This window comes from Enterococcus asini ATCC 700915 (assembly GCF_000407365.1).
GTDB classification, from domain to species: domain Bacteria; phylum Bacillota; class Bacilli; order Lactobacillales; family Enterococcaceae; genus Enterococcus_C; species Enterococcus_C asini.
In genome coordinates this window covers 1,064,882-1,295,567 of sequence record NZ_ASVU01000001.1, presented here as the reverse complement: position 1 = coordinate 1,295,567, position 230,686 = coordinate 1,064,882, and the positions used below count along the sequence as shown (strand labels likewise).

General features: G+C 45.9%; 217 protein-coding genes, 1 tRNA gene, 1 other RNA gene, 4 pseudogenes, 3 riboswitches and 1 other annotated feature (2 of these 227 cut by a window edge). Of the genes and pseudogenes, 80 read left to right on the top strand and 143 right to left on the bottom strand.

Translation table 11 applies throughout. From position 1 onward, the window contains the following. From I579_RS06350 to I579_RS06325, 6 genes are all read right to left on the bottom strand, one after another. On the bottom strand, nucleotides 1–170 hold the 5' end (the start) of the coding sequence (locus I579_RS06350) for an LCP family protein (protein ID WP_010754430.1). It extends 475 nt beyond the left edge of the window; 170 of the gene's 645 nt are visible here — the first part of the coding sequence; its start codon is at nucleotides 168–170; its stop codon lies off the left edge, out of view. Next, nucleotides 170–979 carry a WecB/TagA/CpsF family glycosyltransferase gene (locus I579_RS06345; protein ID WP_010754431.1) on the bottom strand — a complete coding sequence of 270 codons (810 nt, stop codon included), beginning with the start codon at nucleotides 977–979 and terminating at the stop codon, nucleotides 170–172. Before I579_RS06345 ends, I579_RS06350 begins: the two co-directional genes overlap by 1 nt. 20 nt (nucleotides 980–999) lie before the next feature. Continuing rightward, nucleotides 1,000–2,151, bottom strand: coding sequence for a CDP-glycerol glycerophosphotransferase family protein (locus tag I579_RS06340; RefSeq protein ID WP_010754432.1), 1,152 nt, complete (start codon nucleotides 2,149–2,151; stop codon nucleotides 1,000–1,002). Between the two features lie 2 nt (nucleotides 2,152–2,153). Then, nucleotides 2,154–3,080, bottom strand: a complete 927-nt coding sequence (locus I579_RS06335; RefSeq protein ID WP_010754433.1) for an LCP family glycopolymer transferase — start codon at nucleotides 3,078–3,080, stop codon at nucleotides 2,154–2,156. 505 nt (nucleotides 3,081–3,585) lie between these two features. Beyond that, nucleotides 3,586–4,812, bottom strand: coding sequence for a 3D domain-containing protein (locus I579_RS06330; RefSeq protein WP_010754434.1), 1,227 nt, complete (start codon nucleotides 4,810–4,812; stop codon nucleotides 3,586–3,588). A gap of 278 nt (nucleotides 4,813–5,090) precedes the next feature. Continuing rightward, entirely contained in the window at nucleotides 5,091–5,867 is a 777-nt protein-coding gene (locus I579_RS06325) for a putative ABC transporter permease (RefSeq protein ID WP_010754435.1), read from the bottom strand. Between the two features lie 300 nt (nucleotides 5,868–6,167). Between I579_RS06325 and I579_RS06320 the strand changes: the two genes are divergently transcribed. Genes I579_RS06320 through I579_RS06310 form a run of 3 tightly spaced genes read left to right on the top strand, consistent with a single transcriptional unit; the run spans nucleotide 6,168 to nucleotide 10,283 of the window. After that, nucleotides 6,168–7,946, top strand: a complete 1,779-nt coding sequence (locus I579_RS06320; RefSeq protein ID WP_010754436.1) for an ABC transporter ATP-binding protein — start codon at nucleotides 6,168–6,170, stop codon at nucleotides 7,944–7,946. Continuing rightward, nucleotides 7,939–9,705 (top strand): ABC transporter ATP-binding protein, encoded by a 1,767-nt coding sequence (locus I579_RS06315; protein WP_010754437.1) that lies wholly within the window; start codon nucleotides 7,939–7,941, stop codon nucleotides 9,703–9,705. Before I579_RS06320 ends, I579_RS06315 begins: the two co-directional genes overlap by 8 nt. Before the next feature lie 26 nt (nucleotides 9,706–9,731). Further along, a complete protein-coding gene (locus tag I579_RS06310; protein WP_010754438.1) occupies nucleotides 9,732–10,283 on the top strand; it encodes a GNAT family N-acetyltransferase in 552 nt (183 codons plus the stop codon). Between the two features lie 40 nt (nucleotides 10,284–10,323). Here I579_RS06310 and I579_RS06305 read toward each other — a convergent pair whose 3' ends face one another. From I579_RS06305 to I579_RS06270, 8 genes are all read right to left on the bottom strand, one after another. Further along, nucleotides 10,324–10,638, bottom strand: a complete 315-nt coding sequence (locus tag I579_RS06305) for a hypothetical protein (protein ID WP_034810465.1) — start codon at nucleotides 10,636–10,638, stop codon at nucleotides 10,324–10,326. 145 nt (nucleotides 10,639–10,783) lie between these two features. Continuing rightward, on the bottom strand, nucleotides 10,784–12,142 hold the full coding sequence (locus I579_RS06300) for a zinc-ribbon domain-containing protein (protein ID WP_010754440.1): 1,359 nt from the start codon (nucleotides 12,140–12,142) through the stop codon (nucleotides 10,784–10,786). 60 nt (nucleotides 12,143–12,202) lie between these two features. Then, nucleotides 12,203–13,405, bottom strand: coding sequence for a glycoside hydrolase family 3 N-terminal domain-containing protein (locus tag I579_RS06295; RefSeq protein WP_010754441.1), 1,203 nt, complete (start codon nucleotides 13,403–13,405; stop codon nucleotides 12,203–12,205). A gap of 141 nt (nucleotides 13,406–13,546) precedes the next feature. Continuing rightward, entirely contained in the window at nucleotides 13,547–14,071 is a 525-nt protein-coding gene (locus I579_RS06290) for a folate family ECF transporter S component (protein ID WP_010754442.1), read from the bottom strand. 34 nt (nucleotides 14,072–14,105) lie between these two features. Further along, nucleotides 14,106–14,215, bottom strand: a riboswitch (THF riboswitch). 210 nt (nucleotides 14,216–14,425) lie between these two features. Further along, nucleotides 14,426–15,034, bottom strand: coding sequence for a hypothetical protein (locus I579_RS06285; RefSeq protein ID WP_010754443.1), 609 nt, complete (start codon nucleotides 15,032–15,034; stop codon nucleotides 14,426–14,428). Between the two features lie 516 nt (nucleotides 15,035–15,550). Continuing rightward, entirely contained in the window at nucleotides 15,551–16,435 is an 885-nt protein-coding gene (gene rsmA / locus I579_RS06280) for a 16S rRNA (adenine(1518)-N(6)/adenine(1519)-N(6))-dimethyltransferase RsmA (protein WP_010754444.1), read from the bottom strand. Between the two features lie 52 nt (nucleotides 16,436–16,487). Next, a complete protein-coding gene (rnmV, locus tag I579_RS06275; protein WP_010754445.1) occupies nucleotides 16,488–17,177 on the bottom strand; it encodes a ribonuclease M5 in 690 nt (229 codons plus the stop codon). After that, nucleotides 17,174–17,959: a TatD family hydrolase gene (locus I579_RS06270; RefSeq protein WP_010754446.1), complete on the bottom strand. Its 786-nt coding sequence runs from the start codon at nucleotides 17,957–17,959 to the stop codon at nucleotides 17,174–17,176. The genes rnmV and I579_RS06270 overlap by 4 nt, the downstream gene beginning before the upstream one ends. A gap of 176 nt (nucleotides 17,960–18,135) precedes the next feature. Between I579_RS06270 and I579_RS06265 the strand changes: the two genes are divergently transcribed. Beyond that, entirely contained in the window at nucleotides 18,136–18,792 is a 657-nt protein-coding gene (locus I579_RS06265) for a hypothetical protein (protein ID WP_010754447.1), read from the top strand. Between the two features lie 392 nt (nucleotides 18,793–19,184). Then, nucleotides 19,185–20,255 (top strand): metallophosphoesterase, encoded by a 1,071-nt coding sequence (locus I579_RS06260; RefSeq protein ID WP_010754448.1) that lies wholly within the window; start codon nucleotides 19,185–19,187, stop codon nucleotides 20,253–20,255. 41 nt (nucleotides 20,256–20,296) lie between these two features. On the opposite strand, the gene I579_RS06255 is transcribed toward I579_RS06260, so the two are convergent. Both I579_RS06255 and I579_RS06250 read right to left on the bottom strand, forming a co-directional pair. After that, a complete protein-coding gene (locus tag I579_RS06255) occupies nucleotides 20,297–21,520 on the bottom strand; it encodes an MFS transporter (RefSeq protein WP_010754449.1) in 1,224 nt (407 codons plus the stop codon). 46 nt (nucleotides 21,521–21,566) lie between these two features. Next, nucleotides 21,567–23,930, bottom strand: a complete 2,364-nt coding sequence (locus I579_RS06250; protein WP_010754450.1) for an alpha-L-rhamnosidase — start codon at nucleotides 23,928–23,930, stop codon at nucleotides 21,567–21,569. 171 nt (nucleotides 23,931–24,101) lie between these two features. Here I579_RS06250 and I579_RS06245 point away from each other — a divergent pair, with 171 nt between their 5' ends. After that, entirely contained in the window at nucleotides 24,102–25,055 is a 954-nt protein-coding gene (locus I579_RS06245; RefSeq protein WP_010754451.1) for an AraC family transcriptional regulator, read from the top strand. A 61-nt stretch (nucleotides 25,056–25,116) separates the two neighbouring features. Here I579_RS06245 and ppk1 read toward each other — a convergent pair whose 3' ends face one another. Both ppk1 and I579_RS06235 read right to left on the bottom strand, forming a co-directional pair. Then, a complete protein-coding gene (ppk1, locus tag I579_RS06240; RefSeq protein WP_010754452.1) occupies nucleotides 25,117–27,294 on the bottom strand; it encodes a polyphosphate kinase 1 in 2,178 nt (725 codons plus the stop codon). Further along, nucleotides 27,291–28,883 (bottom strand): Ppx/GppA family phosphatase, encoded by a 1,593-nt coding sequence (locus I579_RS06235; protein ID WP_010754453.1) that lies wholly within the window; start codon nucleotides 28,881–28,883, stop codon nucleotides 27,291–27,293. Before I579_RS06235 ends, ppk1 begins: the two co-directional genes overlap by 4 nt. Before the next feature lie 178 nt (nucleotides 28,884–29,061). Here I579_RS06235 and I579_RS06230 point away from each other — a divergent pair, with 178 nt between their 5' ends. After that, nucleotides 29,062–30,198 carry a hypothetical protein gene (locus I579_RS06230; protein ID WP_034810470.1) on the top strand — a complete coding sequence of 379 codons (1,137 nt, stop codon included), beginning with the start codon at nucleotides 29,062–29,064 and terminating at the stop codon, nucleotides 30,196–30,198. An 83-nt stretch (nucleotides 30,199–30,281) separates the two neighbouring features. On the opposite strand, the gene yfcC is transcribed toward I579_RS06230, so the two are convergent. The 3 genes from yfcC to I579_RS06215 all read right to left on the bottom strand — a co-directional run bounded on the left by yfcC (nucleotide 30,282) and on the right by I579_RS06215 (nucleotide 33,680). Beyond that, nucleotides 30,282–32,009 (bottom strand): putative basic amino acid antiporter YfcC, encoded by a 1,728-nt coding sequence (gene yfcC / locus I579_RS06225; RefSeq protein WP_010754455.1) that lies wholly within the window; start codon nucleotides 32,007–32,009, stop codon nucleotides 30,282–30,284. A 216-nt stretch (nucleotides 32,010–32,225) separates the two neighbouring features. Then, nucleotides 32,226–32,663 carry a universal stress protein gene (locus tag I579_RS12515; protein ID WP_010754456.1) on the bottom strand — a complete coding sequence of 146 codons (438 nt, stop codon included), beginning with the start codon at nucleotides 32,661–32,663 and terminating at the stop codon, nucleotides 32,226–32,228. Nucleotides 32,664–32,681: 18 nt separating this feature from the next. Continuing rightward, complete coding sequence (locus I579_RS06215) at nucleotides 32,682–33,680, bottom strand: YeiH family protein (RefSeq protein ID WP_010754457.1); 999 nt, start codon at nucleotides 33,678–33,680, stop codon at nucleotides 32,682–32,684. Nucleotides 33,681–34,018: 338 nt separating this feature from the next. Between I579_RS06215 and I579_RS06210 the strand changes: the two genes are divergently transcribed. Continuing rightward, a complete protein-coding gene (locus I579_RS06210) occupies nucleotides 34,019–35,005 on the top strand; it encodes a TDT family transporter (protein WP_010754458.1) in 987 nt (328 codons plus the stop codon). A 50-nt stretch (nucleotides 35,006–35,055) separates the two neighbouring features. Here I579_RS06210 and I579_RS06205 read toward each other — a convergent pair whose 3' ends face one another. From I579_RS06205 to I579_RS06195, 4 genes are all read right to left on the bottom strand, one after another. After that, nucleotides 35,056–35,916 carry an ROK family protein gene (locus I579_RS06205; protein ID WP_010754459.1) on the bottom strand — a complete coding sequence of 287 codons (861 nt, stop codon included), beginning with the start codon at nucleotides 35,914–35,916 and terminating at the stop codon, nucleotides 35,056–35,058. Between the two features lie 159 nt (nucleotides 35,917–36,075). Then, nucleotides 36,076–37,104 (bottom strand): 3-deoxy-7-phosphoheptulonate synthase, encoded by a 1,029-nt coding sequence (locus tag I579_RS06200; protein ID WP_010754460.1) that lies wholly within the window; start codon nucleotides 37,102–37,104, stop codon nucleotides 36,076–36,078. 527 nt (nucleotides 37,105–37,631) lie between these two features. Next, the gene (locus I579_RS12825; protein ID WP_010754461.1) at nucleotides 37,632–37,808 is read right to left on the bottom strand and encodes a hypothetical protein; all 177 of its coding nucleotides are present in this window, start codon (nucleotides 37,806–37,808) and stop codon (nucleotides 37,632–37,634) included. A gap of 12 nt (nucleotides 37,809–37,820) precedes the next feature. After that, a complete protein-coding gene (locus I579_RS06195) occupies nucleotides 37,821–39,056 on the bottom strand; it encodes an MFS transporter (RefSeq protein WP_010754462.1) in 1,236 nt (411 codons plus the stop codon). 241 nt (nucleotides 39,057–39,297) lie between these two features. On the opposite strand from I579_RS06195, the gene I579_RS06190 reads away from it, so the two are divergent. Continuing rightward, entirely contained in the window at nucleotides 39,298–39,954 is a 657-nt protein-coding gene (locus I579_RS06190) for a Crp/Fnr family transcriptional regulator (RefSeq protein ID WP_010754463.1), read from the top strand. Nucleotides 39,955–40,300: 346 nt separating this feature from the next. Here the strand turns inward: I579_RS06190 and I579_RS06185 are convergent, their stop codons facing one another. Genes I579_RS06185 through I579_RS06175 form a run of 3 tightly spaced genes read right to left on the bottom strand, consistent with a single transcriptional unit; the run spans nucleotide 40,301 to nucleotide 44,273 of the window. Then, the gene (locus I579_RS06185) at nucleotides 40,301–42,739 is read right to left on the bottom strand and encodes a homocysteine S-methyltransferase family protein (RefSeq protein ID WP_010754464.1); all 2,439 of its coding nucleotides are present in this window, start codon (nucleotides 42,737–42,739) and stop codon (nucleotides 40,301–40,303) included. Beyond that, nucleotides 42,736–43,413 carry a vitamin B12 dependent-methionine synthase activation domain-containing protein gene (locus I579_RS06180; protein WP_010754465.1) on the bottom strand — a complete coding sequence of 226 codons (678 nt, stop codon included), beginning with the start codon at nucleotides 43,411–43,413 and terminating at the stop codon, nucleotides 42,736–42,738. The genes I579_RS06185 and I579_RS06180 overlap by 4 nt, the downstream gene beginning before the upstream one ends. Beyond that, nucleotides 43,410–44,273: a methylenetetrahydrofolate reductase gene (locus tag I579_RS06175; protein WP_010754466.1), complete on the bottom strand. Its 864-nt coding sequence runs from the start codon at nucleotides 44,271–44,273 to the stop codon at nucleotides 43,410–43,412. Before I579_RS06175 ends, I579_RS06180 begins: the two co-directional genes overlap by 4 nt. Nucleotides 44,274–44,520: 247 nt before the next feature. On the opposite strand from I579_RS06175, the gene I579_RS06170 reads away from it, so the two are divergent. Beyond that, nucleotides 44,521–45,039 (top strand): hypothetical protein, encoded by a 519-nt coding sequence (locus I579_RS06170; protein WP_010754467.1) that lies wholly within the window; start codon nucleotides 44,521–44,523, stop codon nucleotides 45,037–45,039. A 45-nt stretch (nucleotides 45,040–45,084) separates the two neighbouring features. Here I579_RS06170 and I579_RS06165 read toward each other — a convergent pair whose 3' ends face one another. From I579_RS06165 to I579_RS06155, 3 genes are all read right to left on the bottom strand, one after another. Then, nucleotides 45,085–46,245: an MFS transporter gene (locus tag I579_RS06165; protein WP_256998687.1), complete on the bottom strand. Its 1,161-nt coding sequence runs from the start codon at nucleotides 46,243–46,245 to the stop codon at nucleotides 45,085–45,087. A gap of 92 nt (nucleotides 46,246–46,337) precedes the next feature. After that, entirely contained in the window at nucleotides 46,338–48,083 is a 1,746-nt protein-coding gene (locus I579_RS06160) for a glycoside hydrolase family 35 protein (RefSeq protein WP_010754469.1), read from the bottom strand. 33 nt (nucleotides 48,084–48,116) lie between these two features. Beyond that, nucleotides 48,117–50,144, bottom strand: coding sequence for a beta-galactosidase (locus I579_RS06155; protein ID WP_371168505.1), 2,028 nt, complete (start codon nucleotides 50,142–50,144; stop codon nucleotides 48,117–48,119). Between the two features lie 144 nt (nucleotides 50,145–50,288). Between I579_RS06155 and I579_RS06150 the strand changes: the two genes are divergently transcribed. Next, entirely contained in the window at nucleotides 50,289–51,101 is an 813-nt protein-coding gene (locus I579_RS06150; RefSeq protein ID WP_010754471.1) for an AraC family transcriptional regulator, read from the top strand. A gap of 86 nt (nucleotides 51,102–51,187) precedes the next feature. Here the strand turns inward: I579_RS06150 and I579_RS06145 are convergent, their stop codons facing one another. From I579_RS06145 to I579_RS06120, 6 genes are all read right to left on the bottom strand, one after another. Continuing rightward, nucleotides 51,188–52,489, bottom strand: a complete 1,302-nt coding sequence (locus I579_RS06145) for a glycoside hydrolase family 28 protein (RefSeq protein ID WP_010754472.1) — start codon at nucleotides 52,487–52,489, stop codon at nucleotides 51,188–51,190. A gap of 25 nt (nucleotides 52,490–52,514) precedes the next feature. After that, the gene (locus I579_RS06140) at nucleotides 52,515–53,936 is read right to left on the bottom strand and encodes an MFS transporter (RefSeq protein ID WP_010754473.1); all 1,422 of its coding nucleotides are present in this window, start codon (nucleotides 53,934–53,936) and stop codon (nucleotides 52,515–52,517) included. A gap of 294 nt (nucleotides 53,937–54,230) precedes the next feature. Then, a complete protein-coding gene (locus tag I579_RS06135) occupies nucleotides 54,231–55,181 on the bottom strand; it encodes a siderophore ABC transporter substrate-binding protein (RefSeq protein ID WP_010754474.1) in 951 nt (316 codons plus the stop codon). A gap of 20 nt (nucleotides 55,182–55,201) precedes the next feature. After that, a complete protein-coding gene (locus tag I579_RS06130; RefSeq protein WP_010754475.1) occupies nucleotides 55,202–55,960 on the bottom strand; it encodes an iron ABC transporter ATP-binding protein in 759 nt (252 codons plus the stop codon). Continuing rightward, nucleotides 55,957–56,910 (bottom strand): iron chelate uptake ABC transporter family permease subunit FitB, encoded by a 954-nt coding sequence (locus I579_RS06125; protein ID WP_010754476.1) that lies wholly within the window; start codon nucleotides 56,908–56,910, stop codon nucleotides 55,957–55,959. Before I579_RS06125 ends, I579_RS06130 begins: the two co-directional genes overlap by 4 nt. Further along, on the bottom strand, nucleotides 56,907–57,848 hold the full coding sequence (locus I579_RS06120) for an iron chelate ABC transporter permease FitA (RefSeq protein ID WP_010754477.1): 942 nt from the start codon (nucleotides 57,846–57,848) through the stop codon (nucleotides 56,907–56,909). The genes I579_RS06125 and I579_RS06120 overlap by 4 nt, the downstream gene beginning before the upstream one ends. Before the next feature lie 232 nt (nucleotides 57,849–58,080). On the opposite strand from I579_RS06120, the gene I579_RS12510 reads away from it, so the two are divergent. Beyond that, complete coding sequence (locus I579_RS12510; protein ID WP_010754478.1) at nucleotides 58,081–58,602, top strand: GNAT family N-acetyltransferase; 522 nt, start codon at nucleotides 58,081–58,083, stop codon at nucleotides 58,600–58,602. A gap of 98 nt (nucleotides 58,603–58,700) precedes the next feature. Here the strand turns inward: I579_RS12510 and I579_RS06110 are convergent, their stop codons facing one another. The 18 genes and pseudogenes from I579_RS06110 to I579_RS06025 form a co-directional block, all read right to left on the bottom strand. After that, complete coding sequence (locus tag I579_RS06110; RefSeq protein ID WP_010754479.1) at nucleotides 58,701–59,105, bottom strand: DUF4430 domain-containing protein; 405 nt, start codon at nucleotides 59,103–59,105, stop codon at nucleotides 58,701–58,703. 144 nt (nucleotides 59,106–59,249) lie between these two features. Continuing rightward, a riboswitch (cobalamin riboswitch) is annotated at nucleotides 59,250–59,421 on the bottom strand. 184 nt (nucleotides 59,422–59,605) lie between these two features. Beyond that, entirely contained in the window at nucleotides 59,606–60,973 is a 1,368-nt protein-coding gene (locus I579_RS06105) for a glycoside hydrolase family 1 protein (RefSeq protein WP_034810737.1), read from the bottom strand. A gap of 4 nt (nucleotides 60,974–60,977) precedes the next feature. Next, on the bottom strand, nucleotides 60,978–61,730 hold the full coding sequence (locus tag I579_RS06100) for an alpha/beta hydrolase (RefSeq protein WP_010754481.1): 753 nt from the start codon (nucleotides 61,728–61,730) through the stop codon (nucleotides 60,978–60,980). Between the two features lie 43 nt (nucleotides 61,731–61,773). After that, entirely contained in the window at nucleotides 61,774–63,102 is a 1,329-nt protein-coding gene (locus I579_RS06095; protein WP_010754482.1) for a PTS sugar transporter subunit IIC, read from the bottom strand. Nucleotides 63,103–63,253: 151 nt separating this feature from the next. Beyond that, nucleotides 63,254–63,958: a GntR family transcriptional regulator gene (locus I579_RS06090; protein ID WP_010754483.1), complete on the bottom strand. Its 705-nt coding sequence runs from the start codon at nucleotides 63,956–63,958 to the stop codon at nucleotides 63,254–63,256. Between the two features lie 184 nt (nucleotides 63,959–64,142). Then, nucleotides 64,143–64,784: a hypothetical protein gene (locus tag I579_RS06085; protein WP_010754484.1), complete on the bottom strand. Its 642-nt coding sequence runs from the start codon at nucleotides 64,782–64,784 to the stop codon at nucleotides 64,143–64,145. A gap of 15 nt (nucleotides 64,785–64,799) precedes the next feature. Then, nucleotides 64,800–65,111, bottom strand: a pseudogene (locus tag I579_RS06080) (MGMT family protein). A 229-nt stretch (nucleotides 65,112–65,340) separates the two neighbouring features. Then, nucleotides 65,341–65,823: an IS200/IS605 family transposase gene (gene tnpA, locus I579_RS06075; RefSeq protein WP_169337950.1), complete on the bottom strand. Its 483-nt coding sequence runs from the start codon at nucleotides 65,821–65,823 to the stop codon at nucleotides 65,341–65,343. Nucleotides 65,824–66,029: 206 nt separating this feature from the next. Continuing rightward, entirely contained in the window at nucleotides 66,030–67,067 is a 1,038-nt protein-coding gene (locus I579_RS06070; RefSeq protein WP_010754486.1) for a zinc-binding alcohol dehydrogenase family protein, read from the bottom strand. A gap of 130 nt (nucleotides 67,068–67,197) precedes the next feature. Next, nucleotides 67,198–67,557, bottom strand: coding sequence for a 50S ribosomal protein L20 (gene rplT / locus I579_RS06065; RefSeq protein WP_010754487.1), 360 nt, complete (start codon nucleotides 67,555–67,557; stop codon nucleotides 67,198–67,200). Between the two features lie 54 nt (nucleotides 67,558–67,611). Next, nucleotides 67,612–67,812 (bottom strand): 50S ribosomal protein L35, encoded by a 201-nt coding sequence (rpmI, locus tag I579_RS06060; protein ID WP_010754488.1) that lies wholly within the window; start codon nucleotides 67,810–67,812, stop codon nucleotides 67,612–67,614. 93 nt (nucleotides 67,813–67,905) lie between these two features. Continuing rightward, nucleotides 67,906–68,430: a translation initiation factor IF-3 gene (gene infC / locus I579_RS06055; RefSeq protein WP_010754489.1), complete on the bottom strand. Its 525-nt coding sequence runs from the start codon at nucleotides 68,428–68,430 to the stop codon at nucleotides 67,906–67,908. Nucleotides 68,431–68,448: 18 nt separating this feature from the next. Then, nucleotides 68,449–68,577, bottom strand: a sequence feature (ribosomal protein L20 leader region). A gap of 152 nt (nucleotides 68,578–68,729) precedes the next feature. Further along, a complete protein-coding gene (locus I579_RS06050) occupies nucleotides 68,730–69,260 on the bottom strand; it encodes a GNAT family N-acetyltransferase (protein WP_010754490.1) in 531 nt (176 codons plus the stop codon). A gap of 84 nt (nucleotides 69,261–69,344) precedes the next feature. Continuing rightward, entirely contained in the window at nucleotides 69,345–69,935 is a 591-nt protein-coding gene (leuD, locus tag I579_RS06045; protein WP_010754491.1) for a 3-isopropylmalate dehydratase small subunit, read from the bottom strand. Beyond that, nucleotides 69,936–71,318, bottom strand: coding sequence for a 3-isopropylmalate dehydratase large subunit (gene leuC / locus I579_RS06040; RefSeq protein WP_010754492.1), 1,383 nt, complete (start codon nucleotides 71,316–71,318; stop codon nucleotides 69,936–69,938). Nucleotides 71,319–71,344: 26 nt separating this feature from the next. Further along, on the bottom strand, nucleotides 71,345–72,391 hold the full coding sequence (leuB, locus tag I579_RS06035) for a 3-isopropylmalate dehydrogenase (protein ID WP_010754493.1): 1,047 nt from the start codon (nucleotides 72,389–72,391) through the stop codon (nucleotides 71,345–71,347). A gap of 3 nt (nucleotides 72,392–72,394) precedes the next feature. Continuing rightward, complete coding sequence (locus tag I579_RS06030) at nucleotides 72,395–73,909, bottom strand: 2-isopropylmalate synthase (RefSeq protein ID WP_010754494.1); 1,515 nt, start codon at nucleotides 73,907–73,909, stop codon at nucleotides 72,395–72,397. A 274-nt stretch (nucleotides 73,910–74,183) separates the two neighbouring features. After that, entirely contained in the window at nucleotides 74,184–74,654 is a 471-nt protein-coding gene (locus tag I579_RS06025) for a hypothetical protein (RefSeq protein WP_010754495.1), read from the bottom strand. 183 nt (nucleotides 74,655–74,837) lie between these two features. Between I579_RS06025 and I579_RS06020 the strand changes: the two genes are divergently transcribed. Further along, nucleotides 74,838–75,479 (top strand): pentapeptide repeat-containing protein, encoded by a 642-nt coding sequence (locus tag I579_RS06020; RefSeq protein WP_010754496.1) that lies wholly within the window; start codon nucleotides 74,838–74,840, stop codon nucleotides 75,477–75,479. Between the two features lie 95 nt (nucleotides 75,480–75,574). Here the strand turns inward: I579_RS06020 and I579_RS06015 are convergent, their stop codons facing one another. Both I579_RS06015 and I579_RS06010 read right to left on the bottom strand, forming a co-directional pair. Then, on the bottom strand, nucleotides 75,575–76,480 hold the full coding sequence (locus I579_RS06015) for a magnesium transporter CorA family protein (RefSeq protein WP_010754497.1): 906 nt from the start codon (nucleotides 76,478–76,480) through the stop codon (nucleotides 75,575–75,577). Nucleotides 76,481–76,554: 74 nt separating this feature from the next. Continuing rightward, a complete protein-coding gene (locus I579_RS06010) occupies nucleotides 76,555–77,022 on the bottom strand; it encodes a GNAT family N-acetyltransferase (protein ID WP_010754498.1) in 468 nt (155 codons plus the stop codon). A 335-nt stretch (nucleotides 77,023–77,357) separates the two neighbouring features. Between I579_RS06010 and I579_RS06005 the strand changes: the two are divergent. Continuing rightward, nucleotides 77,358–77,858 (top strand): annotated as a pseudogene (locus I579_RS06005) (transposase); the annotation flags it as partial. A gap of 22 nt (nucleotides 77,859–77,880) precedes the next feature. Here I579_RS06005 and I579_RS12660 read toward each other — a convergent pair. Continuing rightward, nucleotides 77,881–79,007, bottom strand: a protein-coding gene (locus tag I579_RS12660; protein WP_155854775.1) for an IS3 family transposase whose coding sequence is annotated in 2 segments (ribosomal slippage) — nucleotides 77,881–78,779 and nucleotides 78,779–79,007 — 1,128 coding nt in all. Because the reading frame shifts where the segments join, the coding sequence is not laid out codon by codon here. 282 nt (nucleotides 79,008–79,289) lie between these two features. After that, the gene (locus tag I579_RS05995; protein ID WP_010753805.1) at nucleotides 79,290–80,609 is read right to left on the bottom strand and encodes an IS1380 family transposase; all 1,320 of its coding nucleotides are present in this window, start codon (nucleotides 80,607–80,609) and stop codon (nucleotides 79,290–79,292) included. Between the two features lie 306 nt (nucleotides 80,610–80,915). Here I579_RS05995 and I579_RS05990 point away from each other — a divergent pair, with 306 nt between their 5' ends. Next, a complete protein-coding gene (locus I579_RS05990) occupies nucleotides 80,916–81,566 on the top strand; it encodes a DUF4230 domain-containing protein (protein WP_233419261.1) in 651 nt (216 codons plus the stop codon). Between the two features lie 50 nt (nucleotides 81,567–81,616). Here I579_RS05990 and I579_RS05985 read toward each other — a convergent pair whose 3' ends face one another. Next, nucleotides 81,617–82,276 (bottom strand): deoxynucleoside kinase, encoded by a 660-nt coding sequence (locus I579_RS05985; RefSeq protein ID WP_174270013.1) that lies wholly within the window; start codon nucleotides 82,274–82,276, stop codon nucleotides 81,617–81,619. 373 nt (nucleotides 82,277–82,649) lie between these two features. On the opposite strand from I579_RS05985, the gene mvk reads away from it, so the two are divergent. The 4 genes from mvk to fni are packed head-to-tail and all read left to right on the top strand — an operon-like array spanning nucleotide 82,650 to nucleotide 86,735. Continuing rightward, a complete protein-coding gene (gene mvk, locus I579_RS05980) occupies nucleotides 82,650–83,585 on the top strand; it encodes a mevalonate kinase (protein ID WP_010754503.1) in 936 nt (311 codons plus the stop codon). Continuing rightward, nucleotides 83,578–84,552 carry a diphosphomevalonate decarboxylase gene (mvaD, locus tag I579_RS05975; protein WP_010754504.1) on the top strand — a complete coding sequence of 325 codons (975 nt, stop codon included), beginning with the start codon at nucleotides 83,578–83,580 and terminating at the stop codon, nucleotides 84,550–84,552. Before mvk ends, mvaD begins: the two co-directional genes overlap by 8 nt. A gap of 36 nt (nucleotides 84,553–84,588) precedes the next feature. Continuing rightward, nucleotides 84,589–85,662 carry a phosphomevalonate kinase gene (locus I579_RS05970; RefSeq protein ID WP_010754505.1) on the top strand — a complete coding sequence of 358 codons (1,074 nt, stop codon included), beginning with the start codon at nucleotides 84,589–84,591 and terminating at the stop codon, nucleotides 85,660–85,662. A gap of 32 nt (nucleotides 85,663–85,694) precedes the next feature. Beyond that, a complete protein-coding gene (gene fni, locus I579_RS05965) occupies nucleotides 85,695–86,735 on the top strand; it encodes a type 2 isopentenyl-diphosphate Delta-isomerase (RefSeq protein WP_010754506.1) in 1,041 nt (346 codons plus the stop codon). Nucleotides 86,736–86,836: 101 nt separating this feature from the next. Here the strand turns inward: fni and I579_RS05960 are convergent, their stop codons facing one another. The 3 genes from I579_RS05960 to I579_RS05950 form a co-directional block, all read right to left on the bottom strand. Continuing rightward, on the bottom strand, nucleotides 86,837–87,256 hold the full coding sequence (locus I579_RS05960; protein WP_010754507.1) for a type II toxin-antitoxin system death-on-curing family toxin: 420 nt from the start codon (nucleotides 87,254–87,256) through the stop codon (nucleotides 86,837–86,839). Next, a complete protein-coding gene (locus I579_RS05955; RefSeq protein ID WP_010754508.1) occupies nucleotides 87,253–87,495 on the bottom strand; it encodes an AbrB/MazE/SpoVT family DNA-binding domain-containing protein in 243 nt (80 codons plus the stop codon). The genes I579_RS05960 and I579_RS05955 overlap by 4 nt, the downstream gene beginning before the upstream one ends. A gap of 229 nt (nucleotides 87,496–87,724) precedes the next feature. Further along, a complete protein-coding gene (locus tag I579_RS05950; protein WP_010754509.1) occupies nucleotides 87,725–88,216 on the bottom strand; it encodes a hypothetical protein in 492 nt (163 codons plus the stop codon). Between the two features lie 250 nt (nucleotides 88,217–88,466). Between I579_RS05950 and I579_RS05945 the strand changes: the two genes are divergently transcribed. From I579_RS05945 to I579_RS12505, 4 genes are all read left to right on the top strand, one after another. Further along, complete coding sequence (locus I579_RS05945) at nucleotides 88,467–90,653, top strand: PTS transporter subunit IIBC (protein ID WP_010754510.1); 2,187 nt, start codon at nucleotides 88,467–88,469, stop codon at nucleotides 90,651–90,653. Nucleotides 90,654–90,668: 15 nt separating this feature from the next. Continuing rightward, nucleotides 90,669–91,493, top strand: a complete 825-nt coding sequence (locus tag I579_RS05940; RefSeq protein ID WP_010754511.1) for an endonuclease/exonuclease/phosphatase family protein — start codon at nucleotides 90,669–90,671, stop codon at nucleotides 91,491–91,493. A gap of 237 nt (nucleotides 91,494–91,730) precedes the next feature. Further along, the gene (locus I579_RS12820) at nucleotides 91,731–91,979 is read left to right on the top strand and encodes a hypothetical protein (RefSeq protein ID WP_010754512.1); all 249 of its coding nucleotides are present in this window, start codon (nucleotides 91,731–91,733) and stop codon (nucleotides 91,977–91,979) included. Next, nucleotides 91,976–92,671 (top strand): hypothetical protein, encoded by a 696-nt coding sequence (locus tag I579_RS12505; protein ID WP_010754513.1) that lies wholly within the window; start codon nucleotides 91,976–91,978, stop codon nucleotides 92,669–92,671. Before I579_RS12820 ends, I579_RS12505 begins: the two co-directional genes overlap by 4 nt. Nucleotides 92,672–92,760: 89 nt before the next feature. On the opposite strand, the gene I579_RS05925 is transcribed toward I579_RS12505, so the two are convergent. The 5 genes from I579_RS05925 to arfA all read right to left on the bottom strand — a co-directional run bounded on the left by I579_RS05925 (nucleotide 92,761) and on the right by arfA (nucleotide 98,584). After that, complete coding sequence (locus I579_RS05925) at nucleotides 92,761–93,060, bottom strand: hypothetical protein (protein WP_010754514.1); 300 nt, start codon at nucleotides 93,058–93,060, stop codon at nucleotides 92,761–92,763. An 8-nt stretch (nucleotides 93,061–93,068) separates the two neighbouring features. Further along, entirely contained in the window at nucleotides 93,069–93,641 is a 573-nt protein-coding gene (locus I579_RS05920) for a hypothetical protein (RefSeq protein WP_010754515.1), read from the bottom strand. Between the two features lie 209 nt (nucleotides 93,642–93,850). Then, nucleotides 93,851–96,457, bottom strand: coding sequence for a bifunctional acetaldehyde-CoA/alcohol dehydrogenase (adhE, locus tag I579_RS05915; RefSeq protein ID WP_010754516.1), 2,607 nt, complete (start codon nucleotides 96,455–96,457; stop codon nucleotides 93,851–93,853). Between the two features lie 259 nt (nucleotides 96,458–96,716). After that, nucleotides 96,717–96,986: a post-transcriptional regulator gene (locus tag I579_RS05910; RefSeq protein WP_010754517.1), complete on the bottom strand. Its 270-nt coding sequence runs from the start codon at nucleotides 96,984–96,986 to the stop codon at nucleotides 96,717–96,719. A 98-nt stretch (nucleotides 96,987–97,084) separates the two neighbouring features. Continuing rightward, on the bottom strand, nucleotides 97,085–98,584 hold the full coding sequence (gene arfA / locus I579_RS05905) for an arabinosylfuranosidase ArfA (RefSeq protein WP_010754518.1): 1,500 nt from the start codon (nucleotides 98,582–98,584) through the stop codon (nucleotides 97,085–97,087). A 222-nt stretch (nucleotides 98,585–98,806) separates the two neighbouring features. Between arfA and I579_RS05900 the strand changes: the two genes are divergently transcribed. Further along, a complete protein-coding gene (locus tag I579_RS05900) occupies nucleotides 98,807–99,577 on the top strand; it encodes a helix-turn-helix transcriptional regulator (RefSeq protein WP_010754519.1) in 771 nt (256 codons plus the stop codon). A gap of 103 nt (nucleotides 99,578–99,680) precedes the next feature. On the opposite strand, the gene yajC is transcribed toward I579_RS05900, so the two are convergent. Together yajC and tgt are read right to left on the bottom strand one after the other, a co-directional pair. After that, nucleotides 99,681–100,064: a preprotein translocase subunit YajC gene (gene yajC, locus I579_RS05895; RefSeq protein ID WP_010754520.1), complete on the bottom strand. Its 384-nt coding sequence runs from the start codon at nucleotides 100,062–100,064 to the stop codon at nucleotides 99,681–99,683. 110 nt (nucleotides 100,065–100,174) lie between these two features. Next, nucleotides 100,175–101,320 (bottom strand): tRNA guanosine(34) transglycosylase Tgt, encoded by a 1,146-nt coding sequence (tgt, locus tag I579_RS05890; RefSeq protein WP_010754521.1) that lies wholly within the window; start codon nucleotides 101,318–101,320, stop codon nucleotides 100,175–100,177. 261 nt (nucleotides 101,321–101,581) lie between these two features. Between tgt and I579_RS05885 the strand changes: the two genes are divergently transcribed. Continuing rightward, nucleotides 101,582–102,322 carry a DUF975 family protein gene (locus I579_RS05885; RefSeq protein WP_010754522.1) on the top strand — a complete coding sequence of 247 codons (741 nt, stop codon included), beginning with the start codon at nucleotides 101,582–101,584 and terminating at the stop codon, nucleotides 102,320–102,322. 79 nt (nucleotides 102,323–102,401) lie between these two features. Here I579_RS05885 and I579_RS05880 read toward each other — a convergent pair whose 3' ends face one another. Beyond that, the gene (locus I579_RS05880; protein WP_010754523.1) at nucleotides 102,402–105,032 is read right to left on the bottom strand and encodes a cation-translocating P-type ATPase; all 2,631 of its coding nucleotides are present in this window, start codon (nucleotides 105,030–105,032) and stop codon (nucleotides 102,402–102,404) included. A gap of 674 nt (nucleotides 105,033–105,706) precedes the next feature. Further along, nucleotides 105,707–106,738, bottom strand: coding sequence for a tRNA preQ1(34) S-adenosylmethionine ribosyltransferase-isomerase QueA (queA, locus tag I579_RS05875; RefSeq protein ID WP_010754524.1), 1,032 nt, complete (start codon nucleotides 106,736–106,738; stop codon nucleotides 105,707–105,709). A gap of 445 nt (nucleotides 106,739–107,183) precedes the next feature. On the opposite strand from queA, the gene I579_RS05865 reads away from it, so the two are divergent. The 10 genes from I579_RS05865 to tnpA (I579_RS05820) all read left to right on the top strand — a co-directional run bounded on the left by I579_RS05865 (nucleotide 107,184) and on the right by tnpA (I579_RS05820) (nucleotide 117,744). Continuing rightward, nucleotides 107,184–108,302: a betaine/proline/choline family ABC transporter ATP-binding protein gene (locus I579_RS05865; protein ID WP_118339537.1), complete on the top strand. Its 1,119-nt coding sequence runs from the start codon at nucleotides 107,184–107,186 to the stop codon at nucleotides 108,300–108,302. Between the two features lie 3 nt (nucleotides 108,303–108,305). Continuing rightward, the gene (locus tag I579_RS05860; RefSeq protein WP_010754526.1) at nucleotides 108,306–108,941 is read left to right on the top strand and encodes an ABC transporter permease; all 636 of its coding nucleotides are present in this window, start codon (nucleotides 108,306–108,308) and stop codon (nucleotides 108,939–108,941) included. Next, nucleotides 108,942–109,865, top strand: coding sequence for an osmoprotectant ABC transporter substrate-binding protein (locus I579_RS05855; RefSeq protein ID WP_010754527.1), 924 nt, complete (start codon nucleotides 108,942–108,944; stop codon nucleotides 109,863–109,865). Nucleotides 109,866–109,867: 2 nt separating this feature from the next. Next, nucleotides 109,868–110,536, top strand: coding sequence for an ABC transporter permease (locus tag I579_RS05850; RefSeq protein WP_010754528.1), 669 nt, complete (start codon nucleotides 109,868–109,870; stop codon nucleotides 110,534–110,536). Nucleotides 110,537–110,802: 266 nt separating this feature from the next. Beyond that, on the top strand, nucleotides 110,803–112,437 hold the full coding sequence (locus tag I579_RS05845; RefSeq protein ID WP_010754529.1) for a mannitol dehydrogenase family protein: 1,635 nt from the start codon (nucleotides 110,803–110,805) through the stop codon (nucleotides 112,435–112,437). A gap of 2 nt (nucleotides 112,438–112,439) precedes the next feature. Then, nucleotides 112,440–113,519, top strand: a complete 1,080-nt coding sequence (uxuA, locus tag I579_RS05840) for a mannonate dehydratase (RefSeq protein WP_010754530.1) — start codon at nucleotides 112,440–112,442, stop codon at nucleotides 113,517–113,519. 64 nt (nucleotides 113,520–113,583) lie between these two features. Then, the gene (uxaC, locus tag I579_RS05835; RefSeq protein ID WP_010754531.1) at nucleotides 113,584–114,999 is read left to right on the top strand and encodes a glucuronate isomerase; all 1,416 of its coding nucleotides are present in this window, start codon (nucleotides 113,584–113,586) and stop codon (nucleotides 114,997–114,999) included. Beyond that, nucleotides 114,989–116,536, top strand: a complete 1,548-nt coding sequence (locus I579_RS05830; protein ID WP_010754532.1) for an MFS transporter — start codon at nucleotides 114,989–114,991, stop codon at nucleotides 116,534–116,536. The genes uxaC and I579_RS05830 overlap by 11 nt, the downstream gene beginning before the upstream one ends. A 117-nt stretch (nucleotides 116,537–116,653) precedes the next feature. After that, entirely contained in the window at nucleotides 116,654–117,073 is a 420-nt protein-coding gene (locus tag I579_RS05825; protein WP_010754533.1) for a hypothetical protein, read from the top strand. 188 nt (nucleotides 117,074–117,261) lie between these two features. Beyond that, nucleotides 117,262–117,744 carry an IS200/IS605 family transposase gene (gene tnpA / locus I579_RS05820; protein ID WP_169337950.1) on the top strand — a complete coding sequence of 161 codons (483 nt, stop codon included), beginning with the start codon at nucleotides 117,262–117,264 and terminating at the stop codon, nucleotides 117,742–117,744. 155 nt (nucleotides 117,745–117,899) lie between these two features. Here tnpA (I579_RS05820) and I579_RS05815 read toward each other — a convergent pair whose 3' ends face one another. Further along, nucleotides 117,900–118,733 carry a Cof-type HAD-IIB family hydrolase gene (locus I579_RS05815; protein WP_010754534.1) on the bottom strand — a complete coding sequence of 278 codons (834 nt, stop codon included), beginning with the start codon at nucleotides 118,731–118,733 and terminating at the stop codon, nucleotides 117,900–117,902. A 103-nt stretch (nucleotides 118,734–118,836) separates the two neighbouring features. Continuing rightward, nucleotides 118,837–121,542 (bottom strand): YhgE/Pip domain-containing protein, encoded by a 2,706-nt coding sequence (locus tag I579_RS05810; protein ID WP_034810479.1) that lies wholly within the window; start codon nucleotides 121,540–121,542, stop codon nucleotides 118,837–118,839. A 355-nt stretch (nucleotides 121,543–121,897) separates the two neighbouring features. On the opposite strand from I579_RS05810, the gene I579_RS05800 reads away from it, so the two are divergent. Continuing rightward, entirely contained in the window at nucleotides 121,898–122,263 is a 366-nt protein-coding gene (locus I579_RS05800; protein WP_010754537.1) for an iron chaperone, read from the top strand. A gap of 49 nt (nucleotides 122,264–122,312) precedes the next feature. Here the strand turns inward: I579_RS05800 and I579_RS05795 are convergent, their stop codons facing one another. The 11 genes from I579_RS05795 to I579_RS05750 all read right to left on the bottom strand — a co-directional run bounded on the left by I579_RS05795 (nucleotide 122,313) and on the right by I579_RS05750 (nucleotide 129,413). Further along, nucleotides 122,313–122,627: a hypothetical protein gene (locus I579_RS05795; protein ID WP_010754538.1), complete on the bottom strand. Its 315-nt coding sequence runs from the start codon at nucleotides 122,625–122,627 to the stop codon at nucleotides 122,313–122,315. Between the two features lie 13 nt (nucleotides 122,628–122,640). Further along, a complete protein-coding gene (locus I579_RS05790; protein ID WP_010754539.1) occupies nucleotides 122,641–124,236 on the bottom strand; it encodes an AcpB/EbpR/MafR family transcriptional regulator in 1,596 nt (531 codons plus the stop codon). A gap of 270 nt (nucleotides 124,237–124,506) precedes the next feature. After that, complete coding sequence (locus tag I579_RS05785; protein WP_010754540.1) at nucleotides 124,507–124,881, bottom strand: HsmA family protein; 375 nt, start codon at nucleotides 124,879–124,881, stop codon at nucleotides 124,507–124,509. Further along, nucleotides 124,882–125,301 carry a DUF2871 domain-containing protein gene (locus I579_RS05780; RefSeq protein WP_010754541.1) on the bottom strand — a complete coding sequence of 140 codons (420 nt, stop codon included), beginning with the start codon at nucleotides 125,299–125,301 and terminating at the stop codon, nucleotides 124,882–124,884. It lies immediately after the preceding gene. Beyond that, nucleotides 125,282–125,455 carry a hypothetical protein gene (locus tag I579_RS12990; RefSeq protein ID WP_233419260.1) on the bottom strand — a complete coding sequence of 58 codons (174 nt, stop codon included), beginning with the start codon at nucleotides 125,453–125,455 and terminating at the stop codon, nucleotides 125,282–125,284. The genes I579_RS05780 and I579_RS12990 overlap by 20 nt, the downstream gene beginning before the upstream one ends. A 27-nt stretch (nucleotides 125,456–125,482) precedes the next feature. Continuing rightward, on the bottom strand, nucleotides 125,483–125,710 hold the full coding sequence (locus I579_RS12985) for a hypothetical protein (protein ID WP_010754542.1): 228 nt from the start codon (nucleotides 125,708–125,710) through the stop codon (nucleotides 125,483–125,485). Nucleotides 125,711–125,753: 43 nt separating this feature from the next. Next, nucleotides 125,754–126,308, bottom strand: coding sequence for a TetR/AcrR family transcriptional regulator (locus I579_RS05770; RefSeq protein ID WP_010754543.1), 555 nt, complete (start codon nucleotides 126,306–126,308; stop codon nucleotides 125,754–125,756). Nucleotides 126,309–126,522: 214 nt separating this feature from the next. Then, a complete protein-coding gene (locus I579_RS05765) occupies nucleotides 126,523–126,888 on the bottom strand; it encodes a type II toxin-antitoxin system PemK/MazF family toxin (protein ID WP_010754544.1) in 366 nt (121 codons plus the stop codon). A gap of 13 nt (nucleotides 126,889–126,901) precedes the next feature. Beyond that, complete coding sequence (gene alr / locus I579_RS05760; RefSeq protein ID WP_010754545.1) at nucleotides 126,902–128,023, bottom strand: alanine racemase; 1,122 nt, start codon at nucleotides 128,021–128,023, stop codon at nucleotides 126,902–126,904. 15 nt (nucleotides 128,024–128,038) lie between these two features. Next, nucleotides 128,039–128,389: a holo-ACP synthase gene (acpS, locus tag I579_RS05755; RefSeq protein ID WP_010754546.1), complete on the bottom strand. Its 351-nt coding sequence runs from the start codon at nucleotides 128,387–128,389 to the stop codon at nucleotides 128,039–128,041. Nucleotides 128,390–128,510: 121 nt separating this feature from the next. Next, nucleotides 128,511–129,413: a helix-turn-helix domain-containing protein gene (locus I579_RS05750; protein WP_010754547.1), complete on the bottom strand. Its 903-nt coding sequence runs from the start codon at nucleotides 129,411–129,413 to the stop codon at nucleotides 128,511–128,513. A gap of 149 nt (nucleotides 129,414–129,562) precedes the next feature. On the opposite strand from I579_RS05750, the gene I579_RS05745 reads away from it, so the two are divergent. Continuing rightward, nucleotides 129,563–130,171 carry a CPBP family glutamic-type intramembrane protease gene (locus I579_RS05745; protein WP_010754548.1) on the top strand — a complete coding sequence of 203 codons (609 nt, stop codon included), beginning with the start codon at nucleotides 129,563–129,565 and terminating at the stop codon, nucleotides 130,169–130,171. A gap of 183 nt (nucleotides 130,172–130,354) precedes the next feature. Here I579_RS05745 and cshA read toward each other — a convergent pair whose 3' ends face one another. The 3 genes from cshA to I579_RS05730 all read right to left on the bottom strand — a co-directional run bounded on the left by cshA (nucleotide 130,355) and on the right by I579_RS05730 (nucleotide 134,795). Further along, nucleotides 130,355–131,896 carry a degradosome RNA helicase CshA gene (gene cshA, locus I579_RS05740; protein WP_010754549.1) on the bottom strand — a complete coding sequence of 514 codons (1,542 nt, stop codon included), beginning with the start codon at nucleotides 131,894–131,896 and terminating at the stop codon, nucleotides 130,355–130,357. 382 nt (nucleotides 131,897–132,278) lie between these two features. Then, nucleotides 132,279–133,640, bottom strand: coding sequence for a UDP-N-acetylmuramoyl-tripeptide--D-alanyl-D-alanine ligase (locus tag I579_RS05735; RefSeq protein WP_010754550.1), 1,362 nt, complete (start codon nucleotides 133,638–133,640; stop codon nucleotides 132,279–132,281). Nucleotides 133,641–133,730: 90 nt separating this feature from the next. After that, on the bottom strand, nucleotides 133,731–134,795 hold the full coding sequence (locus I579_RS05730; RefSeq protein ID WP_010754551.1) for a D-alanine--D-alanine ligase: 1,065 nt from the start codon (nucleotides 134,793–134,795) through the stop codon (nucleotides 133,731–133,733). Between the two features lie 170 nt (nucleotides 134,796–134,965). Here I579_RS05730 and I579_RS05725 point away from each other — a divergent pair, with 170 nt between their 5' ends. From I579_RS05725 to I579_RS05705, 4 genes are all read left to right on the top strand, one after another. Then, a complete protein-coding gene (locus I579_RS05725; protein ID WP_010754552.1) occupies nucleotides 134,966–136,693 on the top strand; it encodes an ABC1 kinase family protein in 1,728 nt (575 codons plus the stop codon). 236 nt (nucleotides 136,694–136,929) lie between these two features. Further along, on the top strand, nucleotides 136,930–137,802 hold the full coding sequence (locus I579_RS05720) for an electron transport complex, rnfabcdge type, C subunit (protein ID WP_010754553.1): 873 nt from the start codon (nucleotides 136,930–136,932) through the stop codon (nucleotides 137,800–137,802). Between the two features lie 466 nt (nucleotides 137,803–138,268). After that, entirely contained in the window at nucleotides 138,269–138,850 is a 582-nt protein-coding gene (locus I579_RS05715; RefSeq protein ID WP_010754554.1) for a hypothetical protein, read from the top strand. A 182-nt stretch (nucleotides 138,851–139,032) separates the two neighbouring features. Next, nucleotides 139,033–140,159 (top strand): IS3 family transposase gene (locus I579_RS05705; protein ID WP_155854775.1). Its coding sequence is split into 2 segments (ribosomal slippage): nucleotides 139,033–139,261 and nucleotides 139,261–140,159, totalling 1,128 coding nucleotides; the frame shifts between segments, so codons are not numbered across the junction. Here the strand turns inward: I579_RS05705 and I579_RS05700 are convergent. Together I579_RS05700 and I579_RS05695 are read right to left on the bottom strand one after the other, a co-directional pair. Next, nucleotides 140,120–141,994 carry a hypothetical protein gene (locus I579_RS05700; protein ID WP_051117362.1) on the bottom strand — a complete coding sequence of 625 codons (1,875 nt, stop codon included), beginning with the start codon at nucleotides 141,992–141,994 and terminating at the stop codon, nucleotides 140,120–140,122. The genes I579_RS05705 and I579_RS05700 overlap by 40 nt on opposite strands. A gap of 86 nt (nucleotides 141,995–142,080) precedes the next feature. Continuing rightward, nucleotides 142,081–143,222 (bottom strand): IS3 family transposase gene (locus I579_RS05695; RefSeq protein WP_129316744.1). Its coding sequence is split into 2 segments (ribosomal slippage): nucleotides 142,081–142,994 and nucleotides 142,994–143,222, totalling 1,143 coding nucleotides; the frame shifts between segments, so codons are not numbered across the junction. Nucleotides 143,223–143,309: 87 nt separating this feature from the next. Between I579_RS05695 and I579_RS05685 the strand changes: the two are divergent. The 7 genes and pseudogenes from I579_RS05685 to I579_RS05650 form a co-directional block, all read left to right on the top strand. After that, nucleotides 143,310–144,443 (top strand): annotated as a pseudogene (locus I579_RS05685) (Eco57I restriction-modification methylase domain-containing protein); the annotation flags it as partial. Nucleotides 144,444–144,455: 12 nt separating this feature from the next. Further along, on the top strand, nucleotides 144,456–144,644 hold the full coding sequence (locus I579_RS05680) for a ribbon-helix-helix protein, CopG family (protein ID WP_010754559.1): 189 nt from the start codon (nucleotides 144,456–144,458) through the stop codon (nucleotides 144,642–144,644). Nucleotides 144,645–144,679: 35 nt separating this feature from the next. Beyond that, nucleotides 144,680–145,009: a hypothetical protein gene (locus I579_RS05675; protein WP_016249779.1), complete on the top strand. Its 330-nt coding sequence runs from the start codon at nucleotides 144,680–144,682 to the stop codon at nucleotides 145,007–145,009. Nucleotides 145,010–145,034: 25 nt separating this feature from the next. Beyond that, nucleotides 145,035–146,176, top strand: a protein-coding gene (locus I579_RS05665; RefSeq protein ID WP_129316744.1) for an IS3 family transposase whose coding sequence is annotated in 2 segments (ribosomal slippage) — nucleotides 145,035–145,263 and nucleotides 145,263–146,176 — 1,143 coding nt in all. Because the reading frame shifts where the segments join, the coding sequence is not laid out codon by codon here. 162 nt (nucleotides 146,177–146,338) lie between these two features. Beyond that, complete coding sequence (locus tag I579_RS05660) at nucleotides 146,339–147,664, top strand: site-specific integrase (protein ID WP_071860549.1); 1,326 nt, start codon at nucleotides 146,339–146,341, stop codon at nucleotides 147,662–147,664. A 75-nt stretch (nucleotides 147,665–147,739) separates the two neighbouring features. Continuing rightward, nucleotides 147,740–148,201: an electron transport complex protein RnfA gene (locus I579_RS05655; protein WP_010754561.1), complete on the top strand. Its 462-nt coding sequence runs from the start codon at nucleotides 147,740–147,742 to the stop codon at nucleotides 148,199–148,201. An 11-nt stretch (nucleotides 148,202–148,212) separates the two neighbouring features. Beyond that, nucleotides 148,213–149,034 (top strand): RnfABCDGE type electron transport complex subunit B, encoded by an 822-nt coding sequence (locus I579_RS05650; protein WP_010754562.1) that lies wholly within the window; start codon nucleotides 148,213–148,215, stop codon nucleotides 149,032–149,034. A gap of 336 nt (nucleotides 149,035–149,370) precedes the next feature. Here the strand turns inward: I579_RS05650 and I579_RS05645 are convergent, their stop codons facing one another. From I579_RS05645 to I579_RS05620, 6 genes and pseudogenes are all read right to left on the bottom strand, one after another. Further along, nucleotides 149,371–149,817, bottom strand: a complete 447-nt coding sequence (locus tag I579_RS05645; RefSeq protein ID WP_010754563.1) for a YaiI/YqxD family protein — start codon at nucleotides 149,815–149,817, stop codon at nucleotides 149,371–149,373. A gap of 77 nt (nucleotides 149,818–149,894) precedes the next feature. After that, nucleotides 149,895–150,557, bottom strand: coding sequence for an ABC transporter ATP-binding protein (locus I579_RS05640; protein WP_010754564.1), 663 nt, complete (start codon nucleotides 150,555–150,557; stop codon nucleotides 149,895–149,897). 21 nt (nucleotides 150,558–150,578) lie between these two features. Next, entirely contained in the window at nucleotides 150,579–152,093 is a 1,515-nt protein-coding gene (locus I579_RS05635; RefSeq protein WP_010754565.1) for an ABC transporter permease, read from the bottom strand. Between the two features lie 67 nt (nucleotides 152,094–152,160). Then, a pseudogene (locus I579_RS12815) lies at nucleotides 152,161–154,038 on the bottom strand (carbohydrate-binding domain-containing protein). 33 nt (nucleotides 154,039–154,071) lie between these two features. After that, nucleotides 154,072–154,749 carry a DUF4956 domain-containing protein gene (locus tag I579_RS05625; RefSeq protein WP_010754568.1) on the bottom strand — a complete coding sequence of 226 codons (678 nt, stop codon included), beginning with the start codon at nucleotides 154,747–154,749 and terminating at the stop codon, nucleotides 154,072–154,074. 18 nt (nucleotides 154,750–154,767) lie between these two features. Then, a complete protein-coding gene (locus tag I579_RS05620) occupies nucleotides 154,768–155,547 on the bottom strand; it encodes a polyphosphate polymerase domain-containing protein (protein WP_010754569.1) in 780 nt (259 codons plus the stop codon). Nucleotides 155,548–155,685: 138 nt separating this feature from the next. Here I579_RS05620 and I579_RS05615 point away from each other — a divergent pair, with 138 nt between their 5' ends. Then, nucleotides 155,686–156,363: a response regulator transcription factor gene (locus I579_RS05615; RefSeq protein WP_010754570.1), complete on the top strand. Its 678-nt coding sequence runs from the start codon at nucleotides 155,686–155,688 to the stop codon at nucleotides 156,361–156,363. Between the two features lie 4 nt (nucleotides 156,364–156,367). Beyond that, entirely contained in the window at nucleotides 156,368–157,681 is a 1,314-nt protein-coding gene (locus I579_RS05610; protein WP_010754571.1) for a sensor histidine kinase, read from the top strand. 44 nt (nucleotides 157,682–157,725) lie between these two features. On the opposite strand, the gene I579_RS05605 is transcribed toward I579_RS05610, so the two are convergent. The 3 genes from I579_RS05605 to I579_RS05595 form a co-directional block, all read right to left on the bottom strand. Then, nucleotides 157,726–158,679, bottom strand: coding sequence for a Gfo/Idh/MocA family protein (locus I579_RS05605; RefSeq protein WP_010754572.1), 954 nt, complete (start codon nucleotides 158,677–158,679; stop codon nucleotides 157,726–157,728). 265 nt (nucleotides 158,680–158,944) lie between these two features. Next, complete coding sequence (udk, locus tag I579_RS05600) at nucleotides 158,945–159,574, bottom strand: uridine kinase (protein ID WP_010754573.1); 630 nt, start codon at nucleotides 159,572–159,574, stop codon at nucleotides 158,945–158,947. Nucleotides 159,575–159,665: 91 nt separating this feature from the next. Then, a complete protein-coding gene (locus tag I579_RS05595) occupies nucleotides 159,666–160,382 on the bottom strand; it encodes a 16S rRNA pseudouridine(516) synthase (protein WP_010754574.1) in 717 nt (238 codons plus the stop codon). A gap of 298 nt (nucleotides 160,383–160,680) precedes the next feature. Between I579_RS05595 and I579_RS05590 the strand changes: the two genes are divergently transcribed. Next, nucleotides 160,681–161,295 (top strand): 50S ribosomal protein L25/general stress protein Ctc, encoded by a 615-nt coding sequence (locus tag I579_RS05590; RefSeq protein WP_010754575.1) that lies wholly within the window; start codon nucleotides 160,681–160,683, stop codon nucleotides 161,293–161,295. 146 nt (nucleotides 161,296–161,441) lie between these two features. After that, nucleotides 161,442–161,759 carry a DUF960 domain-containing protein gene (locus I579_RS05585; protein ID WP_010754576.1) on the top strand — a complete coding sequence of 106 codons (318 nt, stop codon included), beginning with the start codon at nucleotides 161,442–161,444 and terminating at the stop codon, nucleotides 161,757–161,759. A gap of 310 nt (nucleotides 161,760–162,069) precedes the next feature. Here the strand turns inward: I579_RS05585 and I579_RS05580 are convergent, their stop codons facing one another. The 6 genes from I579_RS05580 to rpsO form a co-directional block, all read right to left on the bottom strand. Next, a complete protein-coding gene (locus I579_RS05580; RefSeq protein ID WP_010754577.1) occupies nucleotides 162,070–163,464 on the bottom strand; it encodes an oxaloacetate decarboxylase subunit alpha in 1,395 nt (464 codons plus the stop codon). Between the two features lie 11 nt (nucleotides 163,465–163,475). Continuing rightward, nucleotides 163,476–163,892 carry an acetyl-CoA carboxylase biotin carboxyl carrier protein subunit gene (locus I579_RS05575; protein ID WP_010754578.1) on the bottom strand — a complete coding sequence of 139 codons (417 nt, stop codon included), beginning with the start codon at nucleotides 163,890–163,892 and terminating at the stop codon, nucleotides 163,476–163,478. 14 nt (nucleotides 163,893–163,906) lie between these two features. Further along, the gene (locus tag I579_RS05570) at nucleotides 163,907–164,248 is read right to left on the bottom strand and encodes a hypothetical protein (protein ID WP_010754579.1); all 342 of its coding nucleotides are present in this window, start codon (nucleotides 164,246–164,248) and stop codon (nucleotides 163,907–163,909) included. 203 nt (nucleotides 164,249–164,451) lie between these two features. Next, entirely contained in the window at nucleotides 164,452–165,480 is a 1,029-nt protein-coding gene (locus tag I579_RS05565; RefSeq protein ID WP_010754580.1) for a helix-turn-helix domain-containing protein, read from the bottom strand. A gap of 269 nt (nucleotides 165,481–165,749) precedes the next feature. After that, the gene (pnp, locus tag I579_RS05555; protein WP_010754581.1) at nucleotides 165,750–167,855 is read right to left on the bottom strand and encodes a polyribonucleotide nucleotidyltransferase; all 2,106 of its coding nucleotides are present in this window, start codon (nucleotides 167,853–167,855) and stop codon (nucleotides 165,750–165,752) included. A gap of 204 nt (nucleotides 167,856–168,059) precedes the next feature. Next, nucleotides 168,060–168,329 carry a 30S ribosomal protein S15 gene (gene rpsO, locus I579_RS05550; RefSeq protein ID WP_010754582.1) on the bottom strand — a complete coding sequence of 90 codons (270 nt, stop codon included), beginning with the start codon at nucleotides 168,327–168,329 and terminating at the stop codon, nucleotides 168,060–168,062. 285 nt (nucleotides 168,330–168,614) lie between these two features. Between rpsO and I579_RS05545 the strand changes: the two genes are divergently transcribed. From I579_RS05545 to I579_RS12810, 3 genes are all read left to right on the top strand, one after another. After that, nucleotides 168,615–168,815, top strand: a complete 201-nt coding sequence (locus I579_RS05545) for a CsbD family protein (RefSeq protein WP_010754583.1) — start codon at nucleotides 168,615–168,617, stop codon at nucleotides 168,813–168,815. 197 nt (nucleotides 168,816–169,012) lie between these two features. Next, nucleotides 169,013–169,636 (top strand): FMN-dependent NADH-azoreductase, encoded by a 624-nt coding sequence (locus I579_RS05540; RefSeq protein ID WP_010754584.1) that lies wholly within the window; start codon nucleotides 169,013–169,015, stop codon nucleotides 169,634–169,636. Nucleotides 169,637–169,768: 132 nt separating this feature from the next. Further along, nucleotides 169,769–169,945: a hypothetical protein gene (locus I579_RS12810; RefSeq protein WP_010754585.1), complete on the top strand. Its 177-nt coding sequence runs from the start codon at nucleotides 169,769–169,771 to the stop codon at nucleotides 169,943–169,945. A gap of 77 nt (nucleotides 169,946–170,022) precedes the next feature. On the opposite strand, the gene I579_RS12805 is transcribed toward I579_RS12810, so the two are convergent. Continuing rightward, nucleotides 170,023–170,175 (bottom strand): hypothetical protein, encoded by a 153-nt coding sequence (locus I579_RS12805; RefSeq protein WP_010754586.1) that lies wholly within the window; start codon nucleotides 170,173–170,175, stop codon nucleotides 170,023–170,025. An 84-nt stretch (nucleotides 170,176–170,259) separates the two neighbouring features. Then, nucleotides 170,260–171,651, bottom strand: coding sequence for a glycoside hydrolase family 1 protein (locus I579_RS05535; RefSeq protein WP_010754587.1), 1,392 nt, complete (start codon nucleotides 171,649–171,651; stop codon nucleotides 170,260–170,262). A 239-nt stretch (nucleotides 171,652–171,890) separates the two neighbouring features. On the opposite strand from I579_RS05535, the gene def reads away from it, so the two are divergent. Continuing rightward, a complete protein-coding gene (gene def / locus I579_RS05530; RefSeq protein ID WP_010754588.1) occupies nucleotides 171,891–172,454 on the top strand; it encodes a peptide deformylase in 564 nt (187 codons plus the stop codon). Nucleotides 172,455–172,711: 257 nt separating this feature from the next. On the opposite strand, the gene I579_RS05525 is transcribed toward def, so the two are convergent. The 3 genes from I579_RS05525 to I579_RS05515 are packed head-to-tail and all read right to left on the bottom strand — an operon-like array spanning nucleotide 172,712 to nucleotide 174,808. Then, nucleotides 172,712–173,230, bottom strand: a complete 519-nt coding sequence (locus I579_RS05525) for a transcription repressor NadR (RefSeq protein WP_010754589.1) — start codon at nucleotides 173,228–173,230, stop codon at nucleotides 172,712–172,714. 24 nt (nucleotides 173,231–173,254) lie between these two features. Continuing rightward, nucleotides 173,255–174,100 (bottom strand): chorismate mutase, encoded by an 846-nt coding sequence (locus I579_RS05520; protein ID WP_010754590.1) that lies wholly within the window; start codon nucleotides 174,098–174,100, stop codon nucleotides 173,255–173,257. Nucleotides 174,101–174,112: 12 nt separating this feature from the next. Next, nucleotides 174,113–174,808 (bottom strand): NAD-dependent protein deacylase, encoded by a 696-nt coding sequence (locus I579_RS05515; protein WP_010754591.1) that lies wholly within the window; start codon nucleotides 174,806–174,808, stop codon nucleotides 174,113–174,115. A gap of 272 nt (nucleotides 174,809–175,080) precedes the next feature. On the opposite strand from I579_RS05515, the gene I579_RS05510 reads away from it, so the two are divergent. From I579_RS05510 to I579_RS05495, 4 genes are all read left to right on the top strand, one after another. After that, nucleotides 175,081–176,400, top strand: a complete 1,320-nt coding sequence (locus I579_RS05510; protein WP_010753805.1) for an IS1380 family transposase — start codon at nucleotides 175,081–175,083, stop codon at nucleotides 176,398–176,400. A 275-nt stretch (nucleotides 176,401–176,675) separates the two neighbouring features. After that, nucleotides 176,676–178,136: an ABC transporter substrate-binding protein/permease gene (locus I579_RS05505; RefSeq protein WP_010754594.1), complete on the top strand. Its 1,461-nt coding sequence runs from the start codon at nucleotides 176,676–176,678 to the stop codon at nucleotides 178,134–178,136. Next, entirely contained in the window at nucleotides 178,129–178,851 is a 723-nt protein-coding gene (locus I579_RS05500) for an amino acid ABC transporter ATP-binding protein (RefSeq protein ID WP_010754595.1), read from the top strand. Before I579_RS05505 ends, I579_RS05500 begins: the two co-directional genes overlap by 8 nt. Before the next feature lie 229 nt (nucleotides 178,852–179,080). Then, nucleotides 179,081–180,364, top strand: a complete 1,284-nt coding sequence (locus tag I579_RS05495; protein ID WP_010754596.1) for an MATE family efflux transporter — start codon at nucleotides 179,081–179,083, stop codon at nucleotides 180,362–180,364. 94 nt (nucleotides 180,365–180,458) lie between these two features. Here the strand turns inward: I579_RS05495 and I579_RS05490 are convergent, their stop codons facing one another. After that, the gene (locus I579_RS05490) at nucleotides 180,459–181,370 is read right to left on the bottom strand and encodes an EamA family transporter (RefSeq protein ID WP_010754597.1); all 912 of its coding nucleotides are present in this window, start codon (nucleotides 181,368–181,370) and stop codon (nucleotides 180,459–180,461) included. Nucleotides 181,371–181,548: 178 nt separating this feature from the next. Between I579_RS05490 and I579_RS05485 the strand changes: the two genes are divergently transcribed. The 6 genes from I579_RS05485 to I579_RS05460 all read left to right on the top strand — a co-directional run bounded on the left by I579_RS05485 (nucleotide 181,549) and on the right by I579_RS05460 (nucleotide 189,434). Further along, nucleotides 181,549–182,868, top strand: coding sequence for an IS1380-like element ISSsu5 family transposase (locus tag I579_RS05485; protein ID WP_002338419.1), 1,320 nt, complete (start codon nucleotides 181,549–181,551; stop codon nucleotides 182,866–182,868). Between the two features lie 344 nt (nucleotides 182,869–183,212). Beyond that, entirely contained in the window at nucleotides 183,213–183,509 is a 297-nt protein-coding gene (locus tag I579_RS05480; RefSeq protein ID WP_010754598.1) for a hypothetical protein, read from the top strand. Between the two features lie 127 nt (nucleotides 183,510–183,636). After that, a riboswitch (Lysine riboswitch) is annotated at nucleotides 183,637–183,808 on the top strand. 125 nt (nucleotides 183,809–183,933) lie between these two features. Beyond that, nucleotides 183,934–185,526 (top strand): ABC transporter permease subunit, encoded by a 1,593-nt coding sequence (locus I579_RS05475; protein WP_010754599.1) that lies wholly within the window; start codon nucleotides 183,934–183,936, stop codon nucleotides 185,524–185,526. A gap of 11 nt (nucleotides 185,527–185,537) precedes the next feature. Further along, nucleotides 185,538–186,281 carry an amino acid ABC transporter ATP-binding protein gene (locus I579_RS05470; RefSeq protein WP_010754600.1) on the top strand — a complete coding sequence of 248 codons (744 nt, stop codon included), beginning with the start codon at nucleotides 185,538–185,540 and terminating at the stop codon, nucleotides 186,279–186,281. A gap of 128 nt (nucleotides 186,282–186,409) precedes the next feature. Continuing rightward, the gene (gene brnQ, locus I579_RS05465; RefSeq protein ID WP_010754601.1) at nucleotides 186,410–187,756 is read left to right on the top strand and encodes a branched-chain amino acid transport system II carrier protein; all 1,347 of its coding nucleotides are present in this window, start codon (nucleotides 186,410–186,412) and stop codon (nucleotides 187,754–187,756) included. A gap of 244 nt (nucleotides 187,757–188,000) precedes the next feature. Beyond that, nucleotides 188,001–189,434, top strand: coding sequence for a helix-turn-helix domain-containing protein (locus I579_RS05460; protein WP_162138696.1), 1,434 nt, complete (start codon nucleotides 188,001–188,003; stop codon nucleotides 189,432–189,434). A gap of 380 nt (nucleotides 189,435–189,814) precedes the next feature. Here I579_RS05460 and I579_RS05455 read toward each other — a convergent pair whose 3' ends face one another. From I579_RS05455 to I579_RS05440, 4 genes are read right to left on the bottom strand one after another with little or no spacing between them, the layout of a single operon-like run. Beyond that, nucleotides 189,815–190,360 (bottom strand): cysteine hydrolase family protein, encoded by a 546-nt coding sequence (locus I579_RS05455; protein WP_010754603.1) that lies wholly within the window; start codon nucleotides 190,358–190,360, stop codon nucleotides 189,815–189,817. Nucleotides 190,361–190,412: 52 nt separating this feature from the next. After that, entirely contained in the window at nucleotides 190,413–191,108 is a 696-nt protein-coding gene (locus I579_RS05450) for a 5'-methylthioadenosine/adenosylhomocysteine nucleosidase (protein ID WP_010754604.1), read from the bottom strand. Nucleotides 191,109–191,141: 33 nt separating this feature from the next. Then, nucleotides 191,142–191,513 carry a cell wall synthase accessory phosphoprotein MacP gene (gene macP, locus I579_RS05445; RefSeq protein ID WP_010754605.1) on the bottom strand — a complete coding sequence of 124 codons (372 nt, stop codon included), beginning with the start codon at nucleotides 191,511–191,513 and terminating at the stop codon, nucleotides 191,142–191,144. Further along, nucleotides 191,506–192,084 carry an NUDIX hydrolase gene (locus I579_RS05440; protein WP_010754606.1) on the bottom strand — a complete coding sequence of 193 codons (579 nt, stop codon included), beginning with the start codon at nucleotides 192,082–192,084 and terminating at the stop codon, nucleotides 191,506–191,508. Before I579_RS05440 ends, macP begins: the two co-directional genes overlap by 8 nt. Before the next feature lie 275 nt (nucleotides 192,085–192,359). On the opposite strand from I579_RS05440, the gene I579_RS05435 reads away from it, so the two are divergent. The 3 genes from I579_RS05435 to I579_RS05425 all read left to right on the top strand — a co-directional run bounded on the left by I579_RS05435 (nucleotide 192,360) and on the right by I579_RS05425 (nucleotide 195,225). Next, complete coding sequence (locus tag I579_RS05435) at nucleotides 192,360–193,031, top strand: 5-bromo-4-chloroindolyl phosphate hydrolysis family protein (RefSeq protein ID WP_010754607.1); 672 nt, start codon at nucleotides 192,360–192,362, stop codon at nucleotides 193,029–193,031. Nucleotides 193,032–193,074: 43 nt separating this feature from the next. Beyond that, nucleotides 193,075–194,277, top strand: a complete 1,203-nt coding sequence (locus I579_RS05430; RefSeq protein ID WP_010754608.1) for a toxic anion resistance protein — start codon at nucleotides 193,075–193,077, stop codon at nucleotides 194,275–194,277. A gap of 168 nt (nucleotides 194,278–194,445) precedes the next feature. Beyond that, nucleotides 194,446–195,225 carry an ABC transporter ATP-binding protein gene (locus tag I579_RS05425; protein ID WP_010754609.1) on the top strand — a complete coding sequence of 260 codons (780 nt, stop codon included), beginning with the start codon at nucleotides 194,446–194,448 and terminating at the stop codon, nucleotides 195,223–195,225. A gap of 49 nt (nucleotides 195,226–195,274) precedes the next feature. Here the strand turns inward: I579_RS05425 and I579_RS05420 are convergent, their stop codons facing one another. The 14 genes from I579_RS05420 to I579_RS05355 form a co-directional block, all read right to left on the bottom strand. Continuing rightward, nucleotides 195,275–196,651, bottom strand: coding sequence for an APC family permease (locus I579_RS05420; RefSeq protein ID WP_010754610.1), 1,377 nt, complete (start codon nucleotides 196,649–196,651; stop codon nucleotides 195,275–195,277). A gap of 45 nt (nucleotides 196,652–196,696) precedes the next feature. After that, nucleotides 196,697–197,569 carry a GRP family sugar transporter gene (locus tag I579_RS05415; protein WP_010754611.1) on the bottom strand — a complete coding sequence of 291 codons (873 nt, stop codon included), beginning with the start codon at nucleotides 197,567–197,569 and terminating at the stop codon, nucleotides 196,697–196,699. A 218-nt stretch (nucleotides 197,570–197,787) separates the two neighbouring features. Then, on the bottom strand, nucleotides 197,788–198,018 hold the full coding sequence (locus I579_RS05410; RefSeq protein ID WP_010754612.1) for a hypothetical protein: 231 nt from the start codon (nucleotides 198,016–198,018) through the stop codon (nucleotides 197,788–197,790). A 140-nt stretch (nucleotides 198,019–198,158) separates the two neighbouring features. Continuing rightward, complete coding sequence (locus tag I579_RS05405; RefSeq protein WP_010754613.1) at nucleotides 198,159–199,808, bottom strand: phosphoenolpyruvate carboxykinase (ATP); 1,650 nt, start codon at nucleotides 199,806–199,808, stop codon at nucleotides 198,159–198,161. A gap of 210 nt (nucleotides 199,809–200,018) precedes the next feature. Further along, complete coding sequence (apf, locus tag I579_RS05400) at nucleotides 200,019–200,624, bottom strand: aggregation-promoting factor (protein ID WP_010754614.1); 606 nt, start codon at nucleotides 200,622–200,624, stop codon at nucleotides 200,019–200,021. A 125-nt stretch (nucleotides 200,625–200,749) separates the two neighbouring features. After that, nucleotides 200,750–201,136, bottom strand: coding sequence for a hypothetical protein (locus tag I579_RS12800; protein ID WP_155854777.1), 387 nt, complete (start codon nucleotides 201,134–201,136; stop codon nucleotides 200,750–200,752). Between the two features lie 72 nt (nucleotides 201,137–201,208). After that, the gene (locus I579_RS12795) at nucleotides 201,209–201,388 is read right to left on the bottom strand and encodes a hypothetical protein (protein ID WP_155854776.1); all 180 of its coding nucleotides are present in this window, start codon (nucleotides 201,386–201,388) and stop codon (nucleotides 201,209–201,211) included. A 170-nt stretch (nucleotides 201,389–201,558) separates the two neighbouring features. After that, nucleotides 201,559–202,005, bottom strand: coding sequence for a D-aminoacyl-tRNA deacylase (gene dtd / locus I579_RS05385; protein WP_010754616.1), 447 nt, complete (start codon nucleotides 202,003–202,005; stop codon nucleotides 201,559–201,561). 4 nt (nucleotides 202,006–202,009) lie between these two features. Next, nucleotides 202,010–204,217: a RelA/SpoT family protein gene (locus I579_RS05380; protein ID WP_010754617.1), complete on the bottom strand. Its 2,208-nt coding sequence runs from the start codon at nucleotides 204,215–204,217 to the stop codon at nucleotides 202,010–202,012. Nucleotides 204,218–204,358: 141 nt separating this feature from the next. Continuing rightward, nucleotides 204,359–205,012, bottom strand: coding sequence for a deoxyribose-phosphate aldolase (locus tag I579_RS05375; protein ID WP_010754618.1), 654 nt, complete (start codon nucleotides 205,010–205,012; stop codon nucleotides 204,359–204,361). 4 nt (nucleotides 205,013–205,016) lie between these two features. Continuing rightward, nucleotides 205,017–205,769 carry a 16S rRNA (uracil(1498)-N(3))-methyltransferase gene (locus I579_RS05370; RefSeq protein ID WP_010754619.1) on the bottom strand — a complete coding sequence of 251 codons (753 nt, stop codon included), beginning with the start codon at nucleotides 205,767–205,769 and terminating at the stop codon, nucleotides 205,017–205,019. Nucleotides 205,770–205,772: 3 nt separating this feature from the next. Then, on the bottom strand, nucleotides 205,773–206,717 hold the full coding sequence (prmA, locus tag I579_RS05365) for a 50S ribosomal protein L11 methyltransferase (RefSeq protein ID WP_010754620.1): 945 nt from the start codon (nucleotides 206,715–206,717) through the stop codon (nucleotides 205,773–205,775). Between the two features lie 14 nt (nucleotides 206,718–206,731). Further along, nucleotides 206,732–207,220 carry a DUF3013 family protein gene (locus I579_RS05360; protein WP_010754621.1) on the bottom strand — a complete coding sequence of 163 codons (489 nt, stop codon included), beginning with the start codon at nucleotides 207,218–207,220 and terminating at the stop codon, nucleotides 206,732–206,734. Nucleotides 207,221–207,270: 50 nt separating this feature from the next. After that, complete coding sequence (locus I579_RS05355) at nucleotides 207,271–207,918, bottom strand: DNA-3-methyladenine glycosylase (protein ID WP_010754622.1); 648 nt, start codon at nucleotides 207,916–207,918, stop codon at nucleotides 207,271–207,273. 139 nt (nucleotides 207,919–208,057) lie between these two features. Between I579_RS05355 and I579_RS05350 the strand changes: the two genes are divergently transcribed. Together I579_RS05350 and ssrS are read left to right on the top strand one after the other, a co-directional pair. Continuing rightward, nucleotides 208,058–209,350 carry a replication-associated recombination protein A gene (locus I579_RS05350; RefSeq protein WP_010754623.1) on the top strand — a complete coding sequence of 431 codons (1,293 nt, stop codon included), beginning with the start codon at nucleotides 208,058–208,060 and terminating at the stop codon, nucleotides 209,348–209,350. Nucleotides 209,351–209,431: 81 nt separating this feature from the next. Continuing rightward, nucleotides 209,432–209,626, top strand: a non-coding RNA gene (gene ssrS, locus I579_RS12645) — 6S RNA. A 69-nt stretch (nucleotides 209,627–209,695) separates the two neighbouring features. Here the strand turns inward: ssrS and I579_RS05345 are convergent. Then, entirely contained in the window at nucleotides 209,696–211,804 is a 2,109-nt protein-coding gene (locus tag I579_RS05345) for a HelD family protein (protein ID WP_010754624.1), read from the bottom strand. A 196-nt stretch (nucleotides 211,805–212,000) separates the two neighbouring features. On the opposite strand from I579_RS05345, the gene I579_RS05340 reads away from it, so the two are divergent. Together I579_RS05340 and I579_RS05335 are read left to right on the top strand one after the other, a co-directional pair. After that, on the top strand, nucleotides 212,001–212,285 hold the full coding sequence (locus I579_RS05340) for a hypothetical protein (RefSeq protein ID WP_010754625.1): 285 nt from the start codon (nucleotides 212,001–212,003) through the stop codon (nucleotides 212,283–212,285). 68 nt (nucleotides 212,286–212,353) lie between these two features. Continuing rightward, nucleotides 212,354–212,824, top strand: a complete 471-nt coding sequence (locus I579_RS05335; RefSeq protein ID WP_010754626.1) for a universal stress protein — start codon at nucleotides 212,354–212,356, stop codon at nucleotides 212,822–212,824. Between the two features lie 104 nt (nucleotides 212,825–212,928). On the opposite strand, the gene mgrA is transcribed toward I579_RS05335, so the two are convergent. After that, a complete protein-coding gene (gene mgrA / locus I579_RS05330) occupies nucleotides 212,929–213,918 on the bottom strand; it encodes an L-glyceraldehyde 3-phosphate reductase (RefSeq protein ID WP_010754627.1) in 990 nt (329 codons plus the stop codon). 115 nt (nucleotides 213,919–214,033) lie between these two features. Here mgrA and I579_RS05325 point away from each other — a divergent pair, with 115 nt between their 5' ends. Continuing rightward, nucleotides 214,034–214,435: a MerR family transcriptional regulator gene (locus I579_RS05325; protein ID WP_010754628.1), complete on the top strand. Its 402-nt coding sequence runs from the start codon at nucleotides 214,034–214,036 to the stop codon at nucleotides 214,433–214,435. Nucleotides 214,436–214,477: 42 nt separating this feature from the next. Here the strand turns inward: I579_RS05325 and I579_RS12500 are convergent, their stop codons facing one another. After that, nucleotides 214,478–215,701 carry a sortase family protein gene (locus I579_RS12500; RefSeq protein ID WP_010754629.1) on the bottom strand — a complete coding sequence of 408 codons (1,224 nt, stop codon included), beginning with the start codon at nucleotides 215,699–215,701 and terminating at the stop codon, nucleotides 214,478–214,480. Between the two features lie 421 nt (nucleotides 215,702–216,122). On the opposite strand from I579_RS12500, the gene I579_RS05315 reads away from it, so the two are divergent. From I579_RS05315 to I579_RS05300, 4 genes are all read left to right on the top strand, one after another. Continuing rightward, complete coding sequence (locus tag I579_RS05315) at nucleotides 216,123–216,734, top strand: helix-turn-helix domain-containing protein (protein ID WP_010754630.1); 612 nt, start codon at nucleotides 216,123–216,125, stop codon at nucleotides 216,732–216,734. After that, the gene (locus I579_RS05310; protein WP_169337953.1) at nucleotides 216,628–217,620 is read left to right on the top strand and encodes a hypothetical protein; all 993 of its coding nucleotides are present in this window, start codon (nucleotides 216,628–216,630) and stop codon (nucleotides 217,618–217,620) included. Before I579_RS05315 ends, I579_RS05310 begins: the two co-directional genes overlap by 107 nt. 75 nt (nucleotides 217,621–217,695) lie before the next feature. Continuing rightward, on the top strand, nucleotides 217,696–218,109 hold the full coding sequence (locus I579_RS05305; protein ID WP_010754632.1) for a YrvL family regulatory protein: 414 nt from the start codon (nucleotides 217,696–217,698) through the stop codon (nucleotides 218,107–218,109). Nucleotides 218,110–218,256: 147 nt separating this feature from the next. Next, nucleotides 218,257–218,967 (top strand): MgtC/SapB family protein, encoded by a 711-nt coding sequence (locus tag I579_RS05300; RefSeq protein WP_010754633.1) that lies wholly within the window; start codon nucleotides 218,257–218,259, stop codon nucleotides 218,965–218,967. Between the two features lie 55 nt (nucleotides 218,968–219,022). Here the strand turns inward: I579_RS05300 and fucO are convergent, their stop codons facing one another. The 4 genes from fucO to rhaA all read right to left on the bottom strand — a co-directional run bounded on the left by fucO (nucleotide 219,023) and on the right by rhaA (nucleotide 222,815). Then, nucleotides 219,023–220,174 carry a lactaldehyde reductase gene (gene fucO, locus I579_RS05295; RefSeq protein ID WP_010754634.1) on the bottom strand — a complete coding sequence of 384 codons (1,152 nt, stop codon included), beginning with the start codon at nucleotides 220,172–220,174 and terminating at the stop codon, nucleotides 219,023–219,025. 161 nt (nucleotides 220,175–220,335) lie between these two features. Beyond that, nucleotides 220,336–220,647 carry an L-rhamnose mutarotase gene (gene rhaM / locus I579_RS05290; protein ID WP_010754635.1) on the bottom strand — a complete coding sequence of 104 codons (312 nt, stop codon included), beginning with the start codon at nucleotides 220,645–220,647 and terminating at the stop codon, nucleotides 220,336–220,338. A gap of 16 nt (nucleotides 220,648–220,663) precedes the next feature. Further along, the gene (rhaD, locus tag I579_RS05285; RefSeq protein ID WP_010754636.1) at nucleotides 220,664–221,494 is read right to left on the bottom strand and encodes a rhamnulose-1-phosphate aldolase; all 831 of its coding nucleotides are present in this window, start codon (nucleotides 221,492–221,494) and stop codon (nucleotides 220,664–220,666) included. Nucleotides 221,495–221,561: 67 nt separating this feature from the next. Next, on the bottom strand, nucleotides 221,562–222,815 hold the full coding sequence (gene rhaA / locus I579_RS05280; RefSeq protein WP_010754637.1) for an L-rhamnose isomerase: 1,254 nt from the start codon (nucleotides 222,813–222,815) through the stop codon (nucleotides 221,562–221,564). A 205-nt stretch (nucleotides 222,816–223,020) separates the two neighbouring features. Between rhaA and I579_RS05275 the strand changes: the two genes are divergently transcribed. Beyond that, nucleotides 223,021–224,004, top strand: a complete 984-nt coding sequence (locus I579_RS05275) for an AraC family transcriptional regulator (RefSeq protein WP_010754638.1) — start codon at nucleotides 223,021–223,023, stop codon at nucleotides 224,002–224,004. An 89-nt stretch (nucleotides 224,005–224,093) separates the two neighbouring features. Here the strand turns inward: I579_RS05275 and I579_RS05270 are convergent, their stop codons facing one another. The 4 genes from I579_RS05270 to I579_RS05255 form a co-directional block, all read right to left on the bottom strand. Beyond that, nucleotides 224,094–224,525 (bottom strand): universal stress protein, encoded by a 432-nt coding sequence (locus I579_RS05270; protein ID WP_010754639.1) that lies wholly within the window; start codon nucleotides 224,523–224,525, stop codon nucleotides 224,094–224,096. An 81-nt stretch (nucleotides 224,526–224,606) separates the two neighbouring features. Then, entirely contained in the window at nucleotides 224,607–225,578 is a 972-nt protein-coding gene (locus tag I579_RS05265) for a diaminopimelate dehydrogenase (RefSeq protein WP_010754640.1), read from the bottom strand. Nucleotides 225,579–225,698: 120 nt separating this feature from the next. After that, a complete protein-coding gene (locus I579_RS05260; RefSeq protein WP_010754641.1) occupies nucleotides 225,699–226,460 on the bottom strand; it encodes a formate/nitrite transporter family protein in 762 nt (253 codons plus the stop codon). A 161-nt stretch (nucleotides 226,461–226,621) separates the two neighbouring features. Beyond that, nucleotides 226,622–227,116 (bottom strand): hypothetical protein, encoded by a 495-nt coding sequence (locus I579_RS05255; RefSeq protein WP_010754642.1) that lies wholly within the window; start codon nucleotides 227,114–227,116, stop codon nucleotides 226,622–226,624. Between the two features lie 135 nt (nucleotides 227,117–227,251). Here I579_RS05255 and I579_RS05250 point away from each other — a divergent pair. Next, a tRNA-Leu gene (locus I579_RS05250) sits at nucleotides 227,252–227,335 on the top strand. A 144-nt stretch (nucleotides 227,336–227,479) separates the two neighbouring features. Here I579_RS05250 and I579_RS05245 read toward each other — a convergent pair. The 3 genes from I579_RS05245 to I579_RS05235 form a co-directional block, all read right to left on the bottom strand. Further along, nucleotides 227,480–228,910, bottom strand: a complete 1,431-nt coding sequence (locus I579_RS05245) for a 6-phospho-beta-glucosidase (RefSeq protein ID WP_010754643.1) — start codon at nucleotides 228,908–228,910, stop codon at nucleotides 227,480–227,482. 45 nt (nucleotides 228,911–228,955) lie between these two features. Then, nucleotides 228,956–230,281, bottom strand: coding sequence for a PTS sugar transporter subunit IIC (locus tag I579_RS05240; protein ID WP_010754644.1), 1,326 nt, complete (start codon nucleotides 230,279–230,281; stop codon nucleotides 228,956–228,958). Between the two features lie 175 nt (nucleotides 230,282–230,456). Next, nucleotides 230,457–230,686, bottom strand: the final stretch of a protein-coding gene (locus I579_RS05235) for a MurR/RpiR family transcriptional regulator (RefSeq protein WP_010754645.1). The gene runs 508 nt beyond the window's last position; 230 of the gene's 738 nt are visible here — the last part of the coding sequence; the start codon falls outside the window, past its right edge — the gene reads right to left on this strand; the stop codon is at nucleotides 230,457–230,459.

The window sequence follows — 230,686 nt, the reverse complement described above, 5'->3', positions numbered from 1 at the left end:
TGACAAAAAACAGCAGCATCCTCAGAAAAATCTAAATAACGCAGACCTAATTCTTGTCCTTTCACCAATTGATCCGGTCCCAGACGCAACAAGGTTTTCCCTTTTTTTTCCAAAGACAAAAGATAAAAACAACTGTCTTTTCCGGCTCCTAAGATAAACAATACATGCATTAGCTCGCCCCCCGTCCTTTGTGTAATGATTGTGTTCCTTTGCCGGGAGTGAGATTATTATTGGCTTGATTTTCTTTTCCTGGCTTGCGAGATTGCCATCGCATCTGCCAACTCTTAATCAGAAACTGGGGGATCTGTTTTAGCCGATCCCAGCGACCGTAGCGCACGGAGCGATAAAGCCATTCTAAATTAAGCTTGATAAAAATTTTAGGTGCTCGTTTGACTTCCCCCGACAATACGTCGAAGGTCCCCCCTACGTCCAAAAAGACACTGGCATTCAAATTGTCCACTTGTGCTTCTAAAAAGAGTTCTTGTTTTGGAGAACCTAGGGCCACAAAGAGGAAAGTGGGATTGGCAGCGTTGATTTTATCCACGATTTTTTCTGGTTCCCGTGTGGTAAAACCGTGGAGATAGCCCGCCACCACGAGGTTGGGATAGTCTTTCGCAATATTTTTAGCGGCTTTTTTTACAATTTCTTTTTTGGCACCATACAAAAAAATCCGGTGTCCCTGTTCATCGGCGTAGCGTAGCATCATGTCCATGACATCGATACCAGTGACACGCTTGCGAATCGTGCCACCTAGATACTTGGACATTTTGACAATTCCAACGCCATCGGGTAAACGATGGGTGGCACGCTCGATATAGGCTTTCACCTGGGGATACCGTTCGACTTGTAAAGAGATTTGGGGATTGACACTAGTGACCATCATTTTCCTACCCGAGGTAATATAGACTGGTAAATCTTGACGAAGGGTCTCTTCAGTTAAATTATCTACGGGCAATCCACTAATGTATTCGGTCTTCATCAATCATCTTCCTCTCTTCATCAACTATTTTCTGTTTGTAAATACCGATCTACCAAGGCTAGTAGTCCCTCTACCGCTTGGCCGGTATTGTATTCTTGCCATTTTTGGCTCAAAGCTTGTTGCTGTAAAAGCAACGTCTCTGTTTTCTCATTGTTTGGCTGAGATGCAGCTTGCAATTTGACCGCTAACTCCTCGGAACTTTGGGCTAACCAAGGTTGCCAGTCTACTTTGAAATCCGGTTGCAAGCCGGTGGTATCAGCATAGTGCTCTAAATCCGGACAGTACAAGCAAATTCCCTGTCCCGGACGTCGTAGCATAAAATCGAAGACACAGGAAGAATAATCCGTCACTAGATACTCACTTTGATCAAAGAGTGCCAACAGATTTCCTGTCACTAGCCGGACATTAGTTGGCGTCTTAACGTCCGATAATTGTCGAGCAAGATGGGGGTGAAGCTTCACTAAAACCTGCATGTCACTATTTTGAAAAGCACGGAAAGCCGATGTCAGCACAGTCCGCATTTCTTCAAGGGAATCACGATAGGTGGGAACATAAAGCACGGTGGTAGGTTCAGCTGTCAGTACTGTAATAGCCAGAGCAGTTGGCTGCAAAACATCTGTACGAGGAGCACCGAGATAACGAACCCGGGCCGGATCAATGTGGTAAGCAGCTTCAAAGACTTTTCCCATGGCCTGAGAACCGACAACGATATCCGTCAAACTGCCATAGACCTTTTGAAAACGCACTTGATCGGCTTGACTGCGCTTTTTGGTCTTTGGATCTTGCCACCCGAATGCCTTCAAAGCCCCGGTGGCATGCCAGATTTGGATGATTTTTCGTTGAGGCTGGCTTAAAGCGGCCAACTCCGGGTAGTAATTGTCGGCGATGATGATTTGACAGCTTGCGATTTGTCGCCAACTTCTCTCCATGCAGAACGCTCGTGGGGAAAAAGGGGTGATTACCACTCCTTTTGCGGCATAGCTTTTGGCCACTTCCGTCATTTGCGGCGTATAAGCTAGAAGAAAATCCGTCCCATATTGTTGCTGCAATGCGTCAATTGCACCACCGTCATTATCAGCAAAACTTAATAAATAGCAGACTCTCTTGTTTAGAGTGTGCTTTTTGGCCCGACTAGCTAGGAACGCTAGATAAGCATTTTTTACATCAAACATGGTTACTTCACATCAAGTTGTTCAGCTAGCTCATCTTCAACTCTTTGACGCTCGCTATCACTCACTCGTTGATAACTGATGCCGTCTTGCATAAAGCCTTCTCCTTGCATCTGATCGGTGGTTACTTTTGTGAAAGCATCCCGATAGTTCAGAGCGATTTTTTTCAATTGATCAAAGGTCAAGTCGGTCTTCATGTTTTCTTCCATGGCATTCAAGACTTCTTGGTACTTAGTGATACCGTCTAACGTCAAGATTTTGTCCACCACACCAATCACGATGCTTCGTTGACGCTCTTGTCGGCCATAGTCGCCTTTTGGATCTTCTTTACGCATGCGAGAGTAAGCCAAGGCTTGTTCCCCATCCAAGGTGATCTTCCCGTGTTCGAAGGTATAACCGTCTTGAGTAAACTGAGTTTCATTGCCCACTTCAATGCCGCCCACAGCGTCGACTAATTCTTTTAGCCCAGCCATATTAATCGCCACATAATGATCAATCGGGGTGTTCAAGTAGCCTTCCACAGTATCCATGGACATGGCGGCTCCACCAAATGCATAGGCGTGGTTGATTTTGTCATCGGTACCGTGACCGACGATTGGCACATAGGTATCCCGAGCGATGCTGACGATGGTCGTTTTTTGATCGGTTGGATTCACCGCAGCTACCATCATCGTATCCGAGCGTCCTTGATCGGTCCGACCTAAATCCCCCGTATCAATCCCTAGCAACAACACGGAAAAAGGGTCCTCTTTTTCCAAGCTAACCGCTTTCGTTCTAAGGCTCGACGCTTGCTCCCGTTCCACAGACTCATAGGTCGCCTTCACTGAATGACTGACATCCCAGTAGACCTTCGCACCTACACCGACTATTACGGCTGTGATTGCTACGAGGATTCCCACGATTACTAAGATGATTTTCTTTCCTTTTGACATAGGCCACTCCTTATTTATCCATTCAAATTCCCGACGTTTTTTAGCGAAAAAAACAAACTTCCTTCGTATCTTTTTCACAAAACACTTAAGTGAAATTATACTCTAGAACCCCTGTCATGTCATGTTTTCATTTGACACTATAATTGTTTTCTTATTTAGATTGTTTCGAAAACTGAATAACAGAATATTTTTTTAAACCAATTTTTTTCTAGATAAAAAATTGATATCGTTTCCTTTTATGCGGTATTTTCATCAGATTTTCTGCCGCGGTGTGCAAAAAAAGATAGTTAAAAAACAGATTACTTGTGTTTAAAGCACGGTATCTTCTGTCTTTTTCTAGTTTTTCTAATATGCAAAAAAAGTTATTCATAACACACTTATAATGCATTTATCCTAGGTTTTACGAAAATCAGAAAGCGCGTACTAAAGCCGAACGTTCGCCAATTCACCGCTAAAAAAGACCGTCACCAATTGTTCGCTGGTAACGATCTTTTCACATTTTTTTCTAACGATAAATCTTCACTTGCACTTGACGACGGCCCCAATTGGTGCAGGCGGGCACGTTGTCAAAATGCACGTCGATAATCCGGCCTTTGATTGCGCCACCGGTATCCAAAGCAACGGCTAGGCCATAGCCTTCGACTTCCACCAAGGTGCCTAATGGAATCACGGATGGATCCACGGCTACTGCTTGAGGATTGGTGCGTAGGTCGGTTCCGGAAGCAGTGAAGTAGCTTGCTCCTGGTTCCGCATAAGAATAGGCAGTAGACTCAAAACTCATGGTCGTGTAGTTGCCATTACTTGAGTTGTCATTGCCACCGTTGTTGTCTTCACTTGGCGTGGTGCTTTCGCTAGTGGAGTCTTCGGTTGAACTACTGTCATTGGTTGAGCTTTCGCTTGTGCTAGACTCAGCAGAACTGCTGGAATCTTGGGCACTGGTGCTACTTGATTCTTTGGCGCTAGACTCAGCTGACGCTTTGGCTGCTGCCTCGGCTTCGGCTTGTTTTTTCGCAGCGGCTTCTTTGGCGGCTTCTTCTTGCGCTTTCTTTTCAGCGGCTTCTTTAGCAGCTTTTTCCTTTTCCGCTTGGATGCGGGCGGTTTCTAGCTCTTTGGAAGCGGCGATATCCGCTAAGGTGCTTTGTTTTTTCGCCAATTGTGCCTGTAAGTCGGCTACTTTATTGTCCAAGTCACTGGCTTCGGCTTCCAAGTTGGCTTCATTTTCTTTCAAATCCGCCTGTTTGGATTCCACCGTGGCTTGCAAGTCTTCCAATTTGGTCTTTTCCTCATGGAGACTGTCGATTTTTTCTTTTTCCATGGATTGCAATTGGGTAATTGCCATGGCCCGATTGATGAAATCGGTGATGTTTTCTGCGGTCAACAAGGCGCTCCAGTTGTACTCAAAGCTGCCGTTGACTTGGATATTTTTCAAACGTTCCGCTATGACAGCTTCCCGTTTGGCGATGACTTTTTCCGTCTCAACGATTTCGGCTTGGGCTTTTTTTATGGCCGCCTGATTGTCGCTGATGGCTTGTTTGGTGGCTTCCACTTGCGCATAGGTCTCATTTGCAGCAGTCAAAGCACTTTGTACTTCACTGGAAATTTGGTCGCTTTGTTCTAATACGGCACTTTCTTTCCGGTTCAATTCATCCAAGGACTCTGCCTGGGCGATGACCGGGGTGACAAGATTTGCGGCTAATAGGGCCACGATTGCCAAGGTCCACTTGCTCTTCAAAAATCCAACACTCCTTCATGCATTGCTATCGATTTGTTTGATTGTCTTGCATGCTCACTTTTCTTGACAAAACCAGCCCACTCTAGATGAGAGGGGTGATTTCTCCAACCTGTCTCATTATACAAAGACTTTTTGCGAGTTTTGTTGCAATTTCTTAACAATTTATTACAAACTATGAAAAAAGTGGGTTTTAGAAGTGGCTTTTTTCCCTGTTTTTGCAAAAAAGTGGGGACCGGCCCACGCCAGTCCCCACTTTTTCCTGTAACGGATTTGTAACATTATTTGAAACCTTTCCGCAAATCTTCCACCAACTGGCGCAATTCCTGACCGTTTTTCACATTGGACAAGCGCAAGTGAGGGAAGTTTTTCAATAAGCGCCGTTGGTTGAAATTCAACCGTGGCAAATTGCTGGCTTCTTCTGGGTGGTCGCCTAAGTATTTGCCCCAATTTAAGCGCTGCTGGACATCTTCCTTGGAAGTTTCCCACGCCCCTTTGAGCTCTTCCTTGCGATTGTCCACAGTGGCATTCAGGCGTTTGACCGCCGCTTGGAAAGCCGCCATATTGGCCAAGGTATAGCCTAAATCAAAGGAAATCAGCGCAATCAAGAATACCGGTAGCAAGAAGCCAAAATGACTAGCCAGCCATTCTTCCAAGTGCAAAACCTGAGGATTCAAGATTTTCACGATGAAGACACAACCCACACCCCAGAACAAGGACACCGGCACTGCCACCCGGCCGTTGATGTTTAAGGGCACGTCTTTGTAGTCCCACCAAGAAGCGTGAAAGAGTTTTTCCAGCCCAAAGCTCGTGACATACTCCAACACCGTGACGATAATTGTCGCCGCCACATATAATAGTAGGAGATTGTCATGGAGGGGTTCTAAAAAGTACAACACCGCCAAAATCCCAAAGCCATAAATGGGTGTAATCGGCCCAATCAAAAAGCCCCGATACTGGAACTTCCGAGCTTTAATGGAGCAGTAAACCGTCTCCCAGGCCCAGCCGATAAAAGAATAACAAAAAAATAAAAGCACAATCTGAATAAATGTCGCCAAGAAAATCCCCCTTTCTGTTGGTTCCATTATACCCTAGTGACCCCCAGATGCCAGAAGGAAGGTCATCTGAGGGCTAAGATCTTTTGTCTCAGTGAAACAGGCCCTCCTTACTCGGCCTAATTGTATCCGTAGCACGTCTTCTGCCGGCTCCAAAACAAACCCGAGACACTGCCCCGCCTTCATCACTTTATAAAGCTTCCCTGATACCCTGACCCTTTTCACTTGGGACGCAATCGGCTAAAATAAGGTGACCCCGGGGCAGCGTTTGACGCCCCCGGCAATCAGATAAAGGAGTTTTCCATGTTAAAATTATTGATTCATGCCAAAAATTATCGGAAACAGATCATTCTCGGTCCCTTCTTTAAATTCCTAGAAGCGGTCTTTGAACTTTTTTTGCCATTGCTTATGGCTCGCTTGGTGGATGAAGGGATCAACGCCGAAAATCCCCAAGTAGTCTGGCAAATGATGGGACTAATGGTCCTTTTGTCTATCGTGGGCTTAGGTTGCGCGGTGATTTGCCAGTACTATTCCTCGATTGCTTCTCAAGGCTTCGGCACCCAATTGCGCAATCGCCTAATGGAGAAAATCAACGAGCTATCCTTTTCTCAACTGAATCACTTTGGTACGGATTCACTGATTACTCGGACGACGAACGATGTGAATCAATTGCAACTGGCTTTGGCCATGTTGATCCGCCTCGTGGTGCGGGCGCCTTTTCTAAGCATTGGCGCCGTGATTATGGCCTTTACCATCGATTGGCAAGCCGGGCTTTTGTTTCTACTCGTCTTGCCCCTGTTTTGCCTGTTGCTCTTTGTGATTATCAAAAGCAGTGTGCCTTTGTATAAGAAAGCCCAGAGTCTTTTGGACCGGGTCAATCAACTGGTGGAGCAAAACCTCAGCGGTGTCCGAGTGATTCGGGCCTATACCGGGGAAAAACGGGAAGTCAGTGGCTTTCATCAAGGGGCAGACAATCTCGCCAAGGTTTCCATTCGGGTGAACAACCTTTCTGCTATTTTAACCCCGGCGACGACGCTGATTTTAAACTTGGGGATTTTGGCCTTGTTTGCCCAAGGTGCGCCTTGGGTCAATAGCGGTCGCTTGGCTCAAGGGGAGATTTTGGCCCTGGTCAACTATATGAACCAGATGCTACTTGCTTTAATCGTCGTTTCCAATCTGGTGGTCATCTTCACCCGGGCGGCGGCTTCCGCTCAGCGCTTAAACGAAGTCTTGGATACTCCTACCGAACAGCCGGTAGCTGCAAAAACTACGGATTCAAAAGACACTTTGACCCCTGACTTGTCTAAAGAAGCGGCCTCGACTTCACTGACGGTAAACGCCGCCACCAAAGTCCAGTTCGACCAAGTGGACTTTCGCTATGGCGCCGACTACGGCCTAGCACTCCAAGACATTTCTTTCACCATTGAGCCGGGGATGCTCGTGGGCATCACCGGCGCCACCGGCAGCGGCAAGACCACCTTAACCCAACTAATCGCGGGCTTTTACCCGGTGACATCAGGAGACATCCGCCTAAACGATCGCTCCTTAGCCCAGTGGCCACCGGCAACCTTAGTGGAGCAAATCGCCCAAGTTCCCCAAAAAGCCGTGCTGTTTTCCGGCACGATTCGGGACAATTTACAATGGGGCAAATCCGATGCCACCGATGAAGAATGCTGGCGCGCTCTTGAAATCGCCCAAGCAGCGGAGTTTGTCCGGGCATTACCCAATCAGTTAGACACCGCGATTTTTGAAGGTGGACAAAACTTAAGTGGTGGGCAACGACAACGGCTGACCATCGCCCGGGCGTTGATTAAAAAGGCCCCTTTGTTGATCCTAGACGACTCCTTAAGCGCTCTGGATTACCAGACGGACTTAAACTTACGCCAAGCTCTCAATCAAACTCAAAAAGGCACGGTGATGATTATTTCCCAAAGGATTTCTTCCATCGCCCAAGCGGACTTGATTCTGGTAATGGATCAGGGGCGTTTGGTGGCTCAAGGCACGCATCAGGAATTGGCCGCCACCAGTCCCGCTTACCAAGCAATCCTCGCCTCTCAGGAAGAAGGTGTTTCCCATGCATAAAATCATCGATCCCAAAACTATGAAAAAATTCTGGCCTTACTTGCGTCGCTATCGCCGGCAAATGCTAGCCGCCGCCTTTTTCGGCATCTTAGCTGGTGGCGCTGGTGTCTTAATGACGTGGCAAATCGGTGCCGCCATCGACCGTTTAATCGGCGCTGGACAAGTGGACTTTGCCGGTTTAGGAAAGCTCTTGGCCCAGTTTGCCGCCTTGATTCTCGTGACTGTTATTAGTCAGCTTTTGATTCAGCGCCTAGGTAACGCTTTGGCTTACCGCAGTACCGCCGACTTACGAGATGCGGCCTTTACTCATTTGAATCACTTGCCTTTGCGCTATTACGACGAGCACAGCCATGGAGATATCCTAAGCCGCTTTACCAACGACATGGACAATATCGCCATCGCTTTGGCCGCGGTTTTCAGCCAAGTCTTCTCCGGCATGACCACCGTGGTGATTGCCTTTGTGGTGATGTTGGTCTTAAGTCCCCTGCTGACTTTGGTGGTGCTGTTAGCCACCCCAGTGATTTTCTTTGTCAGCTATGAAGTGGCCAAGCACTCCCAACAAGACTTTGCTGCCCAACAGCAGATTACCGGGGCTTTGTCCGGTTTTGTCAGTGAAATGGTCAGCAATCAAAAAATCGTCAAGACCTTCCACCGAGAAAGCCACAATCAAGCTCAGTTTGAGTCCGTCAATCAAGAACTCTATCACAAAGGGCAAAAGGCTCAGTTTTCCTCCTCCTTGACCAACCCTGCTTCTCGTTTCGTCGACCATTTGGCCTATGTGGCGGTGGGGTTTGTGGGGGCGCTCTTGATTTTGTCCGGGAGTTCTTTGGTCACCGTGGGCATGATTGCCAGCTTCACCTTGTACGCTAGCCAGTTCACCAAGCCTTTTATCGAGCTTTCCGGGATTACCACCCAGATTCAAACCGCTTTGGCCGGACTAAAACGTAGCTTCGAGCTTTTAGATCAAGCACCGGAAGCACCGGATGCGCCGGATGCTCTAGTCCTAGGCGCGACTAAGCCCGTCCAAGGTGCCGTGGCTTTTGAAGACGTGGCCTTTTCTTACAAACCGGAAACCCCGTTGATTCATGACTTCACCTTTGCTTGTGCCCCGGGGGAAACCGTGGCGATTGTCGGGCAAACCGGCGCCGGCAAGTCCACCTTGGTCAATCTGCTCATGGGCTTTTATCCCATTGACGCCGGGCGGATTACCGTGGATGGCACCGACATTCGCCAGGTGACCCGCAGCAGTCTGCGCCAGCATTTCGGCATGGTGTTACAAGAACCTTGGCTCTTTGACGCAAGCCTGCGGGACAATCTGACCTATGGCCGGCCCACTGCCACCGACGACGAAATCTACGCCGCCTTGAAAGAAACCTATATGTACGAATACGTAGAGCGCCTGCCGCAAAAACTTGATACCCTAGTAGGCTCTCAAGGGCTGAAGCTTTCAGAGGGACAAAAACAGCTTTTAACCATCGCCCGGACCATGATTGCCAAACCCGCCATGCTGATTTTAGACGAAGCGACCAGTAGCGTGGATACTTTAACCGAACAAAAAATCCAAGCCGCTTTTCTAGCCATGATGCAAGGCCGCACTAGCTTTGTGATCGCCCACCGCTTAGCAACGATTCAAGGCGCCGACCATATCTTAGTCATGGACCACGGCGCCATCGTGGAACAAGGCACCCATGAAGCACTCCTGGCCCAAAACGGTGCGTATACTCAGCTGTATCAGGCACAGTTTGCGGGGAGTCGCTAGAAACTAAAAGCCCAAAGGAGACCGCCATGCTTTTACAAAACACAGACCAATCACTGCAACTTAAGACGATTACGCCAGAACACCTCTCGCCACTTTGGCAAATCAGCCATGGCCCCGCAGCAGATTTAGCTTGGAGGGCATGGGACGGTCCTTATTTTGAAGATCCCGTACTCACTTGGGAAGCATTTCTAGAAAAACGGGGTCCAAAGATTACAGCCCATCCTCATCACGCGGGTATCTGGTACCAAGGAAAACTTGTGGGGGAAGTCAGTGCATACTTCGAGGACGGCCACTTAGAACGCTGGTTGGAATTCGGCTTGGCTCTTTACGACCAGCGCTTGTGGAATAGCGGACTCGGCACCGCCGCCTGCCAGCTTTGGCTCACCTATCTCTTTAAGCTCCATCCCGATCTTCCCCGAGTAGGCTTTACCACTTGGTCCGGCAATTTCGCCATGATGCGCTTAGGCGAAAAACTGGGTATGGAAAAAGAAGCCCAAATTCGCAAAGTCCGCTTCTGGCAAGGCCAGTATTATGATTCCGTCAAGTATGGCGTGTTGCGTGAGGAGTGGGAAAACTAAAAAAAACGGTCCGCCATTGTTCGGTGGGCCGTTTTTTTGTTCACTTATCCTTATACTGTTTTGCAAAATACAACAAATACCAAGACCGCTCCACGGCGTATTCGCTCAAAACTTCGAGCTCTTGTTCTGGTTCTGGCGGGTCTTGCTCCGGTGGGACAGGCTCCGTGATTTGATAAACCCAACGCCCAGCCTCATCGATATGGTCAAAAACAACTGGATTTTGGATACTTTGAAGCGGATGACCGCTAAAAAACAGTACCGTGCGGACTCCATAAAACGGCGTCAAGTGACACAACCAAAAGAAAAAACCACTGATTCCCAACAAAGCTAGCCCACACTTTTGCCATTTTTTCATCTTGTCGCTCCTTTTCCAATGCTCTTCGACATCCTGATCATCATTTAGTGTACCTTTCATCCACTTCCTTGTAAAACGCTTTTAATAAAACGTAAAAAAAACAGTCCGACAGTATTCTGCCGGACTGTAACTTAGTTAATAAAAGTTAATAAAACAAATCGCTCTCGCCAAAGAGATCCTCGATGCCAGTGGGCACTTGTTGAATCGGCAAGTCTTGAAGCATACCGGTTAAAAAGAAGCGACTCACCAAAACCAGTACCAAAAGGCACACTAAGCTAGTCAATAAAATCGTATAAAAGCGATTGAAACGACCGGTGAGATTCGGCGTTTGCCACAGGTTGCCCACAAAGGATACCCCGACAAGCAGCAAGCTAGCCACTACAAAGGTCAAGATTCCCTTGGACATGTCGCTGAGCAATAGTGAAAAGACGACTGCCCCAAGGCTGAGATAGACCGCCAGTGATGCTGGGGCCATTAATTCTCCTAGGGCTTGAAGGAACTGCACCGGTCGACCGAAGATTTTCCCAGCCACCAAATAATAAGCCAACAAGTAGATGACGCCGGCCACCGCCAAGTACAGGCTTAGCTCGAAGAAAAAGAGCAGGCTAGAGCCTCGATACTGGAATTGCAGGCCAAAGGATTGAATCATCCCTAGCACCCGGTAAATCAAACTCGTTAACAGGCGACTTAGCGCAAAGCCGTTACTTAAAACGATAATTAAGAAGCTCGCCACACCGTACCATTTTTCGGCTTTGGTGGCCGGTCCGATTTGGTTAAAATTCGGGGATAAGATTTGCCGATTAAGGAAGCGGAAGTAGCCTAACAGATGGTCACCGGGTGTGGGCCCCTCTGCTTCCTCTTCAGCTTGTTTGCCCCCGGGTAAAACGGTCAACTCCGGCTTTTTGGTGAACGTTTTTGCGACAGTCTCACTGGAGGTAGTCGCTCTTTTGGTAGCTTCTTCTGGGCTTTCTCCCTGTTCCTCGGTTTCATGAGGGAGAGATTCAGAGGAACCCGCGTCTCCTTCAAGTGCTGGACTTTCTGTAAGTTCCGGGCCAGTCGGTTCAAAAATCGCATCTTCCTCAACTTTAGTCTCAGAAGTTCCGGTTTCGTGAGTTGCCTTTACTGCTTCTTCTGCCCCACCACTTGCCGCTGTCACCCCCGGACGCACTTCAGCTACTTCAGCAACCTCCACTTCTTGGGTCGTCGACTCTTCGGTAACAGTTGATTCCGGTGTAGCTTCTTCTGGCACAGCCGTAGATGCCGCAGCTTCTAAGTCTGCCGGCACTTCTTTTGCTAGTTTTTCACCAGCCTCAGCCGACACACTGTCAGTAGTTGCAGTAGTCGGTACCCCCCCTGATTTTGCCAAGTCAGCTGATTCTTCCTTTGTGCTAGCTTCTTTGGCCAAATCTCCCCGGGGGATTTTTTGTTGCAACACATAGCCACAGACCGGACAGGCTTTGCTGTCGTCCGGAAGCGCCGCGCCGCAATTTGGACAATTCTTCATGATACTCTCCTTTTCGGCCGCCTAATACACCGGCACCTTAACCGGCGTCACGAGCCTTGCTTATTCCGCTAACAAACCCAATTCTTCTTTCCAATTTAAGACCCGAGTCACTGAAGCATCCAAGTCTTTTTCACTGTATTCTCCGTCTTCGATTGCTTGTAAGACATAGGGAATCTGACTAGCATAGGTAGAAGACAAAATCAGGTCATTTCCTGCTTGTAACGCCTTCAACCCGGCTTCTTCTTGGGACATGAAGTCTGCTAGTCCCGCCATATCCATATCGTCGGTCATGATCACCCCGTCAAAGCCCATGTCTTTGCGCAACAGGTCATGGACCGGCGCAGAAACCGAAGCCGGCACGCTGTCGTCAATGGCATTGACGATATTATGGGACACCAAAATGCTGTCTACCCCAGCGTCAATCCCCGCTTGAAAAGGCACCAAATCATTGTCTTCTAACTCTGTCATCGAGCGAGTATCCGTCACGATATCCGTGTGGGAGTCTTGGTTGTTCCCATATCCCGGAAAATGCTTCAAAGTGGAACCAGAGTGGGCTTTTTTCAATGCTTTTACCACAGTGGTCACGTATTCTGCCGTTCCCTTGGCATCTTGGCCAATGGTCCGGTCATAGATAAAGGCATTGGGATCTGTGGCTACATCCGCCACGGGAAAAAGTCCGGTGTCGATGCCTAATTCTTTTAGAATACCGGCTTTATCCGTGGTATCTTTGGTAATTGCATCCCACCCGCCTTGGGCATAAAGGTCTTGAGGTGACTGGAAGGGTGTCGCCACTAGCTGACTATTGCGACTCACTCGGCTCACGGTGCCTCCTTCTTCGTCGGCGGCAATCAGCATGGGCACTTCACTAGTTTCTTGGTATTGGGCAATAGTGCTTTGAACCTCGTCATAGGTCTTACCTTCCACATCACGGCCAAATAGCAAGTAGCCACCTAGATGATACTCCTGAATATCGCTCAAGGCATTTTCCACCGGTACTCGGGCCAAGAACAGTTGGCCGACCTTTTCTTTGGTAGACATCTCAGCTACTAAGTTTGCTACTTTGTCGTCTTCTGTTTTTTCGTCGCTACTTTCACTGGTACTAGACTTAACCACCGTGCTAGTAGTCGACGCACTGGATTTGCTTTCATTCGTAGTGCCTGGTTTCGGCGTGTGACCAAAATCCGTAAAGAAATACAGGCCCATTACCACCACCAAAATCACTAAGCAGCCTGCGCCGATCATTGTAAACATTCGTTTTCCCATTTTTATCCTCTCCAAACTTCCTTAACTCAAGCTTAAGAATACCATATTCCGACGAAAAAATAGTCTCTGAAGGCGCAAAAAAGCCCCGACTAAAAATCAGTCGAGGCCCGCGTTTGGGATGAGTACGCAACAAGGTCTAGCCTAGCGAGTGGCAAAACGTTTGGCGAGACGTTTGTAAGGGAGCGCTCGGCCGGTGGCATAGATCAAAAAGGTCTGCACCGGTAAGAAAATCACGGCCTTGCCTAACCGCAAACTCCAAAAAGCCCAGTTTAACGGCATTTGATACATCACATGGAGCCACAAGGGCGTCAGGCACAAAGTGATGAGTAACGTATTGAGTAAGGTCACCAGAAACGCACGGCGCAAGGTCACTTCCTTTTGATAGAAGAACCAACCGTACAACGCGCCACCAATGGCCGCGTTGATGGTGAAGCCCACGAAATAGGGGGCTTTGGCCAAAATCGCCATGCCGATCACATCGGCAATCCCGGCACCAATGGCCGTCCAAAAGGGACCAAAAAGCATCCCCATGATCATCTCTGGCACAAATTGAAAACTGATTTTCAAAAATGTGGTCTCGATGCCCAACACCCGGGATAAGACCACAATCATGGCAATCAGTAAGCCCATGGTCGCCAAAGACTGAGTGGTTAATTTTTGTTTCATAACAGCATCTCCTTTAAGAGCTGCTACATTTACATGCAGCGAATGCGAAAACAAAACCGCGAAACTAGCGCGCCACGCTACTCCTTCGTCAAAGAGGCAACATCCCATCCTCTAAGCACTTAACGCTTCGTTTTCTACTCTGAATATTGGACACTTGGTCCGCCCTAATGATAACACGGAAGCCGTAACGGGACAATCCAACATGCTTTGCTGAATGGAAATTTCTTGAAAGACTTTCAAGGATACTCCCGGCGTTTGCGATCAAAGCCCACGTAAAATAGCCACAAAAAAGTCGCCTTCTTACCTAAAAGAAGACGACTTTTTTCCTGTTTGATTTACTACTTGCAAGCAACTTTACGCCGCCGCTTTTCGGCTAAAGAGGTCTTTTGCTTGCCGGAAGACTGGGATGGCAAATTGCTTGCTCACCGCCGCGGTCACATAGTAAGCGATATTGTAATCCACCAAAGAATGGATCAAGCCCCCCACGCCCATTAAGACGAAGAAGAAGAAAAAGGCGCCCCCGTCGTATGTGCCCGGATTGCCCAGGTCGATGAAGTTGAAAGCTACTACTACCAGCACTTCCACCACTGTGTGAAGCAAAGCAATCACCAAATTGTACAACTGGAACTTCCAATTCCACGCTTTAAACTGGCCGTTCACCAAGACGGTTTCCGGACGTTTTTGCAAATACCACGCCCCCGCCAAGGCGAATACGATATGGCTAGCCGCTCGCAAGGTGATGATAAAAGGCAAACCGCTCAAAGCAAAGCCAAAGGTCGTCCCCACCGCGACGATTGCCGCCAACAAAGGCGAAAAGAACATGGCGATAAATAATGGCACGTGGCTCGCCAAAGTGAAAGATGCCGGCCCGATGACGATTTTCGGCATCACATTGGGAATCAAAATGGCTAACGCAATCAGCAATGCGCCAATGGTCATTTCTCGTACTGAAAATTTTTTCATTGTTTCTCCACTCCTTTTTGTCAGGAACGCCAGAAAGTTCCCTTTCCTCGTCGCTCCTTTTAACCTGTCTTGACACTTAATTCTTTCACAGTGTACCGGGATTTCCAAGAGGTGTCAAGTCACCTATTCGGAAAAGTTGCAGAAAACGATTTCATTTCTGTGAAGTAAAACAATGGAAAATTGGTGACACTTTTTATGTCAGAGTCCGAAGGGAGAACAGTACCATACGTGTAAAGAGAAAAAGCGAATTACGCTGACTTAACTTGATGAAATCAAGGTTAGTCAGCGTTTGAGATTTTTAGCAATGAAAAGAAGGTTATCTTCCAATAATTTTTAATGGAAGATAACCTTCTTTTGCTTGCGTCTCACGTTTGGTATGGTTCGGTTCGTAGGACGGTGACTTAACTATTGCCCCACTCTCTTAAACAATCATCCAATTAGTCACTTAACTGGTGCACTTAGCTCATAAGTCAAGTTCGCCTAGGTTTTTCCTCACCTGTCAATTTGGTCGGCAGACTAGCCTCGATTGGCTTCTAAGGCATTGCTTAACGCGGCAAATTCTGCCAAGGACAAGGTTTCTCCTCGGCGTTTTGGATCGATGTCTGCTTCTTCTAGGCTTTTTGTCAACCATGCTTTGGTGGCGTCGTCTTTACCATAGGCGTGGAGCAAATTGTTCCACAAGGTTTTTCTGCGCAGTTGGAAAGCCGCTTTGGTCAAACGGAAAAAGGCTTGCTCATCGGTGACTGCTACTGCGGGAGTCGGCCGCCGGGTTAGTTTCAAAATTGCGGAATCCACATTCGGCTGCGGCACGAAGACGGTTTTCGGTACGATGAAAGCCAATTTTGCTTCCATATAGTACTGCACCGCAATCGTCAAGGAACCATACGCCTTAGTTCCCGGAGCCGCGGAAATCCGGTCCGCCACTTCCCGTTGCATCATGACCACCATCTCCGCCACAGGCAGATCTGATTCCAAAAAGTGCATCATAATCGGCGTGGTGATGTAATAAGGCAAGTTCGCCACCACTTTAATTGGCAAGTCCTTGGTAAAGACCTCCCCAGTAGTTTTCACTAAGTCCGCTTCCAGCACGTCTTGGTGGACCACGGTGACGTTAGGATAAGGGGCCAAGGTATCTTGTAAGACCGGGAGCAGGCGGTCGTCGATTTCAAAGGCCAAGACTTGAGCGGCGTTTCGTGCTAGTTGCTCCGTCAAGGCACCGATGCCCGGACCGACTTCGATGACATTGGTGTTTCCATCAATGCCCGCAGTCTCCACAATTTTTCGTAAAATATTGAGCTCGGTCAAAAAGTTTTGGCCGAGGCTTTTTTTAAAGGTAAAGCCGTGTTTTTTCAGGATTTCTTTCGTCCTTGACGGCGTCGCGATATCGCGGGTTTCTTTCATAGTCTCTCCATTTCTATTGCTTCCAAATCGGCGGGGTTCACACAGTCGTGCATTACTCCCCTAGCTCTTGTTTTACTTGTTCCATGGCCGTAGCCAGTTCTGCTTCAGTAATCCGAAACATCTTCAGGCGTTTTTCCAGTTGCTTACTGTTGGTATACCCGATGCGCAAAAGATCCCCCAGTTTTTCCCGGCGGATTTTGGCGCCAGTCCCGGCTATTAAACCATACTCCATCAAGGTTTGTCTAGGAATTTCCGGCTCTGCCACCGCTTCTAGCGCACTGGTAGGGGTGACAACTTTGCGCAAGGCTTCCAAAATGGCTTCATCCGAGGCGTGTTCCACTCCGAGACTGCCCTTAGAGCGACTGGGGGCAGCCTGACCCCGGGATAAAAAGGCGTGCTTGGCATCCGGCACCACTTCCATGATGGTCTTGCGAATCTTCTCCCCGGAAAAATCCGGATCCGTAAAGACGATGACACCCCGGGTTTCTTGGGCATGGCTGATCTGATCCAAGATTTCGTCATTGATCGCCGAGCCAATGGTTTCAATGGTATCCACGTCTAAAACTTCCTGTAAGCGTCGGGTATCGTCTTTGCCCTCCACCACGATGATTTCTTCAATGGTTAAGGGGGCCTCACTTAAATTGTCCAATTGCTTAAGGCGAGGCACTTTTTCTGACAGCCCTTGTTTTTGACGTTTGTCTTCCCGGGCTTTTTTAACCTCATTTTGCTTTCTTTCTGTCATGAATCAAGCTCCTTGTCTAAGCCAAAGAGGGTCAGGGCATTTTTCCGGGTAATGGCCGCCACGTCTTCTGGCGTCATTTCCCGTAGTTCGGCGATTTTTTCCACCACGTAGCGAGTATAGCCCGGTTCATTGCGCTTGCCGCGATAAGGCACCGGCGCCAAATAAGGAGCGTCCGTTTCCACCAATAAGCGTTCCAAGGGCACCCCAGTAGCCGCTTCTTGCACATCCAAAGCTTTCTTAAAGGTCACCACACCGGAAAAAGACACGTGCATGCCTAAATCCAAAAAGCGCTGAGCCCACTCCAAATCGCCACTAAAGCTGTGCATAATGCCACCTCTAGCCGGTACTCCCTCGTCTTTTAAGATTCGATAGGTATCCGGGGTCGCATCCCGAGTATGGATACTAATAGGTAGGTTGTGTTCCTTGGCAATGGCAATCTGCCGGCGAAAGATCCGTTCTTGCACATCTTTCGGGTCTTCCATCCAATAATAATCCAAACCAATCTCCCCTAAAGCCACCACTTTTGGCAAGGTCAACTGCTTTTCTAAGGTCCGTTCAATTTCCGCGGTATAGCTCCCCGCTTCGGTAGGATGCCAGCCGATAATGCTGTAAACCCCAGGAAACTGCTGATTCAGCTCCAAAGTCTTGGCAATCGTTGGGGTATCAAAACCCACCACCGCCATTTCCGTCACGCCTAATGCTTGTGCTTGGGAAACGATTTGAGCCTCTTCCCCATTAAATTGTTCCGCATTCAAATGCGTATGGGAATCAAAAATCTTCATTACTTTCACTCCGTTCACATCTTGCCGCAAACTCCCCGGCTTACTGACCTTACTTTAGCACAAAAGGGGGATTTGGAACACCAAGGGGACTAGGTCAGCCGGATTTTTCTCCGTCTTCCGCCCGATTTCACCAAAGGCATTTGGCAGTACAATGAATCTTGCGAGGAGGTGTCAAAATGAAAGATTTCGCGACGAAAAATCCCCAGTTGGCCGCTTGGCTCCGGGAACAAAAAAATCAGCACCCGGATGGACAAGTCCAAGGCTTGACCCACTGGTTATTACTAATCGGCTTTGGCGGCATGACCGTGGTCAGTCTCCCGTGGCATTTTGCCATCTTAGCGTTGTTACTGATTACCACCGCTCTTTGGAAAGGGCCGGGCATGTTGCTTTTCGGGATTCTTTACGCCGCACTGGTGAGCTTCTTTCCCCCACTAGGTCTTGTGCTCAGTGCGTTCTTTTTCTTTTTATCCTTGTGGCAATTAGGCCGTAACTGGTTGTTTTATCTCTTTAGCAGCGGGTATTTCGCTCTGCCCTTTTTCTTTAAACTCTTGGGCCTCACCGATGTTACCTCTTGGCCCGGCGCTTTGACGTTAGCCGTAAGCCTTGTGGTTCTGCACCTTTTATTAACCCGCTTGTATCGGCTTTGGGACAGTCGCAGCCTTTTCTGGTCCTTGTGGGCGGCTCCTTTTGACGGGCTCATTTTCTTACTGCCCAAACGCTTCAGCAAACGTCTGGCACCGGACTTACAAGAGGCACTTTCTTACGGGGAACGGTACCGGTTACAACGACAGGCAAAAGGCCTTAAAAAGCCCGCGAAGAGCAAGTTTTATTAAAGGGAACCTTTGTTCTTTTTAACAGAAATAAATAACTATCTCATAAAACAAATCGTTTTTAAAAAGCGATGCAAGCCTTTTGGACTATCTTATTTTCCAATCACAGGTGTTACTATCAGACAATTCAAACAAGCAAGTTCCTATTAGGGCGCGTTCTTTTTCAAAAAGAGCTCGCCTTTTCGACTGTTCTGCGCTATAATAGGGCTACACAAGAACAAGCGTTCGTATTATTTTAAAAACGTAGGATTCAAGAAATTTCGGCAAAGTTTTTGCAATCATTTCGCAATATTCCACGCCAAAATGTAATGATTATTTTCTTCTCAGGTTCATTGCTTTTTACCTGTTGTTCTTATATGCTAGTCAATAGTTGAATTAGAAGGAGGGCCTGTTTGTTGGCTTTCAAGATTTTGATCGCAATTGGTGCGATTCTACTCATGGTCGGGGTCTATGCATTCATTATTGAACCACGGCGTCTATCTGAAAAGCACTACCTCATTCGTAAAAATAAGGAACGTGTGCTGGATATTTCCGAAGCCAGCGAGATGTTTGAATTGGAAAGTGAAGTCCAAATCGCCCACATTAGCGATTTGCATTTTTCCCGCTGGTTCAAACCTCGCCGCTTGAAGAAAACCTTGCGCTCCTTACGCGAAGCCAAGCCCGACATGATCGTCTTTACGGGGGATCTGATTGACGACTACAAAAAATGGCCCGTACGGCAAACCAAGTCGCTGATCCTTGCATTGAAGCAGATGCAAGCACCTTTAGGCAAAGTCGCCGTCTTAGGCAATCACGACTACAAAAGCGATGGTGCCGGCTTCGTCAAAGAAGTCTTAGAGTCCGCTGGCTTTACGGTCTTGATCAATCAGGAGCTGTTTGGTTCCAATGAGGAAATCTCCTTAAGCGTCGCCGGTGTGGCCGACCCTAGCGCTAAAAATGCTCAGTACTACTATGAAGCAACTTTGGCTCAGTGGCAGCTGCTTTTGCTTCACCAGCCTGATTACATCAGCCAGGTGAAAAACTTGAGTATGTACGATTTAGTCCTTTCCGGGCACAGTCACGGCGGACAGATTCGTCTACCGAAGTACTATCCGAAAACCGACGGGGCCAAGACTTTCACTGACAGCCTCTACTTACCAAAAGAAGAAACCCTTCTTTCCGTCAATACAGGTATCGGCACGACTCATTTGCCACTGCGTTTCGGCGTCCCACCGGAAGTAATCTACTATCACCTTTCCAGTAAAACCGAGGCTTTCCCAGAATACGTGAATCCTTTCGATTTCAAAGCCTTGATTAAAGAAGAAAAAGCCAAAAAAGCCGCCAACAAAATGACGGCTAAGGACACTTTACTCCCTGTCCCTACGGCTAAAAAGGCTCATTCAAAAGCAAACGAAGACAAAATCGTCGACATGTCTCTTTTCCGCCGACGCTATCATCAAAAAACAAAAAAACGAACCGGCTCCTAAATGCTCACTAGCTGAGCCTCTAGGAGAGGTTCTTTTTTTGTTTAGTTCGCTACTTCTGTTTCTGGTGCGACAGCAACCGTCTCTTGGCTAGCATCATAGCGATTCGCCAGTGCCTTCTTACCAAAGTTCGTCACGAACAACACACCCCCTACGACTAAGCAGCAAACTCCCCCAAATAAAATCGCATTTGCTCCTGATTCGATACCGAATTGGGCCAAAAGAATTGGCGAAACAATCCCCCCAAGCGAATTAAGGAATTGGAAGATGGACATGGCCACGGCGATTTGGAACGGCTTGGAGATGATCGATACATAAAATGGAATCGTGGAGAAAATCATCGCCATCGCAACACCGGATAGCGCTGCGCCAACAACCATTACGGCTACATTTGGTGCATACCAGACAAGTAAGAAAGAGCAAGCCATTAATACAAAGCCGATTGCCAGTGATTTATCCTTTAACACGCGATTGATCTTACTAATTGTGAATCCGGCAATCAATCCCCCAACGGTACCTAAGGCATTAACCAGCCCTGTAATTGCGGTTCCGCCGAAGTTTTTACTAGCTACAAGGATAGAAAGATTACTTGGGAAAATAGTGTATAAGAATGAAATCACGAAAGCTAAAAAGGCTACTAAATACACATATTTGTTCATTTCACGAATTGCTTCACTGGCAGACTGCTTTGGCTTACCAGTTTGTTGAACAGGAGCTACTTTGTCCAGGGGCAAGCAAAGCATTACTACGAAGAAAATCAGAATCGTAATCAAGAAAACATAGTACGTGTTGGACCAGACTTTAGCTCCTAGCATCCCGCCAACGAGCATCATCACCATGGAACCTAGGGAATTAATGGCCGTCCCCGCTCCCATCAATGAAGCCCGTTCCTCACCTTCAAAGTACATGGACAATAACATCGGGCTGACCGTATTAATAAAACCTAGGCCTAATCCCATTAACAAAGCACAAACGAGTAAGACATTCACACTGGAGTGAAAAACGATGGGTAGCAAGCCACCTAGGCCGACTCCGGCAATTCCTAACAAGGCCAAGGCTTTCTTCGGTACTTTCATCGCTAAAACGCCCACTACCAAAGTGATGAGTAACGCACCTAGGCTTGGAACCGTGCCGATCATTTGAATTTTGGAAACCGGCTCCTCAGGGAAAGTCTCCATGATTGCACCAAAAGCGCTGGTGATGACCAATGCGCTCATGGTTAAAAGTGACATGCTTAAAATTCCTAGTTTGATTTTTGCATTTTTCATTTTTTTCGTTCCTTTCTGTTTTCAATTCCTGTGTAACAAGTAAATGCTAAACATTGACTAATTGAACCTCTTGCTTCAATGGGAAACAGTAACTACCAGCAGGGACGACGAACTCCGTTTCCGGTGTAGCCGGTGTCAGATTGATATAGGCTTGCGTGTTTTCAGGTACGTTAAGGTGCAGCTCGCGCTTCTGAACTTGGATCTCGATCGGGCCATAAGCTGACTCGTAACGTAAGTCAAATTCTTGAATACCTAATTGCAAATTAGGTTGGATATAGAAGGTTTCAAAGCCCGGTGTTCTCGTCGTCAAACCAGCGATTTGGCGAACGATCCAGTCCCCAACGCAACCGAAAGCATAATGATTAAAAGAGAAATTCCCCACGGTACCATCTGGCTGAATGCCTGCCCATGACTCCCAAATCGTCGTCGCTCCTTGGTTCACTTCATAGAGCCAAGATGGACATTCTTCTTGTAAGAAGACCCGGCGAGCAGTTTCACTTTCCCCGTAATTCACGAGCACATCGAGCAGATACGGCACAGATAAGAATCCAGTGTCCAAACGATAGCCGTTGTCTTTGATCAATGTCACCAGCCGGGTCAAAGCTTTTGGTTGATTCTCCATGCTTAACATCTCAAAGGCTAACGCGATCACGTAGCAACCTTGATAATCCCGAATCAATCGCCCCTCTTTGAAATAGGCTTCCTCGAAAGCTTTTTTTACCTCTTGGGCGTAAGCAAAGTATCCTTGTGCTTCATCAACTCGTCCTAAAACGGTAGCAATCTCCCCGAGTAATTGACTGGAATGAGCTAAAAAGGCCGTACCGAAAATCTCTTTGGTTTCATCCGAAGTTGCAATGGGACCTTTAAAATCGGGCCCCATCATGAAGCTTGGAAACATCCAGTCGCCAAAATGGAATTTCGTATCCCACAAGTAGCGGGCCGCACCGGTTTTCTCACCTGCCGCACTCGTCTTACTAAATTCATGCCATTTCACCATTGCTTGATAGTTTTCTTCCAAAACGGCTGTTTGCCCATAACGTTGGTACAACAACCACGGCACCATGACGATAGCATCGCCCCAACCAGCTGAAGAATTGGTTCCTGTTAAAGAAGGCGAATTGAAGTAATCACTTGGTGCCGGAGAATAGTCAATCACCTCACCATTTGGCAACTGTTCTAGGCGCACATTAGTCAACCAACGAGTTATGAATTGTGATACGTCCATAAAGAAACTAGCCGTGGGCGCAAAGACCTGCATATCCCCGGTCCAACCAACCCGTTCTCGTTGAGGACAGTCAGTCGGAATCGAGAGCAAATTGCCTTTTTGACTCCACTCGATATTTGCCAGTAGTTGATTGACCTTGGCATTGTCTGTCGTCAGATACCCCGTCTTCTTTAGATCCGAATACAGGACAATCCCCGTTACCTGATCTTTTTCCAAAGGTTCCGTCAGTCCGGTAATCTGCACATAACGGAATCCGTGGAAGGTAAACTGTGGTTCCAACACTTCTCGCCGTCCCCGACCGATGAAGATATCTCTTTGATCCTTATTGCGACCAACGATATTGTGGAAAAACTGGCCCTCTTCATTGAGGACTTCACTGTGTTCCAATGTAATCTGCTGATCAGTTGCTAAAAAGACGTCTAATCGCAAGCGCCCGGCAATCACCTGCCCTAAGTCCACGATCCAAGCATCCCCTTGCTGCCAAATTGCTACAGGCTGAATTTCCGCCATTCGTTTCACGTAAGGTCCACTCTGAGGGGCTAAGTTGTTCATGGGATAGGTTACGACTTCCACCGGGGTCAGATCTGCTGTAGTGAAACTAGTTTCCCAATCCTCATCTTTCAAACGCAAATCTTGCTTTTCCCCGATGAAAATGTCACTGTAGCGAAACTCAGCGGTTTTACTACCAAAGTGCTCATCAGTCGGGATCACGGTTTTGCTACCATCTTGATAAGTAATCACCAACTCCCCTAAAATCCCTAAGCGATCGCCAAACTGGGCACTCCCACCATTCACACTGACGCGACCGGCATACCAGCCATCCGCCACAAGCACCGTCCACACATTTTTTTCGGCTAGATAGTCGGTTACATCGTAAGTCTGATACTGTAAAAAATGTTCATAACTGGTGTAATCCGGCGTAAATAATGCCTCCGTAATCTGCTGACCATTGAGCTTTACTTGATAAATCCCATGGGCAGTCATGGTCAACTGGGCTTTTTCTACCTTTTTACCTGGAGCGCTTTCAAAGACCCGTTTTAAAAACTGAACGGGTAGCAAGCGTTCCTCTACTGGAGCTTGAGGCGCCGTTTTACCAGAAAACATCTCCTCTAGCGTAAACATAGGTTCTTTGTGGGTCGCTTCTTGCTGCGGCTCGATCCATTTGCCTTGCCAAATTTTACTCATCCTAGTTTCCTCCAATACTTGTCGCCTGTTCAAAATCTTGCTATGATTTATTCAAATAATCACACAACACCAACCAATCATTTACAACACTCACTATATCAGCGAATGAATGCGCTAACAACGCGCCTTTCTGTCACAAATATGCGTTTTTTTGACTTAGGAGGAATTAAAATGAAACCTTTTTTATTTCAAAATTATGAAGAGGTCTTGATTGATGATTTCGTGCCCGAATTGAAAGAATACGATCGTATCTGGCAAGACGGCAAAATCTCTTTGGACAAGCAATTAAAAGCCGTGGACCTTGCCAAGGATCACCCCGTCTTTTTTATCGGCCACCGAATGAGCCAAGATGCCCCTTTCCACAGTCATAGCTTTTACGAAATCGTCTGTGTGCTAAATGGCTTGGTGGAAAACTGCACCAAAAAGAGCACCTTTTACATGGGCAGTGGTGATATTTGCATCATGAATCTTGCCAGCAGTCATTCCTTAAAAGTCGTGGACCCCCAAGCAATCGTCTTTAATATCGGCATCGAAGCCACGGAAATGGAGTCTGGCACCTTCAAGAACATCTATCGTTCCACCTCTTTTTTAGGCAATTTCTTGCGGGAAAAAGAAGATCTGGATTATCTTTATTTTCCCAGTAACGGCAGTCTGCGCTTGGCTCAGCTGATTCAAACTATGCTCACGACTCATGCCCGCAAATCCGCAGGGATGCCTTTTTTGCTAGCCAGTGAAGTGATGCAACTCTTAGGGGAACTGGTGGACTTAAATGAGTACAGTTACTGGGGCGTCAACAATCGGGTCATGGAACTTCTGGATTTTGTCGAAAAACATTACGCCACCGTTTCACTAGCTGAGCTCGCCCAAGAATTCAATTACAGTGAAAGCTACTTATCCCGTTTTGTAAAAAAACAGACCGGACAGCAGATCAGCAAAATTATCATGGGAAAAAAAATGGAAAAGGCCGGCTTGCTACTACAAAACACCGACCTTTCCGTAAATGAGATTGCTTTGGAAGTAGGGTATCAAAGTTACAGTCACTTCCACAAAATCTTTAAAAAATGGTACCGACAAACGCCAAATGACTATCGCCAACACTATTCTCCCGAAATTGCTACGAACTAAAAAACACTTGAGAAACAAGACTCGAAGCTGCCTTGTTTCTCAAGTGTCCTTTTTTTCGTGTTTATTGAGGTGCCCTGCGCAATTGATCTAGCAACAATTGTCTGCGAGCTACCAAATTCGTAGTTTTCCGCAAGGCTTCGGTGGTAAAGACCTTTTGAGCGGAGATGCCATTCGTTTCCTGGCGACGATAGTTTTCCTGAGCGTCCAAAAAGTACGCCTTGGCCCGGTCGCTTTCGTAGACTTCCATCAAATGAGTCATTGCCGCTTCCACGCTAGTATCTGTCATTGGCACGGCGATTTCCACCCGGGAACTGAGATTGCGAGTCATCAAATCCGCCGAAGAAAGCCACGTACTCGTCCCTGTATTGGTGGTAAAAGCGTAAATCCGACTGTGTTCCAAAAAGCGACCCACAATGCTTTTCACTTGGATATGCTCGCTTTGCCCCGGTATCCCGGGTACTAGACAACAAGCCCCTCGCACTACCAGTTGAATCGTCACCCCGGCATTACTGGCTTCATACAATTTGTCGATGATTGCTTTGTCCGTTAATCCATTGACCTTGGCAAAAATCTTGCCCTCTCCCCCAGCACGGCTAAAGGCCATGACCTCTTCTGTCTGGGTCAAAAAGAGTTCCCGCAAATTATCCGGCGAAGTGGTGATTTTTTGGTAAGTGGGACGATTGCGGTAGCCGGTTAAGTAGTTGAAAAAGTCCGTCAGATCGCTGACGTACTCTTCCCGGGAAGTGAAAAAGCTCAAGTCCGTGTAGATCTGACTGTTCTTTTCGTTGTAATTTCCCGTGCCAAACTGGGCGTAGCGTTTGATTTCCCCGCCTTTGTTTTGCACCACTAAAATGGCTTTGCTGTGGGTTTTCATATTGGGAAAACCGTAGCTGACAAAACAGCCGGCTTCTTCCAACTCCGTGACCCAGTGAAGGTTATTGGCCTCGTCAAAGCGGGCTTTGATTTCCACCAAGACGGTGACTTGGATGCCTTTTTTGGCGGCTTTTTTCAGTAGGGCCACCACTTCCGAGTCTGCTGCCAAGCGATACAAAGTCTGCTTAATCGCCACGGTGGTGGGATCTTTAACCGCCGCTTTTAAGAAGGCCAAGACCCCGGCAAAGGAATCATAGGGGTGGTGCAACAAGAGATCCTCGTGATCCAAGGTATTCAAAATGTGCCGGGACTGCCAGCGAGTCTCATACAAAGGCTGAAATTTTGGATACAAATCTTGGGGGTTCTTTGGTGCCAATTCTTCTACCCAAGAAAACAAAAAGCGCAAATCCAAAGGGCCATTAAAGCGATAGACATCCCCAGATTCCAAGCCTAAGATTTCCCGTAACTGCTCTGCAGATTTTTCTGACAAGGGCTCAGCTCCCACCGGTCCTACTTCCAAGCGTGAGGGACGGCCTTCTTTTCTTAGCTCCAAGTATTCACTCATTTGTAAAGAGAGGTCTTCTTCCGGATCTTCTTGAAAGGCCAAATCCCGATCATAGGTAATGCGAAACACAAAGACCTCTTTGATTTTATGCCCTACAAAAACCTTGTGAAGATAGTGGGCGATGACTTCTTCCATCAACAAAAAACGTCGAGCAGAGAGTTTCAACAAGCGAGGCAAGCCTAGAGAAATGGGCAAAATGGCTTCCCGGCGCTCTCCAAACTCGTCTTCTAGCTCCACCCAAAGATGCAAGGCTTTTTCCAGCAACCGGGGAAACGCATGGTAGGCGTCCACTCCCACCGGCGCCAAAGTCGGAAAAATCGTCTCTTTAAAAAGTTGGCTCATCTTTTTGGCTTCCCGCACCGTTAGTTGATTGAATGTTTTCAAAAGATACTGGCGTTTGGCCAACGTTTCCCGTAATTCTTCAAACAGCTGGTATTGTAACTGAAGGTTCACTCGATTGCGCTGCCTAAGCTCCTCTAATAATTCTTGGGGACTTTGATCGGCAGGTGCTTCTCGGGGGGCTTCTTTTCCCCTATCTGGCTCACTGACTTTGGGCTTTTCTTGCTTTTTGGCTGTGACGCTGAATTTTGGGGATGCCCCCAGCCCCAAGCGCGCCCGAGATTGCAGGCGAGGCACTCGTACCATGTAAAATTCATCCAAATTATTAGCGGCAATGGCTAAAAAACGCAATCGCTCCAAAAGAGGCGTGTCTGTCTCTTGGGCTTCTTGAATCACTCGGCGATTGAACAACAACCAGCTCAAATCCCGGTGAAAATACCGTTTGGTGGGTTGGGTACTCATTGGCCTCCCTCCTCCAAGGCGAAATCTAAGGTCAGCTTCTTCCCTAGGACAAATTCCAAATTTTTCTTCTGACGTAATGCCCGGTAGTACTCCGCCAAAGGATCAAAACTCCAGGTGATTTTCAGGCGATAGGTATCGGGACTTTCCTTGATAAATGCCATTTGCCGAATTTCATTGACCTTGGTAATCGCCAAAGCATCACAAAACTTAATGATACTCCCCACTTCTCGTATCGCTTGCAAGCTCTCTTCATCCAGCCAGCTGGGGTACTGTTCCACGTATTGATTGAACAAGGATTTGTTTTTGTAGCTTGCCACCAAAGCCAAAACTAAGCGGGCCGGGTGGGAAAAGCCATTTAAATTAGTATTGGCTACTAGGTAAAAGGAATGCATGGAGCTGTCTTCAGCGGCGATGTAATTGCCCAAATGGTACAAATACGTGCCCGCCTGTAAGTATTTCAAGGCTCGTTCGGAAGGAAAGAGCAGCTCACTTTTGGCCAACTCTTCGATCAATCGTCGGGCAATCGCCAAGCGCTGATTGGACCCTTTCGTATCCGCCAAGTACAAATGCCCTAAGCGCTCCACTTGCATAATCCGGACATTTTCCGGCGTGTAAGCTTCGGGATTTTCTTGATTCAACCATTCCATTAATAAGCCTTCTCGCAAGCCTCGATGGCAAAAGACCAACTGCTCCGCTTTCACGGCTTCAAATAAACACAAATACGCCAAGTTCCCCGGTAAAATCGTCTCCGCTCGCTCCCGGCTGAGACCGTCCAAGTTTTGCTTTTCTTTCACCGTCAACGTATTGAAACAGTCAAAAGTGGCGGCTAAGCCTTTTTGATCCATCTGGTATTCGTGAATGCCGTTCATGGGGTACTCGGTCATGCGCTGGTAGACATTGGCGATATTGCGGGCGGTCCCGCCTACTACAATCAATGGCAGCTTCCGTGGTTTCACCCAATCGTAAGCAGCCAGTTGTTCAGTTACGAATTTTTTGGCGGCTTGGTTGGCTTTTTCATTGTTTTTAGCGATTTCTTTGGGGGTTAATTTGTTGCCACCTTTATGCTCCACTAAAGGGTCGTAAAAACGCTCCTTTAAGGTCACCACGCCAAAAGGAAAACTGTGGACCTTTTTCACCACACTGTCTTTAAAATACGTGACTTCAGTACTGCCGCCCCCCATGTCCACGGTATAGCCTTCCGAAAATTCCGTGGAGCGGGCCACGGCGTATTGCCCATAGCGCGCTTCTTCTTCCCCAGTTAACAAGCGCAAGGTCAGCCCCGTAGTTTCTGCGACTTCTGCTAAAATCGCAACTTGGTTTTGCGCTTGGCGAATCACCGCTGTGGCCGTGGCAATCACGTGATCCAATTCGTAATGGGCCATGACTTTTTGAAAGAGCTGGATCACTTCGATTAATTGCTTGATCCCGGCCTCACTGAGATTGCCGTCTGCTTCCAAATATTGATACAGCTGCGCCGGCAACTTCACATTTTGCAATTCATGAAAATCATTTAGCTCCGTAATGCGATAAATAACCAATCGCACGGTATTTGAGCCGATATCCACTACCACTACCTGTCGTTCTTTCATCCAAAGGCCCCCTTGCAATGCTTTTCTTTCATTATACGCTAGTGCCGTCTTCAGACCAAAACAACCGCTTTCATCTATCCAAATGGCAGACTTTGGATTACAATAAAAGTAACAAAAACCTTTGGAAAGTTGGCAAGCCATGACGAGGAAGACTGGACGGGAAAAAAATTTCACCTTGATGACCGAGCGACTCAAAAAAGAATTGTTAAACGCCGTCAAGCATGGAGCTAAGCCCTATTTAATGTATGCCTTGAGCATTTTGAATTACACGGGATTGACCCAAAGCTTCAATCAGGACAAGGCGCTTTTGCGGTATATGGAAAGCTACCGTTACGGTCCTTACGATGAATTAGGGGCCCCGGATGAGCCAGAAGTCCAAGACACCCGAGCTCAGTTTGCCGGCGTCCTCTTGGCCTACTACCTATGGCGCATGCCTCAGGGGGCGTCATTGTGGCAAGAAATCCTCAAATGGTTGCCCATGGACTTACGCCAGCGCCAACAGGTTAATTTCTGGGGGCAAGGCGCCCATTTGAGTCACTTTGTCGCCCATTGGCAAAAAAATGACTTGGTCTTACAAGACCTTTACCACGACACCAGCTACACCTTGCCGGCTTACCACTTGGACTTGGTGGATTCTTTAGAGGAAGGAGAACAAGCCACCGCCTGGCTCTTGCCTTTAGACGATGCCTGGTTTCCCTTGTGCCTTTTACCTGTGAATTTGTCCCAAGAACAACTCCAACGGCGCAAGCAACAATCGGTTGAGCAGTGGGAGCAATTCTTACTGGAAGTAGGCGCGGATTTCATCCAAAATCTGATTGCCGAATTTCAGGAAACCGAGGATGAAGAGGCCATGATCGATCAGATTACCAAAGAGTTCATGGGGGAAATCGATGATCTTTTTGAAAATCTGGATACCTTTGATCCGGAAGCTGCCCTTGCTCAGCGGCATTTATTATCGAAGCGCGACTTTCGTCCTTTGGCAAAAAGTGAGCAGGAGTCTCCGGAAGAATTTGCCACCCGCTTGTTAGCCAGTGAAGAGCGTTTGAAAAACTTTCCTTATCACGAAGCACTGGTCCACTTTTTAACTAATGCTGTGACGGCTTATCCTCCGTTGTTTCTACCCCAATTAGACGCAGGGCATCTCCTAGAAGCGCTAGCGCTCCTGGTCACCGTGCCAAAACAAGCGCCACAAGTGACAGACAACGGGGAAATGCGCTACTTTTGGTACCTTTTCTTTCAGGAAAACTTGCCGGAAGCCGTGGCCGCTTTGGCTGTTTGCCAAGTTCCTTCCAGCTATTGGCTCCCGGATCAGTAGCCTGCCTCAGCCCATTCAACCTATAATTAGAAATAAAAATACCCTCCCGCAGCCGCGAGAGGGTATTTTTTGTGATTGCTTTTTTATTGCAAGCCAATGGCTACGGCGATTACGATAAAGATCGTTCCCAAGACGAAGAAGAATCCTTGCATCTTGATTTGGAATTTCGCCCATTTCGCCCATTCAATACGGGCAACACCTAAGACCCCAATCAAGCTGGCTGAAACCGGTGTGAAGGCATCCACAAAGCCTGCCCCTAATTGGTAAGCCAAGACCGCTACCTGACGAGAAACACCTACCAAGTCGGCTAATGGCGCCATGATTGGCATGGTCAAAGCTGCTTGACCGGAGTTTGAGGTCACGACTAAATTAAACAAGCTTTGGAAGATGTACATCGCCCAGGCGCCGATAATCGCTGGCACATTGCTTAACAAACTGCCGATGCTGTGTAAAATCGTGTTCAAAGCAGATGGCATGGTTGGTTCTGAACCACCGAGAACAAGCAAGATCCCTTTGGCCATCCCCACCACAATCGCAGTTCCGGCAAGGTCGGCCGCACCGCTTTGGAAAGATTTGGCAATGTCGTTGACCCCCATGTCGTCGAGTTTGAAGATGACCGCAATAATCCCTGCAGCCAAGCCCATGACGAAGAACTGGGAGGCAATTTCTGGGATGTAGTAACCTTTTTGAGTTACCCCCCAGACGATCCAAATCAAGACCGCCAACATTTCCACTAAGATTAATTTATGTCCTAATAAGAAAGGTTTTTGTTCTTCCGCTGTTTTTTCGATATGAGTCCGGAAGTATTCGTCGGAATCATAAACCGCAGATTTCAGCGGATTTTTGCGAATTCGTTCCGCATACAAGCTTAAGTAGCCGGCAGACAAAGCGGTAATCACAAACCACATGATCAAACGGAAAGTAGCACCGGATAGAACCGGAACCCCGGCAATCCCTTGAGCTACCGCAACAGAGAAAGGACTCATCCAGCTGGCGGCATTCCCCACCTGACTGGCCACATAGGTCACCGTCACCGCCACGATGGAGTCATACCCCAAAGCGATCACAAAAGGCACCATGACCATGGAAAAAGGAATGACTTCTTCGGCCATCCCGAATGTTGCGCCCCCAAAGGAGAACGCGAAAAACAATAAGGGAATCGCCAAACGCTCCAAGCCTTTGGTCTTACTGATAAACGCATAAATCCCCGCATCGATGGCCCCGGTACGCATGATAATCCCAAAGGCACCCCCGACCACTAAGATCAAAGCGGCAATCCCTACGGCAGAACCGTATTTGTCCCCGGAAACCAAGCCTTCAAAGACGAAGTTCAAGAAGCCAAAGCCACCGAAATCATCCGTTCCCCAGACTCTCGCCGTCTTGTGGAGTTTTTCCGAAGTGGCATAAATCTTGTTCCCGTACATGTCGTACAAAACATCGTCGGTTAAAGACAGTTCATCTAGCTGGCTTTGGGTAAGGTTGGCTTCCCCTTCTGCCAAGACCGCTTCCACGTCCGCTTTGGCAATGCCCAACTCGTCTAGTTCAGCGGGGTCATTGGCCAAGTCTTCCAACTGGTCATAGACAAAGCTTTTGTCCAAAGCATAATCATACCGGAAAGTATCCTGACGCAAGACGGTCCGGGTGCTGGTCTCCCCGTTGGCATCCTGATAGGCCACTTCCTCGGTACTGAATTTTCCGGCTGGAATCAAAAAGGTCAAAATCCACGCCATGATGACGACGCCAAAGATGATCACATACGTATGAGGCGTTTTCATCTTGGTCAAATCGCGTTTTTTACTCGTTGCTGCCATGTTGTTCTTCCTTCCTTGGTTCGAAGTCTGTAAGAAAATCTCACTTTGGCTATTATACAACAAAGCCGGGGCAATTTAACTAAAAAATGTATATTTTTCCAAAAGAAGCAACAAAATAGATTATTTTATCGAATTATGCTTATTTACCAAGGTTACTTTCCTATAAAAAAGCCCACTAAGCTAGCTCATACTAACTCAGTGGGCACAACTTTTTGATTAGTCTGCGGGATTTTTGATGATAAATAAATCACAAGGCAAGTGCTTGGCTAAATAAGCCGAAACTGAACCATGATAGAGTAAATACTCTACATTAGAATAGTGATGACTCCCACTAATTACTAAATCCGCTTGGCTATCCTTGGCCGCTTTTACAATGCAGCTCTTAGGATTGCCTGTTTTGATGCTGCCGGTGATCGCAAGTGCGGGATATCGTCCTTGCAACTCTTTTACCAAGTCGGCTAACGCTACTTTTTTACTAGCCACGAGTTCTTCATCAAAAGTGGCAGCTACGGCTTCGATCGTTTCCAATTCTGCGGTATCCACGACATCTAAGAGCAAGACTTGCTTGCCTTGCAATTTTTGAATCAGTTTGAAGCTTTTTTCTAAATAAGCCCCGGAATCATGTAATGAATCCAGCGTTACTAAAATATTCATCTTATTTGATACCCCTTCCTAGAAAAATAGATAAGCACTAGTTGCGGCCAAAAGTAGCAAGCACACCGAACCCAAGAATGAGGCGATAAAAACATTGCGCCCCCGGGCGATGATTACTTTGAAGTTGACACTCATGCCTAAAGCAGCCATTGCCATACCCAAAAAGATATAGGCCAAAGCAACCAATTGATCAATCACGCCTTGAGACAAAGGACCAAAGCTACCAAATGCACTGGTTAGCAAAAAGCCCAACATAAACCAAGGAATTGGCAATTTTTGTTTTTCATCCGTAGTTTTTTGGTGGCGCTTCTGATAAATCGCCCCCACGATTAAAGCAGCCGGTGCTAATAACAATACCCGAGAAAGCTTCATGATAATGGCATTGTCCAAAGCAACCGCACCACCGGCTTCTCCGGCAGCTACCGCATGGGCGATTTCATGGAGAGAAGCTCCATTCATGATCCCAAACTGAACACTGTCAAAGGGCAATACTTTCAGTAAAGCAACTTCTACCAAAGTAAAAACAGTTCCCATAATGCACACAACGGCCACCGCCAAAACAGAATTATCTTTGTCTGCTTTGACTTGTGGGGAAATCCCCATCACCGCGGCCGCACCACAAATCGCACAACCAAAACTGGCCAAAAAGCTCAATTCCTTGTCCACTTTCAAAAGGCGACAGAAAAAGTAGACTACTGCGATTGTAAAAGAAACCGCCACGAAGGCTAATAAAATCGTCTTAATCCCCGAGTGGGCCAATGTGACCAAGTTTAAGCGAAAACCTAATAAAATAATGCCGAACCGCAAAAATTTATTTGAAATAAAGCCAATCCCTTCCGTGCTGGAATAAATCAACGGTTGACTAATCTGGCACAACATCCCAATCAAAAGGGCAATCACCAAAGCCCCAATTAAATTTAATCCCGGAAAGCCAGACAAGTACTTCCCTAATAATGAACAAACCAGCGTACTGGCAAACGCAATCCAAAAACTCCTTTTACGAAAAATAGCAAACATCCACACAACCTCCTCTTTAATATGAAACAACGTCTTTCGTACTTTGCCAATGTGACCAACAAGGGGTCAATTCAGCGACCGACCTTTGGCAAAAGTAGCAAAAGACAGTTCATTATCGTACAGGCTGTTTCAAAAGCGCAAGTTAATTGCCGATTGTGTTTTGTAATACTAACTATCGAAAAAGCTAATGTTAGCGGTCTTTTGCCTATGAAACCGACCTAATTTGTGAATTTTAACAGAAGATTATCCATTGCATTCCTTAATAACAATTATTCGAAAGATTTATTTTTCAAATGAATGAAAATGAACTATACTTACAAACGAAGGAGTGATACTGAATGAAACATTTTCTGAAAGCAGTGCCGATTCCCATGTGTGGATTAATCCTCGGCCTCGCTTCCCTGGGAAACCTAATGAAAGCTTTTAATTTTGTAACGGTGGGCAACGCAATGGGCATCGTCGCCGGTGCCATGATGCTCTTGATCTTAGCACGCATCTTGTTCTTACCTTTACACAGTTTAAATGATTTAAAAAATCCGATTGTAGCCTCTGTGGCGCCTACCTTCACCATGGCGCTCATGGTCCTTTGCACGTATTTGACCATCACACCAGGCTTGACCACTTTGGCTACCATCATCTGGCTAGCCGCCGTAGTCATCCACTACGCCTTGGTCTTGTACTTCACCTATGTCTTTGTCATCAAACCGCAAGTGGGCATCCAGCACGTCTTTCCAAGCTGGTTTATCGTTTATGTAGGTATGGGCGTGGTAGCCGTAACGAGCCCAAGCTTCTCCATTCTTTTAGGTCAAATCAGCTTCTGGATTGCTCTAGTCTTCTACGTTTTGTTACTACCGATCATCTTGTACCGAGTGTTTGTCCACAAACAAATGCCAGAAGCAACCTTGCCCTTGATGACGATCGTGGCTGCCCCTGGTTCCTTGTGTCTGACCGGTTACTTGAAATCCTTTAGCGAACCAAACGTTGCCTTGGCAGTTGCTCTTTTGATTGTTTCCCAAATCCTGTACTTCGTGATGCTCTCAAAAATCACCCGGCTGCGCTTAGACTTCTACCCAAGCTTTGCGGCCTTCACCTTCCCCTTGGTGATTTCCGCCATGGCCATTACCACTTTTAAATTGGTCTTTGCTCCTGCCGGCGTTTTAGGCAGCATCATCAGTATCCTTAGTGTTTTGGAAACAATCGTAGCCACGGTTGCCGTCTTCTTTGTCCTTGCTCACTACGCTCATTTCTTATACAAAGAAGCTCAAAGCATCCGACAACACCAAGCTACCGACAAATTGGAAGCCGAAGAAGCAAATAAGTTTTAAGCAAAGCAAAAGCCATCAGGAAAGTTGAGCTTTCCTGATGGCTTTTTTTCTTATTTTTGATGCAACAATTCGAAGTTCAGTGCCGCCCCTAGTAGATTGGCATCATTTTGGAATTCACAGGTGGTGACTTTTGGCATGATTTCTGCCACCCCTTCTTCTGCCAATAACTTGTGCAGGCGATTACTCAAAGCCGTTGCCAACTCAGGTCTGGCAGAGATGCCGCCGCCTAAGATGATGGTATCGGGATCGATGGAAACTTGGATGTTGTACAAAGTCAATGCGATTTGATCGTACAGTTCATTGATGATTAAGTCCGCCAATACGTCCCCTTCTTCTTGTAAAGCAAAGAGTTGTTGGCCATCCACGGCTTCCCCTTTGATCTCACTGTAACGTTCCGCCGCCTTCACAGCCGTTCCTTGCTGACTCAAGGTCTTTTCCCCGCGAGGCTTCATCAAACCAAACTCGCCTCCGAATAAATGACTGGCCTTGTAAAGCTTACGATCGATAAAAATCGCCCCACCGACACCGGTTCCGATCACTACGAAGACCGCATTTTCCGCCTGACGTCCAGCACCGATTTGGACTTCTGCAATTCCGGCACAGTTGGCGTCATTTTCCATGGTCACCGGCAAGCCAAAGCTGGCTGCTAATTCATCGAAAATCGGCCGGTGGTGAATATACGGTACCGCACTGATGCCGTCGATCCGCCGTTCGGCTACATTGACCGCTCCCGGGGCACTAAAGGCCACTCCTTCAATTTCTGGGCCAAAGCTTTTCACTACTTTAGTGAGTTCCGCTTGCATTTCTTCGTAGCTTTTAGGCGTGGGGAATTTACTCGTTTGGCGCAACTCACCGTCCCACAACCCGTATTTTACAAAAGAACCCCCAATATCAAAAACCGCTAATTTCATCGATCTTCCTCCTTGAATCAAGCCGGTGTTCCCGGCAAGTTTAAATCGTTTTCACAACTCATCATTCTCATTGTATCATAGGTCTATACATTTTAGGGATAGGAAATAGGACTTGGAACAAAAATGTTCCAAGTCCTATTGTCGCTTACCCGCATTCTTTTATGCCTGTTCATAAATCCAGTTCACTAGTTCTTCCGTCTTTTCCCAGCCTAGACAAGGGTCGGTGATGGATTGGCCGAAGACTTGGCCGTCAGGTTCTTGGCGACCGTCTTCTAAGTAGCTTTCAATCATGAAGCCCCGCACGTATTTGTGCAAGTCTGCATGGTAGGTGCGATTGGTCATGGTTTCTTTCACGATGCGCACTTGTTCCGCCCACTGTTTGCCAGAGTTGTCGTGATTGGTGTCCACCACGATAAAAGGATTTTTGAAAGTCCCGTCTTGGTAAAACTTCAAAACAGCCATTAGGTCTTCGTAATGGTAGTTGGGCACATTTTTCCCGGCATCGTTTAAAGCCCCCCGCAAGACCACGTGGGCCAAGGGATTGGAGCTCGTCTCTACTTCTGCCCCATTGTAGATGAATTCTTGCTTTTGTTGAGCCGCATAAAGCGAATTAAACATCACGGAAAGATTGCCGCTAGTCGGATTTTTCATTCCCGTGGGCTGATCGATCCCGGAAGCCACAAAGCGATGTTGCTGATCCTCCACAGAACGCGCGCCAATGGCCACATAGCTCACCAAGTCTTCCACCAGTTCCAAATTTTCTGGATAGAGCATTTCATCTGCCGTGGTCAAGCCGGTTTCGGTAATCACCCGCTTGTGGAGTTTCCGCACCGCCAGAATCCCCCGGATCAAGTTCGGTCCTTCTTCCATGTTTTGTTGGTGCAACAAGCCTTTGTAGCCATCCCCATTGGTCCGGGGTTTATTGGTATAAATCCGCGGTACCATGAAAATCTTGTCCGCCACTTTTTCCTGTAATTTCGCAAGTCGGTGGGCGTACTCCATGACCGCTTCTTCGTCATGGGCCGAACAAGGACCGATGATCAATAAGATCCGCTGATCAGCCCCCGTGATCACCGCTTCTAATTCCTTATCCCGGGCTGCTTTTTTTGCCGCCACTTCAGGTTCTAGCTTGGTGACGGACTTCACCGTATCCGTGTTGATTTTTTGACTAATTTTGGTAAAACTCATGTTGATTACTCCCTTCCCTTTGCACAGCCTTTGTGCCATTTCCGAAAGCAAGGTATGAAAAAAGCTCCCTCCTCCCCATCGGAAAGGACGAAGCTGGATGCTCGTGTTACCACCTTTTTTTGCGCCTGACTCGCATCAGAACGCCTCAACAAGTACGGATGGACCCTAGTGCCATCGATACCCTGGCCGGTTAACGAAGGCCACCATCCGTCACCGCCTACTTGATTTCCGCGGGAAGCTCAAAGAGGAATTCCACCTAAGACAGCACGCGCCTCTCAACTACCGGCCACTCTCTGTCATTTGTCCTGGGTGTACTAGTTCTTATCACAGCTTTTACTTGTTTGTTTTGTCATATGTTACGCTGTCTCTTGAAAATTGTCAAGATTTTTCTGACTATTTATGAAAGTGTTGAATCCTTCTGCCAAGTCACCCCTTTAGACATGGAAAAAGGCGCCCCCACAAACTTGTGGGAGACGCCTTTTGGCTGGTCATTCCTGTTTGATTGACCCGATTGGCTAAGTAGTTACTTACCCAATAATATTATCATTGCGCACGCTGCGGCTTAGTTGTTGAATGGCCCCTTTTAGCGCCACTTGTTCATCTTCCATTTGGTGCGTGTTGTCTTCAATGTGTTCCAATTTATTGGTGATTTCTTCTAATTTGTGCAACGTTTCTTCCATAATACCAACCATTTTTTCATCCATTTGTTTTTCCTCCTATTCAGCACTTTCACTGGTAATGACGTCTTCTTCGATTTCATAAGGTTTGCCATCGTCTTTTTTATAGAACAAGGCATACACAATGGCACAGGCCACTGGCAAGATGGCAGCTACCAAGTACATTTGTTGGAAGCTGATGTGGTCCCGCAAGATCCCAAAGACATAAGGACCAACCCCAAGGCCTAAGTCCAAGCCGACAAAATAAGTGGAAAGAGCAATCCCAATGCGGTGTGGTTCACAAGTTTTCAAGCAAACCGCTTGGCCGTTTGACATAAAGGTACCATAGCCTAACCCTACCAAAGCTCCGGCGACTAACAAGACCCAACTTGAATGGGTCACACTTAGAACCAACAGGCCAGCAGCCAAGAAGAAGTAGCTTGGATACATGACGTAGTTTTCCCCTTTGTCGTCAAAGATGCGACCGGACAAAGGACGAGTAGCGGTGATGACTAAAGCGTAAACGACAAAGAAGAAGCTGGCAGTGTCTACCAAGTGAATCACTTTGGCGTAAGAAGACAAGAAGGACAAGACGGTGGAGTAAGCCAAGCCCATCCAAAAAGCGATAAAGGTAATGAACAAAGCTTTCTTTTCGATGTAGCTGCTCAAACCTTTTGCCATCAAAGCTTCCCGGTGTTCTTCTGTTAATTCGATATTTCTCACTGGGAAAGCAAAACAAGCAATGGTAATCGCCAAAATCAACGCAATGGAAAAGCCGATAATCACGTAGAAGCTGGTTAAGTTCAATAAAATCATGCCGATAAAGGGCCCAATGGCAGCGGCCAAACTAGTGGAAAGCCCGTAATAGTTAATGCCTTCCCCTTTTTTATTTTCCGGAATATAGGCGGTGACGATGGCGTTTGTCGCCGTGGAAACCGTCCCATAAGCAATCCCATTTAACAGGCGCACGATGTACATCACGGCGATGGTAGGCATCATTAAGTATGCCACGGTAGTCGCCAGGTAAAACAACGCACCGTAACGCAAGACCGCTTTACGACCGTAGATTTCCAATTTTTTCCCCATGATCAGGCGGGCCAAAAGAGTCCCAATAATGTAAATTCCTGATGCCAAACCGGCTTGACTCAACGTAGCATTTAAGCTATCCTGAGCAATCACGGCGATGATGACCATCAGCAAGTAGTAAACCAAGTAGACGATGAAATTAATCACCGTGATGCTGATGAAATTTTTGTTAAACAATTTTGTAGGTGTTTCTGCAGCCTGCGTTTCCATAAAATTCCTCCTGAATATGAATAAGTGCAACCAACAATGACAGTTATCTCATTGACATGTTGACAGTTTAATGAAAACTTTCAGTAAAAAATAGCAAATTTGCTATTCACAAAAGAAAAAAACCTAAAACATTAACATTTGTTATTGCGTTTTGGTTTTTGAGAGGGTTTAATTAGAACAGCATTGTTTTCTGAAAAATTTCAGCCTGGAAAAAGGCGCGATTTACAAGGAGTTAGACCAAATGGATCATCATGTCTTGCAAGAATATCTCACCGCCCATCAATTTCCCGTGGTCAAGAAGACCTACAAAAAATACCTGACCTACGAAGGCATTCAGGACAGTTATGTGTACATATTGAAAAATGGCGTCATCAAAACTAGCGTCATCTCCAAAGACGGCCGCCAGTTCAACCTCCGCTATATTAATCAGCTGGAAATCGTCTCCTTATTAAAAGACGAATACTCTCAGTACATCGACGCTCCCTTTAACATTCGTATCGAGTCCCCCGAAGCAGAGCTGTACCGTATCGACCGGGTGCAATTTTGGAAAGACATCAATCGCAGCATGGACTTGCAGCTGTATGTGAAGGATTACTACCGGGTGCGCCTGTTGCACAATATGAAAAAACTGCAACAAATGTTGATGAACGGCAAATTCGGCGCCGTTTGTAGTCAGCTCTACGAATTTCAAGAACTCTTCGGCGTCCCCACGGAAGAAGGCATCTTGATTGATTTTGTGGTGACCAACGAGGAAATCGCCCGTTTTTGCGGCATCACCACCGCCTCTTCTGTCTCTCGGATGCTCCAACAACTTCGGGAAATGAACGCCATTTGCATCGAAAACCACAAAATCTTGATTCGCGATTTGGAGAAAATCAAGGAAAATATTATTTTTTAACAAAAAAAACAGAACAGTAACGATAATTTAGTCACCGTCCTACGAACCGAACAATACCAAACGTGAGACGCAAGCAAAAGAAGGCTATCTTCCATTAAAGTCATTGGAAGATAGCCTTCTTTTCATTGCTAAAAATCTCAAACGCTGACTAACCTTGATTTCATCAAGCTAAGTCAGCGTAATTTGCTTTTTCTCTTTACACGTATGGTACTGTTCCCTCTTCGGACTAAGACACAAGCATCGCTACAAATGTTCTTCATTCGTATTTTTTATTGTTCGTAGTTAAAGATTTGCTGTTTAAGAATTAAAAACTACTTATATCACAGCCTCATTTCGATTGTCTTCCTTACACCCACTCCGGATGTTGTTCGAAAAATGCTTGGGCGTATTTCACCGACTCTAGAGCGTCTTTGGCGTAGTAATCCGCTCCGACAAACTCCCGATAGTCTTCGTTTAAGACTGCGCCGCCTACGATAAAGGTGCATTCCAGGCCCGCATCTCCCACTGCTTTAATGGTGGCTTTCATATTTTGCACAGTGGTAGTCATTAAGGCAGACAGGCCCACCAACTTGATGTCTTCTTTTTGAATGGTTGCCACGACTCTTTCAATCGGCACATCCTTGCCTAAATCGACCACTTGAAAGCCGTAGTTTTCCATTATCATCTTGACGATATTTTTACCGATGTCGTGGATGTCCCCGGCCACCGTAGCCAAAAGAATGCGGCCTTGGTTGCTGGCAGTTTCTCCTTGAGCTGCAGTGTAATCCTTCAGCACTTCTTGGGCACCTTTCACCGCCTCGGCGCTTTGCATCAGTTGTGGTAAGAACAAGCTGCCGGCCTCGAATTTTTGCCCCACTTCGTCTAAGGCAGGAATAAAAGCCTCGTTGACGATTTCCAAAGGAGTTTTCGCAGCCAATAACTGCCGGGTCAGATTCGGCGTTTCTTCTTTACGTCCTTGTAAAATCAACTGGCGCAATTGCTCCGTCTGAGTTTTAGGCACTGTGTTTGCTGGTGTCTCGCTTCCAGACTCTTTTGCCTTTGACGTTGACCCGGTCCCCGATTGATTTCCCGGGCCAAATTGCCAGTCTTGACTTTTGTCGATGTAAGTTTGAGCGTCTTTATCTTGGTGATTAATCACTCGCAGTGTCGCCACGGTGGCCATCATCTGCTGGCTACCGGGATTTAAAATTGGCGCAGACAAGCCTGCCCCCACGGCCGCCGCTAAAAAGGTACTGTTTAACAAGGGCCGATTGGGTAAACCAAAGGACACATTGCTGACTCCGGCTACGGTTTGCACCCCAAGCTCGGCTTTCACCAATTTCAGCGTGTCCAAAGTCACTTGCACTTGATCCTGTTGGGCCGAGGCGGTCAAAACCAAAGGATCGATTAAGATGTCTTCTTTGGGGATGCCGTAGCTGGCTCCGGTTTCCACAATCCGCCGGGCTACTTGTAAGCGTCCGGCTGCCGTTTTGGGAATCCCCGTCTCATCCAAGGTCAAGCCTAACACCAGCGCCCCATATTTCTTGGCAATCGGGAAAATCGCCTGCATGGTTTCCGGCTTGCCGTTAACGGAATTAATCAAGGGCCGGCCATTGTAAATCCGCGCCCCGGCTTCAATGGCCGCCACCGAAGAAGAGTCGATTTGCAATGGCACGTTGACTACGCTTTGCAAGGCAGGAATCACCTCTTGCATCATGGCCGCCTCATCGATTTCCGGCAAACCCACATTCACATCTAAAATATCCCCACCGTCAGTGACTTGTTGGATGCCTTCTTTTAAGAGATACCCCAAATCCTTTTGGCGAATCGCGGCTTGAAGGCGTTTTTTCCCTGTCGGATTCAGGCGTTCCCCGATTACGGTCAAGCGCTCATCTAGGATCACCGTCTGCACCCCTGAGGTCACGGCGGTTACTTTTTCCGCTACTGGCACGACCGGTTGACGGCTGTCCAAAAGTTCTCGCAAGCCGCTAGTGAAGGCCGGGGTGGTGCCGCAACAGCCCCCTACTACGGTCACCCCTAGATCTAGCATCGGCGCGATGGCTGCCAGATATGCTGCCGGGGTCAGGCGGTAAACCGTCACCCCGTTTTCCATTTCCGGTAAGCCTGCATTGGCCTGGACTACCACCGGGACTTGCGCATAGCGAGTGATCACTTCTACCACGGGCAAAAGCTCTTTTGGCCCTAGGGAACAGTTGACGCCTAGAGCATCCACCCCTAACGCCTGCAAGGTCAAGGTCGCCGTCACCGAGTCACAGCCCACAAAAGTGCGGCCGTCTGCTTGATAAGTCATAGTGACGAAAACCGGCAAGTCGGTGTTTTCCTTAATCGCCAAAATGGCCGCCTTCGCCTCCAAAAGATCACTGACCGTTTCCAAAATCACCAAATCTGCTCCGGCACGCTCCGCTAAGCGAGCCTGCTGGGCAAATAATTTATAGGACTCATCAAAACTCAAGGTGCCCAATGGAGCCAAAAGCGCCCCAATCGGCCCCATATCGTAAGCTACAAAGCGAGCGCCACTGTCTTTGGCTAACTTCACGGCGGCGGTGATGATTTTTGGCAATTCGGCTTCCGGAATTTTGTGCCCATTGGCCTGAAACGTATTGGCGGTGATGATATCGGCCCCGGCTGCCACGTATTGCCGATGAATCTCGGTGACGACTTCCGGATGAGTCAGATTAAAATACTCCGGCTGCATCCCCGCTGCTAGTCCTTTTTCCTGGAGCATGGTGCCCATGGCGCCATCGAACAATAAAAATCCGGTTTGCAATGCTTCTTTCAGCTTCATTTGCTTTCCTCCTTGGACAAGTATGCTTGACACCAGTCCGGTTCTTTGCGGGTAGGTTTCGCTGTGGTCCCAGCAGGAAACAGGCCGACGATCGCCGTCACCGATTTTCGGGGAATCATCAAAAAGTCCTCAGTTACCGTAATGCCCACTGTACGCTCGGCTTGTAAAGTCGCCAAAAACGTCGGCTGAATCGCTAAGGGCAAGTCCCCGTAGCCCGGGGAAAAGCGGCGATTAGCCGTCAATCCCTTTTCCTGTGCCTCCTTGGCAATCCGAGCTTCCGTTAGGTCACAAAGTTTTTCCACGTATTCCGTACAAGCCGCTTCCAAAACCAAAGCGTGGGTCAAATCGGTAATCTCGTAGCGTCGAATAACCTGCTCCACGCCACTACCCAAGGTCAATGCAAACAGTGCCACTGAAGTCGCTCCTTGCAAATGGCGGCTAATGGCGGTGCCACTTAAGACCAAGTCACTACCAACAACTTGGATCCCCGTCCTTGTTTCCGCCAAATCGAAAAACTGATAATGGCTGCGCACTTGGCTGACCTTTTGCACTTCTCCCATGACTTCTGCTACTAGTTCGACTAGCTCCGGGGTTAATTCGTGTTGGCGTTTGTAGCCTAAATAGCGCAAGATTTCCCGCTGTTCTAATGGTACGTCTGGTAAGTCGCTGTTCATAAGCTCCCTCCTCGCAAATAATCAAAAGTTTGCAGGGCGATTTCCGGTCGGTTCATGGTATACAAGTGCACCCCATCCACTCCATGAGCCACCAAATCCCCTAGCTGTTGCCACGCATATTCCAAGCTGGCCTTTTGCAAATCTTGGGGATTGTCCCCGTAGCGATGAATCAATTTTATCAGTTTTGAAGGCAAAGAAGAGCCACACATGAAAATCATCTTCTGCACCTGAGCTTTGGATAAAATCGGCATGATCCCCGCCACCAAAGGCTTGGTGACCCCAGCCTTTCTAGCTTCTTCCACCATACGATAGAAGCAATCGTTATCAAAAAACAACTGGGAGATGAAAAAGTCCGCGCCTGCCTGTTCTTTTTCCAGTAAATGTTGATAGTTTTCCTGATCCTCGGCTTGGCTAATATGCCCTTCTGGATAACAGGCCGCTCCCACACAAAAGTCCGGGTCACGCTTAATCGCCGCCACTAAATCTTTGGCATAGCAAAAATCCTCACGAGGTGCCCCCGTCTCTGGCAAATCCCCTCGTAAGGCCAAGATATTTTTCACATCGGCCGCCTTCATCCCTGCTAAAAGCTCTGATAAGTCCTCCGTACCGTTATTGACACAAGTCAAATGATGCAAAGGCTCAATACCGTAACGTTCTTTAATGGTCGCCGCCAGCTCCAATGTCTGATTGCAGCCCCCACTGCCCCCGGCCCCGTAGGTAATGCTGACAAAATCCGGCGCCAGACTCCCCAAAGCCTGTAACGTGTCGTAAATCGTCTCCAACCCGCTTTCCTTTTTCGGCGGAAAGACCTCCAAAGACATCACGGTTTTATTTTCTTGAAACAGCTCCCTAATTTTCATTCCCCCAACTCCTCCCAAGTTTTTCCTATTTTACCACGTTTTTCAGATTGCCAACACAATTTTCAGAAAATTCCGCCTTCCATCTTACAAAAGGGTGTGCTACAGTAAAGAAAAATTGGGCTAGGTAATGCGCACTGATGGCCAGGAGCCTTGAAAGCTTGCGAAAACAAAGCCCTTCCTTGACCCAATATCCCGGCAGACTTCTTCTAAAACTAGTCTGTTGCTATCAACCTTTGAGGTGATTTCTTTGTCCAAATCCAGTTTAAACGCCCGCCGGATTTCCTATCTGGCTTTACTCAGCGCCGCCTGTGTGGTAGGTCGCCTTTCCTTTACTTTTTTGCCAAATGTTCAGCCAATGACCGCCATTTTGCTCTTTTTGAGTCTCTTCTTAAGTTTACCGGAAGCTCTTTTAGTCATGGCCATTTCCTTAGTCGTCACCAATCTTTTTGTGGGCTTCGACATTTGGACCTTGGGCCAGTTTTTGAGCTATCTGGGCATCCTTTTGGTCTTTTCCACCCTGGCCCGTCTGCCCCTGGTTCATAAACATCTGTGGCTACAAGGCATTTTAGCTGGTGCCATGGGCTTTTTATACGGCTTTCTCTATTCGATTTTCAATTATTTTCTCTATGGTATGAGCGTCTTTTGGCCCTATTGGCTCCAAGGCCTGCCCTTTGATGCCCTCCATGCAGGGGGAAATCTGGTCTTCTATCTGCTGCTTTATCCCGTGTTCCAAACCTTGTTTCATCGCTTTTTTGTGAAACACTAACAAAACCTGCCACTTCCCCAAACGGAAATGGCAGGTTTTTTGCTTTTATTTCACTGGAGGCAAGACTTTGCGCAAACGCTCGGAGGTCACCCAGATCAATAGACCGAAAAAGAGCAAGTACACCGGATACAGGCTAATGGAGACATACTCCACTAAGACCCCAAACAAAGGTGGCAAGAAAGTCGTCCCCACGTAGGCCGCCGCCATTTGTACCCCGATAACTGACTGGGAATGCTCGGCCCCAAAGTGATCCGGGGTGGCGTGGATAATCGCTGGATAAATCGGCGCACAACCAAAGCCGATAATCAAAAGACCAGCTAAGGCCAGTCCATCCGTTTTGACGGGCAACAAAACACAGAGAATTCCGCCTAGTAAAATCACCGTGCCGAACCGAATCAACTGGCGGTCTCCCAAGCGGTCTGCGAAAAACCCACTGAGAAAGCGCCCAAAGGTAATCCCTAAAAAGAAGAAGGAAGCAAAGCGGGCGGCGATTTCCGGGTCTACTTGCCGGGCTTGTACCAAATAAGTACTAGCCCACAAACCAGTAGTGGACTCCAAGGCACAATAAGCCAAGAAGGTTACCAAAACATAGGGAATCCCCCGCAGGCGAAAGATTTCCTGAAAGCGCAAGTGTTTACTAGTAGGCAGTGGCTCTGTTTGCTGACTTTGGCGCCGGGTTTGTTGCATCCGCCACAAGGGCAGACTCAAAAACAATACCGCCGTTAACCCTAACTGCAAGAAGCCCACCGCCCGATAGCCTCCTTGCCAGTTTTGCTGGGTCAAGTAATGCCCCATGATGTAAGGACTAATGGCCGCCCCCACGCCCCAAGAGCAATGAAGCCAGCTCATATGACGGCTAGGATAATGCAAGGCCACGTAGAGATTCAAGGAAGCATCCACGGCCCCGGCGCCTAATCCATAGGGAATTCCCCACAAACACAGCTGCCAAAAGGCCGTACTGAAAGAAAAGCCAAACAAAGCCACCGCCGTCAAAAGCACGCTAAAACCGGTGACTAGCCCCGCCCCAAAGCGCCGGGTCAGACGATCGGATAAAAGGCTAGAGACAATCGTCCCCACAGAAATAATCATGGTCACAAGCCCCGCATAGGACACAGGCACGTCCAGCTGACCTTGCATCACCGGCCAAGCAGAACCCAATAACGAGTCTGGCAAGCCGAGACTGATAAAAGCCAGGTAAATAATCATGAGTAAAAGGGAATACATAAAGAGCTCCTTTGATTAAAAATCGTTGCCTAGTCTAACAGTCGGCTTTGGCAACGATTTCGTTTTCTTTCACTTTACCCTAAATCCGCCTCGGCGTAAAAGCAAATTTCATCGGTAAGCTTGCCATCAGACTCAAAGACGATGACTTCATTGACGCCCTCTTTCAAAACAGGTCCCGGCACATAGAGACGTTTTTGCGGGCCCACTTCCCAGAAACGTCCAAGATTAAAGCCGTTCACGGTGACAAAGCCCTTGCCCCAGCCGGAAAGTTCCACAAAGGTATCCCCGACTTCTTCCACTAAGAGTTCAAAGCGGGTAAAGCTTGGCTGACCCTTTTCGTAGCCTGCGCTAAAGTCCACTTGTTCCAGATTGTCCATAGGCAAGCTGAAGATTTCCCAGTCTGCTTGGAAGGCTTCGTTGACGATTACCCCGTCTTGGATGCCCTTGCGCTGGTGATTCATCTTCACGGAGTAATTCACCCGGCCCATGTTTTCCACCAATAGGCCGAGCTCATTTTCCTCTGCGGTTAAGCTCAAAGGTTGTTTGACGCCGATTTCTTGGTCGTACTGAGTCATGGCTAAGGTTTCATTGACGAAGACATTCACCCGGTCCATGCAAGAAATCAAGCGGAAGTCTTCCACCGGCCGGGCTTTGCCTAATTGGGAACGATAGTACACGTAGCCCGTGGCCTGATTGAGCTCTTCCATGGTCAATGGATACGGCGAGCGGGTCGGCTTAGCCAATTTTTCCAAAGTAGCAAACAAGGAAACCCGTTCTTTGGCTTGTAACGTTCCATAAGCTTTTTTCTTAATCTCTGTGGACAACGGGAACTGAGGCAACTCCGTGTATTCACTGATAACTTCTTGGAAGGCGGTGTACTTTTCCGTGATATCCCCCCACTCTGTCAACAGGGCATCGTAGTCGTAGCTCGTCACGTCCGGGGCTAGTTTTTCATAGTAATTCGCTCCGGAAGTAAAGCCAAAGTTCGTGCCCCCGTGGAACATGTAAATATTGACACTGCCCTCTGCCAAAATGTCCCGTAGCTCTTTTGTAGCAGAGGCCACCGAAGTTGTGTGGTGGGCTTCATCCCCCCAAGCATCAAACCAACCAATCCAAAACTCCATGACCATTAACGGCTTCTTCGTCCCGTGAAAGGCCCGCAAGCGCTGGAACCACTTCTTAATATCGGAACCACAGTTAATCGTCGGCAAAGCGATGTCGGGAATCGAACCATTGTCCAACATGTCGTGCCAGGGGCCATCGGAAGTCACCAAGGGTACCGTCACCCCGTTGTCCCGCATCAGTTGAGCCATTTGCCGCAAGTAGGCCTTGTCATTGCTGTAGCCGCCGTACTCGTTTTCCACCTGCATCAGGATAATCGGTCCCCCACTCTGAATCTGTAAGTCCGTGACTTGCGGCAAAAGTTGGGCGAAGTACCGCTGGATTTTCGCCATAAAGTTTGGATAGGAAAAGCGCAGTTTCATCTTTGGATCTTGCAAGAGCCAATAAGGCAGTCCACCGAATTCCCACTCCGCACAAATGTATGGCGCCGGGCGTAAAATTACATACAGCCCGACTTCTTGGGCGATTTCGATAAAGTGGCGCAAATCCAAGCCTTTTTCAAAATGAAACTGGCCTTCTTGGGGCTCATGGAGATTCCAAGGCACATAAGTCTCCACGGTGTTACAGCCCATAAGGCGCAGTTTTTCCAAGCGGTCTCGCCAATACTCCGGCACCACCCGGAAATAGTGAATCGCGCCACTGATAATTTTAAATGGCTGATCGTCTAAATAAAATTCCTCTTGAATGGTAAAGTCCATGGTCATTCTTCCTTTCTCTTGGGGCTATTGGGCTTATTCTTTCACCAAATAGGTGGTGTACTGTGGCAAATCATGGGCGGCTAAAGTCTTGCCTTGCAACAAATCAGTCTTGCCCACAAAGTAAGCCGGTAGCGGTTGGGCTTCTTCGGTGAAGTTCATAATAAAGTAATAATTCACCCCTTCTTTTTGCCGCCGGGTGATTTCCAACTGCGTCGCCTCGGCAATGACCGGAGACACTTGCGCTTGTGCTGTCGCCCCCGCCAAGACTTTTGCTAAGAGTTTTGGCTCCAACTCCGTACCCACATAATACACGTAGCCTTCACCAAACTGATTCAGGGTGACTGCAGGTGTATCCGCGTAAAAGTTCGTGGTATAGCTAGCCAGACACTCCGCTCCTTCTAAATGCAAGATATCGCATAACAAACGCGCCGATCCGGTAGTGCCATCGGTAAAGCGCACGCCATTTTTTTGTTCCGATGCCAAAGCGTCGATTTCTTCCGCCCAAATGCCACACAGCTCCCGTAACGGTCCCGGGTAGCCTCCCAGATGGACGTTATCCGACTGATCGACAATCCCACTCATAAAGCCGGTGATTAAGATGCCTCCTTGTTTTACAAAAGCTTCCAAGGCTTCAGCCATGCCCTCTTTCACCATGTACAAGACCGGCGCCACCAAGACCTTATAAGAAGAGAAGTCCGCTTCCACGCCTAGTAAATCCACGCTGATATTCTGCTCATAGAAATAACGATAATACTGATGAATCTGATCCACATAGGTCAAGTCCACACTAGGCCCCGAAGTGTATTCCAAAGCCCAGTAGTTGTCCCAGTCAAAAAGCAGACCAACTTCTGAGATACTGCGAGCGTCGATGATTTCTGTTTGTCGGGACAGTTCTTCCCCTAGTTCTGCGGTTTCCCGGAAGACCCGAGTATTTTCCGTGCCCACGTGCTCAATCACCGCTCCATGGAACTTCTCACAAGCCCCAATGCTCCGGCGCAATTGGAAGAATTGAATCGTGTCGGCACCGTGAGCGATGGTTTGATAGCTTTGGGCCCGCATTTGCCCCGGTTTCTTCAAGGAATTGTAAGCCTGCCAGTTTTGTTGCGAAGGGGTTTGTTCCATTAGCATAAAAGGCTGTTGGTCTTTGACTCCTCGCATCAAATCGTGGGTCATGGCTACCTTGCTCCACGGGGTATCGTAGGAAGGATAGTTGTCCCATGAGACGATATCCAACTCCTTGGCCCACTTGAAATAATCCAGCCCTTTATACGTACCCATTAAGTTTGTGGTAATCGGCGTCGCTTGATCAAAAGCTCGGATCGCCGCTTTTTCCAGTTTAAATGTCTCCAAGCGACTGTCGGACATAAAGCGACAGTAATCCAAAGAAATTCCCGCAAAGGCTGTCTTGTGTGCCGTTTCCCCGGTCAAAACATTCAACACCGAAATTCCCTCGGACAAAGCATTGGGCACCACGATTTCATCGAAGTCGTACAAAGTGTGCCCCCAAAATTCCATGTTCCATGCTTTATTCACGGCTTCGATGGTCTGATACTTGTCCTTCACCCACACCCGAAATGCCGCCTCACACTGGTCGCAGTAGCAGTAGTTGCCGTATTCATTGTTCACGTGCCAACAAGTCACATGAGGATTGTCCCCGTAGCGCTCCGCTAATTTTCCCGCCAGACGAGCAGCGTACTTCCGGAAAATCTCGCTGGAAGGGCAGTTATTGTGCCGGGCGCCGAATTTATGCCGCCGTCCCTCATAGTCCACATGGCCCACTTCCGGGTAGCGCTTGTACATCCAAGCCGGCATGGCCGCCGTGGAAGTCGCCAAGACAATGTCGTAGTTTTCCTTAGAAAGCATCTCAATCATCTCATCTAGCTCATCAAAGTAATACTCGTGTTCACTAGGTTGAATCTTCGCCCAAGAAAAGACATTAATCGTCGCCGAATTAATATGGGCCTCCTTGAATATCCGCATATCCTCCGACCAAATCTCCTTTGGCCACTGATTTGGATTGTAGTCCCCACCGTACAAAATTCGTTGAAACATCGCCGCCACTCCTTTACGTGATTGAAAACCGCCTGAGACATCTGGCCTCTTAGCCGGTCCTTCGTTGTCCCCCTATTGTAAAGGCTCTCACACTTTGATAGTATAAAGTCCCAAACCAAAAAATAGCAGAAATCGAAACAAGAGGTGTGACAAATGCCCATCTATTTTCAACCTATTAGCGAAAATCTACCTTTCTCACTGGAATCCATCGGCAATCATTGGCTCCAAGACAGCGTCTCCCGCAAGCTGGGGTACGCCCACTACCACTGGCTCCAAACTGAAAGCGGTCAAGGACAAATCCAGCTGGCGGGGCAACTCATCCCCTTGGCGCCTGGGGAGGGAGTGCTCTTGCCTCCATTTACCCCCCACGCCTACTTTCCTGATACCGGTACTGGCGAAACTTGGCGCACCCGTTTCGTGACTTTAAACGGCTTATTAGCCGACCAATTTCCCAAAATCCTCGGCACCAATCAGCCGATTTTCGCCAAGGACAACCCGGAATTTTCTTACTCTTTCTGGATCGACCAAATCGTCAACCTGCTGGAGAACCGTACCCTAGACACCGCTCAAACCTCAGGAGCCTGCTACCAACTATTGATGTACCTTTCCAAAGGCTACGAAAATCAGCTGGCCACAAGCCACCCTTTGTTTCAACAGTACATCTCACCCACAATCACAAAAATCGAAACAGCCTATGCCGAAGACCTTACCGTGGAACGCCTAGCCGCCGAAGTCTTCATCACGCCCCAATACCTGACCCGCCTCTTTCGGCGCTTCACCGGCAAAACCACCCAGCAATACCTCCTAGACACCCGCCTCAACAAAGCAAAAGCGTTCCTGATGTATCATCAGGAACGCTCGGTAGAAACCATCGCCAGCCAAGTCGGCTTCAGCTCGGTCAGTCGCTTTGTGCAAGTATTTAAAGAGAAGAATGGGGTTACGCCGGGGCGGTTTAGGCGGGGGTGAGACGCCACGTAGTATTGATATTCACCACACAAAGAAACCGCCCGGGACTCCCTCCCAGGCGGTTTCTTTTATCTATTCCTTACTCCCTACCGATTATCAAAGGAATCATTCTCCCCCTGATTCCCTTGGGCTACGGAGACGGTGACTTGATCAAAGACCAAGCCGGTCACCGCTTCGATGCGGCCAAATTCTTTGGCGGTTAGTTGGCAGTTGCGGAAAGTCACATCTGTCATGGGATTTTCTGGAAAAGCCACTAAATCAAAAGCACGGGCTGGTAACGTGTAGTCTGGACTCAATGTCGCAACCACGTTTTCTACCACCACATCTTTAACCAAGGTCATTTGCTCTGACTCAGGGATTTCTGCAGCCACGGCTTGCCAAGCTTTCGGCATATCGGCGAGGCCGGTTAAGTCTTTGCGATTGTAAGCATTGTGCCAGTCCATGATCCAAGAAAAAGGAAATTGAACGTTTTTCATGGTCAAATGGTTCACATGAATGTCTTCAATGACTCCCCCTCGTTCTTTGGAGGACTTCATGCGTAGGCCACAGTCGGAGTTTTCAAAGACATTGTCATGGATGCGGACGTTGCGAACACTGCCGGCGACTTCACTGCCGATGGTGATACCGTAGCCGGAGTACACGTGGCAGTGGTCGACTTCGATGTCTTCACTAGGCAAATTCACCCGACGTCCATCCCCGTCTCGGCCAGATTTTACGGCGATACAGTCGTCGCCACAGGCTAAGTGACATTCGGTTACCCGTACGTGGCGGGAGGAATCGATGTCGATACCATCTGTGCTGGGCCCATGGTTATCGTGAATCTTGATGCCTTTGACCAAGACGTTTTCACAATAAGTCAGCTGTAAGTTCCAAAAACCGGAACGTTGCAACGTGATATCCGCTATGTGCAGGTCTTTTGACCCTTGAAAGAGGAGGGCCCGGGGACGCTTAATGGCGTAATCAGCAATCCAGCGCAAGCCTTGGGCGTCGAATTCAGCCCGCTTGCCGCCGGTTTGATCTTGGCCCCAGTACAAGGCCCACCACAACGGCCCTTGACCGTCGATGATGCCTTTACCGGTGATGGAGACATCCGTAATCGCCAAGCCGTTTAAAATGGCAGCGGGCCAGTCCATTTCCACACCGGCCACCCGAGCGAAAACCTCGGGATAATCTTGGATGTCCGGGGAACCTAGCAAGGTCGCCCCTTCTTCAAAATGCAGTTGGCTGTGGTTGCGTAAAAACAGTGAACCTACCAGATACACGCCTTTTGGCACGTAGACGACTTGGCCTTTTTCCGCGCCTTGGTCGATGGCGGTCTGGATAGCGACGGTGGCTAATGTGGCCCCCGTGGAATCCGCCCCAAAGGCTTGAACATTGAGTTGCTCCATCAGTCTCCTCCTATGTGATAAAAAATTAGTTACCTTCGTTGATTTTCTTCAATTCTTCACCCATTTTAATGGTTTTGCTCTTGGTCAATGGGTAGCCGATTAACAAGGTTACTGCGGCAATGACCAAGCAGACTACTGGTACTAAATTGGCCATAGCATAGATACGATCGCGTACCACAGCGGTTTGGATCACACCGCCAGCAGCGGATTCGTGGTAGCCAATCAATTGTAACATGAAACCGCCTACTGCGCCGGCCAATGCTTGACCTACTTTACGAGCAAAGGAATTCACGCCGTAAACCGTACCGTCTTCCCGGTCACCGGTTACATATTGGTGGTAGTCGATTACGTCGGTAATGAAAGACCACACCATCAAGTTGAATAAACCAGCGCCTAATGTAGCGATAAACAAGACAACCAAGTAAATCCAAGGACTCGTAATGTGCATGAAGTACATAATCAAATACATCACAGCGGAGAACAACAAAGCGCAAACGCTGGCTTCTTTTTTCCCGAAGCGTTCAGTTAAACGTTTTGCAAAGGGTGCCAAGACGATGACTGTCCCGTAGTTGAACAACAAAGCCACGGACATTGCTTTTTCATTTTGGAAGTAATCATTAAACAAGTACGTCAAGTTGGTGCCGGCCAAGATTTGGTTGATAACGATGAACAAGTCCACGATAACCAAAACGACCAATGCCCGGTTTTTGCTGAGACCTTGTAGCAATTGTTTAGTAGAAGCTTCTTCTTTCTTTTCTACCCGTACCCGTTCAGTAGTCAATTTGCAAGTCAAGATGTACGCGATAAAAGCAATCGCTGCACAACCGATAGCAATCCAGAAGAAGTGCATCCCAGAGATTACCCGGTCGCCATTGTCCAAAGTGGTGTACATCAAGATTGGAATCAAGAACCCAGTAGTGGAACCCCCGATAGCAGAACCCACGCTACGGTAAGTAGACAAGGACACCCGATCACTTGGATCAGAGCTGATTGCAGAAGCCATGGAACCATAAGGAATGTTGATGGTGGATAAGAAAATCCCATAGACGATGTAAGAAACGAAGATGTAGACGATCTTCAATGTATCTGGGAAGTTTTGCACAAAGGGCAAGAATAAAACGACACAAGCCAAGGTGAATGGATATTTCATCCGGCGAATCCACGGGCTAAAACGGCCTTCTTTGGTCAATGGCGATAAATCGCTTAACCGACCGACTGTCACGTCAGCAACCGCATCCACAATTCGGGAAATTAAAAAGAGTACGCCGACGATTCCTCCGGCAATTCCCAAAACATTGGTGTAATAAATCATTAAGAAACTATTCACAAGCCCGAGTATAAAACAATTCCCCAGGTCCCCAAACATATAGCCGATTTTGTCCTTCATACCAAATGCTGGGACTGAACTAGCGGCTACTTCTTTGTTTTTGTCTTCCACGTGTAACATAGTGTTTCCCTCCTAATAATTGAAACAGAATAATTGCAATCGTTTACATGAAACGGTTATCACGTTGGTAATCTTACACTCAGGAAAGCGATTTTCCTAGCCACTATCTTGGCGTTTACTTTCACTATTTTGGTGTGGATGGAATATTTTTCCTAAGAAAATAGAGCCTGAAAATTCTCTGCCATTTTTCAGATGATAACGGCTTGGTTTTCACCGTTACACCTAGAAAAGCATGAGAAATTTCAGACTCTAACTTGATAAACTTATGAGAAAGATTTTAGCGTTTTCACGCTATTACTCCAGTGCTTTTTGCACATCTTCTAGCATGGTTTGGGTAGATTCGAGTCCCCCACCGCTCAAGTACCAGACATCTGGTTGCAAAGTAATCACCTTGCCATTTTTCCCGGCGTTGGTTTCTTTCACCAGTTCATTGTCTGCCACGTTGTTGTTCGTATCATCCCCACCAATGGCTTGGGTGCGGTCGATTACGAAGAGCACATCGGGATTTTTTTCCAAGACGTATTCATAGGAAACACTTTGCCCGTGTGTCGAAGCTTCGATTTGATCATCTGCTTGAGCAAAGCCAAAGGTGTCGTGGATGATGCCAAAGCGTGAACCGGCACCGTATGCGGAAAGTTGTCCTTCATTGACGAGGACGACTAACGCTTTCCCTGCTTTGGCTGCACCGGTTTTCAGTTCTGCGATTTCATCTTCTAAGTCAGCGATTTGCGTTTTGGCTTCCTCTTCTTTTTGGAAGATTTTTGCCAAAGTAGTGATATTTTCTTTCGTGGAGTTCCAAGGGTCGCTGCCATCTACGGCTAGATACAAAGTCGGTGCAATGGCGCTCAAGTCTTCCTTAAAGTCACTTTGGCGCCCTGAGATGATGATCAAGTCCGGTTGCAGTTGATTGATTTTTTCCAAGTCTGGTTCTTTGATGCCCCCAGCATTTTCCACATCGCTGTAAGTAGCTAGGTATTCTGGCAAGTTTTCCGTTGGGGCACCGATCACCGCATCCCCGACGCCTAAAGCATCCATGGTGTCCAGTGAGCCATTGTCAAAGACCACGACCTTTTCAGGATTTGTAGGGACTTTGACTTCAGCACCGTCGCTATCTTTGACCATGATACTGGCAGCACGACTGTTACTGGTGGTTTCACTATTACTGCTAGCTGTCTTTTGATTACTGCCACAGCCTGCCAAGGTGACTGCCACTAGGGCCAACAGGGTATACACTACTTTTTTCATAAACTTCCTCCTAAGTTTTTTTAACGGAAATACATACAAAATCGTTTTCCTTCGATTTCGCAAATCTTGATTTCCATATTATATAAACGATTCAACACCGAGCTTTGGATAATTTCTTCCGTGGGGCCTTGGGCAAAGAGCTTGCCGTCTTTCATGGCCACCACTTCGTCTGCGTAACTGGCGGCGAAATTAATATCGTGTAAGACGATCAAGACCGTCTTGCCGTAATCATCCACCAGACTGCGCAAAGTTTGCATCATTTGGACTGCGTAATTCATATCTAAATTGTTCAAAGGTTCATCTAAGAGGATATAATCCGTGTCTTGAGCCAAAATCATGGCGATATACGCCCGTTGCAGCTGGCCCCCGGATAAGGTATTGATCGGCTGTTCTGCCAAATCCATCAGCCCGAGAGCCAAGAGTGCCTCTTTGACTTTTAGCCGGTCTTTTTTCGTCAGGCGCCCCTTTGAATAGGGGAAACGGCCGAAGTTGACTAACTCTTCCACCGTAATATTCAAGGAAACGCCATTGGATTGCTTTAAAATCGACAGCTTTTGCGCTAGTTCATTGGACTTCCACGTCTTGACCTCACTGCCATCCAGATAGATTTCCCCTCGATCTTTTTCAATCAAGCGGCTGGCGATGGAAAGTAACGTACTCTTGCCGGCGCCATTTGGTCCGATAAAAGCCGTCAGCTTCTCGGTGGCAATGTGTAAGTCAATGTCTTGCACCACCTGTTTTTTGCCGTAACTTTTGCTTATTTCTTTCATTTCCATCATGCTTGTTTGCCCCTTTCTTGAATGATTTTTGCTACAAAATAAATACCGCCGACAAATTCGATTACCACACTGAGCGTGGTGTTTAAAGAAAAGACTTGTTCCACTAAAAACTGACCGCCCACTAAAGCGACCAAGGCCAAGAGTGCCCCACCGCTAAAAAGTATTCGATGTTCGTAAGTGGCAAAGAGTTGGTAGCTGACATTGACCACGATAAAGCCTAAAAAGGTCACCGGGCCCACTAGTGCTGTGGAAATCGCCACTAACATACTGACGATAATCAGTAGCACAAGCTGGAAGTGATCCACTTGAATGCCTAGATTAATCGCTTGGTCCCGACCTAGATGCAAAACATCCAATTTCGGCGCCCAGTACCACAATAAGCTGATTAAAACTAGACCCAACACTGCAGCAATGCCTAAAAACTGGCTGTCCACATTGCCGAAGCTAGCGAAGAGTTTGCCTTGGAGCAAGTCGTATTCATTGGGATCCATGATGACCTGCAAAAAAGTGCTAATACTACTAAAAAAGGTGCCGAGAATCATCCCCACCATTAATAACAAAAACAGGTTGCGATTTTTCAGTAAGGCTTTGGCTAGTAGCGTACTCAGCAAAGTGACCAAAAAGATATTCCCGAGAAATTGTGCCAGACTTTGCTGACTGAGCATTTGGGCCCCGCCGAAGACAAAAAAGGAAACGGTTTGAATCAAAACGTACAGCGAGTCTAGGCCCAGAATATTCGGCGTCAAAAAGTGATTTTCCGTCACCGTTTGAAAGCTAATCGTAGCAAAGCTGGTCAAGATACCCACCAAGGCTAAAGCCGCTAGCTTCTTGCCCCGGAGCTTCAAAGCAAAATCCCAATTGCCATAGGTGCGGTAAGTGAGAAATAACAGGATTGCCCCCACTGCTAGCACCCCTAAAAGGACAAAAGCCCCCCATATTTTTCGTTTCATGCCGCCTGCCTCCTAACCAAAAGAAAAATGAAGAGCAGACTGCCGATCACCCCGACGATGACACTTACGGGAATTTCGTAAGGGGGAATCACGATCCGAGCGATAATATCACAGACAATCAAAAAGACGCTGCCTAGCCAAGCGGTTAAGCCCAATGTGTTTTTCATCTGATCTCCATAACGCAAGGAAACCAAGTTCGGGACGATGACTCCGAGAAAAGGTACCGTGCCCACCATAATTAGCACCAAACTACTGGCCAAAGCCACTAGGCCTAACCCCAGAAACTGCACCCGGCGAAAGTTCAAGCCGAGGTTTTGGGCCACGTCTTCTCCCATGCCTGCCACGGTAAAGTGATAGGCGAAATAATAAATAATGACTAACAAAGGAATTGCTAGATACAACAGTTCATAGCTCCCCCGCATGACGGTGGCAAAATTGCCCTGTAACCAAGAGGACATATTTTGCACCAATTGCAGTTGATAGGCAAAAAAGGTCGCAATGGAACCGATGATGTTGCCAAACATAACCCCGATTAAGGGCACCATGACTTGGTTTTTTCCGGGAAGAAAGCGGGTCAGCTGCAAAAATAAAAGGGTCCCACCAAAAGCAAAGAGAAAAGCCACGGTCGAGCGTAGTAATAAAGGCGCATTGGGCAAGAAAATCATCACCACGAGAATGCCTAAACGGGCACTGTCCATGGTTCCTGCCGTAGTTGGGGATACAAATTTATTTTGGGTCAGCTGCTGCATCACCAAACCACACACGCTTAAGGTGCTCCCGGCTACTAACAGACTCACGGTGCGGGGCAAGCGGGTCGCCCAGAAGATCAATTGCTGTTCCCCTTGAAAAAAGACCCGCCAATCCAAATCCTTAACCCCGATAAATAACGAAAGCATCACGACAACGAATAGAATCAGCCCTCGTAGAAATTTTTTCATGGCGGTCCTCCTTTCTAAATGAGAATGATTATCAGTCTCGTTTCTTTAGTTTAGGCAAATTCCTTGCAAAAAGCAATATTTTTTTGTAAGATACTCTGATTTTTCGTGAAAAAGCGGCGTTTTTCATAAGCTTATTTCGCAAAAGTAGCCTCTAAAAAAGCCCCCAGTAATTTCTGAGGCTTAAAGCGGTTAATCTTGGTATGATAAGAGAAAACGCTGAAAGGAGTCCCAGATGAAGAAAACTTCGGCCTACCACTTTGAAAAAATTACTCCCCACAATCAGAAAGCTGCCTTAGAGGTCTACCACCAAAACCTGGATTATTTTGCTTTAACCGCTGAAATTCCTAGTCTTGCCAGTGTGGCTCAAGATCGAGCCGCCTGTCCCCCACAGCTTGACCCGGAGCAAAAGCATTTTTTCTTAGTCACGTTCGAAAACCGTCCTATGGCGGTCGTGGATCTTTTAACTGGCTACCCGGAAGATGCTAGTGGTTACTTAGGACTCTTGTTAATCGCTGAGCACCGGCAAGGTCACGGTCAAAAGATTCTAGCTCAATTGGAAGACTGGCTGCGAGATCAAGGCTTTCAGCGCCTAGAGCTAGGCGTTTTGGAGCACAATACCCCGGCTTTGGCCTTTTGGACGGCGCAAGGCTTTCACCCCTGCGGTAAAAGCAGTGTTTTGCTTAATCAGCAGTCCTATACCGTTATTAAATTTGCGAAAACCTTAGCACATAAAAAAGCAACGTCGCTTCCATGAATTCATAGAAGCGACGTTGCTTTTTATTTTAGGCCAGTTGTGCGTATCAAAGGTTGCCCTACGCACTTACCACTTGTTTCTCAATTACGTTTAACTGCTTAGAAGCCAGCCAGATTGAAGATGATTTTATCCCCATCGGCCACGGTGACATCTTTGGCCCCCACATTGACTTGTTCGTCGTTAATCGTGAAGGTCCAATATTTATTGGCCGCTTTGTCTTGTTCCTTGCCGTCGATACTGGTGATAAAGCCATTGTCATCTTTGATATCGAAGTTTTCACTCATGGCATCAAACAAGCTGGTATCCTTGGCCAAAGCGACCTCTTGTTTGTCACTTTCTTTGCCATCTTCCTGGATGATCACCGTGGCTTTGACTGCCGCCGTAGTGGAAGCCGTAGTCGAAGAAGAGGAGGCTGTCGTGTCCGCCTTTTGGCCACAAGCGCCTAATCCCACTACCACTAAGAACGCCAGCACAAAGACCATCAATCGTTTTGCTTTTTTCATCATAATTCCTCTTTTCTTTTTTTCACACAAAAAAGGCACCCTGGTTTTACAGAGTGCCTCCAGCAGCCATGTTTAAAAAGACGCCTACCATTCGTAGGAGTAGTTAAACAATGGTTGCTGGACAGCTCCCCCTGTTATCATGCCCAGTGCCAAAAATCAGCGGTATCCTGACTTCACTTCCTCCTACTTGCTCCTCTTCCCAAGCTTATACCCAGTGAGTGGTGAGCGTTCGTCCGTGTTACAGTAGAAAGGGACTGTCGAGGAGTTGCACCTCGTTCCCGCTGACTTTTGTGCCATTATTGAATTTTCTTCATTGTAGCATACCCTTTAAAGTAGTGCGCCCTGATTATAAACTTACGCCTAGAAACAAACAGCTAGTCTTTAAAATTTATAACAATGAAAAGACGGCTAGCTTCCATTAAAATCCTTGGAAACTAGCCATCTTTTACGTGCGTATGACGTTTGATAGGATTTAGTACATAGGACGGTGACTCATGTCTTCAGCCTTCCTGTTTTCCTTGCTTTAGTTCCGCCAAATAGTCTTTAAACCAGTAAAAGCTCTTTTTCGGTACTCGGCGCATATCTCGCAAGTCATGGTTGCCACGATTGACGTAGATCATGCCATAGCGTTTTTCCATGTCCCCGGTGGAACTAGGTAAGTCAATCAAGCCCCAACCTAGATAGCCCAAGACTTCACAGCCGTCTAGCTGTATGGCATCAAAGAGCGCTTGAATATGCTGCTCGTGGTAATAAATCCGGTAATCATCGGCAATCGGATTTTCCTCATTCCACACTTCCGGCACCCCGATGCCGTTTTCCACGGGAAAGACCGGCACGTGATAGTTTTGATAAAGTTTATTGATGATATCCCGAAAGCCCAGAGGATCGATACCCAGCCCCCATTTGTTTTCTTTCACGTAGGGGTTTTCCACTTCTCCAAAGGTCAGGTAGTAATTAGGCGCGGTGTGGTCGGGAATCTGCTTATGACTAATGGAGCCAGAACAGTAATAACTAAAGGCCAAGAAATCACTTTTCAAGCGCTGAATGGCCGCGATTTCTTCCGGGAGTATGTCCAAGGACAAATACTGCTTTTGGTACTGGCGGACTTGGTGGGAGTAACCCCTGCCGCAAAAGGCATCCAGTAGATTTTGATTGATGAATTCATCCCATTCTCTAGCCACCAAGACGTCTTGGGGATGATTGGTTTCGGGATAGATGTTGGAGTAAGCCAGCATCCCCCCGATTTGCCCCGTTGTAGTGTCATGGATGTAGTTGGCGATTTCGGCATGAGCCACCATGATATTGTGGCTAATCTGGTGGATGTTTTCCGGGGTGTTTCCTGTTTTTAACGTCCCCCCGTATTGTAAAGCCAAAGGGGTCGAGTAGAGATTTTGCTCGTTAAAAGTGACCCAGTATTTGACTTTTCCTTGGTAGCGATCCACCATTTTTTTCCCATAAGTCACAAAAGCTTCCACCACGTGTTTGCTCATGAAGCCTTCGTACTTTTCGGCCAAATGTAAGGGCATGTCGAAATGATACAGACACAGCATGGGCTCGATGCCTCGTGCTAGCATGGCGTCGATGTAGCAATCATAAAAAGCCAGCCCTTCTTCGTTGAATTCGCCGTCTCCTTGGGGATTCACCCGGGACCAGGAAATCTGGAAGCGATAGAAATTCAGGCCCATTTCTTGGAGTAAGTCCAAGTCTTCTTCGTAGCGGTGGTAACGATCGATGCCGTGCTTCCAATCCGAAGTAGTCTCCGTGGCACTGCGGACATCATAGACAGAAGGCCCTTTGCCCCCTTCGTTCCAGGCCCCTTCCGTTTGCATACTAGAGGAGGAATCCCCCCAAAAAAATGTATTCTTCATGAAATCACCCATTATCCTGATCCTTTTTTATTTCATTGACAACCTGCTCAATCTGACTGTCCCAAAACGCCCAATCGTGAGCCTCATCAAAGACGCGATAACGCAAAGGCAACAGTGCCTGCGTTGCGGCGTAAAAACCATTGTTGTTTTCAAACAGAAAATCTTGACGACCACAAGTCATGATAAACTCGGTCGTAACGTCCTGATCTGCCTGTTCTGTAACCAACTTCAACAAATTATTTTCTGAGTTCAAGAAATCGTCTTTGTCCCCAAATAAAGGCAAGAATTGCAGCACCCGCTTGAAGCCCTCCTCATACAAAGCCCCAATATCTAGGGCACCAGACAAGGAATACACTTTGCCATACCGATTTTTTTGGCGCAAACCTAGCTTAAACGCGCCGTACCCCCCCATGGAAAGCCCCGCCAAATAACGCTCGGCGGGCTTTTGGGAGAAGTGAAAGAGCTGGTCCAGATACGGGAAGAGTTCCTTCGTTAAGTAGCTGTAAATTTTAAAGCCACTTACCGAATCGGTGTAATACCCGTTGTAGCCGTGGGGCATCACCACCGCCAGATTCAGCTCTTCCACCAGTTTGGCAATCCGCGAATTCAATAGCCAAGCTTCATCATTGTCGGAATACCCGTGGAGCAAATACAACACCGGTACCGGCTCAGCGTTCAGTTTTTGCGGCAAAATAATGCTACAAGTGGTGGTTAATTCTAATACATGGGAAAAGTAATTCATTCTTAAAATCGGCATCGTTTTACTCCTGTTTTTCGTAATCCAACTGCTCCTGGCAAAATTAAGCTTTTTCTGCGTTGGCAATCGCTACTTTTTCACTGATCTTCAAGAACGGTAAGTAGAAGAATACCAAAATCACGATGATTAAGACTTGGATAACCGGTGCTCGCCAATCGCCGGCAGTGGCCAAATAGCCGCTGATCAAAGTCGGCGTGGTCCAAGGAATCATCACCACGGTTTTGCTAACTAAGCCCAATGACGTCGCCGCATAGCCAATCACGGTACCGATAATTGGGGAAAGTACAAAAGGAATGATCATTGGTAAGTTAAAGACAATCGGTAAACCGAAGATAATCGGTTCATTGATATTGAAAAGATTGGGTCCCAATGACAATTTCGCTAAGTTACGGTACGGTTGGTATTTACTGAAGATGAAAATCGCAATAATCAAAGCTACGGTGCTCCCGGAAGCCATGTTCAACGAGCCAAAGACTTGGTGGAACGCATTGGTGATAATGTGGGGAGGCTCCGTGCCTGCCGCTTTTGCCGCCATATTGTCATTCATATTTAAAAGCAACAAGGGATCCAAAATCGGACCGGCAATAACAGACTGGTGAATCCCAAAGGAGAACAACAGATTCCCCAAGCAAACCAATAAGAGGTAGCCCGGTAGACTGGTGCCCACTGCCCGCAATGGTTCTTGGATAAAGCGGGAAATCAAAGACATCAGATCAGAGCCACCAAGTTGAATTAAGAAAGAAAGTAGGGCAAACAAGGAAACCGTGATAATCGCTGGCAGCATCACGTTAAAGGAATTGGCAACTGCTGGTGGGACATTTTCCCCCAATGAAATCTGTAAACGTTTGACTGTGGTTAATTTGATAAAGAGTTCGGTGCCGATAATCCCCACGAGAATCGCCGCAAAAACCCCGGAAGTTCCTACATTAGAGTACGCAATCATGCCACCGATTTGGGTTGCTTTTTCGTCCACGGTGACCGTCACCAGCATCGGTAAAAAGGTGAAAAAGGCTGGTAAAACTGCCATAGCCGCACCGATTGGGTTGGTGTAGCCACGATTTTTAGAAAGCTGATACGACAGGGAAATCACAAATAAAATGGCTGCTACATTTAACGTCGCATTGATAATAAGATTGCCAAACCCTTGCCAAGTGACCATGGTGGATTCACTTAAAACATTGTTCATAAAACCTGATGGATCTAGAAAAACACTGTTAATTAACACCGCAATCCCGGCTAAGATAAATAGGGGCATCATCGGCGCCAGACCGTCGCGTAAGGAACGCAAATGGATTTGGTTACCGACCTTTTGAGCAATCGTTACAAATTTCTCGATCCGTGCCTCACTTTTCTGATTCTTTTCCTCATTCATTTTCTTTACCTCCATTTTTCAGCCACGCGTTAGCTTTGACTATATAGTAACATCTGTAAACGTTTTTGTAAACACTAATTATAATATGTGTATACTAATTATTTTAAAAAAGAAAAGACCCTATCGTTAGTCGATAAGGTCTTTTCGAACGTTAATTGATATCTGCCACGATTTTCCCGGAGGTATAAGGGTAACGGGTCTTCGATAAGTCAAAGGGTGTGCCGTCATCAAAAAAGACGACTTGATTGGTTTCGAGGATCGGATCCCCGAGTTTAATATGAAACTCCTTGCTATCTAGCTCATTGGCCTTTGAGGCGATAATCACCCGTTTGGCAGCACTGATAACATAGCCTAATTCGTTGCGAATGTAGTTGTAAATCGAACCTTCCAAGATACTTTCGTCCAAATCGGTGATGTATTTCAAAGGCATAATCGAAGTTTCGATACTGCGGGCTTCCTCCCCCACATAACGCACCCGCTTGATGTCGTACACAGGATTAGTGCTTTTTATCTTCAAGGTTTCTTGCTCGTATTCACTAGGAAAGCGCACGTCGAAGCGGATAATCTTACTAGTCACTTCCCCTTCTTCCAGCAAGGAAGTCCCAAACACGCTGTTAAACTGGGTGACGTTGGCATTATTTTTCTTAATATCGTTGCGGACATAGGTCCCAGAACCCCGGCGCGTATAAAGTAAGCCCTCATCGATTAAAAGCTGAATGGCTTTTCTCACGGTCACCCGGCTAGTATCGTATAACTTAGCTAAGGTTTCTTGATCCGGTAGTAGCGCTCCTTCTTGATACTCGCCTTCGATGATTTTTTCTTTCAGGGACAACGCAATTTCTTTGTACTTCGGCATCGATTTGTTCCTCCCCACAAAATATGTATACACATATCTTAAATGAAAGTTGTCAATTTGTAAACAGCATAGACAAATTACCGGTGGAATTGTTTTAGATTCCAGGAGTAAAACTGACGACTTATTGCGTTAAAGCTCCCACTACTTATCGCCAAAATCCTTGGTCTAAGGAATCAAGCTCAGACTACTTTCGTTTCCACCCTTTTAACTCCCATTCAAAGGGAGACTGGCCACCTTTTAGCCGACTGCGAAATGCTTTTTGAACCTTCAGATAGGAAGCATAATCATGCCATTTACTCCAAGCACTTGAAGCACCGCCCCTTGAACGCTTGATCTCTGCTTCAATCAAAATGCCTAACTGTTCTTTTCTCACAAGTTCCACCACATAGGTATCAATGGGTACATGAAACAAATCCGTTTTTTCCGTAAAGCCAGATACCCCCTCAACTCCCAGAGCTTCTAATACACACAGATTTTTCAAAGTCATATTGACCCATTTCTGCGCTTGACCAATCGACAAAATGCCATTTTGGGTCAAGTTTTCACACAGCGCTTGATGCCACGCATCAAAAACGTCTTCGTTCAAAGGAGCCAGGCTCAAAAGCATTTGCAAGCTGTTGGCAATTTGGTTACGACACTTATTTTTGAAATCGCTAATTTCCTCTGGTCGTAGTTCCTTATAAACAATCGTTCTTTGGACATCACGATATGCAGTATTAATGGCTTTCTGATAGGCAAACCCGTAGCTACTCTCCGCTTCTGTCACCTGTCCTACAAAAGCCACATCAATCAAAAAATCAAGATAGTCCTGTCTCGTGATACTCATGTAGACACCCCTAACTTAAAAATCCCCTTGCCATTGAAACTGTCCCAAGTCTACCCGGCCATTGGGTTTGAAGCCCACACCTTCTCTAGCCAATAATTCCGGTTGCCGTTACCAGTTGGGCGCACAGGCCCCTTGGCTGTTGACCACCCGGTGGCATGGATAGTCACCGTAATATTCCGCCTGGTGCAAGACGCGACCGACCAAGCGAGCATTTTTCGGATAGCCTGCCAAATCGGCAACCTGTCCATAGGTTGCCACCTGTCCTGGGGGAATTTCCGCCACAATGGACAACACCAAAAACGCAAACTCCTCATTCATCTTCGCCATCTCGTCACCCTCTCATTTTTTCCATTATACCCGACAAAAGAAAAAGGTGCCGCAAAATTTACGCCGGAAATGTGGTGCCGATTTCCTCCCAAAATCATTACCACCCGTCTAACGGGTGGTTTGCTCTGCGGGTGTAACCCCTCGTTGCTATGGCTACGCCTAAAGACGTTATCCTTCACTTTGTTCAGGCTCAATGCCCTTGGCACTTTCACTTACCGGTCAAACCGGTTTATTTTTTTCTGAAGCCACCATCTGAAAATGGGTCTTCATATTCTCGTACACTCAATTTATCGAGTGCGATATCGTGTGATTCCTGTTCCCGAATATACTTTGCGATTGTTTTTTCGTTTAATCCCACGGTACTAACATAATATCCTTCTGCCCAAAATTTTCGATTGCCATACTTATATTTCAAGTTGGCATGACGATCAAAAATTTGTAAGGCACTTTTGCTCTTTAAATAGCCAACAAATGAAGAGATACTAATTTTGGGTGGAATACTTACCAATATATGAACATGATCTGGCATCATATGTCCTTCGATAATTTCGACTCCTTTGTACTTGCACAAGAGTTGGAAGATCTCAATTAAATCTCGCCGTACTTGATTGTAAATTAGTTTCCGTCTATACTTTGGTGTAAATACAATATGATACTTACACATCCATTTTGTATGCGCTAAGCTGTTTGTTTTATTTGCCAAAAATCCCATTCCTTTCAATTGAGCCTGAACAACCCAATTGTACGACAGGAATGGGATTTTTGGTGGCATAGCCTCTGATTCTCTACCCGCATAGCGGGTAGTTTTTTGTTTCGGACGCTGTGCGACCTCAACAGGGCTCCACGCCCAATAACAAAAACCCCACTTAGGAAAAGTGAGGCTTTGTTTGTGCAGCAGATTCTTTATACGCCGGCCTTTCAGCCGTTAAATTCCCCGCTGACCACGACTTTTCCTAGCATATGACCAGACTCCACATCCTTGGTTGCCAACTTCAAATTCTTTGCATTGATCCCTGTGTCATAGATGCGACTGACGGTGGGCAGCACGCTACCGGCATCGGCTAACGCGGCAATCTGGGCTAACGCCGCACCTTGCGACTCAAGGTCGTAGCCAAAATCGGTCTTCGCAAACATATACTCCCAGTCAAAGGAGACGGATTTATTTTTCCACTGGGATAGGTCTAAAGGTTCATTGATGCCCACGATGGTTCCCACATGACCAAAAGGTTTGACCAGCGACTTAATGCGGTCAAAATACTTGGTGATATCATACAAAACAGCGATATAGTCCACCGCCTCTGTGCCACTTGCTGCTAATTGCACCTGTAAGTCTTGATGGTAATCAAGGGGATGACTCACGCCCATCTTAGTCAACCAGTCGAAGTTTTTCGGACTGGCCGTAGCAAAGACGTCTAAGCCCACCCAGTTGGCCAATTGATTCAAAATAGAGCCGACACCCCCAGCACCATTGATGACTAAAATGCTTTTTCCTTTTGCGGCATCTTTTTCAGGTAGGATATTGAACTTGTCAAATAACAATTCATAGGCCGTCAAAGCGGTTAAAGGTAAGGATGCGGCCTCTTCTATAGTGAGCCGTTGGGGCGCTTTGGCCACAATGCGTTCATCCACCAGTTGAAAGGCTTGATTGCTTCCCGGGCGAGTGGGCGTCCCAGCATAAAAGACCCGGTCCCCTCGACTAAAATTGCGAACCTCAGAGCCCAGGGCCACCACTTCCCCCACTGCGTCAAAGCCCAACACCCGTAAAGAGTCACTTTTAGGGGTGGTTTGTCGCAATTTCGTATCCACAGGGTTGACGGACACAGATTGAACTTTGACCAAGAGATCGCGACCACTGACCTTTGGAATTGCTTTTTTGACATCGAGAAAACTATCAGGAGTCTCCAAGGGCAAGCCTTCAAAAAAACCAACGGCCGGCATCATTTCGTTTTCAGACATTCGTGTGACCTCCTCTGATTTTACTACTTCCATCATAGCCGCCGCGCTTTTTTTCTGCACTTAATCTAGCTTGAGTGAGTTTTAGGCAAACAAAAACCCCCACTCACAAGGAGCGGGGGTTTTTCTTTGCTTATTTGTTCAAAGCGTCTTTTGCTTGGTCAGCTAGAGCAGTGAAAGCTGCTGCGTCGTTGACAGCAAGATCAGCCAACATTTTGCGGTTGATGTCGATTTCAGCGACTTTCAAGCCGTGCATCATTTTAGAGTAGCTCAAGCCGTTCATACGAGCTGCTGCGTTGATCCGAGCGATCCACAATTTACGGAAGTCGCGTTTCTTTTGACGACGATCCCGGTATGCGTAGCTGTAAGATTTCATTACTTGTTCTTTAGCTGTTTTGAATAATGTATGTTTTGAGCCGTAGTAGCCTTTCGCTAACTTAAGCACTTTTTTACGACGTTGACGAGTTACGGTTCCACCTTTAACACGTGCCATGTTGAATTCCTCCTAGATTTAAATCAAATTGTATTGTTGCTTTGAAAGGTTGTCTTAACGCATTTGTGACAATTGTTGACGAATACGTTTGTAATCGCCAGCTGACACCATGCTTGCTTTACGCAATTGACGACGTTGTTTTTTGGTTTTGCCGTGGAAACGGTGGCTTGTGAAGGCGCTGTGACGTTTCAATCCTCCGCCGCCAGTGCGTTTTACACGTTTTGCTAATCCGCGGTGTGTTTTTTGTTTTGGCATGACTAATTCCTCCTACATTTCATTGCATATGCATTCTGCACAGATCACTGAACAGCGCTGGCATTCTCAAATAAAAATCGTACGTGGGACAGTTTATTTATTATCGGCTTTAGGAGCCAATACGAGAAACATGCTACGACCGTCCATTTTTGGTTTTTGTTCCACTGTCGCAAGATCACTAGTTTCTTCTGCTAGACGATCCAAGACTTTCTGACCAATCTCTTTATGGGTAATGGCACGACCTTTAAAACGGATTGAGGCTTTCACCTTGTCCCCTTTTTCAAGGAATTTACGTGCATTCCGTAGCTTCGTATTAAAATCATTTACATCAATCGTTGGGCTTAAGCGAACTTCTTTAATGCTGATCACTTTTTGTTTCTTACGGGCTTCCCGATCCTTCTTCTGTTGTTCGAAGCGGTACTTCCCATAATCCATGATCCGGGCAACCGGGGGTTTTGCGTTTGGTGCTACTAATACTACGTCCAAGTTGGAACGCTCTGCGATTGACAAGGCTTCTGCTTTGGATTTCACACCTAACTGTTCACCGTTTTGATCGATCAAACGTAACTCGCGTGCTCGAATGCCGTCGTTTACCATCATGTCCTTTGCTATGGTCATTCACCTCCAGGTATATTCAGAGAAACAAAAAAACGAGTTCACATTCGAACTCGCACCCAAACTCACACTACACCTATGTAGTCTGAAACCTATCAGCCCAGCAAAATTTTTCACTCAGGCGAGAAGCGGGTGCTCCTTCTTTATTTCTCAACTTTTACAGTATACGGGATTTTGGAAATGATGTCAAGGGTTTTTCATGAAAACTTCAGTAGCTGATTTAGGAGGTAGGCTTGGGACTTGCTATGGAAAAAGAGCCGGCAATCCGGCTCTTTTTCAAAGTTTCATTCTAAAGTTACGGCTTAGCCTTCCCAATAAAAATACACATCTGCCTTGCCTTCTTGCTGGGTATGGGTGTAGCTACGAGTATTCAGGCCGCCAATCACAAAGCCTGTCTTCAAATAAAAACGACAAGCTCCTAAGTTGTTGTCTTGGCCAATGGTCCACAGACCGGCATAGCCTTTTTCTTGAGCGGCCTTTAACGCAAATTGAAGCAGCTTCTCGGCAATGCCTTGTCCTCGATAAGCACCGGCGACTTTTAAATCCGCCAGATACATATATTTCAACCAATCATCGGTAAAAATCCCCAAGCCGACGCAAGCTTCTCCATCAAAGGCCCCTACTGCAAAGCCTTGTTTCAGTATGTCTGCCATCACATAATGTTCCTCAGGGAAGATCTGCTGGCTCACGTCTTCCGGAGCAAAGCGCTCCTCTTTTGCCTGCCAGCCCATCTCGTCATAGCGGACTTGTAGGCGGCCAAATAAGGAAAAGGCCTCATTAGGAAGCGCCAAAGCCTGTTCATCTTGCTCCGTTAACAATCGTATCTCAATCATCCAAATCCTCCTGTCAGGTTTGCTTTCTTTTTGATGAGTATAGCAAAAAAACGGCTGAATCCCTATTCATTCAGCCGCTTTTTGTTAGCGCCAGTACGCCGGCACCCGCTTCGCCTCATAGTCCGCAATCAAGGCCGCGTCTTGTAAAGTAATGCCGATCTCGTCCAAGCCTTTGACCAGTTTTTCTTTCCAAGTACTGTCGATTTCAAAAGGCCAAACCGCCTCTCCAGCGCGCACTGCTTGGGCGGGCAAATCAATCTCGATAACTGCCTCTGCCGGCAAGGCCGCCAACGTATCCCGGGCGTCTTTTGGCAAAGCAATCGGCAAGAGGCCATTTTTCGTGGCATTCATATAGAAGATATCGCTGAAACTGCCGGCGATGACCGCTTTAAAGCCGTAATCCATCAAGGCCCAGGCTGCGTGTTCCCGAGAAGAACCAGAGCCAAAATTGTCCCCAGAGATCAAAATCGTCGCTTCTTTGTATTGGGGTTCGTTTAGCACAAAGTCGGGATTGGCGGTGCGATCTGCTAGATAACGCCAATCGTCGAATAAGAATTCCCCGAAGCCTTTTTTATCCACCCGTTTCAAGTAGCTTTTCGGAATGATCTGATCCGTATCCACATTGTCGTTCATAAAAGGCACGGTCTTGCCTGTATATACCGTAAATGCTTCCATCTAAGCACCCTCCTTTACAAGTTCCCGCACGTCTACAAAAGTTCCATGAAGCGCAGCCGCAGCCGCCATAGCCGGGGAGCACAAGTGCGTCCGGGAGTTTTTCCCTTGGCGGCCCACGAAGTTCCGATTAGAGGTGGAAGCGCAGTGGACAAATTCCGGCACTTTGTCCGGGTTCATCCCCAGGCACATGGAACAACCGGGTTCCCGCCATTCAAAGCCTGCTGCTTTAAAGATTTCGTCCAAGCCTAGTGCCTCCGCGGCTTTTTTCACCGGTCGGGAGCCGGGAACCACAATCCCCGTCACCGAGTCTTTAATCTTTTGCCCTTGGACAATCTTGGCAGCTTCTTTTAAATCCGACAGGCGCCCGTTGGTACAAGAGCCGATAAAGACATACTCCACGGGGATATCGGTGGGCTTTTGCCCCGGAGCTAGATCCATATACTGATAAGCCAGCTCGTCATTGTGATCGGCAATTGCTGGAAATTCTTCGTGGACGGCGACGCCCATTTCCGGATTGGTGCCCCAGGTGACAAACGGTGCCAGACTTCCGGCATCCAGAGTCAACAAACGGTCGAATTCCGCGTCTTCATCGGTGTACAGGGTCTGCCAATCACTCACCGCCGCCTGCCAGTCTTTTGGAGCAAAGCGCCGGTTCGCTACATAGTCGAAGGTCTTTTGATCCGGGGCAATCATCCCCATCTTCGCGCCCCCTTCAATGGCCATGTTGCAAATGGTCATGCGCTCGTCCATGCTCATGGCAGAAATCGTCTCCCCGAAAAATTCCACCCCATAGCCCACGCCAAAATCCGTGCCGTACTTGGCAATCAAAGCCAAAATCACATCTTTGGCATAGACCCCTGGCTGCAATTTCCCGTTAATCTCGATGCCCATGCGTTTGGGCTTTTTCTGCCAAATCGTCTGAGTGGCAAAGACGTGCTCCACTTCACTGGTGCCAATCCCAAAAGCCAACGCTCCAAATGCTCCATGGGTCGCCGTGTGGGAATCCCCACAGACGATGGTCTTCCCGGGCTGGGTCAGGCCCATTTCCGGTCCCACCATGTGGACGATGCCTTGGCCTTCCGAGCCATTGTCACAAAGTTCCACCCCAAACTCGGCACAATTCTCCCGCAAGGTATCAATCTGCTTTTTCGCAATCAGATCGGTAATATTGTGAATGTCCACCGTGGGTACATTGTGGTCCATGGTGCCGAAGATTTTCTCCGGACAGCGTACGGTGCGCCCAGCTTCTCGCAGTCCTTCAAAGGCTTGGGGCGACGTCACCTCGTGGATCAGCATCAAATCGATGTACAGCAGTTGGGCCTCCCCTTCTGCTCCTTTGATTACATGGCGCTCCCAAACTTTGTCAAAAAGTGTTTTTCCCATTTTATTTCCTCCCTTGTGCCCGAAACTTATTTGCCTAGTGCCGCGATTACCGCTTGGGTAAACTCACTGGTCGTTGCCTTCCCGCCTAAGTCCCCGGTGACGATGCCTTCATTCATCACATGATAGACCGCACTTTCAATCTGATCCGCTAAATCAGGTAAATTAAAACTTTGCCGCAACATCAAAACCGCGGATAAAATCATGGACGCTGGATTGGCAATGTTTTGTCCGGCGATATCCGGGGCCGAGCCGTGAATCGGTTCGTATAAGGAAACTCCGGAATCGGAATGACTGGCACTGGGTAAAACCCCTAGCGTCCCCGGCAAAACTGAAGCCTCATCGCTTAAGATGTCCCCAAATAAGTTCTCCGTGAGAATCACGTCAAATTCCGTGGGCTGTTGGACGATTCGCATGGCACAAGAGTCCACCAACTGATGGGTCAATGTGACTTCTGGATAATCTTGGGCCACAGTTTCCACAGTTTGGCGCCACAGCTTACTGGTGGCTAGCACATTGGCCTTGTCCACGGAGGTCACGTGTTTTTTCCGGGTCATGGCAATATCAAAAGCGATTTTGGCGATTCGCGTAATTTCTTTTACCGTGTAGCGACAAGTATCATAGGCTTCCGATACCCCTAGCTCCCGGGGTTCCCCAAAGTAAATCCCACTGGTCAACTCCCGTACCACTACAAAATCCGTTCCTTGAACGATGGCTTCTTTTACCGGAGATAACGGCAAGAGCGCATCCGGCACCGCAATCGGCCGGATATTGGCAAAGAGATTTAGCTCTTTGCGTAAAGCCAACAAGCCTTGTTCCGGGGTTTGGCTGGCCTGCTCCCAAGGTGATCCCGCCGGCCCCCCAATCGCCCCTAGTAAAATGGCATCGGCTTCCTGACAAGCGGCTAAGGTATCTTCTGGTAAGCCCACTCCCGCAGCTTCAATTCCCGCACCCCCAAAAGGTTTTTCGATAAACTCAAAAGTTTCCGGAGCTGCCGCTTCTAAAACGGCTAAAGCCGCCGCCATAATCTCTGGTCCAATGCCGTCACCGGCTAAAATCACGATTTTTTTCTTCATTGTCTAGTTGGCCCCCTTTTTCAATAGTGCGCTGGCTTGGACGTAGGCTTTGGCCGAGGCCTCCAAGACGTCGAAGTCCACTCCGATGCCGTTAAGGCGCTTGCCCGTTTGCGGACATTCCAGAAAGACGAGCACTTCTGCTTGGGCGTCTTCTCCGGCGGTTAGCGCGTTGATTTCATAGTTCACTAAAATCGGCTGTTGTTCAAAAATCTGGTCGATGGAATTGTAAATCGCTTGAATCGAGCCGGCCCCCACGGCCGAGGCCACATGGGTTTGCCCCTCTTGTTCCACGCTGACGATGGCTCCTTGACGCCCGGCCGAAACATACTGCAACTGCAAGCCGGTTAAGTGGGCGCTGTCGGTTTCCCCCCGCACCTCGTCGGCTACTAAAGCAATCAAATCCTGATCGGTAATCTGCTTTTTCTTATCTGCCAAATCCTTAAAGCGCTTGAAGGCCGCCTTCAAGGCTTCCTCGGACAACTGATACCCCAGCTCTCCCAGTTTGGTGACAAAAGCATGGCGCCCGGAGAGTTTACCTAGAGGCAGGGCATTGTTTTTGACTCCGACTAATTGCGGCGTGATGATTTCATAGGTTTCGGGATTTTTCAGCACCCCATCTTGGTGAATGCCGGACTCATGGGCAAACGCATTAGCCCCAATCACCGCTTTGTTCCGAGGCACCGCCACCCCGGACAGGCGAGCCACGATATCCGAAGTGTGCTTGGTTTCAGCCAAAGTAATGCCGGAAGTCGCTTGGTAATAGTCTTTGCGGATATGTAGCGCCACCACCACTTCTTCTAGCGCCGTATTCCCAGCCCGCTCCCCGATGCCATTTACCGTGCCTTCCACCCGGTTCGCCCCATTTTCAATGGCCGCCAGTGCATTAGCCGTGGCCATGCCCAAATCATCATGGCAATGGGAAGAAAAAATAATCTCCTCTTGGGCTTGGATATTGCCGATCAAATAAGCAAACAAAGCGCCGTACTCGGTCGGATTGGTGTAGCCCACCGTGTCCGGGATATTGATAATCGTCGCTCCCGCATCAATGGCGGTCTGCACCGCCTTTAACAAGAACGCTTTTTCCGTGCGGGTGGCGTCTTCCGGGGAAAACTGGACTTTTTCAAAACGTTCTTTCGCATAGGCCACGTGCTCTTTAATCGAAGCCAAGACTTCTGTTTCCGTCATCTTCAGCTTGTACTCCATGTGCACGGGACTCGTAGCTAAAAACACGTGAATCTGTGGGTGTTTGGCCTCTTTCAACGCCTCGTAAGCCCGGTCGATGTCTTTTTTCTGGCAACGGGCTAACCCCGCCACCGTCATCTTTTGCGCTGCCCGGCTAATGGCCTGAACCGCTTCGAAGTCCCCTTGTGAAGCGATGGGAAAACCAGCCTCAATCGTGTCGATGCCCCATTTTTCCAGTTGTAAAGCAATTTGAACCTTTTCCTTCGTATTAAAATTGACTCCCGGCGTCTGCTCCCCGTCCCGCAAAGTCGTATCAAAAAATTGGATCTTCCGCATGAATTTCTCCCCCTTTTAAAAACCGACGAATCCTGATTTCCCCTTAAAAAAGTATAAAAAAAGCATTCCACAAAGGACTTTCCTTTATGCAATGCGAATAGGACTCTTCTTTTAATGATACAAAAGAGTCCACTTTTATAATAATAATAAGCCGAAAATCGCTGTAACTTCCCTCATTTTCATCACCTATTCTTCGTTGTCGGTTTCTCGTTAGTACAAAAATACCGAAAAGCCCCTTCGATGTCAACAGTTTTTTCTTAATTTTCAGAATATTCTAGGAAGATTGACCGAAAAACAACGGCTCTTTTGCTGGAAAATGGGCGGAAATTTTCGGTTTTTCACCATCTATCCTATAAAAATCAACGAAAATCAGGGCAGACTGCGCCCCTGGGACAATCGGAAAGACACTTTTTTCGTTTTTCCCGGCGGCTGCTCCGGTCTCTAACACCACTTTTTGAAGCAAAGCACAGCATTCCGCCGCCGTAAAAAAGCGCCGAAACCGCCATAAATGCTTGATGATTGCTGGATTATCCTTCTGCAAAAAGAACAACTCCCGCACTTCCTCTCGATACAAGTCCACTGACAACTGAGCCACATTAGGACAAAGTGTGGCTACGAGATTGATCAACCGCAAGTAATTCAAAAAGACTTCCGGACGCATGGTTTCACTATGATAATAGGCTTTCAGCCGGCGAGCGGTGGTAGCCGGTTTGAAATAAGCGATTTGATTAAACGTCACAATCATCGAAAAAACCTCCTAGCTGACTCTTCCTTAAGAAAACCCCTGCTACTTCTAGTTACGCAGAAAAGAACAGTCTCGTTTTTTCTCATGGCATGGGTAGTTCTTCCTTGTCACAAAACTCCCGGCACACGTTAGCCCTTCGTGGTACACTGGAAGCACGAATTTCACTGGAAAGGAACATACCCTATGAAACCCATGAAAAAGCCCCCACGCATCATCCCCCCTCAGCTAGTTGCACTAACACCCGGTGATTTATTTCTAGACGACGAGGCCTTTTACCAAGACTTGTTCTTCCAAGACAGCGACCAGAGCTACCTGACCTGTCGCAATCTGGTTTTGCGCCAGTGTCACTTGGAGAAAGTCACCTTGCTCCACAATCGCTTGGAGCGCTTTGAGGCCAGCAACACCCTGTGGGAAAAGTGTGACCTGTCCAATAGCGAGCTGTTTGGCGCCAGTCTTCATCAAGTGACCTTTCGCCAATGCAAACTCACCGGCACTAATTTTGCCGAGAGCTATCTGCGGGATGTCACTTTCGAAGACTGCATGCTCGACTACGGTACTTTTGCCAACGCCGATTTTAAGAATGTCCGCTTTGCCAACTGCCGCCTGAAAGAAGCCGAGTTTTACGATTTGACTTGGAAAAATCTGCAGTTAAAAGAAAACGACCTGCAAGGCACCAACTGGCTCCACACTTCTTTAAAAGGCCTGGATTTCACCAGCAATCCCTTCGAAAAAATCGGCCTCTCCCCGGACCAGCTCCGAGGACTTAAAGTCGATCCCGCTCAGGCATTAGTGATTGCGGCTAATCTGGGGTTGATAATTGAATAATAAAACAAAAAAATCAGACCGCCTTTCTTGCCACCGTGTGCAAGGAAGAACCGTCTGATTTTTTTATGTTACCTTCTAAAACTACACGCCCGATTTCATTTTATCCGCCGCCACATGGCCACGAGCATCCATATCGCCAACACCAAACTGATCAGCATGGCAATCGCCGCGCCAAAGGTCGAATCGGAAAACGGCAGGGGCACATTCATGCCAAAGAAGCCTGTAACGATGGTGGGCACCGTTAAAATCAACGACCACACCGTTAAAAATTTCATGGTGTCGTTCAGATTGTTATTCAGCAGATTGTTGTACGTGCCTGAGAGCTGTTCCAAGATTTGTGATGCCAGCTGGGTCATTTCCATGGCCTGATTGGCCTCGATCAAGGCGTCTTCCAGCTGTTCTTTTTCCGTATCGTTTAACATCCGATGCATGCGCTGAATGCCCATTTGTTGCAAAAGGGCGGCATTTTGCTTCGTAGCCGTCAGCAAATAAATCAGCCCAATATCCAAGTCGCTCATGGCAATCAAGCTTTTATTCGTCGTCTTCTCCCGCAACTTTTTATTCAACCGAGTGCGTTCGTTATTGACCTCTTCAATCAAGGGATAAAAGGCACTGCTGATCAAAAACAGCGTATGAAATAACAAGCTGTACGGACTCTGGGATGGATTATGATGAAGCAGTCTTTCAATCATTTCATTGACATAGTTCGTGTCCCCATTGGTAAAAGTAAACAGCCGGCCCTCTTTTAAAATAAACGCCATGGGACTGGTCTCGTAGTGATTTTCCACTTTTTGCCGCTGAGGGACATTGAAAATCACCAACACCGCGGCAGTTTCGCTATCGTACTCCACCCGGGCCCGCTCGTGAGTATCCAAAGAATACAGGACCATCTCATCGGAAAGGTGGTACTTTTCCTGCAAATTCCCAATCCGCGTCATATCCCGCTCATCCACTTGAACCCAGGTGCTCTTGCCCTCATTAAAACTGCGCATTTTTTCCACTCGGCCCACTCCTTTACGCAAACTACTTACATTCAGTGTACCAGAAGGAGGAAAAAAATGCCCCAGGGACCGCGCTAGCCAAGTTTATGGACAAAAAGCCACTCTCCTGCTTCCTCTGCGAAATACGTGAACCCTAAAGTCTTCAACAATCCAATGGACGCTTGATTTTCCGGCAAAACACCTGCTTTCACCTTAGTGGCCCCGTGGGCTTTAAGCCACGCCAAGACACCGAGAGTGACTTCCTTAGCCAAACCTTGCCGGGCAAAATCTGGATGAATCGTATAACCTAGCCAATACTCGCTGCCTGCTTTTTGCAGATAGACATCCCCGATTAGTAAATCGCTCGCTTTATCCACAATGGCAAACTGCTGGCCACTCTCCAGATTTGCTGGCCCCAGCAAGCTTTCGGCATACGCCTCTTTACTCAAGCCCTTAAACCCTTGATACTGCATCCATTCCACATTGTTGCGGTAAGCCATAAACCGCTCCAGATCTTTTTCTTCAAAAGCGCGCACGCAACAACGCTGAGTTTGAAATTCCATGGGTCACCTCTTTTCACTTTTTTACGAATGACTAGTATCTCCGTTTAAAACTACTCGTCAGAAAAAATAGGACATCTTTGATTTTTCTCAATTCTATCCTACTTAAGCAATATATTATCTTAAAACTACACCCAAAGATATTTCTAGCTTTTGGAAAATGACGGTATTAATTTAATGCGCATATTTTACACACTCTATAATAGAGATAAGCTTAGACTAGAAAAATCAGAGAGTGTAAAATATTTTGTGTAAATAGAAATTTAGGGTAGAAAAAGAGAAAGTCCATTCTGTAAAATTAAAGTTACGACACCGAAATTTTATAGGAGGACTTTCTCATGACTAATTTTACTACAGAAATTATGCAAACACTACTCAATAAAGGCGATTTAGATGAATTATTTCGGGATCATTTAGAACGAGCGATTAATTCACTTCTACAAGCAGAGCTAACTGCTTTTTTAGACTACGAAAAATATGATCGAAATGGATTCAATTCAGGAAATTCCCGTAACGGGAATTATTCACGTACATTTAAAACAGAATATGGAGAGCTAAATTTAACTATTCCTAGAGATCGGAATGGCGAATTTTCTCAACAAACACTCCCAGCATATAAGAGAACCAATGATTCGTTAGAAACGACCGTTATCCAATTATTTCAAAAAGGCATTACGATGGCTGAAATTTCCGAATTAATTGAAAAAATGTATGGGCATCACTATACGCCACAAACGATCTCCAACATGAGTAAACTCGTGTCTGAAGACGTTTTAGCATTTAAAGAAAGAACGTTAGAAGCCAGTTATTCCGTTATCTTGGATTTGAGTCAATATCTTGGACACATTTTAGTAGAGACGGTTACGCCATTTTTTCTTTTGCTAACTCTTCAAACTCCTGAGGGGTTAGATAGTGAATCGAGCTGTGAATTCGATTCCGGTTATAAAATCCTTCAATGTAACTAAATAGTGCTCGATTCGCTTCTTCGAAGTCTGAGTAAGTCGTCGTGTATACTTCTTCTTTTTTCAATGATGCATGGAAGGACTCAATTCCTGCATTATCATAGGGTGTTCCTTTGCGACTATAGGAATGTCTTATTTTATTGTTTTCAAGCCAACTTTCCACTTCGATTGCTGTATATTGACTACCTAAATCGGTGTGTAGAATCATTCCTTCTGGAATGTGGTACCGTTGTTTCGCTTGATTGAGTGTTTGTAACACACAATCGACAGTCATTCGCTTAGAAAATGTATAGCTAATAATCTTTTTCGTGTGTAAATCCATAATTGAAGATAAGTAACACCAACCATTTTTCTTAGTTGGAATGTAGGTGATATCAGCTACCCATTTTTCACAGATAGTTTTAGTAGAAAAGTCCTGATTTAAGATGTTCTCTTTTAAAACAACCGGCTGAACAGACCGTTGAGGTCTGTATTTCTTAACCACAATTGACCTTAGATTTAATTGTTTCATCAATTTTTGAACATGCTTAAGAGATACTGAAATTCCTTCTTTTAGCAACACTTGATGGATTTTTGTTGCACCATATCTCTGTTTATGATCAAAAAAGATCGTTGAAATCTTCTTTTTCAATTGGTTATTTCTGACTTCTGTAGCTGTTAACGATTTATTTTTATAAAAATAGTAGACGCTTCTAGGAATTTCTAATAACCGACACAACAAAGAAACAGTGTAATCCTTACACCATTTTTCAATGAATCGGACAAGTGACTTCAGGTCTTTCGAGAGAATATGGCTGCGGCTTTTTTTAATATTTCAAGTTCCTCTTTCAAACGAGCATTTTCTTTTCTCAAATCAGCCGCTTCTTTTCCGGTTAGTCCTGTGGACGGATCAGGTAAGTATAAATTCTTCCACTTATAAATCGTCGCTTCAGCTAAGCCATATTCTTTCGCCAACCCTCGAACAGAACGTCCAGTTTGATTTAGTTCAACAATCATCTGTTTAAAATTTTCTTCATATCGGGTCATAAAATCCATCCTCTCGTAGATAAGTTTAATTTATTTCTGTCTCTACGAAAAGATGTCTAAGATTTGATACTAACACTAAAACCTGAATAATTCATAGCTCTAAATTTAAGCTATTTTTTTGAACAAAGTGCCTATATTTAAATTAGGCAGATACATTCTCCCAAAATAATGTGTTTTCGAACAGGATATATACGGAAGAAGGCTATAATAAAAATTATTTGTCTATTTAAGGGCAGACTGACCCCTTGGAAAAATAGGTTAAAAATTTTTACGATAACTAGCCTAAATCCATTGCCTAGATCGCCGTAGGCGTTCAAAAACCTTATAAAATTCAGTTTGATACACATGATAACTCGACAGTTTGAGATAGACTTGTCTACCTGTTTTAACGAGTTTTCCGGCAACTTTAAGCAATGTCAATCGTATAGAATGAATCGTCATCCCCCGATTCACTTGTTCAAATCCAATGGTCTTTAAAAAATTGACGAGGTTGTAAGCCAGGACACTGATCATCATTCTGACATGATTTTCCAGGAAACGCGGACTATCTGTTTTGTCAAAATAAAAGCCTGATTTCGCTTCTTTGATGAAATTTTCCATTGTTCCACGCTTGCCGTAAAGAGAGAATATGACTTCAGGCGAGACATTATCGGATAGATTCGTCACAATGAATGCGTGGTGAAAAAGAAGCTCTCCTGCTTCACGGATTGATCGAATACAAACGCGACGGGGTTTTGACCAGGATTGTGCTTGATAAGGGAGTGAAAAATACTGTATTTCTCGGTCTTCCCATTTTTTATTATCCCCATAAAGAACAGAGTGTTCAGCTAACTGACTTAACCTCCGATTGCTCTTTAATCGGATAACGTACTGGCTTTCAGTTGCTTCACAAGATTCATACACCTCTGGTGTGGCGAAGCCGCTGTCACCCCGAACCAATATCTCGGTATGAGGTAACGTGCTCTTGTAGTGGTGTAACAGCGGGTCGATAAAGGCTTTTACCCCTTTAGACGTGTACTGATTGCCTGAACGCAGTTCAGCTTTTAGGAAATCTCCGGTCAATCCGTCAAATGCAACTAATGGGTGATAGCCGTAGGTTTGATAATGGGCATTATAATCTGTTTGTTCTTGGCGTCCAAAGGTATCCGAATGTGTGGAATCGACATCAATGATTAACTCGGTGTCATTGCGAATCAAACGCGCTTTATCAATCAGCGACTGATTTAATGCTTGGAGTTGATCCATGTTCTCCTCGGTGAAACGATCTAAAAACCGTGAGATTGACGATTGTGAGGCCAACTCTTTTTTACCGAGTACAGCTTGAAAGACTGGATCCTGTCTTAATAGATTAGCTGATGAGTCTGCCGAGTACCCAGCAATTAACTGCATAATGAGTTGTTCTAATATCGCTAAGTTATCATGTGTGAAGTAAACACGTTTGTCTTTAATATGGAGCCACTGTTTAGCTACGTGTGAAAAGTCGAAGGTATTCATCACCTCTTGAACTAAGACCAAACCCGAATCACTCGATAAGCGACCACCTGTATGTGAAATAGTCAAATTTGAATTGAATTTTACCTGGTTTTTGTGTAAGCTAGTCATGAGAAGAACTCCTTTCTTATGGTTGGTTTCGACACCTTTACCATATCAGAATGGGGTTCTTTTTGCATCACTTAACAGGTGAAAATGAAAAAGAAAATGAAGACTGCCGTTAGGCAGTTTCAGACGGTTTGAAGTCAAAGTATGAATTATTCAGGCTAAAAAGCTATATAATTAGCTTAAACATTAAGAAAGAATAAAGGAGGACACAGTGAAAAAAGTTGGCCTAATTTTAGGATTAATAGTATTGATAGGTTTAGCCTTTTTAAACCCTATTATTGTAATTGGACTTATAGGTGTTGGAATATTGTGGAGAAAGAAGGGGCATTGATGGTTGTATTTAAGAAAGTTAGTAGCAAGTTCTTTAAGTGGAAAGTTCCTGTATGGACTGTCTTGTTTATTGGAATTGTCATAATTGTGGTGAGTTTAATCCAACCATTCACCACATCTCAAGCAGATTCGCAATCTGTTTCAATGGTAAAATATCTAAAAGAAGTTAATGAACACGTATTTTTAAATGTGGGCATTGAAAGTGTGGAAACAAAAACTGAAAAAACCCAGATTCCTTGGATTAAAGCTGATGTGCCTCTCTCAAAAAAAAAATCAATTATTATCTTAACTTATGATGCTAAATTAGGCATCAAGCAACCTGTATCTATAAAAGAAATCTCCCCAAAAAAGCTTCGTATTGAAATTCCTAAATACGAGGTTATCGGGGTGGAGCTAGATGAAGAACATCCCTATACCCTTTATGATACTAGCGGGGAATTGCTAAGTTATTCCACTAAAGATGTCGATACTGGAAAACTTGTCACGCAGAAATTATCAACAAAACAACAAGAGCGGTACCTTGAACAATATCAAGAACAACTCAATAATTCTGCAAAAGAATACTATGAATCACTTTTCAAACCACTTGATGAAGAAATCGAACTCGAAATTATTTATCCTGAACAATAACACAAAGACCCCCTCCACCTAAAACAGGCGGAGGGGGTCTTTTAATCCAATTACGCCACCGGACTTTCTTGGCGAATTTCGGCTAATTTATCATCAATCAATTTCAGAACTTCTTCAGCGGCTTTTTCATCTTCCACAAAGTTCAGCAAGTCCCCATTGATTTGAATCTTAGGGCTTTCTTCGTAGGCGTCAAACCAGGCATCGTAGCGGCCATTTAGCTCTTTGTAGTAGTCATACAAAGTCGGATCGTAGTCCAATTGTTCATAAGGACGGCCCCGTTTTTCGATGCGAGACAACATAGTTTCAAAGGAAACTTTGATGTGCACCAATAAGTCTGGGTGTTTTTTGTGAGCGGCGTAAGGTAGTTCTTCCAACATATTTTCTAAGAGTTCATCATAGACTTTAACCTCGGTTTCAGTGGCCCGGCCTAAGTCCGCATTTAGATGAAACAACAAGGAATCTTCGTAAATCGAACGGTCCAAGACATTGTCCTCATTGCGCAAAGCCTGCTTGATACTGTCAAACCGCTTGTTCAAAAAATAAATTTGTAGCAAAAACGCATATTTATTAGGATCTGCGTAAAACAATGGCAAAACTTCATTGTTGTCCACGGATTCATAAAAGGCCTCACTGCCTAAATGATTCGCAATCATCTCTGTTAAACTTGATTTCCCTGCACCAATCGTGCCCGCTAATACGATCACACTCATTGCCTCCAACTCTCATTCGTCTAATTATTGTGCTCTTTTTGAAGTCACTTGCCACACTATACATCAGAAAACGTTTTGCGGTCAAATGAAAGCAGAGGGTCACATCCCGACCTTTTCACTCGCTAAAAAACGGTTAAAAATGCGATTGTAGCAGGCTTTTGTAAGGATTCCTTCTTCTTTTTCCAAAAGTCTCACCCACCGGGATCAAACCGCCAAAGCGTCCACTTTTTCCAATAAAGTATTAAGAAATCTCGGGATTCTTCCTTTCTTTATTCGAAACTATTAACGTAAATGAAAATTTCTAGTAGAATGGTAAGGCGAGCAGAAAGCTGACAATTTTGTCAGCTTTCCATTTGAGAAAGAGGTGTGAATTGTGAAGGTCATTGCCGAAGGAGCGGCCAGCGGTAAAATCATCCTAATGGGCGAACACGCCGTGGTCTACGGGGAACCGGCGATTGCCATGCCTTTTGCGGCTACTAAGATTACGGCCACCATGCAAGAGGCTTCCCAGGATCAATTGACATCCAACTATTATAGCGGGAGCTTAGCCGAAGCCCCCGCTAACTTACTGAACTTGCAAAACTTGATTGGCAAACTGCGCCAGGATTTTGACGCCCCACCTGTGGACTGTCGCATTGTGAGCACCATCCCCGCTGAGCGTGGCATGGGTTCCAGCGCAGCGGTGGCGGTGGCGGTCACCCGGGCTTTTTTTGCTTGGCAAGAAATCCCCACTGATCAAGCACGGGTTTTGAACTACGTCAATGGCGCAGAACAAATCGCCCATGGCAATCCCAGCGGCATCGATGCGGCGGCCACGAGTGGCCAGCAGCCGGTCTTTTTCCAGAAAGAGCAGCCCTTAGAGCCGTTTCAATTAAACTTAACCGGGGCGCTAATCGTGGCGGACACCGGCGTTAAGGGCAAAACCCGAGACACGGTGCAAGACGTGGCGACTTTATTGCGCCTACAACCAGAGAAAACCCGGGCAGCCATTGGGGAATTAGGTCAATTAACCCGGGCAGCCCGAATCGCCATTAGTGACAATCAACCGGCCACACTAGGTGAATTGATGAATCAAGCCCAAACGTTGTTGCAGCAGCTTTCCGTCAGTGACGCCAGCTTGGATCACTTGGTGCAAGTTGCCCGCCATAACGGCGCTTTAGGAGCGAAACTTACCGGTGGCGGCCGCGGCGGCTGTATGATTGCCTTAGCCAAAGACCGCCACACAGCCGCCATCATCGCCAATCAATTAGAAAATGCAGGAGCCAAGGCGACTTGGATCCAAGAATTAGGAGTTTGTCAGTATGTATAAAGGAAGCGCCCGGGCGTATACCAATATCGCCTTAATCAAATATTGGGGCAAGAAAAATGAAGAATTAATCCTCCCTATGAACAACAGTCTCTCATTGACACTGGATGCTTTCTACACGGAAACCAGTGTCACCTTTGAGCCTAATCAAACCGCCGACCACTTTGTCTTGGACGGGGTTGTGCAAGACGAAAAAGCGACAAAAAAAATCAGTCGCTTTCTGGACTTAGCAAGAGAAAAAGCCCAAGTCAACTGGGGTGCCGTAGTCGAAAGTCGCAATTTTGTCCCCACCGCAGCCGGTCTGGCCTCTTCTGCCAGTGGTTTAGCAGCCTTGGCTACGGCCAGCAATGCCGCGCTAAACCTCGGCTTAGACGATCGGGGCCTTTCTCGTTTGGCACGTCGGGGTTCCGGTTCGGCTTGTCGCAGTCTTTTTCCCGGCTTTGTGGAATGGGAACAAGGGGAAGATGATGAAACTAGCTTCGCCCAACAAATCCCTTCAAATGACTGGGAACAAGATCTGGCCATGCTTTTTGTTTTGATTAATGACCAACAAAAAGACGTCTCTAGCCGGGATGGTATGCGGCGCACCGTGGCTACCTCGAGTTTTTATCCTGGCTGGTTGGCCAGTGTGCCCACCGACTTGGCCCACGCAAAAAGCGCCATTGCTACCCAAGATTTCACCGCTTTAGGGGAAGTCACCGAAGCCAATGGGTTAAAGATGCACGCCACCACCCTTGGCGCCGTGCCGCCTTTTACCTATTGGTCCCCAGATAGTTTGGTAGCTATGAATCTCGTGCGCCAACTGCGGCAAATCGGCTTAGAGTGCTACTTCACCATGGACGCTGGTCCCAATGTGAAAGTCCTCTGCCAAAGAAAAGACGAAGACGCCCTGAAACAAGCCTTAAGCCAACACTTTGCCCCAGAACGCCTGATTCTAGCCCATGCTGGTTACGGCGCAACTGTGATTTAAAGAAAACCAAACCCAATTTTAAGGAGTCAAAATTTCATGTATGAAGTATCCGTCCCGGGAAAATTATTTATCGCCGGGGAATATGCCGTAGTCGAAGCCGGCCATCCCGCCATTATCGTGGCAGTGGATCAGTTTATCACCATTACCATTGCCACCGCGAAGAAAAACGGCAGTATCCAATCACAACAATACAGTGAACTACCCATTCGTTGGACCCGTCGAAACAATCAGCTCGTCCTAGATGTGCGGGACAATCCTTTCCATTATATTTTAGCCGCCATTCACCTGACGGAAAGCTACGCCCAAGAACAAGGGCGCACTTTGTCTTTTTACGACTTGAAAGTAACCAGTGAATTGGACAATTCCACCGGGCGCAAGTACGGTCTTGGTTCCAGTGGCGCCGTTACCGTGGCTACCGTCAAAGCGCTAAACGCCTTTTATCAGCTGGAAATGGATCAAATGACCATCTTCAAACTCTCGGCCTTGGCCCATTTGCAAGTGCAAGGAAATGGTTCTTGTGGGGATATCGCCGCCAGCTGTTTCGGGGGCTGGATTGCTTTTTCCACCTTTGAACCAGACTGGGTTAAAAATGCCCAGGAGACCATGAGTCTAACGGAACTTTTGGCCACACCTTGGCCTTCTTTGATGATCGAGCCGCTAACCGTGCCGAAAAACGTCCGCCTGTTAATCGGTTGGACCGGCAGCCCGGCTTCCACCAGTGATTTGGTGGATCAAGTCCACGAATCCCGGGAAACCGAAGAACGAGATTACCAGCAATTTCTTGCGGACAGCAAAGACTGCGTGGAGACCTTGATTCAAGCTTTCCAAGAGCAAAACGTCCCTTTGATTAAAGAAATGATTACCAAAAACCGGAGCTTATTAAATCGTTTGAGCCAAGTCACCGGAGTGATGATTGAAACGCCCGCCTTGAAAAAAATGTGCGACTTAGCAGAACAATTCCAAGGAGCGGCGAAGTCTTCCGGAGCCGGTGGTGGTGATTGCGGCATCGTAATCGTGGACCAAAAAAGCGGCATCCTACCTTTAATGAGTTCTTGGGAAAAAGCCGAAATCACTCCTTTGCCACTACACGTTTACCATTATCCTAATTAGCACGCCCACACTAAGGAATCACGGAGGTTTTTATGAATCGAAAAGATGAACACGCGGCCTTGGCCATGGATTTCTACCGGGAAAGCGGCAATGACTTTGATCTGATTCGCCTAGTGCACAATTCATTTCCGGAAATGAGCGTGGCGGAGACCTCCCTAACCACGGAAATTTTGGATCGAGAATTCCCTCTCCCCTTTTTCATCAACGCCATGACTGGGGGCAGTGAAAAGACCAAGGAATACAACCGGCAACTAGCCGAAGTCGCCAAAGAATGCGATTTGATGATGGCCACGGGTTCCGTAAGTGCCGCTTTAAAAGATCCTAGCGTGGCGGATAGCTTCACCGTGGTGCGCCAAGTCAATCCCAATGGCTTTATCGCCAGCAATATCGGCGCCGGCTCCAATTTAGAACAAGCCCAACGTGCCGTGGACCTCTTAGAAGCCAACGCACTCCAAATCCACGTGAACGTGGCCCAAGAGTTGGTCATGCCTGAAGGGGATCGGGATTTTTCCCAATGGCTAGCCAAAATCGAAACCATCGTCCGCCATTTACCCGTGCCGGTAATCGTCAAAGAAGTCGGCTTCGGGATGTCTCGCAAAATGGTTCAACAACTGGTGGACTGTGGCGTCACCGCCATTGACATCAGCGGCCGTGGGGGCACCAGCTTCACCCGTATCGAAAACGCTCGCCGGCCCCAACAAGAACTGGCCTACTTAACCAATTTCGGTCAAAGCACCCCAGAAGCCTTGTTGGAAGCATTGGAAGTGCCACAAATTTTTGATTTGATCGCTTCTGGGGGCATCCAAAACGCCTATGATATCTACAAAGCATTGGTGCTCGGTGCTCGTAGCTGTGGGGTTTCGGGTAAGATGCTCCACACGGTGATCAACGGCGGCCCTGAAGCCGGCATTCGCCTAGTGGAAGACTGGTCAAAAGAACTGCGCCTTTTGATGACCTTAACCGGCCAACGGAACTTAAAAGACCTGCGAGAAGTCCCTGTGACTTTCTCCGGCAGTCTTTTGGAATGGTGCTTCAATCGGGAAATCGATATTAAGAAATATAGTTTGCGCTAAGGACAATGTGCAAAACCTAAGGATAACAAATAACCCCCAACCAGAATCTGGTTGGGGGTTATTTGTTCAGCTAGCGGCCTTCGTAGCAGTCAGTAGCCCTTCTACTTATCGAGGCTCAATTTTGTCACCTTTCCTGATGTTTCTAAAAAGTGCGCTACTTCTTCCTTCATCAAATCAAACTCTTGATTGCTTGTTGTAATGTTTAAAATGAATTGGACTGCCTCTTCTTGTGTAAAGGAAGTAGTATAACCATTCATCATCAAAAAAGTAATCATCGAAACTAAAGCAGTGCGCTTGTTGCCATTTTGGAAGGGGTGTCTCTTAGCCAGATTGATTGCTAAGATAGAAGCTTTATCATAGATTGTCGGATACAATTCTTCACCGAAAACCTCTTGCTGTGGTTGATTTACGGCCATGTCTAAGGCTGCCGCATCCTTTAACCCGATTAATTCCCCTGAAGAAACGGTGGTAATCAACTTTGCATTGATTTTTATGATGTCTTTTACAGTCAAATACTTCATAGATCAACCAAATCCTTAATGGCTTGTTCATATTGGCTCATGACTGCGTCTACGATTGAATCCACATCAACTTCTTCTTCCGCTTTTACGATTTTTACAGAGCCATCGGTTTCAAAAATATATCGGATAGATTCACCAGTTTTTAGATTTAACTTCTCTTTCACTTCGACAGGAATGGTGGTCACATCACTGTTTCCAGATTTGCGAACTTTATACTTTTTAATATCTACATCATTCATTGTAACTACATCCTCTCTTTGGATATACATTATTATAGTATATCTTTTATTACTAGTAAATCATTGTGCAAATAGCGCAAACTTCAGTGCTTCCTATGTATCCCACAAAAAAAGGAGAGCTACGACGCGTCAATCAGTGTCATAGCTCTACTTCTATCGTTTTAAAACCAGTTTATTGTACCAAACTAGTGAGTCTCTCGACTTTAGCCTGAATCCCTACCAATCCAAATTATTTCCCAAACAATTTCTGGAAGAAGCCTTTCTTTTCACTAGTAGCGGCTGGCTTTTCTTTAAGTTGTGCCGCTTCTACTTTTTTGGCAGAAAAGACTACATCTTCTTCCTTGCGCATAAGGTTGTTCATCTCGATCATTCCTTGCAGACTAGAAACCATCCGTCGCACATCGCTTTCCTTCAAATCATAGGTCGCTTCCGCCTCACTGGCGCCTTCTGGGGTGCGCAACGCATGAATCACGTTTTGAATCTGGCCCAGCTGGGTGCGCAAGATTTCTTGCAAACTGACATCCCCAAAAACCGTTTGATTTTGCGCCGGTACCAAATAGGTCACAATGGCCAAACCATTGGCGTAATCCCGGATATCGTTGATTTTTTCTTGATACGCTTCCTTACCAAAGGTGCGATCTTTTTCCATATTCTTGGCAAATTCTTTCAATAAGGCTTGGGAAGTACTCAAAGCCTGAATCGACTCGGTTAATTCCGACATGTTAACGCCTCCTTCTATTGTCTTTATCTTACCATAATTGGCAAGCCCCTTCAGCTTAAAATCCGCGGCAAATCATTTCAGTTTATAACGCAACCGTTTGCACTTTCATCTGCTTTTATCAGTCAAAGAACCGAACGATTATTCACACTTATTTCATAAATTCAATTGAAACAGTTTACAAATCACCATACCCCGGCTATAATACATTTAACGAAACCGATTGCACAGGTTTAAATGAAGGAGAGGTACTATGAAAGAGTTCAAAAAGATTTTCAGTTTTGCATTTTGGCAAAAATTTGGGAAAGCCTTAATGGTGGTTATCGCCGTGATGCCCGCGGCGGGTTTGATGATCAGTATCGGGAAAACTATCCCCCTGATCAATGACCAATGGGCCTGGCTCGCTACTACCGGGGGCGTCGTAGAACAGATTGGTTGGGCCGTTATCGGCAATCTGCACTTATTATTTGCATTAGCCATCGGGGGTAGCTGGGCCAAGGAACGGGCTGGCGGGGCCTTCGCTGCCGGATTGTCCTTCATCTTGTTAAACCGGATTACCGGGGCGATTTTCGGCGTGACTTCTGCCATGTTGGCCGATCCTGAGGCCGTGACGCACACCTTATTCGGGCAAGAAATCGCCGTAAACGGCTATTTTACTAGTGTCTTGGAAGCACCTGCTTTAAATATGGGGGTCTTCGTGGGGATCATCGCCGGTTTTGTGGGCGCCACAGCTTACAACAAATACTACAATTTCCGGAAACTCCCAGATGTCTTGACCTTCTTTAACGGCAAACGCTTTGTGCCTTTCGTGGTCATCTTTCGCTCCATCATCGTGTCCTTGATTCTCGCAATCTTCTGGCCGATTATCCAAACCGGGATCAACAATTTCGGGATTTGGATTGCCAATTCACAAGACACCGCACCGATTTTGGCCCCATTCTTGTACGGGACTTTGGAACGGTTGCTCTTGCCATTTGGCTTGCACCACATGCTGACGATTCCGATGAACTACACCGCATTAGGCGGCACTTACGAAATCTTGACTGGCGCCCAAGCCGGCTCACAAGTTTTCGGGCAAGACCCATTGTGGTTAGCATGGGCCACCGACCTGGTAAACTTAAAAGGCGCCGGCGACATGAGCCAATACACCGAAGTCTTAAACGGCTTCACCCCTGCTCGCTTTAAAGTCGGCCAAATGATTGGTTCCTCCGGGATTTTAATGGGCTTAACCGTAGCCATGTACCGCAATGTTGACCCTGACAAACGCCACAAATACAAATCCATGTTTGTCTCTGCTGCGGCTGCCGTTTTCTTAACCGGGGTAACAGAACCTTTGGAATTCATGTTTATGTTTGTCGCAACACCGCTTTACGCAGTCTATGCCGTGATTCAAGGGGCAGCCTTTGCCATGGCCGATATTATTAACTTGCGCGTGCACTCTTTCGGGAACATCGAGCTTTTGACCCGGGTTCCTATGGCACTAAAAGCCGGCCTGGGTAATGATTTACTGAACTTTGTCCTTGTGACTATCGCCTTTGGAGTCTTCACGTACTTCTTGGCAAACTTCTTGATTAAGAAATTCAACTTTGCTACACCAGGACGCAACGGCAACTACGAAGTGGACAACGACGATACTCCTGAGGCAGCTGGTACTACGGGTACGGCGGATGCCAATTCCCAAATCGTTCAAATCGTCAACCTTTTAGGTGGTGCCAAAAACATCACCGACGTGGACGCCTGCATGACCCGCCTCCGTGTTTCCGTCAAAGACAAAGAAATCGTCGGCAACGAAGAACAATGGAAAAAAGCCGGTGCTCTAGGCTTGTTGGTCAAAGATACCGGGGTTCAAGCAGTCTATGGGCCCAAAGCCGACATCTTGAAATCCGATATCCAAGACTTACTCGACTCCGGTGCGGAAATTCCGGTGATTGATTTTGCGGACAGCACCACCCCAGCGCCAAAAGGGGAAACCCACTTTAAAGGTCAAAGCGAAACGATTGTCGCTCCGGCAAATGGTACTTTGATTGCCATTGACCAAGTGGAAGACGATGTATTCTCCCAAAAGATGATGGGAGAAGGATTCGCCGTGATTCCTGAAAACGAAGAAATCGTCAGTCCCGTCAGCGGTACCGTGGTTTCCGTCTTCCCGACGAAACACGCCATTGGCCTGAAGACGGCAGCAGGCATCGAAGTCCTCGTGCACATGGGGATCGATACCGTTGCCCTTGGAGGAGACGCCTTTACCCTCTTTGTAAAAGAAGGCGACCAGGTGAAAGCCGGCGCCAAACTAGCCAAAGCGGATCTGGAAAAAATTACCGCCGCCGGGAAATTAACCACCATGATCGTGGTCTTCACAAACGGCGAGGCCATTAAAGACTATCACTTTGACAAAACCGGCACCGTTTCTTACGGGGAAGCCATCGGCAGTATCGATTACTAAGGAGGCTTGCCACCCATGAAACTACTGACCTTAAACACCCATAGTTGGTTGGAAGACAAAGACGAGGCTCAAATCAACGAGCTAGCGCGCTTGATTCAGGAAGCAGACTGCGATCTAGTAGCCTTGCAAGAGGTCAACCAAGGTCTGACCTCCCCTTTGGCCGACACCGACGCTTACTTTACGCCGATTGCCGATCAAACACCGATTCAAATCGACAACTTTGCCTATCGCCTAACCCAACGCTTGCAAGCGTTGGGTTGTGCCTATTATTGGAGCTGGGCCTACAACCACATCGGCTACGACCGCTTCCAAGAAGGCGTCGCACTTTTGAGTAAGGAACCGCTGACACCTAGCGCTCACCTGCTTTCGGAAACCACGGACCCCACCGACTACCACACGCGCTACGGTCTACTAGCCCAAACCACAGTCGCCGGGACAAACATCCTGGCCGCTAGCCTTCACCTCTCTTGGTGGGAAGGCGCTACGAGCGGTTTTGCCTATGAATGGCAACGCCTAGAAGAAGTGCTAGCAGATAGTCAGCTACCTATCGCTTTACTAGGCGATTTCAACAATCCCGCTCACATTACCGCCGGTGGCTATGACTTGGTCATGCAGAGTCCCTTGCAGCTCCAAGACAGCTATCAAATCGCCCGCGAACGCCAAGGTTCCTTTACCATTCCGGCTAAAATCGCCGGTTGGGAAGAAGCCACCGAACCTATGCGCATCGACTATGTCTTTGTCCGCAACTTACCAATAACCCATTACCAAATCGTATTCGACGACCATCACAGTCCGAAAATCAGCGATCACTTTGGAATTTTGGTGACGGGTGAGGAATAAAAAAAAGTAGCAGAAGCCCCCTCCATGGAAAACATGGAAGGGGCTTTTGGGTATTTTGGGAAAAGCATCTCTTTTGAGAGGAAGTTACTTTTTATCTTCCACTTTTCAAAACCCGCTTTTTCCATTTCTACCTAACACAAAATACTATCCATTTATGAAAATATTTTATACTGCGCCACGCTCTATTAACCACCTCCTCTATATGTTATTATCTATATAATTAGGAGCGTGAGATTAATGAAAAAAGTATCTGTATTGTTATTTAGCGTCCTCGCATTAGCTGCTTGTTCACAAAGTAAAGCCGATTCCAGTTCAACCGATAAATCCTCTGAAACAACAGCAACTTCGACCACGGTCGTTCAGTCCTCCTCATCTCAACAAATGAGCGTTGCGCAGTCCTCCTCATCTCAACAAACGGCACTGTTCAATCCTCTTCTCAACAAACAAGCAGCGATACACAGGATGAGTCAGTTTCTTACGCCGTGAATTTAGATGATTTCACACAAGAATTGACCTTACAAGACGGCAGCAAACAAACGATTCATCACCTCGAGTTTGAATCGAAACAAAAAGATCAACCTACGACCATCCTGCTAAACACCAAAGATTTAAACAACACCGGCAACGGCCTGTACATCACTACTACCGGGGGAGACGAGTTTTTTTATCCTGTGTCCTTAGCAGAGGAACCCACCAAAACAATTACCGTCACAAATGACGCTGGCAAAAATCGGGAAGTAAAAGTAAACACGGTCATAAAAGTAGCCACACCTGAGGATAGTTCCGATCCCATGCAAATCGTTGGCGACACCTACTTTCTCTTCTACAATAATCAAGGAACGATTTCTCTAGCAACTCGGAATTTCGCTGAAAATACAGCCGGTACAGCGCTTGATACCACTAATCTAGTGGAATACCTCCAAGAAGATTCCACGGCTGAGGAGCCTACTACTCCTGCCGAAAGTGAAGTCGACAGCGATACTTACTACGATTCGATCCTTGCTGCATGGCAACGGCAACATGATTACATCGTCTCCATCGAGGATGATGCAGTGAAGCAATCCGTCCAAACGTCTCATTCTGCCGCCATCTTTGAAGCCAATCGTTTACAAATGGAACATCCCGAAGATGCAGCGATCATCAATGAAAGCCTCCATAAAGTATTGGAAGGCAAGTAACTAGCAAAATAAAAAGTGATTGAGCCCGATTTCGAGCTTAATCACTTTTTGTTTTTGCTTTCTCAGTTTTACTATTAGTTCCTGACACCTCACGCTTCCCCCACATACTCCGCAAAATAGAAAATCCCCGAGTACCGCTTGACTTCAAAATGCTCTAGTGATGCTTGCGTGGCTCTTTCTATCACCGGTTCCTGTAGCTGATAAATGCCAGTGTTGGCATCCACTTTCTCCACTAGCCTGATACCTGTTGTCACACTACTAACCGGGTGCCCAGAAAAAAAGAGATGCGTTCTTAAGGCGATTTGCGGGGATAAATGACAAATAACAAACAAACCAATAATCGTTCCCAGAACTACCCCAAGTTTAAAATTCAAGTCTCGCTTCTTCATCTTGTCCCTCACTTAGCTAATACTTGCTCCAAAATCGCCGCATTCTTGCCTTCAAACACACACTCTTGGTATTTCACCGCCTGAGCATCTTGATTTAAAGCAATCGTAACCACTGGCTCATCCTTGTCGATATCCGCTTCTTTCTTGAAGGCGGCAACTTGCTCATCTGAAAGATTCAATTCGCCAAATTTCGTCCCTGACCACGTGCCATCATCACTTTTGCCATAGGCCGCTTCCAGCTTCGCCAAGGTCTCCGCCGCTTCCTTCTCCATTGGAATGTAGTGCAGGTTCACTCCAACTAAGCCAAAACCTGGCTCAAAGATGAAATCCGGGGCTACCATACCGACTTCCGTCTCCATGGCGCTGGCAAAAGAGAAGACCCGCTGTTTTTCCGGATTCACATTCAGCGTTGCATCTTCCTCATCCAAATCCAAGGTTTCAAAGACCGCATCTTCCCCCATACTCCACCGCACCTCTTCAAAAGGTGGCGCCCAGTCATAGGTCACATCCTTGGGCTCTTCCTTGGTGGAACACCCACCTAAAAAGCCCAATGCCAACAAACAAAACAGCACTTTTTTCATGTCCAGTCCCCCAGTCGGTAATTCCCTTCATCCTCTTCACATCTTGTCCCAAATAAATCTCTACTTGTTAAAATTATACTATAGGGCAGTTATCGTAACAAACAAACCCCGGATTCCACCATCGGTACTCCAAACAAAAACCCCCGCCCACAGCTGCTAAGAAGCCGTGAGCGGGGGTTTACTATGTGCTTGTGGGTGGTTACCGAGGCTTACGCTTTTGCGTTGTAAGCTTCGATGATGATGCCCTTCAATTCAGAGATCAAAGGTTCTTTCGGATTAGCTGTTGTACATTGGTCTTCATAAGCCAATTCAGCCATGCGATCCACAGTTGTATCCAATACTTGTTTGGTTACGCCTTGTGCTTTCAAGTTCATTTCGATGCCAATCTTATGACCCAATTCGTAAACGGCAGTTGCCAAAGCTTCTACCAATTCCGCAGTAGTTTCACCTTTCAGGCCTAAGAACTTCGCGATATCAGCGTAGTCTGTGTCAGCCCGGAAGTAGTCATATTTAGGGAACATCGCATGTTTTTGAGGGTCTTTCGCATTGTAACGGATTACGTGTGGCAATAGAATCGCATTGGTCCGTCCGTGAGGGATACCGTATTCACCACCGATTTTGTGTGCGATGGAGTGGGAAATTCCCAAGAAGGCATTGGCGAAGGCCATCCCTGCCATAGTAGACGCATTGTGCATTTTTTCCCGTGATTCAGGGTCGCCCACTTTCACGGATTTTTCCAAGTAGTCAAAGACTAATTTAATCGCTTGTAAGCTCAAACCACGCGTGTAGTCAGAAGCCATAACAGATACGTAAGATTCAATCGCGTGAGTCAAAACGTCCATCCCAGTGTCAGCCGTTACGCTAGCTGGTACAGATAATACGAATTGAGGGTCCACAATCGCTACGTCTGGCGTCAAAGCGTAGTCAGCCAATGGGTATTTCACGTGAGTGTCGCTGTCCGTGATTACTGCAAATGGTGTTACTTCAGAACCAGTACCGGAAGTAGTTGGGATACATACGAACTGTGTCTTCACTGCTTTGTCAATCTTGTACGTCCGTTTGCGGATATCCAAGAATTTTTGTTTTGCGCCGAAGAAGGAAGTATCTGGGTGCTCATAGAACATCCACATGCCTTTCGCCGCATCCATTGCCGAACCACCACCAAGAGCGATGATTGTGTCTGGTTGGAAGTCAACCATGACTTTAGTACCAGCGTAAACAGTGTTAGTAGATGGGTTTGGTTCTACGTCAGAGAAGACTTCGATTTTCACATCGTTTTTACGACGTTGCAAGACTTCACGAACTGTATCCGCATAACCGAATTGCACCATCCCTGGGTCGCAGACGATCATTACCCGTTCCACGTTTTCCATTTTTTCCAAGTACAACAAGGAGTTCTTTTCAAAGTAAATCTTAGAAGGTAATTTAAACCATTGCATATTGTTTCTCCGTTTCGCGATAGTCTTCACGTTGATCAAATTGATCGCCGATACGTTCTTAGATACAGAGTTGTGACCGTATGAACCACAGCCCAAGGTTAAGGAAGGAATCATTTCGTTGTAGATATTCCCGATTCCGCCTTCCGCAGATGGTGAATTTACCAAGATCCGGCAAGCTTTCATCTTCAAGCCGTATTGCAATTGCAAGCCTTCATCTTCTGTGTGGATAACTGCTGTATGGCCTAAACCGCCCAGTTCCAACATACCCAATGCCAAAGCAAAACCTTCTTCGTGGCTGTTTGATTTCATCATAGCCAAGACTGGGGATAGTTTTTCACGAGAGAGTGGGAAGTCTGCGCCCACACCGTCTAGTTCAGCGATTAACATCTTCGTGCCTTCTGGAACTTTGATGCCTGCAAGTTTTGCGATATCCATGGCAGAGTGACCAACGATTTTTGCGTTAACGGCATATTTGCCTTCGTTCATCACTGCGTCTTCTAATTTAGACAATTCGTTTTTCTTCACTACGTAGCATTGGTGTGCTTCGAATTCTGCTTTGACTTCGTCGTAGATTTCTTTGTCCACGATGACCCCTTGCTCAGACGCACAGATCATGCCGTTGTCGAACGTTTTTGAAACGATGACGTCGTTAACTGCCCGTTTGATTTTCGCAGTTTTTTCGATGTAAGCAGGTACGTTACCAGCCCCTACCCCTAGTGCAGGTTTCCCTGTAGAGTAAGCAGATTTCACCATGCCAGGACCACCAGTTGCCAAGACGATTGCTACGCCTGGGTGGTTCATTAATTTTTGAGTTGCTTCAATTGAAGAGTTTTCTTTTTCAATCCATTGAATACAGTTTTCAGGAGCACCAGCGGCAATCGCTGCATCCCGAACGATTTTCGCAGCTTCCACGGAACAAGCTTGTGCAGATGGGTGGAAGGAGAAGATTACAGAGTTTGCAGTCTTCAATGAAATCATTGCTTTAAAGATCGTAGTGGAGGTTGGGTTCGTCGTTGGTACAACCGCTGCCACAACCCCAACTGGTCCAGCAACTTCGATCAAGCCTTTTTGTTTGTCTTCCCCAATCACGCCGATTGTTTTGTCGTGTTTGATGGAGTTCCAGATATATTCAGAAGCGTACATGTTTTTGATTGCTTTATCTTCCACAATCCCCCGGCCAGTTTCTTCTACGGCCATTTTCGCTAAAGGCATGTGTTTGTCTAAAGCTGCCATCGCCATTTCGTGTACGATGTGGTCCACTTGTTCTTGCGTGAAGTTTTCCATTTGTTTCGCAGCTTCATTTGCTTTCGCTGCTAGGTCGTCGATTACCGTATCAACGTCGATGATTTCTACTTCTTTTTCCAATGTCTTAGCCATTGTCAATCCTCCTATGTTGTGGATCATTTTCTTTGTTAATCATTTCACATACTGAATGATACACGAAAGTCAGAAACTTGTAAATAGTTTTTTGTGATTTTTTTCACAGTTTTTTTGAAGAAGTTTTTTCATCAGGAAAAGCGAGCTGGGATAAAGACTATTGGCAAAACAAAGAAAGCCCTTCCGCTTTTTTTCTATCGCAGTCGGACTTTCTTTAAATTTTTTTCAAGGTCAGAATAAAATGTGAAGTGTTTCTCAATCAGAACAAATCAGAGAAGTCCTCCATCTCTTGCAGGCTCTCTTGATGAGTACGAATCTGAATTTGTTGGTAGTCAAAAAAATCATAAGGAGTAACTTGTTGCAGTAATTGGCGCTGTTCAGACTTTTTTTGCACTTTTTTCTTTGACCACAACCACTGACAGTACTCCCACAGTTCAGCTATGGTGACGTGCTCGTAGCCTGCCCCGTGAAATTCACTGAGTTTTTGCCGTAAGCTTTTGCCAAAGTACCATTTTTCCCACCACTTCATCTAGGTACACTCCTTTAGTCTAGTCGCTTTCTTTACTCTTACCGTAAGTCGACTATCTCTATAGTACCGTACTTCAGGAGAAAAATGGAGGGGATTGCTTAGACTTTCTGGAGCTTAATCATATGGAAGCTTTGCGTTGGCAATACTCCCGTAAGCTTGCCCTGTTCAAAGACAACGCGACTGCCTTTTACCGGAGCTACTGTTTCGGGATTGGCTTCCGTATTGACCGCTTTCAAGTCATCATGGCGTAACATCACATGATCGACTAAGCGATAGCCTTCATATTGACGAAAATCGCTCGTCAATTCCAACTCATCCTCCAAATCTTTGTTTACAGCAAAAATCGTTAGTTGGTCTTCCTCAACATTTTCAATGACTACCGCATCTAGATACCCGGAATTGCCATAGTTGCTTGCGAAGGTCGGTGCTTTAATCTGTGTATGAAGCACATGACCCCGGCCTTGATTGGAAATCATTGCGAAGGGGTAGAAAATCGTTTGCTTCCAAACGCCGGTCGCAGAAGTCATGATCGGTGCAATCACATTCACCAACTGGGCTAAACAGCCAATTTTCACCCGATCTGCATGGCGAAGCATGGTAATCATCATACTAGCGACTAACAAGGAATCCTCAAAATTATAGACATCTTCTAATTGATGGGGATGCTCGCTCCAAGGCTCGATTTGCTTATCTTGCTCGTTGGAATGATACCAAACGTTCCACTCATCAAAGGAAATATTAATCTGCTTTTTCGCTCGCCGTTTGGCTTTTACTGCATCACAGATTGAAATAACCTCCCGGATAAACTGGTCCATTCCGTCAGAAGAAGCTAAGAATTGCTGACTGTCGCCATCGCGATTGCCATAATATTGATGCATAGAGATGTAATCTACTTGATCGTAGCATTGGCTTAGGACCGTATCTTCCCAAAAGCCAAAAGTTGGCATACTCAAGCTAGAACTACCGCAAGCAACCGTTTCAATCGTCGGGTCGACTAGTCGCATTGCTTTGCCGGCTTCTTCAGCGATTCGTCCGTATTCTAGAGCGGTTTTATGCCCTTCTTGCCAGGGACCGTCCATTTCATTGCCCAGACACCAGAGTTTGATGTCGTGAGGCTCCGTCACACCATGCTGACGACGTAAGTCTGAATAGTAGCTCCCTTTTTTCAGGTTGGTGTATTCGATGATATTTTTGGCAGCTTCAATACCCCGAGTACCTAAATTAATCGCCATCATCGGTTGAGTATCCACGGTTTTGGTCCATTCCATAAATTCATTTAAGCCAAATTGGTTCGATTCCACTACTCGCCAAGCCAAATCAATCTTACTAGGCCGCTGTTCTTTTGGTCCGACGCTGTCTTCCCAACGGTAACCGGATACAAAATTGCCCCCGGGATAGCGGGTAACCGGCACATTTAACTCACGAATCAAAGCTGCTACGTCTTGCCGCAGTCCCTTTTCATCGGCGGCAGGATGCCCCGGCTGATAAATGCCTTCATAGACACAACGGCCCAAATGCTCCACAAAGGATCCATAGGTTCGTTCGTCAATATCGGATAGAATAAAATTTTTGTCAATCATGATGGTTGCTTTCTTCATCACAACTTCCACTCCTTCACCTTATTTACTTTCTAGTATAAAAGTGTCTAGCCCATGAGATAAGGAAGGAATCTCGCAAATGATTGACTTTTTCTCCACCAGATCATTTGCTTTTTATCATAGAAAGTAGTGAACTAGCCTCTCACAGGGGAAGGACGATTGACAGAAGCTCCTTTCCTTGAGACACTTACAGCAAATCAACATGAAAGGACAACATTTCAAATGTCTGTGACTTTTTGTGGCTACCACACTCATAATCAAAACCAAGACGTGATCTATCGTCCTAATGGCTTAGAAGAGTATTTATTTTTGTTAGTCTTGGCACCCATGGAGTTCACCTTTGCCAATGGGGAACAAGTCCGTGCCCAGCGAGGTGCTTGCATGTTATATCTGCCCGGTACTTTTCAACACTACCAAGCCGAAGAGGAATTTTTTAACAGCTTCGTGGAATTTACCGGACTTCCTCAGATAGACTTTCCGATGAGTTTACCAACCAATCGCTTGTTTTATCCTAGCAATCTAGACCAACTCAACCGTTTATTACAAAAGATTCACCAGGAATTTTTGTTGCAACAGCCGGAAAGTGGGCAATTGATGGCCTTGTATGTACAGGAGTTGTTGCTACTGGCTGCCCGAGGTGTTGCCCATCACCAACGCTTACAAAATGACACCTCTCTTTACCAAGAAATGCACTCTTTGCGTTTGTCCATGCTAGCAGATTGTCAAACGGAGTGGACGGCAGAAAAGCTAAGCGACTTGTTGCAAATCAGCCAGAGCAAGTTCTATCGCCTGTACCGGGAGTACTTTCACACCACGCCTAATGAAGAACTTATCTGTGCGCGTCTGCAGCTGGCGCTTTACCACATCACCAACCAGTCGATGACCATCCAAGAGGCAGCCTATCAATCGGGCTTTGCCAATATCAATCACTTTCATCGTTTGTTTAAAAAACGCTACGGCTGCACGCCCAGTCAATACCGCAACCGTTCCTAGCCGTAGCTCTTCCTAAACAAAAAATCGCTACCCTCTTTTTGACTAGGAGGTTAGCGATTTTTTCCCTTAGGAATCCAAAAGAAAAATCCTACGAATCGCAGGATTAGTCTTTTTGTTCAGTTGTGTCTGTGTCAGTTGTTTCGCTTGGGGCGTCAACTGGTGCTTCAGGAGCTTCTACTTTCGTTGCTTCTGCCGCTTCGTTTGCTTCCACTTCTGCTACTGCGTCTTCCGTGTGAATGGCAGTGCCTGGAGTGACAGATTTAATCGCTGCCTTATCAAACTCCAAGTAGATGCCTTCGCAGTCGATGATGACAGTTTTGTCGTTGACTTCAGACAAGACGCCATGCAAACCGCCGATGGTTACCACGTTGTCCCCAGCTTTCATCGCGCTCAATGTGTTTTGACGTTCTTGTTGTTGTTTCTTTGTAGAACGAGACATGAAGAACCACATTGCCGCTAAGACAATAATCGGAATCAGTAATTCCATAGAATATTCACCTCGATTTTTAAAAATCACGCTTGACAGATTTCTGCCAAGGAACGTACAAATTATACTATACCAAACTTAAGCCGTTTTCACTAGGTTTTCCTCTGAGATTAAAAACTTTTGGCATTTTCTTTGTTAAAGCCATACTCTTCAAAAAAGGCTTCCCGGAATTCCAAAAGATTGTCATCCATAATCGCTTGACGCACTTGCTTCATCAAGTTCAACAAGAAATACAGATTGTGATAAGAAGTCAGGCGAATCCCGAATGTTTCATCACATTTGATCAAGTGGCGGATATACGCCCGAGTGTAATTGCGGCAAGTGTAGCAGTCACATTTTTCGTCGATTGGGCGGAAGTCGTGGGCATACTTGGCATTTTTCACTACGAGGCGCCCTTGAGAGGTCATGCAAGTACCATTACGAGCGATCCGGGTTGGCAAGACACAGTCAAACATATCCACGCCACGAATCACGCCGTCGATTAGTGAATCCGCTGCCCCCACACCCATTAAGTAGCGCGGTTTGTTTTCCGGAATCCACGGGGTGGTGAATTCCAAGACCCGATTCATCTCAGATTTTGGTTCCCCCACGGAAAGCCCGCCGATGGAGTAACCTGGGAAGTCCATGGCGACTAAGTCTTTAGCACTTTGACGACGCAAATCTTCAAAGCCCGCCCCTTGGATGATGCCGAACAGACCTTGGCGATCCGGATTCGCATGAGCTTCCAAGCCCCGATGAGCCCAACGACTGGTACGTTCTACGGATTTCTTCACGTAGTCGTAGCTTTCGTCAAAAGGTGGGCACTCGTCAAAGCTCATCATGATGTCGGAACCTAATTTGTTTTGGATTTGAATCGCTTTTTCTGGGGATAAGAACAGGGGTGCACCGTTTAAATGATTTTTAAAGTGCACGCCTTCTTCTTCGATATTGCGCATATCCGCCAAAGAAAAGACTTGGAACCCACCGGAATCCGTCAAAATCGGTTGATCCCAGTTCATAAATTTGTGCAAGCCCCCTGCTTCTGCCACCAAATCTTCCCCTGGTCGCAACCACAGATGATAGGTGTTACTTAAAATGACGCCGGCACCCATTTCTTTGAGTTCCTCTGGGGACATGGTTTTTACTGTGGCCAAAGTTCCCACAGGCATAAACATCGGCGTGGGAAAAGTACCGTGAGGGGTGATCAATTCACCTAACCGGGCACCAGTATGTTTTTCTTTCTTAATTAATCGATATTGAATTGCAGGTTGAGTCATCTTCGCTCCTACTTTCTACTTTCCTCACAACAGCCCTTATTCGGCTTTGTGTCAACTCTCCCATGATACTAACTGGCCTAAAAAAAGTAAAGACCTCCCCTACCTTCTTAAGAAAATACCAAAGCCCCAAGTTCCTTTCACGCCGACTTTTCCTTGAAAAAAACAGCGCTTATGCCAGACGAATTTCTAGCAGTTTGATATACTGTTACTAACTCAGTGGGTTTGCTGGGTGAAAACTCGTTTAGAGGGGAGTCTGAAAAAATGAAAAGCAGAAAAGAATTAAAGCAAGAGGCCAAAGACGCCTTAAGCGGGCGCTGGGGGGGCGCAATCTTAATGACTGTCGTGCCGGGAATCATCGTCGTCTTGATCACTTGGATCTTAATGGCCTTGACTTCGGTACCCTTTGTCTTTACTAGCGCGGTCTCCGAGATGATTGCAGACAGTAGCAATAGTGCGGAAATGTCCCTTGCCACCTTTGCCACCATGGCACCGATGATGGGAACCTACACCTTGATTACCATTGCCGCATCCTTGATTCAAATCGTTTTGCAAAGTGGGGTAAACTTCACCTATTTGGATGCACTTCGCGGCCGTCGGGAAGAACCGTATCGGGTAGCCGATGCCTTCCGTTGTTTCCGTTCCCCGTATCTTTTGGGCTTAATTGTAGTCTTCATCTTGGTTTCGATTTTTAGCTACTTGTGGACATTGCTCTTGATCATTCCTGGTATCATCAAGTTTTATTCTTATTCTCAAAGCTATTTTATCTATTATGATATTCATGAAGGTACCGGAGAAAAACCAAAAGCTTTGGAATGCATCACTGCTAGTCGCCGTTTAATGGACGGCTACAAATGGAAACTCTTTGTCCTAGACTTAAGCTTTATCGGTTGGGGCATCTTGGCCAGCATCACCGTAATTGGGCTTTTGTGGTTCATCCCTTATTACCAAGCTACACGGGCAGCCTTTTACAATGCCCTACCAGACGAAGCCGTTACGTTTTAAGCTAAAAAAAGCTCGGAGCAAAGTTACCGCTCCGAGCTTTTCTGTGTCTATTAAATAGATAAGATGAATTTTCACTCTGTTATTCCTCTTCTGGTGAGAAGTGGAATTTGATCATTTCATTGACGAAAATCGGCACGATGGACAAGATGCCCACCAAAAGCCAGTGATTTAAACTAATGGATACGAGATCAAAAAGATTTTGCGTAAGGGGGAATAAGGCGATTGCCGTAGTAATCAAAACCGCCAAGACCGCCATTTCAAACAGTGATTTGTTCGAAGACAGGCGCACTCGGAATATCGAGCGACTGCTGCGCACGTTGAACACATGTAAGATAGAAGAATAAGCCAATACGAGAAAGGCTACAGTTTGACCAACCTCAGGACTACCTGCGACCCAATGGCTGATATTTTCCCCAAAGCGTCCTAAGTAATAGCCTAAGAGTGCCACCACTGTAAAGCTAGCGGCATTAATGGCGATTTTCTTTCCTAGTCCTCGAGCGAAGATGCTCTCGTGGGCTGGAATCGGTGGCTCGTCCATGATTCCTGCTTCTGCTGGTTCACGGCCTAAAGCAAAGCCGGGCAAGCCATCTGCTACTACGTTGACAAAGAGCAGTTGTACCGCGGTAAAAGGTGCGCCCCAGCCTAAGAGCATGGCAATGATCACGATAAAAATTTCCGAGATATTACAACTTAACAGGAAATTCACGGCTTTGCGGACATTTTGGTACACCGTGCGTCCTTGAGCCACTGCATCTACAATCGTAGCAAAATTGTCATCCGTTAAAATCATATCCGCCGCACCTTGGGCCACATCTGTCCCGGTAATTCCCATGGCACAGCCGACATTACTCGCTTTTAGGGCCGGAGCATCGTTGACTCCATCCCCGGTCATGGCGACCACAGCACCGGTCCGTTGCCAGGATTGCACGATACGGATCTTATCTTCCGGCGTCACTCGGGCGTAAACCCGAAGTTTTTCCACTTTTTGATCCAATTCTTCATCGGACATCTTTTGCAACTGAGCACCGGTTAAGGCTTGCTTGGGATTGCTCAAGATGCCTAACTCTTTGGCGATGGCACTGGCAGTCACCACGTGGTCCCCGGTAATCATCACCGTGGTAATCCCCGCCCGTTTTGCTTTGGCAATGGCACCTTTACTTTCCGGCCGTGGCGGATCAATCATACCAATCAGCCCTAAAAGTTGTAAGTCTTGCTCCAAGTATTCCGAGGTGATTTCACTTGGTTCTTCATCAAAAATCCGGAAGCCCACAGCAATCACTCGCAAAGCCCGCTTGCCGAAACGGTCGTTGACGATGGTGGCTTTCTCCACATCTCCATAGTGGAACTTCGGCAAAAGCACATCAAAGGCACCTTTCGTGACAGAGATGTATTTTTTGCCTTTTTTGTGCACCGTGGTCATCATTTTCCGCTCCGAATCAAAGGGCAACTCGGCGATTCGCGGATATTCTTCGTCTAGTTCTTTTTTCGTATGGTAGCTTTCTTCCACTGCTCGCACGATGGCCCGTTCAGTAGGATTGCCTTGGTACTCTTTGTCTCCATCTTCATTGGTGGCTACCAAGACATCGGTACATAAAGTCGCGATTTTCAGGACTTCCATGGCTTCATCGGTCATCTGATCTTCCACATCGGTGACCACATCTCCCCGAGACCACACCCGGCGCACTCGCATTTTATTCTGGGTCAAGGTTCCAGTCTTATCCGAGCAAATCACACTGGCCGTCCCCAAGGTTTCCACGGCAGGCAGTCGGCGAATAATGGCATTTTTCTTGGCCATCTTCTGAACCCCATAGGCCAAAGTCAAAGTCACGATTACCATTAACGTCTCAGGTACTGCGGCAACCGCTAAGGAAACCGCGGTTAAAAACATATCCAGGAGTTCTTCATTTTGCAAATAGCCGAGGAAAAAGACAAAGGCCGCCGCAGCCAAGGCCAAGACACTGATGCGTTTGCCTAGCTGATTCAGTCGCTTTTGCATAGGGGTAGTCTGATGGGTGTTGCTGCCTAGTAAGCCGGCGATTTTCCCCATCTCCGTGTCCATACCCACTGCTGTGACGATGCCTCGCCCCCGGCCATTGACCACCGTACAGCCTTTAAAGGCCATATTTAGCTGATCGCCTAAGGGCAGTTCTTCTTCCGCCACGAAATCCGCATCTTTTTCCACCGCTTCACTCTCCCCGGTTAAGGCAGACTCCTCAATACGCATTTGGGAAGTTTGAATTAACCGAGCATCCGCCGTTACCATGGAGCCATTTTCCAATACTAAAACGTCTCCTACGACCAATTCTTCTGCGTTGATTTCCTGTTGCTGACCGTCCCGAATCACCAGCGCCGTCTGTTTATTCATATCTTGCAAGGCTTCCAGTGCTTTTTCCGCGTTGCCCTCTTGGTAAATAGCCAACACCGAATTAATGACAACAATGGCAATAATCAATAATCCTTCGAAATAATCTCCGTGATCGGTGGCAATCGCCGTATAAAAAGAAATCGCTGCGGCGACTAATAGGACAATCGTTGTAAAATCCATCAAACTGCGCAGGATTTTCTTTGCTAATGAATCCTTTTTGGCCTCATCAAAACGATTGGGACCATTTTCGTGCAAGCGCTTGGCTGCTGTGTCCACATCAAGCCCCTGGGTACTCGTGTGAAACTCATGAACTACCTCGGGGATCGTCTTTTGGTACTCTTGCATTTGCATTCCTCCAATTCTTTTTTCACATTAAAGCTACTTTAACTATAACACGACTTTTTTTATATTTTCAAATAATTGCGTATTTTTTCATATTTTTGACAAATGTTCACGATTTCCTCAAATTTCAAAAATAGAACCAAATCTATTGAAAGCGATTACAGTCCGTGCTATAATATGGGTGTAAGGAAGGATAGTATTTGATGGAAAGGAGATCTCGAGGAAAATACGAAAAGTAAACAAGTATAAAAAGTTGTTCGACGTACAAGATTCACCTAGATTTATATGTGCGAGGTAAGCCTTACAAATAGTGAATGCGTATCAAAGGTTGCACAAAGCATTACAGACAACACGGAAACAATTTACAAAAGATACGTAACCAAGTAACACATGAGTACACCGAAACAAGAACCACATGATTTTAGAGTAGAAAATGTAGTGAAGACAAAGTTTTTTGTTTATGACAAGAGATTTCTTACGTTGCATGTATAATCTGCAAACTAACCCTTTTCATCAAATCCTTCCATTAAATAAGGACGAGCTTTCGAGAGCTCGTCCTATTTTTGTGGCATGATTCAGTTAAATTATTGTTCCTTACTACTATTGGCTCAGTCCGGGGCTTTTTCCCGTGGCACAGTCAAACGAACTGTCCCACCGAAAAAAGCCCAAAGAACAAGCTATTTCACAAACATGGCATCCCCGAAGCTAAAGAAGCGGTAACCTTCTTCAATGGCGTGTTGGTAGGCATTTAGTACGTGTTCCCGACCAGCAAAAGCGGAAACCAACATGACCAACGTGGATTTTGGCAAATGGAAATTGGTAGAAAAGGCATCCACCACTTTAAAGGTATAGCCCGGGGTGATAAAGATGTCCGTCCAGCCACTGTCGGCTTTGATTTCGCCGGCGAATTTCGTGCCGATGGTTTCCAAAGTACGAATGGAAGTGGTACCCACGGCCACGATCCGGCCACCATTGGCTTTGACGGCCCGCAATTTAGCCGCCGCGTCTTCCGTTAAGCGATAAAACTCACTGTGCATTTGGTGATCGGCGATATTGTCCACGCTCACTGGGCGGAACGTGCCTAGCCCCACGTGCAAGGTCAAATACACCAATTCCACTCCCTTGGCTTGAATTTTTTCCAAGAGTTCCTTCGTAAAGTGTAATCCCGCTGTAGGTGCCGCCGCCGAGCCGTTTTCCTTAGCGTAAACGGTTTGATAGCGTTCTGGATCTTCCAGACGTTCCTTAATATATGGAGGCAAGGGCATTTCCCCTAAGGATTCCAAAATTTCTAGGAAGATGCCTTCATAAGTAAAGGTAATGATCCGTCCCCCGTGCTCTAACTCTTCTTCTACTACCGCTTGCAGACGACCATCCCCAAAGGAAATCTTCGTGCCGACTTTGGCCCGTTTCGCCGGTTTAATCAGGGTTTCCCACGTATCGCCTTCTTGGTTGGTCAATAAAAGGACTTCCAAGTGGCCTCCCGTATCCGGTTTTTCCCCGTAAAGTCTGGCCGGCAAAACCCGAGTATCGTTCATCACCAAGGCGTCTCCCGGATTTAGCTCGTCGACGATATCGGCAAAGTGCTTGTCACTAATGGCCCCGCTCTTTCGGTCCAAGACCAACAGCCGGGATGCACTGCGATCTGCCAAAGGCGTCTGGGCGATTAATTCCTCTGGTAAGTCAAAATCAAAATCTTCTGTTGTTAACATTTCCGTCACTCTCTTCTACTGAATTGTCTTGGCTATTTTAGCACGTTTTCCTCGCTTTATCGACAAAGGGCTTTTTCCCCTGGAATAATCACAAAGTTTCTGTGAAAACAATGAGGATGAATTCTTTCCTATTTTTTTCTTTGGTGCTAAAAGTTACAGAGAGTTTTCCTAGCAAGGGCTCAGCGCTTTTTTTAATTAGGAATTTTTTCTGGAAGTTACAAATGTTTTTACATTTCCAAATGAGAAAAGCATTTGAGACTTGAGCGAGTGATTTGCTGTTTTGTGAAATTTTTGTCACACTGGTAATGACACGTTGCGGATTTTTGACGATTTTTTCATCCTTCTCGTCAAACTTTTTCGCAACTTTTAGGAAATTAGCAAAAGAAAGAGGCGAATTCAATTGATCGAATTTCAGGAGGTAACAAAAATCTACAAAGGCGGCAAGATGGCCGTGGAAGACGTGAATCTGTCCTTTGAAAGGGGCGAATTCATCTGTTTTATCGGTACTTCTGGCTCCGGTAAAACCACCTGTATGCGCATGATCAACCGGATGAACGAACCCACTAAGGGCAAGATTCTGATTGACAATCAAGACATCCAGGAACTCAACCCCGTGGAATTGCGCCGGAAGATCGGCTATGTTATCCAAAACATCGGCCTGATCCCCCACATGACTATTCGGGAAAACATCACTTTAGTACAGCGTTTATTGAAAGTGGACGAAAACACCCGGAACCAAACTGCGGAAAAAATGATTGACCTAGTGGAACTTCCCCGGGAAATGCTGGACCGTTACCCTAGCGAACTTTCCGGTGGCCAGCAGCAACGGATTGGTGTCGTCCGGGCATTGGCGGCAGACCAAGACATCATCTTAATGGATGAACCCTTTGGCGCTTTGGACCCGATTACCCGAGATGCTTTGCAAGATTTGGTAAAAGACTTGCAAGAACGCTTAGGAAAAACCATCGTCTTTGTCACCCATGATATGGACGAAGCTTTGAAATTAGCCAATCGCATCGTCATTATGAGTCACGGTAAAGTCATCCAGTTTGACACTCCGGAAGCCATTTTGCATCATCCGGCCAATGAATTTGTGGAAGAACTCATTGGGGAAGAACGCCTGCTTCAAGCCAAACCGGACACTACCACAGTGGGTGAGGTCATGTTGAATCACGCCATCACCATCACCCCGGAAAAATCACTCCGGGAAGCCATTAAGCTCATGCGGGAAAAACGGGTGGATACCTTGCTTGTCACAGACGACAGTCAAGTCTTAAAAGGCTTTGTGGATGTGGAAACCATGGACAAAATGCGGGGGAAAGCCACTAGTGTCGGTGATATCCTCAACCCCCAAGTCTTTTATGTCAATCAAAAAACCCAACTGCGCCACGTGTTGCAACGGATTTTAAAACGGGGTTTGAAATACGTCCCTGTGGTGGATGACCAAAATCGCGTCATCGGTATTTTGACCCGAGCTTCCCTCGTGGATATCGTTTACGACGTCCTGTGGGGCGACGAGCAAACCATCAGTGAGGCCGTGGAATCAGCGAAAGAGGGGGCGTAAAAGATGGTCGCCTATTTCAATGAATACGGCAGTCAAATGCTATCAAAAAGCGCCGAGCACTTGTATATCTCCGTGATTGCACTGCTCTTAGGGATTGTCATAGCGGTCCCTTTAGGCATCTTGTTAACCCGCACTCCAAAAGTCGCCAATGTGGTCATCAGCATTACCAGTGCGTTACAAACCGTGCCGTCACTGGCGCTCTTGGCTTTGATGATTCCCTTTTTCGGTGTTGGGAAATTCCCGGCGATTATCGCCTTGTTCATCTATTCCCTTTTGCCGATTTTACGAAACACTTATATTGGTATGAAAAATGTCGACGCCAATTACCGGGACGTGGCCAAAGGTATGGGGATGACCAACTTTGAGTCCATTCGCATGGTGGAATTACCCTTGGCTTTGCCGACGATTATGGCGGGGATTCGCCTGGCGGCAGTCTACGTGATTGCTTGGGCCACCTTGGCTTCATACATCGGTGCCGGGGGCTTAGGGGACTTGATTTTCTCCGGGCTTAACAACTACCAACCACCATTGATTTTTGCCGGGACGATTCCGGTAACGATTTTAGCATTGGCGGCGGATTTCTTCCTAGGAATTTTGGAAAAGCACTTGACCCCAAAAACCACAAGGGAGGCCAATTAAATGAAACGCAAACTAAATACTTTATTGCTACTCTTTGTTAGTCTCTTGACCTTGGCCGGCTGTTCTCTCCCTGGACTAGCTACGGCTACGAGTGACAATACCGTGGCCATTACTGGGGGAATCACCTCCGAGGCCCAGATTCTCGCTTCGTTAGTGGCGGAAATGATTGAGCACGATACCGACAAAGAGACCACGATTATCAACAACTTAGCTACCACGACGATTAACCACCAAGCCATGATTCAAGGAGACGCACAAATCTCGGCGGCTCGCTACACTGGGACCGATTTGACCACTACATTAGGAATGGATCCGGTAAAAGACCCAGCCGAGGCTTTCGACTTGGTGAAAAACGCCTTTAACGAACGCTTCAATCAGACTTTTATGCCTTCTTACGGTTTTGACAACACCTATATCTTCTTAGTCCGTAAAGATACCGCGGAAAAATACAACTTGAAAACCGTCAGCGATTTAGCCGATCACGCGGGTGAATTAGTCGCCGGTGTGGATACTTCTTGGATTACCCGCGAAGGAGATGGCTACGATGGCTTCCAAGAGGAATACGGCTTTAGCTTTGAAAAGATTTTACCTATGCAAATTGGTCTAGTCTACGATGCAGTGGCTGCCGGGAAGATGGATATCGTCTTGGGCTACTCCACAGACGGACGGATTGCCAGCTATGATCTGGTTATGTTAGAAGACGACCGCCACTTCTTCCCCCCTTACGATGCCGCAGCGGTCATCAGCAACAAATTGATCAAGGAATCTCCGGAAATCAAAGATGCCGTGGCGAAACTGGCCGGAAAAATCGATACGGAACAAATGCAAAAACTAAACTATGAAGCCGACAACAACTTGGTAGAACCAAGTGTGGTTGCCAAAGAATTCTTAGCAGAACACAACTACTTCGAGGAGGGAGAATAATCATGGACTTGCAAGAGATGAACTTACTGCAACAATTTTTCTATTACTACCAGCAAAACGGTAGTTACGTCTTTAGCCAATTTCTGCGGCATTTCCTGATCTCCCTTTACGGAGTCCTCTTTGCCGCCATCATCGCCATTCCTTTAGGGATTTGGATCAGTCGCCATCACAAATTGGCAGACTGGGTGATTCGTTTGGCAAATATCATCCAAACCGTGCCTTCATTGGCCATGATTTCGATTTTGATGATTGGTATGGGTCTAGGTGTCAACGTGGTTATTACCACCGTCTTCCTCTATTCCCTTTTACCGATTTTGAAAAACACCTACACTGGAATGAATCAAGTGGACAAAGATATCTTAGATGTAGGAAAAGGCATGGGCATGACCGCCTGGCAACGGCTGTACATGATTGAACTACCCCTGTCTGTTTCCGTCATTATGGCGGGGATTCGTAATGCCTTGGTAGTCGCCATTGGGATTACTGCCATTGGGGCCTTTGTGGGCGCCGGCGGTCTCGGGGATATCATCATTCGTGGTACCAATGCCACAGACGGTGCTTCCATCATTCTCGCCGGGGCACTGCCGACAGCTTTCATGGCAATCATCACCGACTGGCTCTTAGGCATTATTGAGCGCCGACTAGATCCAGTGGGAAAAACCGGCAACTGATCAACTGATCGAGCACTCAAAACCTTTAAAAGATTGTTGGACCGATTACTGGTTCAACAATCTTTTTTATTTTACATAGAAAACGTTTTTCTGGAATCGGCTCCAAAATTTAAAAAATGCCCGCAAAATCTGATATATCAATATTTTTCCCTGCCAAGGGAGTGATTCCTGAAAAATCAAGGGTGTTTTAAGTTGACAAAGGAATATTACAGGAATAAAATGCATCCTGTGAACTAAATTAATATATCAGTTTAGGAGGAATTCTTGTGATTACTTTGAAAAATTGGCAAGAATCAAAAGATGAGCTAGTACAACTCGGTGTGGAACTACCCCAATTCGACGTTGCTTCCCTCAAGGCTCAAGGGCAAAAGGCACCTGTTTGGTTACACTTTGGTGGCGGAAATCTTTACCGTGGTTTTCACGCTGAAGTAGCACAACGTTTGGCAAACAGCGGTGACTTATCTTCTGGCGTCGTTGTATGTGAAACTTTCGACAATGAAGTCGTTGAAAAGGCCTACAGAGCTTTCAACAATGATTTCCTTGAAGTCGTAATGCACGAAGACGGAACCTTAGACAAACGCTTGATAGCCGTAACCGCAGACAGCTTTTACTGCAATCCAGCCGACAAAAATAGTTTTTCACAAATCGTCGCTTACTTTGAAAATCCTGCATTGCAATTTACTACCTTTACGATTACTGAAAAAGGCTATGCCCTAAAAGATCCTCAAGGCAACTTTTTCCCAGTCATCCAAGCAGACATTAAAAATGGTCCTGAAGCAGCCCAACATACGATTAGTATCGTAACGGCGCTTTTATACAAACGCTTTTTGGCCGGTGAACTACCAATTGCCATGGTTTCCACCGACAACTTCTCTCAAAACGGCCAACGCTTCCAAGACAGCATCATCACATTAGCGACAGAATGGCAAAAAGCTGGTTTTGTACCAGAAGCTTTCCTAACTTATCTATTGAATACAGACAAAGTTACCTTCCCATGGAGCATGATTGACCGGATCACGCCAAATCCTTCTACCTCTGTGGAAGCCATCTTAAATGAAGACGGCTTTAGCGACATGGATATCATCCACACAAGCAAAGGCACCAACATCGCGCCTTTTGCCAATACGGAAGTCATCCACTATTTGGTAATCGAAGACTCCTTCCCGAATGGTCGTCCGGCCTTGGAAAAAGCTGGGGTAATGCTTGCGGATCGGGAAACCGTCGACAAAGCAGACGTTATGAAAGTAACTACTTGCTTGAATCCATTGCATACGGCTCTAGCAGTTACTGGCTGTCTTTTAGGTTACACTTCCATTGCTGCTGAAATGCAAGATGCTGATTTAGTCGGTTTGATCAAAGGGATTGGCTATCAAGAAGGCCTACCTGTTGTCGCAAACCCTGGCATCATCGATCCTAAACAATTCATCGACGAACTTTTGCAAAAACGTTTGCCAAATCCAAATATTCCTGATGCACCTCAACGGATTGCCAGTGATACTTCACAAAAAGTTGCGATTCGCTTTGGTGAAACTATCAAACGCTACTTGGAAAAAGGCCCAGAAGCATCTGCAAAACTCGTCTTCATCCCAGTTGCCATTGCCGCTTGGTTGCGTTACTTATTAGCCGTAGACGACAAAGGACAAGCTTTCCAACCAAGTCCTGACCCATTATTGGCGGACTTACAAGCAAACTTGGCAGGCATTCAACTAGGCGAACAAGATGAAGCGAAAATCCACGCCGCTGCTGAAAAAATCTTAGCCAATGCAAGCATCTTTGGAACTGACTTGTATCAAGCCGGTTTAGGCGAAAAAATCGAAGCAATCTTGAAAGAAATGCTAGTCGGCCCTGATGCGGTCCGCAACACTTTGCATTCCTATGTAACAAAATTTGGAGGTAAATAACAATGGAAATGACCTTTAGATGGTATGGCGCCAACGAAGAAAAAATCAAATTATCAGAAATCCGCCAAATCCCAGGTATGAAAGGGATTGTAGGAACTTTAATGGATATCCCAGCCGGTGAAGTTTGGCCCAAAGATCGAATCAAAGCCTTAAAAGAAGAAATCGAAGCCAATGGCATGACCTTAAAAGTCATCGAAAGTGTCAACATTCATGATGACATTAAAATCGGGTTGCCAACTCGGGATCAATATATTGAAAACTACAAACAAACCATTCGCAATTTAGCCGAATTCGGCATCGAAGTGATTTGTTACAACTTTATGCCTGTCTTTGACTGGGTAAAATCAGACTTGGATTACAAATTAGCTGATGGCTCTTCTACCCTTGCTTACATCGCGAAGGATATTCCAGAAGATCCAGAAGAAATCATCAAAAAAGTAGAAGGTTCTAGCAATGATTTCGAATTACCAGGCTGGGAACCAGAACGTTTGGCCCAAGTGAAACAATTGTTTGAAGCTTACAAAGATGTAGATGAAGCAAAACTACGGGAAAACTTCGCGTACTTCTTGAAAGCCATCATTCCTACTTGTGAAGAAGTCGGCATAAAAATGGCGGTTCACCCAGATGATCCTCCATACTCCATCTTTGGTTTGCCACGGGTTGTGAAAAACCGCGATGACCTTGATTGGATCTGTAACGTTGTAGACTCTCCAAGCAACGGCATCACCTTGTGTACTGGTAGTATTGCCGAACGTCCAGACAATGATGTCTACGAAATTTTAGCTGAATTTTGTAAACGGGATCGCATCCCCTTCGCCCACGTGCGCAATATCAAGTACATCAACGACAATGGCCTTGATTTTTACGAAGCACCACATAAATCAGAATACGGTTCATTAGATATGTACAAAGTCTTGAAAGCAATGTATGACAATGGCTTTGACGGCTACATCCGTCCCGATCATGGCCGCATGATTTGGGGAGAAACAGGTCGTCCCGGCTATGGCTTATACGACCGTGCCCTAGGTGCTGTTTACTTGAACGGCCTGTGGGAAGCTTTGGAAAAAGCCGACAAAAAATAAGGATTACACTGGATGAGGAGCCATACTCCTCATCCTAAACTATTAAAAAAGGAAGCGTTTATCTATGTTTTTAGATCAAGATTTCTTATTAGAAAATGAAACTGCCAAAGCGCTGTTCCACAAATTTGCAGAGGAACAACCGATTATCGACTACCACTGCCATTTAGAACCGATTGATATGTTCAAAAATGAACAATATGCCAATTTGACTCAAGTTTGGTTAAATGACCGTGGCGCTGGCGACCACTACAAATGGCGTCTAATGCGGGCAAACGGTGTCCCGGAAGAATTGATTAGTGGCAATGGTGACGATTACGATAAGTTCTTCGCCTTTGTGAAAACAATCGAAAAGGCTCCTGGCAATCCTATTTTTGAATGGTCTCATTTAGAATTGCGTCGCTATTTTGACATTGACTTAACGATCAATGAAAAGAATGCACCAGAAATCTGGCGCTTAGCCAATGAAAAAATCCAAACAGACGACTACCGTCCAAAACAATTATTGGAAATGATGAACGTCAAAGCCGTCTGCACCACAGATGATCCTGCTGATGATTTGCACTACCATCAAGAATTGGCAAAACAAAACAACGCCTTTAAAGTTTTGCCAACCTTTAGACCAGATAATGTTTGGGGCATTACGGCGGACGGCTATCCAGCTTACATTGAAAAACTCGGTCAAGCCGCTGGTATCACCATTAAAACTTTCGCTGATTTGAAACAAGCGCTAAGCCAACGAGTGGATTACTTCCACAGCATTGGCGGACGCCTAGCTGACCAAGGTTTGAACACCTATTATTACCATACTAGTACACCAGAAGCATTGGACGAAATCTTACAAGCTGCTTTAAGTGGCAAAACTGCTTTTACTGCCGACGAAGTTGCCCAATTTGTTACCGCTATTCAATTGCACTTAATGGCCGAATATGAAAAACACGGCTGGACAATGCAAATGCACATGAATGCTTTGCGGAATGACTCTCGCACCTTGAAAAAAGAAGTCGGTATCAACGTGGGTGGCGACTCCATGGGGGACCAAGCCGGTCTTGCACACAATATCGTGGCTCTCTTTGATGAAGCCGAAGCCGCTGGTCACTTACCAAAAACCATTTTGTATTCCTTGAATCCAACAGACTGGTTGCCTTTAGCTACCGCAATGCAAAGCTTCCAAGGTGGCATGGTACAAAAACTTCAATTAGGCTGTGCTTGGTGGTTCAACGATACCGCTGAAGGCATGCGTCAACAATTAACCACCATGGCTCAACAAAGCTTATTGGCTAATTTCACTGGGATGCTTACAGATTCCCGGAGTTTCTTAAGTTACCCTCGTCACGAATACTTCCGCCGCGTACTGTGTCAATTACTAGGGGAATGGGTCGATGCTGGTCGTCTACCTGCCGACGAAGCGTACTTGGGACAAATCGTAGCAGACATTTGCTACAACAACGCCTACAATTATTTCGGCTTTTTTGAAGCCTAAGGAGAATAAGAAAAGTAATGAGTCAGAAAAAAATTGGGTATATCAACCAAAAGATATCACCGTTGCTCGCGGGATTGGTTACGGGTTAACCGACTTAATGGGTGGCGGTTGGAATAATATTGTTTCCGGCGTTATTTTCGCCTTTGTATTAAGCCAAGGGATCAATCCGGCATTTGCCGGGGCGATTACCGGGATTGGTCGGATTGTGGATGCCATCTTCACCCTCTTCTTCGGTGCTATTACAGATGGTTTCTACAAGACAAAATTAGGGCAACGTTTTGGCCGACGCCACTTCTTCATGCTCTTAGGCGGTATTTTATTCGCCGTGTTGTTCCCACTGTTTTGGATTCAATCAGATGATTGGCATTATTACTTGATCATTTACATCGCCATCGAAATTGCGATTGCCATGATCTTGATTCCATGGGAAACCTTGCCAACTGAAATGACCGACGACTACAACAAACGGACTGTCTTGTCTGGTTCTCGGATGTTTATTTCCGCAACTGGGACTGCCATTGTATTCCTAGTCTTGGCCGCTTTAAAACGGATGGAAAATCCTAATGCTTACTTGATCACCGGGATTATTTGGACCGTCATCTTCGTTGTGGCAATCTTTGTTTCCTACCGTACAACTTGGGAACGTCCATTAACGCCTGAATTTATTGCAGAATTAGAAAGTCAACCAAAATTAAGTTTAGGCGCCTTTGTTAAAAAGACCGTTTCCGATTATTTCTCCACCTTTAAAAACAAAGCATTCCGTAAACATTTGGCAATTTACCTGCTTTCTTTCACCGGGAAAGACTTCTACTCCACTATGTTGCCAACCTTCATCATCTGCTGTATCCACGGTGCCAAAGCCGATACTCCTTGGACCTTGCAAGCTTTATCCGTCTTTGGGATCCTTGCTACACTAGGTGCCGCTAAGTTGATGTTGACTCACGGACCGAAATACTTGTTTACCCTTAGCTACACCACTTTGATTATCACCATGGTTGGTTACTTCTTAACTTGGGCTTTCCAAGTCAAGAACGCTGTCTGGGTTTTGATCATCATTTCTATTTTGTATCAATGCGCTCGGGCAATTTTGGAATTCACTCCATGGAATGTCTTTCCATTTATCCCAGACGTTGACCGAATCATGACTCGGGGCGACCGGGCTGGGGTTTACGCTTCTGTAATGACCTTCTTCAGAAAATCAACTGGTGCCTTGGCTTCCTGGATTGCCGGGATTTTATTAGCCGAAATCGGCTTTGATTCCAAAACTATGTTGGATTTGAATTCAACCCCTCACAATGTTCAAGTAGGGATTGCATTGATCTTCTTCGTAGCACCGGTTGTACTCTTTGCTTTGTCCTTGTTCACTGCATGGAAATTCCGCTTGAATCGTGAAACTCATGCCGTGTTGAAAGCTGAAATCAACCGTTTAGAAGCTGGTGGCTCAAAAGACGATGTCACTCCTGAAGCAAAAGAAGTTGTGGAAGAATTGACTGGCCACCCTTATCAAGAAAGCTGGCCTGATCAACCCTTAACCTAAGCAATTTGGTTAAGCAATAACTTGGGGCTCCTAGATCAACGCCTAGTCGGTCTAGGAGCCTTTCTTTTCAATGGTTTTAAAAATTTGGCGAATATTTTTATCAAAGGAGTGTTTCACATGAACGAAACAATTATTTTCTACAACCAAGTAGCAGACAAAATGGTCAACTTACCCATCACTTGGGAAGCTGCTCCCCGTATTGAAGAAAGCGAAAAATTAGCTGAAATCGCCTTGAACCCAGGGGCAACCCTTGCAGACTTAGAAAAAATGATCACCTCAGATACCTTTGCCATGGTCTTTAACGACGCAGAAGTCGTTCCCATGACCTATAACCAATGGGAAACGCTACGCAGCTGGCAAGCCAATCAAATGATTCAAGAAAAAATTGCGGCTCTGACTCTAGCACCTGAAGTAAAAGCCCAAGTCAGCACTCTCTTTGAAAACTTCACCGAAGGAATGCGCATCAAATACCTCGGTCAAAAATCTTGGACTAGCCTCTACGAAGACTTGCTTCAAGACATTGAAAAAGCTTTATAAGTGATTCGAAAAGCCCTCAGGCAAATTGCCTGAGGGCTTTTTTTGTTAGTTGGGCGTGGAGCCCTGTTGAGGTCGCACAGCGTCCGAAACAAAAAACTACCCGCTATGCGGGTAGAGAATCAGTGGCTATGCCACCAAAAATCCCATTCCTGTCGTACAATTGGGTTGTTCAGGCTCAATTGAAAGGAATGGGATTTTTGGCAAATAAAACAAACAGCTTAGCGCATACAAAATGGATGTGTAAGTATCATATTGTATTTACACCAAAGTATAGACGGAAACTAATTTACAATCAAGTACGGCGAGATTTAATTGAGATCTTCCAACTCTTGTGCAAGTACAAAGGAGTCGAAATTATCGAAGGACATATGATGCCAGATCATGTTCATATATTGGTAAGTATTCCACCCAAAATTAGTATCTCTTCATTTGTTGGCTATTTAAAGAGCAAAAGTGCCTTACAAATTTTTGATCGTCATGCCAACTTGAAATATAAGTATGGCAATCGAAAATTTTGGGCAGAAGGATATTATGTTAGTACCGTGGGATTAAACGAAAAAACAATCGCAAAGTATATTCGGGAACAGGAATCACACGATATCGCACTCGATAAATTGAGTGTACGAGAATATGAAGACCCATTTTCAGATGGTGGCTTCAGAAAAAAATAAACCGGTTTGACCGGTAAGTGAAAGTGCCAAGGGCATTGAGCCTGAACAAAGTGAAGGATAACGTCTTTAGGCGTAGCCATAGCAACAAGGGGTTACACCCGCAGAGCAAACCACCCGTTAGACGGGTGGTAATGATTGACGAAACGATTGCCTACTTACTCACTTCTTTCTTGCTTGCCTTGTAGCACTTGTTTTAAGACCACTGCCACACCGTTGTGATTGTTGTCGGCGGTGATAAAGTCGGCTTTTTTTCTGGCAGCTTCCGAGGCATTGCCCATGGCGACCCCTACCCCTGCAGCTCCGATCATACTCACGTCGTTATCGTGGTCTCCAATGGCCAAGGTGTGGGCCAAATCCACTTGGTAATAGGCAGCCACCTGTTCCAAGGCCAAGGCCTTAGAGACCTTTTTATGGGTGAATTCCAAGTAGTTTTCCTTCGAGCGGTATTGTGCGGACTCCAATAAGACGAGATTGCCAATGGACCGCTCTAATTGTTCCAAAGGTTCTTGATCTCCAATGAAAAGGACTTTATGAATCGCTGGTTCTTCTGCTAAAAAACGGTGTAACTCCACTTCTTCTGCTTTCATTTGGGTGATCTCTTCTTCCAATTGCACCCAAGGATTGCGCTTAGGCACTAGCCAACGATTTCCGGCATAGATGTTAATGGCCACTTCCGGATAGCGACGATTCGCCAACTGGATCACTTTGTTAGCCTCTGTAAAATCCACCGGCAGACTAAAGAGCTCTTTTTCCGTCTGGTACTCACTGATATAGGCCCCGTTATAAGCGACTAGGGGCGTTTCTAAGCCCAACTCGTCTCGAATGTGCGCCATGGCCAAAGGCGACCGGGCAGAAGTCAAAACAAAGGGAATACTGACTTTAGTTACTGCTTCTAAGGTTCCCTTTAGCTCCTGGGTGACTTGATGTTCCGAATTTAAGATTGTGCCATCGATGTCGCTTACGATTAATTGAATGTCTGTCCTGTTCATCTGGCGCCCCTCCTTTTTATCGACTCACTATTATCCTAGCAGATTTCCGCAAAAAAAGCGCCCCAACAAGATTCGTTGAGGCGCTGTCTAGTATTTCTTAGGATTAATGGAAGAAATGACTTTCTTTGGAGACTTTGTCCATGCGCTTGGTGAAGACATCGATTTTCGGATACGCAAGCAATCCGATAATTGCGAAGCCTACAAACAAGCCAATCATAATGAAGATATTCGGCCAAGCATTCGGCCAGTAGATTCCCCCGGCGGACTCCCGTAACAGGTCCACCGCATGGGTGAATGGTAGAAACGGATTGATCATTTGGAAGAACTTCCCGGAAACTTGGATTGGATAGTTCCCCCCACCACCGGAAATGGACAAGACCAAAATGATAATGGCGATCCCTTTTCCGATATTGCCAAACAAGGCGGCTAAGACGTAGACGATCATCATAAAGGCCAGGCCTACCAAGAGGGCAAAGAGTACTGCGTAAAACGGCGCCCGCACGTCCACGCCCAGTAAGAAGTAGTTCCCCAGAGAAACCACTAAGGATTGGGCTACCGCCATGGTCAAGAAGGTCAACATCCGGGCCACGAAAGTTTCCCGTTTGCTGTATTTTTCCTTGTCTTTGCCTTCTAGGAAGTACTCCGTGCTAGCCACACTGGATAGCAATAATGCTCCAACCCACAGACACAAAGCAGTGTAGAACGGCGTACTAGCCGAACCATTGTTTTTAATTGGGTACATTTGGGTGGTATCCAGTTCCACTGGATTGGTGAAGAATTCACTTTCCGCATTGGCATCCGACTTCAAAAGTTTGATGATTTCCCCTAGGTCGGCTTCTTTTTCCCCTTTGCGAATGGCTTCGGCGGCTTTGTGTAGGCCTTCTTTCAAAAGTGGCCAATCATTTTTAATCAAATCAGAAGCCAGAGACAAGCCTTCTTCTAATTGCGGCATTTTTTCTTCTACCATGTCCATGGTTTGAGTGATTTCTTTTTTGATCCCCGGCCAGTCATTCTTAAGGAAATCTGTCGCTAGGGCCAATTTGGCTTTCAACTCAGGCAATTCATTGTTGTACAAGTCGGCGCCTTTGTTAATGCCATTGACAATCTCATCCATGTGGCCATTTAACAAGACATTGGCATCGTGAACTTCCTGTTTGATTGCCGGCATTTGCTTTTGATATTTTTCCAATAAATCAACGGCGTTGGAAACCGTTTTGGAGGTATTGCTCAAAAGGCTGGTAAAGTCGATGCCTTGCGCTTTGCCGATAGCCGTTTGCGCATCTTTCATGGTGCCGATTACTAATTGCAAGCCTTTGTCCACTTGAGCGGCGATATTATCGACACTGATATTACCTAAAGCACTGTTCAATTGGTTGGCCAAATCGCTGACAGCACCTAAAGCATTGGTGGCTTCATCGATATTTCCGGCTTGAATGGCCGCATTTAAATTATTCACCCGGGTTTGCAAGCCTTGAATCAAGGTCTTCACATTTTCCAATTGGCTGACGATGTTTTGCAAATTGGTATCGTCGGCGTAATTTGGCAAGTCTTTAATAAAGTTTTGCAAATTGGTCACATTGGTAACCTTATCCCCTAACCGATCCGAGATACTGGTCAAAGTCGCACCTAAAGCGGCTTTTTCCTCGTCGGTTAACTGATTGTCCTGTAAGGCCGCAGAGACTTCATCTGCCGCCGATTGTACAAAGGAATTAATCGTGGTCAAATCAGAAATCACGGTCTTCACCGTAGTAGTAATGGAAGGCAAGGTGGTTTCTAATTGTTCCGCTGCTGCTTGCATTTGTTTGGCAAATTCATTGGCGTTGTTGCCCATACTTTCCACATCAGGCAAGATTTTTTGCACCGCGGCGATGATTTCGAGGCCTTGTTTGGCTTCGGTAATCCCGTCATTCATAACCGACTCCACTTTTTCGAAGTCATTGTCCACAGAAGCCAACTGATCTCCGGCATTTTTGATTTCAGGGATTTTTTCTTGCAAGGTCAAAATAATCTTCGCTTGTTCTTCTAGCTCGGGCATTTTGTCATTTAAAGCGATGACCTTTTCCCCCATGGCATCCACTTCTGGCAAGTAATCCACAAAGCTTTCCGCCTTTTTCAACTTCTCTTTGATTTCTGGCATCTTGTCATTGAGTTCCAAAATTTGGTTAGCATAGCCGTCGATTTCGTCGGCATTTTCATCCGTGGTCAAAATCATATTTTTGACTTTGTTAATGCTTACCAGATTGCTGTCGATGTCATAGCCGACTTCATTCATTACTTTCAAAACCGTCTCGCTCGCGGTTTTAATGAAGTTTTCTGTAATCTGTTCTTGCAGACTGCTAGCTCCTTTGTCGGTAATCTTCGGCGCAATGGCGTTGATTTTTTCATTGATAAAGTATTCGATTTTCGGCTTCTGAATGTCCCCGGAAAGAAAACTCAACAAGTCCTCGGAAAAATTCTTAGGCAAGTAAATCCCGGCGTAGTATTTCCCAGAACGAACCCCGTCAACCACGGCTTTTTTTGATTTTACAAAGCGCCAGCCTAGCTGTTTATTGTCCTTCAAGGTGTCTAACACCTGGTCGCCGATATTTAGCTCCTTGTCCTGCAAACTCGCCCCGGCGTCATTGCTGTAAATGGCAATGGGCAGCTCCCCGGTGTTGCCGTAAGGGTCCCATAACGCTTTGATGTTAAACCAAGCATAAAGGGAAGGCAAAATCATCAAGGCCACGATTAAAAAGACCGCCACAGGACTCTTGGCGATACGTTTCCAATCCAATCGATACAGCTCAAAAACATGCTTGATTTTTTTCATCATTCTCATCCTTTAATTCATAATGTTACGCGTCTAGTAGGAGGCTATGCGCCTCGGTTCATTTTGTAACTTTAGCACGAAATTCCGGTTGCTACTATCAAAAAAGATTCCAAAGCCAGGGGAGTCTGACAAATTAAAAAATCTGTCACAATTGGAACCTCTTTCAAAAAAAGTCCCAGCAAACCACCTTAAGACTTACTTTAAATTTATCATGAAAGTGCTCAGGAAGATAATATTAGGCTTAAAAATAACCAAAAGAAAAAACGCCCTCAATCCCGGCATCACCGTAAGCAAAGCAATAGGCAGTTTGAGCGAGTATTTGCTATGCTTAGGCTAAAGAAAAGGAGGCAATCCCATGGAAACCTTTGAAGAGTATCTGGCCACCGTGCCAGAAGAGCAAGTCCCTCGTTTTCAGGAAATCTTCGCCTGGGTGGAGGAAACATTTCCCACTTTAAAACGCAGAGTCGCTTGGAATCAGCCTATGTACACCGATCACGGTACCTTTATTATCGGCTTTAGCAGTGCCAAAAAACATCTCTCCGTCTCCCCGGAAGTCGCTGGAATGAAGAAATTTCACGAGGCTTTGACAGACGCCGGCTACCAACCCACTAGTCATCTTTTCCGCATTCCTTGGAACAAGCCGGTGAACTGGGCCTTGCTCCAGGAAATCATCGTATTCAATATTCAAGATAAAGCCGATCACGATAAATTTTGGCGCTAAAAAAGAAGTCAAGACCAGCCTACACTAGGCCGTTCTTGGCTTCTTTTATCTACAATTCCTTCGCACTGATAAACTGTTGCATCACGTTTTGCAAAGCTTCTGTCAGACGCTCTGGATCGTCTTCGTAGCGTAAGGAAACCACAGGCGTTTCGTAATTGTCATAGAGACTGATGGGAGTCAAAAGATTTCCCGTCTCTTTGAGCAAAATGCGGGGATGGTAGATTGGCTCCCCACAGACGCCGCCTTTTAAAATCGTCAACTCATACTCGTCGTCTGCTTTTTGTCGCAAGCGATAGTAATTGCCGTCGAGGTATTCCTTTTCACCGAAATTTTCTTTAATGACTTGCCATTGTCCTTGCCCCATTATTGCCTTCTTTCTACAGCTCAAAAAAACTGTCGGATTCTTCTTCAAAGAGAAAATTGGAAATTTTACGTGCCTGTTGTGGATAGACATCCTGCCCGGAACGAAGCTTTCCTTGGTCTAACTTACGCAAGTATTCCCGGGATTTTTTCCGTTGCATTTGGATGATGGCCTTGTTCAAGCGTCCCCAGTCTGCCTCCGAAATAAAGTTATCGATCAACAGCAAGTTGTCTTCATGATACCCCTCAATGGGATTGTTTGCCAAGACGATATCGTACCTTTGAAACTCCTTTAATTCTTCCGGTGGCACAAACAAGACAAAGCCTTGGTAGATGTCAATCGTGACTTTATTGTACAGTTGCCCTTTCAATAAATCCCGTAGCATCTTCCCATGTTTGGGCCCTCGATCACTGACCACTAATAAATGCACTTGACGCCGGCGTTCTTCTAAGCGCAAAGGCAAGCCTTCCCACTCGGAAATCAAAGCGCAGAGGATGTCCGCTTCCCGGGTTTTAGCCCATGGAAAGTTGCACTCTTTCTCGATTTCTTGTAAATTAACCGTCACCATTTTTGAAAAAATCGGATACAGCGTGCGGATGCCCCGGGCTGGTTCTTCGCATTCGTCCCGCAAAATCACCCGGTCATAAGGATAAATCGTGTAAGACAAGTACCAGTGCATCATCTGCTGACCGATCTTCTTGCGATCTTCCGCCGGCAATGGATAATCTACCGCCCGGACGAATTTATCCAAAAAGCGATCCACCGCTAACTTGATCCGCAATTCTTGCTGGGGATTGGCCCAGTTGTAAAATTCGTAAAAGACCCCGTGACTGATTTCCCGCATCCAGCCATCCACCAAAGTATAACTAGTTCCTTCCAACAACTGCTCCACGTATTTTTTTGAAATGGTAATCAACTGCTCGATAATGTCCGCCGGCTCGTCGTAAATCTCCTGGTTCAATAAAAAGCCCTGGGATGCCCGAATACAGGTCACCATGAATAAATAAGCATGCTGGAGAATTTGGCGGTTGTCCAACAACACATCAAAGTCCGTGGTCGTCCGCATTAGAAAACAAAAAGTCTCCTGCTCATCCGTCTCAAAGGGCCACAAATCCCCGCCATAAGTTTCTTCAAAGTAACTCTCATAAAACAGCCGCACCCAGCGTTCGTCCTCTGCCACTAAACAAATAGGCTTGCGCTGCAATGTCAGCCCATGGCGCTTCAAAGCCTTCGTCAACTGACGCACCATGCGATAAAACGAGGTCTTGCTTAAATACAGCTTCTTCATCCAATATTCCGCATCTTGGGTTGGATCGAAGAAAATCCGCTCCAAAAACTGGAACTCTGTGGACTCTCGCAAAACCTGTTGGTAAACATTTTTGATCTTGTTTGTTTGACCCCCCCGGATCATTAACCCCTTCCGCTTGGAAAAATCGATTTGTAAATATTCTTCCCATTCGTCATTGATGATTTCCATATCCTTCATCAACGTCTTGTCGGTACAGTCCAACAGCTGAACTAGCTGATCCACCGCCACCCAGGTATTCAAATGGGCCAGACTTTCGATTAAGTGCAAGCGTCTTTGAATCGTTTTACTCAATAGTGCTCGCATAGGCTCACTCCCCTTGTGATTTCAATTCCTAATCTGGTCACTTTTTGTAAAATCCCCATGATTCTAATAAGTCAAATACGTAACGCTCCCTATTTTAAAACTAGCGGAATCTGAATAAAAGGTCAAGAATATTTTACGCATCTCTGCGAATTTCGAAAGCACTTTCTACAAGCTAGGACTTCATCTTTACCCAAACAAAAAAGCCTAAGTTAAAGCAGCTTCCAAATCCTTTAGTGGAAGCACTTTGACTAAGGCTTTTGCCAAAATCCATCAGCTCATGCCGATAAACATCCCGATCACAAAGGGTACCAACCAAATGGCCCAAACGACGATGCTGAATTTATGAAACTGCTCCTGGGAGCGATGATCTTTTTTGACCAAGATCACCGTGGCCCACACTGCGTGAAAGGCCATTAACAAAAGGGCAATCAATCCGGTCACCCCATGGAGATTAAAGGCAAAGTGCCCTCCTGAAATGCGGCTCATCATACTCGTACCGGTGCTGTCAAAAAGAAAACCTAGCCAAAAAATGACGGCATGCCAAGGTAAAAGCAGCCCTTTTTTGCGCTCTGCAAAGACCCCAATCGTATAACAAGTCAGGGCTAAAATCATCGAAACAATGGCGCTAAGTAACAATGGTGACATTTAGAATTCCTCGATTTCTTTCAGGTATTTTTTTCTGATTTCCAACAAAAACAACAAGAGACACACGGCCATGCCAATGTGAGAAAGCCCTGCTACACCGGACAAAGACGCATTTAACGCCGGTGATAACGTGATTTCTTTGACCTCCACAATTCCTCTTAAAAGCATGGTCAAAATCATTAGCGGAAAGGTGATATTGTAGGCGATAAAGAGCTTATTGAAGTTTTTTGGTTGCTCCTTCTTAAACACAAAGGCCAGCAACAAGGCGACACCGGTCCCTAAAATCAATAAATGCGTGTGCAAAACGCCCAGTGTCGTATTTCCAGAGAAGTCTGCCATTTTGGTGAACTCCCGATAAAAAACACCGGAGACCATAGCCACAATAAAATAGATCACCGCACTATTCATTACTTTTTTCATCTGATTTCCTTCTTTCTTTGAGATAGTTTTGTAAAAAGGCGAGACCGGCCAATGCTAAAGCGGCCCCTAACCCCGTATAAAAAAAGGCGATAAAAAATTCAGGAAGCAAATGGAATACGCGAATGCTTACCCCACCAATGATCATAATTGCCATAATCACAAAGGATTTTCCATCAAAGAACTACCAAAAATACCGTTTCCCGGAATAACTCAAAATTCTCTGCTGATGCTTTTTAGTCATCGGCCCAAAAATCATGAACCAAAATATGAGAAACACAAGCACTGACAGTAGAAGATTGCCACTACTAAGATGATCTTGATAAGTTTCCAAGCCGATTTTTAAGACATTGCCCCCTGCAATCAGCCAGACAATCCCGGCAAATAAAAGTAACGTTTTCTGACGAACCATCTTCCACCTCCAACTTGAACTGTGTTCATTTTCATCTAAAAAATTAATACAGCGCATTTTCCACAAATTTCAATAAACTTTCGGAGCGCTTCTCACTAACCATCACGGATAAAAACAATTCAAAGCAATACTCGACAAACTCCTCTGGGGTCAAATCTGGCCCGAAGACACCTTGGCGAACCTGTTGATCGCTCCGCAAAGTCAGCAACATACTTTCTTTAATATGGTCCCAGTAACTGGCCATTAGCTTTTTGCCCATTTTTTCATTTTCCATAGACATCACCAAGGCATGCTCGGTAAAAAAGTGAGGATACAGCTGCTTGCCTGCTTCGATACTGTCAAATAAGGCCTGTAAGCACTGAGAAAAACTGGTAAAGGTCAGATTCGAGCTGGAAAAATGAAAAATCTCCCCCCAAATACTGCCAATGGTTTCAGCCAGCAATTGATTTTTCGATGGAAAATAATTGTACACAGCTCCCGTAGAAATCCCCGCTTCCTTGGCCAAAGAGCGGATGCTCACCCCTTTAATCCCTTGCTGTTTCACAATCTTCTTGCATTCAGTAATCAAGTCCTCTTTGGAACTCACCGCAATATTCATTTGTAACACCTCCTTACGAAAAACGAACATGAACACCGTTCACATTCAGTATCATACAAAACCTTCGCCATCTCGTCAAATAATTTGGTCTGAGATTTTACCGATTTAGCCAGCTGCTTACACCATTTACAAAAAGCCGGCATCTCCTTTACAGAACCATACAAAAACCCCAACTAATCACTGACTAGTTGGGGTTTTCTTTATGTATGCTCGCTTAGCCGACTTCTATGGTTTGGGCCAGATTGACCACACCGATACTGATTTTAAGTGCTTGGTCCACTTCCCGCATCTTCTTTTCGTCCAATTGACAGACCTTTTCTTTCAGGCGGCTTTTGTCAATGGTGCGAATCTGTTCCAATAAAATAACAGAATCCCGGGAGATGCCCATTTTTGAAGCTTTGATGCCCACATGGGTGGGGAGTTTGGGTTTGGCCATCTTTGCGGTAATCGCGGCGATGATCACAGTGGGGCTAAAGTGGTTGCCCCGGTCGTTTTGAATCACTAAGACCGGGCGCACGCCCCCTTGTTCCGAGCCGATAACCGGCGAAAGATCGGCGAAATAAATTTCTCCTCGTTTCACCTAATTCTCCTTCCTACTTTTGATAGTCTCGTGGTATCCGTTCTGATAACAGGCAAGCAACCTCATAGTGGATGGTATCCAGATGATCTGCTATATCCTGTAAAGTAATTTCTTGTTCTTTATTTTTTCCGACTAACGTAACCTTGGTGCCCTCGGGAAATTCGTGAGGCAGACGAATCATGAATTGATCCATGCACACCCGGCCGATGATTTCACAATAAACGCCCTCTACTAAGACTGAAAAGCCGCTCATCTTCCGTAACCAACCGTCCGCATAGCCTACAGGCACGGTGCCAATCCATTCGGCCTTTGGTGCGGTATACGTAGCACCGTAGCCAATTTTGGCGCCTTGTGGTACTTGTTTCACCTGTACCAGTTGGCTGACAAATTCCAAAGCCGGTTGCAAAGGATAGCTTGCTTCCAAGGTGTGCCCTGAAGGATTCAAGCCGTAAAGTGCTACTCCGTAACGAACCATATTGCCTAGTTCTTCCTCATGCCACAAAGCCGTAGCACTGTTGGAAACATGGATGTAACGAGGTTTTTCCGGCAAACTTTCGAGAATATCTTTAAAAGCGGCGTGTTGCTCTTGATAATACTGGCCATCTGCTTCATCCGCCGTAGCAAAATGCGTGAAGATGCCTTCAAAAACCATGGATGGCAGTGTTTTTAGTGTGTCAATGCCCCGCAACACGGCCTCTTTGTCTTGAAAGCCAATCCGCCCCATCCCCGTATCCACCTTGACATGGGCTAAAAGTGGTGCGGTGATTTCTGTGGTGGCTAAGTATTCCCGAGCTTGCACCAACCAATTTTCACTGGCTACGGGAAAGGCTAGCTGATACTCCGCAAGTAGTGGTAAATAGACTACATCCACGACGCCTAAAACCAAGATGGGTTCGGTAAAGCCGGCTTCTCGAAGTTCGATGCCTTCATCTAAAGTGGCCACGCAAAAACCGGTGGCCCCTCCCGCGCGAGCGGCTTTGGCTACGGCTATGGCACCATGGCCGTAGCCATTTGCCTTGACTACCGCAAATAGTTCCCGCCCCTTAGGCAAGCGGGCGATTTCATTTTTCACATTTTGACTAATTGCTTCATTATGTACGATGATTCTAGTTGGTCGATGAATTGATGCAACCAAGTGTCTTCCTTCTTTCTATTCTTCCAACAAAATCTGAGCAAAAGCCATGGATTCTGTATGGGTGATACTCACAAAGGACTTGCCCTTATGAGGCGATTGATTTAGAAATGGTGCGCCTAACTCATTGTTTAAAATCTCCAGCTCGTGAAACGTCACCGCACCGATGCCTGTCCCCCAAGCCTTAGAAAATGCCTCTTTACAGGCAAAGCGCCCGGCTAAAAACTCCACTTGCCGCTTTGGCGATAATGCCTCAAATAAAGCCATCTCACCTGGAGTCAATACCCGTTTAACAAAGCGCGGTTTGTCGTTGATGATGGCTTGCATCCGGGGTAATTCTACGGCGTCAATGCCGATTCCCTTAATCACTGGTCCACTTCCTTTGCAAACTGTCGAACTAGTCCTATTCTACCAAATATTTTTGGAAAAACCATGGGAAAACATTTCCTCTGTAGAAAAGTAGGAAAAAATTAGCAAAAAAACGGCTACCTTATGATTCTTGAAAATCCAAAAAGGCTTGCAAAATATCTTGAGTCATTTGTGCGTAAAAAGGGTACTTTAACTGGCGGAAAATCAGACTTGCTTGCTGGACGCTGGCAATCCCTTGGTCGTATTCCAGCTGCCCCGGTTTGCTCCCCACTAGTTGTAACAAACCGGCATAAAACTCCGCAAAATTGCGATACGCCAAGTAATCCAGTCCATCGGCAAAGTCGTCTAACAGCGCCAATAATTCCTGGGCAATTCCGTACGCCTGTGAAAAAAGCGCCTTGTGGATGGCATTAATCAAAAGAATGCACAAGACATTTTTCCCCGCTGCAAACTCTCGATAGCGCTTGATACTGGGAATCAGTCCTTTAAAAAACAAGGTCAAATCACTGGTTGGTACCAGATCCAAGGTGGCCGCAAAAAAGCGCAAATCCTCCATTGTCCAAGACTGGGTCGCCGCTAGCAAACTTTGAATCTTCCTTTGTAGCTCCGGGGTCACAGACTCCTCGGTGATTTGCCCCCTTTGATCATAATAGCGGAGTTGTTCCAACCGATAGTCCAATTGCACCAGTCGCGCACTTTGCTGCTGACTATCTGCATAGCGCGTTTGGTATTCCTTCTTTAAAGTCGCCAAAGCAGCTAAGTCCATGTTATTGCCACTTTTGATCAACTGCTCGTAAAACCACTGGGTCTCACTGGGCTGATAATTTCTATGGATAAAAAGAAACTCCGAAATTTCCATAGGCAGCCGTTCTAATATTTCCAGCAATAAGACGAATGAGATATCATGCTTGCCTTGCTCGAAACGAATGGCATAGGATTTTGATAGTAAATCATGATACAAAGCCTTTTGTGTCAGGCCTTTTTCCAGTCGGATTTTGCGCAAAGTTTCACCAAAATTATCCATTATTTTCTCCTTCAAATTTAGGTCTCAAATAGTACACTTTTTTTCCTTTTCTGCCATTCATCACCTATAATCATCTCACACAAGTGTATAAGAAACAGCATCCCAAGACAATTTTGGAGATTGGCAACAGACAAAAGGAGGAGCGAACAATGGAAGACGTAAAGAATTTCAAGATTGAAGGTTGGCGTTTAGGAGTCGGTGGTGTGGCACTTGCCAGTGGATTTTGGCTGTTGTCAACTTTCCCCTGGGCCTGGTGGGCACTGTTTATTGGTGGGTTGATTGCTTGGGCGGTGGTTTTTCAAGGCCATGCACGAGCAGCCTTCTCCATGCCTAAAAAACTGTGGATCATTCCCATTGGGATTGTTGTCTACTTACTTTTTGGGCTTGTCGTGGGCAATTTAGCATTAAAATTTGGTCTCAATTGGTCAGCCAATCCCGCTGCGGGACATCTGGGGTTACTTATTTTCAAGATTCCTTTCATGCTAATGGGGGAAGAATTATTAGGCATCGGGATTTTAGAAGCGGCTCGAAACAAAGGAGCATCTTTGACCACTAGTACCTTGCTCAGTGCTTTGATTTTCGGCTTGATGCACGTCTTTGTGTACTGGGACGGCTCTTGGTTCTCCACTTTGCTCCATGTGCTTTTACTCCAAGGGGTGGCCCGCTTGATCTTCAACTACGTCTACCTCTTAATGGGCAAGAGTATCTGGGGATCTTGGTTGACCCATGTGGGAGTGGATTTACTGGCATTACTCTAGCCTCTCCTTTCGTTAGGTAGACGAAAAACAGGAACGTCGACCTGACTACTTGGGCCACATGAAAGCAAGCCTCCTCTTTCATCAGAGCTTTGGCGCCACCACCTGATAAGCCAAACAAAAAAGACTTCCTAGAAGAATACCTCTTCTAGGAAGTCTTTTTTAAGTGGTCACTGATTGACCTGATTAGTCGTTATTGGAACGGATCACAAAGCCACGTTTTTTGCCGCCGCCATTGTTACTGTTGCGGTCCCGGTCGTTTTTCCGACGTTCGCCACTGTAACGGTTGTCTTTATTGTAGTTACCTTTTTTGTTGCCCCCACGATAGTTGCTACCGTCTTTGCGGTTGCGATTGCCACCGCCACCACGGCCGCGGTTGTTCTTGTTGTAGCCACCTTTTTTCCCTTGAGGCAATGGCCGTTCCGGTGTGATTTTTACCGGCACAGCGTCTGCTGGGTCTTTGGCGATGGTCTTCAAGAGCAAAGCAACCAAGGTTTCTGGTTCATAGCCTTCCAAAAGTTGGTCCGCAGTTTGGGTGTATTTTTCCAAACCGTTTTCCGCAAGTTTCGCTTCGATTTGTTCTACCGCAGCGCCTAATTGCCCTTTGAAAGCTTCTTTTTCGGTTGGTGGATGTAAAGGAGTCATGCGTTTTTTGGTCAAGTTTTCGATGGTGTGCAAGTAACTCATTTCGTTTGGTGTCACGAATGTTACGGACATCCCGCCTTTACCAGCCCGACCCGTCCGGCCAATCCGGTGAACGTAACTTTCAGGATCTTGTGGAATATCGTAGTTGTACACATGGGTCACACCACTGATATCCAAGCCCCGAGCAGCTACGTCGGTTGCTACTAAGATATCCAAGTGACCATTTTTAAAGGAACGCAAAACGCTCATCCGTTTTTGTTGGGACAAGTCCCCGTGGATGCCTTCTGCTTTGTAGCCCCGTAGTTCCAAACCACGAGCCAATTCGTCCACCCGACGTTTGGTCCGCCCGAAGACGATGGCCAAATCTGGTGTTTGTACATCCAAAAGACGAGTCATAATATCGAATTTTTCGAAGTCTTTTGCCCGCACGTAGTATTGGTCGATCAAATCAGCCGTCATTTCTTTGGCTTTGATTTGTACGTGTTCAGGATTTTTCATGAACTTCACGCCGATGTTTTTAATAGCTGGCGGCATTGTAGCAGAAAACAGCAATGTTTGCCGTTCTTCAGGAACTTGAGAAATGATTTTTTCGATGTCTTCTAAAAAGCCCATGTTGAGCATTTCGTCGGCTTCATCCAAGACCAAAGTCCGGACAGTGCCAAGTTTTAAGGTGTGACGGTTGATGTGGTCCAACATCCGTCCTGGTGTCCCCACAACAATATGTGGACGATCTTTCAAACCACGGATTTGGCGGCCGATATCCGCACCACCGTAAACGGCTTGTACTTTAACTTTCTTGTCCCGGCCTAAGCGGTACAATTCTTCTTGGGTTTGGATAGCCAATTCCCGAGTTGGGGCGATGACCAAACCTTGTAATTCATGTCTCGTTGTGTCGATTTCTTCTAGCATTGGCAAACCAAAAGCGGCGGTTTTCCCGGTACCTGTTTGCGCTTGGCCAATCACGTCGCGGCCTTCCAAAGCCAATGGAATCGTCGCTGCTTGGATTGGGGTAGCTTCTTCAAAGCCGGAGCGTTCCACAGCTTTTAGTAGCTCAGGTGATAATTGTAATTCACTAAATTTCAAAAAATATCCTCCTAATCGTTAGGCCAACTAAAGTGCCTAACACTCTTGTTTTTGAAGCGTAGGGTTCCCCGCGGTTCGCAGGAAATGGTTCCTGTCATTTCCCACTTTCGCTTTGGCGCCGAAAATCGCTTCACGAAGGCATTAGAAAAGGCACATCCGGTGGCAAATACCACGCCCGATGCAATATATCTGTAAAAAACGGTGGTCAAAGGAAGGCTCCTTTGCCACCGATCATCACAAGTCAATTCATGGATGAGTTATCTCCAGTTACTTCTTTTCGGCATTTGGATAGTATACCACAAGATGAAACTTTCATCAAGTTTTCAACCTTAGCAGGATTTCGTTTCATCCTTTTCATGTAAAGAGCGTTTTTTAGTCGTTCTTAATCTGCTGACACTTCTTGCAAAGCGGCTACCACTTCGGCCAAGCCCATGCCGTTGCTTCCTTTTAGCAAGATGCTGTCTTCCGGACGCAACTCCCCTTTAATCATTTGAATCAAAGCGGCTTTATTTTCTTTATCAAAGTGGTACACGGTTAAGTCGGCATCTTTTTCCGTCAAAGCGTGGAAAAGAGCGGTCATTTCCGAGCCATACAAGAAAATCACATCGTAGTCTGCTGTAATATGGTCCGCCATACTCCGGTGCATGGCTTTGGAATCCGGGCCCAACTCTAGCATGTCCCCTAAAACAGCCAACTTGCGTCCTGATGTAGGCAATTTGCCAAAGGTATCTAAAACCAGCCCCATAGCCGTGGGATTGGCATTGTAGACATCGCTAAGGATACGTACTTGATTCGGTGCTTCTAGCCACTGGGTACGGTTTTTCGTCAGTGAGACTGTCGCCAACCCTTGACGGATTTCCGTCGTAGTTAAGCCAAAGTACTGACCAAAGCCATAAGCAATCAAGGCATTTTTCACATTGTAGGCCCCAATCACGGGAATCTCAAAGGTCTCGCCAGCTACCGCAAAGACCGTTTTTTCCCGGTGCTCTGCTAAGACAGTCCCGCGAATATCCCCGGCATCAAGGCCAAAAGTCCGGACGTCTTGAGTCAAATTAGCCGTCAAAGGACGCAGCAAAGGCTCATCCTCAGGGACAAACAAGACCCCATCCGCTTTTTCCCCGGAGATGATTTCCATCTTGGCTTTGGCGATTCCTTCTCTAGAACCCAAGTTTTCAATATGGGCCTCTCCCACAATCGTAATGGCTGCCGCATCCGGTTGGGCCAATTCCGACAAAACTTGTAGTTCCCCCGCGTGATCCATGCCCATTTCCAAAACAAGCATTTCGCAATCTTCAGGCATATGCAAAATCGTATAAGGCATACCGATGTCGTTGTTGTAATTGCCTTGGGTCTTATAGGTCACAAAACGCTGACTCAAAACCGCCGCCGTTAAGTCCTTCGTGGTAGTCTTGCCATTACTGCCGGTGATGGCCACGATTTTAGGTTGCAATTTTTCTTTGTAATACACAGCTAGTTTCTGCAAAGCTTTTAAAGCATCGGGCACGCAAATGACGGAAATACCTGCTGGCGCTTCACTTAGGGGACGGCTCCAAAAGGTTGCCACGGCTCCATTGTCAATCGCTGCTTGGACAAACTCATGGCCATCTCGAACGCCGGCTAAGGGCACAAATAAATCCCCGGCTGTAATTTTTCGACTGTCAAACTCAACTTGGTGAAGTGTACTATCGGGAAAATCCCCGGCTTGATCAAATACTGTCGCGATTTCTTTTACTGTTAATTTCATCTTGTAGACCCCTTCTTGGTGAAAATCTCACATCGATTGTACCACAAAAAACGCGCAGCCCCTTGGACTCCGCGTTTTGTTTTGCAGCTTTTAAGCATCCATTAAAAAGGCTTGCCGTTGGTTGAAGCGATTCAGTCCTAATTGGATCAATTCTTCAATCAAGTCGCCGTATTTCAGCCCCATTTTTTCCCACAGTGATGGGTACATGGAGAACTGAGTGAAACCAGGCATGGTGTTTAACTCGTTTAAGAAGAGTTCGTTTTTATTGGTCAAGAAGAAATCACAGCGAGACAAACCACTGCCTCCCAAAAGAATATAAGCTTTTTTCGCGTATTCTTGGGCTTTTTCTTGAACCTCATCGGGAATTTCGGCCGGAATTTGCATCACAATTTTGTTGTCGATATATTTGGAATTATAGTCGTAGAAGTCTACATCTTTAACAATTTCCCCAGCTTGAGTCGTGCGCACGTCCTCATTGCCTAAAATCGCCACTTCGATTTCTCGGGCTTCAATACCTTGTTCCACAATCGCCCGGGTATCGTATTTGTAAGCTTCGTGAAGGGCATTTTGTAACTCTTCGCGATTTTCTGCTTTAGAGATACCTACACTAGACCCCATGTTAGCAGGTTTGACAAACATCGGGTAAAGCAGGGTGCCTTCACATTGCTCGAAAATTTGTTTAGGATTTTCTTTCCATTGGTTTTTCAAGACCGGTACATAAGGTACTTGAGGGATGCCCCCGGCTTGTAAGATGTACTTGGTCATGATTTTATCCATGCCACAAGCACTGGTCAAAACCCCAGCTCCTACATACGGCATGCCGATGGTTTCAAAGAAGCCTTGGATGGTACCGTCTTCTCCGTTTGGTCCGTGTAAGATTGGGAACACGATGGCGTCGTCTTCTTTAATGCTGGAAGGTTGAATCACTTCCCCGCTAAAGTCGCCTGCGCCTTCTCCCCAAGTCAAATGCAAGACCTCTTCAGAAGTAGGTTTTTCCGTCAACAAAGGACCTTTCACCCATTCGCCAGTTTTGGCAATGAAGACTAACTGTACTTGGTAATAGTCATAATAAACTGCCTGTAGCACGGAATACGCAGAAAGAATAGAAACCTCATGTTCTGCCGACCGGCCACCGTAAAGCAATACGATTTTCAAATGTTTTTCCTCCCATGATTTGAAAGTTCATCCAATCGATTCACCACATTTTAGCACAAAATCCGAACGCAGAAAAACTATATTTTCTAAAGACGGGGCATTGCTTGTAACTTCCCCAGATTTCTTCTACTATTAAAACAAGAACAGCCTGGAAAAGGAGGCGGTAAATCATGCCCACCAGTCAAGGAAAATCCAGTACTCAACGCTTAAAAGAAATCCTGCAAACCTTCCGCCAATACAAGGTCATCCAAAATTTTAGCCGTCAGGAAAATCCTCAAGCCGTGCGGGAGGCCTTCGAACGCCTAGGGCCCACCTTTATTAAAATCGGCCAAGTCCTTTCCGTGCGCACGGATTTGTTGACGCCGGCCTATTTGCAAGCATTCAAGTCCTTGCAAGATTCAGTGAAAAGTGACCCTTTTCCCAAGGTCAAAGCCTTGTTGGAAGCCGAATGGCAACAACCTCTAACGGAAATCTTTGACTATTTTGCAGAGGAAGCTTTTGCCTCCGCCTCCATCGGCCAAGCCCATCATGCCCGCTTAAAAAACGGCCAAGAGGTGGTAGTCAAAGTCCAACATCCGGGAATTGTAGCGGATATTAACGTGGATTTGGCCCTTTTTGAAAAAGCCATCCCCTTGATTTCCTATGTACCAGAGTCCAATGTCATCGACTTGAAAAGCGCTTTGGCAGATGTCCGCCGTTCCTTAGATGACGAAACCGACTTTTTAAAAGAAGCTCATTACGGAGAACGTTTCTATGAGCTAAACAACAATTGGCACCAAGTAAAAGTGCCAAAAATCTATCCCGAATACTGCACCAAGCGGGTCATCCTTCTAGAAATGATGACCGGCAAAAGCCTGCGTTACTTGCTGGAGGCCGATCCGAAAGCCTACGCAGAGCAAGGCTTAACCAATGGTGAATTTAAAAAAGACGTGGCCCTCTTGTTAGTGAAAAGCTTTATGAAGCAAGTCTTTGAAGACGGCTTTTTCCACGCGGATCCCCATCCAGGCAATCTCTTGACCCGTTTTCTTCCCACTGGCAGCCCCGGTTTTGCCTCAAAGAAAAAAGTCGGCGTCTTTGCCGGAGTGGACTATCAGTTAAAGTGGCAAGACGAACAGCCTGACTACGCTTATCAGCTAATCTACTTGGACTTTGGCATGATGGGGGAACTACCGGACCATTTGAGAAGTCGCTTAATCGATGCCCTATTGGCCTTGTACACCCAGGATAGCCAGCAAATGGGAGAAGCCGTCTTGCACCTTTGTCGCTTGGAAGGTCCTTTTGATGAAACAACCTTTTATGGCGAACTAGGTGGCTTTCTGGAACGCTACGCCAACTTGCCACTAAAAGAATTGGATATTCAAGCGGTGCTCGGAGAAGTGGTACAGATTTGCCACCGGAATAATTTGCAGCTGATTCCCCAAGTCACCATGCTAATGAAAGCCTTAAGCACTTTGGAAGGAGTCATTGAAGAACTGGACCCTGAGCTTTCCTTAATGGAAGTCATCCAGCCTTACGCTGAAAAATACTACTTAAAGCAACTGGATGTCGCCGATAGCGTAAAGCGCCTAGGTTTGGATTTTGCCAAGAGTAGCAAGAGCCTGCCCCGGTTACCTGCCCGGAGTTTGCAAGCCTTAGAAACCTTTATTCGGGGAAAGAGTCAAGTAACCATGAGTTTCAAGGAGCAAAAACAGTTCCTAAACCGCCTGGAAAGCCTGAGCAATCGTCTGACCTGGGCTTTGATTGTCTGTGGTCTGTTCATCGCTTCCGCTCTTTTACTCGGCATTCCGGATAACCCTACCACCCAGCGGCTAGGTTTTAGCGGCATCACATTGGGGCTCGTCGTTACAGGACTACTCGCTTTGCAACAATTGCTTTCCTGGTGGCGTCGCAGAAAATAACATCAAATTTCAAACACCTCTCGTTTTTTACGAGAGGTGTTTTTATTATCCCGAGAAACTCTGTGAAATTTTATACGATTCGTTCTGATAACGATTCTCAATTAAACCAGTTGTATTATCACATTACGAAGTATCTCATCTATGATTAGGATTATTTTTTCACAAAGACTATTGTTTCCCAAAGAGAACTTGTATAATAAAGAAAACGCTTCAAAAGAACAGAAAGGAGGGAGCTTATGTTTGCTTCTTTACGAAAATTTTCCGGTGGCACCTTGGTTACCCACAAAAAGCGAACGGCCCAAGTCCCAACCAAAACCATAGAGCCGCCCGCTAGCGTCTTACTCCCACTCCAGCAACATATTGGCGCAGTCTGCAAGGCCACCGTCAAAGCCAAAGAACTGGTGACAGTAGGCCAAGTAATTGCTACCGGGACCGGCTATGTCTCCACGCCAATTCATGCCCCTATATCGGGAAAGGTCAAGAGCATCAAACCTACTTTACTCGCGAATGGTCAAAGCTGTGAGGCGATTCTAATCGAAAATGATGGCTTGAATACCCCTCATCCCGCTTTGGCCCCCGTAAGGATTACTAGTAAAGATGAGCTGTTGCAAGCAGCCTGTGACAGTGGCGTAGTAGGAATCGGTGGTGCCGGCTTTCCCCTGCACGTCAAGCTTGCGACAAAAGATGCCATCGATACCTTGATCATCAATGGTGCCGAATGTGAGCCCTTCATCACCTCGGATAATCGGGAAGCAGTAGAAGAACCCCAGCGGATTTTACGCGGCATCGTGACCCTTTTGGATTGGCTAGAGATTTCTCGAAGCATTATCGGCATCGAAAGCAATAAACCGGAAGCCATCGCGACTTTAGCAGCGCAGATTCAAGCGTTAGAACTTACAGACCGAATCACGCTACAATCCTTGCCCCCTCGCTATCCTCAAGGGGCGGAAAAGATGCTGATTTTTGCCACCACGAAGCGTCGAGTACCTACTGGAGGGCTGCCCAGTGCCGTGGGATGCCTCGTGCTGAATATCGACATGGAAAAGCTCTTAAGGGTCTTTTGGATCGTTACTTCGGTAAATAATATATTGATTTTACGGTATTTTTAAGGGTTGGTCGAATAGACCAGCCCTTTCTTTTTGTATGGTTGCTGTAAATATAAACGTGAATAAATAACTGTGAATTTTAATAACTGTGAATACAAAGACTGTGAATGACTGCTTTTAACAGTTTTTCTTTGTTTCTGAACACTTTGTGAACTCTCTTGTATTAACTATAATCAGAGGTAAAATATACATAGAGAAATCAATTAGAAGGGTTAAATTTACTTATTGAATATAGAGCGTTTTTTAAGGCGTAAGTATGACTAAAGGGTTCTTTAACATACTTGCGTCTTTTTTTGACGCTTCTTTATGTATAACCATGTGTATATACACACTTACTATTTACTATTACTCATACTAAATACTTTATTTAACTAATTACTTTTAGACTGCAAAGGATTTGAAAATATGGATATTTGGTTTCTCTGACCTTAATAATAAAAACGTTTTAATTTGAAAGGAGATTTATGATATGGCAAAAATCTATCAAAAAGGAAAAGCTATTACACCCGAAATAATCTATACAATTGATGAAACTTACAGAAAGACTACTTACATAAGCAAAATTAACTATATAAGCACTGATATTCAAATGATTGATAACCCTCAATTCCGAGCTATCCAAAGAAAGTTTAAGCTAATACCGATGTCCTTGTATATGTTTCTAAGAACACAGATACTACATAACGGCTTCTATATTGACGAATACGAGGTAAAAGGTCTATTAGCACAATTTGCATGCAAGTACGATCTTGAATTAGAAACGGTTGAGAAGTGTTATAGAGAATTACTCCATCTCAATTATTTCTGTATTGTTGATACAAGTACTATGTATGGATTTCAAGTTCTTGTAGATCGTTTTATTGTATATGCCTATGAAGAAGTAAACCAACAAAGAAAGTCAAGGCGAGAATGTAATGAAAGAGCCAGAACTGGGGAGTCTGTTTCGGATGTTAAGTTGTTACCTATACCTGATAAAAAGACACTTGAAGAAGAATTAGATTTAATAGAACAAGAGTTTCCAATAGACGATGACTTTTCAAATTATGCTTAATTTCACATAATTAGGTGATAAACCAATGTCAAAATAGTATTAAGGAAAAATACCGATACTTATGTGATAAATACAGGCATTTCTGGAAAAGCTATCGGTAGATGTAGTGTTAGTATCAAATCTTAGACATCTTTTCGTAGAGACAGAAATAAATTAAACTTATCTACGAGAGGATGGATTTTATGACCCGATATGAAGAAAATTTTAAACAGATGATTGTTGAACTAAATCAAACTGGACGTTCTGTTCGAGGGTTGGCGAAAGAATATGGCTTAGCTGAAGCGACGATTTATAAGTGGAAGAATTTATACTTACCTGATCCGTCCACAGGACTAACCGGAAAAGAAGCGGCTGATTTGAGAAAAGAAAATGCTCGTTTGAAAGAGGAACTTGAAATATTAAAAAAAGCCGCAGCCATATTCTCTCGAAAGACCTGAAGTCACTTGTCCGATTCATTGAAAAATGGTGTAAGGATTACACTGTTTCTTTGTTGTGTCGGTTATTAGAAATTCCTAGGAGCGTCTACTATTTTTATAAAAATAAATCGTTAACAGCTACAGAAGTCAGAAATAACCAATTGAAAAAGAAGATTTCAACGATCTTTTTTGATCATAAACAGAGATATGGTGCAACAAAAATCCATCAAGTGTTGCTAAAAGAAGGAATTTCAGTATCTCTTAAGCATGTTCAAAAATTGATGAAACAATTAAATCTAAGGTCAATTGTGGTTAAGAAATACAGACCTCAACGGTCTGTTCAGCCGGTTGTTTTAAAAGAGAACATCTTAAATCAGGACTTTTCTACTAAAACTATCTGTGAAAAATGGGTAGCTGATATCACCTACATTCCAACTAAGAAAAATGGTTGGTGTTACTTATCTTCAATTATGGATTTACACACGAAAAAGATTATTAGCTATACATTTTCTAAGCGAATGACTGTCGATTGTGTGTTACAAACACTCAATCAAGCGAAACAACGGTACCACATTCCAGAAGGAATGATTCTACACACCGATTTAGGTAGTCAATATACAGCAATCGAAGTGGAAAGTTGGCTTGAAAACAATAAAATAAGACATTCCTATAGTCGCAAAGGAACACCCTATGATAATGCAGGAATTGAGTCCTTCCATGCATCATTGAAAAAAGAAGAAGTATACACGACGACTTACTCAGACTTCGAAGAAGCGAATCGAGCACTATTTAGTTACATTGAAGGATTTTATAACCGGAATCGAATTCACAGCTCGATTCACTATCTAACCCCTCAGGAGTTTGAAGAGTTAGCAAAAGAAAAAATGGCGTAACCGTCTCTACTAAAATGTGTCCAAGATATTGACTCAAATCCAACCTTTACTGAACCATATCCAGTTAATGTTCTTTTCGTAATAGCCTTAGCCATCGGCGTTTTGCATATAACGTATATATTTTCTTCAATTGATTTATTCCATAATCTTTGTTTTGTCTCTTCAGACACTTCATCTTTATGCAAAGCTTCAAGCTTGTTTCTATAAAAACTATAAGCAACATACAAAGGATAAAGGCCTGTTTTGCTGTTTATTTCAAGTATCTGAGCATCATTCTTTCCGAATGTTTTTGCTGTTACTTCACCACGATCAACAAATCGAGGAGAGTCTAAAGTATCGGCATGCTGTTCGTCCCAGAAATCCCAACCACCAAGAGTATCACTCATATGCATATTCACTACTCTCCATGGAGTAAGAACAGTCTCTTTATCAGGATTCTTGAAGTAACTGAACAGACTTGCAATCTTTATAACTCGTTCAGTAGGATCCAAAGTATCTGCTTCTCTTGCAATATTTCTAATTCTGCGACCAGCTGCAATGAAGACTTCTTCATCGTAATACTTTTGGAATTCCTTGAACTTCTCTTTAGTTACACCAGTAGGCATAAACTCATCCCAAGAAGAATCATCTACAACATCAACAAATTTGTCTAAGGTAATTTCTTCGTCATAAGGAATATCAGCACCATAAATCAGCAATGGCATTCTTATAGAAATACCTCTAAGAATACTGATTGCATCGTTACGAACTTTCTTGAGTCGTTTTAATTCTTCAAGTCGTGCTTTTTCCTCTGGTGTAAGTTCTTTCTTCTTTTTCTTATTAAGCTTTTCGGCTTCTTCGTATTCCTCGTTTGTTAAGCCCTGATCATTGACAGTAATATCTTTTGCTTTAGGCTGAGCTTTTGAAGATCCGATAATACCTTTCAATTCATCAAACTTCTTAATATCTACGGCTTGAAGTTTGAACAGTTCATCATTGTAAAGGTTGCTATCATCAAATCCGTTTCTAACAACCTTATCGGCATAAGCTCTCTTTAATTGCTGAAGAAGAACGGTTGCAGAGTATTCTTGCATTTCTGAACCACTAATGCCGATAACAGGGCAGTAGTTCAAGAATTTTCCCATAATCTGCTTATCACCGATCTTTGTCTTTCCAGCTTTGGAAGATACCGATACAGCAGAAGATACCATTTTCAAAGTTCTGTCTGGTGCAAAGTCAAATACATAAGCATTTTCCTTTATCTTACCGTTTTCATTGCAAGGACTCTGAACACGGAATATTGTCTGCAAGTAGTTTGCGGCAGAAGTCGAATACGATCCTGCAAGCATAAATACAGCAGTCCATTCCTTGACGGTAACACCAGTTGTCAGCTTGCCACAAGATAAGGTAATTGTGTAATCATCCCCAGCATCTTTAATGGCTTTACGAACCTTTTTAAGTGCTTCTTCTGATGCTTCTTCCTCGTCACCATTACCAGCAACATTGACAATGTTAAACTGACCACAGCCAAAGACTGGGTGCTTTAACATCAATTTCTTTAATGCTCTGGCTTCTTTGACACCAGGCACCATCCAAAGAGAATGTTTGAATAAGGCTCTGTATTCATCGTTGCTGTATGGATAATAGCTATCTTCACTTTCCTTTGTCATAAGGTTAAGGAAAGACCATACATCGGATTCATGTACAAAATCCCCAATTTCAGCACCAACAGGCATATCAGCATAATCAACGCTGAAATCACCAGTTGGATTTGAGTCAATACCTCGGACACGATTTGTGAGAATTTTTTCGAGATTCCAGCGGGTTAGTATCTCATCGTTTCGACCAGCCGTCAAACCAAAACCGTTTGACCGCTGATCGAAGCGATGAAGTTGAAGCCCTGTGGAAATCTCGCAAAAAAAATGTAGGTGGTAGCTAGGAACTAAGCTTGCAATGCCAACTCTTCCATCTGATTTGGTGTTAAATAATTAATACTACTATGGATTCGCTTGCGATTGTAAAATCCTTCAATGTATTGAAATAACGCTAAATGAGCAGCTTCAAAGTTTTCATACGCTTTTGATGGATAGACTTCTTCTTTTTTGAGTGAGGCGTGAAACGATTCGATACCGGCATTGTCATACGGACAGCCTTTACGACTAAAGGAGTGCCGAATGTTCAATTCTTTCAACTTTGCCTCATAGGCTTCGCTAGTGTACTGAGAACCCAAGTCTGAGTGGATGATCAAGTTCTCGGAGGGCGTGTGGTTTAAGAGCGCATGGTCAAGGGTTTCGATAACCAGTTCTTTCGTCATCTGCTTGCCAAACTTCCAACCGATGATTTTCTTTGTGTGAAGATCTTGGATGGTGGAAAGATAGGTCCAGCCATCTTTTAGGGTATGAATATAGGTAATGTCTGTCACCCATTTTTGATTGATCGACGTAGTGGTAAAATCTTGGTTTAACAGGTTTTTACGTCCTTCACTTTTAACTTTTGCTTGTTTGCCAGGCTTGTACTTCTTGAGGGTGATTGAACGCAAGCCTAATTTTCTCATCAGTATTTGTACTTTCTTTAGGGACAAGGTCTCGCCACGGCCAACAAGAATCTTATGAATTTTGGGCGCACCATAGATACCCTTGTTTTCAAAGTAGATTCCTGAAATCAAGCGGTTTAAGCGTTTGTTTTCTGATTGGCGCTTGGAAGGCTTCTTTTTCTTCCAGTCATAGTAGCTGGATTTCGGTGCTTCCAAAACGGTACACATTTGTTTTACGTCATGATCATGAACATTTGATTGAATAAATTCGAAGACATCACTCATTTTTACTTTTGAGCGAATATGGTTAAAGCCTTTTTTAGGATAGTGTTTTCCTCCTGCATGCGGGCCATTTCCTTTTTCATTGCTAGGATTTCTGCCTTAGTCATGCCGGTTGCTTCATTCTTTGTATAAAGCTTCTTCCAACGATAAATCGTTTGTGTAGCGATACCATATTGCGCTGCCAGTTCCTCGACCGATTGGCCAGACTGGTTTAAATCTAAGATCATCTTCTTAAAGTCTTCATCAAATTTTTTCTTGGCTTTTGCCATCGTGGACACGTCCTTTTCTTAGTAGTTAGATTCTACCAAATCGTGTCCATGAAATCATCCTAACATCAGGTTAATGCTCATTGTTTCGATGATTTATTGAATATATTGCAGAATAAGCCTGAACAATTTAGAAAAAGAGTGTTAAGAGCGAACTTCTGGAATAAAGGAGGAGGAGAAATGAAATTTGATGCGATAGTAGGTAATCCACCTTATCAAAGTAATATTTCAAATAGTGATGAAAATGCATCTCTTTCTAAACAGATGTTCCCAACTTTTATACAGCAATCCATAACATTAGGTGCAGAATATGTTTCATTGATTACACCTTCTAGATGGTTTACTGCAGATGCACAAGATAAATCATTTATCAAGTTGAGAGAGTTTATTAGTGACAAACAACATTTTGAAGCTATTTATCACTATCCAAACAACAAGGACATCTTTAATGGCGTAGAAATAGCGGGAGGAGTTAACTATTTCTTGTACAAGCAATCTCACAATGGAGATGTAAACTTCTATGAGTGTACAAGCGAAATGAAAGATTGCATTTCTCGTCCATTATTTGAAGATGGATTAGATATAATTCTTTCAATGAATGGATTTGTTAATGTGTTAAATAAAGTTAGATCTGCATCTGACTTTGTTTCAATGATGACTATAACCCAAGGAAGAAATGCTTTTGGCATAGTTGGTAAAGAAAGCGAGTTAAAGAAGATTACTTCTGATAAATACTTTGAAGGTGCTTACGAATTACGTTGTGCTCACGAAGAAATAAAGTATACGTCAAAAACCAATATTAGTAAGAATCTGGAAATTGCAGATAAGTGGAAAGTATTTACTTCAAAAGGCAATGGTGGAGCTGGAATTCTTAACAATGAAAAGCCTGTTGCTATAATTGGAAAAGCATATATTGGTAAGCCTCAATCTGCTTGTACAGATTCACTTATTCCAATCGGATGCTTTGACACTAAAGAAGAAGCCGTGAATCTTCAAAAATATATGACAACAAAATTCTTTAGATTCATGATTGGTATCTTAAAGGTTTCTCAGAATATTTCCCAAAATGTTTATAGGTTTGTTCCTTTGTTAGACTTCACAAACAGTTCAACTATAAATTGGAAAGAAACTCCTTCTAATATTGATGCTCAGTTGTATCAGAAATATGGTCTTTCAGAAGATGAAATTCAAATGATTGATACAATGGTAAAACCAATGGAATAAGGAGGAGAATGTATGGCAAGACAAAAAAAAGACAGCAAGCCATTCTCAATCCGAATGGACAAAACAATATATGACAAGCTTGAAGCATTTTGCGAAGAGTCTGGACAGCCTAAAACGGTAGCTATTGAAAGAGCCGTTGAAGCTTATGTTGAGGACTACAACGAAAAAATGAAACGAGCTGAAGAAAGTAACAATAACTAATATCAGTAAAAGTAAGTAATGAGGAGTAACAAAAATTGAAGTTATCTTATTTCGATAGAATTGTTTCAAAGGAAGCAAGAGCTCAAAAGAACTTCCTTGATGTTATGGCTGTATTCGAAAAATATGGATATGAAGAATTTCGTTTGTGCAATTGTGGTATTTATTATCAGGTGATCTATAAATACAATGGCAAAAGAAAAACCAATCTGGAATGTTTTGAATTGCGACTTTTTTATAACAAAAGATTTGCAGATTATGTGCGAAGTAGAAACTACGAAGAAGTTGTTGATTGGACTTCTTTCCCAGTAGAAGGTATATGGACTGATGTTAGGATGATTTCATGGACACGATTTGGTAGAATCTAACTACTAAGAAAAGGACGTGTCCACGATGGCAAAAGCCAAGAAAAAATTTGATGAAGACTTTAAGAAGATGATCTTAGATTTAAACCAGTCTGGCCAATCGGTCGAGGAACTGGCAGCGCAATATGGTATCGCTACACAAACGATTTATCGTTGGAAGAAGCTTTATACAAAGAATGAAGCAACCGGCATGACTAAGGCAGAAATCCTAGCAATGAAAAAGGAAATGGCCCGCATGCAGGAGGAAAACACTATCCTAAAAAAGGCTTTAACCATATTCGCTCAAAAGTAAAAATGAGTGATGTCTTCGAATTTATTCAATCAAATGTTCATGATCATGACGTAAAACAAATGTGTACCGTTTTGGAAGCACCGAAATCCAGCTACTATGACTGGAAGAAAAAGAAGCCTTCCAAGCGCCAATCAGAAAACAAACGCTTAAACCGCTTGATTTCAGGAATCTACTTTGAAAACAAGGGTATCTATGGTGCGCCCAAAATTCATAAGATTCTTGTTGGCCGTGGCGAGACCTTGTCCCTAAAGAAAGTACAAATACTGATGAGAAAATTAGGCTTGCGTTCAATCACCCTCAAGAAGTACAAGCCTGGCAAACAAGCAAAAGTTAAAAGTGAAGGACGTAAAAACCTGTTAAACCAAGATTTTACCACTACGTCGATCAATCAAAAATGGGTGACAGACATTACCTATATTCATACCCTAAAAGATGGCTGGACCTATCTTTCCACCATCCAAGATCTTCACACAAAGAAAATCATCGGTTGGAAGTTTGGCAAGCAGATGACGAAAGAACTGGTTATCGAAACCCTTGACCATGCGCTCTTAAACCACACGCCCTCCGAGAACTTGATCATCCACTCAGACTTGGGTTCTCAGTACACTAGCGAAGCCTATGAGGCAAAGTTGAAAGAATTGAACATTCGGCACTCCTTTAGTCGTAAAGGCTGTCCGTATGACAATGCCGGTATCGAATCGTTTCACGCCTCACTCAAAAAAGAAGAAGTCTATCCATCAAAAGCGTATGAAAACTTTGAAGCTGCTCATTTAGCGTTATTTCAATACATTGAAGGATTTTACAATCGCAAGCGAATCCATAGTAGTATTAATTATTTAACACCAAATCAGATGGAAGAGTTGGCATTGCAAGCTTAGTTCCTAGCTACCACCTACATTTTTTTTGCGAGATTTCCACAGGGCTTCAACTTCATCGCTTCGATCAGCGGTCAAACGGTTTTGGTTTGACGGCTGGTCGAAACGATGAGATACTAACCCGCTGGAATCTCGAAAAAATTCTCACAAATCGTGTCCGAGGTATTGACTCAAATCCACTATCGTATTGACTCAAGAACTGGGCTTCCGCTTAGAACAAAGAAAGAAGCCAGAGATTACAGGGATTATGTAATAGCTCAACTGCAAGATCCTGATAATCTCGAAAAACAAGAATCTGCAGTAACATTCCAAAAGGTTTGGGATGAATATATTGCAGGAGCTGGCAAAGGTGGACAAGCACCTTCAACAGTCACAAAGCATAGTAGCGTATGGGAAAACCATATCAAAGAAGCTTTCGGAACAAAGTATATTTCAGGCAAGCGAGCTGTAACTACAACTGAGATCAACGAATACTTAGCAGAAAAATACTATAATACTGATCTTTCTTACGGCTATGTGGAAGGGTTCTTAAAGGTCTTTTATCTTCTCTATGGAGAAGCATACAGAAGAAACTACATTAACCTTGAAACAATCACCAAGTACACAAAAGAAAGAAATATCCGTATTCAGATGCCTAAAAAGACTCAGGTGGATGAAGAAGCTGATAGTACCATTCAAGTATATTCAAGATCCGATGTTCTGAAGATGTATGAAGTGTTTGAAAGTACGGATCTGGAACTTCCTTTCATGCTCGGTATCTTCTGTGGATTAAGAGAGTCAGAGATCTTCGGGCTTATGTGGGATGACTGGGATTATGAGAAAAATACTCTTACCATAAACAAACAGCTTGTTTATGTTGCTGGTGCATGGAGTTTAACAAGAGTTAAGACTTTAGCAAGTAGCAGAACAATAGATGTTCCAGACACAGTTTCAAAGCTCTTATCTGAGCGTAGATTGGCTTTGGCTAAGGCTAAAGGCACACCCGCTTATAGAAGTCGTGCAAACGAAATTGTTATGGATCTGAGAGATAAACAGCCAGTAGAGATTATCGGTGGTGATTTCATCAATCGTAAACTCTATGATGGTAATGATGGTAAGCTTCTTACAACCAATTCATTCAAGTATTACAGCAGAAAAATTAAAGCTGATTTGAAGATTGACTTCAAGACTCATGGATTGAGAAAGACCCACTTAACAAATTTAGCTTCATCAGGATTTCCATTAAAGTCTTTGATGGCAAGAGCTGGACACAAAAAATTAGAGACTTCTCTTAAATACTACATAACAGAGGATGAAACCTCCCGTGAACAGGCATTAAGGATCATTAACAGTTTGAATTTCAATGATTATTACATTGATGTAGATGTTGATTTGGGCTTTAAGAAAACAATGCGTATGTGGTTGAGCGATTTAGGAGAAGAAGCTTTCAGTAAATTAGAGCAATCTGAAGGCAAAAAGCGTCAAAAAGGTAATAAAAATATAGACAAATAGCTGTGAATAAAACTGTGAAAACTATGTTTTGGATCACATTACCTCGTTTATACTATATAATAGAGCAACAGTCTCGTGTACTCTATCGTCATGGTACTGGCGACTTTATTGACCTATCCTTTGTATGCCTGGGTTTTGATTCCTCTAGGCTTGGATTACTTGCAGACCATCGTCTTTATCCTCGCTATCGCCGCCCTCGTCCAACTGGTAGAAATTCTCCTGAAAAAATACTTACCACCTTTGTACAACGCCTTGGGAATTTACTTACCTTTAATCACTACCAACTGTGCCGTCTTAGGGGTAACTATTTTGAACTTCACGAAAAACTATACCTACGGACAAAGCTTGGTAAATGCTCTAGGTGCCGGGCTGGGCTTTCTCGTAGCCATGGTACTCTTTGCCGGAGTGCGCCAACGCTTGGAAACCGCAGATATTCCTGAAGCTTTGCAAGGCATGCCCATCACTTTGATTGCCGCAGCCATCGTCTCCATGTCGTTTCTAGGCTTTGCTGGCTTGACGGAAGGCCTATTTCATTAAGGAGGGATTTCATGTTTGAAGCAATCTTTATTCCGGCGGTACTAGTAGCCGGCTTCGGTTTATTGGCCGGTGTGGGCTTGTCCATCGCCACCATCGTCTTTGCCACTCCGGTAAATGAAAAAGAAGAACAACTCCGGGAAGTATTGCCCGGGATTAATTGCGGTGCCTGTGGCTTTTCCGGCTGCGACGGGTACGCAAAAGCTTTGGCTAACGGCAGTGCACTACCTAATCTCTGTGCTCCCGGAGGCCAGAACGTCCGGGAAGCTTTAGCCGCTCAACTAGGAGTCGAAGCCGAAGAACTGCGCCCTACCGCCGCCTTTGTCCGTTGTCAAGGCAGTTGCCAAGTGACGCAAAAAAAGATGGACTACCAAGGGGTGGCTACCTGTGTGGCGGCCAATCAAACCTTTGGCGGACCGCAAAGCTGCCAACAAGGCTGTCTGGGCTTTGGGGATTGCGCAGCGGCCTGTGATTATGGTGCCATCACCGTGGAGGACGGTATAGCCCGCGTGGACCCGACAAAGTGCGTCGGCTGTGAAGCTTGTCTCGCCGCTTGTCCGAAAGCTTTGATTGCCATGAAGCCCATTTTTGCCTCCCCGGTGGTAGCTTGTCAAAACACGGACCGGGGAGGCAGTGTGCGCAAGCTCTGTGAAGTAGGCTGTATCACCTGCAAACGCTGTGTCAAAGCCTGTCCCGTGGATGTCATATCCATTGAAAATCAAGTGGCGGTCATTGATTTCGATAAATGCACCAATTGTGGCGCCTGTCTTAAGGCCTGTCCTCAAGACTGCATCGTACCCGTCTTACAAGCAGCCAAGCTTTCTGAGTCGGCTTAATGGCCTAAAAAATAGTATTGTGACATAAGTAATTTTCAAGTGCTAGACAGGGTACGTTTAACTATGATTAATAAAAAATATACAACTAAGAAAAATCTGTGACACTCTTTATGCCAGAATCCGCAGAGTGAACATTACCATACGTGTAAAGAGAAAAAGCGAATTACGCTGACTTAGCTTGATAAAATCAAGGTTAGTCAGCGTTTGAGATTTTTAGCAAGCAAAAGAAGGCTATCTTCCAATGAGTTTAATGGAAGATAGCCTTCTTTTGCTTGCGTCTCACGTTTGGTATAGTTCAGTTCGTAGGACGGTGACTTAACTATTGTCTCGCCCTTTTTATATTCTTGCTTCCAAGCGTTCGGTCATTACTTGAGTGAAGTGTTCTCGATTCTCTTGTGTAAAGGGTTTAGGGCCCTTTGTGCGCTTTTTAGCTTTGCGCATTTGGGCACCGATAAAGCGCTGGGTCAACAATTCGTCGATATTTTCCAAAGTGTATTCTTTGCCACTGTGATGAAAGACCCGAGCCTTTTTGCCCAGGACTAAAGACGCCAGCCCGTAGTCTTGGGTAATCACCCAATCATCGGGTAACAACTCTTGGATGATGCGATAGTCCGCCCGGTCCGCGCCTTTATCCACATAGATAAAGGACACAAACTCTGGGTATTCTTTAGTAGTAAAGTGATCCACGCTGGTGACAATGACCACCGGCACGTGAAATTTCGCTCCTAAAACGATTACTTCATTCTTCACTGGGGAACCGTCCCCATCGATTACAAAGCGCATCTGCCTCATCCCCCTTTTCCTGCTTTTGCCCTTTTTAGTATGGCAAAACTTTCAGAAGAAGACAAGGCATTGCATTCTTAGAGTTCCCGTAACTGGAATTCTTTGTCTTTTAATTCGTAAACCACATCGCAGGCGGCTGCTACTTCTTGCTCGTGGGTCACCAAGATGATGCATTTTTGTTGAGTATGGGCGATTTCTTGAAACAGGCTCACAATATCGCGAGAAGTGGCTTCGTCCAAATTTCCTGTGGGTTCGTCCGCCACGATTAAGTCATGGTCGCAACACAGAGCCCGAGTGATGGCCACCCGTTGCTGCTGGCCCCCGGAAAGCAAGGTGACTTTCTTTTCCGCCAACTCCCGATTGATGCCGACTTTTTCCAAATTTCCTAGGGCATAGGCTTTCGGGTCTGCCTGTTGGGTGCCGGAGATTTTCATGGCCGTCACCACGTTGTCCACCGCAGACAGATAAGGCAAGAGATTGTAGGCTTGGAAAACGATGGAAACGTCTTTGCGCCGGTATTGTTGCAGGCCGATTTTCTTTAAGGATTGATCTTTGTATAGAATCTCGCCTTCTTTAGGCGTGTCCAAGCCGGCGATTAATGATAAAAACGTGGTCTTACCGGAGCCACTACTGCCTAAGATGGCGTAGATTTTACCGGCTTCAAATGTTAAATTCACGTGTTCAAACAAGGGGGCTTCTGGCCCGTACCAATAACTGACTTCCTTTGTCGCTAATGTCATGCTGTTCCCTCTTTTCTTTGCTTATGAAATCAAGATTTTCTTCGGATTCAGACGCATAATCCCCGCCGAAGATAACAGAATTGAAACGAAGCTGATACCTAAGCCGATAGCGGCTAAAAGAGCGATTTGCTCCCCGGAAACGGTGATGTCTAAGTCCTTGATTTCTTCTGACTGACTAAAGGTGCTAGAAATCATCTGACCGGGGCCGCCCTGTCCGCGACCCCCACTAGGCGCTTGTCCTTGCCCCTCGCCCCCAGGTGCTCCTTGGTCGGCGGAAGCGGTTTGGGTGGTTTGCTGTTCCAAAAGCTGATTGCCCACCACATTGCCCACGAGGTTGCCACTAGCAGAAGCAATCCCCAAAGCCAGTAACATGCAGACAAAGATTTCGGTAAAGAACTGCAAGATGACTTTCCCTCGGCCTTCCCCTAGTGAAAGCAGCACGCCGATTTCATAACGTCGTTCCCGAATGGTCATCATGACAATCAAAGTCAAAATAATCACTCCGGCCGCTGCCACTAAAATGATAATATTTTTCGCAAAACTAGAAACGTTGTTTAACGGAGTCAGCATTTGTTGGTACATTTGATCGTTGGTTTGCAGGCTGAAAGTGTCTGTGTCAATCAAGCTTTCCGCTTCTTTGACAAAGCTATCCATTTCATTTGGGTCTGCCAACGTGTACACGGCAGAATCAATGGTATCCCCTTCTTCGCCGGCAATGGTGTTCGCCAACGTATAAGCGGAGAAAATCGTATTCGCTGGATTCATAAAGTTGAACTGCATCCCCATGGACGTACCGGTATCACTAGTTTCATAGATTCCTTTAATCGTGACTTCTACATTTTCATCGTTGGCATCCACTAAAGTGAAGGTGTCCCCTACGGCCAAGTCATTCGCCTCGGCTAAAGCGGACTCGATTAAGACATTGTTGGTATCCACATCCTCGGCGGTTAACGCCTCACCAGACGTTAAGGTTGCCGTACCAGCGGAAAAGCTAGAGTAAGCGGCACTTTCCAATACCCCGGTGATTTGGAAATCCCCTTGGTCCATGCCACCTGCGCCACCCATCATGCCGCCACCGGGCATACCATTTGCCCCTTGGCTAGCCTCATCTGTAGCACTATCCTCCGTAGTGTCTTCTTCATCACTACTAGAAATCGGCTCGATGTCATCACCTTTTGTGGCCGAAGTGCTGACTTCAAAGGAATAGCTCTTCACCCCGTCCAAAGCGGCGATTTTTTCTGCATCCGCCAGATTCACCGGGGTCATTTGAAAACTCCCGGGATCTGGTCTTGAGGTACTTTCGTCACTAGCGTCGTCGCTGTCACTGTCCTTTTTAAACATCTGCTCTCGGTTGGTGCTCAAAGTCACCGTGGCACCGACGCTTTTCTTGGCGGTGTCTGTGGCGGTATCCGCGGCACTTTTAATGGTTAACCCCGCCAAGACAAAGATTAGAATGGCGGAGAAAACCGCGATTAAAATCAAGCTCCGGCCTTTTTTGGCCCAGAGACTCTGTAAGCCTCTTTTCATAAAATTCATGGAACACGCTCCCTTACGTTTTTTCCTAGTGTAGTGCCCTCAACTTAAAGCAAGCTTAAGCGCTACTTTAACGAGGGCCACCCATGCCCATACTGCTAGCGCTCACGGCATTGCCCCCTTGATCCACGTTGGAAACCACACTCGTTAAGGTCAAAGTACCCAGTGTGCTGGCTCCTTCTACGGTGCTATCTGTGGCCACCAAACCATTGTCTGCCACCTGAGAGGCCGTGCCGCCCACAGCCAAGGTCAAAGCTTCATTTTGGGTCAAGTCCGGGGTACTGATTACCAAATTGGCGAAGTCTTTCGCCGGTACAAAGCCTGCGACTAATTTGCCACTGCTATCGGTCAATGTCACTAGCGTCCCAGCGCTTTGATTGTTGTTAAAGTAGATGTCTACGGCGGTTTGACTGGAAGAATCGCTGATGTTTGACGCCATGTCGCTGGTGCCGGCAGCCATGAGCGTCCCGCCAGACTGAACGAAGGTCCCATTGTAATCCAAGGCACCATTGCCTCCACTCACAGGCCCATTGACTAATAATGTGCCCCTGGTCATGGTGATGTTACCGTTACTATCCACGCCGTCGCCTTCTGCTGACACTTGAATGACCCCGCCGGAGACTTCAATAAACTTGCTGTCATCGGCTTGATCGCCCCCGCCAGGACCACCACCAGCAAAGCTATCGGCGCCAAACTGACCGGTACTTTCCGTATCACTGCCACCCCCGGCGTTAATCCCGTCGTCTGTGGCGGTCACATTCACATCCCCACCTTTGAAGTAAATCTCACTCGCTTCGATTCCTTCATAGGACTGGCTAATGGTCACCGTGCCTTCATTGATCGTTACACTGTTATCCCCGTGAATGCCGTCGTCTCCGGTAGCCGCGGTAATAGTCCCGCCATTAATGGCCACCGTATCGTTGGCGTGAAGGGCGTCATCGGCGGTGTTTAGCTCGTAATTCCCACTGGCTACGACTAGAGCGCCCCCGGCTTTTAGGCCCTTGTAACTACCCTCCGCATCCAAATTCGTACTGCCGGCTCCTTATGCGGTTTGAAGCGTCATCTGGGCATTTTGCAGCGAGAGATCGGTCTTCGCTTGAATGGCGTCTTGACCACTGGTAATGGCAAAGCTCCCACCGTCAATGGCCACATAGCCTTTTTCAGCGTCTTCGGCATTGTTGGCTTGGATGCCGTCCCCTGCCGTGGTGGTCAGAGTATAATCCCCTCCACGAATCGCCACGCTATCCTTGCCTTTAATGGCATTGTTTTGGGCGGTAACATTGTAAGTGCCACTGATTAAAATCAAATCATCTTTGCTGCGAATGCCGTTGCTGTAATTGCCAGCAACAGTCAAGCTCCCGCTACCATTGATGACTAAGTCTTCTTTACTATAAAAAGTCGCGTCCGGCTCGGTTTCTCCATCGGCTAGCTCATAATTTTCACCGTCTGCCAAGGTATTTTCACTGTCTGGGGCTAACGTCGTGATGATTTTTTCCCCTTGCTCAATGTCAATGGCTGGCCCTGAAGTATTGGTAATGTCCACCCCGTCTAAAATCAAATGAACCTTGTCTTCTTTGCCCACATTAACCACCAGTTGCCCGTCGGTAAGGGTCCCAGATACCACGTACGTCCCGGCGGCAGTAATCGTCACCACTTGGTCGGCTACCGTGGCACCGTCGCCACTTACCTCACTAGTCGTGCCTAAGGTAACCTTCGTGGCACTATCTTCATCGTAACTGGCGTCTAAGTCCTCTTCTTCATAGGTGCCGTAATAATTGTCCAAGGTCTCCGTAGTACTACTGCTGCTAGTGGCTAAATTTTCCACTTGAGCGCTGGTGTTGTCACTCTTACTGGCACTTGCGCTATCGCTGGCACTGGTGGCCGCCTTACTACTACAAGCACCTAATACCGTACTGGCTACTAATAGAGATGCCATTATCTTTTTTATTTTCATAGTCGGACTTCCTTTCTGAATTGCAACTTACAATTCATCCTTATTCGTAGTGGCTTTGCCCAAAACAACCGGCAGATTGCCATTTCTTACTCGGACTTCATCGATTAATGTCTTTTCTTCTTCCACATTCTTCAAAACCAACCAGTAGCGCAATTCATAGACGCTCCCCATGGTGGTGGCCCGCACCGATTCGAGCTTGGCATTGTGGCAGTAGCGGGCCAATAGATCATCGAACAAATGAGGATAGTCCAAATCTTCGGGAATGGTAACTTTCAATTCCCGCTCCGCTACTTTCGGCCGTTCGGCAAATTTGGTGCTGTACAAGCACAGTAAAAAGGCGGCCACAATCAGTGAAAAAGCCAAAATATAGACGGCATAGCCCATCCCAGTAGCCAAGCCAATGGCCATGGACCAGAAGATGCTAGTAATCTCCCGGGCCCCACCAGGTACCGAGCGGAAACGAATCAAGCTAAACGCCCCTACAACGGCCATCCCAGTGCCTAGATTGCCGTTGACCAGCATGATAACGGACTGGACTAAAACTGGTAAGATGGCCAAAGTGACCACGAAGCTTTTGGTATACGTATTGCGATACATGTGGGTCGCCGCCACGAGCAACCCTAAGCCTAAGGAAACGGCCATACAGATCAAGAGTTGGCTAAAAGTAATGGACTCGGTGCCATTTGCGTATAAACTGGTTAACATTGGATTTCCTCCTAAAAATTATGAAAATATGGGTAACGCCGCCGAAACCAGATGCACTTTCGTGTACTCTGGTTGGCGCAGACGATCCACCGGGGCCACAGTTTCGGCCAAATGACGGCGATAAGTCAAAGCGTACTTGGAGAAACTGGCTTTGTGGAGACCGTATTTGGTCAAAAGCTGGGCAAACCACAAAGGATAGGATCCCATGGCTTTGACCTCCATAAGCACCGGGACTTCCGGTGCCACGAGACTTCCCTGACTACCGCGAGTTAAATCCAGCTCTTCCGCCCGATAGCGAATACGCTGATCAAAGGTCACGCGAAAATCGGAGTCTTCCTCATAGAAATAAGACATGCGATCATAGGCAATCAATACCCGAGGTGCTAGGCGATCATACTGGGCAAATAACCATTGCAATTCTCGATTGATTTGCGGCGCATCAGGACTTTCGGGAAACGCTCCTCCTTGTTGCCACAACTCGTAGTCGGTGTAGCTAACGGGGATTCGGCGTTTGTAGACGATGCCGTTGATTTTCTTCTTACTTTCTAGGAAAATCGTGCTACTTGCTTTAGGGACGCCGTAACTGCGCACCCGGAATTTTTCCTTATACCGGGGCTTTTCCATGGATGCTTGAATCATTCGGTAATCCGGGGTGTCGAAGTAAAGAGACAAAATCGTATGCAGGCCAAACTCATCTAGTGTCATATAAGACGCTAGTTCCTGTTTGAATTTGGCAAAGGTCGCTTCTGTTAATTGATACTTGGTTTCTTTTCGTTCAAAGGCTCTTTTTAATTTCATCGCCACTCCTCCTTTGCTGATGTCCCCACTGTATAGTCCGGGACTTAAATGCAACTTAACTGAAAACGAGTTTTCTTAAAAAAGTGGCTTAAGGCGTTTTTATGGTAGAAATGGTAAGATGAAAATGAGGTGAAGCAGATGATTAAACTATTGGTAGTAGAAGACGAAGTAACCCTAGCGGATAATATTAAAGAAATTCTCGCAGACATTGGCGAAATCACTTTAGCTTATGACGGGGAGGAAGGTATGTTTGAGGCTGAAAGCGGTGTGTACGACCTGATTCTTTTAGATTTGATGTTACCGGGGAAAAACGGCTATGAAGTCTTGGCCGCACTGCGTGAACAAAACATTCAGACGCCGGTTTTGATTTTGACAGCCAAAGACGGCTTAGAAGACAAAGTCACCGGCTTCCAAAAAGGCGCCGATGACTATTTGACCAAACCCTTTTATCGGGAGGAATTGATTTTACGGGTGAAAGCTTTATTGAAGCGTTCCTTAGGCTTATACGACGAAAATACCTTGACCTATGGCACTTTGACCTGTGACCTCGCTAAAAACGAAGTCCGTTTCCAAGACACTCCTTTACCGATTCAAGGCAAGGAATTTGAGCTTTTGCTCTACTTCATTCAAAACAAAGGAGTCATTATCACTAAGGAGCAGATTTTCGATCGTATTTGGGGTTTTGATTCCGAAACGACGATTACCGTGGTGGAAGTCTACATGAGCCACTTGCGGAAACACTTGAAGCCTAGTGGTATGGACCAGCGCTTTAAAACCTTGCGCAACGTGGGCTATATCCTACAAGACGAGGAGTGATGCCATGAATACGGAACTGTCCCGGCGCCAACGACTGCGCTTCTTTTTCTTGAATGTGGCCGCTTTTGCTTTAATCTTTTTGGCTTTGGGCTTTATCACGTTGCAGATTTTAAACAGCTCTGCCTATCGCCAAACCGACGATGCCTTAAAAAAGATTACGCCAGATAGCGCTCGGGTCACCATGGAAATCCAGCGCTACCAGACGAATGACCCCTTTCTCGACCAAAAATCGCCACTGCCCCCTATGGACAACGAGGTGCGGGACAATCGCTTTAACACCCAGATTATTCTCTGGTCGAAAAACGGAACAATTCTCAACAAAACCGCTTTAGGTGGGCGCTTTACCGAGCTACAGTCTCTAACTTTAGATACAAAAAACTTAGATACCGTCAGTGAAATCAAATTAGACAATGGGGAAAGCGGCGGCAAATTGACCTTCCACTCCATCACCATGGCCGCTGACGATCTCGCTAGTGACGTGGCCTATATCCAAGTCTTGGAAAACACAGATCAAATCAGCCAGTCCATGGACAATTTCCAGACCATCTTGATTCTCTGTATGGTGTTTTTCTGGCTCTTATCCATCGTTATCAGCTACTTGCTTTCCAAACAAAACATGAAGCCCATCTTCGCCGCTTGGAAAAAGCAACAAGAATTCGTGGAAAATGCCTCCCACGAATTGCGGACGCCTTTGACCATTATCCAAAACAGTCTGCAACGCTTGTTCACCAAGCCCGAACACACGATTTTACAAGAGTCCGAGACCATCGCCCAAGCTCTAAATGAAACCCGGCGGCTCACGGGGCTGACCAATGACCTGTTGACTATCGCCCGCAGTGATTCCAACGAAGCGGTCCTAGACAAACAATCTCTACAACCAGAGAAGCTGATTGGCGAGTTGGTGAAACCTTTCCAAGAAATCGCCCAAATGGACCAAAAGACCTTTATCGTGGAAAACTTTGCCAAACAAACCGTCCACGTGGATGAAAAAAAAGTGCACCAACTACTGGTGATTTTGTTGGACAATGCCTTGAAATACACCAGTGCCGGGGATAAAATCGTGCTCCAATCGGAAATTTCCGGAGAGCACTGGCTTTTAGAAATCAAAAACTCCGGCCCCGGCATTCCCGATGAAGAAAAGAAACAAATCTTCGAACGCTTCCACCGCATGGACCCTTCCCGCACTAAAGAAAGTGGTGGTTACGGCTTAGGCCTAGCCATTGCCAAGCAAATCGTAACGGATCACAAGGGCAAAATCACCGTCCACGACTGGCAACCAAAAGGCGTCATCTTCCGGATTAAATTGCCGGTGGCATAACAAAAAGGAGCAGCCCGTTTATTGGGACTGCTCCTTTTACTTATTCACTTCTTATGCCACGCTTGATGTAATTGCTCCATGCGTGCCACGGTTTCAATCGTCAACTCTGGGGTCATCACCGGGCTGGTCAAATAGCCTGCGCTTAAGCACTCGTTGACGTGTTCGATTTCATAGACGAATTCACTGGCAAAAGGGAAAAAGAGCTCTTCCACTTGATCTCCCACCGTGATTCTAGCTTGGTCGCCTCGCCAGAAATTTGGCACTTGAATCGTTCCTTGACTACCGTAAATCCACAACCCTCGTGGCAAGTCCAACTGCACGGTCAAGAAAACATTCCCCGTAGCATGAGCGCCCAATTGTAGCGACAAGTCCGCTTGCACTTCACTTTCCCCTGGCTTTATCACGGCTGTTCCTGACAAGTCAGTAATCTTTTCTCCCGTGACAAACTCTACATATTGCAAAGGATAGCTGCCGGAGCCGTACAAGACCCCGCCACCGGCTTCTAGATCACGAAACCAAGGAATCATATCGCTGTTTAAATAAGCGGTTTGCGACACTACTCGGCGAACTTCCCCGATTTTTCCTGCGGCAATCGCCTCTTGCACCGCTAATGTGACAGGTAAAAATAATGCTTTTTGAGCTTCCATTAAGAAGACGCCTTGAGCTTTTGCCAAATCAAAAAGTTCCCGAGCTTCTGCGGCATGCAACGTAAATGGCTTTTCCAACAAAACGTGCTTGCCTGCCTCAAGAGCCGCTTTGGCCGCGGAATAATGCCCCTTGTTGTAAGTGGCGATATAGACGATATCCACCTGAGAATCTTGATACAACTCCTCATAACTTCCGTAAGCCTGAGGAATGTCTAAATCCTGAGCCATTTCTTTGGCCTTAGTCAAATTCCGAGAAGCGATGGCCACTACTTCTCCGTTGCTGCTCTCTTTGACGCCGGCCACAAAGCGGTGAACCACTTGAGCAGTACTGATAATGCCATAGCGAATCATCAAAACACCTCCACTGTCAGTATAACAAGGCGCCCAAAATAAGCGCAAAAAAAAGCGACGAGAAACCAAAAGTTTCTCGCCGCTACCCAGTATCGTTGCCGATAGAAGAAATGGTCGTCCACTACCTTTCTTCCGACACCCTGCAATCCGGCAGGTGAGCCTAAGCTCCTGTGCCTCTGGTTGATTGACCGGCAAAACGCCGGTCGATCGACTCATCGCATGAGGATTACTATAACAGGAATTAAGGATTTGTCAAGCTAAGCTCTTAGTCATGATTCAAAAAAGTTCCGACCTTTGTAGCAATCAAATCAATCGCCACGTGGTTTTCCCCACCTTCTGGCACGATGATGTCCGCATAACGCTTAGTCGGCTCAATAAACTGATGGTACATGGGTTTGACCACGGACAAGTACTGCTCAATAACAGAATCCAGAGTCCGGCCCCGCTCTTCCATATCCCGCTTAATCCGGCGAATAATGCGAATGTCATCATCGGTATCTACATAAATTTTGATGTCCATCAAATCCCGCAAACGTTCGTCTTCCAAAATCAAGATGCCCTCTAAAATGATGACTTCTTTGGGTTCTTGGCGAATCGTAGCGGTACTTCTCGTATGAGCCACATAATCATAGACGGGCTTGTCGATGGCTTCGTAGTTTTGCAACTTTTGCAAGTGTTCAATCAATAAATCCGTGTCAAACGCAAAAGGGTGATCGTAGTTGGTGCCCAAGCGTTCTTCAAAGCTCAAATTGCTTTGGTCTTTGTAGTAGGAATCTTGTTCCACCATCATGATAGAATGGTCGGGAAAATGATTAAAAATCGCCCGACTGACGCTGGTTTTCCCACTTCCGGAACCACCGGTGACACCGATTAGGATGGGTTTGTTCTTTGGCATAAGGATTCTCCTCTTTTATGTACTAGGTTTATTATAAAGAAATTTACAGAAAATGCCACGTTTTTCCGCTTCCATTGCCTCAGGGATTTCATTAGCGAAAATACGTCCGCAAGCTGATCAGTTCTGCCTGGGTCAAAACACGATAATCCCCGGGCAATAAATCTTGGGGTAACGTCAAGGGTCCCATGGCAACTCGTCGTAAGGTTAAGACCTTGATGCCTCGCGCTAGAAACATCTTTTTCACTTGGTGGAATTTGCCCTCGGTGATCTTTAAGCGAATTTTCGTCGGTCCCGGAGTAGTTTCCAAAATTTGTAAGGTAGCTGGCTCACACGTAATTCCTCCATGAAAGGTGATGCCTGACGAAAAAGCTCGCACATCGGCTGAAGTCACCGGTTCTTTCACCCAAGCTTCATAGACTTTGCTGACCTTGCCAGCAGGCTGCAACAGCTCATAGCCCAGCTGACCATTGGTGGTCACTAAAAGCAGGCCTTCCGTATCCCGGTCCAGTCGCCCCACGCTGTAAAGCCCTTCTGTACGATCCTTTTCCCTAAGCAAATCTAAGAAGGTTTCATGGACCGCATCTTTATTGGCGGTGACGACACCCCGAGGTTTAAAAACTAAAAAATAACATTCATCGGTAAACAGTTGGCGCCCGGCGACTTCGATTTTATGCAATTGGGAATCCGCATTACGATTTTCTTGGCGCTCACTCTTGCCATCGACTGTGACTTGTCCCGTTAAAAACAAGCGTTTCTGGTTTTTTCTCGTGGTCTGCAACCGTTCTTCGATTAGTTTATCTAAGCGCACCACTGCGCCTCCTTTGGCATTTTTAGATGAATAAAAAAGCAGCACCGATTTTAACAAAACAGCACTTTCCTTGACTTCCTAGCAGAATGAGCCTAAGGTTAAAGAGTAAAGTAAATGCAGTTTCTCACACAGCGTTACGACCTGGTGGCGAAGTTGAACAATGACTTTAGCTGGGTAGTTGTGTCTTCAACTACCTTTTTTGCGTATTTTTTTACGCACCACTTTGATGTGCAGAGTAACGAAATTTGCTTTTAAAAAAGAATGTCGTATGACAAACAATTTTAGGAGGAATTTAGTTATGGCAGTATCATTAGCAGTAGAAAACAGAGCAACCCGTCCCCGTTCCTTGCGCAATCAATTGCGTCACGAAGGAAAAGTACCTGGTGTCATCAATGGTTACCAAATCGAAAGCACCCCCATTTCCGTGAGTGCCGCTGAATTGGAAAAAATCTTGCGGGATCATGGTGCCAACACCGTTATCACTATGAATGTTGACGGCAAAAAAGTCAACACACTCATTCGCGAAACCCAAGTGGACACTTTTAATCGAGCATTGACCCACGTGGAATTCTTGTCTGTAAACATGACAGAAGAAACCGAAGTTGAAGCAGAAATCTTGCTTGTGGGCGAATCCGTTGGTGCGAAATCCGGTGGGGTTGTTGCACAAAACTTGTATAGCTTAGTCGTTTCCGCTACCCCAGACAAATTGCCTGAACGGGTAGAAGTCGACATTACCGACATGAACATTGGTGATTCCTTAACCGTTGCTGACCTACCAAAAGACAGCGACTACACCGTGGTAACTGATCCAGAAGAACAAATCGTTGCCATCTTGGAACCACAAGTTGAAGAAGAAACTACCGAAGAAACTGCGGCAGAACCTGAAGTTATCGGGGAAAAACCAGCCGAATAAGCTTCTGACTTGCGCAATTTTAAACAGGCCACTGGAGATTTCCGGTGACCTGTTTGTTTCTTTCTTAAAGTAAGAGCAGTTTCGTTTCCTTTCTCCTTTTTTTGCAGTATCATACTAAGTGAGATCGCAAAGGAGGTCTGAACATTATGTATGAAGTATTTGACAGTCACCGTAGCCGCTACGCCTCTGTAGGAGTGGTATCTAGCATGCCGGGAGAATTAATCGACAGCATCTGGCTGATTATCGATATGGACTTAAAAGGGGTTATTCCTTTAAACAACCTCATCGTTTTTGATTTGCTGAACAACAATGGTCAGGTCACCATGCATTTTTCCCAAGAAAATAGCGATGTGGAAATGGCCATCGACTTGCCTTTTGCCTATCAAAAAGACTTGCCCACAGAGATTTTCGCCTATGATGACGGCACGCGGCAAACGATTCTTTTACCTGCAGAAACCAATTAAAAAAGACGACGGGCTGTGACAATAGTTGAGTCACCGTCCTACGAACCGAACCATACCAAACGTGAGACGCAAGCAAAAGAAGGCTATCTTCCATTAAAACATTGGAAGATTGCCTTCTTTTCATTGCTAAAAATTTCAAACGCTGACTAACCTTGATTTCATCAAGCTAAGTCAGCGTAATTCACTTTTTCTCTTTGCACGCATGGTACTGTTCTCTCTTCGGACTAAGCCACAAGAATTGTTACAAAATTTCTTTATCAATAATGCTTACCGCTTGAGATTAAGTATCTCACAGTCACATTTTTTGTCTCTATTCAACTGCCAAGGTCACGGTCACATTTTGGACCGGTACATCGTAGAACGGATCTTCCCGGCGACCTAAGAAGTCTTCCGCTTGTTTCGGAAAGACTGCGTAGCTCAGGACATCTTCCATACTGCGAGCGTATTTTTTAATTTTCGCTTCAAAGCCTGGTAATTCCGGTGCCAATAAATCGGCTGGGCGCACGGTGGAGACCGCTTCATCCCCGATAATCAACTGAACAATTTCCGGTTTGATCGCCACCGGTGGCTTCCCATAAAGGCCTTTTACATAGTCTTTGATTTCTTTTGGCACCATTTTGTAACGCTCTCCTGAAATCACATTCATCAACGCTTGGGTTCCCACCATTTGGGACAAAGGCGTTACTAGCGGCGGATACCCCAAATCGGCCCGGACTTTGGGCACTTCTTGTAAGACTTCCTCATAGCGATCCGCCAAACCTTGTTCCGTCAACTGGCTCAAAAGGTTGGACAACATTCCCCCAGGTACTTGGTAAATCAACGTTTTCGGCTCCGTATCTTTCACCTTAGGATTCAGCAAACCTTCTTTACGGAAACGATCCCGCACCGGGTTAAAATGATCCGCGATGGTTTCCAACTTGTCCAAGTCCAGTCCCGTATCGTAGCCCATTCCCGCCAAAGCAATCGCCACGGATTCCGTAGCCGGCTGACTCGTTCCTCCCGCAAAAGAAGAAATCGCCGTGTCGATAATATCCGCGCCGGCTTCTGCCACTTTCAAATAAGTCATCTCACTAATGCCACTAGTAGCATGGGTATGGACTTGTAGCGGCAAGTCCACGGCGTCTTTGATTCGGCTGACTAACTCATAGCCCGTTCCCGGAGTCAAAACCCCCGCCATATCTTTAATGCACAAAGAATCCGCACCAAGTGCCGCCATGTCCTTGGTCAATTGAACAAAGTAATCCACCGTGTGAAAGTCGCTAGTGGTGTAACAAATCGCGGTTTGACAATGTCCCCCGGCCTCTTTACAGGCTTCTACCGAGGTGCGCAAATTCCGCACGTCGTTTAGCGCATCAAAGACCCGGACCACGTCGATGCCATTGGCCACGGATTTTTTGACAAACTCCGCCACCACATCGTCTGCATAATTCTTATAACCTAAGAGATTTTGCCCCCGTAAAAGCATTTGCAATTTGGCCTGCTTGATTTCTTTACGAATCAGGCGCAGCCGCTCCCAAGGGTCCTCGTTTAAAAAACGCAGGCAGGCATCAAAAGTCGCCCCGCCCCACATTTCCAAAGCGTAGTACCCCGCCTCATCCATGGTCTTTAGAATCGGCAACATATCACTAGTAGGCATGCGGGTGGCGATTTGGCTCTGTTGACCATCCCGTAAGACGGTCTCCATAAATTGAATCTTCTTCGTCATAGAGCATCCTCCTAGTCCATGGTAATCAGTGGTTGGCCGGGATTGACCATATCGCCCACCGCAACATGAATCGCCGTCACAGCACCGTCATGGGGAGCTACAATTTCATTTTCCATCTTCATGGCCTCCAAAATCAAGACCGGTTGATTGGCTTTGACTTGATCCCCTACTTGGGCTAAGACTTTTAAAATCGTTCCGGGCATCGGTGCATCCACGACCACTCCGTCACCGGTTGGCGCAGCGACTGGTGCAGGAGCGGGTGCTGCCACTGGGGCTTCAGTAGCTTGCGTCGGTGCCGGCTGAGCGACTGGTTGGACGATTTGCTGAGCTACCGGTGGTGCGACTGGTGCCGGCTGTCCCTGGGTCAATTCCTCCATTTCCACTAAGTATTCTTTTCCATCAATGGCAATTTTAAATTTTCGTAACATAGTGCTCCCCCCGTCTATTTCTTTTGATAGATTTTTTTCACTTGAAATTGGCTCGCTGGTGCATCCCCTGCCGCAATTGCCGTGGCGATTGTCGCCACCAACTGGGCTTCAGGATTTTTTTTTAGCACCTTTTTGACTTGAAACTGACTCGCCGGTGCATCCCCCGCCGCAATTGCTGTGGCAAGTACCGCTACCAGCTCTTGTTCTGAAGCTTCACTTTCCACATAAAAAGGAACTTCCTTCCACTGTGAAGCCGCGACTTCCGGTGAAAGTTCTTTAATTGCTACCGGTTGTTTTTTATTAACGGTGTCAGACGCTACCGTTTTTTTACCAAACAAACGTTGGAATAACCCCATGGCTCTCCCTCCAATGACATCGGTTTCATTTTTGTGATTACGCTTCCTACTTATTATTTTACCTTACCCTGGTAAAAATGTCTTGGACTACCTGGAAAAGTCTTCTGGCAAATCAAAACAAAAAGCCGAGCGTCCCTTCCCTAATCAGAAAGGTTACTCGACTTTTTTGGTTCACTTCTACTTGTTTCTCCCTATTCCCGTATTTAACAAGAACCCGCCCGCTTCAAAGGGGATAACATCTGCCGGAATTCTTGTAAAATCATGCCATAGCAAGCCCCCAACTCCGGATGCAACGCCTTTAACTGATCATACTGCGGCAAATACTCTTGAAATAAGCGTTCCAAGCGATTCACCGAGACATTGATCGATACTTTTTCCTTAGTCAATGCCAAGGACAAATCTCCCTTAAAGAGTAGAGCCATTAACAAGATTCGGTACAAGGCCCCGGACAACTCCCGCTCATAAGGTAGAAAAATCGACTCGTAGTCAAAAAAGCGTCGCAAGGCCTGATCCAATTGCCCGCTGACCCATACCGGTTCTAAGCCCGACAACTGGTGCCATAAAAAGCGAAAGCCCCGTTCATTGACCACATACTCCCCCAAGCCTAACGTAGCCTCAATCCACTGATGATCAAACCAATCCCCCTCAATCAGCGAGCCCTGCTTTCTGCGTTCGGCTCCTAAACGACTGACCTGATCCAAGGCGTGTTTGGGTTCTTCCCCACCCCAAATACCTTCTTGCAAAAACGTCAAATGCAGATAAAAAAAGCGCAACTGAGCTTCGGCCCCTTGAATCACCGGTCGCTTTTGAAGCGTTAGTTGCAAATCATACTGAGAAAGCAAAGGCAATACGCCTCGTAAGAGCCGGCGAATCGTTTGGGGACTGTGAAATGTCGCTTGAGCCAATTCCCCGATGCCAAAGCTGGGATTGTGCCACAATAACCACAAAAAATCCACAGCAATGCTGTTTTGCAACAACTGGGCAAACAAAGTCCGCTGATCAAAATTCTCACTTTTTAAAACGTAAAGTCGGCCGTTGTCTTTTACTACATCGACTCCGACTTGTAAGTGCTGGCCCTTCACCCGCCAGCGATGAATGCTGAGCAGGATTTGATGGGCCGAGGCCGCTAGACCTTCCGTTAATTGCGCCAAAGACTGGCCGTTTTTTTGTGCCAAAGTTTGAACCAAGCCAAAAAACAAGCGTGCTTCTTTCTCCAAAAGCAACTCATACATGCTCATCACCTCAAGAAAAATGTACACTATTTTGGAGGAATCGTTTTCCCAAAATGTTGTGTCCTTTTACAAGTTTTTGGGAAATTTTATTTTCCACATCCCCGTGATTCCGGACACTATGGCTCAAATCAAACTTCTTTCCACAAAAAATTTCAAAAATATTGGTTGTTTTTCTAAAAAATTGCGTATTTAATTCTTTTGGAAAAACGATTGTTTCCGCAAAAAAGAGGCCTGGTCAAACGACCAGGCCTCTGTCTATGGAACTGTGATTATTTTTTATCGTCTTCTAAAAGAGCTTTCCGGGAAAGATTTACCCGACCTTGACGATCGATTTCAGTGACTTTCACGAGGACTTCATCCCCTAGTTTCACTACATCTTCTACTTTGTTGACCCGTTCGTTGGCCAATTGAGAGATGTGAACCAAACCGTCTTTGCCTTTAATCAAGTTTACGAAAGCGCCAAATTTTTCAATGCGGACAACTTTCCCTAAGTAAACTTCGCCGACTTTGATTTCTTTGGTCAATTCTTCGATGATCTTGATGGCTTTTTGGATCATTTCTGAATCAGAAGAAGCGATGGAAACTTTGCCGTCTTGATCGATGTCGATCTTCACGCTGGTTTCTTCGATAATTCCGTTAATGGTGTCGCCACCTTTACCGATGACCACTTTAATCTTTTCAGGATCGATTTGGATCATTTCGATCTTCGGTGCATATGGGCTCAACTCTTTACGAGGTGCTGGCAAAGTGCTTTCCAATTGATCCAAGATTTCGAAACGGGCTTTCTTCGCTTGGCTCAATGCTTCAGTCAAGATTTGTTCGGTAATCCCTTGAATCTTGATATCCATTTGCAAAGCAGTAATCCCATCACGGGTACCGGCCACTTTAAAGTCCATATCCCCTAGGTGATCTTCCAGCCCTTGGATATCGGTTAAGATGGTGTAGTTTTCTCCATCGGAAACTAGACCCATGGCAATCCCCGCAACGGGTGCTTTAATTGGCACACCAGCATCCATCAAAGCCAAAGTTCCGGCACAGATAGAAGCTTGAGAAGAAGAACCATTGGATTCCAAGACTTCCGCTACCAAACGAATGGTGTAAGGGAATGTTTCTTCATCAGGAATCACTTGGAACAAGGCCCGTTCCCCTAATGCCCCGTGACCAATTTCCCGACGACCAGGTGAACCTGCCCGACCAGTGGAGCCTACGGAGAATTGAGGGAAGTTGTAATGGTGGATAAAGCGTTTAGACTCTTCCACGCCGAGACCATCGATGATTTGATGTTCTCCTAATGGTGCTAAGGTACAAGCAGACAAAGCTTGCGTTTGCCCCCGCGTGAAGAGACCAGAACCGTGAACGCGTGGCAAGATGCCCACTTCTGAAGCCAATGGACGAATTTCGTCTAATTTACGGCCATCAGGACGGATCTTGTCGATGGTGATCAATTCACGCACGACGTCTTTTTCTAAGTCTTCTGCTACTTGTTTGATTTCTTTGGTGATTTGCGCGATGTTTTCGTCTTCGGCATATTTTTCACCGTAAACTTCTTTGACGGTTTCTTTGACCTTTTCGATTTCATCTTCCCGGGCCAATTTTTCTTCCGTCATAACCGCAGTTTTCATTACGGAATAGTAGTTGTCGTAAATGTCTTGTTTCAAAGCTGGATCGACTTGCAACAAAGTAATCGCCATTTTTTCTTTGCCCACAGCGGCAACGATTTCTTCTTGGAAAGCAACCATTTCTTTGATGGCATCAAAACCGAATAACAAAGCGCCGAGCATATCTTCTTCGGAAACTTCTTTGGCACCGGATTCTACCATGTTAATGGCGTTTTTCGTACCAGCTACGGTTAATTCAATATCGGTTTGTTGTGCTTGTTCCACGGTTGGGTTCAAGACGTATTCTCCGTTTACCCGACCGACTTCGACACCGGCAATCGGACCGTCAAAAGGAATATCGGAAATCGCCAAAGCCAAAGAAGAACCCAACATAGCGGCCATAGAAGGCGCGCAGTCTTGTTCTACACTCATCACGATGTTGGTTACTTGAACTTCGTTACGGAAACCGTCCGCAAACATCGGGCGAATTGGCCGGTCGATCAAACGTGCGGTCAACGTCGCATCTGTGGAAGGACGACCTTCCCGTTTGATAAAGCCACCAGGGATTTTGCCGACAGCGTACATTTTTTCTTCATAGTTAATCGTTAAAGGAAAGAAATCGGTATCTTTCGCTTCTTTTGAAGCTACGGCTGCACTCAAAACTACCGTATCCCCATAGCGGACTAAAACCGCACCATTGGCTTGTTTTGCCAATTGGCCGACTTCAACTTTTAAAGGACGTCCGCCCCAAGTTGTTTCAAAAACTTGTTTTGTCATTTTCTGCTCCATTTCCCTGTGAGTTGCGGGTCTACGCTACTAAACAAATGAAAAATCATTTCTCAAAACGAGCTTTCATTTGGTTAGTAGTGGATTAACACCGCGCCTCACAGACTGCTGATATTGCCAGTCTCACCAAACCGGCCGACTACTTGATTACAAAAAGAAAAGTGAGATTCAGTGTGAACCTCACTTTTGCAAACATTAACGACGCAAGCCCAATGCTTTGATTAATTCGCGGTAACGAGGTACATCTTTGTTACGCAAGTAAGCTAACAAGTTACGACGATGACCGACTTTTTTCATCAAACCACGTTGAGAATGGTGGTCTTTTTTATGCACACGGATGTGAGCATTCAATTCGTTGATTTCTTCTGTTAAAACAGCGATTTGCACTTCTGGAGAACCAGTATCTCCTTCAGTACGAGCGAATTGTTTGATGATTTCGTTTTTACGTTCTTTTGAAATTGCCATTTCTTTCACCTCTTTCGTTTGTCCCCTGCAACTGAGTAGGGCGTTGGTGAATCGCCGAACCAAGTAACAGTTGGTGTGTTTACACACAGTAACATTGTACCCGAAGAACCAGAAAATGCAAGTTTTTTAATTAAGGTTTTAACTTTGGAAAGCTTCTTCTACTGGTCACTCACCGCATGCTATCAAAGCCAGACAGCTCACAAGCAAGTTACTTCAATAATTTCTTCACTCATGGTATCGTAAATTGTGTAAACGTTTCGCATCAATTAAAAGGAGGCTTTCATTATGGTAGACAAAGATGAACTAAAGGGCAAAGCAACTGAAATCAAAGGCAAAGTAACCCAAGACGAGTCCGAGGAACTAAAAGGCAAAGCCCAACAAGAACTCGGCAAAATCAAAGACAAAGTCAAAGAAGCTGCCGATGATGTGGCGGAAAAAGTTAATGAGTTTGTAGATGATTTGAAAGACAAAGATAAAAAAGAATAAGCAGTTAGGCACTTTTCCTGATTGCTTCAGCCAGTCACTTTACACGTGGCTGGCTTTTTACTTTGGCACACACTTCCCTATCTTCCCTTGTGAATCTCAATACAAGCAGAAAGGTTGTCTAGGAAATCGTTCTCGCTTAAGATAAAGCCACTTACGATTTACAAGTAAAAAATTCAAATTGCACAAGGAGTGTTCGTATGAGTAATGTACTAGTTATCAAAGCCCATCCACTATCCAATGAAAAATCCCGGTCAATCCAAATTTTAAAAACCTTTTTGACCGCCTATGAAGAAAAACATTCAGAAGACAAAATCACAGTTTTGGACCTTTACGGGAAAGACGCTGTCCCTGAAATTGACGAAGAAATCCTCGATGCATGGGGCAAATTGCGTTCTGGCACCCCACTGCAAGACTTAACGGTGAACCAACAAGCAAAAGTTGCTGCTTTCGATGCTTCCATCGACCAATTCTTAGCTGCGGACAAAGTAATCATCGCCAATGCTTTGTGGAATCTAAACGTACCAACTCGCTTGAAAGCTTGGTTTGATACCATTAACGTGGCGGGCAAAACGTTCCGCTACACAGAAAACGGTCCTGTAGGCATGACCAAAGGCAAGAAAGCCTTGCATATCCAATCCAACGGGGGCTTCTACCAAGGCAAAGACCCTGCATCTCAATACGTGAAAATGATCTTGAACTTCGTAGGCGTGGATTCTGTAGATCAAATCTTTATTGAAGGTATCGACTACGAACCAGAAAAAGCCGAAGAAATCTTGGCAGCTGCAACGAAAGAAGCTCAAACGTTAGCGGAAACTTTCTAATTCCTGCTCAACTCAAAAAAAGACGGCGCATTCGCTCCGTCTTTTTTTGTGGGCCTTATAAAAAGCGCTTTATGCCTTTGTCATTCGTGATAAACTAAAACTATCTTAGTGACACGAAAGGTGGACTTCCCCATGACAACAAATCTGGCTGTGTTTTTAAATCTTCTATTCATCATTGGCCGCGTCCTCGCTATTGTCTTGGCTTTGATTATCGGCTTTAACATCTGGAAACAACTGAAAGCCATCGCCACAGAACTAAAAAAGGCCAACGAGGCGAAGTCTGCCCCAGAAGCGGACGAAAAAAACTGAACCGCCTATACTGATTAGGCGCAAAAAAACACCTGGAAAATCATTTCCAGGTGTTTTTGCAGGAGAGTTCGTTTGAATCACTGAACAGATTGACGGTTTTTTGCCACCTTTACGCCCGCAAAACCAACGACTGCGACAAGAAACAAAAGAACAAAAGGACCGCCGAGATAGATACTGGTAAAACCTGAAAAAGCCAATAACCCGCTAGCTACTTTTTCGATGCTTTCCATAAGCATCCCTCCTGACTGATACACTCTCCTTAGTATCCAGTCTACTACTTGCTACCTTTTTGTAAACCGTTTCAGCTAGGTAGCTTAAATTTGTTCCCGAGAAAAACCGTTCTTTGCAATCACGTCGGCCATCCAGAAACTGGACTGTTTCGGCGTGCGCTTAAACCCGTCTTTGATATCCACTCGGTAATAGCCGTAGCGATTCTTGTAAGCATTGAGCCAGCTCCAGCAGTCCGCAAAAGTCCACAGGTGATAGCCAAAACATGGGGATCCGGCTTCAATGGCCCGGTGTAATTCCGCCAAGTGATCTTCAATAAACTCGATCCGATAGTCGTCTTCAATGATGCCATCTAAGTTTTCGAAGCGCTCTTCTTCGGAAACTCCCATCCCGTTTTCGGAGATGTACCAAGGAATATTGTCATAGCTTTCTTTTAAGCGCATGGCAATATCGTAAATTCCCCGAGGGTAGATTTCCCAGCCACGATGAGGGTTAATCCGTTTTTCTGGCCAATCGTAAGGAGCGAACAAATCATGGGGATCGCTAATTGGACGTTTCGCTACTTCCGGCGCTTGCACTCGCATTGGTTGATAGTAATTACAGCCCACAAAATCCACGGTATTGTTTAAGAAGATTTCCCGGTCGCCGGCTTCTGTCACTGGTGCCAAGTCGGCTTCTTTCAATAAAGCGACAAATTCATCGGCAAAATCCCCTTTAACAGCACAGTCTAAGAAACTGCGAATGTAGATGTGATCCGCCCATTTCGCCGCTTCTAAATCGGCAGGCTCTTGGCTTCTTGGATAAACTGGGGACAAGTTCAAGATGATGGAAATCTGGCCGTCGTTGTATTTTGATTCTCGGAAGGCCGCCACAGCTTTCGCATGGGCCAACAAAGTGTGGTAGCCCACTTGAATGGCCCGCTTGAAGTCATGGACTTTCGGCCAATGAGCATCCCCATAATACCCACACTCAATGTGGACTAATGGTTCATTGAAAGTCGCCCATTTTTTCACGATGTCGCCGAACTGCTCGAAGGCCACACTGGCATAATAAGCGAAATGGTCTACGGATTCCCGAGCTTCCCAACCGCCTTTTTCCATTAACCACCAAGGCATATCAAAGTGGAACAGATTAATAATCGGCTCTACCCCATTGTCCACTAACTCTTGGAAATAATCCCGATAAAAGGCCACGGCTTTCGGATTTAAGTTCTTTCCGTCGGGCAATAAACGACTCCAGGCGATGGAGGTGCGGAATGAATTCAGATTCATAGCTTTCATATTGGCCACATCTTCTTTGTATAGTTCATACGTGTTAGAAGTATTTTCTGGTCCTACTTGGTCATAAAAGAGTTCCGGCTCCATTTCAAACCACTTATCCCAAGTCGTTGGGCTCTTGCCGTCTTTTAAAGCCGCTCCTTCTGATTGCGGCGCACTAGTAGCCGCTCCCCATAAAAAGCCTTTTGGAAATTGATACATGTCGTTTTCCTCCTTGTTTTGTAATGGCTGTGCTATCCGTTTAGGACAAAGAATTTTCTCCGCAAGCGGATTCTTACTCCTTGTCATTTTACTATGAGGTCTAGTCCTTTGACAACCAATCTAGCAAATTGACAAAAACGAGATTCATTAAAGCCTGTTAAAGTTTCAGTTTGCTTTTAAACCAGGAAAGCAGATTTGTGGTAAACTGTTAAAATGAGAAAAAGATAGAGGTGAACGACATGATTACGATGGAGGATATCATTCGGGAAGGACACCCGACTTTGCGCAAAGTCGCAGAAGAAGTCCAATTTCCCCTATCCCAAGCAGACATCGATTTAGGCCATGAAATGCTCGAGTTTTTACAAAATAGTCAAGACCCCGTGAAAGCGGAAGAATTGCACCTACGAGGTGGTGTCGGACTAGCCGCTCCTCAGTTAGATATTTCGAAGCGGATCATCGCATTGCACGTTCCTAGCAATGACCCGGAAAATCCGGAACCAACTTTGAGTACCGTGATGTACAATCCAAAAATTTTGAGCCATTCCGTTCAAGATGCTTGTTTGGGTGAAGGGGAAGGCTGTCTTTCCGTGGATCGGGAAGTTCCAGGCTACGTGGTGCGCCACGCCCGGATTACCTTGACCTACTACGATGAAAATGGCAAGAAACAAAAGAAACGCTTGAAGAACTATGAAGCCATCGTGGTGCAACACGAAATCGACCATTTAAATGGCGTGATGTTTTACGATCACATTAATGAAGGCAATCCTTTCGCACTAAAAGAAGGCGTCTTGGTGATTGAATAATGAAGCAAAGCAGGCTCGGCGATTCGCCGGGCTTGCTTTGTTCGATTGGATGCTATAAGCAAAAAATAGACTGGGACATACGTTATTTCTAAGTGATGAAATCAAGGTTAGTCAGCGTTTGAAATTTTTAGCAATGAAAAGAAGGCTCTCTTCCAATTATTTTTAATGGAAGAGAGCCTTCTTTTGCTTGCGTCTCACGTTTGGTATTGTTCAGTTCGTGGGACGGTGACTTAACTATTGTCACAGTCCCAATTTTCTTATTCCTGATACAAAATTCCTTTTTCCAATAAAGCCGCTTGGATCTTTTCGATGTCCTCCGGCTTTTGGTAGCGAATCGTGTGCAAGTGGATGCCATTGGTTAAATCCGATAAGAGATTAGCATTGGTATTGCGATAAGCTGTGATGAAATCATCAATATCCCTCTGATTTTGAATATGCAAACCGCCTACCAATTCGCCATACAAGGCGTGTTCCACAATCACGTCCACGATTTCCCCGCCATTGGCTACAATCGTTTCTAATTCAATGCGAGTATCTTTGGCTTCGTGTTGCACCGCAATCTTCTTTAAAAAGCCTTGCTCTGCTTGATTTTCCAAGAGATAACCCCGGGCCGTGGCGATGATTTCCTCTCCGGCGGCTCGCAATAAAGCCACATCCCCCACGATAATCTGACGACTGACACCGAACTCCTTGGCAAAGCGACTGGCACTTAAGGGACGCTCACTTTGTCCCAGCTGTCGTAAAATCTCCTCGCGCCGTTGTACTCCATCTAGCATCCTAATCGTTCCTTTCTACCCGGCCTAATCTTGACATTTTGCTTGATAAGCCCGGGAATGCTTCATAACGTCTTTAAACGTCTCCACAATGGTTGTTTCGTACTCTTCGTTTTCCACTTTAGCCGCTACTTGTTGCAAGACCGCGGCTTCTCTGGAAGTGTCTAAGACTTCTATTTTTTGCGTTTTTTTGATGTCGGCAATCTTGGTCACCGCTTGCATCCGCTCTTCTAATAAACGCACCAACTCCCGGTCAATGCGGTCAATGGCTTTCCGAGGAGCTTGCAATGGGTCTTCAGCATCCCCTGACGCGTGTTCTTCTAAATCGATAGTTTTGATAATGCGAGCGGGGTTGCCACCGATGACTACATTGTCCCCGAAAGACTTCGTCACCACAGCGCCGGCCGCTACTACCACGTTGTCGCCCAAAGTCACCCCGGGAATCACGGTCACGCCGCCCCCAAACCAGGCATTGTCCCCCACGGTAATGGGTTTACCGGCTTCCAGACCGCTATTGCGTTTCACTGGATGCAAAGGATGAGTTGCGGTTAAGATTTGGACATTTGGCCCTAGCATGCAGTTGTCCCCAAAGGTAATCGGGCAAATATCTAAAAAGGTACAATCGAAGTTGGCATAAAAATTCTTGCCCACGTGGATGTTGTAGCCATAGTCAAAACGAATATTTGGCTCCACATAAGGCAAGCCCTGACTTGAACCAAAAGCTGCCCCTAAAAGTGCGCGGCGCTTGTCACTGTCCATTTCTTGGTTGATTTGTGCCAATTGAATCCGAGCATCTTTGCGGTCGGCTACGAGTTCCGGGTCGGCAGCAAAATACAATTCCCCGGCGATCATCTTTTCTTTTTCTGTCTTCATCGTAAGCTCCTTTTACAGTAATGAAAATACTTCTTCTCCGGAACATTGTACCATGTCAAAAGGCACTGGCAAAGATAGGGCCGTCTGGTTAATCGCCATGATTTGGTCCGTGGCGGCATAGTGAATCAAGTCACAAAAAGGGTGTACTTGAAAAGAAGTGCCCACAATCACGATCAAATCCCCTTGAGCCACCGCAGTCACTGCTTGATCCAAAACTGACTGGGAAAAACCTTCCCCATACAAGACGATTTCCGGCCGTAGTTGCCCGCCACATCCTGCGTGCCGGTCACTTTTCAAGTATTCTTGACAAGGTACACTTTTGCCACATTTGCGACACTGACAGTGATAAAGACTGCCGTGAAAATTCACCAAGTGGCGACTTCCCGCCTTTTGATGCAGTCCGTCGATGTTTTGAGAAACCGTCCACACCGACTTCGTTTTTTCTAACTCAGCGATTTTTTGATGAATCACATTTGGTTGGGCCTTAGGATGATACAAACGCAAGACAAAGTCATAAAACTTCTTTGGCTCAGCCTCTAAACAATCCCGGCTCAGTAAATACTCCGGTGCTTCTAAATCATGATAAACACCATTTAACGAACGATAATCAGGAATCCCAGAAGCCGTGGAAACCCCGGCCCCAGTCAAAAACGTAATGGCTTGGGCAGATTGAATTTTTGCTACTGCTTGTGCTGGTGTGCTACACATCTTCTTCACCTCTTTTCTAGTATACTCGTTTTTCATTTTACGGTCAGGCGTGCTTTGAGAAAATTTATGGTTGGTTTTTTCACATGGCCCTTTTCTTTTTAATAATTATATGCTAGTCCTGAATAATTCATACTTTGACTTCAAACCGTCTGAAACTGCCTAACGGCAGTCTTCATTTTCTTTTTCATTTTCACCTGTTAAGTGATGCAAAAAGAACCCCATTCTGATATGGTAAAGGTGTCGAAACCAACCATAAGAAAGGAGTTCTTCTCATGACTAGCTTACACAAAAACCAGGTAAAATTCAATTCAAATTTGACTATTTCACATACAGGTGGTCGCTTATCGAGTGATTCGGGTTTGGTCTTAGTTCAAGAGGTGATGAATACCTTCGACTTTTCACACGTAGCTAAACAGTGGCTCCATATTAAAGACAAACGTGTTTACTTCACACATGATAACTTAGCGATATTAGAACAACTCATTATGCAGTTAATTGCTGGGTACTCGGCAGACTCATCAGCTAATCTATTAAGACAGGATCCAGTCTTTCAAGCTGTACTCGGTAAAAAAGAGTTGGCCTCACAATCGTCAATCTCACGGTTTTTAGATCGTTTCACCGAGGAGAACATGGATCAACTCCAAGCATTAAATCAGTCGCTGATTGATAAAGCGCGTTTGATTCGCAATGACACCGAGTTAATCATTGATGTCGATTCCACACATTCGGATACCTTTGGACGCCAAGAACAAACAGATTATAATGCCCATTATCAAACCTACGGCTATCACCCATTAGTTGCATTTGACGGATTGACCGGAGATTTCCTAAAAGCTGAACTGCGTTCAGGCAATCAGTACACGTCTAAAGGGGTAAAAGCCTTTATCGACCCGCTGTTACACCACTACAAGAGCACGTTACCTCATACCGAGATATTGGTTCGGGGTGACAGCGGCTTCGCCACACCAGAGGTGTATGAATCTTGTGAAGCAACTGAAAGCCAGTACGTTATCCGATTAAAGAGCAATCGGAGGTTAAGTCAGTTAGCTGAACACTCTGTTCTTTATGGGGATAATAAAAAATGGGAAGACCGAGAAATACAGTATTTTTCACTCCCTTATCAAGCACAATCCTGGTCAAAACCCCGTCGCGTTTGTATTCGATCAATCCGTGAAGCAGGAGAGCTTCTTTTTCACCACGCATTCATTGTGACGAATCTATCCGATAATGTCTCGCCTGAAGTCATATTCTCTCTTTACGGCAAGCGTGGAACAATGGAAAATTTCATCAAAGAAGCGAAATCAGGCTTTTATTTTGACAAAACAGATAGTCCGCGTTTCCTGGAAAATCATGTCAGAATGATGATCAGTGTCCTGGCTTACAACCTCGTCAATTTTTTAAAGACCATTGGATTTGAACAAGTGAATCGGGGGATGACGATTCATTCTATACGATTGACATTGCTTAAAGTTGCCGGAAAACTCGTTAAAACAGGTAGACAAGTCTATCTCAAACTGTCGAGTTATCATGTGTATCAAACTGAATTTTATAAGGTTTTTGAACGCCTACGGCGATCTAGGCAATGGATTTAGGCTAGTTATCGTAAAAATTTTTAACCTATTTTTCCAAGGGGTCAGTCTGCCCTTAAATAGACAAATAATTTTTATTATAGCCTTCTTCCGTATATATCCTGTTCGAAAACACATTATTTTGGGAGAATGTATCTGCCTAATTTAAATATAGGCACTTTGTTCAAAAAAATAGCTTAAATTTAGAGCTATGAATTATTCAGGGCTAGTATAAACCTCGCCGATATGAATTTTTATTCATTTATCAGAAATTTTGTGTATAAAGAGGAGCTTGTCACATGAAAAAAAGAACTGGTTTACTGGCGCTCGTACCACTTATCGGGTTGCTGTTCTCATTATTACCATTGCATGTAGCCGCCGCCGAAACCGATCCTGTCTTGGACCGGGTGAAAGCCAATCAGGAGTTAGTCGTAGGATTATCCGCCGACTACGCCCCTTTTGAATTTCACGCCACGGTGGATGGCAAAGACACCATCGTTGGTTTCGATGTGTCCATCGCCGAGAAAATCGCCGAAGACCTGGGAGTCAAATTAAAAGTCGAGGAACTGGGCTTTGATGCTCTTTTAGGAGCCTTGAAAACCGGGAAAGTGGATATGGTCATCTCTGGGATGAATCCGACACCGGAACGGGAAAAAGAAGTGAATTTCACCAACGGCTACATGACCGTCACTCAAAAAGTTGTCGTGCGCAAAGCCGACAAAGAAAAATTTAGCTCCATTGATAAATTAAACGGTGCAACGGTAGGGGTGCAAAAGCAAAGCTACCAAGAAGAGCTAGCCACAAGCGAATTGCCGGACTCCGACGTGACTTCCTTGCAAAAAGTACCAGACCTCATCACCAATTTAACCAATGAAAAAATCGACGGGGTCATCTTAGAAGGCCCTGTGGCGGATGCCTACGCTCAGGTCAACAAAAACCTAGCTATCGCCGACAATGTGGTCTTTAAAGAAGGCTCAAAAGAAATGGCCGCCGCCGTTTCCAAAGAAGCTCCAGCCTTTTTAGCCGCAGTCAATGACTCCATCGCCGAAATCCGCGACCAAGACCTATTGACCGGTTACCAAAAAGAAGCCAATGATTTGATGTTCGCCGAAGAAGAACAAAGCTTCTTAGGCAAATACTTGCCTTATTACCTTTCTGGCGCCGGCTACACAGTCTTCCTTGCCTTTATCGGGGTTCTCTTTGGGGCTGTTTTCGGGGGCATCTTAGCCTTAATGAAACTGGCGAAAAACAAATTCTTGAAAATCATCGCCACCGTTTATGTGGAATACGTGCGGGGCACTCCCCTTTTGGTCCAAATCTTCATCGTTTATTTCGGTACCGGAGTCTTAGGTTTTGATATGTCTAAGCTAACTGCCGGCTGTATCGCCCTGGCGTTAAACAGTGCAGCTTATGTGGCGGAAATCATTCGGGCCGGAATCAATGCCGTGAACAAAGGCCAAGTGGAAGCCGCTCGTTCATTAGGGATGAGCCAAGCCCAAGCCATGCGCTTTATCATCTTGCCTCAAGCCGTGAAAAACATCTTGCCGGCCTTGGGCAATGAATTCGTCACCGTGATTAAGGAATCTTCCGTGGTCTCCGTAATCGGGGTTTCCGAGTTAATCTTCCAAACTGGGGTCGTTCAAGGGGCCAGCTTCAAACCCTTCATCCCCTACGTGATCGTTTCCTTGATTTACTTTGTATTGACCTTTACGATTTCCCGTCTATTAGGGGTAGCTGAAAGGAGAATGGCTAATGATTAAAGTTGGCAATCTGCATAAAACTTACGGGGACAATGAAGTCCTAAAAGGCATTGATTTAGATGTCGCCAAAGGAGAAGTCGTGGTCATCATCGGCCCTTCCGGTAGCGGGAAGTCCACTTTCCTACGCTGTTTGAATCTTTTGGAGCAACCCACTGGGGGGACCATTGAGTTTGAAGGAAAAAATCTCCTAGACAAAAGTACCAATATCAACCAACTGCGGGAAAAGATGGGCATGGTCTTCCAAAGTTTCAACCTCTTCCCTCACATGACGGTCTTGGAAAACTTGACCATCAGCCCGATTCAAGTCAAAAAAGAAAAGACTGAGGAAGCAAAAGCTCGGGCTTTGGATTTACTAAACCAAGTGGGCTTAGCGGATAAAGCTTCGGCTTACCCCGCTAGTCTTTCTGGGGGGCAACAACAACGGGTGGCCATCGCTCGGGCTTTGGCTATGCAACCTGATGTGATGCTCTTTGACGAACCCACCTCTGCATTGGATCCAGAAATGGTCGGCGAAGTTCTAGCCGTTATGCAAGACTTAGCGGAAAAAGGCATGACCATGGTGGTAGTCACCCACGAAATGGGCTTTGCCAAAGAAGTAGCAGACCGGGTAATCTTTATGGACCAGGGGATTATCCAAGAAGAAGGTACACCAGAAGCCATTTTCGACAATCCCCAAAACCCACGGACCCAAGACTTTTTGCGAAAAGTCTTGTAAGCCGCTGGAGCGAAGACCGCACACTTACACTTCATAAATCTTGTACACAACACAACAGGTTGCCGAGAAATTCTACGGCAACCTGTTTTTAGTTGTACGCTTGTACTTGCCCCACCCTCGTGCTAGAATGGGCGGGACTAATGGTTCACGAAAAAGCGACAGAAATAATTCAGAGCGGACTTGTCCTGACAAAGGGATAAGCCAGCTCTTTTTTTGGAGGAAAAGAAATATGAAAGAAGTCCGCAGCTACGTCTTGCGTAGCGTGCTCAGTACTTTAGGGTTGTCCGTATACATCTTGGCGGATACCTTGTTTATCGCAAAAGGCGTGGGCAATCTGGGATTAACCGCCTTAAATATCGCCTTGCCATTGTTTAATCTGCTCAATAGTTTAGGATTATTATTCGGTATGGGGGGTGCCACCCTATTTAGTCTGCGGGGCAGTAAAGGCAATTACTTTTCCCAACTACTTCTAGTTGGCTTGGGTATCGGCAGTCTCTTCACTTTGGCCGGGCTCTTTTTTGCCACCCCGATTGCTCAAGGCCTCGGGGCCAGTGTCGCAACCCTTGATTTAACCGTCTTATACTTGCGTTTCATTTTGATTATGGCACCTTTTTTCATCTTGAATAATCTGGTATTGGCCTTTGTTAGAAACGATGGCAATCCCCAACTGGCGATGATGGCCATGCTTTCTTCCAGTTTGTTTAACATCATTTTTGACTATATCTTTGTCTTTCCTATGAATATGGGCATGGCGGGGGCAGCTTTGGCCACCGTTCTTTCGCCAGTCTTGAGTCTCTTGATTCTCAGCCTCCACCGGAAAAAGCCCCAGCGAAAGCTTCAGTTAAAATTTGCCCGACCAACTTGGGATACTTTGTCCCACAGTGTGCAGTTAGGGACGGCCTCTTTCTTGACAGAGATGAGTACCGGGATTTGTATCTTGATTTTCAACCAACTGCTCTTGTCCTTACAAGGGGACGTGGCGGTGGCCGCATACGGCGTTTTGGCCAATGTGGTCTTAGTCGGACTGGCTTTGTTTACCGGAGTGGCCCAAGGGGTGCAGCCCTTGATCAGTCGTGCTGCTAGTAAAGCCGACGAGGCCGCTGTACGTCTTTACCTTCGTTACGGGATGAAAGTCAGCTTCCTTTTAGCGGCGGGCTTGTATCTGGGATTGCTACTGTTTAAATACCCGGTCACCGGCTTTTTCAATACGGATCAAGACCCCCTATTGACCAAATTAGCGGTAGCGGGAATTCCCATTTATTTTCTATCCTTCTTCGCTTCAAGCCAAAACATCCTCCTGTCGATTCTCTTCGCGGCGGTAGGACGGGTCCGGCAAGCCTTTGCCATCGCTTTGTTCCGGGGCTATCTCTTTATCATCCCCGCGGCTTTGATTTTCAGCCGACTATGGGGAATCACCGGCGTTTGGAGCAGTTTACCCTTTGCGGAATTTGCCACCTTGGCGATTGCGGCTGGCTTTTTAATCCGCTATCGCAAACAACATAAGAACGGCTGAACAAACGCGTAAGGCCAAAGATAGTTAGACTTGCTAAAAAAACTGCCATGACTCAGATCCACGGTCATGGCAGTTTTTTTCGTTATTTCCTTACTCACCCATCATAAAAGCCTAAAATCGCAATCCCAATCATAATCGCTCCGATGACGACATAGTGTTTAGCCTTTAAGCGTTCTTTCAAGAAGATACGGCCTAAAATCACCGAGACAATCGCATAAGAAGAAATCAGTGGCGCGGTAATCACCGCTTCTTTACTGGAAATCGCTCCGATGTAGAAGAATTGGCCCAAGGTTTCGAAAATCGCCGCCAAACCTTTGTCCCGTTCATGGAAAAGAGCAAAGCGTTCTTTTTTCACGAAAGCCAAGTAGGCCCATAAGACCAAAGCTACGATTAAGAAGGTCAATTCATAACTCATATTTGCCTGATCTTCTGGCATGATGTTTTTATACTCTAAATAATAGCTGTCCAAGAAGGTGCCCAAGCCATCGATGACCATGTACAAAATCGGAAATAAAATCGCCACAGCACCGACCCGATACTTGGCGTCGATTTTGACCCCTTCTTTTTTCAGCTCCAAATCGTCCGCTTCTTTTTCAAAGATGGATAAAAGCAAAATCCCGACCAAAATCAAGGTAATCGCCACAAATTGTAGGCTCTTTAAGGAATTACCCAAGAAGAGGAACCCTAGTAGCGCCGTAACCGCTCCAGAGGAATTGCTAATCGGAGAAGAAATCGAGACTTCGATATAGCGCAAACCGAAATAACCAATGGCCATGGACAGAATGTACATCCCCGAAACCGGCAAGTACAAGAGCAGATTGTGCCAATCGTACTGAACCCCTTCATAAATGCCGTAATATCCAATGGCATGAACCCCCATGACCAAGCCGACCATGATGGTGGTCTTCATAGCGGAATGAGGATCTTTGATATTGTTGCCTTTTTTATAGAATAAATCGGCGGTACCCCAAGCCAGAATCGTAATCAATGCCGATGCAAACCACATGCTTTTCACTTCCCTTTTCATCCTGAATAATTCATACTTTTTAATTGAAACCGTCTGAAACTGCCTAACGGCAGTCTGATAATTACTTTTTTAGTTTCACCCCTTAAGTGATGAAAAAAGAACCCCATTCTGCTATGGTAAAGGTGACGAAACCAACCATAAGAAAGGAGTTCTTCTCATGACTAGCTTACACAAAAATCAAGTTAAATTCAATTCAAATATCACTATTTCACATACCGGTGGTCGTCTATCAAGTGATTCGGGGTTAGTCCTGGTTAAAGAATTAATGAATACCTTCGGCTTTTCGCACTTAGCTAAACAATGGCTCCATATTACAGATCATCGGGCTTATTTTACCCATGATAACTTAGCGATATTGGAACAGCTTATTATGCAATTAATTGCTGGTTACTCGGCAGACTCATCAGCTAATCTATTAAGACGGGATCCTGTCTTTCAAGCTGTACTCGGTAAAAAACAGTTGGCATCACAATCCTCAATCTCACGGTTTCTGGATCGTTTCACCGAGGAGAACATCGATCAACTCCAAGCATTAAATCAGTCATTGATTGATAAAGCACGTTTAATTCGCAATGACACCGAGTTAATCATTGATGTCGATTCCACACATTCGGATACCTTTGGACGCCAAGAACAAACAGATTATAATGCCCATTATCAAACCTACGGCTATCACCCATTAGTTGCCTTTGATGGACTGACCGGAGATTTCTTAAAAGCTGAACTGCGTTCAGGCAATCAGTACACATCTAAAGGGGTAAAAGCCTTTATCAACCCGCTTTTACACCACTACAAGAGCACGTTACCTCATACCGAGATATTGGTTCGGGGTGACAGCGGCTTCGCCACACCAGAGGTGTATGAGTCTTGTGAAGCAACTGAAAGCCAGTACGTTATCCGATTAAAGAGCAATCGGAGGTTAAGTCAGTTAGCTGAACATTCTGTTCTTTACGGGGACAATCAAGAATGGGAAGAGCGAGAAGTGCAGTATTTTTCACTACCTTATCAAGCACAATCCTGGTCGAAACCTCGTCGTGTCTGTATACGCTCCGTCCGTGAAGGAGGAGAATTGCTATTTCATCATGCGTTTATTGTGACTAATCTATCCGACAATGTCTCGCCTGAAGTCATATTTTCTCTTTACGGCAAGCGAGGAACAATGGAAAATTTCATCAAAGAAGCGAAAGGTGGCTTTTACTTCGATAAAACAGATAGCCCGCGTTTCTTAGAAAATCATGTCAGAATGATGATCAGTGTCCTTGCATACAACCTCGTTAATTTTTTAAAAAGCATTGGTTTTGATAAAGTGAACCAGGGCATGACGATTCATTCCATCCGGCTGATATTGCTTAAAGTAGCCGGTAAACTTGTTCAGACTGGGAGACAGGTCTATCTCAAACTGTCAAGTTATCATGTGTATCAAACTGAATTTTATAAGGTTTTTGAACGCCTGCGGCGATCCAAACAATGGATTTAGACTAGTTATCACACAAATTTTTTAACCGATTCTTTTTCAAGGGATTCGTCTGCCCTTAAATAGACAAATAATTTTTATTATGATCTTCTTCCGTAGGCATCCTGTTCGAAAACACATTATTTTGGAAGAAAGTATCTGCCTAATTTAAAAATTGGCAATTTGTTCAAAAAAACAGGTTAAATTTAGAGCTATGAATTATTCAGGTTCATTTTTCTTTTTTAAAAATATCTTAAACTTTTCTTTAGGTCAAATGATTGCGTATTTTTCTCACAATAAACCGTCATTTCATGACACTCCAAGGGAAACATGGTAAAATGGCTAAGGAATAAAGTGAGGTGAAAATCATGGTACCATTTATTATTTACTGGGCTACTATTATTGTCTGCATCGCGTGGGCTGCATTGAGCGTTTTCTTCACCATTTTTTACTTGGCAAGAAAAGAAAACGGCAACTTGTGGGCTTTTGCATTGTTTAATGTCATCGCCGCAATCGCTTTGGCTATCGTCTTGGCGATCTACCGCACTTGGGGTTGGGGCATTACTCAATACTCCAGCTTAATCTATTTGATTTTGGGCGTCTTAGTTGTACTTTCTGTCCTACAAGCGATCCTTGGTCGGGAACCAAAACCAAAAAACGCCTAAGTAATCCTTGAAACCAGTCTTCATTTAAGATTGGTTTTTTTGTTTTCTGAAAAAATTGACATTCTCTTTCAATTCTAGTAAACTCCAGTATGTAAATCAGATAATTATTAAAATCGAGATACCGACTTCACCGAGTAGAGGTTGCGAAGGTCATTACACCTGCAGAGCATAGCATTGCACTGAAGCAGGCCTAGGGACATTCGCCGAAACGACAAGGGGATGCTACTCCTTTTTCGTTGGGCTGCAAATGAACAATTTGCAGACTGTCTTGGCAATTGCCAAGGTGCGCTATGTTTTGTGAGTGGTTTGTCAACGCATTTTTGTTAACAGCCGTTTCCTAAGCATAGGGACGGCTGTTTTTTTGTTCGCCAAAACGGACAGAAACTTCCCCGATTGCAAGCGGATCTCAAGAAGGAGCAAAAGTATGAAAAAGAAGTTCACCCTGTTTGTCTTGTTAAGTTTCTTAGTGCCCTTTATCACGTTGGGACTATCGCAAAATGTTAGTGCCGATGAGAAAACCCCAATAGATACCTTCCGAGTAGGTATGGAAGCAGGGTACGCCCCTTTCAACTGGACCCAAACCAACGATAAAAATGGTGCGGTGCCCATTGGTGACAGCAACAATAGCTGGGCTGGAGGCTACGATGTCCAAATCGCCAAAAAAATCGCTGACGGCCTAGGGAAAAAACTGGAAATCGTCAAAACCGAATGGGACGGCCTACCGGTGGCCTTACAGTCCGGAAGAATCGACGCTGTAATCGCCGGCATGTCCCCGACTGCGGAACGAAAAAAAGAAATTGATTTTAGCAATCCTTACTATGAATCAGATTTAGTAGTCGTGGTCCGCGCCGATAGCAAATACGCCAAGGCAACTTCCTTAGAAGATTTCGCCGGAGCCAAAATTACCGCCCAACAATCCACTTTCCACTACACGGTAATCGACCAAATTCCACAGGTGGAAAAACGCCAAGCCTCCAAAAGTTTCTCCCAAATGCGGGCAGCCTTACTTGCGGGAGATATCGACGGGTATGTCAGCGAGCGACCTGAAGGCGTCACTGCGGAAACCGCAAACGAGAAATACAAAATGGTGGAATTTGCGGAAGGCCAGGGTTTTAAAACCAACCCTGAAGATGTGCAAGTAGCCATTGGAATGCGCAAAGACGATCCTGATATCGCCAAAGTCAATGAAATTTTAGGCGGAATTTCTGCCGATGAGCGGGTTAAATTAATGGATCAAGCGATTAAAGACCAACCGGTAAGCACCCAAGAAAAAGGTGGGCTGATGCATGACTTTAAAAATATTTGGAACAACTATGGCAAGCTCTTCTTACAAGGGGCGGGCTTAACCCTCTTTATCGCCGTCTTTTCCACCGTGGTGGGAACCGGGATTGGTTTATTGATTGGTGTTTTCCGTACGTTGCCAAAAGCGACCAGCAAACTAGGTACTCTGCTCCAAAAACTTTGCAACAGCTTATTGACCATTTACATCGAAGTTTTCCGTGGCACCCCAATGATGGTGCAAGCCATGGTCATCTTCTACGGTTTAGGTATGGCTTTTGGCATTAATTTGGATCGAACCTTCGCCGCCTTATTGATTGTTTCCATTAATACTGGGGCGTATATGTCAGAAATCGTCCGGGGAGGGATTTTCGCCGTGGATGCGGGGCAATTTGAAGCCGCTCAAGCCATTGGGATGACCCACGGACAAACCATGCGCAAAGTCGTCTTGCCACAAGTCTTGCGTAATATCTTACCGGCTACCGGAAATGAACTTGTGATCAATATTAAAGATACCGCGGTCTTAAGCGTGATTTCTGTAGCGGACCTCTTCTTCCAAGGGAACTCTGCTGCCGGAACCAACTACCAATATTTCCAAACCTTTGCCATTATCGGGGTGATGTATTTGGTAATGACCATCACCGTTTCCCGGCTTTTGCGTTTCTTGGAAAGTCGCTTGGATGGCCCCGCTTCCTATGAAAAAACCGAGACCGCTACCTCTGGGGAATTGAAAGAATAGGAGAAGAACTCATGACAGAATCCATCATTGAAATCAAACATTTAAAGAAAAGCTTCGGGGACAATGAAGTCTTAAAAGACATCGACTTTGCGGTGAAAAAAGGCGAAGTGGTCTCCATCATCGGTTCCTCTGGTTCCGGAAAATCCACCTTATTGCGTTGTATCAACCTTTTGGAGACACCGACTAGTGGGGAGATTTACTACAAAGGAGAAAATGTCCTTGCCAAAGGCTACAGCTTGACCAAATACCGGACGCACCTAGGCATGGTCTTCCAATCTTTCAATCTCTTTAACAATCTGAATGTCTTGGAAAACTGCACCACCGGCCAAACTACCGTCTTGAAACGGGACAATGCCGAAGCCAAAAAAGTTGCTCTGGCGAATTTGGAAAAAGTCGGCATGGCCAGCTTCCAAAATGCTATGCCCGCTCAGCTTTCTGGGGGACAAAAACAGCGGGTGGCGCTAGCCCGTGCTTTGTCCATGAATCCAGACGTGATGCTTTTTGACGAACCCACCTCCGCTCTCGATCCGGAGATGGTCGGCGAAGTTTTGAAAGCCATGAAAGACTTGGCCCACACTGGCTTGACCATGGTAATCGTGACCCACGAAATGGCCTTTGCCAGAGATGTATCTGACCGGGTGATCTTCATGGACAAAGGTGTGATTGCCGAAGAAGGAACCCCGGAAGAAATCTTCGGTCACCCCAAAGAAGCCCGCACCAAGGAATTCTTGTCCCGGGTTTTGGAAAGCGAATAAAATGTGTTTTAAGGCGAGGATTTTACTCCTCGCCTTTTTTAGATAAAAAACGTTGTCTTCGTGGGATTTATCTGGTATTTTGTTATAGATTCTGTTCATCTATTTCTCATTTTTAAAGGAGTTTCTTCATGGAAAAAAAATTACGTTTTCGCGATTATTTATTTGTTGGCTCCATGCTCTTTGGACTGTTTTTTGGTGCCGGCAATCTGATTTTTCCCGTGCACATGGGACAAGAAGCAGGGAGTAATATCTTCATGGCCAACCTTGGCTTTTTAGTCACCGGAATTGGCTTACCTTTTCTCGGGGTCGTGGCCATTGGAGTCTCTCGTAGCAATGGCCTGTTCGATTTGGCTTCCCGGATCAACAAACGCTACGCCTTGATTTTCACGGTGTTGTTGTATCTGGTCATTGGTCCTTTTTTCGCCTTGCCGCGTCTGGCCACTACTTCTTTTGAAATCGGACTGGCCCCCTTTCTCCCTCAAGCTCAGCACCAATTGTTCTTAGCCTTGTTTAGCCTTTTATTCTTTATCACGGCTTGGGCTTTGTCCCGGAAGCCTTCGAAGCTTTTGGTTTACGTGGGGAAATTTCTGAATCCGGTCTTTCTCCTGCTGCTAGGAGTGCTCTTGGCCTTCGCTTTCTTTAAACCTTTAGGCAGCATTGCCGATGCCCCGGTTCAAGCGGCTTATCAGCACAATGTTTTCGTCACTGGGTTCACTCAAGGCTACAACACCTTGGATGCTCTGGCTTCATTGGCTTTTGGGATCATCATCATCAAAACCTTGAAAGGCATGGGCGTGGAAAAACCCGCGACCCTCGCCATTGATACGGTGAAATCCGGCTCCATTAGTATTATTTTAATGGGTATCATTTACTCTCTACTGGCCTTTATGGGGACCATGAGCTTAGGGAAGTTTCCCTTAAGTGAAAACGGTGGGATCGCCCTCGCTCAGATTGCCAAGTATTATTTAGGCACTGGGGGCAGCCTATTGTTGGCCCTAATCGTGATCATCGCTTGTTTGAAGACCGCCATCGGCCTGATTACTGCCTTTTCCGAAACCTTCGTGGAATTATTCCCGCAACGCAGCTATGGCTTTTTTGTGGCTCTAGCCAGTATTTTGCCTTGCTTGTTTGCCAACGTGGGTTTGACGAAGATTATCGAATTTTCCACACCGGTCTTGATGTTCATCTATCCTTTGGCGATTACTTTGATTCTCTTAGGTTTGTTTGGTCCTTTGTTCGGTCAGCGTGGGAGTGTCTACCGGCTGACGACTTATTTCACCTTGATTGCGGCCTTTTTTGATGGCTTAAAAGCCAGCCCTAGTGTGATTCAAGAAAGTGCTCTCGCCCAAAACTTGCTCCAAGTAGCTGAGAAATTCCTCCCGTTTTTTGACATTGGCATGGGTTGGATTTTACCGGCTTCCATCGGATTTATTTTAGGATTGCTTTGGAGCTTTCTAAAAAAGGAACCTAAATAACAAAGAAAAAACGCTCGCTTTTTGGCGGGCGTCTTTTTTCGTATGATTCTTCACAAAGCCGTCATTCCGGGAATAATTCACGGTTTTTGTTTATGCACAACAATTGTTATCAACTGACAGTTTCGCCAAAAAACGCTACAATAGGCTTAAAGAGTAACCGAATGGAGGATGTTCTTTTATGCACTTTGAGGAATTACTCATGGATTCGTCAACCCTAATAAAATATAAGTTATTTAAAAAAATTATGTATTTGGCAAGTCCTAGTTATCCGATTGCCCAGATTGCTTCTGAAATGAAACTCAATTACCAACAAACCGTTATTGATTTAACCGAAATTGATCAAGAATTGGCCCAGTTGGATCCGGAGCATCAGTCGATTCTCTTACGGGCCGGGAAGATCAACAGTCAAAATCTCTCCTGTACATTGGATGACTACCGCTATCACTTGCTCCAATCATCGGTTCCCTTCCAATTTATTTTGTATTTCCTAAATGAGGACCAACCAAGCATCGATGATTTTTGTATCCGCTACAACTCCAGCCGTTCCACCGTCTCGCGTAAAATCGAAAGTCTCAAAACTTATCTGAAACAATTCAAACTGCGCTTTACTTATACGGAAGCCGGCATGGCTGGTGACGAGCGCTTAATTCGCTTAGCCCTTTTCAATATTACTTGGCTGGGCGTCAAAGGAGTCACTTGGCCTTTTCCTGCCATGGATGAGGCGATTGCCGAGGACTTAGTGGACCGCTTCGCCATTCATTTTCCACTTGCGCGCACCTATATCGGACGCCACGAATTGAAGTTTTTGGCGGCGATTTTTTATCTGCGCTTGAAAAAACAAAACTACGTGCGCTATGACAAATCCTACAATTTCTTGTTGAAGGACAATTCCTATTACGATATGACGAAGCTCGATGATTGGGAATTCTTTGATTTAAATCCGCGGCAAAAAAGACAAGAAGTCAGCTTCATTTATTTCTTGTCCCACATCATTCCTTTCTATACCATCGACGACGATCCGGCTTTACTGCACACCTTAAAAGACTTTGCCCAACGCCCGAACCCGGTGTACTTACTGGCACAAGACTATTTGGCTTGGGCCAAAGAGCACTTCTTCCAAGACTATGAAGAGGTTTTGAGTCAGCCGACCATTTTGGGCAATTTGCTGAATGTTGGCTTTGGCTACTACACGATTAAGCATCCTTTCCCGAGCATCCCCCATATTTTAGGGCGAGAACAAGCCCCGGTCCGTAGCTTGCGAGAGCTCCAAGAAGGCAGTCAGGACTTTTTAACCGAGATCAGCGGGCGGGAAGATTATCGTTCTTTTCTAACACCGGAGACGATTCCTTTGATCGCCAAATCTTTCACCGAAATCTTGGAACCCTTCTTTGATTGGAAAAAATTCGCCACCAAGGTCAACGTGGGCATTGCCTTAGAGCACAATTATTTGCTGATTACCAACTTGCAACGCTTCTTAGCAGAGACGAGATTTGCTACTTGGGAGACCTTTAACAGTGCGCACCTGAAGGACTACGATCTGGTCATCACCTCTTCTTTGATCCTCAGTCGACAATTTCCAGAGGCGAATGTCTTCTTTTGGGACCACACTGGTAGCGAACCCCAGTCTATTGCGTTGTTGCAACACTTGGCGACTTTGGTCCGCAAAAAAAATCGCTAAAGAATTGGAAACTTAAACAGATGATTAGGCTTTTTTCACATATCCTTCACATTTCCTAGCTATAGTATACACATACCAACAAACAACCCTAACACTTTTTCATTTTTTAACTCCTTGCCTACCAGCCTCCAACTGGTAGGCTCTTTTTTTGCCTGTTGATGAGCTTAAGGGTTTCCTGAAGGTTTCTTTACAATTTTGGCTTTTTCCCATCATGAAATCTTCAAACTTCTTGGGTATTCTTTATTCATACCAACAAACCCTAACACTTTTTCATTTTTCTCCTCTTTTTCGCCGCCTGACCAGCGGCGATTTTTTTGTTTAATGCATTGGTAATAATCAAAAAGCGCCTGTCAGCTTAATTACTGACAGACGCTTTTTTGCTAAATAATTCTAGCTCCTAGGGTATTTTTAAAGTGTCGCAGTGCCCATTCATGGCCGACTTCATCGAAGCTAGCCACGCATTTTTCGGGAATCACTAGCTGATAGCCTAGATTATAGGCGTCTACCGCGGTATGCAAGACGCAGATATCCGTGCAGACCCCGGTGAGGTAAAGTTCACGAATGCCTCGCTCTCGCAAGCGAATATCCAAATCCGTCCCACTAAAGGCGGAGTAGTGACGCTTGTCGATCCAGTAAGCAGTTTCCTTCTCCTGATGGGCTTCGTACAATGTCTCCAAGCTGCCGTAAAGCTTGCGGCCACTCGTACCGATCACATTGTGAGGTGGAAATAATTTGTTCTCCGGATGATACTGGTCAGCAGGGTCGTGGGCGTCAATGGCGAAAACCACATACTCCCCGGCTTCCAGAAAAGCTTGCGTTAAAGTCACTAATTCACTTTCGATGGCTTGGCCTGCCTCGCCGGTAGTCAACTTGCCGTCAGTAGCCACAAAATCATTGGTGTAATCAATGGAGATCAATGCTTTCATCGTCTTTTCCTCCTTGGATTCTTCGGTGCTGCCAATCAGTCGTCTTTTTTGCTTAGACTAGGTGGTGCAAAAATTCCAAAACCATCTGGGCAGAGCGTTTTCCGGCTTCGTCGATAAATTCGTCAAAGGTTTGGGCCGCTTCGTGATCCGCCGTGTCGCTAATCGCCCGTACCACTAAGAAAGGAATTTGGAAGAGCATGGCTGTTTGGGCCACTGCGGCTCCTTCCATTTCATTGGCTAAAGCATCTGGGAAGTGTTGCAAGATTTCTTTGACTTTGGCTTGGTCGTTAACAAAGGTATCTCCGGTCACAATCAGCCCTTTGTGCACGTGGTGATTGGTAGCCGCCGCGGCTTTTTCCATTTCGCTGATCAAATAGCGACTGGCCTCGAAGTACAAAGGCATCCCTGCTGGCAATTGGCCGTATTGGTAGCCAAAGCCGGTCACGTCCACATCAAAGTAGGCCAATTTTTCAGAGATGACCACATCCCCTACCGCTAGGCCTTTGCCGATGCCCCCAGCGGAACCGGAATTGATCACCATGTTGACGCCATATTTTTGAATCAAGAGGCTGGTAATCGTGCTGGCAGCGACTTTACCGATGCCGGAACGCACCAAAATCACCTCATGGGCCCCGATGCCCCCGGAGATAAACAAGGCGTTTGCCCGCTCCCAGGAAACCGGATGATCCAGGTTTTCCCGTAGCACTTTGATTTCTTGATCCATGGCACAAATAATTCCAATTTTCATTTTGATTAGCTCCTATTCATTTCACATTCAATTTTATAAGAAGAAAGTCGCTAGCATTACTACGACGATCAATAAGCAGACCACCACAATGGAGCGGACTAAAAAGCCATTTAGCTCCCGGGATTTTTGATTTTCCACACTACGGCTTTTCTTCAAAGTCTTTGGCGCCTTGGCTTCTTTGCGGAAAAAGCTAGAGCCCCGCTTTTTACTTGGGGCTACCCCATTTTCCTCAGAGCCTGGTACTTGCTCTTGAATCAAGGGTTGCTCCCGGGTCAAGGTGGCTTTGGGAATCCGGGTCACATTGTGTGCCGATTGTTCGGAGTCGACTGTTTGTGTCTGCTCCCGGTCGGCTTTTTCCCGGTGTTTGCGCAAGCTACTGCGGGTGATTAAAGGTTCTTTAGCCATGGCACTCCCGTCCTTTCGCCAGGGCCAACTGCCAGTATTGAATGGCATAAATGGTCTTGGCATCGCAGATTTCCCCGGTTTTCATTCGTTCTAAGGCCTCATCTAAGGTCAGCTCATAGACTTCCAGCACTTCATCCTCATCCATGGCTCGAGGGTTTTCGACTTTTTCCAAGCCTTCTGCCAAATACAGATGAAGCATTTCATTGGCAAAGCCTGGGGAAAGGTACATGGAAGCCAGATGGGTCATCTTTTGCGGACGATAGCCGGTTTCTTCTTCTAATTCCCGGGCGCCGGTCACTTCTGGATGACTGCCTTCTCCTGGATCGATTTTCCCTGCTGGAATTTCTAAGATCACCCGTTCCAAAGGTTTGCGGAATTGGCGGACAAAAAGCATCTTCTCGGCCGGCGTAATGGCCACGATGCCCACGCCTCCAGGATGGAAGACTAGCTCCCGTTTGGCCGTACCTCCCATAGGCAAAGCCACTTCATCTAAGGCTACTTCGATAATTTTACCGGTAAATAGCGTTTCACGTTTGATCGTTTTTTCTTCAAAAGCTTCAAAAGAAAGCATTTCTCTCCCACTTTCATTCGGTTATTCTAGTTTTAGGGTCGTTTAGGCGACCGTGATCTACTTGTAGTATACACGTTTTCCAAAAGCCTTGGGAGTTAAAAATCCCTTGAGAACCTTATGTTTTTCCTAAATTAAAAAAATCAACCCTTAGTCTGATTTTTTTTGCCTAGGCTGCGTGCTAAAATGGTTTCGTAGACATCACCGGTGCTAAAAACCGGCAAGGGAACGAACTAACCAATTTTACTTCACTTACCTACTTTTAGGAGGATACATTCATGAAAAAAATCATCCTGACAACGATTGGGGGACTCGTGCTTCTGAGCTTGTTTGTCGGTATGGCCGACTCGAACTTTACGCTCTTCCCACTCTTACTGGTCGCCTTTGGGGTTTTCCTCGTGGTCACCGGCTTGAAAGGGAGTCCGAAAAAGAAGACGAACAAGCAAGGTCTGCCCCTTCTATCCAAGGAAAAAGAAGAGCACTACTTGCAATCTGGCATGAGCCAAAGCGAAATTGAATATTTCCGAGACACCATGGGCATGGCAAAAGAACAAATCGAGCAGCTCCAAAAAAACATCAACAAAAATGCCAAATTAAAAGCCATCGATTTGCGCCGGGATACGTTACGGGCGGCCAAAGCTTTGTTTAAAGAATTGGTAAAAGAACCACAAAAACTGCACTGCGCCAACCATTTTCTTTACACACACCTGCCAAACATGGTCGATCTCACAGACAAATTTATCGAAATCAATGAACACGAAATCAAAAGTCGGGAAACCTACGAAAAGATTGAAGAAAGTGCTCAGATTATCGATCAAATGGCCTCTTTAATCGCCCAAGATTACCAACAATTTGTGGCAGATGATTTTGAAGAGATGGACGTGGAGCTTTCCATTGCCAAACAAAGTCTAAAACGAGATAATGTAAATAGGACAGCTGAAAAAATCTAGCGGTGACGCTAGATTTTTTTCGAAACGAACTGGAGGAATAATGATGACTGATAACAATAACGTACCTCAGCAAAATGTAGATTCCGCATTAGAAGATTTACTAGGCACGCCTTTTTCCACACCTGTGGGGGCCTTGACGGAAACCCAACAAAATGAAATCAATGCGTTAAAAGAGCAACAACAAGCCGATCGCTTAGTGGATAAATTGCCCCCTGAACGGCAACAGCAAGCCCGAGAGCTAGCAGAAAAAATCGACGCTACCGACCAGCAAGGGGTTATCACATACGGCGCCGTGGCGCAACAAAAACTAAGCGAGTTTTCTCAGTCTATGTTAAACCACGTACAAGCCAATGATATCGGCCCTGTGGGGGATAGCTTAACGGAACTGATGTATCGCTTAAACGAAGCCAACCCAGACGATCTTCGGGCGGGAGAAGGCAGCTTGTTTAAACGGATGTTTGGCAAAGTGAAACAATCCATCTACGAAATCACCGCCAAATACCAAAAAATCGGCGCCCAAATCGACAAAATCGCCGTAAAATTGGACAAAGAAAAGAACGGTCTTTTAAAAGACAACTTAATGTTGGAACAGCTTTACCATAAAAACAAGGACTACTTCGAAGCCTTGAATATCTACATCGCCGCGGGAGAACTCAAAGCGGAAGAATTAAAAACCAAGATCATCCCGGAAGCCATGGCAAAAGCCCAAGCAAGTGGCGACCAAATGGACGTGCAAATCGTCAACGATTACAGCCAATTTTTGGATCGCTTGGACAAACGGACTCATGACTTGCGCCTAGCGCGACAAATCACCATCCAACAAGCACCACAGATTCGCTTGATTCAAAATACCAACCAAGCATTGGCAGAAAAAATCCAAGCGTCCATTAACACTGCTATTCCTTTGTGGAAAAACCAAGTGGTCATCGCTTTGACCCTCTTGCGTCAAAAAGATGCGGTGACTGCACAACGGCAAGTTTCTGAAACCACTAACGACCTTTTGAAGAAGAACTCCGAATTGCTGAAGGTCTCGGCCATCGAAACCGCCAAGGAAAACGAACGAGGAATCGTGGACATCGAAACCTTGCAAAAGACTCAAAACGACTTGGTAGAAACCATCCAAGAAACCTTGCGCATCCAACAAGAAGGCAAGGAAAAACGTCGGGCCGCCGAAGTGGAATTGGTCAATATGGAAGAAGATTTGAAAACCAAACTTTTGGAATTAACTTCTGGCCCACAAAAATAAGGCCTCTGCGCTTCGCTGCTCTGTTTTAAGCACGGAACTAGTAAACTTACATGAGTGAACCAAAAGCCCCTGAAAGACGCTAATACGCGGCTTTCAGGGGCTTTTTTTGCGAAGGACTGCTTTTTGGCTAACTTTTTTGCTATGATAAAAAGAAAAGGCGGTGACGAAATGACGATTCTTTCCTTTGAAGCTGTTTCTTTACGAAAAAGTGGTCAGACCCTGTTGCAAGACATTACTTGGCACATTCAGCCGGGAGAAGATTGGGGAATTCTCGGGTTAAACGGTGCGGGCAAATCACTGCTCTTACAGATGATTGCCGGTAATCTCTGGCCCTCCACGGGGAAATTAACCGTGCTAGGAGAAGTCTTTGGTCAAACCAATTTACCGGATTTAACCCGGCGGATTGGCTGGGTGGCTGCGGCCTTACAAAGCAAATTTTATCCTCAAGACTTAGCCGAAGAAATCGTATTGTCGGGAAAATTTGCTTCCATCGGCTTGTGGCAAAGCTATCAAGTCAGTGAATTAACCGCGGCTAAGGACTTGCTGGCAACTCTGGGAGGCAGCGACTTAATCGGCAAGCCCTATGCCGTCTTGTCCCAAGGCGAAAAGCAACTGGTCTTAATCGCTCGGGCCTTGATGCCCGCACCGGAATTATTAATCCTAGACGAGCCTTGTACGGGACTTGATTTGTTTGCCAGAGAAGAGCTCTTACAGCGAATTGCACGTATTAAAGCACAGCCGGACGCCCCCACGGTCTTGTTTGTCACCCATCACACGGAAGAGCTGCCACCCTTTATCAATCGCCTGCTGATGCTACGTCATGGGAAGATTTACCAGCAAGGTTCTCCACAAGAATTGCTGACGGCGTCAAATCTGATGGCATTTTATCAAAAGCCGATTCGTCTCTTTTCCTATCAAGAAAAGCGGATTATCGTAGCGCCAAAATAAAAAACCCTTCTTCTACTCGCAATTCAGCAAGCTAGAAGAAGGAGTTTTTTTATTTATCATTTAAAACACTGTGTTTGTACCCATAACCGAGATAAATCGCCAAGCCTAGCAAAAGGGTAATGGCGAACACAATCCAGGTAATGCCTTGTAGTTGCAACATTAAGAACACACAGCTCGCCACGGATAAGACCGGTAAAAGGGGCACGAATGGTACTTTGAACTCGCCTTTTTTCGGTGGGCCCATGGTTTTCCGCAGTTTCAAAAGTCCCAAGCCCATTAGAGACAAGTAGGATAAAGCCACGATATTAGTCAATTCCGCCAAAATTTCTAAGGGAAAGGCCGCCGCAAAGAACAAGGACACGGCTCCCGCTACCAAGGTCGCTTTTTTCGGTGTTTGGTGTTTGGGGTCGATTTCTTGCATAAAGCGAGGCAAAAGACCGTCCTTACTAATGGCATAAAGCAGACGAGCCAAGGAGTACATCATGGAAATCGTCACCGACAGCAAGGTCAAAATCGCCCCAATGGCAATCACGCTCCCTAAGAAGTCGTGGCCCACATAGCGCATGGCAAAGGCCACAGGGTCGCTGACATTCAGCTGATCGTAAGGTACGATTCCGGACATGATTAAAGTCACCACGATGTAAAGTACCGTAGCAATAAGAATCGAGCCGATAATCCCTCGCGGCACATCTTTTTGGGGATTTTTGACTTCTTCCGCCGCCATGGCCACCGCATCGAAGCCTAGAAAAGCAAAGAAGACCAAGGCCGCCCCGTCAAAAATTCCTTTTGCACCAAAGGGCGTGAACGGTTGCCAGTTACTCGGTTTCACAAAGAAGACCCCGACGACGATAAACAAAGCGATAATGGCGAATTTCACCCAAACCATGGCATTGTTCAGGCGCAAAGCTTTCTTGGCTTCTTGAGTAACCCAGAAGGTCACGAAGACCACCACAATGGCCGCCACCAGATCCACGTAAGTGCCCGCCTGAGGATCATAGCCCCCGGTTAAGGCTGTGGGCAAATCCAGTCCCAAACTGCTTAAAAAGCCTTGGAAATACCCGGACCAGCCGGAAGCCACAGAAGCTACCGCCAGCATGAATTCCCAGAGCAAGAACCAGCCGGCAAACCAAGCCACTACTTCCCCAAAGACTACATAGAGATACGCATAGGGTCCGCCTAAGATCGGTACCCGCGAGGCAAATTCCGCAAAGCACAGGCCGGACAAAATCACCACGATTGCGGCCACCACAAAGGAGATGGACAAAGCCGGACCCGCGTAATTTGCGGTAGCTTGTCCGGTAATCACGAAAATCCCCGTGCCGATAATGGCGCCGATGCCGAGTAAAATCAAGTCCTTCAAGGTTAAGGTGCGTTTTAACGCCCCTCGTTCAGCCGGATTAAATGTTTTTTTTCGAAAGATTTCCATAACAGTTCCTTTCTTACAGGAAAACACTTTTTTCCCGTTAAGTGATTAAATACTCTTCATATATCCTAAGAGCATACCACCTAAAATCACAAAAACACAACCCAAAATAACATAAAACAGTTCTTTTTTGGTTTTTCTTTCCCCTAAAAGGAAGATGCCCCCTAAAGTGGAAATGATGATCCCCATTTGGGACAAGGAGAAGCTGACTGCCAAGCCCAAGGTTTGAATCCCCATGAGCATGCAGATATTCCCGATGCCCCACAGCAAACCAGACACGGTATTTTTCACGATGAAACGGTCATAGCGGATGTTTTTCAAGGTGAAGAGGAAGGCTCCCACCATCATTCCGAAACTTTGGGGTAGGATAATCGCCGCCGGGTCCAAATCTGCCCAGGTTACGAGAATCGTGTAGGCACCAAAGCCCACGGTCGAAACCAACAAGGAACGAAAGCCCTTGCCAAAATCAAAAAGCTGACGATTTTCCGGCATTTCTTCTGCCCGTTGTGGATCTCGACGTGACGTGTAAAATGAACCGGCAATCAATAAAATCAAGGCCAAACCGCCTAACAAAAAGTCTTGTCCTTTTTGCCATTCACCAAACAACAAAGCGCCAGCAATGATGTTTAAGATCAACTGCATCCCTGTGGACAAAGGCAGTCCCACGGAAACCCCCATAAAATGCATCCCTTGAAATTGACCTCGTTGGCCCACACTCCAAAAGACCCCTGAGATAAAACCAAAAATAACCGTAGCCATCGTCATCGTCGGTTGTAAAATAAAGAATACCACTAGGGAAAAGACAAAGGCCCCAATGGTCATCCCTAAAGTTTGTTGATTCGCCGTACCACCCATTTTTCCGCTTACTAGAGCGATACTCCCCCAAGCAAACATGGGGATTAATGCAATTACTAACTCCAAAACCAGCTCTCCTTTTTTAAAACATTTGTTTAAAACAATTATCATTTTTCTTAAACACCAAAATAGTCTACCAGTGAAATCGTTTTTGTAACAAGCGATTTCTTTCAAAAATTTTTGAATTTCTGAAACATTGGTCAGACCAATTTTTCTTGATACACCGGCAAAAAAAGGCCCCCACCGGCAAAAATATGCTGGTGGAGGCCTTTTTGAGGAGCAGGTTAATTTTGATCCGAGCTATTTTGGCGAATCAGACCAATTGCCGGGGCATCCTCGATAATTTCTTCAATAGGAGATTTCTTTTCGGGTTTTTCTTCGTCTTCTTCTGGATCTGTAATGGGTTCTTCGTCAAGCTTCAACTCTTTTTCCATTTCATCCAGTTTTTCAAAGGTATCATCGTTCTTGGCTTCTTGGGCCAATTCTTCCAATTTTTCTTTTTCTGGCTCACTCATAAAAATTCCTCCTTATGTCGTTCACCTAGCCTTAAGCAAGCTGGAATGTGATTTGGGCAAAGCTTATGCCCTTACATTTATGGTACCATGTTTACTTTCAGAAAGCGAAACATCTGCAAAAGCCTTACTTGCCACTTAGCCTAGTTCAACTCCGCAATGACTTTTTCCATTAACGCTGCGGCTTCTGGCGGCAAAGCATTGTAGCCCTCATTGTCCACCGCTTGGGCCAAGATAAAGTCTAAGCGGCTTTGCATCCGGTCTCGCAGCGCTTTGACATAGTCCCCCTCTTCAAAGTCCACGTCAAAACCTGCAACCGGTAAATAACTCATGCTAGCCAAAGGACCGAAAGCGGCAAATTCTGCCGAGCCTTCCACGATTTTTTCAATGGAGCCTAACGTATCTTGCGGTGTGACTTTCTTGCCTTTGTAAAAACCGGTATTTAAGATGTAGCAGTCGGTTTGATTTGCTTCAAAGAGATTTTTAAAGTCCTCAAAGTCTTGGCCTAATGGATACACGCGGAATGGATTGGCGTAAGGCTCGATGACCAGTTTGTCCATGTCCACATTCCCCACCACATTTTCCGCCGTGGTGCGCTTCGTTGCCAAAGTCAAGCCAAAGACCGCGGCTAAGACCGGATCAGTGATTTTAACCACCGGTGGCAAGCTGTCGTCTTTCATAATCCAGAAAATCGCATCGATGGAGGAGCGCAGGTGATCCACCCGATTTGGCGTCACGTAGCGGGATTTCACCGTACGGCCATTGCCATTGCGGATGTCTTGGGTCACGATGACCTTCTTGCCCGCCTCGTCTAAAGTCACCCCGACATTTTGACAAGTGATAAAGTAATCCACTGCCGGATCGGTCAAAGGATAGTCCTGAGTCTTATCAAAATAAGCCGGCTCCAAAGCCGTGGTGGAGCCATCTGTTTGGTTAATCACGAAGGCATCATCGTGAAGTACTTTCACTTGGTATTTGTCCCCGTGTTTGGCCAAAGTAATCGTGGACTTTCCGGAACCAGAAAGACCAAAAGCCGCCATAGTGAATTTTTTATCCGGCAATTGATACTGCTTCATGCCCCCATGACAAGCCACGTAGCCATTGCGGTGAGCCGTTGCCCACGCTAAGGTCAAAGTAGCTTTCTTCAACTCCCCAAAGTAATTTAGGCCCAAAACCGCCGCCACATTATGCTCCGGATCAAAAAGGGCCAAGCCATGAGGAAAATCAGGATGGCGCCAGTCCGGATCTGCATATAAGAAGATGTCCGCCTCAGGATAGGTCTTGGAATCTTGGTACAAAGCACGCCATTCTTGGGTCATAATCTGGAAATTCAAAAGATAAGAATAGAAATTCGTCTCATAGTTTTCCGGCAGTAACAAGTGGGCGTTCACCATAAAGTCCTTGTCCAAGCCCACCACGACTTCCCCAGCGTAGAATTTCTTATGGGTTCCTTGGAACAGGGCATCCCGCAAGACCCCTTCGTACAAAGTCTTGTCGATACCCGGTTGTCCGATCACCCGGCGAGCCGCCGCCGTCCGTCCCGTCACCTTGCCATCGTTAAAGACGATCACCTTGGCATCTTTCGGCAAGCCCAGTTCTGCCGTATGCTTCACTGGCATATCCGTAATCGCCGCTCCCGGTGCCTTTCTTGCCAGTTCGTAAGCGGCGGCTAAATCCGTGATTTTTTCTACATTGTTCCCGTAAAAAGCCGATTCTACCAATGTTTTGAAGCTGGAAAACAGTTTGTTTCCGGGAGCAATCTCCCCGTGAGAAAACGTACCAACAGTTGCCATATAATGATTCCTCCTAACCTACATTAAAATTACAGCGTTTACATACTAACAATATTATTATAATACAACTGGGAAATCATGTCCTGTCTTTTTAAAGTTTTGCCTTGATTATCCGAATTCCCATAGGCTTTATCATTTAATAACGAGATGTGAAACAAAAAAACGCTTGGCACTCAGGCCAAGCGTTCCACAATTTTCTTTTTTAAAATCTTAGTACCAGCCGTTTGCTACCCAGAAAGCTTGCGCTGCTTCCCATGAGCCGTAACGTTCTGCTACGTAGTTATCCGCAACTTGTTCTTGGTTTGCTGCAGAGTAGTCCCCATTCAAATAAGCGGAGTCTAATTGGTAACGGCCGATATAGCGTCCGTTTGTTGCAGAGTAAGAACCACCGGATTCTTTTTGGGCGATCCATTCTTTAGCAGAGCTAGTAGTTGCTGCTGTGGTTGTGGTTTCTGCCACAGCCGGTTCCGTGTATGTTTCTTCCACATAAGTTGTTGGTTCTTCATAGGTTTCTACGGGCGTATCCGTCGCTGGTTCGCTAACCGGTTCACTAGTGACTTCGGTAGCCGCTACACCGTCTGTAGGGATCGTGATTTTTTCTCCGGCATAAATTAAGTTAATATCGCTGATGTTGTTTTTGTCAGCGATTTGTTGGATTAAGCTATTGTCCCCGACAAATTGATTGGAGATGGTTGAAAGCGTATCTCCAGCTTGAATCGTGTACAATTCGTCAGCGGATGCATCCGCGGTACCGACAAAAACGGCTGCCCCAGCAGATAAAGTAACGCCCAATAAAACTGTTTTAATTGATTTCATGATCATTCTCCTTTGTTTTCTCGACGGTATTCACTTTACCACTAGAAAACATTTCATGAATGAAATTACTTTTACAATTCATTACAAAAAACCTACGTTGATAACACTTGTAACCTTTTTGTAATTTATCTGACCGTTTCCACGAGCTGCCACCAGTCGCTCCAATAACCCCAAACAGATTTCCAAGGCTCACGAAATAACCCTCGGCGCTTTTTCAACTGCTTGGTTAAAAACAGTCCCACAGCCCGAAAAGGCCCGCCACCTTCACTTTTTCTTAGCAAGCTTCTCGCTGTTGTATTGCTCTCAACTTTATCCTCTGACTCTGGCGCCAAAACCACTCCTTGCAGTAATTCACAGCATTCCCCTGGCGTAAAAAAGCGCCGAAACCGCCACAACTGTAAAAGGACTCCCCGCTCCTCTCGGTGGGCAAAAAACAGCGCCCGAACTTCTTGGCGATAAAGTGTCACAGACAGTTGGGCCACTTGGGGAATTTGTTTACTATGTTGCCCCAAGTGGCCCAAGTGGTGACTGGTTGGGCGGCTGCCGAACAAGCGGTGGCGGAATTAGCCAAGGTGGTCAGCGCTTTAGAACAAGCAAAGCGGCCGGAGCAAGTGGAATTGCCAGAGAATCGCCGTCAGATTGATCAAACGCAAATAATTCAAAAAGACTACCGGTTGAAAGCCCCCACTGTAATAGTAAGTTTTTAACCGGCGAGCGGTAGTTTGTGGTTTGAAATACGCGATTTGATTCAGAGTCACAATCATCAGAAGACCTCCTAGCAGTCAAAAGCGACGAATAAACACCCAGGGATGTCGGCCAAGCAAAGCCCGTTCAAAAACCTCACTATGATTACATACGCAAAAAACTTTTAACTTCTTCACAAAAGCGCAAAAAAACCTCTTTTCCAGTTACACCTAGAAAAGAGGTTACTTCCTTATTTATCCAACGTATCGATGATAATCGTCACCGGTCCGTCGTTGATCAAAGATACGGCCATATCAGCGCCGAATTCCCCCGTCGCCACGGGAATCCCTAAAGTCCGCAATTGTTCATTAAACGCTTCATACAAAGGAATTGCGACTTCCGGGCGGGCGGCTTTGACAAAGCTCGGGCGATTGCCTTTTTTGGTATCGGCATACAAAGTAAACTGGGAAATACTCAAAATACTCCCCGATACCGCGGCCAAATCTTGGTTCATCTTGCCGGCTTCATCTTCAAACACCCGCAGCTTGCTGATTTTCCGTACCAAGTATTCCACGTCGGCCATTTGATCTGACTCGTGAATTCCCAAAAGAATCACGAAGCCTTGATTGATTTCTCCCAAGACTTCCTCGGCGACACTGACGCTGGCCTTTTTCACTCGTTGAATCACTGCTCGCATTGCTTTACCCCCGTGTCCGCCGAACGCTGTAAACATCCGGAATTTGTTTGATTTTGTCCACAATGGACTTCAAGTGGTTGAGGTTTTGAATGCTGACGGTCAAGCGAATGGTGGCCATTTTTTCCTTATTCGTCCGGGCCTCTACGCTTTGTAGGCGCTTGGTTAAGGCATTGACCGTTTGCAAGACATCATTTAGCAAGCCACTGCGATCGTAGCCGTAAATCTCCAAGTCGGCATCGTATTCTTTGGAATTATTGGCGGTATCTTCCCACTCCACTTCGATCAAGCGTTTTTCCGCTTCCGGGGATTGGACATTCGGACAGTCCGCCCGGTGAATGGAAATCCCCCGGCCTTTGGTGATATAGCCCACGATGGCGTCTCCCGGTACCGGATTGCAACAACGGCTAATGCGGATCAAGAGGTTGTCCACCCCTTCGATGACGATGCCCCCTTCATGGCGGACTTTCATCTTCTCCTTTTTCTCCGTTGGTTGGTTGACTAATTCTTGAACGGCTTGTTCCTTCTTCTCTTTTTCCCGTTGTTTCCGTTCTTCCACGGACAAGCGATTTGCTAGAGAAGTAGCACTGAGCTCCCCGTAACCAATCGCCGCGTAAAGATCGTCCTCGGTTTGGTAATTGAAGTGTTCACAAGCGTCTTTCACCTTGTCTTTGGTCAGCATGTCCTTAGGCAAGAAGTCCATTTCCTGTAAGGTGTGATACAGGCTGTCATGGCCCTTTTGGATGTTGCCTTCCCGATCTTGGGCTTTGAAGAAGCGCTTGATCTTGTTTTTTGCCTTGCTAGTGGTGACCAGATTCAACCAGTCCCGACTTGGTCCAAAGGAATTAGGCGAAGTCAAAATCTCGATGATATCGCCATTTTTCAGCTTGTAATCCAATTGCACCATCTTGCCATTGACCTTGGCACCGGTGGTCTTATTGCCGATGTCCGTGTGGATGCTATAAGCAAAATCCAGTGGTCCAGAACCTTTCGGAAGCTCCGTCACATCCCCTTTTGGCGTAAAGACGTAGACTTTGTCGGAGAAGATGTCCCCTTTGACCCCTTCCATAAATTCAGGAGCATCGTAGGCATCGTCTTGTAGTTCCAAAATCTCTTGGAACCAGCCGACTTGATGGCTAATCTTGTCTTCCGGCACTTTTTCCGTGCGACCTTCTTTATAGGCCCAGTGTGCCGCTACCCCAAACTCGGCGATTTCATGCATTTCATGGGTCCGAATTTGGATTTCCACAGGATTGCCCTTTGGACCGATTACCGTGGTGTGCAAGGACTGGTACATATTGGCTTTCGGCATGGCAATATAGTCTTTGAAGCGACCAGGCATGGGTTTCCATTTCGTGTGAATCGTTCCTAAGACCGCATAACAGTCCTTAATGGAATCCACAATCACCCGAATGGCTAAAAGGTCATAAATTTCTTCAAATTTTTTCTTTTGGTCCACCATTTTCCGATAAATGGAGTAAATGTGTTTTGGCCGACCGTAGATTTCCGCGTAAATTCCTAGCTCTTCCGTGGCTTCTCGAATCTCTTCCACCGCTTCGGAGACATAGGCCACCCGTTCATCCCGTTTGGTCTGCATCAAGTGGACAATCCGGTAATACTGCTTCGGATTCAAATAGCGCAAGGCCGTGTCTTCTAGTTCCCATTTAATCCGGCTAATCCCTAAACGATGTGCCAAAGGAGCATAGATTTCCATGGTTTCTTTGGCAATCCGCCGCTGTTTGTCCTCCCGCAAGTGTTTTAAGGTGCGCATATTGTGCAAGCGGTCTGCTAGTTTAACCATGATCACTCGTAAGTCTTGGGCCATGGCCAAAAGCATCTTCCGGTGGTTTTCCGCCAGTTGTTCCTCATGGGATTTGTAGGTGATCTTCCGGAGCTTGGTCACCCCATCCACCAGCATGGCCACGTCACTGCCAAACTCCCGGGTCAAGTCTTCTAGGGTCACGGGCGTATCTTCTACTACATCGTGTAAAAAGCCGGTAGCTACCGTGTGAGGGTCCATATGTAACTCCGCCAAGATGCCCGCTACTTGAATGGGATGGATGATATAAGGCTCACCGGATTTACGAAACTGGCCCTCGTGAGCGGCGGTGGCATAGTCCAAAGCTTTTTGCACAAAGGCCACATGGTCTGGACTCATATAGCTGCTGACGATTTTGATAACACCGGGGCCGCTTAAAATCGGTTCTTTACTCATTGTTGGCACCCTCCTTTCGATTAATAACTCTTACAGGGCGAAAAAAGCAGAAGAAACATTGATAAGATGCGCTTTTCTCGTCCTTAAAATGATTAGCATTATTATACACGGGGTCTTGCAATATTACAATCATCCCAAGTTTTAGCCTAATTCTGCACTTAAATCCAAATCACCTAAGTCTTCTACGCCTACTCGGGTGACACCATTTTTCACTAAGTTTCGTAAAACCGTTGTGGAAGCTTCCGTCAAATTCAGCTGAAGTTGCAATTTTTCGCCCCCATCAAAGGAAAAAGTTTCCGCATCGTGCAAAGCATCTGCAACGGAAGCTCCTTCATCTAATACCAGACATTTCCAGCCCAATTCCCGCATACGAGGCAAGATGGCCAGCTTCTTGATCTCCGTTAATTGCTCCGCGGCTACGCGAGTGCGAATCTCTCCCCACGTCACGGCGATGCCCCGTAAAGTATCTTCTAACTGGGCCACTAGGGTTGCTTGTTCCAATAAGGTATAGCTGTTCACAGACAGTTCGATAAAATCGGCTCCTTCTTGAAAGGCATGACCAGCTTCAAAGGCTTTTTTCGCCACCGTGCCACTGCCTAAAGGATAATCCACCACAGTACCGATTTTAATAGCCGTTGGGGCCAGTAATTGCTTGGCCCGGCGGACATTGGTGGGCAAGACGACCACTTCTTGCACCAGATTTTCTTGACGCAACTTCGTCAATGTATCTTTTAACTCCCAGTCTTTCATGTCAGGCGCGACTAGGCGTAAACTAACCAACTCACTTACTTTCATTCGGTTACTCCTTCGCTAATTCTAATTGATAACTCGCTGCACTTAAAAGGTACAAAGGGGCGGTTTCCGTGCGCAAAATCCGAGGCCCTAAGCCACAGAGGATTCCGCCGGCTGCCACTAGTGTCTCGATTTCAGCCGGCATGATGCCGCCTTCTGGTCCAAAGACCGCCAAAATCCGTTCCCCTGGCTGGACGTCTGTTAAAACTTGGGCCAAATGCGCCATTTCCCCGGCTTTGGCGCTTTCTTCATAAGCGATCAAGATCCGGTCGTATTCCGGTAAAGCCGCCACCAGTTCTGAAAACTGACCCAACAGTTGAATCTTAGGCGTCCGTTGCCGTTGGGATTGTTCCGCGGCTTCTTGGGCGATTTTTTCTAAACGTTGCTGTTTTTTTCCTAGCTTTTTGGCATCCCATTTCACCACAGAGGCTCGAGCGGGAAAGCCCATAAAGGCTGCCGCTCCCAGCTCCGTGCCCTTTTGCACGATCCATTCCAGCTTATCCCCTTTTGGATAACCGGAAGCAATCGTCACAAAAATCGGTAACTCCTTGGCTTGCTCTTCCTTGGCGACTTCTACTAAGACCACGGTTTCCGACTTTATCTCGGTGATTTTCGCAATAATCGCCATTTGATCCGGGAAGACCAAGTAGACTTCTTCTCCGGGCTCCATGCGCATGACCCGCACGATATGATGAAAGACTTCCCCGGCCAGCTCGTAGCTGTCACCGGTATAAGGTAAATCAATAAAATAGCGTTGCATGGCTTACTCCTCGGCTTTTTTCAAAATAATCGCGTACCAGTCTTGTTGTTTAAAGAGCTGATCCACTTCAAATCCTTCTGTGTACATGGCTTCCATGACCTCATCCACCTTGTCGTGGATAATGCCGGAGACTACGAAACGACCATTGGGCTTCAATAAACGATAGGCATCGGGAATCAACAGCAAGATGATTTCCGCCAAAATATTGGCTACGATCACGTCCGCTTCTTCTGCCACACCATTTAGTAGATTGTTGGCATAGACTTCCACGTCTTGGGCCACAGGGTTTAAGTCCAGGTTTTCTTTGGCAGAGCGTACCGCCACTTCGTCTAAGTCATAGGCGGTGACTTTGCCGGCGCCCAGATATTTCGCCGCAATACTCAAAACCCCAGAGCCGGTGCCTACATCTAGCACTCGTTCCCCACCCCGTAAGATAACTTCCAAAGCTTGTAAACTCAAGCGAGTTGTAGGGTGCGTGCCGGTGCCAAAGGCCATGCCGGGATCCAACGTAATGACTTTTTCCTCTTCTGATGCCGGGGTATAAGACTCCCAACTTGGCAAAATGGTCAAATAACGGGTAATCCGCACGGGATGGTAGTATTTCTTCCAAGCTGTGGACCAGTCCGCATCGGAAACCTCCGTGATTTGCCAGTCATTTTTCCCGATAGCCAGGCCAAATGTTGGCAACGCCGCTACTCGTTCTTGCATAAAGGGCAAGATTTCCGGTAAAAAGACGGTCTCGGGGAAATAAGCCGCCACCCGAGCCCCTTCCGTTAAATCCGTCAAGGCGCTTTTATCAGCGATTTCCCCAAAGGCATCACTTTCCCAATTGGCCGCATCCAAAGCATCTTCAATGGACACCCCACTGGCGCCTGACTCCACTAAAATATTGGCCACGGCTTCCACCGCTTCACTGGCCGTTTCAACTTTTACTTCATACCATTTCATAATTGTGCTCCTTTTTAATAACTTGGATAAGGCAAGTAGTCCTGTGCCTTTTTGATTTTTGCTGTGACTAGCTCCCGGAAGACTTCCCGGTCCCATTTTAGCTCAAAAATCTCGTCACCCTCATCTGGACTGTTTAAAAAGTCCAATAAATCGCTCATGCCTTCATCTAAGACCTCTTGGAGATAGCTCACTAAAGCGTCCAATTCTCCTTGGCGTAGGCCTTTTTTGCCTTCGTAAGGATAGACCGCTAAGTAGTCTTTCGGATCATATTTGGACTTTTTGGGATCGACTAATAAAATGCCATCCTCAAACTCGATCACCTCTTCTTCTGAGGTCACGCCGTCCGCATCGTCTAATTGCAACTTAGCGGGATTTTCCGCAAACAAGCGGAAGATGATTTCAACGCTGTGGTTTTTACGATCCCAAGCTAAGCCCACTTCATAGTCGGCTAATTGACTTTCTAATTCCTCGGCTAAATAACTCACCATGGTTTTCTTTGCCATTTTAAAGCTCCTCTTCTGAAAAGACCGGGATTGTTTGACCAGTCTTTTGATTAGTGTGTTTGCCAGCCCCAGTCTGGACTGACGTCTTTTTTAAGCTGTTTGGTTACATAAGGATTGCCTCGGCAGACATAACGCAAAGGCAAGTCCGTCCACTTTCCTTTATTGGGAATGCCAATGCGGGGCACAGCCAGCACTTGTTTTGGTTGCCGGCGTTTTTCGGGTACCAGATGCAAAGGACTCGTAAAAATCGACTCCCCGTACAAGCTAAAAGGCACTTGTAAAGCCGCCATTAATTTTCCCGGGCCATTGGTTAACGCGACCCCGGTTTGTCCCTGACGATTTTCCTGCATGGCGGCGAGATACTCCGGAGCTGGCTCCAAGGCGCGAATCATCACTCCTTGGGGCAGGCCCGCTTCTCTCGTTACGATATTTAAAATCGTGTGCCGGTGCATTTGATACAGGTAAATGCTCCCTGCTTCTTGATACATGGCCGCTACCCGAGGCGTCTTTCGCAAGCCATAGCTGTGAGCCGCTTCGTCTTCCGGGCCTAAATACGCCTCGCAATCCACGATCCAGCCTTCCAGCTTGCCCCCATCTTCTAAGGTGTGTTCCAAATACATCCCCACTAAAGCTTGGGCCACACTAGGCGTGTCTGCTTCTTGAAATAAACGGCGCAAGGCTTTCATCGTTTCTGTCATTTTCTTCACCAATGCTTATTTTACACGATTATCCCAAGGGTTGCTATGGATACCGTTCATCGTAAAAGAAAGTCCCTCAGGCCTTAAGGAAAAGAACGTGTTATACTGACTACAAGAAACTCATACAGGAGGTCTTTTCATGGAAAAACCCTTAGCCTATCGCATGCGCCCTCGGAATCTTGAGGAAGTCGTGGGCCAGCAACACTTAGTAGGACCGGGGAAAATCATCAATCGCATGGTAGCTGCCAAGATGCTTTCCTCCATGATTCTCTACGGCCCTCCCGGCACCGGCAAAACCAGTATCGCGTCGGCCATCGCCGGCTCCACCAAGTACGCCTTTCGCATGCTAAATGCCGCCACGGATACGAAAAAAGACCTGCAAATCGTCGCCGAAGAAGCCAAAATGAGCGGTACCGTGATTTTGCTTTTGGATGAAGTCCATCGCTTAGACAAAACCAAGCAAGATTTCTTACTGCCCCATTTGGAATCCGGACGCATCATCATGATCGGGGCCACTACAGAAAATCCTTATATTACCATTAACCCGGCGATTCGCAGTCGAACGCAGATTTTCGAAGTCAAGCCGCTGACAGAAGCCGACATCTTAACCGCCGTAGACCACGCTTTGGCCGATAAGGAACGAGGCTTAGGAGATTACCCCGTGCACATGGAGGAAAATGCTCGCCTGCATCTTTCTCGGGCTACCAATGGGGACTTGCGTAGCGCTTTAAACGGACTGGAACTAGCCGTGCGTTCCACCCCACCGGAAGAAGACGGCACCATTCACCTGACTTTAGAAGTGATTGAAGAATGCATTCAACGTAAAGCCTTGACTCACGACAAAGACGGGGATGCCCATTACGATGTGATTTCTGCTTTCCAAAAATCCATTCGTGGCAGTGATGTGGATGGGGCGCTCCATTATTTAGGACGCTTAGTGGAGGCTGGGGATTTGGCGATTATTTGTCGCCGCTTAATGGTGATTGGCTATGAAGATATCGGCTTGGCCAATCCCGCTGCCGCCGCTCGCACGGTGAATGCCGTCTTAGCCGCCGAACGCCTGGGACTACCAGAAGCCCGCATTCCTCTAGCCGACTGCGTGGTGGACTTGTGTCTTTCCCCTAAATCCAACTCCGCTTACATGGCGCTGGATGCGGCGATTGCCGATATCCGAGCCAAAGGTAGTGGTGACGTGCCGGATCATCTGCGAGACAGCCACTACAAGGGAGCGAAAGACTTAGGCCGCGGTTTAGAGTACCAATACCCTCATAATTTTGACAACGCTTGGGTGGATCAACAGTACTTACCGGACAAATTCAAAGACGCCCAGTACTACCAACCAAAGGCCACGGGAAAATACGAAGTCGCCTTGGGGCAACAAAAAAACCGCATCGAACAATGGCGCAAAGAGTCCCGTCAAAAGCCTCGTTAAATGACAAGCGTCCGACAGCGCTTTCAAAAAATTGAGCCATTCTTATTGCCAGTTTTTCACCCCTGTGCTACTATGTAAGTGGGAATTCTGTGATGTACGAGTTGTCTTTTCTGTGTGTTGACCGAACATCTTTATTGATACCTCGGGACCTGTCTTGTGTGTAAGTTGGTAGCACGCCCTATCATTTGGTAGCTTTAGGCTTGCACCGTGGGACCCACCTGCTAGTATTTGCGGGATCAATACTATAAGACGAATAACGGCATCGACGGATATACCCCATTCTTTATGAATGAAGCCACTGGCATTTTGCCAGTGGCTTTTTTGTGTCTGCTTGATGAAGCATTTTTATTGCTGATGCAACGGCAAAACCGCAGCCGGCGTCCCTTGGTAAGTAATCCAGAGTTCTTTGGTACTCCGAGAAGCGGCAGTGTACAACAGGCGCACTCCTCGCTCGCTGTGGTAATTTTCCTCAGAGACATCGTAAAGTAACACATGGGGAAATTCCAGACCTTTCGCTAGCGCCACCGGGTACACACTCACCTGACTGCTGGCAAAGTGCTGAAGTTTCTCTGCTTCCGCTTGAGTTTTCGTGATAACCGTGAGTTGCTCTGCCGGGCCAATCACCTTTTGAAAGTCTTGGAGGATTTTGGCAAAAGATGCCGGATCTTGGAACTCTCGATACACCACCGGACTGCCGGCAGGACGCACTGGTAGGATTTCCATGGTCATCTTGTCGGCGACTAAACTGGCAAAAAACGCCGTGATATTCCCGGTAGTTCGATAGCTTTTGGTCAAAGCATAGTACCGAGGCTGTTTTTCCTTAAATAGCTCCTGCATGGTCCCAAATAAAGTATGACTATTAAAAATGGCCTGATTGTCATCCCCCACCAAGGTAAAGCGACTTTTTGGATAGAGAGCTTTCAGCAAGTAAAGCGCCGCCGGACTGTAATCTTGCACCTCATCCACTAAGATAACTTGATAGTCCCGGTGCTTCAAAGGTTCAATCTGCACCTGATGAAAATACCCTCGAGCCACGGCCAAGTCCACAGTCATAGTCCCTGCTTGCAGAGGCACCCCTTGATACTCCTGATACACTTGTGCAAACATGGCGGCTTCATCTAGCCAAGCATAGGTTGCCAAAGCTTTACTGACAAAGGCATACTTTCGCCGTAAAAGCGTCAATGCAAAAGAAGCTAGCTGTTCCTCATCGGTTTCACTTAGCACTTTGCCCAATAGTTTTTCCTGTTGGGCTTCCGTTAAATCCAAAAGCTGTTGTTGCACTCGCTCTTTGCGACTGTCTTTTATTAAGCGTCGTTCCCATTCCTGTACCAAGCGCTGCTTCATCCCTTGAATCCGTTGGGCAAAGGGGCCGGCTGGGGTCTGAGCGAAAATCTGCTGCAAATATTCCTTTGAGAGAATCGTCTTGCCTTTTTTGGTGATAGGTAGAAACTGAGGTGCAAAGTCCAAGTCTCTTTCCAAATATTCCATTAAAGCCACCGAACGCAAGACCGCCGTTTCCTCGGAAACCGCCTCCTGGCTGATACGCAAAAAGTACTCCTCTTCGCTTTCCTCCACATGGCCTAAGGTTTGCAAAAGCTCCAATAAGGTCAATGTGGGGGGATTGGCCTCGCCCAACGCCGGTAAAACACCGGCAATGTAGTGGGCAAAGCGCTGATTAGGGGAAAGAATCAGCATGTCTTCTGGGGTGTAGCGTTCCCGGTTTTGATAGAGCAAATACGCGATGCGCTGCAATACCGTGGAAGTCTTGCCACTACCGGCTACTCCATTGACCAATAATACCTGAGCATCATGATCCCGAATAATCTGGTTTTGTTCCGTTTGAATCGTGGCGGTGATGTCCTGCATTTCCCGGGAGCGATCCTCCGCCAAAGCTGCCAATAACACCTCGTCTTGAATCGTCGTTCCTGTGTCAAAGTAGTTCAGCAAGCGATCGTGATCCGTTAACAACTGCCGCCGCTGTTTTGTCTCCACGGGAATTACTTGCCCGCGCACTTGGTAAGAAGAGGATCCAAGTTCATTGTTATAGAAGAGTTCCGCAATCGGGGAGCGCCAGTCGTGAATCAAGGCCTCATTGTCCCGGGTAAAGCCATTGATCCCAATGTAAAAAGCTTCCGGTGCTTGTCCATCGAGAAAATCCACGGTAATCTTGCCAAAATACGGTGCCGGCAATAAACGCTGAACTTGAGCCAAAGTCTCCGTGGCGCTGGCTAACTGCAAATTGTACTGGTCAATCTGCCGGTTTAAGCTTTCAATGGCCGAAAAAGTATCCAAATTGTCCAAGTAACTGTCAAAATTTACCCGAACCTCTCCGGCCATCTCTTGCAAAGAAGCACGACCGGACTGACTTTTTTCCTGAATCAGCTGACTGAGTTCACCTTTGGCTGCGAGGAGTTGTTGATACACCATCTGCAAATGCTGGGCTTCGTTTTCCATAGCTTCACTCCTATCTCTTGAATGAGTCCCTACTTTACACCCGCCCCCGCTCAAAAACAAGACTGTTTCTCACCTTCAAAGAGCGGTATACTAATAGTGGGGAGTTGTGAGTCACGTAATGAACAAGACCACCAGATTCCCTTTTCCAAAGGAACTTTGATACAATGAGAGCAGAAACTGTCTAGGAGGAAATCTCATGCTCACCTTTTTTGTCGCTTTATTTGCTCTATTACTGGCCTTTATCGGCTTTAGCTTACTGAAAAAGCCCCAGTGGTTCCTACCTTTAATCGGGGAATCTCCAGAAAGTCATAGCTTTCTCCATACATTTGGCATCCTTTACTTACTGGCCGGCGTTGCGGGGATTCCCGTCTTGCTCTTGAAAACCAAAATGCTGATTTATGCCTATCTCTTAGTGGTCATGCTGGTGACCTTGTTCTTTAGCTTCCAGCTCTCCAAGAAAATGTCGGCCCCCCGTGAGTAATTTTTTGCTTTTCAGGGAAATTGGTCTACAATAAAGGTATAAGAGTTTTACTAAAGGAGTGATGGAAGATGTTGCAACAATACAAAACGATTCTAGTGGCTGTGGATGGGTCCAGCGAAGCCGAATTGGCCTTTAAAAAAGCGGTTAGTGTTACCCAACGGAACCAAGCCAAATTAATCATTGCCCATGTTATCGACACCCGGGCTTTCCAAACGGTCTCTTCATTTGACGGCATGCTAGCAGAGCAAGCAACCGAAATGGCCAAACAAACGCTGCAAGACTATGTGGATTATGCCAAAGCGCAAGAGTGTCATGATGTGACCACCGTCATTGAATACGGCACACCAAAACCAATCATTGCCAAACAAATTCCTCAAGAACACGATGTGGATTTGATCATGCTAGGCGCTACCGGATTGAACGCCGTGGAACGCCTCTTTATCGGTTCAGTTTCCGAATACGTTATCCGCAATGCGACTTGCGACGTGCTCGTAGTCCGCACCGACTTGGAAAACAAAATTGTCAAAAACAAAGACTAATGCATACCTTGAGTCAGGACGATTTTCGTCCTGACTTTTTTTGTGAAATACAGTTACTCACTTAAAAGCCGACTGACAAAACACGTCAGTCGGCTTCTTGCTGCCTATTTTCCTAAAATACTGTCGATCTTCGCCAATTCTTCGTCCGCAAAGTCCAAATTGTCCAAAGCTTTCAAATTGTCCTCTAGCTGGCTTACTCGGGAAGCACCGATTAGGACGCTGGCAATCGTTGGTTGGCGTAAGTTCCAAGCCAAAGCCATTTCCGCTAAGGTTTGGCCCCGGTCTTTGGCCACGTCATTCAACTGGCGAACTTTGCCAAGAGTTTCTTCCACCCGGTCTTCGGATAAGAACGGGCTGTCACTCCGATGAGCCCGGGAGTCTTCCGGAATGCCGTTAAGGTAACGCCCGGTAAGCAAGCCTTGGGCCAATGGACTAAAGACAATCGCCCCTAGACCTTCTTGTTCCAAAACATTCGTTAACCCGTGTTCAATCGTCCGCTCGAACATATTGTATCGCGGTTGGTGAATGATAAACGGTGTGTGCCATTCTTTAAAGTATTTGCTGATTTCCGCCGTTTGTTCCGGAGTGTAGTTGGACACCCCCACGTACAACGCTTTTCCTTGGCGCACCAAAAGATCTAAAGTATGGGCAGTTTCCACTAGTGGTGTATTAGGATCTGGACGGTGATGATAGAAGATATCCACGTAGTCCAAGCCCATGCGTTGCAAGCTTTGGTCACAGCTGGCGATTAAATTCTTTTTGGAACCCCATTCCCCATAAGGCCCCGGCCACATGTAATACCCCGCTTTGGATGAGATGATGATTTCATCCCGGTAAGGCTTCAAGCCCTCCCGCAAAATCTTCCCAAAGTTTAATTCCGCAGAACCCGCTGGCGGACCATAGTTATTAGCCAAGTCAAAGTGGGTAATCCCATTGTCAAAGGCAGCATAGATGATTTCTTTTTGAGTTGCGACTTTATCCACATCTCCAAAGTTGTGCCACAATCCTAGTGAGATTTCCGGCAACCGTAGCCCGGATTTGCCCACGTAACGATAGCGCATTTTGTCATAGCGATTTTCTTGCGCAAGATACATGTCGATTCCTCCTTGTATAAAAGAAAGCTTATGAAACGCTTTCTTACTTTACTCACTATAGCACTTCAAGTACACTTGAAGTAAAGGGAAAGATTTAAAAAAAGGAGCAGAAAAATTGACCACGAAACAAACCTATACGATTCGACAAGTCAGCGAGCTTTGCAGCTTACCCCCATCGACTTTACGCTATTACGAAGAAGTGGGCCTGCTTAAAGACGTCCCCAGAAAAGGCCAGCGACGCATCTATGAACAGCGCCATCTCAATCGCCTCGGCGCGATTAATTGCTTTAAGCACACGGGCATGACGATTCAGCAGATTCAAAAGTTCTTCTATTATGAAGACGAAACACAAGACTACGATACTTTGGTGACCATGCTGCAAGAACAGTGCACCGCCTTAGAGGAGCAACTGACTCTTTTATTGGACAACCAAGCCCATCTCCAAAACAAGCTCAAAACCTACGAAGAACGTAAAGACGCTTTCGAAGCCGAACACGCGGTCAACAGTCCTTCTTAATATGAAAAAAGCCAAGTCCAAAATTACGGACTTGGCTTTTTTCTAACGAGCTAGCACACAGCGATTGACACTGTCGTTAATACAGGTTTGCAAACTAATGCGTTCTCCCCCGGCATAAAGCATCCGCGGGAAGACATCATCACTTGGATCATTGGTATTGTAGCCGTCATCGGTGACATCAATGACTTCATAGACGGTATAGGTCCGCTCATTGCCGCTGCCGTCTACTACCGTAATGGCAGAGCCCACGGAGAGGCCCATGACGCCGGCAAAATCGCCAGGATTATGACCGATAAAATGCGTTGGTGCACCATCTGAAACATTGCCATTGCCCATCCAAGCTCCGGCGCCACTACTAGGTGCGGCACTAGCACCACCGTATTGGATAAAGGGCACGGTACTTCCGGCAAAGCGCAAGACGGAGGTTTCCCTAGGAGCGACAGTGGATGCATCTGGGGTTGATGCGTCTTGACTAGCTGCTGTTTCTTGGCTACTTTCAGTCACTTCAAGATTTGCTGTCGTGCTTTCGCTGGATGTCTCGGCGGACGCTTCAGAACTTTTGGTTGCCGTATTTTCCGTTGTTGTGCTTTCAGCCGGCGATTCTACTGCTTTTTCGGCTGCGGATTCCTCGGTTTTCACTTCGGCTACCGGCGGGGTTGCTTTTGATTCTGTGGCAACGAGTTTTGCTTCTGGCGCCTTAACTGTCACCAGCACTTCTTTTTTGGTGGTGTTGCCCGAGGTATCACTGGCTTGCAGTTGGACTTTTTGTTCTCCCACTTGATTGGGATCAAAGCCGCTGACTTTTAAGGCCTCCGCTCCAATGGTGGTCGCCAATTGATCAGTCACGGTTACTTTATCTACTGGAAAAGCCGTTCCTTGGGTTACGGTCAAGGTCGCCGGACTAGTGATAACCGGGGGCATTGTGTCCCGGACATTCACCGTCACCGTGCGTTGAATTTTTTGATTATAAGGCAATTGAAGCGTGATTTGAGCGGAATAAATTCCCGGCTCCAGATTGTCCATTGCGTCCTCATTGGAGAGTGTCACGTCCAATACTTTGCCCACTTCTTTCGCCTGAGTCAATTTGAGTAATTGAGCTTCAGAAAACTTGTCATTTTCGCTGTTATCAATGAGTAGATTGGAAACGAACTTTTGGTCGACTTCCGCTTCTACATTAAGATAGGAATACAAATTATAAAAACCAACTACGACTAGCACTAGCGCCACAACAGCCACAACTTTTGAAAAGACTTCTTTGCGTTTCATTCTATCGCTCCTCTTTTTTCTAAGGGTAGCTTAAGCTTACCTGCCGTATCCTCTAATTTCTAGAATTCTGTTTGGAAATTTGAATACAAATCTCACACAACCCGCTTCCAATCAAGGTTATATCCACTTTTCTCATAAATTTCCAGATTTGCGAACTTTCGAAAATTCATAAAAAAAACTAGTAAGCTTTGCAACTGTCTTGACAGTTAGATGAAAATACCAGAAAATCATTGAAAACTTTCAATAACTAAAAAAAGCAACCCACCCCCAGATAACAGGGGCGGTTTGCTTGAAGGATTATTTGCCTTTCCTTTTCTTAATCTTTTGCAGTCTGTTTCTTTATTTTTTCGGGTGCAATCAAGTGTTCTATCTTCAAAAAAGCTTGGTATAATGAAAATAGACAAACAAGGGGGGCTTTCGTATGCGCTATGAGAAGATCATGCTTTCCAAGAATCAACTGGACTATTACCAGCTTTTCGAAAAGATCACCAAATTACCAAAGCGCGACTATTCCCTACGACAGCTCGCCCATCTAACCGGCTTCAGCTATGCCAAGGTAAAATACACCTTAGAGCGGATTGCCGAGATTGTTCAACTGATTGATCCGGAGCAAGCGGCTCTTTTTCGCCAAGGCAAGAACTTGGCCGTGGAGCAAATCACCATTTCCTTAAACACGTTTCGAGGAGTTTTGTTAAAAGAACACTCCATTCCTTTTCAATTTTTGCTCTGGCTGGTAAAAGAAGAAAGCCATGAAGTAGCCGATTTTCTCACGGAGAATTTCATTAGCTTTTCCACGTTAAGTCGCAATATTCGCGAGCTGCAAAACTACTTGAAGCATTACGGCATCCAGCTCAGCTTGGCTAGCTGCACATTGGTTTCCAATGATGAACTGCTTTTACGCCAGTCTTTTGCTCTACCTTTTTTGGATGGGCACGCAAGGGGATCCCGCACTTTTAGCCCCCTATACCATCGACGAAAGCCTCTTGCCGAAGCTTTTGGCCTATGTCCCGCCGGAGCATCGCTATGTCAGTGAAAAGCTCTACCGCCTGAAGCTGATCATTCAGTATTTTCGTTTAAAAGGGAAGCACTACCATTTGGAGACACATCGGGTGCAGCGTTTACTGGAAGACAATCCCTTGTATGATCTGAGTCTCTGCCAACATAATCCTTTGATTCCTAAAAAATTCATTGCCAAGGAAAGCGGTGGCCTCTTAATGAGTAGCCTGATCAGCCCTGGCTTCACCACAGAAAGCGCGCTAGTGGAAAAGCATCAGCTAGTCCTAGCAAAAAAACTCCCCACACTCAATGAACTGGTGGAGGCTTTCTTGGTCTATTTCGAAAGTCAAATCTTCAAAAAGTCCATTGCACCTAAAAAACGCCAAGTGCTTCAGCTAAATTTGCTTCAAGCCGGCGCGGGCATCTGGGCCTTTCAAGGCAGTTTCCCCAATCTTCATTATTTTCTCGTACAGGAAAATCGCCTGAATCCCGCCAGCGTCCACTATGAAGAAGAAATCCGCCATTTCTTTCGTTCCACCAAGGACAGCAAATTTTTGCAATACCGAGAGTATTTTCCCACCTTTGAAAAAAGCTTTGGGCATATTTTAAAAGCCACCTACATGGAAGAGATGCTTTGGACGAAGCTGCGAGTGGACATCGCCATCGAGCCCAATTGTATTTTACAAGAAAAACTCCAGCTCGTAATCGGAGCGATTTATTTTGTGCATTATGAACCATTTCTTCCGGAACAAGCGGATCAGTACGACTTGGTGATTACTTCCATGGCGACCTTTCCCCAAGACTTCCCAGATGTTCCTTACCTACTGTGGAATATCGTGACGCCTGACGAAGAATTGCCTTATTTGTTTTACACCTTGCGCGATTTGTACTACTTGCGCAATGAACGTTTGCACTTTATGTAAGGGGCCGGACGACTTGTCCTTTCTTCTCAGTTTGCTATAATAGAAGCAGTTTTTACAGAAAAGAGGATGTTTTACGTGCCCAAACTACCCAACCGTCCCCCTGCTTCGGTACTCTTAATGGCCTTTATCACTACGGGTTTTGTCATCTTAATCTTATCGGTATTCGGAGCCGCACTTTTGAATCTCTTCGGGGCGGGATATGCTACCCGGGGCAGCCTGATTGCTTTTGTTTTTTTGGCTCTCGTGCTCAATTTACCCTTTGCGCCTTTATCCACCGCTTTGGAAAGACGCTACCAACGTTCCAAGCGTCCTAGTGACAAGCTGTGGTTTTTCTTAGTGGATACCGGACTTAGCACGCTAATTATGATGCTGGTGGCACTCTTTGACCCCACCGTGCGGATTCCTTTTTTCGCCGCTTTACTCACCAGCTTGATTTTTTCCTTATTGGAATTGCTGCTAAATGATTTACAACCAAAAGTTCGCCATTAAATAGCGATTCTAAAAGGCCGAACCCATTTGAGGTTCGGCTTTTTTTGATATCTCCCAGCTAGTGCTTCTAGTTTCCTAAACTTGCCGGGTTTGCTACTATAGAAGAGAAGAGCGAAACACAAAGCGGTGGCAAAAGGAGGGGTTTTTGTGGATGAATATCACTTACACGTAGGGGAAATGGCCTTACGCTTATTGCTAGCGGTAGTCATGGGGGGCGCCGTGGGCTATGAGCGGGAATTTAAGAAGCGGCCTGCGGGGATGAAGACTCATATTCTCGTGTGTATCGGTGCGGCTTTAATCGCCATGATTCAACAAGAAATCACCTGGTCCTCTATCACCTTTGCCATGGACAATCCCAAAATGATCGGGGTTTTAAGCGCGGACAATGCCCGCTTGATTGCCCAAATCGTCAGCGGTATCGGGTTTCTCGGGGCCGGCACCATTATCGTGAACAAGGATTCCGTCACCGGTTTGACCACTGCCGCTTCCCTGTGGGCGATTGCCGCCGTGGGAATTGCCACGGGCATGGGCTTTTACGCCTTGGCACTAACCAGTTGGGTCTGCGTGTTGGCGGCTTTGACCTTTGTCAGTCACTTGATGCCGTTGCCTCGTACCCGGCGCCTTTTAGTGGAATTGGAAAACTGGGACGCTTCCAATGACTTTATCCAAGAATACTTAGACGAGCACAAGATTAAAGTGGAGGATATGGACTTTGAAATCAAGCGCCTGCCCCACGAAACCTTCCGCACGTATTCCGTCATCTACACATTGACCGTGCCCCGGGGAATGTCGGAAAAAAATCTCCTGCTGTCCTTATCCAGCAACCCCCATATTTTAAAAATTCGTTTGATCAATTAAAAAAGCCCTGAAGTCCGGCTATTTCCAGACTTCAGAGCTTTTTTGTTTAACGAGCTTACATCAAGCTCTTGTAGATGGCGATGATTTCTTCCACAGAAGCATCCCGTGGATTTCCTGGTGTGCAGACATCTCGGAAGGCATCTTCCGCGATTTGAGCCAAGTCCGCTTCTTTCACACCTAATTCAGAGATAGTCGCTGGAATGCCCACTTCTTTGCTCAAGGCATCGATGGCAGCACAAGCAGCATCCCGCACTTCTGCCAAGTCCATGGTGTCCGCATTAGCTACCCCTAAGACTTTTGCGATATCCCGGTATTTTTCCCCGGTGAAATCTTTGTTGAATTTCATTACAGTTGGCAACAAGGTAGCACAAGCAACCCCATGAGGAATGTTGTACCAAGCGGACAGTGGATGCGCCATACCGTGAACCAAACCTAGACCCACGTTAGAGAAGCCCATGCCGGCAATGTATTGGGCCAAAGCCATATCTTCCCGACCTTTGGCATCGCCAGCCACAGAGCTTGGTAAGCTGCGGCCAATGATTTCAATGGCTTTAATGTGCAACATGTCGGTCATTTCCCAAGCGCCTTTGGTAATGTACCCTTCGATTGCGTGGGTCATGGCGTCCATTCCGGTTGCGGCACACAACGCTTTTGGCATGCCCATCATCATATCGGAATCGATAAAGGCTACCACTGGGATATCGTGAGGATCTACACAAACAAATTTACGGTTGTTGGCTTTGTCGGTGATAACATAGTTAATCGTAACTTCTGCGGCAGTCCCGGAAGTTGTCGGCACAGCTAAGATTGGCAAGCAAGGGTTCTTGGTTTCCGCTACCCCTTCAAGGCTTACCACATCGGCGAATTCTGGGTTGGTGATAATGATGCCAATCGCTTTTGCCGTATCGATTGGGGAGCCACCACCGATGGCGATGATCGCATCTGCCCCAGCGTTTTTCACAAATTCCACGCCTTCTTGTACGTTTTCAATAGTTGGATTAGGCACGATGCCATCGTAAACGACATAGTCGATACCTGCTACATCTAACAAGTCGGTTACTTTGGTTGCTACTTCAAATTTAATCAAGTCTTTATCGGTAATCACAGCCGCTTTTTTGAAGCCCCGTGCTTTGAATTCTACTGGGACGTTTTCGATTGCGCCTTTCCCGTGATAAGATGTTTCGTTTAGGATCATTCGATTTGCCATTTTGTATTTCCTCCTTTAGTTATTGTGATAAGTATCACATGATAATTTAAAAGAAAACTCGGTCTCAAAATGCTGTTTGATTGCGAGTTTCAGTACCCTTAGATTGTGCAAGTGAGCCTTGAGGGCCAGTACCTCAAGGCTTTTCTTGCTTTGGGTGTTGCTTATAGTTCGAAGACTTTGACTAAGTCTTGGGCCACTGGTGAATTATCTGGATTGGTTTCCATGATGTCCGCCATAAAGTCCCACCATTTTTGGTTGATTGCCGTGGTCGCCGTTTCGCTCCACCGCTCTTCGTCTTCAATCTCCAAGAAACCAAACAAGTAATTGGTTTCCGGATCAAGGAAGATGCGGTAGCTAATGGCTCCATGGTCTTTTAGCATCTGTTGCATTTCCGGCCAAAGTTCGTCATGACGCTTTTGGTATTCCGCCGCATAACCTGGATAGATTTGCATGCGAACTGCTTTTTGAATCATTCAAACTCCTCCTTGCTTACGCTCTCGGTGCTAAGTAGCCTTCCCGAGGAGTCAAGCCGAATGCGTCGGCCAAGCGCCACAAATCAGCATCGGAAATCGTTTGTTTCACGCCACCTTGGGCACAAACATAGGTGTAGACTTGAGCCGCTTTTTCAGCGGTTTCGATCAAGCCAAAGACTTCATCCATGTCTTTGCCGGCACCGTAAACACCGTGTTGTGGCCACATTACCAAGCGGGTTTCTTTCATCTTCGCTGCAGTTGCTTCCCCGATTTCGTTAGTTCCAGGTACCATCCAAGGCAAGAGAGAAACACCTTCTGGGAAGACGACCAAACATTCGGTACACATTTGCCACAACGTCCGCGTGAAGGCTTTTTCATCCATTTCATGGGTGAAAGTCATTGCCAACAAATGGCTGGCATGGTTGTGCATGATGATGCGGTTTTCAGGATCAACTTCTAGACGCGCGATATGGCTCATGAAGTGAGATGGCAATTCGCTAGTTGGCACTGCATCGTTTTCCAAGCCCCACAATAAGTCCAAAGATTTGCCGTTTGCCGCAACCCGCACGATGCCCAAGTTTTCTGCTGGTGCATTAATCACATTTTTAAAGTATTTGCCAGAACCGGTTACGATAAAGTAACGGCCAGCTAATTTAGAAGCATCAAAAATCATGGGAATTTCCCGAATCACTTTATCCAAGTCAAGGAAAGGTTTTACATCTTCTTCATCCAATAAGTAAGAGATGTTGCCGCCGTTGCGTTCATCCCAACCTAAACGGTAAAGGTTTGCGGTAGTATTCATCATTTCTTGTACAAAAGGTGCTGCCAAAATGTCGATTTTTTTCACGAGTGTAACTTCCCTTCTTTTTGACGAAAGCCCAAGGGCCCGACACAAGGTCAGGCCAAGGCGTTCATTAACGGTTTGCTAAAACTTCTTTTTCGTATGCTTGAACTTCGGTTAACCAATCCAACCCAACAGGTACGTTGTTTTGTTCGCAGAAGTAGTTCCAAATATCCGCATAAGGGAAGTCTTTCAATTCTTCTGTAATGGCCAAACGAGAAGTGAAGTCGAAGTTCAATTCCATTTTTTGCAATTCTTTGGTTGGCTCCAACATGGCTTTCAACAAAGCTTTTTGCGTGTTGCGGGTACCGATCACCCAAGCGGCGATTCGGTTAATCGTTGCGTCAAAGAAGTCTAGGCCGATATTGGTGCGTTCCATCAAGTCGTTTCGGACCAATTCTTTGGCGATGTCTTGCAATTCATCGTCCATGATTACCACGTGATCAGAGTCCCAACGTACAGGACGAGAAACATGGAGCATGACACCTTTAGAGAACAAAGCCAAGGAAGACAATTTATTAGAGATGACTTCGGTTGGATGGAAGTGGCCTGCATCAAGACAAACTAGCTTGTTGCGAGTCAAACCATAGCCCATGTAGAATTCGTGAGAACCTACTGTGTAAGCTTCTGCACCCAGACCAAAGAGTTTGCTTTCCACTGCATCTTGAGTGAAGTCTTCGCTGTATTCCACGGAGAAGATTTCATCCAAAGATTCCATCAAACGTTTTCTTGGTTGGTAGCGATCGATTGGGTTGTCTTTCATGCCATCTGGTACCCAGAAGTTGTCGATGCAGACTTGTCCGGTTTCTTCTCCCATATAAGCGGCGATTTTACGAGCCCGTTTACCGTGTTCGATCCAGTATTCCCGTACGGCTTTGTCTGGGTGAGACAAGGTCATGCCGTCTTTCATCATCGGATGAGAGAAGAATGTTGGGTTAAAATCTAGGCCTAAGCCTTGTTCTTTCGCCCATTCTACCCATTTGGCAAAGTGTTTTGGTTCGATTTCGTTTAAGTCTACGTTTTCGTCTGTATCCAAGTAAATGGCGTGCAAGTTTAATTTGTGTTTACCTGGAATCAAAGAGTAGGCTTTTTCTAAGTCTTGGCGCAATTGCTCAGGAGTATGAGCCGCCCCGGGATAGTTTCCTGTCGCCATGATCCCACCAGTTAATTCGCCTTCTGGGGTCAAGAAGCCTTTTACGTCATCCCCTTGCCAGCAGTGCATGGAGATTTTTACATCTTGCAAAGCTTTCAAGGCAGCATCGGTATCCACACCGATGGCATCGTATTTTGCTTTTGCTTCTTCGTAACGTTTTGTTACATCCGTCATTTCGAGATCCTCTTTTCTTTAAAGGTTTTTCTTTGTGCTTATTCGGAGATAAATTTCAATTGATTGTCTAGACAAGTTCCTTTATCATGCCAGATTTTAGGAACAATTCTTAAGATTTCCGATTACACCCCAAGAATATCCTGATAGCCTTTACAAAGCAATGCTAGAATGTTACTCTTTCAGTATCAAAATTACAGGTGAGACTATGTTAAAAGAACAAATTATCCAGCACTTTTCCCCCGTGGACGACTGGGAGGAAAAACAATGCCAAACCGGCCGTTTTATCGAAGAATTCGCAGAAGAACGGGAATTAGGCCAGCCCCGCTTTAAAATCCAGAACCACCTTTTCCATGAAAACCACCCTATCGTGATTCGCAAGCATCGCCGCTTTGCTCCTTATCCTTTGCATTCCCATCATTTTTTGGAGTTTAACTACATGTTGCAAGGAACCTCTAAGCAGGTGGTCAATGGCAAGGAAATCACCTTGAAAGAAAATCAATTGCTCCTTTTGGATACCGATTCCCAGCATGAGTTAGCGGCTTTAGGGGAAGCAGACTTGTTGTTGAACTTCCTTTTTCGTACCAAGGATTTGAAGCTGTCTTCTTTAAAGCGCACAGATGCCGAAAGCGCCGGGATGACCTACGACTTTATTATGAACGCCATCTTAGGGCCGAATTACCATGAAAACTACTTGATTTTGGATTTGACGAAAGAAGTGGAAGCCCGCATGACCTTAGAGCAGATGATCAGTGAATCAATCAACGCTCGGCGACTGGGCCAAGAAATTACCGAGAGCCTGTCCCAAGTATTATTTTTACAACTTTCCCGCATCTACCAAAGCCAAGTGGCGGCGATTTACAAAGACGCCACCCAAGACGACGTAATGGTCAAAATTCTACAAAGAATCGAGGAATCTTCTGCCACGTTGACCTTGAATCAGCTAGCCAAGGATATCGGCTACAATCGCAACTATTTGTCTAATTTAATCAAAAAACGTACCCAGTCCACCTTTAAAGAATTGGTGACCAAGGAACGCTTAAAAAATGCCCAGCAACTACTGATTGCCACCACCCTGCCCATTGAAGAAATCAGCCAGTACACCGGTTTTTCCAGTAAGACTCAGTTTTACAAGAAATTCCGCGAACAATACGGGCAAACTCCAAAAGAACTTCGAGACCAAGCCCAGTAGTCAACTAGCTCAGTAAGTCAGAACAAGCAAAAACCCGATCACCAAATTTTGGCGACCGGGTTTTTTTACTTTCCAAAAAAAACTTCTGTTTAGCGCACAACTAGGACATTGCAAGGGGCATGATTGACTACATAAGCTGTCGTGGAACCGACTAAGGATTGGGTAATGGCGCCCTTCCCTGTGGCACCAATCACCAATAAGTCCACAGCATTATCCGCTGCGTATTTCACGATGATTTGTTTCGGATTTCCCACTTCCACAAAGGCCTGTACCTCACCGACTCCCGCTTCCGTAGCTGCTTGAATTTTTTTCAGCATTTCCGTCTCTGCCCGTTCCTTCTCCTGAGCGAATAATTTGGAAAAAGAAAAGGCACTGGTGGCTAACTCTGCGTCGTTGACAATGGCAATTAAGGTCAGACTCGCTTGATTACTACTAGCGATGCGCACGGCTTCGTCAAAAGCTTTCTCCGCCAAACGAGAACCATCAAACGCGACCAAAATCCGATTATAGGCGTCATTCATGTAAATCCCTCCTTTTCTTAAGCATACCACATTCCTAGTAATTCTTGGAGTAATCGCTTTCTACTATTATTCCAACCAATCTCACAGTAAATCCCGCCGCAAGATATCATCTGCTATAGGCGACAAGTATTTCGGTGCAATGTCCAAAACTGTCATGGCTCCCGTGTGTCCTTCTTGGGCCAAGCGCACGCAAGCTCTAGCATAAGCCACTAGGACACTGGCGGTAAATTCTGGATTACTGGCCAATGCCAGATTGTACTCGATAACCTGTTGCGTATCCGTTCCAGTTGTCCCTGTGCGCAAAACCTTGCCGCCATGGGGCATGGCTTTGTGTTCTTTGTCCAATTCTCTTTGGGAGATGAAATTAACCTCGGTATCGTACTCTGCAAAATAATTGGGCATGGTGACGATGGCTTCTTTTACCGCCGCCGCATCCCCGTTCTCTTCCAATACCACAAAGCATTGGCGAAAGTGTTTGTCCCGGGTAGTTACGTTCATTTTCTGACCAGCCTTAAGCGCTTCGATCACTTCTTCATTGGGAATCGTGTATTGAGTCGCATCCGCCACCCCGGGAATCCGCCGCAATGCATCGGAGTGTCCTTGGCTCACCCCTTCCCCCCAAAAGGTATACGTCTCTCCTTCTGGCAAGATGCTTTGGGCGTACAAGCGATTCAAGCTAAACAACCCTGGGTCCCAGCCAGTGGAAATCACTGCCAAAGTTTGATTGGCTTTGCCCACTTGGTTCACCCGTTCAAAATGCTCAGGAATCTTCGCATGAGTATCAAAACTATCCACCGTGTTGAAATCCTTCGTTAATGCCGGAGTTTGTTCCGGTAAATCCGTGGCCGACCCGCCACATAAAATACAGACATCAATCTCCGCTTTTTTCCCTACCAAGTCCTCCATGGCATACGCCTGAGCCCCTTGAGTGGTCACTGTATCCGGTGCCCGTCTCGTAAATACGCCAACCAAGCTCATATCTGGATTTTGTTTCAAGGCCAGCTCCACGCCCCGGCCTAAATTGCCATAGCCCACAATCGCTACTCGAATCATTCCCATCACTCCTTTTCAAAAATTATACTATAGCTCGCTTAAAAAGAGCAGAAAATAATTGAAAAGTCAGACAATTTCTGTTATTAAAAAAGCCGGAGCACAAGGCCCCGACTCGAAAAATCAATGATGTTTGTAGCTTGCGTAGTAAAAACCAGAGACGAAAATCGCTCCCCCGATGATATTGCCTAAGTAAACAAAGACAAAATTACAGAGAAATTCCATCCAAGTGCCTTGGCCTTCAAAAATCGCTGCGGGAATCACAAAACAGTTTGCCACACTATGCTGAAAACCAATGGCCACAAAGACCATTACTGGAAACCAAATCCCCATAATCTTACCGGCACCATCTTTGGCCCCGTAGCACAACCACAAACCTAGGCCGACAAACCAGTTACAACCAATCCCTGAAAAAATCGCTTGTAACCAAGTAGCTTCCGTCTTGTGATGGGCCAAGCTTAACAATTGATCCAAGTAGACGCCACTGTGGGTCAACCCCACCAAGTGACCAAAGAAATACGCAACAAACAACGCGCCTACTAAGTTTGCGAAGGTGATGGTCAAGAAATTGATCAACAAATCTTTAAAGCTGATTTTCTTATCCATAAAGGCGATGCTGACCGCCATCATATTGCCGGTAATCAACTCCCCACCGGCCATTAAAATCACAATCAAACCGATTGGAAAAACACTGGCTCCCACAAAAGCTTGAACACTGGCTAATGAAGCCGGAATGGAGGCGGAAACCCGAATATAGGCTAAGTAGCCTAAAGAAATCATCGCACCACCGATAAACCCTAAAATCAATTTTGCTAATAATGGCTTTTGAATCTTTTTGATGCCATTGTCGATACTAATATCAACAATTTCTGCAGGTGAAAACATATCATTGCTCCTCTCTAAAATAACACGTTACCTACTTTACGGATTTTTTAGAAAAATGCAACCACATTTGTTACAAAAGGCACAAAATTCTTTGATTTTTCTTCCCATAAATCTTTTAGCTCAACAAAAAAGAAGCCCTCGCTGAAGGCTTCCTCAAATCCTTACGATAGTTGCTCCGTACTCTTTTCAGCATGAAACAAATTGTAATACACCACTACTGGCACAACACAGGCGATGGCATACATCATCACCAAGGACAGCATGCCCCGGCTAGTAGTCAAATTAACCCCAGTAGGATCATAGACGATATTGAAAAGCATGTCGATTACTTGCCAGCCAATGAGAACCAAATAAGGCCATTTGGTCGGAATTTCATCGGCCGCCATTTTTTTATGTGCCAGAAAATAGCTGACGACTAAACAAACAGATAAGGCCAAACCCAGGATAAACATGACTTTTACTGGTAGGGTATTCGCATGTTGGAACATCTTGTCAGCATCCATACCGGCTTTCTCAAAAGTATCGTAAGCCGAGCGTTGGGGATTTAATGTTGAGGACAAAGCCGCCGCATTCATTAAAATCGTAAAGGCGGTCAGGAGCATCAAGACGATATTCCAAGTTTTGGCTCTTTTCAAGTATTTTTCTCGTTCGATCATAAGTTCACTCCTTGCTTTGGTATCCTTTTATTCTACCTATCTTTGGCTGGCCTTGTCTAGGGGCAAAGGGAAAATCTTTCCCTCCTTTTTCTTGCAAATTTTTCGTGCTTCCGTTATCCTAGGTTCATGCCTTATGCGGTCGTGGCGGAATTGGCAGACGCGCTAGCTTCAGGCGCTAGTGGTAGCAATACCGTGGAAGTTCGAGTCTTCTCGGCCGCATCGATAATACGTTAAAGAGTGATCTTACGAGGTCGCTCTTTTTTATTTCCACATAAAAAGAGTCGGACAATCTAGGTACTCTCGCTGAAAGCCAGCGGAGAATATCCAAAGATTGTCCGACTCATTTTTTACCTGAAGGGAGGGTTACAAACTTTCCCCATTGGTTTCAATCACTTTTTGATACCAGTAGAAGGAATCTTTCTTACTGCGATTCCCACTACCTTGCAAGTAATCGTCTAAATCCACGTAAATCATGCCGTAGCGTTTTTTCATTTCCCCGGTGCCGGCAGAGACCAAGTCGATAAAGCCCCAAGGCGTGTACCCCATGAGGTCCACCCCGTCATAAGCTACCGCATCTTTCATGGCCTGTACATGGGCCTTTAAGTACTCAATGCGATAAGGGTCGTGAATTGCGCCCTCGGCTGTCACCTCGTCCACTGCGCCGAAGCCATTTTCCACGATGAACAATGGCAATTCGTAGCGGTCGGCAAACCAGTTTAAAGCATAGCGCAAGCCGGTGGGGTCGATTTGCCAACCCCAGTCGGAAGCTTTCACGTAAGGATTTTTTACCAAATCGTGGGCTTCGTCGTAATCATACAAAGGCCCATTGTCCTGACCTTTAATGGCAAAGGACATATAGTAACTAAAGCCGATGTAATCCACCGTGCCTTCCCGCAAGTCCATTAAGTCCTCTTGGGTAATGTCTAGCTTGATTTCCTTACGAGCAAAGTAGGTGTTCATGTAATTTGGATAATGCCCTTTGCAGTGCACATCGGCAAACCAGTAGCGTCGGTGCATAGCTACGGTGGCCCCCATCATGTCTTCTGGATTGCAAGAATAAGGATAGATTGGCACCATGGCAATCATACAGCCGATTTTTGCATCGGGATCGACTTGATGGCACAAGGTCACCGCTTTAGCGGACGCCACCAATTCGTAGTGGGCTGCTTGATACATAATGGCTTCCCGGTCTTCACCGGGTTCAAATTTCAGACCAGAGTTGGTAAACGGTGCAAAATCTTCTTGGTAATTGGCTTGGTTATTGATTTCGTTAAAGGTCATCCAGTATTTCACGACGCCCTTGTAGCGATTGAAGCAAACCCGAGCGAAGCGCAGGAAGAAGTCGATCATCTTGCGGTTGCGCCAGCCTCCGTATTCCGTTACCAAATGATAAGGCATTTCAAAGTGAGACAAAGTGATTACTAGCTCAATGCCTTTTGCTTGGCAAGCGGCAAATAGATCATCGTAAAACTTCAACCCTTCTTCATTTGGCTCCAGTTCGTCTCCTTTAGGAAAAATCCGACTCCAAGCAATCGAGGTCCGGAAACAATTAATGCCTAATTCCGCAAAAAGCGCCACGTCTTCTGGGTAACGATGATAAAAATCAATCGCTTCATGATTCGGGTAATGATACCCCGGCTGCACACCTGGGGTTATTTGACGGGGCTCATTATGGGCGCCTTTGGTCATGATGTCTGCCACACTGACTCCTTTGCCCCCTGCTTGCCAACCGCCTTCTAATTGATGGGCGGCAACTGCGCCGCCCCATAAAAAATCTTCACGTAAGACACTCATCGCTATTCCCATCCTTTTTTTGCAAATTTCCGACTAGCAAAAGCCTTATTCTGCTTCTAGTGCTTCCGCTGCTTCGGCTGGTGTCTTGCCGGTTTCTTCCAAGTAGTTCAATTGGTCCGCTTTACGGATAAATGGCAAGTAAAGCAAGAAGCCAATGCCGAGAACTACGGCTTGTAGTAAAGCTGTGCGCCAGCCCCCGACTAAGAAACCAGAAATGATTGGTGGTGTGGTCCAAGGTACTTGAACTGCGGTAAAGAGTGGCACTAAGCCGGTGTACAGTGCAAAGTATGTCACAATAGCAGAAACCACTGGTGTTAAGATAAATGGCAATGCCATAATCGGGTTCATCACGATTGGAGTAGCAAAGATAATTGGTTCATTGATATTGAAGAGTGCTGGCACTAAAGACAACCGTCCTAATTGTTTGTATTGTGCCGAACGAGCTAGTAAAACCATGTAAATTACGATCCCAATGGTCATCCCCGCACCTGTTACTGTAGTAAATTGGTCCATGAATTGTTGGGTAACGATGTGTCCGCCATTGGCTACAGTTAATTCTTTCCCAGCATTCAAGATTTCGGTGTTTTCCAAAGAGTTGGCTTGCAAAATTGGTCCCATGATCCCGCCGACGATAGTCGAACCGTGAACCCCGAAGAACCACAAGAATGGTACCAAGAAACCAATCATAATCGCGCCACCAAGGGAGTCTGTTACCCCTTGCATTGGGCTTTGAATCACTTTGTAAATCCATTCCACCACAGTGGTGTTCAACAATGCATCAAACAAAGCATAGATGACTAAGGAAACTACGATAATCACTGCTGCTGGAATCAAGGCAGTAAAGGAGTTCGCCACGTTGGCTGGCACTTGTTCTGGTAATTTAATGCGGATATCCCGACGTAAGAACCAAACATATGCCCAACCTACAAACAAACCAACTAAAATAGCGGCGATCATCCCTTGGCCCCCGGTCCAAGTTTTGTTGATTACGTTGCCAATGGTCACCCCGGCTTCAGCATCAGTTACGGTAGAGCGTTGTGTCAAAAGGAAGACTACCAAGGCAATCATCCCCGCAGGTAACCCTTCATACCCGTCGTCTTTTACGTAAGAATAGGCAATCCCCATTACCGCAAAAATCGCCATAATCGCAAAGGATGCGCCGAACGCTTCATTGAAGTAGCCTGCTAAACCGCTGTCATTGACCCAGTTGCTGACGTCTTCAATTGGGAAGTTTGCCAATAAGAGGAAGATGGACCCGACAATGGTAAAAGGCATGGTGTAAAGCATCCCATTACGCAAGGCGGTAATGGCTTTGGTATTCACAAATTTCAATACCGGTGGTAATAGTTTTTCATTAATCCACTGATTCATGTTTTTTCTCTCCTTTGTAATCCGTAATAATAGCAAAAACGAAAAATTGCTGATTTGGTCGGCCGAACCAATTTGTACTTTCATCATAACTTGTAACCGGTATCAATGATAGCGGTTTTCCGGCTTTAAAAACATGTTCCGCACAAAAAAACAAACAGCCGCAAGCGGCTGTTTGTCACAGTTGTTTGGCTACTTGATGGGCCAAGATTTCAATTAAGGCCACTACCGGTACTTGGGTGGTGAGATTCAGATGAGCCTCTCGGGGGCTCCCGACTTCCGGCATGTAATAAGAAATATTGTAATCGGATAACCGGGCGATGGTGGAGTGTTCGTCATTGGTAATGCTCAACGTTTTCGCTCCGTAACGCTTAAAGTCCCGCAGTTGCTCAATCATGCGGTCGGTTT

What these genes read in the sequence shown, in the direction of transcription:
- udk (WP_010754573.1), bottom strand. Translation starts at nt 159,574, where the DNA reads ATGCCAAAGAACAAACCCATCCTAATCGGTGTCACCGGTGGTTCCGGA.
- I579_RS06110 (WP_010754479.1), bottom strand. Translation starts at nt 59,105, where the DNA reads ATGAAAAAAGCAAAACGATTGATGGTCTTTGTGCTGGCGTTCTTAGTG.
- I579_RS05460 (WP_162138696.1), top strand. Translation starts at nt 188,001, where the DNA reads ATGTATTTGGCAAGTCCTAGTTATCCGATTGCCCAGATTGCTTCTGAA.
- I579_RS05335 (WP_010754626.1), top strand. Translation starts at nt 212,354, where the DNA reads ATGTTGCAACAATACAAAACGATTCTAGTGGCTGTGGATGGGTCCAGC.
- leuC (WP_010754492.1), bottom strand. Translation starts at nt 71,318, where the DNA reads ATGGGAAAAACACTTTTTGACAAAGTTTGGGAGCGCCATGTAATCAAA.
- tnpA (WP_169337950.1), top strand. Translation starts at nt 117,262, where the DNA reads ATGGGATTTTTGGCAAATAAAACAAACAGCTTAGCGCATACAAAATGG.
- I579_RS06175 (WP_010754466.1), bottom strand. Translation starts at nt 44,273, where the DNA reads ATGAAAATTAGGGAGCTGTTTCAAGAAAATAAAACCGTGATGTCTTTG.
- I579_RS05725 (WP_010754552.1), top strand. Translation starts at nt 134,966, where the DNA reads ATGCCCACCAGTCAAGGAAAATCCAGTACTCAACGCTTAAAAGAAATC.
- arfA (WP_010754518.1), bottom strand. Translation starts at nt 98,584, where the DNA reads ATGAAGAAAGCAACCATCATGATTGACAAAAATTTTATTCTATCCGAT.
- apf (WP_010754614.1), bottom strand. Translation starts at nt 200,624, where the DNA reads ATGAAATCAATTAAAACAGTTTTATTGGGCGTTACTTTATCTGCTGGG.
- I579_RS05470 (WP_010754600.1), top strand. Translation starts at nt 185,538, where the DNA reads ATGACAGAATCCATCATTGAAATCAAACATTTAAAGAAAAGCTTCGGG.
- infC (WP_010754489.1), bottom strand. Translation starts at nt 68,430, where the DNA reads ATGACCATAGCAAAGGACATGATGGTAAACGACGGCATTCGAGCACGC.
- I579_RS05495 (WP_010754596.1), top strand. Translation starts at nt 179,081, where the DNA reads ATGAAAGAAGTCCGCAGCTACGTCTTGCGTAGCGTGCTCAGTACTTTA.
- I579_RS06030 (WP_010754494.1), bottom strand. Translation starts at nt 73,909, where the DNA reads ATGCGGAAGATCCAATTTTTTGATACGACTTTGCGGGACGGGGAGCAG.
- I579_RS05860 (WP_010754526.1), top strand. Translation starts at nt 108,306, where the DNA reads ATGGTCGCCTATTTCAATGAATACGGCAGTCAAATGCTATCAAAAAGC.
- I579_RS06295 (WP_010754441.1), bottom strand. Translation starts at nt 13,405, where the DNA reads ATGGGAAAACGAATGTTTACAATGATCGGCGCAGGCTGCTTAGTGATT.
- I579_RS05680 (WP_010754559.1), top strand. Translation starts at nt 144,456, where the DNA reads ATGGCAAGACAAAAAAAAGACAGCAAGCCATTCTCAATCCGAATGGAC.
- I579_RS05310 (WP_169337953.1), top strand. Translation starts at nt 216,628, where the DNA reads ATGGGCACGCAAGGGGATCCCGCACTTTTAGCCCCCTATACCATCGAC.
- I579_RS06285 (WP_010754443.1), bottom strand. Translation starts at nt 15,034, where the DNA reads ATGAAAAAATTTTCAGTACGAGAAATGACCATTGGCGCATTGCTGATT.
- I579_RS06255 (WP_010754449.1), bottom strand. Translation starts at nt 21,520, where the DNA reads ATGAAAAATGCAAAAATCAAACTAGGAATTTTAAGCATGTCACTTTTA.
- I579_RS12820 (WP_010754512.1), top strand. Translation starts at nt 91,731, where the DNA reads ATGAAAAAAGTATCTGTATTGTTATTTAGCGTCCTCGCATTAGCTGCT.
- I579_RS06230 (WP_034810470.1), top strand. Translation starts at nt 29,062, where the DNA reads ATGACCGAGCGACTCAAAAAAGAATTGTTAAACGCCGTCAAGCATGGA.
- I579_RS05455 (WP_010754603.1), bottom strand. Translation starts at nt 190,360, where the DNA reads ATGAAAGCATTGATCTCCATTGATTACACCAATGATTTTGTGGCTACT.
- I579_RS05565 (WP_010754580.1), bottom strand. Translation starts at nt 165,480, where the DNA reads ATGTATGAGTTGCTTTTGGAGAAAGAAGCACGCTTGTTTTTTGGCTTG.
- leuD (WP_010754491.1), bottom strand. Translation starts at nt 69,935, where the DNA reads ATGGAAGCATTTACGGTATATACAGGCAAGACCGTGCCTTTTATGAAC.
- rhaM (WP_010754635.1), bottom strand. Translation starts at nt 220,647, where the DNA reads ATGATTCAAAAAGCAGTTCGCATGCAAATCTATCCAGGTTATGCGGCG.
- I579_RS05855 (WP_010754527.1), top strand. Translation starts at nt 108,942, where the DNA reads ATGAAACGCAAACTAAATACTTTATTGCTACTCTTTGTTAGTCTCTTG.
- I579_RS05355 (WP_010754622.1), bottom strand. Translation starts at nt 207,918, where the DNA reads ATGACAGAAACGATGAAAGCCTTGCGCCGTTTATTTCAAGAAGCAGAC.
- I579_RS05260 (WP_010754641.1), bottom strand. Translation starts at nt 226,460, where the DNA reads ATGTTTTCACCTGCAGAAATTGTTGATATTAGTATCGACAATGGCATC.
- I579_RS05265 (WP_010754640.1), bottom strand. Translation starts at nt 225,578, where the DNA reads ATGATTCGAGTAGCGATTGTGGGCTATGGCAATTTAGGCCGGGGCGTG.
- I579_RS06245 (WP_010754451.1), top strand. Translation starts at nt 24,102, where the DNA reads ATGAAACCTTTTTTATTTCAAAATTATGAAGAGGTCTTGATTGATGAT.
- I579_RS05610 (WP_010754571.1), top strand. Translation starts at nt 156,368, where the DNA reads ATGAATACGGAACTGTCCCGGCGCCAACGACTGCGCTTCTTTTTCTTG.
- I579_RS05940 (WP_010754511.1), top strand. Translation starts at nt 90,669, where the DNA reads ATGAAACTACTGACCTTAAACACCCATAGTTGGTTGGAAGACAAAGAC.
- tgt (WP_010754521.1), bottom strand. Translation starts at nt 101,320, where the DNA reads ATGACTCAACCTGCAATTCAATATCGATTAATTAAGAAAGAAAAACAT.
- I579_RS06215 (WP_010754457.1), bottom strand. Translation starts at nt 33,680, where the DNA reads ATGTTTGCTATTTTTCGTAAAAGGAGTTTTTGGATTGCGTTTGCCAGT.
- fni (WP_010754506.1), top strand. Translation starts at nt 85,695, where the DNA reads ATGAATCGAAAAGATGAACACGCGGCCTTGGCCATGGATTTCTACCGG.
- I579_RS05425 (WP_010754609.1), top strand. Translation starts at nt 194,446, where the DNA reads ATGACGATTCTTTCCTTTGAAGCTGTTTCTTTACGAAAAAGTGGTCAG.
- I579_RS05345 (WP_010754624.1), bottom strand. Translation starts at nt 211,804, where the DNA reads ATGGAAAACGAAGCCCAGCATTTGCAGATGGTGTATCAACAACTCCTC.
- pnp (WP_010754581.1), bottom strand. Translation starts at nt 167,855, where the DNA reads ATGACAAAACAAGTTTTTGAAACAACTTGGGGCGGACGTCCTTTAAAA.
- I579_RS05520 (WP_010754590.1), bottom strand. Translation starts at nt 174,100, where the DNA reads ATGAAGACAGAAAAAGAAAAGATGATCGCCGGGGAATTGTATTTTGCT.
- I579_RS05475 (WP_010754599.1), top strand. Translation starts at nt 183,934, where the DNA reads ATGAAAAAGAAGTTCACCCTGTTTGTCTTGTTAAGTTTCTTAGTGCCC.
- I579_RS05900 (WP_010754519.1), top strand. Translation starts at nt 98,807, where the DNA reads ATGTCTGTGACTTTTTGTGGCTACCACACTCATAATCAAAACCAAGAC.
- I579_RS06100 (WP_010754481.1), bottom strand. Translation starts at nt 61,730, where the DNA reads ATGCCGATTTTAAGAATGAATTACTTTTCCCATGTATTAGAATTAACC.
- I579_RS05430 (WP_010754608.1), top strand. Translation starts at nt 193,075, where the DNA reads ATGACTGATAACAATAACGTACCTCAGCAAAATGTAGATTCCGCATTA.
- I579_RS05585 (WP_010754576.1), top strand. Translation starts at nt 161,442, where the DNA reads ATGTATGAAGTATTTGACAGTCACCGTAGCCGCTACGCCTCTGTAGGA.
- I579_RS05620 (WP_010754569.1), bottom strand. Translation starts at nt 155,547, where the DNA reads ATGAAATTAAAAAGAGCCTTTGAACGAAAAGAAACCAAGTATCAATTA.
- I579_RS05910 (WP_010754517.1), bottom strand. Translation starts at nt 96,986, where the DNA reads ATGAAGTGGTGGGAAAAATGGTACTTTGGCAAAAGCTTACGGCAAAAA.
- I579_RS05500 (WP_010754595.1), top strand. Translation starts at nt 178,129, where the DNA reads ATGATTAAAGTTGGCAATCTGCATAAAACTTACGGGGACAATGAAGTC.
- I579_RS05275 (WP_010754638.1), top strand. Translation starts at nt 223,021, where the DNA reads ATGTTAAAAGAACAAATTATCCAGCACTTTTCCCCCGTGGACGACTGG.
- I579_RS06185 (WP_010754464.1), bottom strand. Translation starts at nt 42,739, where the DNA reads ATGAAGCTGAAAGAAGCATTGCAAACCGGATTTTTATTGTTCGATGGC.
- I579_RS05350 (WP_010754623.1), top strand. Translation starts at nt 208,058, where the DNA reads ATGGAAAAACCCTTAGCCTATCGCATGCGCCCTCGGAATCTTGAGGAA.
- I579_RS12810 (WP_010754585.1), top strand. Translation starts at nt 169,769, where the DNA reads ATGACAACAAATCTGGCTGTGTTTTTAAATCTTCTATTCATCATTGGC.
- I579_RS05850 (WP_010754528.1), top strand. Translation starts at nt 109,868, where the DNA reads ATGGACTTGCAAGAGATGAACTTACTGCAACAATTTTTCTATTACTAC.
- I579_RS05435 (WP_010754607.1), top strand. Translation starts at nt 192,360, where the DNA reads ATGAAAAAAATCATCCTGACAACGATTGGGGGACTCGTGCTTCTGAGC.
- I579_RS05770 (WP_010754543.1), bottom strand. Translation starts at nt 126,308, where the DNA reads ATGAATATTGCGGTGAGTTCCAAAGAGGACTTGATTACTGAATGCAAG.
- I579_RS12500 (WP_010754629.1), bottom strand. Translation starts at nt 215,701, where the DNA reads ATGAAACGCAAAGAAGTCTTTTCAAAAGTTGTGGCTGTTGTGGCGCTA.
- I579_RS05815 (WP_010754534.1), bottom strand. Translation starts at nt 118,733, where the DNA reads ATGAACAGGACAGACATTCAATTAATCGTAAGCGACATCGATGGCACA.
- I579_RS05795 (WP_010754538.1), bottom strand. Translation starts at nt 122,627, where the DNA reads ATGGGGCAAGGACAATGGCAAGTCATTAAAGAAAATTTCGGTGAAAAG.
- I579_RS06320 (WP_010754436.1), top strand. Translation starts at nt 6,168, where the DNA reads ATGTTAAAATTATTGATTCATGCCAAAAATTATCGGAAACAGATCATT.
- I579_RS06340 (WP_010754432.1), bottom strand. Translation starts at nt 2,151, where the DNA reads ATGTTTGATGTAAAAAATGCTTATCTAGCGTTCCTAGCTAGTCGGGCC.
- I579_RS05650 (WP_010754562.1), top strand. Translation starts at nt 148,213, where the DNA reads ATGTTTGAAGCAATCTTTATTCCGGCGGTACTAGTAGCCGGCTTCGGT.
- I579_RS05380 (WP_010754617.1), bottom strand. Translation starts at nt 204,217, where the DNA reads ATGAGTAAAGAACCGATTTTAAGCGGCCCCGGTGTTATCAAAATCGTC.
- dtd (WP_010754616.1), bottom strand. Translation starts at nt 202,005, where the DNA reads ATGCGAGCAGTGATTCAACGAGTGAAAAAGGCCAGCGTCAGTGTCGCC.
- I579_RS06160 (WP_010754469.1), bottom strand. Translation starts at nt 48,083, where the DNA reads ATGGACTTTACCATTCAAGAGGAATTTTATTTAGACGATCAGCCATTT.
- I579_RS05525 (WP_010754589.1), bottom strand. Translation starts at nt 173,230, where the DNA reads ATGCTAGATGGAGTACAACGGCGCGAGGAGATTTTACGACAGCTGGGA.
- I579_RS06085 (WP_010754484.1), bottom strand. Translation starts at nt 64,784, where the DNA reads ATGAGTATCACGAGACAGGACTATCTTGATTTTTTGATTGATGTGGCT.
- I579_RS05885 (WP_010754522.1), top strand. Translation starts at nt 101,582, where the DNA reads ATGAAAAGCAGAAAAGAATTAAAGCAAGAGGCCAAAGACGCCTTAAGC.
- I579_RS05360 (WP_010754621.1), bottom strand. Translation starts at nt 207,220, where the DNA reads ATGGCAAAGAAAACCATGGTGAGTTATTTAGCCGAGGAATTAGAAAGT.
- I579_RS06025 (WP_010754495.1), bottom strand. Translation starts at nt 74,654, where the DNA reads ATGATTGTGACGTTTAATCAAATCGCTTATTTCAAACCGGCTACCACC.
- I579_RS05340 (WP_010754625.1), top strand. Translation starts at nt 212,001, where the DNA reads ATGCTCACCTTTTTTGTCGCTTTATTTGCTCTATTACTGGCCTTTATC.
- I579_RS05945 (WP_010754510.1), top strand. Translation starts at nt 88,467, where the DNA reads ATGAAAGAGTTCAAAAAGATTTTCAGTTTTGCATTTTGGCAAAAATTT.
- rpmI (WP_010754488.1), bottom strand. Translation starts at nt 67,812, where the DNA reads ATGCCAAAACAAAAAACACACCGCGGATTAGCAAAACGTGTAAAACGC.
- I579_RS05920 (WP_010754515.1), bottom strand. Translation starts at nt 93,641, where the DNA reads ATGAAAAAAGTGCTGTTTTGTTTGTTGGCATTGGGCTTTTTAGGTGGG.
- I579_RS12510 (WP_010754478.1), top strand. Translation starts at nt 58,081, where the DNA reads ATGAAGAAAACTTCGGCCTACCACTTTGAAAAAATTACTCCCCACAAT.
- I579_RS06210 (WP_010754458.1), top strand. Translation starts at nt 34,019, where the DNA reads ATGAAACATTTTCTGAAAGCAGTGCCGATTCCCATGTGTGGATTAATC.
- I579_RS06345 (WP_010754431.1), bottom strand. Translation starts at nt 979, where the DNA reads ATGAAGACCGAATACATTAGTGGATTGCCCGTAGATAATTTAACTGAA.
- I579_RS05950 (WP_010754509.1), bottom strand. Translation starts at nt 88,216, where the DNA reads ATGTCGGAATTAACCGAGTCGATTCAGGCTTTGAGTACTTCCCAAGCC.
- I579_RS12515 (WP_010754456.1), bottom strand. Translation starts at nt 32,663, where the DNA reads ATGAATATTTTAGTAACGCTGGATTCATTACATGATTCCGGGGCTTAT.
- I579_RS06195 (WP_010754462.1), bottom strand. Translation starts at nt 39,056, where the DNA reads ATGGAAACGCAGGCTGCAGAAACACCTACAAAATTGTTTAACAAAAAT.
- I579_RS06125 (WP_010754476.1), bottom strand. Translation starts at nt 56,910, where the DNA reads ATGAAACGAAAAATATGGGGGGCTTTTGTCCTTTTAGGGGTGCTAGCA.
- I579_RS06265 (WP_010754447.1), top strand. Translation starts at nt 18,136, where the DNA reads ATGAAAGATTTCGCGACGAAAAATCCCCAGTTGGCCGCTTGGCTCCGG.
- I579_RS06130 (WP_010754475.1), bottom strand. Translation starts at nt 55,960, where the DNA reads ATGATGGAAATGAAAGAAATAAGCAAAAGTTACGGCAAAAAACAGGTG.
- I579_RS12805 (WP_010754586.1), bottom strand. Translation starts at nt 170,175, where the DNA reads ATGGAAAGCATCGAAAAAGTAGCTAGCGGGTTATTGGCTTTTTCAGGT.
- I579_RS05410 (WP_010754612.1), bottom strand. Translation starts at nt 198,018, where the DNA reads ATGAGTGAGCCAGAAAAAGAAAAATTGGAAGAATTGGCCCAAGAAGCC.
- I579_RS05420 (WP_010754610.1), bottom strand. Translation starts at nt 196,651, where the DNA reads ATGGAAATCTTTCGAAAAAAAACATTTAATCCGGCTGAACGAGGGGCG.
- I579_RS05825 (WP_010754533.1), top strand. Translation starts at nt 116,654, where the DNA reads ATGAACGAAACAATTATTTTCTACAACCAAGTAGCAGACAAAATGGTC.
- I579_RS05810 (WP_034810479.1), bottom strand. Translation starts at nt 121,542, where the DNA reads ATGAAAAAAATCAAGCATGTTTTTGAGCTGTATCGATTGGATTGGAAA.
- I579_RS06315 (WP_010754437.1), top strand. Translation starts at nt 7,939, where the DNA reads ATGCATAAAATCATCGATCCCAAAACTATGAAAAAATTCTGGCCTTAC.
- I579_RS06335 (WP_010754433.1), bottom strand. Translation starts at nt 3,080, where the DNA reads ATGTCAAAAGGAAAGAAAATCATCTTAGTAATCGTGGGAATCCTCGTA.
- I579_RS12825 (WP_010754461.1), bottom strand. Translation starts at nt 37,808, where the DNA reads ATGGATGAAAAAATGGTTGGTATTATGGAAGAAACGTTGCACAAATTA.
- I579_RS05970 (WP_010754505.1), top strand. Translation starts at nt 84,589, where the DNA reads ATGTATGAAGTATCCGTCCCGGGAAAATTATTTATCGCCGGGGAATAT.
- I579_RS05645 (WP_010754563.1), bottom strand. Translation starts at nt 149,817, where the DNA reads ATGCGCTTTGTAATCGATGGGGACGGTTCCCCAGTGAAGAATGAAGTA.
- I579_RS05605 (WP_010754572.1), bottom strand. Translation starts at nt 158,679, where the DNA reads ATGATTCGCTATGGCATTATCAGTACTGCTCAAGTGGTTCACCGCTTT.
- rhaA (WP_010754637.1), bottom strand. Translation starts at nt 222,815, where the DNA reads ATGACGGATGTAACAAAACGTTACGAAGAAGCAAAAGCAAAATACGAT.
- I579_RS05570 (WP_010754579.1), bottom strand. Translation starts at nt 164,248, where the DNA reads ATGGGGTTATTCCAACGTTTGTTTGGTAAAAAAACGGTAGCGTCTGAC.
- ppk1 (WP_010754452.1), bottom strand. Translation starts at nt 27,294, where the DNA reads ATGAGTACCCAACCCACCAAACGGTATTTTCACCGGGATTTGAGCTGG.
- I579_RS05480 (WP_010754598.1), top strand. Translation starts at nt 183,213, where the DNA reads ATGGTACCATTTATTATTTACTGGGCTACTATTATTGTCTGCATCGCG.
- I579_RS05780 (WP_010754541.1), bottom strand. Translation starts at nt 125,301, where the DNA reads ATGAAAAAAGTAATGAATAGTGCGGTGATCTATTTTATTGTGGCTATG.
- I579_RS05515 (WP_010754591.1), bottom strand. Translation starts at nt 174,808, where the DNA reads ATGTGTAGCACACCAGCACAAGCAGTAGCAAAAATTCAATCTGCCCAA.
- I579_RS05925 (WP_010754514.1), bottom strand. Translation starts at nt 93,060, where the DNA reads ATGAAGAAGCGAGACTTGAATTTTAAACTTGGGGTAGTTCTGGGAACG.
- I579_RS05615 (WP_010754570.1), top strand. Translation starts at nt 155,686, where the DNA reads ATGATTAAACTATTGGTAGTAGAAGACGAAGTAACCCTAGCGGATAAT.
- I579_RS05955 (WP_010754508.1), bottom strand. Translation starts at nt 87,495, where the DNA reads ATGAATGATGTAGATATTAAAAAGTATAAAGTTCGCAAATCTGGAAAC.
- I579_RS05315 (WP_010754630.1), top strand. Translation starts at nt 216,123, where the DNA reads ATGCGCTATGAGAAGATCATGCTTTCCAAGAATCAACTGGACTATTAC.
- I579_RS05450 (WP_010754604.1), bottom strand. Translation starts at nt 191,108, where the DNA reads ATGAAAATTGGAATTATTTGTGCCATGGATCAAGAAATCAAAGTGCTA.
- I579_RS06105 (WP_034810737.1), bottom strand. Translation starts at nt 60,973, where the DNA reads ATGAAGAATACATTTTTTTGGGGGGATTCCTCCTCTAGTATGCAAACG.
- rnmV (WP_010754445.1), bottom strand. Translation starts at nt 17,177, where the DNA reads ATGACAGAAAGAAAGCAAAATGAGGTTAAAAAAGCCCGGGAAGACAAA.
- macP (WP_010754605.1), bottom strand. Translation starts at nt 191,513, where the DNA reads ATGGCTAAAGAACCTTTAATCACCCGCAGTAGCTTGCGCAAACACCGG.
- I579_RS05245 (WP_010754643.1), bottom strand. Translation starts at nt 228,910, where the DNA reads ATGAGTGTCTTACGTGAAGATTTTTTATGGGGCGGCGCAGTTGCCGCC.
- I579_RS05490 (WP_010754597.1), bottom strand. Translation starts at nt 181,370, where the DNA reads ATGTGGTTTGCATCGGCATTGATTACGATTCTGGCTTGGGGTACCGCC.
- I579_RS06235 (WP_010754453.1), bottom strand. Translation starts at nt 28,883, where the DNA reads ATGAAAGAACGACAGGTAGTGGTAGTGGATATCGGCTCAAATACCGTG.
- I579_RS12985 (WP_010754542.1), bottom strand. Translation starts at nt 125,710, where the DNA reads ATGGTTCGTCAGAAAACGTTACTTTTATTTGCCGGGATTGTCTGGCTG.
- I579_RS06290 (WP_010754442.1), bottom strand. Translation starts at nt 14,071, where the DNA reads ATGAAACAAAAATTAACCACTCAGTCTTTGGCGACCATGGGCTTACTG.
- leuB (WP_010754493.1), bottom strand. Translation starts at nt 72,391, where the DNA reads ATGAAGAAAAAAATCGTGATTTTAGCCGGTGACGGCATTGGACCAGAG.
- rplT (WP_010754487.1), bottom strand. Translation starts at nt 67,557, where the DNA reads ATGGCACGTGTTAAAGGTGGAACCGTAACTCGTCAACGTCGTAAAAAA.
- def (WP_010754588.1), top strand. Translation starts at nt 171,891, where the DNA reads ATGATTACGATGGAGGATATCATTCGGGAAGGACACCCGACTTTGCGC.
- I579_RS05735 (WP_010754550.1), bottom strand. Translation starts at nt 133,640, where the DNA reads ATGAAATTAACAGTAAAAGAAATCGCGACAGTATTTGATCAAGCCGGG.
- I579_RS05720 (WP_010754553.1), top strand. Translation starts at nt 136,930, where the DNA reads ATGTTTGCTTCTTTACGAAAATTTTCCGGTGGCACCTTGGTTACCCAC.
- I579_RS06010 (WP_010754498.1), bottom strand. Translation starts at nt 77,022, where the DNA reads ATGGAATTTCAAACTCAGCGTTGTTGCGTGCGCGCTTTTGAAGAAAAA.
- I579_RS05485 (WP_002338419.1), top strand. Translation starts at nt 181,549, where the DNA reads ATGACTAGCTTACACAAAAATCAAGTTAAATTCAATTCAAATATCACT.
- I579_RS05790 (WP_010754539.1), bottom strand. Translation starts at nt 124,236, where the DNA reads ATGCGAGCACTATTGAGTAAAACGATTCAAAGACGCTTGCACTTAATC.
- uxaC (WP_010754531.1), top strand. Translation starts at nt 113,584, where the DNA reads ATGTTTTTAGATCAAGATTTCTTATTAGAAAATGAAACTGCCAAAGCG.
- I579_RS06090 (WP_010754483.1), bottom strand. Translation starts at nt 63,958, where the DNA reads ATGCCGAAGTACAAAGAAATTGCGTTGTCCCTGAAAGAAAAAATCATC.
- tnpA (WP_169337950.1), bottom strand. Translation starts at nt 65,823, where the DNA reads ATGGGATTTTTGGCAAATAAAACAAACAGCTTAGCGCATACAAAATGG.
- rpsO (WP_010754582.1), bottom strand. Translation starts at nt 168,329, where the DNA reads ATGGCAATTTCAAAAGAACGTAAAAACGAAATCATCAAACAATTCGCT.
- mgrA (WP_010754627.1), bottom strand. Translation starts at nt 213,918, where the DNA reads ATGTATCTTGCGCAAGAAAATCGCTATGACAAAATGCGCTATCGTTAC.
- I579_RS05635 (WP_010754565.1), bottom strand. Translation starts at nt 152,093, where the DNA reads ATGAATTTTATGAAAAGAGGCTTACAGAGTCTCTGGGCCAAAAAAGGC.
- I579_RS05785 (WP_010754540.1), bottom strand. Translation starts at nt 124,881, where the DNA reads ATGTCACCATTGTTACTTAGCGCCATTGTTTCGATGATTTTAGCCCTG.
- I579_RS05545 (WP_010754583.1), top strand. Translation starts at nt 168,615, where the DNA reads ATGGTAGACAAAGATGAACTAAAGGGCAAAGCAACTGAAATCAAAGGC.
- I579_RS06205 (WP_010754459.1), bottom strand. Translation starts at nt 35,916, where the DNA reads ATGAAATTAGCGGTTTTTGATATTGGGGGTTCTTTTGTAAAATACGGG.
- I579_RS05625 (WP_010754568.1), bottom strand. Translation starts at nt 154,749, where the DNA reads ATGTTAACCAGTTTATACGCAAATGGCACCGAGTCCATTACTTTTAGC.
- I579_RS06050 (WP_010754490.1), bottom strand. Translation starts at nt 69,260, where the DNA reads ATGATTGAGATACGATTGTTAACGGAGCAAGATGAACAGGCTTTGGCG.
- I579_RS12990 (WP_233419260.1), bottom strand. Translation starts at nt 125,455, where the DNA reads ATGGCAATTATGATCATTGGTGGGGTAAGCATTCGCGTATTCCATTTG.
- I579_RS05510 (WP_010753805.1), top strand. Translation starts at nt 175,081, where the DNA reads ATGACTAGCTTACACAAAAACCAGGTAAAATTCAATTCAAATTTGACT.
- I579_RS12795 (WP_155854776.1), bottom strand. Translation starts at nt 201,388, where the DNA reads ATGATTGTGACTCTGAATCAAATCGCGTATTTCAAACCACAAACTACC.
- I579_RS05575 (WP_010754578.1), bottom strand. Translation starts at nt 163,892, where the DNA reads ATGTTACGAAAATTTAAAATTGCCATTGATGGAAAAGAATACTTAGTG.
- I579_RS05505 (WP_010754594.1), top strand. Translation starts at nt 176,676, where the DNA reads ATGAAAAAAAGAACTGGTTTACTGGCGCTCGTACCACTTATCGGGTTG.
- I579_RS05440 (WP_010754606.1), bottom strand. Translation starts at nt 192,084, where the DNA reads ATGCTTTCTTTTGAAGCTTTTGAAGAAAAAACGATCAAACGTGAAACG.
- I579_RS06095 (WP_010754482.1), bottom strand. Translation starts at nt 63,102, where the DNA reads ATGAATGAGGAAAAGAATCAGAAAAGTGAGGCACGGATCGAGAAATTT.
- I579_RS05800 (WP_010754537.1), top strand. Translation starts at nt 121,898, where the DNA reads ATGGAAACCTTTGAAGAGTATCTGGCCACCGTGCCAGAAGAGCAAGTC.
- I579_RS05370 (WP_010754619.1), bottom strand. Translation starts at nt 205,769, where the DNA reads ATGCAACGCTATTTTATTGATTTACCTTATACCGGTGACAGCTACGAG.
- I579_RS06135 (WP_010754474.1), bottom strand. Translation starts at nt 55,181, where the DNA reads ATGAAAAAAGTAGTGTATACCCTGTTGGCCCTAGTGGCAGTCACCTTG.
- I579_RS05590 (WP_010754575.1), top strand. Translation starts at nt 160,681, where the DNA reads ATGGCAGTATCATTAGCAGTAGAAAACAGAGCAACCCGTCCCCGTTCC.
- I579_RS05750 (WP_010754547.1), bottom strand. Translation starts at nt 129,413, where the DNA reads ATGGATAATTTTGGTGAAACTTTGCGCAAAATCCGACTGGAAAAAGGC.
- I579_RS06070 (WP_010754486.1), bottom strand. Translation starts at nt 67,067, where the DNA reads ATGTCTGAAAACGAAATGATGCCGGCCGTTGGTTTTTTTGAAGGCTTG.
- I579_RS06140 (WP_010754473.1), bottom strand. Translation starts at nt 53,936, where the DNA reads ATGTTACACGTGGAAGACAAAAACAAAGAAGTAGCCGCTAGTTCAGTC.
- yajC (WP_010754520.1), bottom strand. Translation starts at nt 100,064, where the DNA reads ATGGAATTACTGATTCCGATTATTGTCTTAGCGGCAATGTGGTTCTTC.
- I579_RS06180 (WP_010754465.1), bottom strand. Translation starts at nt 43,413, where the DNA reads ATGAACAGCGACTTACCAGACGTACCATTAGAACAGCGGGAAATCTTG.
- I579_RS06200 (WP_010754460.1), bottom strand. Translation starts at nt 37,104, where the DNA reads ATGAGTTTTACCAAAATTAGTCAAAAAATCAACACGGATACGGTGAAG.
- I579_RS06120 (WP_010754477.1), bottom strand. Translation starts at nt 57,848, where the DNA reads ATGAAAAAATTTCTACGAGGGCTGATTCTATTCGTTGTCGTGATGCTT.
- I579_RS06270 (WP_010754446.1), bottom strand. Translation starts at nt 17,959, where the DNA reads ATGAAGATTTTTGATTCCCATACGCATTTGAATGCGGAACAATTTAAT.
- queA (WP_010754524.1), bottom strand. Translation starts at nt 106,738, where the DNA reads ATGTTAACAACAGAAGATTTTGATTTTGACTTACCAGAGGAATTAATC.
- I579_RS05880 (WP_010754523.1), bottom strand. Translation starts at nt 105,032, where the DNA reads ATGCAAGAGTACCAAAAGACGATCCCCGAGGTAGTTCATGAGTTTCAC.
- I579_RS05580 (WP_010754577.1), bottom strand. Translation starts at nt 163,464, where the DNA reads ATGACGAAGAAGATTCAATTTATGGAGACCGTCTTACGGGATGGTCAA.
- I579_RS06310 (WP_010754438.1), top strand. Translation starts at nt 9,732, where the DNA reads ATGCTTTTACAAAACACAGACCAATCACTGCAACTTAAGACGATTACG.
- rsmA (WP_010754444.1), bottom strand. Translation starts at nt 16,435, where the DNA reads ATGAAAGAAACCCGCGATATCGCGACGCCGTCAAGGACGAAAGAAATC.
- I579_RS05995 (WP_010753805.1), bottom strand. Translation starts at nt 80,609, where the DNA reads ATGACTAGCTTACACAAAAACCAGGTAAAATTCAATTCAAATTTGACT.
- I579_RS05270 (WP_010754639.1), bottom strand. Translation starts at nt 224,525, where the DNA reads ATGAATGACGCCTATAATCGGATTTTGGTCGCGTTTGATGGTTCTCGT.
- I579_RS05405 (WP_010754613.1), bottom strand. Translation starts at nt 199,808, where the DNA reads ATGGCAACTGTTGGTACGTTTTCTCACGGGGAGATTGCTCCCGGAAAC.
- adhE (WP_010754516.1), bottom strand. Translation starts at nt 96,457, where the DNA reads ATGGCTAAGACATTGGAAAAAGAAGTAGAAATCATCGACGTTGATACG.
- I579_RS05540 (WP_010754584.1), top strand. Translation starts at nt 169,013, where the DNA reads ATGAGTAATGTACTAGTTATCAAAGCCCATCCACTATCCAATGAAAAA.
- I579_RS05255 (WP_010754642.1), bottom strand. Translation starts at nt 227,116, where the DNA reads ATGATCGAACGAGAAAAATACTTGAAAAGAGCCAAAACTTGGAATATC.
- I579_RS05960 (WP_010754507.1), bottom strand. Translation starts at nt 87,256, where the DNA reads ATGAAGTATTTGACTGTAAAAGACATCATAAAAATCAATGCAAAGTTG.
- I579_RS05865 (WP_118339537.1), top strand. Translation starts at nt 107,184, where the DNA reads ATGGCCGTGGAAGACGTGAATCTGTCCTTTGAAAGGGGCGAATTCATC.
- mvaD (WP_010754504.1), top strand. Translation starts at nt 83,578, where the DNA reads ATGTATAAAGGAAGCGCCCGGGCGTATACCAATATCGCCTTAATCAAA.
- I579_RS06190 (WP_010754463.1), top strand. Translation starts at nt 39,298, where the DNA reads ATGGATCATCATGTCTTGCAAGAATATCTCACCGCCCATCAATTTCCC.
- I579_RS06305 (WP_034810465.1), bottom strand. Translation starts at nt 10,638, where the DNA reads ATGAAAAAATGGCAAAAGTGTGGGCTAGCTTTGTTGGGAATCAGTGGT.
- I579_RS05240 (WP_010754644.1), bottom strand. Translation starts at nt 230,281, where the DNA reads ATGAATCAGTGGATTAATGAAAAACTATTACCACCGGTATTGAAATTT.
- prmA (WP_010754620.1), bottom strand. Translation starts at nt 206,717, where the DNA reads ATGAAATGGTATGAAGTAAAAGTTGAAACGGCCAGTGAAGCGGTGGAA.
- I579_RS05640 (WP_010754564.1), bottom strand. Translation starts at nt 150,557, where the DNA reads ATGACATTAGCGACAAAGGAAGTCAGTTATTGGTACGGGCCAGAAGCC.
- I579_RS05985 (WP_174270013.1), bottom strand. Translation starts at nt 82,276, where the DNA reads ATGAGTGTGATCGTATTAGCGGGCACGATTGGTGCAGGGAAATCAAGT.
- I579_RS06145 (WP_010754472.1), bottom strand. Translation starts at nt 52,489, where the DNA reads ATGGAGCAACTCAATGTTCAAGCCTTTGGGGCGGATTCCACGGGGGCC.
- brnQ (WP_010754601.1), top strand. Translation starts at nt 186,410, where the DNA reads ATGGAAAAAAAATTACGTTTTCGCGATTATTTATTTGTTGGCTCCATG.
- I579_RS05375 (WP_010754618.1), bottom strand. Translation starts at nt 205,012, where the DNA reads ATGAAAGTAAGTGAGTTGGTTAGTTTACGCCTAGTCGCGCCTGACATG.
- I579_RS06300 (WP_010754440.1), bottom strand. Translation starts at nt 12,142, where the DNA reads ATGAAGAATTGTCCAAATTGCGGCGCGGCGCTTCCGGACGACAGCAAA.
- fucO (WP_010754634.1), bottom strand. Translation starts at nt 220,174, where the DNA reads ATGGCAAATCGAATGATCCTAAACGAAACATCTTATCACGGGAAAGGC.
- I579_RS06150 (WP_010754471.1), top strand. Translation starts at nt 50,289, where the DNA reads ATGCCCATCTATTTTCAACCTATTAGCGAAAATCTACCTTTCTCACTG.
- I579_RS05715 (WP_010754554.1), top strand. Translation starts at nt 138,269, where the DNA reads ATGGCAAAAATCTATCAAAAAGGAAAAGCTATTACACCCGAAATAATC.
- I579_RS05745 (WP_010754548.1), top strand. Translation starts at nt 129,563, where the DNA reads ATGGAAGACGTAAAGAATTTCAAGATTGAAGGTTGGCGTTTAGGAGTC.
- uxuA (WP_010754530.1), top strand. Translation starts at nt 112,440, where the DNA reads ATGGAAATGACCTTTAGATGGTATGGCGCCAACGAAGAAAAAATCAAA.
- I579_RS05535 (WP_010754587.1), bottom strand. Translation starts at nt 171,651, where the DNA reads ATGTATCAATTTCCAAAAGGCTTTTTATGGGGAGCGGCTACTAGTGCG.
- I579_RS06165 (WP_256998687.1), bottom strand. Translation starts at nt 46,245, where the DNA reads ATGATTATTTACCTGGCTTTTATCAGTCTCGGCTTGCCAGACTCGTTA.
- I579_RS06020 (WP_010754496.1), top strand. Translation starts at nt 74,838, where the DNA reads ATGAAACCCATGAAAAAGCCCCCACGCATCATCCCCCCTCAGCTAGTT.
- yfcC (WP_010754455.1), bottom strand. Translation starts at nt 32,009, where the DNA reads ATGGCAGCAACGAGTAAAAAACGCGATTTGACCAAGATGAAAACGCCT.
- I579_RS06250 (WP_010754450.1), bottom strand. Translation starts at nt 23,930, where the DNA reads ATGAGTAAAATTTGGCAAGGCAAATGGATCGAGCCGCAGCAAGAAGCG.